201 protein-coding genes (2 of these 201 running past the window's edge) are annotated in these 227,148 nt (G+C 72.8%); 66 read left to right on the top strand and 135 right to left on the bottom strand.

What is annotated here, in order from left to right:
- The 13 genes from FHX71_RS09540 to soxR form a co-directional block, all read right to left on the bottom strand.
- Positions 1 to 789, bottom strand: partial view of a dihydroorotase gene (locus tag FHX71_RS09540; protein ID WP_182615703.1) — the 5' portion only. Its footprint begins 573 nt before the window's first position; 789 of the gene's 1,362 nt are visible here — the first part of the coding sequence; the start codon lies at positions 787 to 789; its stop codon lies off the left edge, out of view.
- Positions 786 to 1,817, bottom strand: coding sequence for an aspartate carbamoyltransferase catalytic subunit (locus tag FHX71_RS09535; protein ID WP_182615701.1), 1,032 nt, complete (start codon positions 1,815 to 1,817; stop codon positions 786 to 788). The genes FHX71_RS09540 and FHX71_RS09535 overlap by 4 nt, the downstream gene beginning before the upstream one ends.
- Complete coding sequence (gene pyrR / locus FHX71_RS09530; RefSeq protein WP_182615699.1) at positions 1,814 to 2,455, bottom strand: bifunctional pyr operon transcriptional regulator/uracil phosphoribosyltransferase PyrR; 642 nt, start codon at positions 2,453 to 2,455, stop codon at positions 1,814 to 1,816. Before pyrR ends, FHX71_RS09535 begins: the two co-directional genes overlap by 4 nt.
- 257 nt (positions 2,456 to 2,712) lie before the next feature.
- On the bottom strand, positions 2,713 to 3,123 hold the full coding sequence (locus FHX71_RS09525) for an ArsR/SmtB family transcription factor (RefSeq protein WP_312876980.1): 411 nt from the start codon (positions 3,121 to 3,123) through the stop codon (positions 2,713 to 2,715).
- Positions 3,117 to 3,590 (bottom strand): SRPBCC domain-containing protein, encoded by a 474-nt coding sequence (locus FHX71_RS09520; protein ID WP_182615697.1) that lies wholly within the window; start codon positions 3,588 to 3,590, stop codon positions 3,117 to 3,119. The genes FHX71_RS09525 and FHX71_RS09520 overlap by 7 nt, the downstream gene beginning before the upstream one ends.
- A gap of 101 nt (positions 3,591 to 3,691) precedes the next feature.
- A complete protein-coding gene (locus FHX71_RS09515; RefSeq protein WP_182615695.1) occupies positions 3,692 to 4,909 on the bottom strand; it encodes an MFS transporter in 1,218 nt (405 codons plus the stop codon).
- A gap of 93 nt (positions 4,910 to 5,002) precedes the next feature.
- Complete coding sequence (gene nusB, locus FHX71_RS09510; RefSeq protein ID WP_182615693.1) at positions 5,003 to 5,419, bottom strand: transcription antitermination factor NusB; 417 nt, start codon at positions 5,417 to 5,419, stop codon at positions 5,003 to 5,005.
- Positions 5,420 to 5,544: 125 nt separating this feature from the next.
- Positions 5,545 to 6,108 (bottom strand): elongation factor P, encoded by a 564-nt coding sequence (efp, locus tag FHX71_RS09505; RefSeq protein WP_182615691.1) that lies wholly within the window; start codon positions 6,106 to 6,108, stop codon positions 5,545 to 5,547.
- Between the two features lie 114 nt (positions 6,109 to 6,222).
- Positions 6,223 to 6,813, bottom strand: a complete 591-nt coding sequence (locus tag FHX71_RS09500; protein ID WP_312876979.1) for a hypothetical protein — start codon at positions 6,811 to 6,813, stop codon at positions 6,223 to 6,225.
- Between the two features lie 79 nt (positions 6,814 to 6,892).
- Positions 6,893 to 7,693, bottom strand: a complete 801-nt coding sequence (locus tag FHX71_RS09495; protein WP_246402440.1) for a hypothetical protein — start codon at positions 7,691 to 7,693, stop codon at positions 6,893 to 6,895.
- A gap of 173 nt (positions 7,694 to 7,866) precedes the next feature.
- A complete protein-coding gene (locus FHX71_RS09490) occupies positions 7,867 to 8,340 on the bottom strand; it encodes a type II 3-dehydroquinate dehydratase (RefSeq protein ID WP_182615689.1) in 474 nt (157 codons plus the stop codon).
- Positions 8,341 to 8,383: 43 nt separating this feature from the next.
- On the bottom strand, positions 8,384 to 9,001 hold the full coding sequence (locus tag FHX71_RS09485) for a hypothetical protein (protein ID WP_182615687.1): 618 nt from the start codon (positions 8,999 to 9,001) through the stop codon (positions 8,384 to 8,386).
- A 182-nt stretch (positions 9,002 to 9,183) separates the two neighbouring features.
- On the bottom strand, positions 9,184 to 9,672 hold the full coding sequence (gene soxR / locus FHX71_RS09480; RefSeq protein WP_182615685.1) for a redox-sensitive transcriptional activator SoxR: 489 nt from the start codon (positions 9,670 to 9,672) through the stop codon (positions 9,184 to 9,186).
- Positions 9,673 to 9,782: 110 nt separating this feature from the next.
- Between soxR and FHX71_RS09475 the strand changes: the two genes are divergently transcribed.
- Together FHX71_RS09475 and FHX71_RS09470 are read left to right on the top strand one after the other, a co-directional pair.
- Positions 9,783 to 10,883, top strand: coding sequence for an alcohol dehydrogenase catalytic domain-containing protein (locus FHX71_RS09475; protein ID WP_182615683.1), 1,101 nt, complete (start codon positions 9,783 to 9,785; stop codon positions 10,881 to 10,883).
- Complete coding sequence (locus tag FHX71_RS09470) at positions 10,880 to 12,460, top strand: MFS transporter (protein ID WP_182615681.1); 1,581 nt, start codon at positions 10,880 to 10,882, stop codon at positions 12,458 to 12,460. The genes FHX71_RS09475 and FHX71_RS09470 overlap by 4 nt, the downstream gene beginning before the upstream one ends.
- A gap of 455 nt (positions 12,461 to 12,915) precedes the next feature.
- Here the strand turns inward: FHX71_RS09470 and FHX71_RS28795 are convergent, their stop codons facing one another.
- A complete protein-coding gene (locus tag FHX71_RS28795; RefSeq protein WP_246402989.1) occupies positions 12,916 to 14,784 on the bottom strand; it encodes an HNH endonuclease signature motif containing protein in 1,869 nt (622 codons plus the stop codon).
- A gap of 165 nt (positions 14,785 to 14,949) precedes the next feature.
- Here FHX71_RS28795 and FHX71_RS09460 point away from each other — a divergent pair, with 165 nt between their 5' ends.
- A complete protein-coding gene (locus FHX71_RS09460; RefSeq protein ID WP_182615679.1) occupies positions 14,950 to 15,306 on the top strand; it encodes an iron chaperone in 357 nt (118 codons plus the stop codon).
- Between the two features lie 43 nt (positions 15,307 to 15,349).
- Here the strand turns inward: FHX71_RS09460 and FHX71_RS09455 are convergent, their stop codons facing one another.
- Entirely contained in the window at positions 15,350 to 15,718 is a 369-nt protein-coding gene (locus FHX71_RS09455) for a YrdB family protein (RefSeq protein WP_182615677.1), read from the bottom strand.
- A 225-nt stretch (positions 15,719 to 15,943) separates the two neighbouring features.
- Between FHX71_RS09455 and FHX71_RS09450 the strand changes: the two genes are divergently transcribed.
- On the top strand, positions 15,944 to 17,191 hold the full coding sequence (locus FHX71_RS09450) for a sigma-70 family RNA polymerase sigma factor (RefSeq protein WP_246402436.1): 1,248 nt from the start codon (positions 15,944 to 15,946) through the stop codon (positions 17,189 to 17,191).
- 26 nt (positions 17,192 to 17,217) lie between these two features.
- On the opposite strand, the gene FHX71_RS09445 is transcribed toward FHX71_RS09450, so the two are convergent.
- The 3 genes from FHX71_RS09445 to FHX71_RS09435 form a co-directional block, all read right to left on the bottom strand.
- A complete protein-coding gene (locus tag FHX71_RS09445) occupies positions 17,218 to 18,678 on the bottom strand; it encodes an MFS transporter (RefSeq protein WP_182615675.1) in 1,461 nt (486 codons plus the stop codon).
- Between the two features lie 159 nt (positions 18,679 to 18,837).
- Positions 18,838 to 20,196: an alpha-hydroxy-acid oxidizing protein gene (locus tag FHX71_RS09440; RefSeq protein ID WP_182615673.1), complete on the bottom strand. Its 1,359-nt coding sequence runs from the start codon at positions 20,194 to 20,196 to the stop codon at positions 18,838 to 18,840.
- Positions 20,197 to 20,247: 51 nt separating this feature from the next.
- Complete coding sequence (locus tag FHX71_RS09435; RefSeq protein ID WP_182615671.1) at positions 20,248 to 21,315, bottom strand: SDR family NAD(P)-dependent oxidoreductase; 1,068 nt, start codon at positions 21,313 to 21,315, stop codon at positions 20,248 to 20,250.
- Positions 21,316 to 21,414: 99 nt separating this feature from the next.
- Here FHX71_RS09435 and FHX71_RS09430 point away from each other — a divergent pair, with 99 nt between their 5' ends.
- The 3 genes from FHX71_RS09430 (at position 21,415) to FHX71_RS09420 (ending at position 23,883) form a co-directional block, all read left to right on the top strand.
- The gene (locus FHX71_RS09430; RefSeq protein ID WP_182615669.1) at positions 21,415 to 21,954 is read left to right on the top strand and encodes a TetR/AcrR family transcriptional regulator; all 540 of its coding nucleotides are present in this window, start codon (positions 21,415 to 21,417) and stop codon (positions 21,952 to 21,954) included.
- A gap of 155 nt (positions 21,955 to 22,109) precedes the next feature.
- Positions 22,110 to 23,084: an alpha/beta hydrolase gene (locus tag FHX71_RS09425; protein WP_182615666.1), complete on the top strand. Its 975-nt coding sequence runs from the start codon at positions 22,110 to 22,112 to the stop codon at positions 23,082 to 23,084.
- Positions 23,085 to 23,109: 25 nt separating this feature from the next.
- Positions 23,110 to 23,883 (top strand): glycerophosphodiester phosphodiesterase family protein, encoded by a 774-nt coding sequence (locus tag FHX71_RS09420; RefSeq protein WP_182615664.1) that lies wholly within the window; start codon positions 23,110 to 23,112, stop codon positions 23,881 to 23,883.
- Positions 23,884 to 24,003: 120 nt separating this feature from the next.
- On the opposite strand, the gene FHX71_RS29200 is transcribed toward FHX71_RS09420, so the two are convergent.
- From FHX71_RS29200 to FHX71_RS09315, 21 genes are all read right to left on the bottom strand, one after another.
- The gene (locus FHX71_RS29200) at positions 24,004 to 24,747 is read right to left on the bottom strand and encodes an excalibur calcium-binding domain-containing protein (protein ID WP_246402434.1); all 744 of its coding nucleotides are present in this window, start codon (positions 24,745 to 24,747) and stop codon (positions 24,004 to 24,006) included.
- Between the two features lie 435 nt (positions 24,748 to 25,182).
- Positions 25,183 to 26,217, bottom strand: coding sequence for a hypothetical protein (locus tag FHX71_RS09410; RefSeq protein WP_182615662.1), 1,035 nt, complete (start codon positions 26,215 to 26,217; stop codon positions 25,183 to 25,185).
- Between the two features lie 224 nt (positions 26,218 to 26,441).
- Complete coding sequence (gene aroB, locus FHX71_RS09405) at positions 26,442 to 27,599, bottom strand: 3-dehydroquinate synthase (RefSeq protein ID WP_182615660.1); 1,158 nt, start codon at positions 27,597 to 27,599, stop codon at positions 26,442 to 26,444.
- The gene (locus tag FHX71_RS09400) at positions 27,596 to 28,180 is read right to left on the bottom strand and encodes a shikimate kinase (RefSeq protein ID WP_246402988.1); all 585 of its coding nucleotides are present in this window, start codon (positions 28,178 to 28,180) and stop codon (positions 27,596 to 27,598) included. Before FHX71_RS09400 ends, aroB begins: the two co-directional genes overlap by 4 nt.
- A gap of 26 nt (positions 28,181 to 28,206) precedes the next feature.
- On the bottom strand, positions 28,207 to 29,436 hold the full coding sequence (aroC, locus tag FHX71_RS09395; protein ID WP_182615656.1) for a chorismate synthase: 1,230 nt from the start codon (positions 29,434 to 29,436) through the stop codon (positions 28,207 to 28,209).
- A gap of 229 nt (positions 29,437 to 29,665) precedes the next feature.
- Positions 29,666 to 30,658: a shikimate dehydrogenase gene (locus tag FHX71_RS09390; RefSeq protein WP_182615653.1), complete on the bottom strand. Its 993-nt coding sequence runs from the start codon at positions 30,656 to 30,658 to the stop codon at positions 29,666 to 29,668.
- Positions 30,659 to 30,709: 51 nt separating this feature from the next.
- Positions 30,710 to 31,753 (bottom strand): endolytic transglycosylase MltG, encoded by a 1,044-nt coding sequence (gene mltG, locus FHX71_RS09385; protein WP_182615650.1) that lies wholly within the window; start codon positions 31,751 to 31,753, stop codon positions 30,710 to 30,712.
- 343 nt (positions 31,754 to 32,096) lie between these two features.
- On the bottom strand, positions 32,097 to 33,236 hold the full coding sequence (mltG, locus tag FHX71_RS09380) for an endolytic transglycosylase MltG (protein ID WP_182615648.1): 1,140 nt from the start codon (positions 33,234 to 33,236) through the stop codon (positions 32,097 to 32,099).
- A 42-nt stretch (positions 33,237 to 33,278) separates the two neighbouring features.
- Positions 33,279 to 33,881: a Holliday junction resolvase RuvX gene (ruvX, locus tag FHX71_RS09375; protein ID WP_182615646.1), complete on the bottom strand. Its 603-nt coding sequence runs from the start codon at positions 33,879 to 33,881 to the stop codon at positions 33,279 to 33,281.
- 4 nt (positions 33,882 to 33,885) lie between these two features.
- On the bottom strand, positions 33,886 to 36,579 hold the full coding sequence (gene alaS, locus FHX71_RS09370) for an alanine--tRNA ligase (protein WP_182615644.1): 2,694 nt from the start codon (positions 36,577 to 36,579) through the stop codon (positions 33,886 to 33,888).
- A 131-nt stretch (positions 36,580 to 36,710) separates the two neighbouring features.
- On the bottom strand, positions 36,711 to 36,965 hold the full coding sequence (locus FHX71_RS09365; RefSeq protein WP_182615642.1) for a hypothetical protein: 255 nt from the start codon (positions 36,963 to 36,965) through the stop codon (positions 36,711 to 36,713).
- Positions 36,962 to 37,366: a DUF948 domain-containing protein gene (locus FHX71_RS09360; RefSeq protein ID WP_182615639.1), complete on the bottom strand. Its 405-nt coding sequence runs from the start codon at positions 37,364 to 37,366 to the stop codon at positions 36,962 to 36,964. The genes FHX71_RS09365 and FHX71_RS09360 overlap by 4 nt, the downstream gene beginning before the upstream one ends.
- A 287-nt stretch (positions 37,367 to 37,653) precedes the next feature.
- Complete coding sequence (rpsD, locus tag FHX71_RS09355; RefSeq protein ID WP_182615637.1) at positions 37,654 to 38,280, bottom strand: 30S ribosomal protein S4; 627 nt, start codon at positions 38,278 to 38,280, stop codon at positions 37,654 to 37,656.
- A gap of 227 nt (positions 38,281 to 38,507) precedes the next feature.
- Positions 38,508 to 39,893 carry a replication-associated recombination protein A gene (locus FHX71_RS09350; RefSeq protein ID WP_312876978.1) on the bottom strand — a complete coding sequence of 462 codons (1,386 nt, stop codon included), beginning with the start codon at positions 39,891 to 39,893 and terminating at the stop codon, positions 38,508 to 38,510.
- 9 nt (positions 39,894 to 39,902) lie between these two features.
- On the bottom strand, positions 39,903 to 40,538 hold the full coding sequence (locus FHX71_RS09345; RefSeq protein WP_182615635.1) for a GNAT family N-acetyltransferase: 636 nt from the start codon (positions 40,536 to 40,538) through the stop codon (positions 39,903 to 39,905).
- Positions 40,539 to 40,625: 87 nt separating this feature from the next.
- Complete coding sequence (locus tag FHX71_RS09340; protein WP_376770126.1) at positions 40,626 to 41,855, bottom strand: AI-2E family transporter; 1,230 nt, start codon at positions 41,853 to 41,855, stop codon at positions 40,626 to 40,628.
- 66 nt (positions 41,856 to 41,921) lie between these two features.
- Positions 41,922 to 43,208, bottom strand: a complete 1,287-nt coding sequence (locus FHX71_RS09335) for an AI-2E family transporter (protein ID WP_246402422.1) — start codon at positions 43,206 to 43,208, stop codon at positions 41,922 to 41,924.
- Between the two features lie 146 nt (positions 43,209 to 43,354).
- Positions 43,355 to 44,152: a hypothetical protein gene (locus FHX71_RS09330; protein WP_182615632.1), complete on the bottom strand. Its 798-nt coding sequence runs from the start codon at positions 44,150 to 44,152 to the stop codon at positions 43,355 to 43,357.
- Positions 44,153 to 44,214: 62 nt separating this feature from the next.
- Positions 44,215 to 46,599 (bottom strand): hypothetical protein, encoded by a 2,385-nt coding sequence (locus tag FHX71_RS09325; protein WP_182615630.1) that lies wholly within the window; start codon positions 46,597 to 46,599, stop codon positions 44,215 to 44,217.
- Positions 46,600 to 46,747: 148 nt separating this feature from the next.
- The gene (locus tag FHX71_RS09320) at positions 46,748 to 47,563 is read right to left on the bottom strand and encodes an ABC transporter permease (protein WP_182615628.1); all 816 of its coding nucleotides are present in this window, start codon (positions 47,561 to 47,563) and stop codon (positions 46,748 to 46,750) included.
- Positions 47,564 to 47,576: 13 nt separating this feature from the next.
- Complete coding sequence (locus tag FHX71_RS09315) at positions 47,577 to 48,557, bottom strand: ATP-binding cassette domain-containing protein (RefSeq protein ID WP_182615626.1); 981 nt, start codon at positions 48,555 to 48,557, stop codon at positions 47,577 to 47,579.
- Positions 48,558 to 48,824: 267 nt separating this feature from the next.
- Between FHX71_RS09315 and FHX71_RS09310 the strand changes: the two genes are divergently transcribed.
- A complete protein-coding gene (locus tag FHX71_RS09310) occupies positions 48,825 to 49,421 on the top strand; it encodes a hypothetical protein (protein WP_182615624.1) in 597 nt (198 codons plus the stop codon).
- 25 nt (positions 49,422 to 49,446) lie between these two features.
- Here FHX71_RS09310 and FHX71_RS09305 read toward each other — a convergent pair whose 3' ends face one another.
- From FHX71_RS09305 to FHX71_RS09295, 3 genes are all read right to left on the bottom strand, one after another.
- Positions 49,447 to 50,169: a hypothetical protein gene (locus FHX71_RS09305; RefSeq protein WP_182615622.1), complete on the bottom strand. Its 723-nt coding sequence runs from the start codon at positions 50,167 to 50,169 to the stop codon at positions 49,447 to 49,449.
- Positions 50,151 to 51,776, bottom strand: a complete 1,626-nt coding sequence (locus FHX71_RS30010; protein WP_182615620.1) for a nucleotidyl transferase AbiEii/AbiGii toxin family protein — start codon at positions 51,774 to 51,776, stop codon at positions 50,151 to 50,153. Before FHX71_RS30010 ends, FHX71_RS09305 begins: the two co-directional genes overlap by 19 nt.
- Before the next feature lie 172 nt (positions 51,777 to 51,948).
- The gene (locus tag FHX71_RS09295) at positions 51,949 to 53,550 is read right to left on the bottom strand and encodes an alpha/beta hydrolase (protein WP_182615618.1); all 1,602 of its coding nucleotides are present in this window, start codon (positions 53,548 to 53,550) and stop codon (positions 51,949 to 51,951) included.
- Between the two features lie 47 nt (positions 53,551 to 53,597).
- Between FHX71_RS09295 and FHX71_RS09290 the strand changes: the two genes are divergently transcribed.
- The gene (locus tag FHX71_RS09290; RefSeq protein WP_182615616.1) at positions 53,598 to 54,200 is read left to right on the top strand and encodes a TetR/AcrR family transcriptional regulator; all 603 of its coding nucleotides are present in this window, start codon (positions 53,598 to 53,600) and stop codon (positions 54,198 to 54,200) included.
- A 13-nt stretch (positions 54,201 to 54,213) separates the two neighbouring features.
- On the opposite strand, the gene FHX71_RS29190 is transcribed toward FHX71_RS09290, so the two are convergent.
- The gene (locus FHX71_RS29190) at positions 54,214 to 55,074 is read right to left on the bottom strand and encodes a Rid family hydrolase (RefSeq protein WP_246402420.1); all 861 of its coding nucleotides are present in this window, start codon (positions 55,072 to 55,074) and stop codon (positions 54,214 to 54,216) included.
- Between the two features lie 134 nt (positions 55,075 to 55,208).
- Between FHX71_RS29190 and FHX71_RS09275 the strand changes: the two genes are divergently transcribed.
- Both FHX71_RS09275 and FHX71_RS09270 read left to right on the top strand, forming a co-directional pair.
- Positions 55,209 to 55,601, top strand: coding sequence for a winged helix-turn-helix transcriptional regulator (locus FHX71_RS09275; RefSeq protein ID WP_182615613.1), 393 nt, complete (start codon positions 55,209 to 55,211; stop codon positions 55,599 to 55,601).
- A 77-nt stretch (positions 55,602 to 55,678) separates the two neighbouring features.
- Positions 55,679 to 56,860, top strand: coding sequence for an SLC13 family permease (locus FHX71_RS09270; RefSeq protein ID WP_312876977.1), 1,182 nt, complete (start codon positions 55,679 to 55,681; stop codon positions 56,858 to 56,860).
- A 9-nt stretch (positions 56,861 to 56,869) separates the two neighbouring features.
- On the opposite strand, the gene FHX71_RS09265 is transcribed toward FHX71_RS09270, so the two are convergent.
- Complete coding sequence (locus FHX71_RS09265; RefSeq protein WP_182615611.1) at positions 56,870 to 57,517, bottom strand: TMEM175 family protein; 648 nt, start codon at positions 57,515 to 57,517, stop codon at positions 56,870 to 56,872.
- 136 nt (positions 57,518 to 57,653) lie between these two features.
- On the opposite strand from FHX71_RS09265, the gene FHX71_RS09260 reads away from it, so the two are divergent.
- Both FHX71_RS09260 and FHX71_RS09255 read left to right on the top strand, forming a co-directional pair.
- Positions 57,654 to 58,382, top strand: a complete 729-nt coding sequence (locus FHX71_RS09260) for a TetR/AcrR family transcriptional regulator (RefSeq protein ID WP_182615609.1) — start codon at positions 57,654 to 57,656, stop codon at positions 58,380 to 58,382.
- Entirely contained in the window at positions 58,379 to 59,926 is a 1,548-nt protein-coding gene (locus FHX71_RS09255; protein ID WP_182615607.1) for an FAD-dependent monooxygenase, read from the top strand. Before FHX71_RS09260 ends, FHX71_RS09255 begins: the two co-directional genes overlap by 4 nt.
- Here the strand turns inward: FHX71_RS09255 and FHX71_RS09250 are convergent.
- The 3 genes from FHX71_RS09250 to FHX71_RS09240 all read right to left on the bottom strand — a co-directional run bounded on the left by FHX71_RS09250 (position 59,833) and on the right by FHX71_RS09240 (position 64,648).
- On the bottom strand, positions 59,833 to 61,647 hold the full coding sequence (locus FHX71_RS09250; protein ID WP_220489590.1) for an ABC transporter ATP-binding protein: 1,815 nt from the start codon (positions 61,645 to 61,647) through the stop codon (positions 59,833 to 59,835). The genes FHX71_RS09255 and FHX71_RS09250 overlap by 94 nt on opposite strands.
- A gap of 26 nt (positions 61,648 to 61,673) precedes the next feature.
- A complete protein-coding gene (locus FHX71_RS09245) occupies positions 61,674 to 63,242 on the bottom strand; it encodes an ABC transporter transmembrane domain-containing protein (RefSeq protein WP_182615603.1) in 1,569 nt (522 codons plus the stop codon).
- 158 nt (positions 63,243 to 63,400) lie between these two features.
- The gene (locus tag FHX71_RS09240) at positions 63,401 to 64,648 is read right to left on the bottom strand and encodes an MFS transporter (protein WP_182615600.1); all 1,248 of its coding nucleotides are present in this window, start codon (positions 64,646 to 64,648) and stop codon (positions 63,401 to 63,403) included.
- A gap of 119 nt (positions 64,649 to 64,767) precedes the next feature.
- Here FHX71_RS09240 and FHX71_RS09235 point away from each other — a divergent pair, with 119 nt between their 5' ends.
- The gene (locus FHX71_RS09235; RefSeq protein WP_246402410.1) at positions 64,768 to 65,733 is read left to right on the top strand and encodes a helix-turn-helix domain-containing protein; all 966 of its coding nucleotides are present in this window, start codon (positions 64,768 to 64,770) and stop codon (positions 65,731 to 65,733) included.
- Between the two features lie 12 nt (positions 65,734 to 65,745).
- On the opposite strand, the gene FHX71_RS09230 is transcribed toward FHX71_RS09235, so the two are convergent.
- The gene (locus FHX71_RS09230) at positions 65,746 to 66,504 is read right to left on the bottom strand and encodes a DeoR/GlpR family DNA-binding transcription regulator (protein ID WP_182615598.1); all 759 of its coding nucleotides are present in this window, start codon (positions 66,502 to 66,504) and stop codon (positions 65,746 to 65,748) included.
- 50 nt (positions 66,505 to 66,554) lie between these two features.
- On the opposite strand from FHX71_RS09230, the gene FHX71_RS09225 reads away from it, so the two are divergent.
- From FHX71_RS09225 to FHX71_RS09215, 3 genes are all read left to right on the top strand, one after another.
- Positions 66,555 to 66,938, top strand: a complete 384-nt coding sequence (locus FHX71_RS09225; RefSeq protein WP_182615596.1) for a DUF4406 domain-containing protein — start codon at positions 66,555 to 66,557, stop codon at positions 66,936 to 66,938.
- Positions 66,935 to 67,609, top strand: a complete 675-nt coding sequence (locus FHX71_RS09220) for an NUDIX domain-containing protein (protein ID WP_182615594.1) — start codon at positions 66,935 to 66,937, stop codon at positions 67,607 to 67,609. Before FHX71_RS09225 ends, FHX71_RS09220 begins: the two co-directional genes overlap by 4 nt.
- A gap of 170 nt (positions 67,610 to 67,779) precedes the next feature.
- Positions 67,780 to 68,802: an SGNH/GDSL hydrolase family protein gene (locus tag FHX71_RS09215; protein ID WP_182615591.1), complete on the top strand. Its 1,023-nt coding sequence runs from the start codon at positions 67,780 to 67,782 to the stop codon at positions 68,800 to 68,802.
- A gap of 105 nt (positions 68,803 to 68,907) precedes the next feature.
- Here the strand turns inward: FHX71_RS09215 and FHX71_RS09210 are convergent, their stop codons facing one another.
- Together FHX71_RS09210 and FHX71_RS09205 are read right to left on the bottom strand one after the other, a co-directional pair.
- Positions 68,908 to 69,600, bottom strand: a complete 693-nt coding sequence (locus FHX71_RS09210) for a response regulator (protein ID WP_182615589.1) — start codon at positions 69,598 to 69,600, stop codon at positions 68,908 to 68,910.
- Positions 69,597 to 71,387 carry a sensor histidine kinase gene (locus FHX71_RS09205; RefSeq protein ID WP_182615587.1) on the bottom strand — a complete coding sequence of 597 codons (1,791 nt, stop codon included), beginning with the start codon at positions 71,385 to 71,387 and terminating at the stop codon, positions 69,597 to 69,599. Before FHX71_RS09205 ends, FHX71_RS09210 begins: the two co-directional genes overlap by 4 nt.
- 177 nt (positions 71,388 to 71,564) lie before the next feature.
- Between FHX71_RS09205 and FHX71_RS09200 the strand changes: the two genes are divergently transcribed.
- Positions 71,565 to 73,022, top strand: a complete 1,458-nt coding sequence (locus FHX71_RS09200) for a CitMHS family transporter (RefSeq protein ID WP_182615585.1) — start codon at positions 71,565 to 71,567, stop codon at positions 73,020 to 73,022.
- Positions 73,023 to 73,045: 23 nt separating this feature from the next.
- Here the strand turns inward: FHX71_RS09200 and FHX71_RS09195 are convergent, their stop codons facing one another.
- Positions 73,046 to 73,849 carry a PAS and ANTAR domain-containing protein gene (locus FHX71_RS09195; RefSeq protein WP_246402408.1) on the bottom strand — a complete coding sequence of 268 codons (804 nt, stop codon included), beginning with the start codon at positions 73,847 to 73,849 and terminating at the stop codon, positions 73,046 to 73,048.
- A 227-nt stretch (positions 73,850 to 74,076) separates the two neighbouring features.
- Here FHX71_RS09195 and FHX71_RS09190 point away from each other — a divergent pair, with 227 nt between their 5' ends.
- Entirely contained in the window at positions 74,077 to 74,847 is a 771-nt protein-coding gene (locus tag FHX71_RS09190) for a YqjF family protein (protein ID WP_182615583.1), read from the top strand.
- Positions 74,848 to 74,872: 25 nt separating this feature from the next.
- Here FHX71_RS09190 and FHX71_RS09185 read toward each other — a convergent pair whose 3' ends face one another.
- The 6 genes from FHX71_RS09185 to FHX71_RS09160 all read right to left on the bottom strand — a co-directional run bounded on the left by FHX71_RS09185 (position 74,873) and on the right by FHX71_RS09160 (position 82,419).
- Positions 74,873 to 75,883, bottom strand: a complete 1,011-nt coding sequence (locus FHX71_RS09185; protein WP_182615581.1) for a CPBP family intramembrane glutamic endopeptidase — start codon at positions 75,881 to 75,883, stop codon at positions 74,873 to 74,875.
- Between the two features lie 134 nt (positions 75,884 to 76,017).
- Positions 76,018 to 76,689 (bottom strand): PAS and ANTAR domain-containing protein, encoded by a 672-nt coding sequence (locus tag FHX71_RS09180; protein WP_246402407.1) that lies wholly within the window; start codon positions 76,687 to 76,689, stop codon positions 76,018 to 76,020.
- Between the two features lie 155 nt (positions 76,690 to 76,844).
- Positions 76,845 to 77,741, bottom strand: a complete 897-nt coding sequence (locus FHX71_RS09175) for an energy-coupling factor transporter transmembrane component T family protein (RefSeq protein WP_182615579.1) — start codon at positions 77,739 to 77,741, stop codon at positions 76,845 to 76,847.
- Entirely contained in the window at positions 77,738 to 79,537 is a 1,800-nt protein-coding gene (locus FHX71_RS09170) for an ABC transporter ATP-binding protein (protein WP_182615577.1), read from the bottom strand. Before FHX71_RS09170 ends, FHX71_RS09175 begins: the two co-directional genes overlap by 4 nt.
- Positions 79,537 to 80,550 carry a DUF8171 family membrane protein gene (locus FHX71_RS09165; RefSeq protein ID WP_182615562.1) on the bottom strand — a complete coding sequence of 338 codons (1,014 nt, stop codon included), beginning with the start codon at positions 80,548 to 80,550 and terminating at the stop codon, positions 79,537 to 79,539. Before FHX71_RS09165 ends, FHX71_RS09170 begins: the two co-directional genes overlap by 1 nt.
- A 48-nt stretch (positions 80,551 to 80,598) precedes the next feature.
- A complete protein-coding gene (locus tag FHX71_RS09160; protein WP_220489588.1) occupies positions 80,599 to 82,419 on the bottom strand; it encodes an HAD family hydrolase in 1,821 nt (606 codons plus the stop codon).
- 214 nt (positions 82,420 to 82,633) lie between these two features.
- On the opposite strand from FHX71_RS09160, the gene FHX71_RS09155 reads away from it, so the two are divergent.
- Positions 82,634 to 83,614, top strand: coding sequence for a LacI family DNA-binding transcriptional regulator (locus tag FHX71_RS09155; protein ID WP_220489586.1), 981 nt, complete (start codon positions 82,634 to 82,636; stop codon positions 83,612 to 83,614).
- Positions 83,615 to 83,634: 20 nt separating this feature from the next.
- On the opposite strand, the gene FHX71_RS09150 is transcribed toward FHX71_RS09155, so the two are convergent.
- The gene (locus FHX71_RS09150) at positions 83,635 to 84,174 is read right to left on the bottom strand and encodes a small multidrug efflux protein (RefSeq protein WP_182615558.1); all 540 of its coding nucleotides are present in this window, start codon (positions 84,172 to 84,174) and stop codon (positions 83,635 to 83,637) included.
- A gap of 201 nt (positions 84,175 to 84,375) precedes the next feature.
- Between FHX71_RS09150 and FHX71_RS09145 the strand changes: the two genes are divergently transcribed.
- Positions 84,376 to 85,143, top strand: a complete 768-nt coding sequence (locus FHX71_RS09145; protein WP_182615556.1) for a MerR family transcriptional regulator — start codon at positions 84,376 to 84,378, stop codon at positions 85,141 to 85,143.
- Here the strand turns inward: FHX71_RS09145 and FHX71_RS09140 are convergent, their stop codons facing one another.
- The 3 genes from FHX71_RS09140 to FHX71_RS09130 form a co-directional block, all read right to left on the bottom strand.
- Positions 85,144 to 85,845 carry a DUF1345 domain-containing protein gene (locus FHX71_RS09140; protein WP_182615554.1) on the bottom strand — a complete coding sequence of 234 codons (702 nt, stop codon included), beginning with the start codon at positions 85,843 to 85,845 and terminating at the stop codon, positions 85,144 to 85,146.
- A 4-nt stretch (positions 85,846 to 85,849) separates the two neighbouring features.
- Positions 85,850 to 86,608 carry a CPBP family intramembrane glutamic endopeptidase gene (locus tag FHX71_RS09135; RefSeq protein ID WP_182615552.1) on the bottom strand — a complete coding sequence of 253 codons (759 nt, stop codon included), beginning with the start codon at positions 86,606 to 86,608 and terminating at the stop codon, positions 85,850 to 85,852.
- A gap of 70 nt (positions 86,609 to 86,678) precedes the next feature.
- Positions 86,679 to 87,650 (bottom strand): aldo/keto reductase, encoded by a 972-nt coding sequence (locus FHX71_RS09130; protein WP_182615550.1) that lies wholly within the window; start codon positions 87,648 to 87,650, stop codon positions 86,679 to 86,681.
- Positions 87,651 to 87,794: 144 nt separating this feature from the next.
- On the opposite strand from FHX71_RS09130, the gene FHX71_RS09125 reads away from it, so the two are divergent.
- Positions 87,795 to 88,352, top strand: coding sequence for a MarR family winged helix-turn-helix transcriptional regulator (locus tag FHX71_RS09125; protein WP_182615548.1), 558 nt, complete (start codon positions 87,795 to 87,797; stop codon positions 88,350 to 88,352).
- Positions 88,353 to 88,373: 21 nt separating this feature from the next.
- On the opposite strand, the gene FHX71_RS09120 is transcribed toward FHX71_RS09125, so the two are convergent.
- A complete protein-coding gene (locus FHX71_RS09120; RefSeq protein WP_182615546.1) occupies positions 88,374 to 89,063 on the bottom strand; it encodes a DUF998 domain-containing protein in 690 nt (229 codons plus the stop codon).
- Complete coding sequence (locus FHX71_RS09115) at positions 89,060 to 90,928, bottom strand: carboxylesterase/lipase family protein (RefSeq protein ID WP_182615545.1); 1,869 nt, start codon at positions 90,926 to 90,928, stop codon at positions 89,060 to 89,062. Before FHX71_RS09115 ends, FHX71_RS09120 begins: the two co-directional genes overlap by 4 nt.
- A 308-nt stretch (positions 90,929 to 91,236) precedes the next feature.
- Here FHX71_RS09115 and FHX71_RS09110 point away from each other — a divergent pair, with 308 nt between their 5' ends.
- The gene (locus FHX71_RS09110) at positions 91,237 to 92,013 is read left to right on the top strand and encodes an SDR family NAD(P)-dependent oxidoreductase (RefSeq protein ID WP_182615543.1); all 777 of its coding nucleotides are present in this window, start codon (positions 91,237 to 91,239) and stop codon (positions 92,011 to 92,013) included.
- Positions 92,014 to 92,039: 26 nt separating this feature from the next.
- A complete protein-coding gene (locus FHX71_RS09105) occupies positions 92,040 to 92,876 on the top strand; it encodes an SDR family oxidoreductase (RefSeq protein WP_182615541.1) in 837 nt (278 codons plus the stop codon).
- Between the two features lie 38 nt (positions 92,877 to 92,914).
- Here the strand turns inward: FHX71_RS09105 and FHX71_RS09100 are convergent, their stop codons facing one another.
- The gene (locus FHX71_RS09100) at positions 92,915 to 93,808 is read right to left on the bottom strand and encodes an aldo/keto reductase (protein WP_182615539.1); all 894 of its coding nucleotides are present in this window, start codon (positions 93,806 to 93,808) and stop codon (positions 92,915 to 92,917) included.
- A 101-nt stretch (positions 93,809 to 93,909) separates the two neighbouring features.
- On the opposite strand from FHX71_RS09100, the gene FHX71_RS09095 reads away from it, so the two are divergent.
- Both FHX71_RS09095 and FHX71_RS09090 read left to right on the top strand, forming a co-directional pair.
- A complete protein-coding gene (locus FHX71_RS09095; RefSeq protein WP_182615536.1) occupies positions 93,910 to 94,794 on the top strand; it encodes a helix-turn-helix domain-containing protein in 885 nt (294 codons plus the stop codon).
- 104 nt (positions 94,795 to 94,898) lie between these two features.
- On the top strand, positions 94,899 to 95,630 hold the full coding sequence (locus tag FHX71_RS09090; RefSeq protein ID WP_182615534.1) for a CPBP family intramembrane glutamic endopeptidase: 732 nt from the start codon (positions 94,899 to 94,901) through the stop codon (positions 95,628 to 95,630).
- Between the two features lie 8 nt (positions 95,631 to 95,638).
- On the opposite strand, the gene FHX71_RS09085 is transcribed toward FHX71_RS09090, so the two are convergent.
- The 3 genes from FHX71_RS09085 to FHX71_RS09075 form a co-directional block, all read right to left on the bottom strand.
- Positions 95,639 to 96,391 (bottom strand): MerR family transcriptional regulator, encoded by a 753-nt coding sequence (locus FHX71_RS09085; RefSeq protein ID WP_182615532.1) that lies wholly within the window; start codon positions 96,389 to 96,391, stop codon positions 95,639 to 95,641.
- Positions 96,392 to 96,498: 107 nt separating this feature from the next.
- Positions 96,499 to 99,789: a S8 family serine peptidase gene (locus FHX71_RS09080; RefSeq protein WP_182615530.1), complete on the bottom strand. Its 3,291-nt coding sequence runs from the start codon at positions 99,787 to 99,789 to the stop codon at positions 96,499 to 96,501.
- A complete protein-coding gene (locus tag FHX71_RS09075; protein WP_182615528.1) occupies positions 99,790 to 101,166 on the bottom strand; it encodes a putative T7SS-secreted protein in 1,377 nt (458 codons plus the stop codon).
- A 334-nt stretch (positions 101,167 to 101,500) separates the two neighbouring features.
- Between FHX71_RS09075 and FHX71_RS09070 the strand changes: the two genes are divergently transcribed.
- Positions 101,501 to 102,850, top strand: coding sequence for an ABC transporter substrate-binding protein (locus tag FHX71_RS09070; RefSeq protein ID WP_182615526.1), 1,350 nt, complete (start codon positions 101,501 to 101,503; stop codon positions 102,848 to 102,850).
- Between the two features lie 150 nt (positions 102,851 to 103,000).
- Here FHX71_RS09070 and FHX71_RS09065 read toward each other — a convergent pair whose 3' ends face one another.
- Genes FHX71_RS09065 through FHX71_RS09050 form a run of 4 tightly spaced genes read right to left on the bottom strand, consistent with a single transcriptional unit; the run spans position 103,001 to position 106,457 of the window.
- Complete coding sequence (locus tag FHX71_RS09065; RefSeq protein ID WP_182615524.1) at positions 103,001 to 104,506, bottom strand: tripartite tricarboxylate transporter permease; 1,506 nt, start codon at positions 104,504 to 104,506, stop codon at positions 103,001 to 103,003.
- A gap of 3 nt (positions 104,507 to 104,509) precedes the next feature.
- Positions 104,510 to 105,100, bottom strand: a complete 591-nt coding sequence (locus FHX71_RS09060; RefSeq protein ID WP_182615522.1) for a tripartite tricarboxylate transporter TctB family protein — start codon at positions 105,098 to 105,100, stop codon at positions 104,510 to 104,512.
- On the bottom strand, positions 105,097 to 106,077 hold the full coding sequence (locus tag FHX71_RS09055; protein ID WP_182615520.1) for a Bug family tripartite tricarboxylate transporter substrate binding protein: 981 nt from the start codon (positions 106,075 to 106,077) through the stop codon (positions 105,097 to 105,099). The genes FHX71_RS09060 and FHX71_RS09055 overlap by 4 nt, the downstream gene beginning before the upstream one ends.
- Positions 106,074 to 106,457, bottom strand: a complete 384-nt coding sequence (locus FHX71_RS09050) for a universal stress protein (protein ID WP_182615518.1) — start codon at positions 106,455 to 106,457, stop codon at positions 106,074 to 106,076. Before FHX71_RS09050 ends, FHX71_RS09055 begins: the two co-directional genes overlap by 4 nt.
- Positions 106,458 to 106,694: 237 nt before the next feature.
- Between FHX71_RS09050 and FHX71_RS09045 the strand changes: the two genes are divergently transcribed.
- The 5 genes from FHX71_RS09045 to FHX71_RS09025 all read left to right on the top strand — a co-directional run bounded on the left by FHX71_RS09045 (position 106,695) and on the right by FHX71_RS09025 (position 112,285).
- Entirely contained in the window at positions 106,695 to 107,462 is a 768-nt protein-coding gene (locus tag FHX71_RS09045) for an IclR family transcriptional regulator (RefSeq protein WP_182615516.1), read from the top strand.
- Positions 107,459 to 108,679, top strand: coding sequence for a CaiB/BaiF CoA transferase family protein (locus tag FHX71_RS09040; protein WP_182615514.1), 1,221 nt, complete (start codon positions 107,459 to 107,461; stop codon positions 108,677 to 108,679). Before FHX71_RS09045 ends, FHX71_RS09040 begins: the two co-directional genes overlap by 4 nt.
- Positions 108,676 to 109,521: a citryl-CoA lyase gene (locus tag FHX71_RS09035; RefSeq protein ID WP_182615512.1), complete on the top strand. Its 846-nt coding sequence runs from the start codon at positions 108,676 to 108,678 to the stop codon at positions 109,519 to 109,521. Before FHX71_RS09040 ends, FHX71_RS09035 begins: the two co-directional genes overlap by 4 nt.
- Positions 109,522 to 109,632: 111 nt before the next feature.
- A complete protein-coding gene (locus tag FHX71_RS09030) occupies positions 109,633 to 111,681 on the top strand; it encodes a pyridoxamine 5'-phosphate oxidase family protein (RefSeq protein WP_182615510.1) in 2,049 nt (682 codons plus the stop codon).
- A gap of 70 nt (positions 111,682 to 111,751) precedes the next feature.
- The gene (locus FHX71_RS09025) at positions 111,752 to 112,285 is read left to right on the top strand and encodes a CGNR zinc finger domain-containing protein (protein WP_182615507.1); all 534 of its coding nucleotides are present in this window, start codon (positions 111,752 to 111,754) and stop codon (positions 112,283 to 112,285) included.
- Positions 112,286 to 112,316: 31 nt separating this feature from the next.
- On the opposite strand, the gene FHX71_RS09020 is transcribed toward FHX71_RS09025, so the two are convergent.
- The 4 genes from FHX71_RS09020 to FHX71_RS09005 are packed head-to-tail and all read right to left on the bottom strand — an operon-like array spanning position 112,317 to position 117,108.
- Positions 112,317 to 113,003 (bottom strand): response regulator, encoded by a 687-nt coding sequence (locus FHX71_RS09020; protein WP_220489582.1) that lies wholly within the window; start codon positions 113,001 to 113,003, stop codon positions 112,317 to 112,319.
- Positions 113,000 to 114,373 carry a sensor histidine kinase gene (locus tag FHX71_RS09015; protein ID WP_246402403.1) on the bottom strand — a complete coding sequence of 458 codons (1,374 nt, stop codon included), beginning with the start codon at positions 114,371 to 114,373 and terminating at the stop codon, positions 113,000 to 113,002. Before FHX71_RS09015 ends, FHX71_RS09020 begins: the two co-directional genes overlap by 4 nt.
- Before the next feature lie 51 nt (positions 114,374 to 114,424).
- A complete protein-coding gene (locus tag FHX71_RS09010; protein WP_182615502.1) occupies positions 114,425 to 115,693 on the bottom strand; it encodes an FAD-dependent monooxygenase in 1,269 nt (422 codons plus the stop codon).
- A complete protein-coding gene (locus FHX71_RS09005) occupies positions 115,690 to 117,108 on the bottom strand; it encodes an MFS transporter (RefSeq protein WP_182615500.1) in 1,419 nt (472 codons plus the stop codon). The genes FHX71_RS09010 and FHX71_RS09005 overlap by 4 nt, the downstream gene beginning before the upstream one ends.
- A gap of 281 nt (positions 117,109 to 117,389) precedes the next feature.
- Here FHX71_RS09005 and FHX71_RS09000 point away from each other — a divergent pair, with 281 nt between their 5' ends.
- Entirely contained in the window at positions 117,390 to 118,766 is a 1,377-nt protein-coding gene (locus FHX71_RS09000) for an FAD-binding oxidoreductase (RefSeq protein ID WP_182615498.1), read from the top strand.
- 96 nt (positions 118,767 to 118,862) lie between these two features.
- On the opposite strand, the gene FHX71_RS08995 is transcribed toward FHX71_RS09000, so the two are convergent.
- From FHX71_RS08995 to FHX71_RS08980, 4 genes are all read right to left on the bottom strand, one after another.
- Positions 118,863 to 120,089, bottom strand: coding sequence for a glycoside hydrolase family 76 protein (locus FHX71_RS08995; RefSeq protein ID WP_182615496.1), 1,227 nt, complete (start codon positions 120,087 to 120,089; stop codon positions 118,863 to 118,865).
- A gap of 219 nt (positions 120,090 to 120,308) precedes the next feature.
- Positions 120,309 to 120,491, bottom strand: coding sequence for a hypothetical protein (locus FHX71_RS08990; RefSeq protein ID WP_182615494.1), 183 nt, complete (start codon positions 120,489 to 120,491; stop codon positions 120,309 to 120,311).
- Complete coding sequence (locus FHX71_RS08985; RefSeq protein WP_312876976.1) at positions 120,488 to 121,270, bottom strand: hypothetical protein; 783 nt, start codon at positions 121,268 to 121,270, stop codon at positions 120,488 to 120,490. The genes FHX71_RS08990 and FHX71_RS08985 overlap by 4 nt, the downstream gene beginning before the upstream one ends.
- Positions 121,271 to 121,293: 23 nt before the next feature.
- Positions 121,294 to 121,866, bottom strand: a complete 573-nt coding sequence (locus FHX71_RS08980) for a TetR/AcrR family transcriptional regulator (protein ID WP_182615492.1) — start codon at positions 121,864 to 121,866, stop codon at positions 121,294 to 121,296.
- Positions 121,867 to 121,953: 87 nt separating this feature from the next.
- On the opposite strand from FHX71_RS08980, the gene FHX71_RS08975 reads away from it, so the two are divergent.
- Entirely contained in the window at positions 121,954 to 122,844 is an 891-nt protein-coding gene (locus FHX71_RS08975; protein WP_182615490.1) for an NmrA family NAD(P)-binding protein, read from the top strand.
- 28 nt (positions 122,845 to 122,872) lie between these two features.
- Here the strand turns inward: FHX71_RS08975 and FHX71_RS08970 are convergent, their stop codons facing one another.
- Both FHX71_RS08970 and FHX71_RS08965 read right to left on the bottom strand, forming a co-directional pair.
- Complete coding sequence (locus FHX71_RS08970) at positions 122,873 to 123,727, bottom strand: oxidoreductase (RefSeq protein ID WP_182615488.1); 855 nt, start codon at positions 123,725 to 123,727, stop codon at positions 122,873 to 122,875.
- 138 nt (positions 123,728 to 123,865) lie between these two features.
- On the bottom strand, positions 123,866 to 124,894 hold the full coding sequence (locus tag FHX71_RS08965) for an NAD-dependent epimerase/dehydratase family protein (RefSeq protein WP_182615486.1): 1,029 nt from the start codon (positions 124,892 to 124,894) through the stop codon (positions 123,866 to 123,868).
- A 136-nt stretch (positions 124,895 to 125,030) separates the two neighbouring features.
- On the opposite strand from FHX71_RS08965, the gene FHX71_RS08960 reads away from it, so the two are divergent.
- Entirely contained in the window at positions 125,031 to 125,891 is an 861-nt protein-coding gene (locus FHX71_RS08960) for a helix-turn-helix domain-containing protein (RefSeq protein ID WP_182615484.1), read from the top strand.
- 39 nt (positions 125,892 to 125,930) lie between these two features.
- Here FHX71_RS08960 and FHX71_RS08955 read toward each other — a convergent pair whose 3' ends face one another.
- The 6 genes from FHX71_RS08955 to FHX71_RS08930 all read right to left on the bottom strand — a co-directional run bounded on the left by FHX71_RS08955 (position 125,931) and on the right by FHX71_RS08930 (position 131,394).
- Positions 125,931 to 127,085, bottom strand: a complete 1,155-nt coding sequence (locus FHX71_RS08955; protein WP_182615482.1) for an MFS transporter — start codon at positions 127,083 to 127,085, stop codon at positions 125,931 to 125,933.
- Positions 127,086 to 127,259: 174 nt separating this feature from the next.
- Entirely contained in the window at positions 127,260 to 128,537 is a 1,278-nt protein-coding gene (locus FHX71_RS08950; RefSeq protein WP_220489580.1) for an NAD(P)/FAD-dependent oxidoreductase, read from the bottom strand.
- Complete coding sequence (locus FHX71_RS08945) at positions 128,534 to 128,773, bottom strand: ferredoxin (RefSeq protein ID WP_182615480.1); 240 nt, start codon at positions 128,771 to 128,773, stop codon at positions 128,534 to 128,536. The genes FHX71_RS08950 and FHX71_RS08945 overlap by 4 nt, the downstream gene beginning before the upstream one ends.
- Before the next feature lie 26 nt (positions 128,774 to 128,799).
- Entirely contained in the window at positions 128,800 to 130,041 is a 1,242-nt protein-coding gene (locus FHX71_RS08940; RefSeq protein ID WP_182615477.1) for a cytochrome P450, read from the bottom strand.
- A gap of 159 nt (positions 130,042 to 130,200) precedes the next feature.
- Positions 130,201 to 130,917: a response regulator transcription factor gene (locus FHX71_RS08935; RefSeq protein ID WP_182615475.1), complete on the bottom strand. Its 717-nt coding sequence runs from the start codon at positions 130,915 to 130,917 to the stop codon at positions 130,201 to 130,203.
- Positions 130,918 to 131,034: 117 nt separating this feature from the next.
- Complete coding sequence (locus FHX71_RS08930) at positions 131,035 to 131,394, bottom strand: DoxX family protein (protein ID WP_182615473.1); 360 nt, start codon at positions 131,392 to 131,394, stop codon at positions 131,035 to 131,037.
- Positions 131,395 to 131,431: 37 nt separating this feature from the next.
- On the opposite strand from FHX71_RS08930, the gene FHX71_RS08925 reads away from it, so the two are divergent.
- From FHX71_RS08925 to FHX71_RS08915, 3 genes are all read left to right on the top strand, one after another.
- Complete coding sequence (locus tag FHX71_RS08925; RefSeq protein WP_182615471.1) at positions 131,432 to 131,968, top strand: TetR/AcrR family transcriptional regulator; 537 nt, start codon at positions 131,432 to 131,434, stop codon at positions 131,966 to 131,968.
- 151 nt (positions 131,969 to 132,119) lie between these two features.
- Positions 132,120 to 132,578, top strand: coding sequence for a methylglyoxal synthase (locus FHX71_RS08920; protein WP_182615469.1), 459 nt, complete (start codon positions 132,120 to 132,122; stop codon positions 132,576 to 132,578).
- 57 nt (positions 132,579 to 132,635) lie between these two features.
- Complete coding sequence (locus FHX71_RS08915) at positions 132,636 to 133,739, top strand: PrsW family glutamic-type intramembrane protease (RefSeq protein ID WP_182615468.1); 1,104 nt, start codon at positions 132,636 to 132,638, stop codon at positions 133,737 to 133,739.
- Between the two features lie 30 nt (positions 133,740 to 133,769).
- Here FHX71_RS08915 and FHX71_RS08910 read toward each other — a convergent pair whose 3' ends face one another.
- The 6 genes from FHX71_RS08910 to FHX71_RS08885 form a co-directional block, all read right to left on the bottom strand.
- A complete protein-coding gene (locus tag FHX71_RS08910; protein ID WP_182615466.1) occupies positions 133,770 to 134,675 on the bottom strand; it encodes a universal stress protein in 906 nt (301 codons plus the stop codon).
- Positions 134,676 to 134,779: 104 nt separating this feature from the next.
- On the bottom strand, positions 134,780 to 136,696 hold the full coding sequence (locus FHX71_RS08905; RefSeq protein WP_312876975.1) for a potassium transporter Kup: 1,917 nt from the start codon (positions 136,694 to 136,696) through the stop codon (positions 134,780 to 134,782).
- A 42-nt stretch (positions 136,697 to 136,738) separates the two neighbouring features.
- Complete coding sequence (locus FHX71_RS08900; RefSeq protein ID WP_182615464.1) at positions 136,739 to 138,103, bottom strand: sensor histidine kinase; 1,365 nt, start codon at positions 138,101 to 138,103, stop codon at positions 136,739 to 136,741.
- Positions 138,100 to 138,786: a response regulator transcription factor gene (locus FHX71_RS08895; protein WP_182615462.1), complete on the bottom strand. Its 687-nt coding sequence runs from the start codon at positions 138,784 to 138,786 to the stop codon at positions 138,100 to 138,102. Before FHX71_RS08895 ends, FHX71_RS08900 begins: the two co-directional genes overlap by 4 nt.
- 28 nt (positions 138,787 to 138,814) lie before the next feature.
- Entirely contained in the window at positions 138,815 to 140,647 is a 1,833-nt protein-coding gene (locus FHX71_RS08890) for an ArnT family glycosyltransferase (RefSeq protein ID WP_182615459.1), read from the bottom strand.
- A complete protein-coding gene (locus FHX71_RS08885; RefSeq protein ID WP_182615457.1) occupies positions 140,644 to 141,870 on the bottom strand; it encodes a bifunctional glycosyltransferase family 2/GtrA family protein in 1,227 nt (408 codons plus the stop codon). The genes FHX71_RS08890 and FHX71_RS08885 overlap by 4 nt, the downstream gene beginning before the upstream one ends.
- A 295-nt stretch (positions 141,871 to 142,165) precedes the next feature.
- Between FHX71_RS08885 and FHX71_RS08880 the strand changes: the two genes are divergently transcribed.
- The 5 genes from FHX71_RS08880 (at position 142,166) to FHX71_RS08860 (ending at position 146,262) form a co-directional block, all read left to right on the top strand.
- Positions 142,166 to 142,696, top strand: a complete 531-nt coding sequence (locus FHX71_RS08880) for a DUF6226 family protein (RefSeq protein ID WP_182615455.1) — start codon at positions 142,166 to 142,168, stop codon at positions 142,694 to 142,696.
- Positions 142,697 to 143,189: 493 nt separating this feature from the next.
- Positions 143,190 to 143,873, top strand: a complete 684-nt coding sequence (locus FHX71_RS08875; protein ID WP_246402392.1) for a phosphatase PAP2 family protein — start codon at positions 143,190 to 143,192, stop codon at positions 143,871 to 143,873.
- A gap of 10 nt (positions 143,874 to 143,883) precedes the next feature.
- Positions 143,884 to 144,561, top strand: a complete 678-nt coding sequence (locus FHX71_RS08870) for a response regulator transcription factor (protein WP_182615453.1) — start codon at positions 143,884 to 143,886, stop codon at positions 144,559 to 144,561.
- Complete coding sequence (locus FHX71_RS08865) at positions 144,558 to 145,550, top strand: sensor histidine kinase (RefSeq protein ID WP_182615451.1); 993 nt, start codon at positions 144,558 to 144,560, stop codon at positions 145,548 to 145,550. Before FHX71_RS08870 ends, FHX71_RS08865 begins: the two co-directional genes overlap by 4 nt.
- 79 nt (positions 145,551 to 145,629) lie before the next feature.
- The gene (locus FHX71_RS08860) at positions 145,630 to 146,262 is read left to right on the top strand and encodes a DedA family protein (RefSeq protein WP_182615449.1); all 633 of its coding nucleotides are present in this window, start codon (positions 145,630 to 145,632) and stop codon (positions 146,260 to 146,262) included.
- A 27-nt stretch (positions 146,263 to 146,289) separates the two neighbouring features.
- Here FHX71_RS08860 and efeB read toward each other — a convergent pair whose 3' ends face one another.
- From efeB to FHX71_RS08830, 6 genes are all read right to left on the bottom strand, one after another.
- On the bottom strand, positions 146,290 to 147,648 hold the full coding sequence (gene efeB / locus FHX71_RS08855) for an iron uptake transporter deferrochelatase/peroxidase subunit (protein WP_182615447.1): 1,359 nt from the start codon (positions 147,646 to 147,648) through the stop codon (positions 146,290 to 146,292).
- An 8-nt stretch (positions 147,649 to 147,656) separates the two neighbouring features.
- Complete coding sequence (gene efeO / locus FHX71_RS08850; RefSeq protein ID WP_182615445.1) at positions 147,657 to 148,883, bottom strand: iron uptake system protein EfeO; 1,227 nt, start codon at positions 148,881 to 148,883, stop codon at positions 147,657 to 147,659.
- Entirely contained in the window at positions 148,883 to 149,740 is an 858-nt protein-coding gene (gene efeU, locus FHX71_RS08845) for an iron uptake transporter permease EfeU (protein WP_182615443.1), read from the bottom strand. Before efeU ends, efeO begins: the two co-directional genes overlap by 1 nt.
- A 144-nt stretch (positions 149,741 to 149,884) precedes the next feature.
- Positions 149,885 to 150,493, bottom strand: coding sequence for a DedA family protein (locus FHX71_RS08840; RefSeq protein ID WP_182615441.1), 609 nt, complete (start codon positions 150,491 to 150,493; stop codon positions 149,885 to 149,887).
- 58 nt (positions 150,494 to 150,551) lie between these two features.
- Complete coding sequence (locus tag FHX71_RS08835; RefSeq protein WP_182615439.1) at positions 150,552 to 151,946, bottom strand: sensor histidine kinase; 1,395 nt, start codon at positions 151,944 to 151,946, stop codon at positions 150,552 to 150,554.
- The gene (locus FHX71_RS08830) at positions 151,943 to 152,620 is read right to left on the bottom strand and encodes a response regulator transcription factor (protein ID WP_312876974.1); all 678 of its coding nucleotides are present in this window, start codon (positions 152,618 to 152,620) and stop codon (positions 151,943 to 151,945) included. The genes FHX71_RS08835 and FHX71_RS08830 overlap by 4 nt, the downstream gene beginning before the upstream one ends.
- A gap of 177 nt (positions 152,621 to 152,797) precedes the next feature.
- On the opposite strand from FHX71_RS08830, the gene FHX71_RS08825 reads away from it, so the two are divergent.
- Together FHX71_RS08825 and FHX71_RS08820 are read left to right on the top strand one after the other, a co-directional pair.
- Complete coding sequence (locus FHX71_RS08825; protein WP_182615437.1) at positions 152,798 to 153,133, top strand: prolipoprotein diacylglyceryl transferase; 336 nt, start codon at positions 152,798 to 152,800, stop codon at positions 153,131 to 153,133.
- A 108-nt stretch (positions 153,134 to 153,241) separates the two neighbouring features.
- Positions 153,242 to 154,504 carry a COG4705 family protein gene (locus FHX71_RS08820; protein ID WP_246402389.1) on the top strand — a complete coding sequence of 421 codons (1,263 nt, stop codon included), beginning with the start codon at positions 153,242 to 153,244 and terminating at the stop codon, positions 154,502 to 154,504.
- Positions 154,505 to 154,567: 63 nt separating this feature from the next.
- Here the strand turns inward: FHX71_RS08820 and FHX71_RS08815 are convergent, their stop codons facing one another.
- Genes FHX71_RS08815 through FHX71_RS08800 form a run of 4 tightly spaced genes read right to left on the bottom strand, consistent with a single transcriptional unit; the run spans position 154,568 to position 158,595 of the window.
- Positions 154,568 to 155,884: a sensor histidine kinase gene (locus FHX71_RS08815; RefSeq protein WP_182615435.1), complete on the bottom strand. Its 1,317-nt coding sequence runs from the start codon at positions 155,882 to 155,884 to the stop codon at positions 154,568 to 154,570.
- Positions 155,885 to 155,893: 9 nt separating this feature from the next.
- Positions 155,894 to 156,559, bottom strand: a complete 666-nt coding sequence (locus FHX71_RS30005) for a response regulator transcription factor (protein ID WP_182615432.1) — start codon at positions 156,557 to 156,559, stop codon at positions 155,894 to 155,896.
- A 48-nt stretch (positions 156,560 to 156,607) separates the two neighbouring features.
- A complete protein-coding gene (locus FHX71_RS08805; protein WP_182615430.1) occupies positions 156,608 to 157,963 on the bottom strand; it encodes a sensor histidine kinase in 1,356 nt (451 codons plus the stop codon).
- Positions 157,960 to 158,595 (bottom strand): response regulator, encoded by a 636-nt coding sequence (locus FHX71_RS08800; protein WP_182615428.1) that lies wholly within the window; start codon positions 158,593 to 158,595, stop codon positions 157,960 to 157,962. Before FHX71_RS08800 ends, FHX71_RS08805 begins: the two co-directional genes overlap by 4 nt.
- Before the next feature lie 151 nt (positions 158,596 to 158,746).
- Here FHX71_RS08800 and FHX71_RS08795 point away from each other — a divergent pair, with 151 nt between their 5' ends.
- Genes FHX71_RS08795 through FHX71_RS08785 form a run of 3 tightly spaced genes read left to right on the top strand, consistent with a single transcriptional unit; the run spans position 158,747 to position 162,540 of the window.
- Positions 158,747 to 159,808 (top strand): extracellular solute-binding protein, encoded by a 1,062-nt coding sequence (locus FHX71_RS08795; protein ID WP_182615426.1) that lies wholly within the window; start codon positions 158,747 to 158,749, stop codon positions 159,806 to 159,808.
- Positions 159,809 to 159,835: 27 nt separating this feature from the next.
- Positions 159,836 to 161,428: an ABC transporter permease gene (locus FHX71_RS08790; RefSeq protein ID WP_220489575.1), complete on the top strand. Its 1,593-nt coding sequence runs from the start codon at positions 159,836 to 159,838 to the stop codon at positions 161,426 to 161,428.
- Positions 161,425 to 162,540, top strand: coding sequence for an ABC transporter ATP-binding protein (locus FHX71_RS08785; RefSeq protein ID WP_182615424.1), 1,116 nt, complete (start codon positions 161,425 to 161,427; stop codon positions 162,538 to 162,540). The genes FHX71_RS08790 and FHX71_RS08785 overlap by 4 nt, the downstream gene beginning before the upstream one ends.
- Positions 162,541 to 162,566: 26 nt before the next feature.
- On the opposite strand, the gene FHX71_RS08780 is transcribed toward FHX71_RS08785, so the two are convergent.
- Positions 162,567 to 163,913: a sensor histidine kinase gene (locus FHX71_RS08780; protein WP_182615422.1), complete on the bottom strand. Its 1,347-nt coding sequence runs from the start codon at positions 163,911 to 163,913 to the stop codon at positions 162,567 to 162,569.
- Entirely contained in the window at positions 163,910 to 164,599 is a 690-nt protein-coding gene (locus FHX71_RS08775; RefSeq protein WP_182615419.1) for a response regulator transcription factor, read from the bottom strand. The genes FHX71_RS08780 and FHX71_RS08775 overlap by 4 nt, the downstream gene beginning before the upstream one ends.
- A 151-nt stretch (positions 164,600 to 164,750) precedes the next feature.
- Between FHX71_RS08775 and FHX71_RS08770 the strand changes: the two genes are divergently transcribed.
- Positions 164,751 to 165,074: a PepSY domain-containing protein gene (locus FHX71_RS08770; RefSeq protein WP_182615417.1), complete on the top strand. Its 324-nt coding sequence runs from the start codon at positions 164,751 to 164,753 to the stop codon at positions 165,072 to 165,074.
- A gap of 177 nt (positions 165,075 to 165,251) precedes the next feature.
- Positions 165,252 to 166,277 carry an iron-siderophore ABC transporter substrate-binding protein gene (locus tag FHX71_RS08765; protein WP_182615415.1) on the top strand — a complete coding sequence of 342 codons (1,026 nt, stop codon included), beginning with the start codon at positions 165,252 to 165,254 and terminating at the stop codon, positions 166,275 to 166,277.
- A 54-nt stretch (positions 166,278 to 166,331) separates the two neighbouring features.
- Here the strand turns inward: FHX71_RS08765 and FHX71_RS08760 are convergent, their stop codons facing one another.
- The 5 genes from FHX71_RS08760 to FHX71_RS08740 form a co-directional block, all read right to left on the bottom strand.
- On the bottom strand, positions 166,332 to 166,988 hold the full coding sequence (locus tag FHX71_RS08760; RefSeq protein WP_182615413.1) for a 4'-phosphopantetheinyl transferase family protein: 657 nt from the start codon (positions 166,986 to 166,988) through the stop codon (positions 166,332 to 166,334).
- Positions 166,989 to 167,891 carry a pyridoxal-phosphate dependent enzyme gene (locus FHX71_RS08755; RefSeq protein ID WP_182615411.1) on the bottom strand — a complete coding sequence of 301 codons (903 nt, stop codon included), beginning with the start codon at positions 167,889 to 167,891 and terminating at the stop codon, positions 166,989 to 166,991.
- A complete protein-coding gene (locus tag FHX71_RS30000; protein WP_182615408.1) occupies positions 167,884 to 175,041 on the bottom strand; it encodes a non-ribosomal peptide synthetase/MFS transporter in 7,158 nt (2,385 codons plus the stop codon). Before FHX71_RS30000 ends, FHX71_RS08755 begins: the two co-directional genes overlap by 8 nt.
- A 58-nt stretch (positions 175,042 to 175,099) precedes the next feature.
- Positions 175,100 to 176,083 carry an aldo/keto reductase gene (locus FHX71_RS08745; RefSeq protein WP_182615406.1) on the bottom strand — a complete coding sequence of 328 codons (984 nt, stop codon included), beginning with the start codon at positions 176,081 to 176,083 and terminating at the stop codon, positions 175,100 to 175,102.
- A 73-nt stretch (positions 176,084 to 176,156) separates the two neighbouring features.
- The gene (locus FHX71_RS08740; protein ID WP_220489573.1) at positions 176,157 to 179,759 is read right to left on the bottom strand and encodes an amino acid adenylation domain-containing protein; all 3,603 of its coding nucleotides are present in this window, start codon (positions 179,757 to 179,759) and stop codon (positions 176,157 to 176,159) included.
- A 171-nt stretch (positions 179,760 to 179,930) separates the two neighbouring features.
- On the opposite strand from FHX71_RS08740, the gene FHX71_RS08735 reads away from it, so the two are divergent.
- From FHX71_RS08735 to FHX71_RS08725, 3 genes are all read left to right on the top strand, one after another.
- Positions 179,931 to 180,854, top strand: coding sequence for a hypothetical protein (locus FHX71_RS08735; protein ID WP_182615402.1), 924 nt, complete (start codon positions 179,931 to 179,933; stop codon positions 180,852 to 180,854).
- Complete coding sequence (gene menC / locus FHX71_RS08730; protein WP_182615399.1) at positions 180,854 to 181,960, top strand: o-succinylbenzoate synthase; 1,107 nt, start codon at positions 180,854 to 180,856, stop codon at positions 181,958 to 181,960. The genes FHX71_RS08735 and menC overlap by 1 nt, the downstream gene beginning before the upstream one ends.
- A 104-nt stretch (positions 181,961 to 182,064) precedes the next feature.
- On the top strand, positions 182,065 to 182,706 hold the full coding sequence (locus FHX71_RS08725; RefSeq protein WP_182615397.1) for a hypothetical protein: 642 nt from the start codon (positions 182,065 to 182,067) through the stop codon (positions 182,704 to 182,706).
- 25 nt (positions 182,707 to 182,731) lie between these two features.
- Here FHX71_RS08725 and FHX71_RS08720 read toward each other — a convergent pair whose 3' ends face one another.
- Together FHX71_RS08720 and FHX71_RS08715 are read right to left on the bottom strand one after the other, a co-directional pair.
- Positions 182,732 to 183,850 (bottom strand): ABC transporter ATP-binding protein, encoded by a 1,119-nt coding sequence (locus FHX71_RS08720; RefSeq protein WP_182615395.1) that lies wholly within the window; start codon positions 183,848 to 183,850, stop codon positions 182,732 to 182,734.
- 137 nt (positions 183,851 to 183,987) lie between these two features.
- Complete coding sequence (locus FHX71_RS08715; RefSeq protein WP_182615393.1) at positions 183,988 to 184,950, bottom strand: helix-turn-helix transcriptional regulator; 963 nt, start codon at positions 184,948 to 184,950, stop codon at positions 183,988 to 183,990.
- 98 nt (positions 184,951 to 185,048) lie between these two features.
- On the opposite strand from FHX71_RS08715, the gene FHX71_RS08710 reads away from it, so the two are divergent.
- Positions 185,049 to 185,585 (top strand): VOC family protein, encoded by a 537-nt coding sequence (locus tag FHX71_RS08710; RefSeq protein WP_182615391.1) that lies wholly within the window; start codon positions 185,049 to 185,051, stop codon positions 185,583 to 185,585.
- Positions 185,586 to 185,722: 137 nt separating this feature from the next.
- Here FHX71_RS08710 and FHX71_RS08705 read toward each other — a convergent pair whose 3' ends face one another.
- From FHX71_RS08705 to FHX71_RS08645, 13 genes are all read right to left on the bottom strand, one after another.
- Positions 185,723 to 186,106, bottom strand: coding sequence for a VOC family protein (locus FHX71_RS08705; protein ID WP_182615389.1), 384 nt, complete (start codon positions 186,104 to 186,106; stop codon positions 185,723 to 185,725).
- A gap of 87 nt (positions 186,107 to 186,193) precedes the next feature.
- Positions 186,194 to 187,636, bottom strand: a complete 1,443-nt coding sequence (locus FHX71_RS08700) for a family 43 glycosylhydrolase (RefSeq protein WP_246402387.1) — start codon at positions 187,634 to 187,636, stop codon at positions 186,194 to 186,196.
- 104 nt (positions 187,637 to 187,740) lie between these two features.
- Positions 187,741 to 189,333, bottom strand: a complete 1,593-nt coding sequence (locus FHX71_RS08695; protein ID WP_182615386.1) for a molybdopterin-dependent oxidoreductase — start codon at positions 189,331 to 189,333, stop codon at positions 187,741 to 187,743.
- Positions 189,334 to 189,483: 150 nt separating this feature from the next.
- Positions 189,484 to 189,960, bottom strand: a complete 477-nt coding sequence (locus FHX71_RS08690) for a ribose-5-phosphate isomerase (RefSeq protein ID WP_182615384.1) — start codon at positions 189,958 to 189,960, stop codon at positions 189,484 to 189,486.
- Complete coding sequence (locus tag FHX71_RS08685) at positions 189,957 to 191,735, bottom strand: dihydroxyacetone kinase family protein (RefSeq protein ID WP_182615382.1); 1,779 nt, start codon at positions 191,733 to 191,735, stop codon at positions 189,957 to 189,959. The genes FHX71_RS08690 and FHX71_RS08685 overlap by 4 nt, the downstream gene beginning before the upstream one ends.
- Before the next feature lie 54 nt (positions 191,736 to 191,789).
- A complete protein-coding gene (locus FHX71_RS08680; protein WP_182615380.1) occupies positions 191,790 to 192,719 on the bottom strand; it encodes a sugar phosphate isomerase/epimerase family protein in 930 nt (309 codons plus the stop codon).
- 41 nt (positions 192,720 to 192,760) lie between these two features.
- Positions 192,761 to 193,558, bottom strand: coding sequence for a triose-phosphate isomerase (locus tag FHX71_RS08675; protein WP_182615378.1), 798 nt, complete (start codon positions 193,556 to 193,558; stop codon positions 192,761 to 192,763).
- A gap of 41 nt (positions 193,559 to 193,599) precedes the next feature.
- Positions 193,600 to 194,367, bottom strand: coding sequence for an SDR family NAD(P)-dependent oxidoreductase (locus tag FHX71_RS08670; RefSeq protein WP_182615375.1), 768 nt, complete (start codon positions 194,365 to 194,367; stop codon positions 193,600 to 193,602).
- Positions 194,368 to 194,428: 61 nt separating this feature from the next.
- Positions 194,429 to 195,856: an ABC transporter substrate-binding protein gene (locus FHX71_RS08665; protein ID WP_182615373.1), complete on the bottom strand. Its 1,428-nt coding sequence runs from the start codon at positions 195,854 to 195,856 to the stop codon at positions 194,429 to 194,431.
- Positions 195,857 to 195,910: 54 nt separating this feature from the next.
- Complete coding sequence (locus FHX71_RS08660; protein ID WP_246402385.1) at positions 195,911 to 196,831, bottom strand: carbohydrate ABC transporter permease; 921 nt, start codon at positions 196,829 to 196,831, stop codon at positions 195,911 to 195,913.
- Entirely contained in the window at positions 196,828 to 197,751 is a 924-nt protein-coding gene (locus tag FHX71_RS08655) for a carbohydrate ABC transporter permease (RefSeq protein ID WP_182615370.1), read from the bottom strand. The genes FHX71_RS08660 and FHX71_RS08655 overlap by 4 nt, the downstream gene beginning before the upstream one ends.
- 49 nt (positions 197,752 to 197,800) lie before the next feature.
- Positions 197,801 to 198,646: an aldo/keto reductase gene (locus tag FHX71_RS08650; RefSeq protein ID WP_182615368.1), complete on the bottom strand. Its 846-nt coding sequence runs from the start codon at positions 198,644 to 198,646 to the stop codon at positions 197,801 to 197,803.
- On the bottom strand, positions 198,643 to 200,367 hold the full coding sequence (locus FHX71_RS08645; protein WP_312876973.1) for a GH39 family glycosyl hydrolase: 1,725 nt from the start codon (positions 200,365 to 200,367) through the stop codon (positions 198,643 to 198,645). Before FHX71_RS08645 ends, FHX71_RS08650 begins: the two co-directional genes overlap by 4 nt.
- 212 nt (positions 200,368 to 200,579) lie before the next feature.
- Here FHX71_RS08645 and FHX71_RS08640 point away from each other — a divergent pair, with 212 nt between their 5' ends.
- The gene (locus FHX71_RS08640; protein ID WP_182615364.1) at positions 200,580 to 201,269 is read left to right on the top strand and encodes a GntR family transcriptional regulator; all 690 of its coding nucleotides are present in this window, start codon (positions 200,580 to 200,582) and stop codon (positions 201,267 to 201,269) included.
- A gap of 33 nt (positions 201,270 to 201,302) precedes the next feature.
- Here the strand turns inward: FHX71_RS08640 and FHX71_RS08635 are convergent, their stop codons facing one another.
- Entirely contained in the window at positions 201,303 to 201,983 is a 681-nt protein-coding gene (locus FHX71_RS08635; protein WP_182615362.1) for a response regulator, read from the bottom strand.
- Positions 201,980 to 203,188: a sensor histidine kinase gene (locus tag FHX71_RS29995; RefSeq protein ID WP_182615360.1), complete on the bottom strand. Its 1,209-nt coding sequence runs from the start codon at positions 203,186 to 203,188 to the stop codon at positions 201,980 to 201,982. The genes FHX71_RS08635 and FHX71_RS29995 overlap by 4 nt, the downstream gene beginning before the upstream one ends.
- A gap of 129 nt (positions 203,189 to 203,317) precedes the next feature.
- On the opposite strand from FHX71_RS29995, the gene FHX71_RS08625 reads away from it, so the two are divergent.
- Together FHX71_RS08625 and FHX71_RS08620 are read left to right on the top strand one after the other, a co-directional pair.
- Positions 203,318 to 204,058 (top strand): ATP-binding cassette domain-containing protein, encoded by a 741-nt coding sequence (locus tag FHX71_RS08625; RefSeq protein WP_182615358.1) that lies wholly within the window; start codon positions 203,318 to 203,320, stop codon positions 204,056 to 204,058.
- On the top strand, positions 204,055 to 204,768 hold the full coding sequence (locus FHX71_RS08620) for a hypothetical protein (protein WP_182615355.1): 714 nt from the start codon (positions 204,055 to 204,057) through the stop codon (positions 204,766 to 204,768). Before FHX71_RS08625 ends, FHX71_RS08620 begins: the two co-directional genes overlap by 4 nt.
- A gap of 50 nt (positions 204,769 to 204,818) precedes the next feature.
- Here the strand turns inward: FHX71_RS08620 and FHX71_RS08615 are convergent, their stop codons facing one another.
- The 4 genes from FHX71_RS08615 to FHX71_RS08600 form a co-directional block, all read right to left on the bottom strand.
- Positions 204,819 to 205,670 (bottom strand): MHYT domain-containing protein, encoded by an 852-nt coding sequence (locus tag FHX71_RS08615; RefSeq protein WP_182615352.1) that lies wholly within the window; start codon positions 205,668 to 205,670, stop codon positions 204,819 to 204,821.
- A gap of 181 nt (positions 205,671 to 205,851) precedes the next feature.
- Entirely contained in the window at positions 205,852 to 207,063 is a 1,212-nt protein-coding gene (locus tag FHX71_RS08610) for an MFS transporter (RefSeq protein WP_182615350.1), read from the bottom strand.
- 89 nt (positions 207,064 to 207,152) lie between these two features.
- Positions 207,153 to 208,994: a heavy metal translocating P-type ATPase gene (locus tag FHX71_RS08605; RefSeq protein ID WP_182615348.1), complete on the bottom strand. Its 1,842-nt coding sequence runs from the start codon at positions 208,992 to 208,994 to the stop codon at positions 207,153 to 207,155.
- Entirely contained in the window at positions 208,991 to 211,414 is a 2,424-nt protein-coding gene (locus FHX71_RS08600; protein WP_312876972.1) for a glycoside hydrolase family 65 protein, read from the bottom strand. The genes FHX71_RS08605 and FHX71_RS08600 overlap by 4 nt, the downstream gene beginning before the upstream one ends.
- A gap of 215 nt (positions 211,415 to 211,629) precedes the next feature.
- Between FHX71_RS08600 and FHX71_RS08595 the strand changes: the two genes are divergently transcribed.
- From FHX71_RS08595 to FHX71_RS08585, 3 genes are all read left to right on the top strand, one after another.
- Positions 211,630 to 212,616 carry a zinc-binding alcohol dehydrogenase family protein gene (locus FHX71_RS08595; protein WP_182615343.1) on the top strand — a complete coding sequence of 329 codons (987 nt, stop codon included), beginning with the start codon at positions 211,630 to 211,632 and terminating at the stop codon, positions 212,614 to 212,616.
- A 346-nt stretch (positions 212,617 to 212,962) separates the two neighbouring features.
- The gene (locus FHX71_RS08590; RefSeq protein ID WP_246402382.1) at positions 212,963 to 213,301 is read left to right on the top strand and encodes an Imm51 family immunity protein; all 339 of its coding nucleotides are present in this window, start codon (positions 212,963 to 212,965) and stop codon (positions 213,299 to 213,301) included.
- Between the two features lie 235 nt (positions 213,302 to 213,536).
- Positions 213,537 to 213,746, top strand: coding sequence for a hypothetical protein (locus FHX71_RS08585; protein WP_182615339.1), 210 nt, complete (start codon positions 213,537 to 213,539; stop codon positions 213,744 to 213,746).
- Positions 213,747 to 213,756: 10 nt separating this feature from the next.
- Here the strand turns inward: FHX71_RS08585 and FHX71_RS08580 are convergent, their stop codons facing one another.
- The 3 genes from FHX71_RS08580 to FHX71_RS08570 form a co-directional block, all read right to left on the bottom strand.
- A complete protein-coding gene (locus FHX71_RS08580) occupies positions 213,757 to 214,068 on the bottom strand; it encodes a hypothetical protein (RefSeq protein WP_182615337.1) in 312 nt (103 codons plus the stop codon).
- Positions 214,069 to 214,193: 125 nt separating this feature from the next.
- Entirely contained in the window at positions 214,194 to 214,481 is a 288-nt protein-coding gene (locus FHX71_RS29990; RefSeq protein ID WP_182615334.1) for a hypothetical protein, read from the bottom strand.
- A 365-nt stretch (positions 214,482 to 214,846) separates the two neighbouring features.
- A complete protein-coding gene (locus tag FHX71_RS08570; RefSeq protein ID WP_182615332.1) occupies positions 214,847 to 215,515 on the bottom strand; it encodes a GAP family protein in 669 nt (222 codons plus the stop codon).
- Positions 215,516 to 215,719: 204 nt separating this feature from the next.
- Between FHX71_RS08570 and FHX71_RS08565 the strand changes: the two genes are divergently transcribed.
- The 5 genes from FHX71_RS08565 (at position 215,720) to FHX71_RS29180 (ending at position 224,053) form a co-directional block, all read left to right on the top strand.
- A complete protein-coding gene (locus FHX71_RS08565; protein WP_182615330.1) occupies positions 215,720 to 218,041 on the top strand; it encodes an arylsulfatase in 2,322 nt (773 codons plus the stop codon).
- Positions 218,042 to 218,399: 358 nt separating this feature from the next.
- Positions 218,400 to 220,112 carry a SulP family inorganic anion transporter gene (locus FHX71_RS08560; protein WP_182615328.1) on the top strand — a complete coding sequence of 571 codons (1,713 nt, stop codon included), beginning with the start codon at positions 218,400 to 218,402 and terminating at the stop codon, positions 220,110 to 220,112.
- Between the two features lie 71 nt (positions 220,113 to 220,183).
- The gene (locus FHX71_RS08555) at positions 220,184 to 220,681 is read left to right on the top strand and encodes a DUF1269 domain-containing protein (protein ID WP_182615326.1); all 498 of its coding nucleotides are present in this window, start codon (positions 220,184 to 220,186) and stop codon (positions 220,679 to 220,681) included.
- A gap of 28 nt (positions 220,682 to 220,709) precedes the next feature.
- Positions 220,710 to 221,156: a DUF7144 family membrane protein gene (locus tag FHX71_RS08550; protein WP_246402380.1), complete on the top strand. Its 447-nt coding sequence runs from the start codon at positions 220,710 to 220,712 to the stop codon at positions 221,154 to 221,156.
- A 269-nt stretch (positions 221,157 to 221,425) separates the two neighbouring features.
- Positions 221,426 to 224,053, top strand: a complete 2,628-nt coding sequence (locus FHX71_RS29180) for a helix-turn-helix transcriptional regulator (protein ID WP_182615324.1) — start codon at positions 221,426 to 221,428, stop codon at positions 224,051 to 224,053.
- Positions 224,054 to 224,068: 15 nt separating this feature from the next.
- Here FHX71_RS29180 and FHX71_RS08540 read toward each other — a convergent pair whose 3' ends face one another.
- Complete coding sequence (locus tag FHX71_RS08540) at positions 224,069 to 226,411, bottom strand: sulfatase family protein (protein ID WP_182615321.1); 2,343 nt, start codon at positions 226,409 to 226,411, stop codon at positions 224,069 to 224,071.
- A 111-nt stretch (positions 226,412 to 226,522) separates the two neighbouring features.
- Between FHX71_RS08540 and FHX71_RS08535 the strand changes: the two genes are divergently transcribed.
- On the top strand, positions 226,523 to 227,148 hold the 5' portion of the coding sequence (locus FHX71_RS08535; RefSeq protein ID WP_312876971.1) for a SulP family inorganic anion transporter. The gene runs 1,096 nt beyond the window's last position; only the first 626 of its 1,722 coding nucleotides appear in the window; it begins with the start codon at positions 226,523 to 226,525; its stop codon lies beyond the right edge, outside the window.

Raw genomic sequence — 227,148 nt, 5'->3', positions numbered from 1 at the left:
GACGTCGATGCCGCGGCCCTTGGCCCAGCGGATGATCTCCACCGAGCCGGCGGTGGACAGGTGGCAGACGTGCAGGCGCGAGCCGACGTGCTCGGCCAGCAGCACGTCGCGGGCGATGATCGACTCCTCGGCCACGGCGGGCCAGCCCGTCAGGCCGATCTGCGCGGAGACGACGCCCTCGTTCATCTGCGCGCCCTCGGTCAGGCGCGGCTCCTGCGCGTGCTGCGCGACGACGCCGTCGAACGCCTTGACGTACTCCAGCGCGCGGCGCATGAGCACCGGGTCGTGCACGCACTTGCCGTCGTCGGAGAAGACCCGAACGCGGGCGGCGGAGTCGGCCATCGCGCCCAGCTCGGCGAGCTTCTCGCCGCCCAGGCCCACCGTGACGGCGCCGACGGGGTGCACGTCCACCCAGCCGGCCTGCTCGCCCAGCCGGTGCACCTGCTCGACGACGCCCGCGGTGTCCTGCGTCGGCGTCGTGTTGGCCATCGCGTGCACGGCCGTGAACCCGCCCGCGGCGGCGGCCCGGGTGCCGGAGAACACCGTCTCGGCGTCCTCGCGGCCCGGCTCGCGCAGGTGGGTGTGCAGGTCGACGAGGCCGGGCAGCAGCACCAGGCCCTCGTCGCTACCGCTGTCGCCACCGACCTCGTGCGCGCCGTCGGGCACCTCGACCGTCCCCGGCGCGCCGATCGCGGCGACCACGCCGTCCGCGAGCACGACGTCGACCGGGTCCGTGCCGTAGGGACGCACCCCACGCAGGACGTAGGTCGTGGTTGAAGGGGTGCTCACAGGGCGGTCCTCTCGTCGGTGCTGGTGCTGGTCTGCTGGGTGTTCGTGCTGTCGTCGCCGGAGAGCAGCAGGTACAGCGCGGCCATCCGGACGGCGACGCCGTTGGCCACCTGCTCCACGATCACGGAGCGGGGGTGGTCGGCGGCGGCCGCCGAGATCTCCAGGCCGCGGTTCATCGGCCCGGGGTGCATCACGATCGCGTGGTCCGGCAGGACCGCGAGGCGGCGGGCGTCGAACCCGAACTTGCGGCTGTACTCCATGGGGCTCGGGAAGAACGACCCCGAACCGCCCGACATCCGCTCACGCTGCACCCGCAGCATCATGACCGCATCGGGCTGCCACTGCTCGAGCGTCTCGTCCAGGTGGTACGAGACCCGGCACGGCCAGGTCTCCACGCCCACGGGGACGAGGGTGGGCGGCGCGACCAGGGTCACCTCGGCGCCGAGGGTGTGCAGCAGGTAGACGTTCGAGCGCGCGACCCGGGAGTGCAGCACGTCGCCGACGATCGCGATGCGCAGGCCGGCCAGGTCCGCGCCGACCGAGGTGTCGACGCCTCGCCCGTCGTCGCCCACCCGGCCGACGAGGTGCCGGCGGATCGTGAACGCGTCCAGCAGCGCCTGCGTGGGGTGCTGGTGCATGCCGTCGCCCGCGTTGAGCACGCCCGCGTCGAGCCAGCCGGCGTGCGCGAGCTGGTGCGCCGCGCCGGAGGCCGAGTGGCGCACGACCACGGCGTCGGCCCCCATGGCGTGCAGCGTGAGGGCCGTGTCCTTGAGCGACTCGCCCTTGGACACGCTGGAGCCCTTGGCCGAGAAGTTGATGACGTCCGCGGACAGGCGCTTGGCCGCCGTCTCGAACGAGATGCGGGTGCGCGTGGAGTCCTCGTAGAACAGGTTCACCACGGTGCGGCCGCGCAGCGTGGGCAGCTTCTTGTTCTCGCGCGACTGCGTGGCCGCCATCTGCGCGGAGGTGTCCAGGAGCAGGATCGCGTCGTCCTTGGACAGGCCCTGGGTGGTCAGGAGGTGCTTCACCGGTCGCCCCTCTCGTGGTTGATGGGCGCTCCGCTGATGACGACGGCGTCGACTCCCCCGTCGACGTCGGCGAGCCGGACCTTGACGCGCTCGCTGCGCGAGGTGGGCAGGTTCTTGCCGACGTAGTCGGCGCGGATCGGGAGCTCGCGGTGCCCGCGGTCCACGAGGGCGGCGAGCTGCACCACCCGGGGGCGGCCCAGGTCGTTCAGGGCGTCGAGCGCGGCGCGGATGGTGCGGCCGGAGAACAGGACGTCGTCCACGAGGACGACCACCTTGTCGTCGATCGTGCCGTCCAGGCTGCCCGGCAGGACCGTCTGCCCGACGGCGCGCGTGGGCTGGCGCCGCAGGTCGTCGCGGTACATGGTCACGTCGAGCGTGCCGTGGTCGCCGCTGAAGGCGGGCTCGATCTGCGCGAGGCGCTCGGCCAGCCGCCGGGCGAGCTGCACGCCGCGCGTCGGGATGCCGAGCAGGAGCAGGTCGGCGGCGCCCTTGTTGCGCTCCACGATCTCGTGGGCGATGCGGGTGAGCGCCCGGGCGATGTCGGCCTCGCCGAGCACCGTCCGCGCGGCGTCGGTGCCGGGGCTCTCGCCGAGGGCCCCGCCGGGGGTGTCGCTCGGGGTGGATCCGGATTCGGGCATGCGGGTGCCAGGGTTCATCTGGCGACCTCCTTCTCCGCCTCACGGGACGGGATTAAAGGGAGTCTGACAGCCACCACCTTAACGCGCCGTACCTGCGCCCGACGCCGAGGCCACCGCCGCCGGAAGGGGCGTTGCTCACATCGGCGTCGGTCGTCCGACGTGTGCGCGTCCGTCCCGGCGGCGGGGGCGGTGGTCCGGCGCGGACCACGCAGGTGAGCCCGTCGTCGGCCCCGTCGCCAGCCCGAGCCGGCCGAGTGTCAGCCGCGCTCCAGGCGCTCCGCGATGCCGGCGATGCGGCCCAGGCGCGCCTCCCACGCGTCCCCGATCCGCTCCAGCCGGCGGCCCAGTGCCGTCAGCTCCGCGCCGAGCGCGCGGTACCGCCGCTCCCGGCCCACGACCCACGACTCGACGAGCCCCGCGGCCTCCAGCAAGGCGAGGTGCTTGGCGATCGCCTGCCGCGTCACGGGCAGGCGCGCGGCGAGGGCGGAGGCGGTGAGGCCGGCTCTGTCGTTGCCGTCCGCGAGGGCTGTGCTGCCGGTGGGGGCTGTGCTGCCGGCGGGGGCTGTGCTGCCGGCGAGGTCCGTGCCCGCCAGCGCCTCGAGCACGGCCCAGCGGGTCTCGTCGCCGAGCGCGGCGAACGCGGCGACCGGGGAGGGCGACGTCACCACGCGCGCGACTCGACGTACTCGACGAGCTCGTCCAGCTCGCCGTCCCAACCCTCGCGGTTGCCCTCCAGGGCGGCGCGAACGGCGTCGTCGGTGTCGCCGGTGAAGCCGGTCTCGTGGACGGTGAGGTAGGTGCCGTCGCCGTCGGGCTCCAGGGTGAAGGTGGCCTCGGTCATGCGCTCCGGCTCCTCCGCGGACTGGCCCCAGCGGTACGCGAGCACGCGGCCAGGCTCCGCCCGGGTGACCTCGAAGGCGAACCAGCCGTAGCCCTCGAAGTGCAGCCGGCCCCGCGTGCCGGCGGCGAGCGGGCCGCCGTCGTCGGTCTCGCAGCCGTCGCCGAACCAGCCGGCGACGTGCTCGGGCTCGGACAGTGCGCGCCAGACGGCGTTCGCTCCGGCGGCGACCCGCACGGTGCGCGTGACCGAGCGCGCGTCGAGGTCGACGCTGGCGCGGGGCTGGGTGGTGGTCATGGTGTCCTCCGGGTTGGGACCGACAAGCGCAACCTTTTGGTTGCACATCCACGATGCACCCGTGACGCTCGATGTGCAACCCTTCGGTTGCGTAAGTTTCGCTAGGCCCGCTGGTCCCGCAGCACCGCTGCCGCCAGGCCCGCCGCGACCACGACCAGGGCGAGCACCATCGCGACCGTCCCCGGCCAGCCCGCCAGGGCGAACGCGACCCCGCCGAGCCAGCCGAACAGGCTCGACCCCGCGTAGTAGGCCAGGTTGTAGACGGCCGCCGCCTGGGTCCGCGCCTGGGGCGCGGCGACCGGCGTCCACCCGCTGGCCACGGCGTGCGCGCCGAAGAACCCGGCGGTCAGCACGACCAGCCCCGCGAGCACGAGCGGGAGCCAGGCCGACAGCGTGGCCACCACGCCCAGCGCCATCACACCCGCCGAGACGATCAGCACCCGGCGGCGCCCGTGGCGCACCACGAGCCGCCCCGTCCGGGCCGACGACCACGTCCCGGCGAGGTAGGCGAGGAACACGAGGCTCACCACGCCGGACGAGAGGCCGACGGGGGCGTCGGTCAGGCGGAAGCCCAGGTAGTTGTAGATCGCGACGAAGCCGCCCATGAGCAGCAGCCCCTGGGCGTCCAGCACGAGCAGGCGCGGGCTGAGCAGCGCGCGGAGCCGTCCGGCACGGCCTGGCGCGGCGCCCGACGTGTCGGGGTGACCCGTCGCGCCGGGACGCGGCCCGCGGTCCCGGGGCGCCAGCCAGACGAACACCGCGGTCGCGATCAAACACGCCGCCGCGACGGCGCCCACGCCGGCGCGCCAGCCGAACAGCTCGGCGACACCGCCCGAGACCAGCCGGCCCAGCAGCCCGCCCATCGACGTCCCGGCCACGTACGTCCCGGCGGCGCGCGGCACCATCGCCGTGGCGCCCGCGTCGATCAGCATCTCCGTCAGGTACGCCATCGCGACGGCGGGCACGCCCGCGACGAACAGCCCCTCGACGGCGCGCCCTGCAACGAGCAGCTCGAACGACGGCGCGAACGGCACCGCGAGCCCGACGGCGGTGGCGCCGAGCATCGCCACGGTCATCGCGCGCACCCGGCCGACGCGGTCGGCCACCCAGGCCCAGGGCACCACGCCGACCGCCAGGCCCAGGGTCGCGGCGGAGACCAGGAGCGACGTGGCGGACGCCGACGTCGCGAGCTCGCGGGCGGCGTCGGGCAGGACGGACTGCGGCGAGTAGAGCTGCGCGAACGCAGCGGTCCCGGCGCCGAACAGGGCGACGAGCAGACGTCGCTCGTCGAACCGTCGGGCGCCGGGACCGGTGCTCACAGTGCGTGCCGGGTTGCGCCGGCTGTCATGCGTTCGCTCGCGCTGACGCGTCCGCGTGCGTCACGCCAGCCGTGTCACGCAAGCCCAGCCGTGTCACGCAAGCAGAGTCGGCTTCAGGTCCTTGACCCGGCCGAGGAGGCCGTTCACGAAGGCCGGGGAGTCGTCCGTCGACAGGTCGCCCGCGAGGTCGACCGCCTCGTCGAGCGCGACGGCGTCGGGCACGTCGTCGTTGAAGAGGACCTCCCAGGAGCCGATCCGCAGCAGCGCGCGGTCGACGGCGGGCATGCGGTCCAGGGTCCAGCCCTGGGAGTACGTCTCCAGCACCTCGTCGATGCGGTCGCGGTGCGCGACCACGCCCTCCACGATGTCGACCGTGTACTGCGGCACGGCGGCCTCGGTGTGCGGCACGGCCACACGGTCGGCGAGGAGCTTCAGCGGGTCGATGCCGCGCTGCTCCGCCTCGAAGAGGATGTCGGCGGCGCGCTTGCGCGCCTTGGTGCGTGCGCCCATGGTCTCTCTCTGCTACGAAACTCGACTGCTGAACCGGCTCGGCTGCCGAACTGGCACGACCACTGAACTGGCTCAGCTGCTGAACTGCGGTGCGGCGGACCCGGGACGGGCCCGCCGCGAGTGGATCAGTCGGAGACGCGACCGAGGTAGTCGCCCGTGCGGGTGTCGACCTTGACCTTGACGCCCTGCTCGAGGAACAGCGGGACCTGGATCTCCGCGCCCGTCTCGAGGGTCGCCGGCTTGGTGCCACCCGTGGAGCGGTCGCCCTGCAGGCCCGGCTCGGTGTAGGTGATCTCCAGGACGACGGACGCCGGCAGCTCGATGTAGAGCGGGGTGCCGTCGTTCGACGCGAGCATGACGCTCATGCCCTCGAGCATGTAGTCCTTCGCGTCGCCCACGGTCGCTGCCGACACGTTGATCTGGTCGTACGTGTCGTTGTCCATGAAGACGAAGTCCTCGCCGTCCATGTACAGGTACTGGAAGTCGCGACGGTCCACGTTGGCCGTCTCGACCTTGATGCCCGCGTTGAACGTCTTGTCGACGACCTTGCCGGAGAGGACGTTCTTCATCTTCGTCCGGACGAACGCTCCACCCTTGCCCGGCTTGACATGCTGGAACTCGATGACCGACCAGAGGTTGCCGTCGATGCGGAGCACAGTGCCGTTCTTGATGTCGTTGGAGGTAGCCACGTTCGTCTTCCTGTGTCGGGTGAAGGGTGTACCCCGGGGCACGCCGACAAGAGGCCGACGGCTGGGGTGATCAAGCGATGTGTCAAGCAGCAGCGGTCAAGTCTAACGGACCGGTCAGAGCACGAGCGCATTGAGCACGATGAGCCCGAGCAGACCGGTCGCGACCGACCAGATCAGCGACGCGAGCGTACCCACGACGAACCGCTCGGACGCGACGGGCTGGTCACGCAGCTCGGCATAGCGGCCCAGGCCCTTGATCGCGATCACGATCGCGATGCCGTACGGGTAGCCGGCCAGCAGCGAGCCCGTGATCGCCAGGCGCTCCAGCACCCCGAGCCACGCGCCGCCCCGCAGGATCGCGACGGCGTCCGGGTGCATCGTTCCGGTCGGCGACTCCTCGCCGTCGGGCACGAGGCCGCCCGAGCCCTTCTCGTTCTTCTCGCCCTTGGCAGGCTCGGCCTCGGTGCCTTCGGCGGCCTTGCCCGAGGCGCCCTCACCCGATGCGGCCTCGCCCGGCTCCACGGCCTGCGGGTAGACGGGCGGCTTGTACCGCGCCCACGGCAGGTCTCCCCGCCCCGCGCGTCGCAGCACCCAGGGCACGACCCACGAGCCCACGATCACGCTGAGCGCCAGCGTGACCAGCCAGGTCGCGGCAGCAGCGACCCACTGCCATCCGTCGAGGTAGTTCAAGGTCTCCCAGGTCACGGCGTGACGTTCCCCTCAGCTTGTCGCGTCAGCTCTTGGCGCGCTTCTTCGTGGTGCTCGGACGGGCTGGTGGTGCAGATCAGGCAGGGCCGTCGGCCGGACGGGCAGCCGGCTGGTCGGCGGACCCGGGCGCGTCGACCAGGTCCGGGCCGACCGAGCCGCTCAGCTCGGCCAGCAGCCGCACCACGACCGGGCGCACCGCTTCCTCCTCCTGCCAGAGGGCCGCACGGACCCGCTGGCTCACCGCCTGCTCGCTGACCTGCAAGGACTGGGCGACGATCCTCTGTCGTCCCGGTTTGTCCGCCAGCGAGGCGAGCGTATCGGCGACCTCCCACCCGTGGGGGGTACGGCGCGCGCGAATCGCGGCGAGCAGCCGCAGCAGCGCCTCCACCTCGGCGGCCAGGTCCGGCGGCTCGGTATCGGACGCGGTGGTGTCGGGTTCTGTGCTGCGGGGCTCGGTGTTGCCGGACTCGGTGTTGCCTGCCGCCCTCAGGTCCGGCGCGCCCGGGGGCGGGCCTTCGACCGCGATCGACGTGCCCCGGCCGCGCGTCTTGGCCCGCTCGACGGCGTCGCGGGCACGGTAGAACGCGTACCCGCGCGCCTCCCGGGAGACGCTCGGCAGCGGGCCCTCGACCGATCCCACGCCGATGCCGATGCTCCAGCCCTGGTCCCGCAGCAGATGGAGGGACAGGTCGACGGCGAGCCCTGCGCCCGCCCGGCCTGCCGCCAGGATGCCCTGCACCTCGTCGCCGACCGTGCGCTCGAACGGCACGACGACGCCGTCGCGGCCGCGCGTCAGCTCCGCGAGCTCAGCGAGGACCTCGGGAACGCGGTCGGCGGCGTAGGTGGAGCCGCGCTGGTCGACGGTCAGGACGATCATCGCTCAAGCCTAAAGGCTTTACAGGATCATCTCAAGGTTCTTGGCTTGAGTGGTACACATCAAGCCTTGGGTCTTGATGGGTCCTGCTCAAGGTCGGCTGAGGCTGCCTGATCACTCCGCAGCATCTCTCCGCAGCAGTTGAGCCGGTCGCTCCGGTCAGCCCTTCGCACCGGCTAGCCCGCCAAGCGCTCCGCGATCGCCGACAGCGCCAGCCGGTAGGAGTCGAACCCGAAACCGGCGACGGTCCCGGTCGCGATGCCGGCGACGACCGAGTAGTGCCGGAACGACTCCCGCGTCGCCGGGTTCGAGAGGTGCACCTCGACCAGCAGCAGGCCCGCGGTCGTCACCTGCGCGGCGGCGTCGCGCAGCGCGTACGAGTAGTGCGTGAACGCCGCCGGGTTGAGCACCACGTGCGCACCCGCGTCGACGGCCTCGTGCAGCCAGCCGACGATCTCCGACTCGTTGTCGGTCTGCCGCACCTCGATCGCGAGGCCCAGGTCCTCGCCCCACTTCGCGGCGGCCACCTCGAGGTCCGCCATCGACGCGTGCCCGTAGATCTCGGGCTCGCGGACACCGAGCCGGCCGAGGTTGGGACCGTTGAGCACCAGGACGCTGGGCAGTGCAGACGAGGGCAGTGCAGAAGCCATGGCCGCGAGCCTAGTGGTCAGCGGGTGGGGACGCCGCCGTATCTCAGACCTTGCCGCTGCCGCGCACGATCCGGTGCCCGCCCGTCGCCTCGGCGATCCAGCCGATCGCCTCGGGGCGCAGCTCGTCCCAGCCCCAGAAGGTGAGGCCCAGGCAGGCCAGCGCGGCGTCGTCGGCCGACCACTCGGCGACCGGCGCCGCGACGCCGCACGCGCGGCACTCCAGGTCGGCCGCGCCCCCGTCGCGCCAGGTCGCCGCCGCGTCGTAGAACCAGCGCAGCCCGTGCTCGTCGGAGCACGTGGGGCCGAACTCCTCGGGCGGCCCGAAGAACGACCTCCGCACCGAGCACCGGGGGCAGGTCACCGCCTCGACGCCGCCCTGCCCGCCGTCGTAGACCTCGCGGCCGACCGTGACCGACATGCCCCACGGCGTCTCGCCCGAGACAGTGCCCAATCCTGAGTCTGAACCTGAACCTGAACCTGCGATCGTGTCCGCCCACGCGGGGCCGGGCAGGTGGCCGACGCCGCCGAGCGCCGCGTCCGGGGACATCTCCCGCAGCAGCACCCCGCGCGCGACGAGCGTGTCCACGACACGTCGGCCCAGCTCCGGCGCGTCGGCCTCGGTCGCGTCCAGGTCGGCGACCCACTCGAAGTACGTACCCACTACTCCCCCTCGGCTCAGGCTCGGCCCACACCCGGTCGGCCGTCCTGACGCTCTCGTGTCGGCGCTTTCATCTCGGTGCTGTCGTCGCCGACGTCGTCGTTGCCGGCGTCGTCGTCCGGCCCCGCGAACGCTACCCGGGGACACCGACACGCAGGCCAGCCCGGACATGCGCCCAACCCGCGCTACGCCCCGTCCGGCTCCAGCCCCTCCACGAGCAGCGTGCGCGGGCCGGGGCCGGCCTCGGCGAGGGCGTCGTGGGGGTTGGTCAGCGCGCACCGGCGCAGCGAGAGGCAGCCGCAGCCGATGCAGTCCGTGAGGTGGTCGCGCAGGCGGGACAGCTGCTCGATCCGCGCGTCGAGGTCGTCGTGCCAGGCCTGCGAGATGCGGCGCCAGTCCTTCGCCGTCGGCGTCCGGTCGCCGGGCAGGGTGTCGAGCGCCGCGCCGATGTCGGCGAGCGGGATGCCGACCCGCTGGGACACCCGGATGAACGCGACCCGGCGGAGCGTCTCGCGCCGGTAGCGCCGCTGGTTGCCCGACGTGCGCCGGCTCGTGATCAGCCCCTTGCGCTCGTAGAAGTGCAGGGCGGACACCGCCACACCGCTCCGCGCGGCGAGGTCGCCGACAGTAAGCTCGTCACGGTCCCAGGGGACGGCGGGGTTGGGCGCTTCCATGCGTGGTGGCCTCCTAGGGCTCACAAGAATCGGTGCTGGTGTGCGTGCTGGCTCGCGGTGCTGATCTCTGGTGTTGACCTCAACTTTGGTTCAGGTTAAAGGATGGCCGCATGGACGCGATCAGACACCACTCCTTCGGACCGCCGGAGGTCCTCGTGCTCGAGCAGGTCCCGGACCCCGTTCCCGGACCTGGCGAGGTGCTCGTCGACGCCGTCGCGCACGGGGTGCACCTGCTGGACACGAGCCTCCGGCGCGGCGAGGCAGGCCCGCCGCTCCCCCTGCCCAGCCTCCCGACCGTGCCGGGCCGCGAGATCGCGGGCACCGTCGCCGCCGTCGGCCCCGGGGTCGACAGCGCGTGGGCCGGGCGGCCCGTGGCGGCCCACCTCGGCGCGGTGCCCGACGGCGGCGGGTACGCCCGGCGCGTCGTCGTCGGCGCCGAGAAGCTGCACGCCCTGCCGGACGGGCCCGACGGCGCTCCCCTGGACCCCGCCGACGCGATCACGATGATCGGCACCGGCCGGATGGCCGTCTACACCCTCGAAATCGCCGCGGTGACGGCGGACGACGTCGTCGTCGTGACGGGCGCCGCGGGCGGGCTCGGCACCCTGTTCGTCCAGGAGGCGCTGCGCTCCGGCGCGCGCGTCGTCGCGCTCGCCGGCGGACCCGCCAAGCTGCGGGTGCTGCAGGACCTCCTGGGCGACCTCGTGCGGGGCGACACGCCCGGCACGGACCGGCTGGCCCTGGTCGACTACTCCGCCGACGGCTGGCTGGACACGGCCCGAGCGGCGCTCCGTGGTTCCCCGGCGACGCTCGTGCTCGACGGCGTGGGCGGGGACCTCGGCACGGCCGCCACGAGCCTGCTGCGCGGGGCCGACGGCGGTGCGGCTGATCGCGGTGGGGCTGACGGCGACGAGACTGGCGACGACGGGACTGGCCGACTCGTCGCGTACGGCTGGGCCTCCGGGACTCCGAACCGCTACACCGCCTGGGCCGAGGACGACCAGATCGAGTCGCCGGTCGAGGTGCGCTACGCCGTCGGGCCGCAGGCGCCTCCGATGTCCGACCAGCGGCCGTGCCAGGAGCGCGCGCTGGCGCTGGCGGCGTCGGGCCGGTGGCGGGTGGCGAAGCACCGCGTGCCGTTCGCGGAGGCGGCCCGCGCGCACCGCGAGCTCGAGGAGCGTCGGACGACCGGCAAGGTGGTGCTGGTGTGACCGCGACCGTCTCTCCCGCCTCTCGCGCGCGGACGAACGCGCAGATCGATGCGGGCCCCGGCTCTCTGAGCCCCGGTGGGCAGCGCCTCGTCCTGATCGGGATGATCGCGCTCTGCTCGCTCGGGGCCTTCGAGGCCCTCGCCGTGGCGACGGCGATGCCCACGATCGCCGTCGACCTGGACGGGCTGCGGCATTACACGTTCGCCTTCGCGGTGGTCTTCGCGACGAGCGTGGTCGGCATGCTCACCGCCGGGCGCTGGTGCGACCGCACGGGGCCGACGCCGGCGATGTGGACCGGCGTGGCCCTCTTCGTGGTCGGGCTCGTGGTCGCCGGGACCGCGACCGGCATGGGCGCCCTGATCGCCGGACGCGCCGTCCAGGGTGTCGGCAGCGGGCTGTTCGGCGTCGCGCTGTACGTGCTGGTGGCGCGCGTGTTCGTCGCGGAACGTCGTCCGGCGGTGTTCTCCGCGTTCGCCGCGGCGTGGGTGGTGCCGGCGATCGTCGGGCCGGGTCTGGCCGGTCTCGTCGTGGACCACCTGGGCTGGCGCTGGGTATTCCTCGGCGCCGCGGTGCTCACCGTCCCGGCGGCGATCCTGATGCGCCCTGGGCTCACGGCGGCGCGGGGTGAGGGGCGGGTGTCGGCCGAGGGTGTCGTGTCGGACGGGGTGGTTTCGGACAGGGTGGGCCTGGACGGCACGGGTTTGGACGGCGCGGTGCTTGACGGCGAGAGCAACGGCGGACGCGACACAGATGCCGGTCCCGAAGCCGAAGCCGGAACCGGTCGAATGGTCGATACGGACGGCGGCACGCGCCCCGTTCCCGTCGGAGGCCTCGTCGGCGACCGGGCGGACGCGCGGGTTGCCGCCGCGAGTCACGGCGTCGCGAGCGACGCACCCAGGACCGGTGCTGACGACCGCGCGGATGCTCAGCCCGAACGGCCCGTGGTACAGGCGCTGCGTCTGGCCCTGTCCGTGCTGCGTGCGGGACGCGGGCTGCCGGCCGTCGTGTCGGTGCGGGCCCTGGTATCGGGGGCCTTCACGGGCGCCGAGGTGCTGCTCCCGCTGCTGCTCGTGCACGAACGGCACCTGAGCCCCGGTGGCGCCGGGCTGATCCTGACGGTGGGCGCTCTCGGCTGGTCCGGAGCGTCGTGGGTGCGGGGACGCAACCTGCTCCACCTGAGCCACGCCGGGTACGTGCGGCTGGGTGGTGGCCTGCTCGCCCTCGGGACGGTCGGCGCGGCGCTGCTGGTGCTCCCGGGCGTGCCAGCCGGCGTCGGGATGGCGTTCTGGGTGCTCTCGGGCAGCGGGATGGGCCTGGTATACCCGACGCTTTCCGTGCTCACCCTCGAGCTGGCACCGCCGCACGAGCAGGGCTCGGCCTCGTCCGCACTCCAGGTCGCCGACGCCGTCGCAGCGGCGATCGCGTCCTCCGCGACCGGCGCGCTGCTCTGGACCCTGTACGACGTCGCCGGGCTGCCCGCCTACGCCGTCGTCCTGGGCCTGACGGGGCTGCTGGCGGCGACGGCGGTCCTGCTCGCGGGGCGGACCCGGGTCGTGGGCTCGGTCCCTGCGTCCTGAGCCCCGTGCGCTGTTCCGACGCAGGGCGGGGACAGCGCACGGCACCGACCTGAGGGCTGGTGAAGGCCCAGGGCAGGTTAAGACTTAGGACAGATTGAGACCCCACGGCATCGAGGGCGCTGACCCGGACGGTGCGGCCTGCTCGGCGTGGTCGTGCGCCTCGCCCCGCGGTTGAGACCCCTGGGCAGGTTGAGACCCCCGGGGGGTTCGGGCATCCAGCGGCGGGTCACGGACGGGCCGTGACAGCGGGCGCGACAGAGACAGGGGATGCTGGCACCGGTCCTGCGGTCGTGGTCGTGTTGCCACAGTCGGGCGGGCGTGGTGTTCGCCCGCCCGACGCCGGAGGTGTTGGTCATGCGGCCGCCGCATGTGGTGTGCCGGTCGGGTCGTCGGGCTCAGCAGGGTTCGGTCCGAACCCGCGCTCGGCTTGCAACACCCCCGTCCGGCCGTGGCGGTCATGCAGCCACAGCCGGCGGCGTGCCGGCCTGATCGTCGGACCCGCCGCTGTCCGGTGCAGGCTCGATCGCTTCGGGCAGGCGGATACGGTGACCACGCGCGTCGGTGAACGCCCACCCCGTCTCCACCAGCACACCCACCGTGGTGCTGGTCGTGGTGGGCTTGCCGGCCCAGGCCATGGCGATACCCCGGGTATCGACGAGCTGGTGATGGAACCAGCACAACAACGCACTGTTGCTCACAGACGTGGCACCACCCTGGGCCCAGTGCGTGACCGCGTGATGCACCTCGCACCGCGACGGCGGCTGATCACACCCCGGGAACACACAATGCCCGTCCCGTGCGATCACCGCACGACGCATCTGCCCCGAGACCGTCCGCTGCGCCCGACCCACATCCACCACCGCACCATCCGGACCGAACACCACCCGGGTGACCGCACTGTCACACGCCAACCGCCGCAACAACCCCCGCGGCACCCGACCACCCGACTCCGAAAACACCCCACCACCCGATGACAACAACCCCGGACCAGCACCAGCACCAGCACCAGCACCAGCACCAGGCGATCCTGCGGTCTCCGCGGGTCCTGCTGGGACCGCCGGGTCTGCTGCACCCGCGACGCCGCCAGTCAGTCCCGTCCCGGGTCGTCGGCCGCTCCCCCGGCGCGATTGGCCGGGGGCGGTCTGGCCGCAGGTCAGGCAGGAACCGTCGCGGGTGCGGGTGACCTGGGTAACCAGCTCCGACCAGGACACCGTCACATTCAGATGCGGCGGGATCGACGCACCCGGAGAGACCTGGTTGGTGTCCAGGACCAGACGCGCGAGATCCGCCAGGCCCTGCGCCCGACGCTGACCCGGTCCCCTGTCGTCGCCCGCTGCCGGGGCGCCCAGGAGCGAGGTGATCGCCGTCGTGACCAGCAGGCCGTGCTCGTCGGTGAGGAACCCGGCCACGTGGTAACCGCCCAGCGTCTTGGACACGTCCAGGAACTCACCCGCGGCGGCCTTGTCGTCGTCGAGGTCGTCGGTGTCGGGGTCGGTGACCGTCGCGAACCGGCGGGCCACGATCCGGAACTGGTCCGCGTTCAACACCCCCGCCTCGTGTAGCACCAGGCCCTCACCCGTGACCAACGTGCCCTCGCTGACCGCGGTCTGCAGCACCTGCGTGATCCGGTCGCGGGTTCGGGTGCCGTCCGGGTCGTCCTGCGGGTCCGGCAGGTCCACCGCGACCGTGTGCACGAACGCCTCCGGGGTCGTCGGCTCACCGGTGCGGGTATCGATCAACCACGCCAGGGCGTCCTCGCGCGTCTCGCTCGTGGGCGCTACCTCCGTCATCACCCGGGCGTGATCCACCCCCACGGTGCCATTCACCAGGCGCTCCCGCGTGGCGGGCAGTGCGGTCGCCAGGCGGCGGGCTGTGGTCACGTCCTTACGGGCCGTGGACGCCGAGACGCCCTCACGCAGCCGGAGCCAGGACGCGAACGTGCGGGCCATGCCGCCCGACCGCCAGGAACCGTCGTCCTCGATCCGCGGCAGCACCGTCAACCGCACCCCGTCCAGCCGGCCCGCGACCCGACGGATCCGGGCGTGCGCGTCCATTAGACGGCCCACCGACGGGGCCTCCCACCCCCGGAGCACCTCCGGGGTGAGCAGGCCTGCCAGCTCACCAACTGCGGTTTCGATCCGGGCCAGCACACCCTCCAACGAACCCACACCCACGGCACCGCCACCAGCACCGCCACCAGCACCGGCACCGGCACCGGCACCGGCACCGCCGGCAGCGCTAGCGGCGTCAGAAGCACCAGCACCGCCGTTGCCCGCACCAGCCGGGGGCACGCCTCCTGGTCCCGTCCCGTTGTTCGACTCCATCGATGCCACCCCCTGTCCTCGCTGTTCGCCTGACACCATTGTCTCGAACATTTATACGCATCGCGAGGCACATTTGAAATCTGTGGATAACCCTTCGCACCGGGCAAGGAGGCGCCAGCGCTACCTGCCCTCGCGGTCCCCGGCCGACCTGGCGAGGCTGTGCTCATGGACGAGTTCACCGAGTACATCGCCGGCCTGGACGGACCGGCCAAGGACGCCGTCGAACACGTGCGGACCCGCGCGCTGAAGCTCGTGCCCGACGCCGAGGAGGGCATGAGCTACGGCATGGCCGCCCTGCGCTACCGCGGCAGCCCGCTCGTCTCGGCGCGGGCCACGGCCAAGCACATCGGGCTGTACCCGTTCAGCCCGTCCGCGATCGACGCGCTCGCACCGGACCTCGCCGGCTACTCCACGTCGAAGGGCACCGTGCGGTTCACGCCCGAGCGGCCGCTGCCCGACGACGTCCTGGACCGCCTCGTCCTGTTTCGTCGCGACGAGATCGACGCCATGCGGTCACGGTGATCCGCCCGAGGACGACGACCCACCGCGAGACTCACCCGAACGCTCACCGAGGCCCGGTATCAGCCTCCGGCTCGAAGACGCTGCGCGTGCCGCGCGTCAACCACAGCACCAGCCGGTCGACCAGCCACACGGCCGCGAGCGCCGCCCCGGCGACGGGGGCTCCGGCGCGCCAGCACAGGTATCCGACGACGCCGAAGAGGGCCGCCTCCAGCACGAGCTTGACCCAGGGCGGGATCACCACGGGGGCCTTCGGCGAAAGGAACGTCGCCCAGAGTGCGATGACGACGATCGGCGCGAGCACGACGGCGGCGATGCGCCATCCGCCGTCGGCGAGATTCCAGGCGGCGTAGCCCGCGGCCGCGGCGAGGCCGAGCTCGAGGAGGAAACGCACGACGAGAGCAGTTGTTCGCACGAGCGCAAGGGTACTCAGCATGCGTCGTCCGACGGCAGGCACGTCCGACGGCGCACCCCGCACGACAACGCGACCTGTCCGACGACACACCACTACCGACCGCGGCCGAGCTCCACTCCCCCGTCCCTCGTGCCGATGTCTCCGTTGCGGCTGTCACGTCTCGGGCTCCTGTCACGTCTCGGACCCCTGTCCCGTCGAGGGGGTATGACGCGAGACGATGTCCGTATGACGGAGCCGACGGAGTCGATGGAGCCCCTGACCTCGCCGTCGGGCACCGCAAGGAACCCAGGAGACACCGGCACGGCGCAGCGCCCTGGCACCTTCCTGGACGATGCCGCGCTCGGGCGGCTGCGGCCACTGTCGTTCACAGTGGCCTACCGGATGCTCGGCAGCGTCGCCGAGGCGGAGGACGTGGTGCAGGAGGCGCTCACGCGCGTCTCGCAGACGCCCGACGTGCGCAACCCGGACGCGTTCGTCACCACGGTCACGACGCGGATCGCCATCGACGTGCTGCGTTCTGCCCGGGTGCGGCGGGAGTCGTACGTGGGTGAGTGGCTCCCGGAGCCGCTCGTCGGCCCCTTCCCGTCGCTCCCGGTGGCGATGGCCACGCCGTCGCCCGACGTCGCGCGGCACGCCGAGCTCGCCGACGACCTCTCCACGGCGTTCCTGGTGCTGCTGGAGACCCTGACCCCCACCGAGCGGGCCGCGTTCCTGCTGCACGACGTGCTCGGCTTCCCGCACAGCCAGGCCGCCGACGTGATCGGCACGAGCGAGGTCGCGGCGCGGCAGCTCGCCTCGCGTGCCCGACGTCGGATCGCGGCGAGCACGACGGCTCAGGCCCCGGCGTCGAACTCCAGCGAGAACTCGACCCCGGCACACCCCCGCGCACAGGCACAGCCCCCAGCACAGGCCCAGCCACCGGCGCAGACGCACGCCGACACCCCCGCCCCGGCACGGAGCACCCGGCCACGCAGCGCGGCCGACCGGGCGCGCGCCGAGCAGCTCGTGTCCCGCTTCCTGGCCGCGTGCGAGGACGGCGCGGTCGACTCGTTCCTGGAGCTGCTGACCGAGGACGTCGTGCTCACGGGCGACGGCGGCGGGAACGTGCCGCAGGGCATGTCGATCGTCCGGCCGGTCGCCGGGCGGGTGACGGTCGCCCGCATGCTGGCCACGTTCATCAGCCGGGGCGCGCCGCTCCACTTCGAGCGGGCGCTCGTGGGCGGCGAGCCGGGACTGCTCATCGTGGCCGACGACGCCGTCGGCGGCGGCCTGATCGGCACCTGGTCGTTCGAGGTGTCGGACGGACTGCTGTCGGGCATCCGCGGTGTGATCAACCCCCGCAAGCTCGGGCACCTGGGGCCGCTCGCGGACCTCGACCGGTTGCAGGCAGCCCTGCGGCGCGAGCTGGAGGAGCGCACGGCGGCCCGGCGCGCCGCAGCGCACCGGGCCGATGACCAGCCGTCAGACAGCTAGCCGACCACGAGCCAGCCGCCCGAGCGTCAGACCGCAGAACGGTCGCCCGTCGGTTCCGCCGTCGGCCCGGCCGTCGTGCCGGCGTCGGCCAGGGGCGCCTCCCGCACGAACCACATCAGCACGAGGCCGAAGAGCACGACGGCGACGATCCCGAGCGTGCCCCAGATGGTCGCGCCCGTCGCGGCGATGGTGACGGTCCACAGGAGGCTCGACATCCAGGACGAGGCGCGCCCGGTGGTGGCGTAGAGGCCGAAGATCTCGGACTCCTTGCCCGCCGGCGTCACGCGGGCGAGGTAGGACCTGGACGCCGCCTGGGCCGGGCCCACGCACGCGGAGAGCGTCAGCCCGCCCACCCAGTAGACGATGGGCCCCAGGTCGCGCAGGAACACGACACCCAGCCCCGCGACGACGATGATGCTGAGCGTGCTGAGGATGACGGAGCGCGGGCCGAAGCGGTCGTCGGCGATGCCCACGAGGACGGTGCTGATGCCGGCCACGAGGTTGGCGGCGATCCCGAAGATGATCACCTCTTCGGAGGAGAACCCGAAGCTGACGCTGCCGATGATCGCGCCGAACGCGAAGACGCCGCTCAGCCCGTCGCGGAACACGGCGCTGGCCAGCAGGAACCAGAAGGTGCGGCGCGAGGTGTGCCACAGGCCCTTGATGTCGCGGTACAGCACCACGTAGCTGGCGAAGAAGCCGACCGTGGCGCGGCCCTTGGTGGGGGGCAGCTCCGGCACGAAGGCCAGGATGGGCCAGGCGAACGCGATCGCCCAGATCGCGCAGCCGACGGCGATCACACGGTAGGCGAGGCCGTTGTCGGTGGGCATGCCCCACCAGTCCGCACCGTTGGCGATGACCACGAACAGCAACGCCAGGATGCCGCCGACGTAACCGAGGCCCCAGCCGAGCCCGGACACCTTGCCGACCGTCTTCGGCGTGGCGACGGACACCATCATGGCGTTGTAGTTCACGCCGGCGATCTCGTTGAGCACGCTGCCGAGGCCGATCAGCGCGGCGCCGAGCACGAAGTACGCCGGGTCGGCCTCGACGAACCAGAGCGCGAGCATGCACAGCACCATGCCGACCGTGCCGCCGGCGAGCCACGCCTTGCGCCGGCCGCTGGCGTCGGCGCGCTGCCCGAGCACGGGGGCGAGCACGAGGATGAGCAGACCCGCGAGGGTGTTCCACAGACCCACCCCGCTGCTCAGCTCGGCAAGGCCGTGCTGGTAGGCGGGGTCGTCCTCGCTCAGGGCCGCGATGGCCGGGTCCAGGAACGCGTCCGTCGTCAGGTACAGCGCGGTGAAGACGAACGTGAGGATCACCGTGTTGAACGGCTGGGTGCCCCAGTCCCACAGCGCCCAGGAGATCACCTGGCGGCGCGGGACCCGCACCCCCTCCTGCAGCTCGAGGCCCATCTTCGGGGGCGTCGGTGTCTCACGGGCAGCGGGCGCCTGCGAGTCGGGTCCGGGAACGGCGTCGGTCATGGCCGCAGTCTGCCCGGGTCGCATGAATCGTGGGTGCTGGAGCGGTCACGATCTCATACCGACACACGTGTCAGACGTACAGGTCACGGGGGTGACCTGTACGTCTGACACGTGAGGGGCGGATGGCCGGTGCCCGACGGGCACAGTCAGAGTGCTCGGTCAGAGGGCTAGGTTGTGGCGGCCGATCTGGTCCGTCGCGAAGACACCCGCGAGCGCCATGGTGAGGTCGAGCTCGGCCAGGACGTGCTCGGCGACGGCGCGCACGCCGTCGGCGCCCGCGAGGGCGAGGCCGTAGACCCAGGGGCGGCCCAGGAGCACGGCGTCGGCGCCGAGGGCGAGCGCGGTGAAGACGTCGGCGCCGCTGCGGATACCGGAGTCGAACAGGACGGGGACCGTGCGCCCCGAGCCCCCACCGGACTGCGCCCGGACGGCGTCGACCACGGGGGCGAGGGCGTCGATCGAGGCGACGGCGTTGTCGATCTGCCGTCCCCCGTGGTTGGACACGATGATGCCGTCGGCGCCGTGGTCGAGGGCGGCGCGGGCGTCGTCGGGGTGCTGGATGCCCTTGACCAGGATCGGGAGGCTGGTGCGTTCGCGCAGCCAGGCGAGGTCGGTCCAGGTCAGCGTCGAGCGGGAGAAGACCCCCAGGAACGTCTCGACGGCGGCGCGGGCGTGGGGCTGGGCCAGGTTGCGCAGGGTGGGGCCGGGATGGTGGCGCGCCATCGAGAGCAGGGAGCGGACGGCGGCGGGCGTGGGCCGGTTCGACGTCGCCGCCTCCCCTTCCGTTCCCGACGACGCAGCCTCCTGGACCCGGGCCTCGACGAGCTCACGGAACCGGGGGTCGCTGAGGTACTGGGCGATGCCCTCGGCGCGGGCGAACGGCAGGTAGCCGAGGTCGAGGTCGGCGGTGCGCCAGCCGAGCACGTGCGTGTCGAGCGTGACGACGATCGCCTCGCAGCCGCTGGCCTCGGCGCGGGAGACGAAGGACTCGACGAGGGCGTCGTCGGACGACCAGTAGAGCTGGAACCAGCGAGGGCTGTCCCCGAGCTGGGCGGCGGTCTGCTCCATGGGCGTGGACGCCTGGGAGGAGATGACGACGGGCAGCCCGAGGTCGCGGGCGGCGCGGGCAAGCGCGGGCTCGGCGTTGCGCGGGGCGGCGGCGCGTCCGCCGCGCTGGTGCTGCACGGCCAGCTCCAGCGCGCCGACCGGGCCGAACAGCACCGGGGCGGGCAGCTCGCGGCCCAACAGCGTGGTCGCCAGGGAGCGTTCGCCGACGTCGACCATCTGGCGCGGCACCGTGCGGTACCGGCTGAACGCCTCCCGGTTGGCGGCCACGGTGCGCTGCGCGCCGGCGCCGCCGGACACGTAGGACCAGCCGGTGCGGGTCATGCGTCGTCGGGCGGCGTCGGCGAGCGCGTCGGGGCTGGTGGGCACCACCGGGCGGTGGCCGTAGACGCCGTCGCGGTAGATCGCGGACTGCACCGTCCGGCCGATGTTGATCCCACCATTTGTCGGCATGTCGGACATCCTGCCACGGCGCCGTCCGGCTGCAACGGCGTCGTCGACGGGCTACTCCTGGACCGGGACCGCCGCCGACACCTTCGCCGTGCCCGACGGCGTCGGGATCGTAGGCGTCGGGATCGTAGCCGCCGGGATCGTGAGCGCAGTCCCCGCGAGCTCCTCGACCTGGGCCCACACGCGCGCCGCGAGGTCGCCGTCGGGGTTCGCGGTCCGGGCGGTCGGCTCGACACGCACCGGTGCGCCGCGCAGGCGCCCGGCCGGGGCGTAGTACTGGCCGTTGCGCGCCTCCGGGTCGGTCAGGGCGCGCACGGCCGACCACGCGGCGCCGTCCTTGCCTTGGGCCCACGGCGTGTACGGGTTGGGCCGGTAGGTGGTGCTTCTGTCGCGGATGCCCGCGCGGTGCGGCGTCCGGGCGTCGACGCCGACGCCGGGCCGGGTGACCAGGGAGGCGACCGGGACGTCGGCGGCCTCCAGGCGGCGCGCGACCTCGAAGGCGAGCACCTCGGTCACCGTCTTGGCCTTGACGTAGGCGGCGATGGCCGTGGCGGGGGTGCGCCGGACGTCGTCGACGGACATCGGGAACTGCTCGACGAAGCCCGTGGAGGTGTGCACCACGCGCGCCGTCCCGTGCCGACGCCCGCTGTCCGCGAGCGCCGGGAGCGTGCCCGCCAGGAGGGCGGCGTTGGCCGCCACGTGGGTGCCGAGCAGCAGGGGCAGCCCGTCGGACGTCGTCGCGCGGCGCTTCATGGACATGGAGGCGCCGTTGAGCAGCAGCCCGTCGAGGCGGGGCAGCGCGGAGATCCGCTCGGCGGCGTCGGCCACGGAAGCGAGGGAGGCGAGGTCGACGACGACGGTGTCGAGGCGCGCGCCCGGCACCTCCCGCTCGATGGAGGCGACGGCCGTGGCGAGCTTGGCCGCCGAGCGTGACGCGAGCACGACGTGCGCCCCGGCGGCGGCGAGCTGCTCGGCGGCGAAGTAGCCGATGCCGGCGGTGGCGCCGGTCACGACGTGGGTGCGACCGGTCTGGTCGGGCAGACGGGCGGGGTCCCAGCCCGGGTGGTCTGTCGGAGTAGCAGCCGGGTGCTGGTTCTGGCCTGCGGTTCGGTGGGTGCTCATGGCGGTCCTCGGTTCTGTCGACACTATCCGGATGATCTATCCGTTTGAGCGTAGCACCCGAAACGGATCTTCCATCCGGTTCTGCGGTAGGCTCACCCCATGCCCGCCCTCCGGTCCGACGCCGCCCGCAGCCGCGCACGCATCCTCGACGTGGCCCGACGCCACGACCCCGGCGCCCTGCGGTTCAACGACCTCGCCCGGGAGGCCGGCGTGGGGGTCGGCACCGTCTACCGCCACTTCCCCACCACCCACGCGCTCGTCGAGGCCCTGACCCTCGACACGCTCGAGCGGCTGCGCGTCCTGGTCCGTGAGGCCGTCGCCGAGCCGGAGCCGGCCACGGCGATCGCGAACCTCCTGCGCGCCGCCCTCGACCTCCAGCTCGAGGAGGGCGGCCTGCAGCCCGTGCTCCTGTCCGCCGAGGACGAGTCCGACGAGGTGCACACGGCCAAGCAGGAGATCCTCACGGGGTTCGACCAGATCCTGGTCGCCGCGCGCGCCGCCGGCGTCATCCGGCCGGACCTGACCACCGCGCAGGTGGAGCACCTGGTGTGCGGGATGGAGCACGCGGTGCGGCTGGGGGCGTCGTCCGACCGCGAGCCGTACCTGGAGATCCTGCTGGCGGGGCTGCGACCCGTCTGACGGCGCCGCACGCCGCGCCCAGTTCTGTGAGCCCAGTCCCGCGAGCCCTGGATCACGCGAGCTCAGGGCCACGCGAACTGCGACCGTTCACCTCCACGGCATACGATCCCCAGGTGCCTGGTTCTTTCGAAGACAGCTCTCTGGACGACGGTTCGATGAAAGACAGCTCCCCGGACGACGCGCTCGGCTGGCGCACCGACCACCTGCTCGGCGAGCCGTTCCAGGAGGCGCGGCTCGGGCCCGCCACACTGGTGCGCTACCCGTACCCGGCCGACCGCGAGCCGCCGCGGGCCGCCGTGATCCACGTGCACGGGTACAACGACTACTTCTTCCAGGAGCACCTGGCCCGTACCTTCACCGCGGCGGGATACGCCTTCTACGCCGTCGACCTCCGGGCCGCCGGGCGGTCGCTCCAGCCCGACCAGATCCCGCACTTCGTGCTCGACCTGCGCGAGCAGGCGACCGACATCGCGGCCGCCGCCCGCGCGGTGCGCCGCCTGGAGCCCGGGCTGCCCCTCGTGGTGCACGCCCACTCCACAGGCGGGCTCACCGCCTCGCTGTGGGCGCACGCGCACCGCAACGCGGCGGGGGCCGACGCCGGGCCCGACGTCCTGGTGCTGAACTCGCCGTTCCTGGACCTGCGGGCGCCGCACTGGCAGCGCACCGTCGGCACGCGCGTGCTGGACACGGTCGGGCGCCTCGCGTCGACGGCGATCATCAGCGACGGCCCGTCGCGCTACGCCGAGCACCTGCTGGCCGCCAACGGCGGGCGGTGGGAGTTCGACACCACGCTCAAGCGTCCCGAGGGCGTGCCCGGCCGGGTCGGGTGGTTCGTCGCCGTCCGCCGCGGGCAGGCGCGCGTCGCCGCAGGTCTGGAGATCGCGTGCCCCGTGCTGCTGGCCCGGTCCGACTCCTCGGGCCCGGACACGCTGGAGAACCCGATGCTCGACGCGCAGGACACGGTGCTCGACGTCCGGCAGATGGCGGCGCTCGCCCCCGGCCTGGGGCAGGACGTCACGGAGCTCGTCGTGCCGGGCGGCGTGCACGACCTGTCGCTGTCGGCGGGGGGGCCGCGCGAGGCGTACCTCGACGGCATGTTGAAATGGACCCAGAGCAGCATCGACACGTGAGGTTCGACTTGATGAGGGACAGCCAGTGACCTATTTCGAGGGGCCCTTCCAGGCCCTCGCCCACCGCGGTTTCGCGCACGCCTCGGCCGGTACGGAGGGGCTGGAGAACTCGCTGGCGGCGTTCGGCGCCGCCGTCGACCTCGGCTACCGCTACGTGGAGACGGACGCGCACGGGACCGTCGACGGCGTCGCCGTCGCGCTGCACGACGAGTCGCTCGACCGCACCACGGACGGGACCGGCCTGGTCGCGGAGCTGCCGTGGTCCGAGGTGAGCGAGGCGCGGATCGGCGGCGTCGAGCCGGTGCCGCTGCTGGAGGACCTGCTGGCCGGGTGGCCCGACCTGCGCGTGAACATCGACGTCAAGCACGGCTCCAGCGTCGGGCCGGTCGCCCGCGCGATCGAGCGGACGTCGTCGTGGGACCGCGTGTGCGTCACCTCCTTCGAGGTGGCCCGACGGCGCGCCACCCTGACCAAGCTGTCCCGCCCGGTGGCGACGTCGGCGGGGCGCAAGGAGATCGCGCGGTTCCTGACCGGGGTGCGCATCCACGTGCCGGCGCTGGCCCGGCGCGCGCTGCGCGACGTCGACGCGCTGCAGGTGCCGGTCCGCGAGAACTCGATCACCGTCGTGGACCCGGCCACCGTCGAGGCGGCCCACGCGCTCGGCAAGAAGGTGCACGTCTGGACGATCGACGACCCGGACGAGATGCGGCAGCTCATCGACGTCGGCGTCGACGGGCTGATCACGGACCGCGCCGACCTGCTCAAGGACGTGCTGATCGAGCGGGGGCTCTGGGAGTAGGGCTGGTCGGCAGCGGAGATGTCAGTTCGGCAGTCGGCATCGAGATCGGTCCAGCGGTGGACCGATCTCGATGCCGACTGCCGATCTCGCTGCGTACTGCCGGCCTGGGCGGGCCTCGTGTTACTCGCAGCCGACGCCGTCGCCGTCGCGGTCCAGGTGCGAGGCGTAGCCCGGATCACCGCGGTACACGGGTGCGGCGCCCGCGGCCCGTGCCGCGTCGCAGTTCTCGTAGTACGCCGCACCGCCGTCCGACCCGGCATCTGAGCCGCCGTCCGACCCGCCGCCCGAGGCACCGCCGCCCACGACCTCCGCTGCCTCCGCCTGCTCGACCGCGGCCTCGCGTTCGGCCACATCCGACTCGCGCGAGTCCACCTTGGCGGCTGCGGTCTCGACCTTGTCCTCGCGCGTCCGGAGCTTCTTCTCCTGCTTCGCGACGGCGTCGGTGCGCTTCTTCAGGCCCTGCTGGTCGTCGGCCAGCGCGGCTTCGTCGCTCTTCAGCGTCGCCTGGGCCTCGGCGAGTGCCTCCTGCTCGCTCGCGAGCTCGGCACGCGCGTCGTCCGCGGCTGCCACCGCCGCAGCGGCGGAGGCCGACGCCGACGCCTCTGCCTCGGCGACCGCGGGGTCGGACTGTCCCCCACCGATGCCCAGGCCGACGAAGAAGGTCAGGACTGCCGCCCCGGCCCAGCCGACCACCCGCCAGCGCCCGCTCCTTCTGGACGAGGCCGCTTCCTCGTCCGGGACGTCGACCCACAGCCGCCAGCCGGGCGGCGGCGACCACTCGGGGTCGGGCTGCCACTCGGGATCGGGTTTCCAGCCCGCGGGCGGGACCGGCCAGCCGGGCGGGAGGTTGTAGACCCTGCGCATGTCGGGGCACCTTTCGGTCGGCACGCGGCCACTCCGCGCGCGCTGCCTGCCCCCGCTCGTCGACCGTAGGCCGACAGACTCCCGCATTGCACAGAAACTAGGACAAGATCACCCAGGTTTCGGCGGCTCGGCCGCTGCCGACCGGTTCGCTCGGCCGCCGGCAGCCAGTTCGCCCGGCCCCTGGGAGCCAGTTCGGCAGTCTGTATCGAGATCGGCCCAGCGCTGTGCCGATCTCGATACAGACTGCCGATCTCGATGCAGAGTGCCGACCCCGCTGCCACGCCTGCCGGTCAGGCCGGTCATGGTGCCGTCGGTCTCACGGTGAGGTCAGTGGCCCCGCGGGGTCAGTGGCCCCGCGGGGTCAGTGGCCCCGCGGGGTCGGTGCCACGGCAGGGTCGGCATCCCCGCGCCGTCGGTGCCACGGCAGGGCCTGTGTCAGGAGCCGCCGCCCGAGTCGCCGCCACCGCCGCCGGAGTCTCCGCCGCCCCAGCCGCCCGAGTCGCCACCGCCGCTGAACCAGCCGCCACCACCGCCGTCGCTCCCGCCGGCGCCGCCCCCTCCGCTGCCGCCGTCCGAACCGGACCAGGTCGGGTCGCCGCCCCAGGAGCTGCCGCCGGTCCAGCCGTCGCCGCCGGCCCACACCGCGCTCGACGCCGCAGCGCCGGACGCCGCCGCAGTGGACGCCCCCGCACTCGACGACCCGGCGCTCGAGGAACCAGAGCTCGACGATCCAGTGTCCGACGACCCGGTGTTCGACGACCCGGTGTTCGACGACCCGCCGTTCTCCGTCGGGGACGGCGACGGGTCCGGGTCGCCGGGCCGGTCGTCACCGCGCCCGTGGTCGTCGTCGAGGCCGGGGACCACGGCCGCCGGGACCATGAGGCCGCCGTCGTCGGCGCCGACCGGCGTCGCGTCGGTGGAGCGCCGCGCGCGGGACCGCGGCTGGGCGACGGCCGCCCCGAGGCTGCTGGAGAACGCCCACAGCGTGCGGCCGTCGGCCAGGGTCAGCCGCGCCGGGCCCTCGGCGTCGTCCCCGGCGAAGAACTCGACCGTCACCCACCCGGGGCCCGGGATCTTCGCCTTCGCGCCCGGCGCGAACAACAGGTGCAGGTACTGGCGCTTGCCGCGGTGCTCGACCACGACCGTCCGCATCGGCCGTCCTGACACCGTCCGCTCCGCAGCCACCGCCTCACCGCGCAGCGTCAGGGACACCGCCCCGCGCGCGGCCCGGGACCAGGCGGCACGGTTGCGCGCCCAGCGCCGGGCACCCCGGACGAAGATCAGCAGCACGATCACGGCCGCGACCCAGGCGACGACGACGTACGCCGTCGGCGCGCCGGAACCGTCGTCGGACGCGAACGAGCCGGCGAAGAAGACCAGGAAGCCGAGGAACAGCAGCGGGAAGACCATCCCGAACGTGCCGCGTGCCCCGGCCTTGCGTGCGGCCCGGAAGCCAGGATCGGAGTTCATGCTCCGAGGCTAATGTCCGTTTCGCTCCCGCGCCCCGAATCTGGCTCTCCTTCGAGACCTAAGTTTCTTCGCTCTGGGGCGCCCCAAAGCGAAAAAGCTTAGGTCTCGAAGGAGATTGCGACCACGGGAGGCGACCGACCGGCTCAGCCGACCGGGCCAGCCCTCCGGGGTCAGCCGGCCGGGTTCAGCAAGCTGGGTTCAGCAAGCTGCAGCAGCAGCCGGGGTCAGCCCAGGGTCAGGGTGACCGGGGTGCCCGGGCCCTTGGTCGGCGGCTCCTTGGACACCTCGGCGTACGCCGCGGCCAGCAGCGTCGGGTCGGGGCCCTCCAGGCGGACGGGCCTGGCGACGTCGTCCAGCACGACGAACCGCAGCAGGTCGCCGCGCGCCTTCTTGTCGCGGCGCATCGCGGCCAGGAGCTGGTCCCAGCGGTCGCCCCGGTAGTGCACGGGCAGGCCCAGGGAGTCGAGGATCGAGCGGTGCCGGTCGGCGACGTCGTCGGGCAGCTTGCCGGCCATGCGCGCGAGCTCCGCCGCGAAGATCATGCCGACGCTGACGGCGGCGCCGTGGCGCCACTGGTAGCGCTCGACCAGCTCGATCGCGTGCCCGAGGGTGTGCCCGTAGTTGAGGATCTCGCGCAGGCCCGCCTCCTTGAGGTCTTCGCCGACGACGTCGGCCTTGACCCGGACCGACCGCTCGACGAGCTCGGCCACCACGGCCCAGGTCTCGTCCGTGGCCTGCGCGCCCGCCCAGTTCCGCAGCTCGTCGACGTGCGCCTCGACCAGGTCGAGGATCACCGGGTCGGCGATGAAGCCCGTCTTGACCACCTCGGCCAGGCCCGCCACGAGATCCCACTTGTCCAGCGAGCCCAGTGCGGCCAGGTCGCACAGCACACCCGCCGGCGGGTGGAACGCGCCCACCAGGTTCTTGCCCTCGGAGGTGTTGATGCCGGTCTTGCCGCCCACGGCGGCGTCGACCATCGCGAGCAGCGTGGTCGGCACGTGCACCACGCGGATGCCGCGCAGCCAGGTCGCGGCGACGAAGCCCGCGAGGTCCGTGGTGGCTCCCCCGCCGACGCCGACGATCGCGTCCGACCGCGTGAAGTCGAGCTGGCCCAGCAGCCCCCAGAGGAAGGCGGCCACCTGCGGCGTCTTGGCCGACTCGGCGTCCGGCACCTCGGCCACGAAGGCCTCGTAGCCCGACGCCTTGAGGTCCTCGGCGATCGTGTCCGCCGTCGCCGACAGCGCGGCCGGGTGGATCACCATGACCTTGGCGGCCTTGCCCACCAGCCCCGGCAGCTCGGCCAGGAGGTGCCGGCCGATGACGACGTCGTAGGGGGCCTCTCCCCGGACCGTGATCCGGGTGGGGGCGCTGTCCGTGCTCACGTGACGTTCTCCTCCGCGTTGTTCTCCGCCGCGCCGTGTTCCTCGGCGCGCTTCGGGTCCACGAGCTCGGGGACCCGCAGCTCCAGCCCGAGGGCCTCGATGATCTCGGCCGCGACCTGCTCGCCGGGCCGCTCGCTCGACACGACCGTCAGGGTCGCCAGGCGCTCGTAGGTGGGGCGGCGCTCGGTCATCAGCTTCTGCCACTGCGCGCGCGGGTTGCCCAGCAGCAGGGGCCGTGCCTGGTTCATGCCGACCCGCTGAGCGGCGATCGCCAGGGGCACGTCGAGGAAGACGACGTGCCCGCCGTCGGCCACGTAGCGCGTCAGGGCCGCCTGGGTCGCGAGGCTCATGACGGCGCCGCCGCCCAGCGACAGCACGCCGTCGTGCTCGGTGAGCGCGGCGAGCACCGCGGCGGACTCCAGCTCGCGGAAGTGCGGCTCGCCGTCGTCCACGAAGATCTCGCTGACGGGCTTGCCGGCCCGTTCCTCGATGTCCGCGTCGGTGTCCCGAACGGTCACACCGAGGCCGGCGGCGAGCGTGCGGCCCACCTTCGACTTGCCGGAGCCGGGCGGCCCGATCATGACGGCGACCGGGCGGGTCGTGGCCGTCACTGCAGCAGCTCCGGGATGGCCGCGACGTAGGACTCCAGGTTGCGCCGCACCTCTGCCACGGAGTCGCCGCCGAACTTCTCGACGGCGGCCTCGGCCAGCGTGAGCGCGACCATCGCCTCGGCGACGACGGCGGCGGGCGGGACCGCGCACACGTCCGAGCGCTGGTGGTGCGCGGTGACGGGCTCACCGGTGGCGGTGTCGACGGTCGGCAGCGCGCGGGGCACGGTCGAGATGGGCTTCATCGCGGCGCGCACGCGCACGGTCTCGCCGTTCGACATGCCGCCCTCGATGCCGCCGGCGCGGTTGGTGGTGCGCTCGATGCCGGGGCGGCCGTCGGGTGCGGTGCCGCGGACGATCTCGTCGTGCGCGGCGCTGCCGCGGCGGCGGGCGGTGCGGAAGCCGTCGCCGACCTCGACGCCCTTGATCGCCTGGATGCCCATGAGGGCCGCGGCCAGGCGCGCGTCGAGACGGCGGTCGCCCTGCACGTAGGTGCCCAGGCCGGACGGCACGCCGTACGCAAGCACCTCGACGACGCCGCCGAGCGTGTCGCCGTCCTTCTTGGCGAGGTCGATCTCCTCGACCATGAGCTTGGAGGACGCCGCGTCGAAGCAGCGCACGGGGTCGGCGTCGAGCGCGGCGACGTCGGCGGGGGTCGGCAGCGCGGCGTCGTCGGGGGCCTCGGCCTCGCCGATGGCGACGACGTGCGACACGAGGCGGATGCCGAGCGCCTGCTCGAGGAACTTCGCGGCGGCCACGCCGAGCGCCACGCGGGCCGCGGTCTCGCGGGCCGACGCGCGCTCCAGCACAGGCCGCGCGTCCTCGAAGCCGTACTTGCGCATGCCGATCAGGTCGGCGTGGCCCGGACGCGGCCGCGTCAGCGGCCGGTTGCGGGCCACCTCGCGCTCGTCGCCGGTGCCGGCGTCGACCAGCAGCGCCTCGGCGTCCACCGGGTCGGCCGACATCACGTCGGTCCACTTGGGCCACTCCGTGTTGGCGATCTCGATCGCGAGCGGCCCGCCCTGCGAGATCCCGTGGCGCAGCCCGCCGAGCACGCGCACCTGGTCCTGCTCGAACTTCATCCGGGCGCCGCGGCCGTAGCCGAGGCGGCGGCGCGCGAGCGCGCCCTGGATGTCCGACGTCGTCAGCTCCACCCCCGCGGGCAGACCCTCCATCACGCCCACGAGAGCAGGACCGTGCGACTCACCCGATGTCAACCAACGCAGCATGCCTGGATTGTTTCACGCGCGTGACGAGGTCGGCGCACCGGTCCGGTGGGCGACACACCGACGGCACGTGCGGCCCGACGTCGGCGTGTCGCCGCGGGGAGAACCTCCGCGCGCGGGGTGTGTTGCGCTGCGTAGACAATGTCGACTCTGCGCAACACACCCCGCTGGCGAAGGTTCTCCCCGGGCGCCTCGGAGTGGGACCCCTCCGGGTGCAGCTATCTCGCCGAGTTCAGCGGGCCGGCGTCAGCAGCGCCGCGCGGAGCGCCTGGTCCATGGCCTCCAGCGGCGCCGCGCGGCCCGTCATCAGGCGAACCTGCTCGGCGGCCTGGTGCAGCAGCATCCGCTCGCCGCCGACGGCCGGCGCCCCGAGCGCGGTCCACGCGGACTGCAGGGCGGTGGGCCGGGGGTCGTAGACGACGTCGAGCAGCACGCCGTGGGGCACGTCCGACGACGTCGCAGTGCCGTCCGGCACGGCAGAACCGTCGGGCGGCACAGAGCCCTCCGGCACCGCGACCCCGTCGGTCAGCAGAGCACCGTCGGCCAGCACAGCCCCGTCGGTCAGCAGCTTGGCCCAGACGTCGGCGGCGTACTTCGGCGTCGTCGAGACGACGGCGTCCGCGCGGACCAGGGCGGCCGTCGTCGCGGCGTCGTCGAACACCTCGAACGACGGGCTGACGCCCATCCGGGCGACGGCCTCGCGGAGCGGGCCGATCCGGTCGAGGGAGCGGACGAAGACGCGCGCCGACGGGCAGCCGAGCTCCGCCAGGGCGGCCAGGGCGGAGGCCGCGGTCGCTCCCCCGCCCAGCACGACGGCCTCGGCGACCGGGCGCTCGCCCGGGCCCGTCCCCAGTCCCTCGCGGAGGGCCGCGACGATGCCGTGCACGTCGGTGTTCGTGCCCGTGGTCGTGACGACGCCGCCCACCGCCGCGAACAGCACCGTGTTCACGGCGCCGACCGCCGCGGCGAGCGGCTCGACGTGGTCGAGCAGCGGGATGACCGCCTGCTTGAGCGGCATGGTCAGGCTCAGGCCCGCCCAGTCCCGGCCCGGCGCGCGCTCGATGTCACCGAGGAAGCCCGCGAGGGTCTCCTCGGTGACGTCGTGCACGGCGTAGTCCCAGCCCTCCAGGCCGAGGGCCCGGTAGGCGGCGGTGTGCAGCACCGGGGACAGGGAGTGCGCGACGGGGTGGCCGAGCACGGCGGCGCGGCGCGGAGCGACGTTCATACCGAGATCATGCAGCACGGACCGCGCTTCACGCCCAGCCGTTCCAGACGCCTACCCGTTCCAGCCCGGGTTGGCGTCCATCCAGGCGTGCAGCTCCGCGATGTTCTGGTCGTGCTCGGCCTGGGTGTCCGCGAACTTCGTCTCACCGGTCTCCAGGTTCACGGTGCACCAGAAGAACACGTCCGGGTCGTCGGCCGGGCTCATCACCGCCTCGATCGAGGCGCGGCTCGGCGCCGCGATCGGCGTGGGCGGCAGGCCCTTGTTGCCGCGCACGCTCAGGTTGTACGGGTTGGAGCCGTCCGCGAGCTCCGCGCTCGTCAGGCCACCGCTGGTGCGGCCCAGGCCGTACAGGAGCGACGCGTCGATGCCGAGCCACTCGTTGGCCGCCAGGCGGTTCTCGATGGCGGCCGCCATGATGGGGCGGTCCGGCGCCAGCCGCGCCTCGCGCTCGATGAGGGACGCCTTGATCAGGACCGTCTCGCGCTGGTCGGCGGGCACGTCGAGCTGGTCCAGCACCGCGATGGCCTGCGCGACCATCTCCTGGACGACGTCGGCGGCCGGGGTCGTGTCCGGCTTGACCTCGTAGGAGCTCGGGAACAGCCAGCCCTCGGCCTTGCCGCCCGCCTCGGGCGGCAGGAGCGACGCGATGTCCTTGAAGGTCGCGTTCACGTCCTCCTTGGGCCAGCCCTTGTCGATCATGCTCGCCCGGATCTGGTCGACCGTGTAGCCCTCGGGCACGGTGAACCCGGCCCGGTTGATGTTGTTCTCCGCGAGCAGCGCCACGGCCGAGTCCGCGCTCATCTGAAGCTTCATCTCGTGGGTGCCCGGCTGGATGCCCCCGGCGTCCGGGTTTGCGTTGAACGCACGCACGAAGGCGTCGGCGCTGGCGACCACGTCGAGCTCCTCGAGCTGCGCGCCGATCGAGTAGCCGTTGGCCTGCTCCGGGACGTCGACGCTGACCGCCTCGCCGCCGGTGCCCTCGTAGTCCTCGGCCGCGAGCGGCGTCGCGATGCCGAAGAGGTAGCCGTCGTTCTTCACGGTCCACGCACCCAGGCCGAGAACGACCACCAGCGCCGCGACGACGATGATGATCACCGTGCGCTTCGATCCGCCCTGACCGCCGCCCCGGCCCCCACGGCGTCCTCCGCTGCTGCGTCCCCCGTTGCTGCGGCGTCCGCCGCGGTGGTGCCCGTCGCGGTCCCCCCGGCGTCCGCGCGAGCCGCTCGCGTGCCTCGGTGGCCCCTGATAGTTCACTCCCGGAAGGGCCTGGGTCACGCTCGCTCCATCCTCTACGGTGCGCGGACCACTGGACGATCCGCGCTGGTCACCAACCGGGAACACCACACCGCAACCGTGTCTCACGATCACATCTCGGGCCGGATGCCGCGAACGCTACCCCGACCTGCACATTCCAGGCCAACTCCGGGGATTCTTCACCTCAGCCGTTGGCCGCCTGCCAGTCGCGGAGCTCCTGCTGGTAGGCGAGGTGCTGCTCGTAGGTCTCCGAGAACTTGGTCTCGCCCGTGTCGAGGTTGACCGTGATCCAGTACTTCCAGTCGCCCGGGGTCGGGTTGAGCACGGCGTCGATGGAGGTCTCGCCCGGGCTCGCGATCGGGCCCGGCGGCAGCCCGGTGTGCTGGTACGTGTTGTACCGGTTCTTCGCGTTGTTGAGGTCCTTCCTGGTCAGCTCGGTGCCCGGCTTGCCGGCCCCGTAGGCGACCGCGGCGTCGATCTGCAGGATCATGCCGTCCTCGAGCCGGTTCTCGATCGCGCGGGCGATCTTGGGCTTGTCCTCGGGGTGCAGGCCCTCGCGCTCCACGAGCGACGCCTTGGTGAGCACGTCCTCCCAGTCGCCGCCGGGGATGTTCTTGTCCCGGAGCGACTTCTCGGTGCGGTCGACCATCTGCGTCAGCAGCCCGACGGCGCTGTCCTTGTCGGGCTTGAGCGTGTAGGTGCCGGGGTTGAGCCAGCCCTCGACGTCGCCACCGGCCTGCTTGGGCAGCCCGATCTCCTTGGGCGCGTCCAGCGCGGCCTCGAAGTCCTCGGCGGGCAGGCCCGTGACCTGCACGGCGCGGTCCACGATCTGGGCGACCGTGTAGCCCTCGGGGATGGTGAGCTGGAGGTCCACCATCTCGTTCTTCACGAGCAGCGCGACGGCGTCGCGCGCGGGCATCTCCTCGAGCATGGCGTGCGTGCCCGGGCGGATCGACACGGAGTCGGGGTTGGCCTCGAACGCCGCGGTGAACGCCGACACGCTCGCGACCACGCCGGCGTCGTAGAGCTCCTGGCCCATGACCGTCCCGGTGGCGCCGTTCGGGATCTCGACGTCGACCTGGTCACCGCCCGGGCCCGGGAAGTCCTTGGACTCCAGCGGGTTGCTCAGGCCGGTCAGGGTGTCGAGGTTGGTCCAGATGGCGTAGCCGGACCCGCCGACCAGCACGAGGGCGACCAGCAGTACGACCAGCGCACGGCCGCGCCGGTTCCGCCGGCGCCGCCGCTGCGCCCTCCGGCCTGATCTCGGCCCGGAACGGGAGGGATCTGCCTGGGAGCGCGCGGGCGCCGTGAAGAGGTCCGTCACCGGAGACTCACTGTCCTTCGTCGGGGGGTGTGGGTGGTGGCGCTACGGTCGGTCGTGCGTGTCGTGCACGGTCTGCACCCCGACGAGCTCGCCGGCGCGCTCCCCCTTCGCCCGCTCCGCGTCGAGTGCAGATTGCAGAATGATAACGGCTGCGGCCTGATCGATCACGGACCTGTGCTTCTTGGATTTCCGGCCGGCCGCGTGGAGGGCCTGGTGGGCGGTGACCGTGGTCATCCGCTCGTCCACGAGGCGCACCTCCGCGGGCTCCCCCGCGGCCGCCAGCGCGACGGTCAGCCGGGCAGCGAACCGGCGGGCGTCGGCGGTGGCCGCGCCCTCCTTGCCGGACAGGTGCCGCGGCAGCCCCACGTAGACGACGGCGGCGAACCGCTCCGCCGCCTCCTCCACGATCCGGCTGACGTCGGCGGTGGTGCCCTCGGCGCTCCGGGGAGACTGCTTCCCCTGCTGCTTCCCGTGCGCCTGCTTGCCCTGGGCCGGGCCGCCCGCGAGCACCCGTGGCACGGTCTCCACGGGGGTGGCGACCAGGCCGTCGGGGTCGCTCGCGGCAAGCCCGATCCGGGCCATGCCGACGTCGACCCCGAGCCGGGCTCCCCGCGGGAGCCCGGGCTCGGTGCCGGTGTCCGTCACGACGTCAGGCGCCGACGGCGGCCAGGCGCACGCCCTCGGCGATGCCCGCGAGGGCCTCGCCGAGCTTGGCCGGGTCGGTGCCGCCGCCCTGGGCCATGTCCGGCTTGCCGCCGCCACCGCCGCCGAGGGTCTGGGCCGCCGTGCGGACCAGGTCGCCGGCCTTGTAGCCGGCGGCACGGGCCGCGGCGTTGGTCACGACCACCACGACCGGGCGGCCGCCCGACACACCGCCGGCGGCGGCCACGACCGGCTCGGCCTCGCCGAGGCGGCCGCGCACGTCGAGCACGAGGGCGCGCAGGTCGTCGGCCTGGGCCTCGCCGGCGTCGTGCGTGACGACGCGGACGTCGCCCACGCGCGGGGCCTCGGCGGCGAGCTTGCCGGCGGCGGCCAGGAGCTGCCCCTGACGCAGCGCGGCGAGCTCCTTCTCGGCCTCCTTGAGGCGCGAGACCAGCGAGCCGACGCGCTCGTGCAGGTCCTCGGCGCGCGTGTTGAGCAGGCCGGTGAGCTGGCCCACGAGGGCGTGCTCCTTGGCCTGGAACCCGTACGCGCCGTCGCCCACCAGGGCGTCGACGCGGCGGACGCCGGAGCCGATCGAGGACTCGCCGAGCAGCGTGACGCGGCCGAGCTGGCCGGTCTGCTTCACGTGGGTGCCGGCGCACAGCTCGCGCGACCAGTCGTCACCGATCGAGACCACGCGCACGACGTCGCCGTACTTCTCGCCGAACAGCGCCATGGCGCCGGCCTCGCGGGCCTGGGCGATCGGCATGAGCTGGTCGGTCACCTCGAGGTTGTCGGCGAGGCGCACGTTGACGCGCTCCTCGATCTCCGTCAGCGCCGAGGTCGAGACGGCCGACGGCGAGCGGAAGTCGAACCGGATGCGGCTCGGGGCGTTCTCCGAACCGGCCTGGGTGCGGTCCTCGCCGACGAGCTCGTGCAGGGCCTTGTGGATCATGTGCGTGGCCGAGTGGGCGCGGCTGATGGCCTTGCGGCGCGAGGTGTCGATCTGGGCCGTGCCCGGGTCGCCCAGCGCCACGGTGCCCTCGATCAGGCGGCCGCGGTGCACGCTCAGGCCCTTGATGGGGCGCTGCACGTCGTCGACCTCGATGGTGGCGCCGCCGTCGAGCACGATCGTGCCGTGGTCGGCGAGCTGGCCGCCGGCCTCGGCGTAGAACGGCGTCCGGTCCAGGACGACCTCGATCTCGGCGGGGGCCGTGACGGCCGGGGCCGGCACGCCGCCGGTGAGCAGGCCGGCGACACGGACCGAGGCGTCGGTCTGCGTGTAGCCGAGGAACTCGACCGGAGCGGTGAGCTCCTTCTCCAGGGACTCGTAGGCGGCGACGTCGGCCCCGCCGGTGCGCTTGGCGAGCGCGTCGGCGCGGGCGCGGGTGCGCTGCTCCTGCATGAGCGAGCGGAAGGCCTGCTCGTCGACCTGGACGCCCTGCTCGGCGGCCATCTCGAGGGTCAGGTCGATCGGGAAGCCGTAGGTGTCGTGGAGCTGGAAGGCGGCGTCGCCCGGCAGGACCAGGTGGTCGCCGCCCTGCTTCTTCAGGTTGGCGACGGCGTTGTCGAGGATGCCGGTGCCGGACACCAGGGTGCGCCGGAAGGCCTCCTCCTCGGCGTAGGCGACGGCCGAGATCTGCTCGAAGTTGGTGGCCAGCTCCGGGTAGGAGGGGGCCATGGCGTCCTTCGAGACGGGCAGCAGCGACGTCAGCGCGACGCCGTCCACGCCCAGCAGGCGCATGGCGCGCACGGAGCGGCGCAGCAGGCGGCGCAGCACGTAGCCGCGGCCCTCGTTCGAGGGGCGCACGCCGTCGCCGATGATCATCAGGGCCGAGCGCACGTGGTCGGCCACGACGCGCATGCGCACGTCGTCGTCGTGGTTCTCGCCGTACGTCTTGCCGCTGAGCTTCGCGGCGGCCTCGATGACGGGGAAGACCTCGTCGATCTCGTACATGTTGTCCTTGCCCTGGAGCAGGAAGGCAACACGCTCGAGGCCCATGCCGGTGTCGATGTTCTTGTTCTCGAGTTCCCCGAGGATCCGGAACTCTTCCTTCGACTTCACGTCGTCGATGGCGTACTGCATGAACACGAGGTTCCAGATCTCGACGAAACGGTCGCCGCCCTCGTCGACCAGCGGACCGCCGTCGGGCCCGTAGGCGGCGCCGCGGTCGTAGAAGATCTCCGAGCAGGGGCCGGCCGGGCCGGGCTGGCCCGTGGACCAGTAGTTGTCCTTCTTGCCGAGGCCCTGGATGCGCTCGTCGGGCAGGCCGACGATGTCCTTCCAGAGCTGGCGGGCCTCGTCGTCCTCGTAGTAGACGGTTACCCAGAGCTTGTCGGGGTCGATGCCCAGCTTGCCGTCCTCCAGCGAGCCCGTGAGGAAGTCCCAGGCCATGCGGATGGCGTCGGCCTTGAAGTAGTCGCCGAACGAGAAGTTGCCGTTCATCTGGAAGAACGTGCCGTGCCGCGTCGTCTTGCCGACGTCGTCGATGTCCAGGGTGCGCACGCACTTCTGCACGCTGGTGGCGCGCTTCCACGGCGGGGTCTGCTGGGCCGTCATGTACGGGATGAACGGCACCATGCCCGCGATGGTGAACAGCGTCGACGGGTCCGGGGAGATCAGCGACGCCGACGGCACCACCGCGTGGCCCTGAGCTTCGAAGTAGTCGAGCCAACGCTTGCGGATCTCGGCGGTGCGCATGAGGTCAGTGGTCCTTCTTCTCGGTCGTACTGGAGGGTGCACGAATTCTGGCGCCGCGGTTGTCCGGGCACGTGCCTATTCTGCCGCTGGTAGCGCGGCAGACGGAAACTGAAAGATCCGGCGGGGTCCCGCTACCGCTGGTGGCGCTGCAGCTCGCCGCGCAGGGACGCCATCAGCTCCGCCTCGCGCTCGGCGCGCGCCGTCGTGAACTCCGAGCGGAACGTGCGCGCCATCTGGTTCAGCCGGACGCCGGCGTCGTCCACGGCTGCCGCCGCGCGCTCGCTCACGGCCTCGGGCGTGTACCGCGCGACGACCTGGCGGCCCTTGTGGATCACGACGACGGTGACGGCCACGCCCACGCCGACCCAGAACAGGCGGCGGATCATGCCTCGGCCCCGGACGCGTCCGGCTCGGTGTGCCGGCCGGAGCGGCCCTTGGCCTGGCCGAACGCCTGCCGCACACCGTAGGAGAACGCCGCGACCTTGACCAGCGGCTTGCCCAGCGTCGCCGCGTACAGGCCCGTCAGCGCGGACACGTTCTCGCTGACCGACGCCGCCGACGTGGTGATCGTGTCGACCTTGACGAGCTGCGTGTTCGCGGAGGCGACGGTGCTCGCGGCCTCGTCCAGGATCGGCACCGAGTGCTCGGTGACGTCACGGACGCTCAGCCGCGCCTCGTCCAGGAGCTTGCCCAGCTTCCACAACGGGACGGCGAGAAAGCCCACGAGGAGCACGAACGCGATCGCCGCGATCAGTCCCGCCACGTCTCCGAGGTCGCCGAGGGTCATGCGCAAGCTCCTGCCTGAAGGTCCGCGGATGTCCGGCACCGACGCCTCACTGACGTCTGCCGGGGTCGACGATCACCCTATCCCCCTGGCGGCCCCCCTCGCCCGTCGCCCCGCCGCACCCCCCGCCGCTGGGTGGGGCGTCGGGCCTGGGATCGAACGTAGGTGTGGTCGCACTCTGAGCTCTCAGAGTGCGACCACACCTACGTTCGACGGCCGGTGCCCCAAAACGCGGACGGCCCCGGCCGCGCCGAGGCGCGGACGGGGCCGTCCGGTACTGCTGGGTGCGATCAGCGAGCGTAGAACTCGACGACCATCTGCACGTCGCAGGTCACGGGGACCTCGGCGCGCTTCGGTGCACGGGTCAGCGTGGCGGTCAGCTTCTCGAGCTGCACGTCCAGGTAGCCCGGGAGCGTCGGCAGCACGTCGCGGTGCGCGCCCGCGGCGGCGACCTGGAACGGCACCGTGGTCTGGCTCTTCGGCTTGACCTGGATGGTCTGGCCGGGCTTCACGCGGAACGACGGGCGGTCCACGATCTTGCCGTCCACCAGGATGTGACGGTGGGTCACGTGCTGGCGGGCCTGCAGGATGGTGCGGCCGAAGCCGGCACGCAGCACCACGGAGTCCAGACGGGTCTCCAGGTCCTCGACCATGACCTCACCGGTCAGGCCGGCCTGCTTGCGGGCGTTCTCGTAGACCTTGAGAAGCTGCTTCTCGCGAAGCATGTACTGCGCACGCAGACGCTGCTTCTCACGGAGACGCACCGCGTAGTCCGACTCGGTGCGGCGGCGCGCACGGCCGTGCTCACCGGGCGGGTACGGGCGCTTCTCGAAGTGCTTGACGGCCTTGGGCGTGAGCGCGAGGCCCAGCTTGCGGCTCAGGCGCACCTGACGGCGCGCACGGGTCACAGAAGTCACTGTGAATGTCCTGTCCTGTAGATATTGAAGGTCACACCCGGACACGACTCCCCCACGAAGGGGGACCGCACCGGGTGCGGGACCAGCCGATGGAGCGGGTGCGTGAGCACCGTGCTCGCGGGGCCGAGGTCCCAGGGCGTTGCCATGGGCAACCTGAAGATCTTACCGCACGTCGGCGTTCCGGCTCGCCGTGGGCCTGGTCACGCAACCCCTGGCCACGCGACCAGTCACCCGTCGCTCCCCAGGATGCCCCGGATGCGTTCGAGACGCTCCGCCACCTGCCGCTCGTACCCGCGGTCGCTCGGGTCGTAGTAGCGCGACCCGGCGAGCACGTCCGGCAGGTACTGCTGCGGCGCGACGCCGTGCGGCCAGTCGTGCGCGTAGCGGTACCCGTCGCCGTGGCCCATCGTCTTGGCGCCGGAGTAGTGCGCGTCGCGCAGGTGCGGCGGCACCGTACCCACCTTGCCCGCGCGCACGTCCGCCAGCGCGGCGTCGACGCCGAGGTAGGCGGCGTTCGACTTGGGGGCGGTGGCCAGGTGGACGACGGCCTCGGCGAGCACGATGCGCCCCTCGGGCATGCCGATGAGCTGCACGGCCTGGGCGGCGGCGACGGCGGTCTGGAGCGCGGAGGGGTCGGCCATGCCGACGTCCTCGGCGGCGGAGATGACCAGGCGGCGGGCGATGAAGCGTGGGTCCTCCCCCGCGGCGACCATGCGGGCGAGGTAGTGCAGCGCTGCGTCGACGTCGGACCCGCGGATGGACTTGATGAACGCGGAGATGACGTCGTAGTGCTGGTCGCCGTCGCGGTCGTAGCGGACAGCGGCGACGTCGACGGCGCGCTCGACGTCGGCCAGGCCGATGAGCGGGGTGGTGCCGTCCTGGCCGGTCACGGGGTCGTCGTCCGACAGGACCGCGCCCGCGGCGGCCTCCAGGATCGTGAGCGCCTTGCGGGCGTCGCCGCCGGCGAGGCGCAGCAGGTGCTCGCTCGCGTCGTCGCCGAGCTCGACCGATCCGCCGAGGCCGCGCTCGTCGGTGATCGCGCGCTGGATCAGGGCCTGGACGTCCGCGGTCTCCAGGGGCTTGAGCGTGAGCAGCAGGGAGCGGGACAGCAGCGGGGAGTTGACGGAGAAGCTGGGGTTCTCGGTGCTCGCCGCCACGAGGGTGACCCAGCGGTTCTCGACGCTGGGCAGCAGGGCGTCCTGCTGCGACTTGGAGAAGCGGTGCACCTCGTCGACGAAGAGCACGGTCTCGTCGCCGCCGGTCGCGAGCCGGCGCCGGGCGTCCTCGACCACCTGGCGCACGTCCTTGACGCCCGCGGTCACGGCGCTCAGCTCCACGAAGCGGCGCCCCGACACGGTGGCGACGAGGTAGGCGAGGGTGGTCTTGCCGGTGCCGGGCGGGCCCCAGAGGATGACCGACGACGGCGCGGCACGGCCGCCCGCGCCGGGCTCGATGAGCCGCCGCAGGGGCGACCCGGGGACCAGGAGGTGCTCCTGCCCCGCTATCTCGTCGATCGTGGCCGGGCGCATGCGCACGGCAAGGGGTGATGACGCGCGCGCGGTCGGGGTACCCGCGGTGTCGGTCGTCACCGTACTGAAGAGGTCGTCGAACACCGCCCCAGCCTACGGATGCTCACTGACACTCTCGTGCCGGGCGGGCGCGTGGTTGGGTGCATGGTCGGGCCACGGCTCGTTGGGCTCGCGCGGGTCCTCGGGCAGGATCGTGCCGACCCAGGCGTCCCGGCGCACGCCGCGCTGCAGCCCGTGGCGGCGCAGCGTGGCCTCGACCTGGAAGCCGAGGCGCCAGGCGACGCGGCGGGAGGCCCAGTTGCCGACGTAGGCGACCCAGCTCACCACGGAGAGCCCCAGCCCCTCGGGGTCCAGGGCCCAGTCGACCACCAGGCGGGACGCCTCGGTGCACAGCCCCTGGCCGCGGGCGTCCGCCGTCATCCAGAAGCCGAGCTCGCCCGCGCGCTCCTCCGCCGGGGTGCCCTCGCACGTGAGGCCGACCATGCCGATCAGCGGTCCGTCGGCGTCGCCCGGGGCGCGGACCGCCCAGGTGTAGACCGCGCCCTTGGCCCAGCCCTCGGCGACGTGGTACCGCACGAAGCTCTCGGCGTGCCGCCGCTCGTAGGGCACGGGCACCACCGTCCACTCGGCCACGGCGGGGTCCTGGCAGGCCGTCGCGATGGCGTCGACGTCCGAGTAGGTCGGGACGGACAGGCGGACGTGCTCCGTGGCCAGGACGAACGGTTCCATCCCTCGATGGTGCCACAGAAATAGGCCTCTACCTGCAGGTTTACCGTTTCGAGCCCGACCCGGCGGGGGCCGGGCGCGTGACGTCGGTCACGCCTTCGCGGCCCCCTCCGCGCCCGGCTCGTCCCTGTCCGGCCCGACGTCGCCCGTGCCGCCCGGGCCGGTGCCGGCGTCGGCGCCGGCGTCCACGGGCTTGCGCAGCGTGCTGTAGACCGCCCAGGCCACCGCGATGAGCGGGACGGCGACGATCGCGCCCAGGATGCCGCCCACCACCGTGCCGCACGTGACGCCCAGGGCGACGACGACGGGGTGCAGCGAGACCTGCTTGCCCATGATGAGCGGCTGCAGCACGTGCCCCTCGAGCTGGCCGATCCCCGCGATGCCGAGGGTGACGATCAGGGCCGTGAGCAGGCCGTCGGCCGCGAGCGCCACGACGGCCGCGATGATCATCGCGAGCGGCGCGCCGATCAGGGGGATGAACGTGCCGATGAAGACGAGCACGGCGAGGGGCGCCGAGAGCGGCACCCCGAGGATCGAGAGGAAGATCCCGGCGAGGATGCCGTTGGTGATCGCGACGAGCACGGTGCCGCGGGTGTAGCCGGAGAAGGTGTACCAGCCGACGTCGGCGGCGTCGCTCCACCGGCCGCGGGTGCGGGCGGGCACCTGCTGCATGAACCAGCGCCACATGGCGCCGCCGGAGGCCAGGAAGAAGACGGTGCAGAAGATCGAGAGGGCGAGGACGGCGATGCCCTCGACGATCGAGCCGGCGCTCTCGGCCGCGCGGCCGACGAGGGTCTGGGCGTTCTCCTGGATCCATCTGGCGGCGTCGTCGATCCACTGGTCGCGCGTGTCGACCTGGACGTTCAGCGGCAGGGAGTTGTTCTCGATCAGGCCGACGATCTGGTCGATGCCGGTGTTGAACTCCCCCGCGAGGCGTTCCCACTGGCCGGCGACCGACACGACCACGTAGGTCACGAGGCCGCCGACCACGAGGATGGCGGAGAGGATGGACGCGGCGGTCGCCAGGGCCCGGGGCATCACCCGGGCGTACAGGTCGGTGAGCGGGTTCAGCACCGCGGTGAAGACCAGCGCCAGGAAGACGGCGACGAACACGATCAGCACCCGGGTGACCGCCCAGAACACCAGGGCGATCCCCGCGACCAGGAGGATCAGGCGCCACGACCAGCCCGCGGAGGTGCGCAGCCAGGGCGGGGGCGCGGAGTCTGGTCGGGCGGAGTCGCGCCGGTCCAGGTCTCGCCGGGCCGGGTCACGCTGCGGTTCGGCCGGGTGTGGTGCGGGTCGTGGTGCGGGGTCAGGCACCGAGCCAGTTTGCCTCAAAGGGCGCGGCCGCGCTCTGTGCCGCGGCCGCGCCCTGTGTCGGCTCCGCTAGGTCGCCGTCGTGCCCTCTACCGCTGGTGTGCTCTGTACTGCCGGTGCGTCCTGGACCGCCGGTGTGTCAGGGGCGACCGGGGTCCCGTCCGCCGCCGTCCGGCGCAGCGTGCAGTACACCGCCCAGGCCACCGCGGTGAGCGGGACGGCGACGACGGCGCCGAGCAGGCCGCCCAGCACCGAGCCCGCGGCCACGACGAGCGCCATCACCACGGGGTGCAGGGAGACCTGCTTGCCGGTGATGAGCGGCTGGAGCACGTTGGCGTCGAGCTGCGCGACGACGACCATGCCGATGAGCACGACGAGCGCCAGCACGGGGCCCTTGGCGGCCAGCGCGACGAGCACGCTGATCACGATGGCGGCGACCGGGCCGATCATCGGGATGAAGGCGCCGAGGAACACCACGACCGACAGCGGCAGCGCCAGGGGCACGCCGACGACGGACAGGAAGATCCCGGCGAGGACGCCGTCGGAGAGCGCGACGAAGAACATGCCGCGGGTGAAGCCGGAGAACGAGTTCCAGCCCGCGGCGGCGGCCGCCTCCCAGCGGTCGTGCCGGTCGGCGGGCACGAAGTCCAGCGCCCAGCGCCACATGCGGCCGCCCTGGGTCAGGAAGAACACGGTGCAGAAGATCGCGAGCACGACGGCGGTCGCGCCCTCGGCGATCGACCCGGCGCTCTGGGCGGCCGTGCCCGCGTAGTCGCCGGCGTGGGACTGGAGCCAGGCGCCGCCGTCCTCCAGCCACTTGTCCGGACCGCCGAGGCCGGCGAGCATCGGGATGCCGGTGAGCAGCCCGGCCAGGTCGGTCAGGCCGGTGGCGAACTCGATGGCGAGGTCCTCCCACCGGCTCACCACGGACGAGACCACGTAGGTCACGAGCGCGCCGACGGCGAGCACCGCCGTCAGCAGCGACGCCGCCATGGCCAGGCCACGCGGCATGACCCGGTCGTAGAAGTCGCCCAGCGGCAGGAGCACCGTGGTGAAGACCAGGGCGAGGAACAGGGCGACGAACACGACCTGGACCAGGCCCACCACGTAGAACACGACGGCCACTGCCGCCACGATGCCGACCAGCTTCCACGCCACCTCGCCCGCGGACCGGATCCACGGTGCGCCGAACGTGGTGGGCGGCGGGGCCTGCGCCGCGGCTTGCTCTGTGATCTGCCCGGGAACCTGCTCTGCGACCTGCCCTGCGACCGGCTCCGTGGCCGTGGCCCCCGGGGTGGTCGGCGGCTCCGCCGCTGTCGTCGGCGCTACCGTCGGCGCGTCAGCCGTCATCGCCATGCTCCCAATTTTGTTATGGGCGAATTGTCCAGGGCGGACCCTAGCGGCGGCCGACACTCCCGACAACTCCCGTCTCACCGGCGCGGCTGGTCGCTCCCCCGGTCGCCCCCTGTCACTCCCTGGCCACTCCGGGAACAGCCGCCCCGTCACCCGAGGAGCGGCCGCCCGGTGAGCGCGGCGACGGCGCGCTCGACGGCCTCCGCAGCGGTCCCCGGGGCGGGGGCACGCGCGACGCTGAGTGCGACGACGGCGTCACGCCGGTCGTCCTGTCCGGTCGCCCCGGGCGGCAGCAGGGCGGCGACGGCACGCAGGGCCGCGGGGTCGGCCACGGCATCGGTGCGGGCACCGCTGAGAACATCGTTGAGAGCATCGCTACGGCCGAGAGCGAGGTTCGCCGCGGCGGCCGTGCCGGCGTCGGACGAGGCGGCCAGCAGCTCCAGCGACGGCGCAGCGGCACCGAGCACACCGGCGCCGAGGATCGACTGCAGCACGTCGCGGTCGCCGAGCCGGGTGGCGAGGGCGGCGTCGTCGGGTGCCGTGCGCACGAGCGAGACCGGGCGCGACGCGATGCTCTCGCCCCGGCGCGCCGCGAAGCGCGCCGTCAGCTCGTACCTGCCCGGCGCGCGAAAGAGGGGCGCGCTCCCGGAAGACAGAAGCGGCACCGAGGCGACCAGGCGGCCGCCCGCGGGGAGGTCGACCGACCTGGGCGCGGAGTCGGCGGGCCACGGCCAGGTGGCCCGCACGGGCGGGCTCCCGGGGCCCGCCACCTCGATCTCGAGGTCGCCCTCGACGAGGTTGAGCCGGGCGCTGACGCTGGCGGCGCCGCCCGTCGCGACGACCTCGACGTCGGCGAACGCGATGCGGTCCAGGGGCACGGAGGCCGCGGCGGGCCGGAGCAAGAGCTCCAGCCCGCCGCCCCCTGCCGTGGTCTCGGCGGCTGTCACGGTGTCGATCCTTCCCCTCTGCCGTCGGCCTGTCCCCCGGTCAGCGCCCGGAGCCTCACCGGTCAGCGTCCCTCCGGCTCGGTGAAGTCGGCCGCGACCAGCTTCGCGGCGGCGACGTCCTTGCCCGCCGCCGAACGGGCGCCGCCCTTGGCACGGGCCGCGAGCGCCGCGATCGTGTCGGCCACGACCGGGGCGTTCTTCTCGGTCGGGCTGGCGACGGTGACCGCGAGCTCGGTCGCCCGCTGCGCCGTCCGCCCCGCGAGCGCGAGCTCGAGGAAGTGCGCGGCGTCGTCCGGGGCCGCCGCTCGTACGTCCTGGGCGCGGACGTCGGAGAACGAGCGGTTGAGGGCGTTCGCCAGGACGAGGGCCCCCGCCGCGCCGGTGTCGGTGTCGCTGTGCTGCTCGGCCAGGTCGGTGAGCACCGCCCGGGCCGTGGTGTCGGTCGCGAAGTCGCCGAGGGCGATGGCGCGTCCGACGCCGGGCGTGAGCGTCTTGGCGCTGATGTCGACCTCGGCGTCGGTGGCCGGGCCCCGGACGTCGACCGTGACGGGCGCGGAGCGCACCGTGGTCAGCGGGTCCACCTCGAGCTGGGCCGCGACCGTGTGGCGGCCCGGCTCCGTGAAGGTGACGCCCTGGTTGGTGAAGAACACCTGGACGTGATTGCGGAGCGACTCCCCCGGCTGCAGCACGGTCGTGGGGCGGGGGCCGCAGCCGATCGCGACGTCGACGAGGTGCTGCAGCGAGTGGTCGGGCGGCGTGTGCACGAACACGAGGTCACCCTCCGAGAGGTTGACCAGCGTGGTGACCGTGCGCGGCTGGTCCGAGACGTTGGTCAGCGCGACCTCCGCGGTGACGTACTCGCCCACGAACGCCTGGGCGGGCATCTCGACCGTGAGCCGGAGCCCGTCGTCGCCGGTGTCGCCGCCGAGGCCGGCGGCGTCCACGGGTGCCGGGAGGCCGGCCGACAGGTCGCCGTGGCCCCAGCCGAAGTTCTTCCAGCCGGGGCGTACCTGCGGGTCGGGCGAGTGGATGAGCGACGTGCGGTCGTGGTCGGAGAAGACGAACGCCGCGTTGTTCGGGTACGGGTTGGCGGTGGTGGCGAAGCCCATGACGTCGCCGGTCTGGTTCATGATCTCGATGCCGATGCCCGGGTTGTGCACGTCGTGCTTCGGGTGCCACAGGTTGAAGGCGTGCCCGGCCTCGTGCACGAGCGTGCGCAGGAACGCCGCGGGCACCTCGTCGAGCGGTCGTCCGCGGGCCGCCGCCGCGATGAAGGAGTCGTTGCCCAGCTCCACGTCGGCGAACCCGGCGGCGCCCTCGCGCGGCACGGTGTCGTCGTCGAACATGATGCCGAACAGGCCGCCCTGCGACGAGCCGACGAACAGCCACAGCCGCCACGCCTCGCCGGCGACCGCCTGGCGGTGCCCCGTCATGAGGGTGGCGAGCTCGGCGTTGGTGAGGTCGGCGTCCTCCGGCACGGCGATCTCGTCGGTGACGACCGTGACGTCCCAGCCCGCGCTCGCGTACACGGAGCGCACCGTGGCGGTCGCGCCGGTGCCGATCGTGGCGGACGCCGGGAAGACGCGGTTGACCATGGCGTCGACCTCGATGCGGCAGCCGCGGTACATCGGCGACGTCTTGCGCGCCGTCACGTTCGTGACCGTGCCACCGATCGAGAGCGTGCCCGTCATCCCCTGGTCCGGGCCGAGGACGGCGGACGTCGTCGTCACGACGAGCGGACGGCGACAGCTCAGGGTGAGCGTGCCGGTGTCGGTCGAGACGAACTCCTGCGTGGTGCGGTTCCACAGGTGCCGCACGATCTGCACGGTCAGGGTGCCGCCCGCGTAGGTCGCGCCGTTCGACCGGAAGTACCAGGAGTACTCCGCGGCGGGGAAGGCGGGGTACCAGCGCGTGCGCAGCGAGGGGATCTCGGCCAGGATCCCGGGGTCGATCCCGGTGTCCTGTGTGTGCGTGTCGTGGGCGTGCGGGTCGCGGCCGTGCGCGTCCTGGGCGGGCAAGCCGGCGCCGGGTTCGCGGACGACGGCGCCCGCCAGAGGATCCGGCTCGGGGACGGGGATCGGGAACGGGACCGGGCGCAGCGGCTCGACGACGGGCGGGAGGACCCGCCGGGAGTACATGTCGCCCGAGACACGCAGCGACGAGGTGCCGACCTCGATCCGCATCGCACCGCGCACCTCGGGGCCGAACACGGTGCGGCGCTCCAGCTCCAGCAGCCACGAGCCGTCCAGGGTGCCGAGGGGGCAGGGGCGCGTGAGCAGCTCCGGCCGCACGACGGGGCCGACGACGAGCCGGCCGTCGGCGTCGAACTCGAGGGGGGCGCCGTGGTACCCGGCGTCGTGCCCGGTGTGATCGTGCGCGCCGTGGTGGTGCCCTGAGTAATGGTGCGCGGCGTGGGCCTCGTCGCCGCAGCCGCAGTCGTGGTCCATGGGTCGTCTCCCTCCCCCGGCCGCGGACGCGGCCGCTGACAGGAAAGAGAGGGTTCCGGAGGTCGTTGATGACGCCGGGGGCGGCAATCACCCGGGTGATCCCGGCGGCATCGGGCACGCGGCTCGGATGCGCGGGCAGGGGCCCGGCTCAGTTGCGCGACGTCCGCCCCGCGAGCGCCCGGAACGCGACCGTGAAGCTGACCAGCGCGACCGCGGCGATCGACGCGACGCCCTGCCAGAGCGCGGTGGCGTCCCAGCCGTCCATGATCAGGGACCGCAGGGCCGCGAGCAGGTACGTGACGGGGTTGTAGACGGCGATGGTGGCGAGCCAGCCGGTCAGCGCGTCCAGCGGGAGGAAGGACGTCGTCAGGAAGGCGAACGGGAAGAAGAGCAGGAAGCTGGAGCTGACGGCGGCGGGGTTCCCGGTGCGCAGCGCGATGGCGTAGGGGAACCCGGTGAAGGCGAGGCCCCAGAACCCGGCCAGCAGCAGGAAGACGAGCACGCCGGGCACACCCGTGGCGAAGTCGACGCCGAGCGCGAACCCGAGGGCGAGCACGGGGACCGACAGGGCGACGACCAGCACGAGGTCGGCCACCATCAGGCCCAGGAGCAGCGAGGTGCGGTGCATCGGCGTGAGCAGCAGCCGGTCGAAGTAGCCGCCGGTGATGTCCGTGACCAGGGCGCTGGCCCGGGAGATGCCGGTGACGGCGAAGACGATCGCGACCGGGATCTGGAAGGCCTTGAAGTCGCCGATCCCGGCCATGGAGGCGACGTCGGACAGGGCGCCGACGTTGACGACGAAGAAGAACAGCGGGATGACGAGCGCGGGGATGATCGCCTCCGGCTCGCGCGGGATCTGGCGCAGGGCCCGGATCGCGACGGACGCGAGGTCCCGCCAGAACCCGGCGGGGCGGCCGTGGACGGTCTCCTGCCGGACGGCGGGCGTGGTGCGCTCGGTGCTCATGGCCGTTCCTTCCTCATGGCCGTTCGTCCCTCGTCGGCCGGCCCTTCTCGTCGTCGTCGCCGATCCGCTCGCCGGTGACCCGGAAGAACACGTCGTCGAGCGTGGGGCGCCGCAGGGCGAGCTCCCGGACCCGGATGCCGGACCGGTCGAGCGCGAGCGCCACCGGGCTGATGGCCTGGGCGCCGTCCTCGACGGAGATCATCAGGCGGTGGGCGTCGACGTCGATGCTGCGGATGCCGCCGACGTCGGCCAGGGCGGTGCGCGCCGACCCGGGCCGGTCGGCGACGTCCACGACCACGACGTCGGTCCCGATGGTGCGCTTGAGCTCCTCGGGCGTGCCCTCGGCGACGATCAGGCCGCGGTTGATGATGCCGACGCGGCCGGCCAGGGCGTCGGCCTCCTCGAGGTACTGGGTGGTGAGGAAGACGGTCATGCCGAGGTCGCGGTTGAGCCGCCGGATCTCCGCCCAGACGGCGGCGCGGCTGAGCGGGTCGAGCCCGGTGGTGGGCTCGTCGAGGAACAGGACCTCCGGGTTGTGCACCAGCGCGAGGGCGACGTCGAGGCGGCGTTTCATGCCGCCGGAGTAGGTGGCGACGCGGTCGTCGAGGGCGTCGCCGATGTCGATCAGCTCGCGCAGCTCCGCGACCCGCTGCGCGGTCTCGCGGGTGGTCAGCCCGTAGAACCGCCCCTGGAGGCGGAGCATCTCCAGGCCGGTCTGCTTGTCGTCGAGCGCCGCCTCCTGCAGAGCGACCCCGATCCGCAGCCGGACGGCGGTGGCGTCGTCGACGACGTCGTGCCCGGCGACCTGTGCCGTGCCCCGGGTGGGCGCCAGGAGCGTGCAGAGCACCCGGGTCAGCGTCGACTTCCCGGCGCCGTTGGGGCCGAGGAACCCGTAGACCTCGCCCGCCTCGACGGTGAGGTCGACACCAGCCACCGCCCGCTTGTCACCGAAGTGTCGTTCGATGCCGCGGGCCACGACTGCCTGCTCCGGCATGCCCGTACCTCCCGCGCCCGAGGGCCACCGCCCGTCGTCGACCGCCCCTGCCCCACCACTGTCGCAGGCCGGGCCGTGCGGAGCGCGCCGAGCAGCGCACCTGCAGATCAGGCCGCCTCGGGGTAGTCGGCAGAAGGTCAGGTGGTCGGTAGATGGTCAGGTGGTCGGTAGTTCGAACTACCGATCACCTGACCATCTACCGACCACGCGCAGCGCGCCGAGCAGTGCTTCGTTGTGCGCGCGGAGGTGGGCTGCCAGGATGCCGGGATGGCTCAGCGGACGGCATGGGCTCCGAGCGCGTTCGACGCCGTGGCCGTCCACGAGTCGCTGCGGGCGTTGGGCGGGCACCAGATCCGGGGCGTCCGATACATCGATCTCGACTACGGGACGGCCCGTCCGTACTGGGACGAGGGTGAGCGGGACCTGGTCGCGTTCGGGGTCGAGCTCGACCTCGACGACGGCTCGACGCGGTCGGTCGTGTGGGAGCAGCGCGACGCCAACCAGGGCCTCGGCGTCCGGGCCGAGGCGCTGATCCCCGCGCACGTGACGTCGGGTTCCACCTGGGACGTCTCGCGGCGCTGGCGTCGCAAGGGGCCCGCTCGCATCTCGTCCGTCCAGAGCTGGTGGTGGAAGAACGACACCACGCGGCACGGTGCCGGAGAACCGGTGACGACGTCGTTCGAGCTGCACGGCCTCGCCCTACGGGACGGCGCCGAGGAAGCGCTGATCATGCTCCACGGCGTCGACGACGTCACGGTCTACCTGAACCCGGGCCGCTCCTTGCGCGCCCGGGTGCTCAGCCCGGAGCTCGTGCCGTTGGGCGGTCCCGACGCCGCGGCCGGCGAGGCGCTGCCGACCGGCTGAGACCTGCGCGGCCTCTCGTCGACACTCACATCCACTGCACGCTCTGCCGGAACCGCAGTGCTGACTCGGCGCCGGTGCCCAGCAGCTCGCACGTCGGGTAGCCGGGGCGCTCGGCGCGCCGGGTCCAGGTCGGGTGGACGATGGCGTACGAACCGTCGTCCAGCCGTACGAGCACGTCGTCCGAGGCGCCGTCGAACGCCTCGACGCCGACGATCCGGCGGAAGAGCGGATGTCCCCGGACGAGCTCGCGCTCCAGCTCGGCGAGCACGCTCCGAGCCCGTCGCCTGCCGGCGGTGTCGTCGGGGACCGGCTGCCAGCTCTGCTCACGCGGGAGGTCGTGCTCCTCGAAGAACGCCAGCGGTTCGTCCTCGGTGCTGTCGGGGCGGCCCGGACGGGCCAGCCACGTCGAGGCAGGCAGGTCGCTCAGCCTGAGGAAGGGCCCCGTGGTCGTGTCGAGCACACCCTCCAGGCCTCGCGTCACCTCCAGCAGGAGGGGCCGGACCTCTTCGCGTGCGCCGTACTCGATCGTGACCGTGTGCGGTTCACTCCGGGGGAACAGCGCCCGGAGGGTGGGGGCCTCGTACTCGACCAGGACCGTGTCGGTCGGGTCCACCTCGAAGTACGAGCCGTCGACCGTGAGCCAGTCGAAGACAGGCTCGGTGACATACTCCCCCGCCAGCTGGAGCCGGGCGAGGATCTGGGCCTTCGTGTCCCCGTCGGTGAGGACGATCAGGATCGGCCGGGCCATGGCTCCTCCGTCTCGCGCGCGGCACGCTCGGACCGGTGCGCGGCAAGCGCCAGCTCCTCGACCCACTCACGGCGGTCTCCCCGGATGTGGGGGTGGTCGACGCCGAAGGCGTCCCAGTCCGGTTCGATCGCCAGGATGTCCGAGGCCGTCAGGGCTACGGCTCCGGAGGGCTGCCGGACCTCGGGAGCCAGAAGGTCGACGAGGATCTGCCAGGGCAGCGCGGCATGCCGGGACAGGAGGACGGCGTCGTAGAGGTCCTTGCCCTGCGGGTACCCGTCGGTGACGAGCCACTGCACCTTCCAGGCGAGCTGCAGCGCGGGCGGCGCCACGAACAGCTCGGCGCCCGACGGCGGCAGCACCGCGCGGTCTGGCTCGACCGGCAGCGGCTCGTCGAAGACGAGGTCGATCTGGACCACTCCCGAGGGGAGCGCGCCCGGCACGACATCCTGGACGACGTCGAACGGGACGACGATGCGGCGGCCTTCGGCGCGCTCGTAGGTCCAGATACCCTCGCGAGTCGCGTCGGCCGCACGCAGGCCGGGGCCGGGGTCGGCCGCGAGCGCCCCGACGATCCCGTCGAGCAGAGCATGGGCCTCCGCGCTGTCGGCCTGGAGGAAGTGCGGCACGACGACGAAGTCGATGTCGCCGGGCCGGCGGGCGTCGTCGCCCAGCCACACCGGGAGGGTCACGCTGCCGCGGGCGACGAGGTGGTCCGCCCACGGAGACCGGGCGATCACACGCAGCACGTGGGCCAGTGCCTGTTCCCGTGCGGCGTGCCAGGCCTGGGCCTGACCGGCGTCGTCGAACGTCGGAGGCGCTGTCCTGAAAGCGTTCGGGAACTGCTTGAGTGCCGGGTCGAAGACCGGATGCTGCGTCACGCCCTCGGCGGGGTCCGGGAGGTGGAACGTCGCCGGGAAGTCGTCCTCTGCGGCAACGGCGGCCAGACCTCGGACGCGTGACTCGCTCGTCGAGAAGTTCATCCGTGCGATCGGTTCGGCGTGGCCCATCCAGCCCGCGTCGAGGCGGATGTTGTCGTCGAGCACGACGTACTCCTCCTCGACCTCGAGCACCTCGAAGTCGTGGCCGTCGAGATCCTTCAGCAGGGCGTCCAGGCGTGCTCGTGACGTGGTCCGCCCGACGTCGAAGCACCGCTGGGTCACGAACCGCTCCGTCGTGCCGTCGTCGCGTCGGCGTCGGGCGTTGCGTGAGGTGCGCGCGTCGTGACGTCGCGCGAGCCGGGACGCCTCGAGGAGCCGGCCGAGATCGTCGGCGGGCAGACGGAGCTTCACGTGGTGCTCGAAGTGCAGCCCCGGCTGCGCCTCGTCGTCCGTGACGGGGACGTCGGGGTTCCAGGGTGCGGCCTCGATCTTGACGCGTACCGGCTGCATCCGTGCGTCCATCAGCTCGGCACGCAGCTGGGCGACGCGGGCGCGCGCGTCGTCCAGCGATCCGCGCAGGGTGAGCGTGAGCATCGGCTGGACGGGTGTCCTGCCGTGGTCCAGCTCGATGCGGGAGACCTTCAGGCCACGACTGTCGGCAAACGCGTCGAGCTGGTCGGCCTGCCAGGAACTCACGGTGACATGGATCTCGAGCTCTCCGTCGTACACGGCGGCGATCCTGCCACAGGAAGCCTGGTGTCCCGGGTGATCGGTGGTCGGTAGAAGGTCAGGCGGTCGGTAGATGGTCAGGTGGTCGGCAGTTCGAACTACCGATCACCTGACCATCTACCGATCACTCAGATCGCCGTCGCCCCCAACACGGGGCACCCGGCGCCGCGGCTCACGGGAGGGAGCACTCCGCGCCCGCCTTCGGCGTCTCCAGGTCAAGGATGTAAGCCTCGACCGCGTCGTCGACGCAGTCGCTGCCGCCCAGCAGGTAGGCGCCGTGCTGCTTGCCGTGCACGGTGAGCAGGCTGCCGCCCAGCTCGCGCGCCATGGCGACGCCGCCCGCGTGGGGCGTGACCGGGTCGCCGGTCACCGAGACGACGAGCGTCGAGGGGATCTCGCCGTCCGGCACATCAGCCGACGGCGCATCAGCCGACGACGCGGCGTCCGGCCCGGCCGGCCACGCCTCGCACTCGTGGTGGTACTCCTGCGTGAAGGCGTCCAGGTCGAACATCGGCGCGGTGTCGGCGATCTCCCGCGCGAAGGCGGTCTGCTCCTGCGGGCTGAGGACCGGCCAGTCCATGCAGCGGGTGGCGACGTTCGAGTCGTAGTCGAGGCCGTAGACGCCGTCGGGGCCGCGCGAGAAGTAGGTGTCGCGCAGCGCCAGCAGGGCGTCCGCCCGGCCGGCCTCCAGCTCGTCGAGCGCCGTGAGGATGTTCGGCCAGTTGGACTCGGCGTACAGCGCACCGATGATGCCGATGTACGCGTCGTAGATGCTCACCTCGCGCCCGGCCTCGGTGGGCGCGGGCGTCTCGGCGAGCGGCTCCAGGAGCGAGTGCAGGGACTCGACCGCCGCGTCCGGGTCGGGTCCGAGCACGCACTCGGGAGACTCGGCGCAGTTCGCGGCCAGGTCGTCGAACGCGGCCTGGATGCCGACGTACTGCGACAGCCGGAACTCCGACGCCGTGATGTCGGGCGAGATGGCGCCGTCGATCACGACGGCCCGCACGTTCTCGGGATAGGTCTTCGCGTACTTCTCGCCGAGCTCGGAGCCGTAGCTGTAGCCCAGGAAGGTGAGCTTGTCCTCACCGAGCGCGGCACGCATGACGTCCATGTCGCGCACGGTGTTCATCGTGCTGATGCTCGTCAGCGCCTCGGCGCCGCCGGTCCCCTCGACGCACCGCTCGGCCACGTACTCGGCCTCGTCCGCGCTGGTGATGTCGTAGACGGCGCCGATGCGGAAGCCGTCGCCCTCGTCGAGCTCCTGGTCCGTGAAGCACTCGGCGCGCGGCGTCGTCGCACCGACCCCGCGCGGGTCGAAGCCGACGATGTCGTAGCGCTCGGCGACCGGGGTCGCCTGCCACATCTCCACGAGGGCCGCGACGAAGTTGTTCCCCGAACCGCCCGGGCCACCCGGGTTGAGCAGGAGCGACCCCTCGCGTTCACCGGAAGCGGGCAGGCGCAGCATCGCGACGCGGCCGGTGTCGCCGTCGGGCTTGGTGTAGTCGATGGGCACCTCGGCCGTCGCGCACTCGAGGTCCGGGTTCGCGAACAGCGCCGCGTCCGCCTCGTTCGTGGCCGCGTCCTCGCACGAGCCCCAGTCAAGTTCCTGGTCGTGGAAGGCGCTCAGGTCAGGGCCGGACGAGGCCTGCCCCTCGGGCGCCGTCGGGCCGCCCGGGCCGCACGCGGCCAGGAGGAGGAGCGATGCCGCAGCGGCGGCCGCGGCGACGGCGCGCAGAGGGCGTGGTCGGGTCGTCGATCTATTTAGCATGCTCATGCCAGCAAAGTTAGCATGGCGATGCCAGAAAGCGCTACGATGAGGGCATGCCCAAGAGAGTTGACCCCGACGCCCGCCGCGAGCAGGTCGCCGACGCCGTGATCGAGGAGATCGTCGAGCACGGCCTCCGTGCGGTGACGCTGGCCCGGATCTCCGCCCGTACGGGCCTGTCGATCGGCAGCATCCGGCACTTCTTCGGCGACAACCTCCGCGAGGTCATGCGCTTCACGCTGGGCATGCTCACGCAGCGCGTGACGAGCCAGAACTTCACGCTGTCCGACGACCCGCTCGAGCGGGTCGCGGACGTGCTGACCTTCGCCGCGCCGACGACGGAGAAGCAGCACCGGGAGCACATCGCGTTCACGGAGTACCGCGTGCTCGCGCGCACGGACCCGGAGTTCGCGGCCGAGATCGCCGGCACGGCCCAGCTCGGTACCGAGGTGATGCGGTCGCTGCTGCGCGACGCCCTCGCCGGACGCCGGATCGACGAGGAGACGTTCGACCAGGACGCGAACCAGCTCTTCACGCTGATCGAGGGCCTGTCGTTCAGCTCCGCGCTGCGCGCGACACCCCTGAGCGAGGCCGAGGTCCGCGCCATCGCGACGGCGACCGTGGCCCGGCTCCGCGCCGCGTACCCGCTCGTCGACTGACCCTCCCCGCGGATCACACGATCGCGGTCACCCGGATCTCCACGCGCATCCCCGGTGCCCCGAGCGCCGGGACGCCGGTCTCGGTCCAGACCGGCGCGCGACCGTCCATCCGCGCCCGCATCTGCTCGACCATGACCCGGTTGTGGGTCTCGCCGATGAAGCCGGGCGTCTCGGGCACGTGGTACGAGTTCACGTGCACGACGTCGGCCCACGTCGCGCCGGCGGTCGCCAGCGTTCGCTCCACGTTGTCGAACGCCCGCACGATCTCGTCCTCCAGGTCGGCCGGGAAGACGAAGTCGTCGTCCCACCCGCCCTGGCCGGAGATCTCGACGCGGTCCCCGATGCGGACGGCCTGGCTGTAGCCCATCCGCTCCAGCTGCCGGTCGCCGTACCCGGGCGTCGCGAAGAACTCCGGGCGGGACTCCGGGCGCGTTTCCGGGAGGGCGGCAGCCGGCGCCGAAGCCGGCTGCCCGACGACGGCGGTCGCCTCGATCTCGACCAGGTGCTCGGGGACGTCCAGGGCCGCGACCCCGATCAGCGTGGCGGGCGGCGTCGCCGTCGACCCGGTACGCCGCGCGGCGCGGGCCAGGCCGTCCAGGAGCGCGGGCATCTTGTCCGGCGTCCAGTCCACGGCGTAGACGGTCAGGCGGACGACGTCGTCCGTGCTCGCGCCGGCGTGCCGGAGCGCCGTGGCGACGTTGGCGTAGCTCTGCTCGACCTGGGCCGCGAGGTCGCCGACGCCGACCGTGGCGCCGTCGGCGTCCCAGGACACCTGGCCGGCGACGAAGACCTGGCGGGAGCCGGTCGCGACCGCGACCTGGTGGTAGACGTCGACCTGGGGCAGGTCCTGCGGGTTGCTGAGCGTGACGGTCATGGTGCGGCTCCCTCGTGTCGGGCGGTCCCGGCCGGCCGGCGGCCGGTCTACTAAGTCACTTCTAGTGACTCAGGAACCATAAGAGAGTTAGCCTGGGCGCGGAAGAACGCACTTCTTCGAAACGGAGGCACCAGATGGTGACCGCACAGGCAGACAGCCCGGCCACCCAGGACGACATCATGCGCGCCGGCACCCTGGCGCGGGAGATCTTCTCCGACGTCGCCAACAAGTGGGCGCTGCTGATCATCGAGACCCTCGGGGACGAGACCCGGCGGTTCAGCGAGCTGCGCGACGCGCTGGAGGGGATCAGCCACAAGATGCTGACGCAGAACCTCCGGATGATGGAGCGCAACGGCCTCGTCGAACGCACCGTGCACCCCGTGGTCCCGCCCCGCGTCGAGTACCGGCTCACCGGGCCCGGCCGCGGGCTCCGGGCGACCGTGGACCTGATGTGCGAGTGGACGCGGCAGAACATGGACCACATCGAGGCCGCGCGCACCGGGTTCGACGGGCCCGGCGCGCGGTAGGACCCCGCGAGCGCTGTGCCCGATGCGGTACGCCCGGTGCGGCGCCAGCGCCCCGGCGCGGTCCGTATGCTCAGCGCGTGAACGGCATCCGCGACAGAGTGCGACCGAGCACGTGGGTCGTCCTGGCGATGGTGGTCCTCGCGGCCGCCTGCGTGCTGAGCGGACTGCTGCCCGCCCCGGACGCCCGCGCCGTCGCGGAGCGCACCGTCCCCGTGCTCGGTTTCGTGGTCGCCATCACGATCGTCGCCGAGCTCGCGCGCGACGCCTCGGTGTTCGAGGTGCTCGCGCAGCTCCTCGGCCGCTGGGGCCGCCGCCGGATGATCGTGCTGTGGGTGTGGGTGGTGCTCCTGGCGGTGGTCAGCACCGTCTTCCTCTCGCTCGACACCACCGCCGTCATCCTGACGCCGCTCGTCGTGCTGCTCGCGCAGAGCATCCGGGTCCCGCCCCTGCCGTTCGCGCTGGCCACCATCTGGCTGGCGAACACGGCCTCGCTGCTGCTGCCGGTCTCCAACCTGACCAACCTGCTCGCCGCACCGGCGATGGGCGACCACCCGTCCGCGTTCCTCGCGCTGAGCTGGGCGCCGGCCGTGGTCGGCGTCGTGGTGCCCGTCGCGATCCTGACGGTCCGGTACCGGCGCGTGCTGTTCTCGACCTACGAGGTCCCGCCGCAGCGCGTGCCCGCGGACCCCGTGCTGTTCTGGGGCGCGGGCCTGGTGCTCCTCGTGCTGCTGCCGCTGCTCGCGCTCACGCCGCACGTGTGGATCCCGGCGACAGCCGCCGCCGTCGTGCTCACCGCCCTGTTCCTCGCCCGACGGCGCGAGGCGCTGCGGCCCGCGCTGGTGCCGTGGCAGGCCCTCGGGATCGCCGGGTCGCTGTTCGTCCTGGTCGAGACGGCGCACGCCCACGGCCTCACCAGCCTGCTCGGCGCGGTGACCGGCAGCGGCCAGGGCGCGGGCGAGCTGCTGCGCGTCGCGGGGCTCGGCGCCCTGACCGCCAACGGCATCAACAACCTGCCCGCCTACCTGGTGCTGGAGCCGATCGCCGCGGGCGACCCCGTCGTGCTGATGGCGCTCCTGATCGGCGTGAACCTGGGCCCGCTGGTCACGCCGTGGGCGTCGCTGGCGACGCTGCTGTGGCACCAGCGGGTGGTCGCGCTCGGCGTCGACGTCCCCTGGGGGCGCTTCGCCGCCTGGGGCCTGGTCGCCGCGGTCCCCACGGTGGGCCTGGCCGCCCTGGCGCTGGCTGTCGTTAGCGGGTAGGACCTGTCGTCAGCGGGCAGCGCCGCCGGAGCCGGCAGCGCTTCGCGACCGCGACCGCGCCCTCCGGCGGACCAGCGCCAGCACCGGACCGTCGACCAGGAGCAGCAGCAACGGCCAGTAGCCCGCCCCGGTGACGGTGACCGCGAGCAGCAGGGCCAGCGCCAGGCACACGGCGTTGCCGAGCAGCTGCTCCAGCGCCGCCCGGTCCGGTGCGGCACCCGGCGGGTTCGTCCGGCGCAGCCTGATCGCCATCGCCGTGAGCGTCAGGCTGCAGGCCAGGAGGACGCCGATGTAGAGCGCGATGACCACCCGGTCCTCGCCGTAGGCGCCGACGAGCTCGGCCGGGAACGGCAGGACGACCACGCACAGCAGCCAGAGCGAGTTGATCCGGAGCACGGCCGCGTCGACCACCTCGACCCGGTCGAACAGCCGGTGGTGCACCGTCCAGATCCGCCAGATCACGAAGAAGCTGAGCAGGAAGCTGCCGAACGGCACCAGGTTGTTGCCGATCACCTCACCCGCGGACTCGCCGCTCTCGACGGCCTCGGGGACCAGGTCGACCAGCGGCAGGATCAGCAGCGTCAGCGCGATCGCCGCGACGGCGTCGCTGAACAGCTTCACGCGGTCGGCGCGAAGCGGCGGGGCGGACTCGCTCATGGACACGTCCTCGGCTCGGTGGAAATACTTCCTATACAGCGTATGGCTAACTGTAGCGTTGCGCGGTAGATTAGTCATACACCGTATGAGAACCCCGTACGAGTACAACCGATCGAAGAACCGAGGAACTGGGACGATGTCCGGTGACCACACCCCCGAGTCCGTGTGGCTACGGCCCGCGCGCACGCCACGGGCCGCACGGGGGCAGGCGTTCTCCAGGGAGGATCTGGCGAGCACCGCGATCGCGGTCGCCGACCAGGACGGGTTGGACGACGTCTCGATGCGCCGGGTCGCGCGCGAGCTGGGCATCACGGCGATGTCGCTCTACTGGTACGTCGACACGAAGGAACAGCTCGTCGAGCTCATGGTCGACCGGGTCTTCGCGGAGCAGGACGCTCCGGTCGGCGACACCTGGCGGGCCCTGCTGCGCTCGATCGGCACCGGCACGCTGGAGTGCTACCGCGCCCACCCCTGGTTCCCCCACGCCCTGGGACGGCCGGGAACGCTGCCCGGGCCGGGCCAGCTCGGCCACTGGGACGAGCACGTGCGCGCCCTGACCGACCCGGGCCTCGCGCCGCCGCTCGCGCCGGAACGCGTGACGCTTGCCGTCGGCACCGTGAAGAACTTCGTGCTCGGCTACGCCCTGAATCCGGCGCACGGCGTGCTGACCCCGTACGCCCGGTACCCCGACGCCGACCGGTACCTGCGCGACATGGTGGTGAGCAACGGGCTCGACGGCATCCGTTCGATGGCCGGCCTGCGGGAGCAGCTCATCGCCGACCGCTTCGACGACGGGCTCGACGTCGTCCTCGACGGGCTCCAGGCCCGCGTGCTCGGCGACGACGCCAAGGGCGGCGCGGCGTGACCGGGCCGGCCGACGTCCTGGTCGTCGGAGCAGGCCCCGCCGGGCTCACCCTGGCCGCGGACCTGCTGCGCCGCGGCGTGAGCGTTCGCGTCATCAGCGCCGCCGACGACGCCTTCGCGGGCTCCCGGGCCAAGGGGGTCCAGCCACGGACCCTGGAGGTCCTCGACGACCTCGGCGTCCTGGACGACGTCGCCCGCCACGGCACCACCTACCCGAGGCTCGGCGTCCACCTCGGGCCGGTCGTGCTGCCCCGCACCATGTTCGCGCTGCACGAACCCGGCGAGGCGGTGCCCTACCCGAACACGCTGCTGGTCGCGCAGCACGACACCGACGCCGCCCTGCGACGACGGGTCGAGGCGCTCGGCGGCCGGGTCGAGCTCAGCACCCGGCTGACCGCTTTGGACCAGGACGACGACGGGGTGACGGCAACGGTCGACACCCCGACGGGCACCGGGCACATCCGTGCCCGCTACCTCGTCGGCGCGGACGGCGGCGGAAGCGCGGTCCGGCGGGCCTGCGGCATCGCGTTCGAGGGCACGACCGACGACAGTGACCGCATGATCGTCGCCGACCTGCTGATCCGAGGGCTCTCCAGGGACCGCTGGCACATCTGGCCGGCCCGGCGCTTCCTCGCGCTGTGCCCCCTGCCCGGCGCCGACGAGCGCCTCTTCCAGCTCATGGTCAAGCTGACCCCGGACGGCGACGCCGACACCGGCCGGGACGCCGTCGAGCGCCGCATCCACGCCTACCCCGGCACGCGCCGCATCAGCGTGGACGCCGTGCGCTGGCACTCGGTCTGGCGCCCCAACACCCGGCTCGCCGAGCGCTACCGGGAGGGACGGGTGCTCCTCGTCGGCGACGCCGCGCACGTCCACCCGCCCACCGGCGCGCAGGGCCTGAACACCGGCGTGCAGGACGCCTACAACCTCGGCTGGAAGCTGGGCCAGGTGCTCGCCGGCGCTCCCGACAGCCTGCTCGACACCTACGAGGCGGAACGCCGCCCCGTCGCCGCACGGGTGCTCGGCCTGGCCGGCAAGCTCTACGCCGATACCAAGGGCCGGCCGCTCGCCGCCACCGCCCGGGGCGACGAGGAGCGACAGCTCACTCTCAGCTACCGCGGCGGGCCGCTCGCCGACGCTGCTCCCGCCGCCGACGCCGCCGCTGCCGGCGCTGTCGGCACCAGCGGGCTCGCCGCCGGGGACCGCGTGCCCGACCTGCGGTGGACCGACCCCCAGGACGGGCCGCAGCGCCTCTTCGACCACCTCCGCGGGCCGCACTTCACGCTGCTGGCCGTCGGCGGGCCAGCAGTCGGCGAGCCAGCAGTCGGCGATCTGCCCGAGATCGCCTGGCCGGACGTCGGCGCCCCGCTGCGGACGGTTGCCGTCCCCGGTCGGGACGCGGCCAGGATCGGGGTCACCGGCCCCGCCCTCGTCCTGGTCCGCCCTGACGGCTACGTGGCGTACGTCGGCGAGGCCGACAGGTTCGAGGGACGGTCGCCGTGGGCTCCCCCGCCGCCGTCGTACGCCGCCCACAGCCGCGCGTAGAGCCCGTCGGCGGTCATCAGCTCCTCGTGGGTGCCCTGCTCGACGACGCGCCCGTCCGCCATCACGAGCACCCGGTCCGCGGACTGCGCCTGCCTCAGGCGATGGGCCACGACCAGTCCGGTCCGTCCGGCGAGCACCGCGGACGCGGCGTCCTCGAGCCGTCGCGCGCTGCGGCTGCCCGACTCCGCCGTGGCCTCGTCCAGGATCACGACCGCGGGGTCGGCCAGCGCCGCCCGGGCCAGGGCGACCTGCGCGACCTGGTCGGGGGCGAGCTTGTGGCCGAGCTCCCCGACGACGGTGTCGATGCCCTCGGGCAGGCCCGTCACCCAGCCCGTGGCGCCGACGAGCGCCAGCGCGGCGCTGACGTCGTCGTCGGTCGCGTCGGCCCGGGCCAGGCGCAGGTCGTCGGCGAGCGAACCGGCGAAGACGTGCGCCTCCTGGGTCACGAGGACGACGGGGCGGGGGTGCCTGCGGGCCAGGTCCGACACCGGGTCGCCGTCGACGCGCACGGTGCCCTCGGTCGGCTCCGTCAGCCCGGCCAGGACCACCGCGAGCGTGGACTTGCCCGCGCCGCTGGCCCCGACCAGCGCGACCTGCTCGCCGGGAGCCAGGTCGACGGACACGTCGTGGAGCACCTCGTGCTCGCCGTACCGGTGGGTGATCCCCTGTCCGGAGACCGCACCGGCCGGGCGGCCGGGCGCCGGGGAGGCCGCGTCGAGGTCCGCGCCGGCCTCGATCACGCCGACGATCCGCTGCAGGCTCGCGACCGCCGACAGGACGCCGTCGAACGTGAAGATGATGAGGCCGACCGGGTTGAAGAGCCGCAGGAAGTACAGCGCGGCCGCGGTCACCGCGCCGATCGTCGCCGCCTCGCGCGACACGAGGACGAACCCCACGGTGATGATCGACGCGACCCCGACGAGCTCGGCGATGTTGAGCCACTTGCCCCAGCCCGTGCTGAACCACAGCACGTCCCGGGAGATCTTCCGCGCCCGGTCCGAGGACCGCGTGATGCCGGCGGCGTGCACCTCCTCCACGTGGTAGGCGTGCACCGTGGGCAGCCCCTCCAGCGAGGAGACGAGCGCCTCCGCCCGGTCGCCGAAAGCGGCGCGCTCCGCGGCGTAGCGCGGCGCCGCCCGCGGCAGGTACCAGCGCAGCGCCAGCACGTAGACCGGGATCGCGGTGAGGCCGGCGACGGCGAGCCACGGGTCCAGCGCGAACAGGCCCACGAGCGTCAGCGCGACCGTGAGCACCGCGCCGACCCAGGGCGCCAGCAGCCCGGCGACCAGCTCGCTGACGACGGCGACGTCGTCCCCGACCCGGCTGAGGAGGTCCCCGCGCCCGGTCCGCTCGACCCGCCCGGACGGGAGCCGCAGCGCGGTGGCGACGACGTCCTCACGCATGCGCGCGAGGACCCGCTGGCCGATCCGGGAGACCAGCGCGCCGCTCGCCGCGGTGAGCCCGGCGGCGAGCACGCCGGCCGCGGCGACCGAGGCCGCGACCACGACGACGTCGCGCACCTCGCCGCCCGCCAGGACGGTGTCGACCAGGACGCCGATGGCCCAGGGGGCGACGAGACCCGACAGCGCGGCGAGGGCCGCCAGGAAGATCGTGGTGGCGGTCAGTGTCCGGTGCGGACGGACGTAGCGGCGCACGGACCCCCAGACGCCGCGCGCGGAGGCCAGGGGAAGGCGCTCGACGCCCGGGGAACTGTCCGTCATCGAGGTTTCCGACATCGAGTTTCCCGTCATCGCAGCACCCGCTCGCGGTAGATGGTGTTGCCGTCGAGCAGCTCCCGGTGGGTGCCGACGGTGTGGGGCGTCCCGTCGTCGACGAGGACCACCCGGTCGGCGCGGGCGAGCAGCACCGGGCTGCTCGTGACCACGACCGTGGTGCGGACGGGGCCGTCGCGGTGGTGGCGCAGCGAGCGGATGCCGTCGGCGACGGCCTCCTCGGTCACCGAGTCGACGGCGGTCGTGGGCTCGACGAGCACCAGGACGTCCGCGTCGGTGTGCAGCGCCCGCGCGAGGACGAGCCGCTGGCGCTGGCCGCCCGACAGGGAGAGCCCGCGGTCGTACACCCTCGCGTCGAGGCCGCCGGGCTGGGCGTCGACGAAGTCGCGGGCGCCGGCGGCGTCGATCGCCGCGTTGATCGCCGTATCGATGGACGCGGTGGGCTGGGCGTTGATCTTCCCGGCCGGGCTGGTATCGGCGGCCAGTCCGGCCCCGTCGCCCGCGCGGCCCAGCGCGAGGTTCTCGCCGATCGAGCCGGCGAACAGGTCGGGGTGGTGCGGCTCGACGTGCACCGTGGCCCCGGCCGGCAGCCGGAGAGCGCTGGTAACTCGCTCGACGTCGTCGGGCCCGGCCACGATGCCGACGAACTCGCCGGCGGAAACATCGAGCGGGTGCACGGTCGCGGCGGGCTTCTCCTCGGCGGGTTGCGGCCCGGCGAGCGCGTCGCCCAGCGCGGACCGCACCCGGCGCGCGCTGGCCTTGGCGGCGGCGCCGACCTGCAGGTAGAAGCCGACGCCGGTCAGCGGCTCGGCGATGAACTGCGCGACGCCCACCGCGGAGACGAAGGCGCCGACGGTGATCGTGCCGTCGAGCGCCAGCAGCCCGGCGAACCCCACGGAGACGGCGAGCACGACGGTCGCGGCCAGCACCGTCGCGCCCTGCTGGAGCGCCTTGGCCGACCCCGCGCGGACGCCCGCCTCCTCGGCGGCACGGCTGGCGGTGCGGTAGCGGGCGGCGGCGGGCTCCTGCGCGCCCAGGCCGTGCAGCACCCGCAGGCCCGCGACGAGGTCGGTCGCCAGGGCGGAGGCACCGGCGAGCGTCTGCTGCTGGTCGGTGATCCGGCGCGAGATCAGCGGGGAGAGCGCGTTGAGCCCGAGGGTGACGACGACGGCGGTGCCGATCAGCACCGCGCCCAGCAGCAGGTCGATGCTCAGCAGCACCGCGCAGCTGACCGCGAGCGCCGCGCCCGCGCCGAACAGCCCGGCGAACCAGATGATGCTGCGCGCGGCCTGGTCGGCGTCGGAGGAGGCGATCGTGAGCAGCTCGCCGTGCTGGCGCCGGCGGGCGGCGCCGGGCGTCAGGACGCGGGTGGCGAGCTCGGCCCGCAGCGCGTGGCTCTCGTCGATCACGGCCCCGTCGCCGAGCCGCGAGAACCAGCGGTAGCAGGTGAAGAGCAGCGTGAACAGCAGGGTGAGGCCGGCCAGGCTCAGGAGCAGGCGTGGCACGCTGCCGCTGACCACGGCGGCGTCGATGGCGATGCCGACGGCCACGGGCACGAGGGCCTCGCACGACTGGTGCCCCATGAGGAAGAGCGCCGACCCGGCGACACGGCCGCGCTGCCGGCGGAGGGTCCGGCGCCGGAGCGGTTCCCTGCGGGCCCTGGTACGAATGATGACCTCCGACGGCGGTAGTGAGTAAGGCGAACCTAACCTACCGTCCCGGCGCCGGAGGCCCGCACCCGTCACACGGTCGTCGCGGCCGCCGGGTCGTCGTGCGTGATGTCGCGGGCGCTGTCGTTCCGAGCCCGGCGTGCGATGAGCAGGGCGACGACGAGGGCGGCGCCGGCGAGCGCGGCTCCCGCGAGGTTGGGGCTCGCGCTGCCGAGGCCCGCGTCGATGACGACGCCACCCAGCCACGCGCCGATCGCGTTGCCGAGGTTGAACATGCCGATGTTCATCGAGGCCGCGAGGTTGGGCGCCCCGGCGCGTTCGGCACGCTCCATCACGAGCCGCTGGATGGGCGAGACGGTGGCGAACCCGGTGGCGGCCATCAGGAAGACGGCGACCAGGGTGACCACCACGCTGCCCGCGGCGAGCCAGAACAGGAGCAGCACCGCCGTGAGCATCGCCAGGCTTCCCGTCAGGAGGCCCATGAGGTTGATGTCCGCGAGCCTGCCGCCGACGATGTTGCCGATGAACAGCCCGAGCCCGAACACCGTCAGGTAGAGCGTGATCCAGCTCTCGGGGGTGCCGGTCACGTCGAGCGTGATCGGGGCGATGTAGGTGATCGACGTGAAGAACCCGGCCGGGCCGAGGATCGTGACGAGCATGGCGAGCAGGAGCTGCGGGTTCCGCAGCGCGCGCAGCTCGGCGCCGAGGCGGAGCGGCTCGCCGGCCGTGCCGCGGGGGATGCAGAGCAGGATGCAGGCGAGGGTGACGACTCCGATCGCGCCGATGCCGAGGAACGAGACGCGCCAGGACCAGGTGGTCGACACCCAGGTGGCGATCGGCGCGCCGACGAGCGTCGCCAGCGTCAGGCCCGTGAACATGAAGGCGATCGCCCGGGTCCTCCGGTGGGCCGGCACCACGCGGGAGGCCAGGATCGAGCCGGTCCCCAGGAACGCCCCGTGCGCCAGCGCGGTCACGACCCGCCCGGCCAGGACCAGGCCGAACGTGGACCCGAGGGCGGTGGCGAGGTTGCCGACGACGAAGAGGGCCATCAGCACGAGGAGGAACCGTCTCTGCTCGAACCGCCTGCCCACGACGATGAGCAGCGGGGCGCCCACGAACACCCCGAGGGCATAGAGGGTCGCCGCCCATCCGGCGGTCGAGAACGACACGTCGAACTCGGCGGCGATGCCCGGCAGCAGGCCGGAGACGGCGAACTCGGTGGTGCCGATGCCGAACGCCCCGGCGGCGAGGGTGAGCAGCACGAGCGCGGGCGGGTAGGAGCGGGCTGGTGGGTCCTGGTGCGGACGCGAGACTGACATGGCCCCACCGTGCGGCGCACCCTGGTGGTGCAGCCAGATGCCTGTCGGTCGTGCGCACCGGGGTCCTACCACCGACAGGGACAGGCTGCGCCGGGGCGTGGTGGCCTACTGTCGACGGCATGACTGTCGGAGACGTGACTGCCGGGGGTATGGCCGCCGGGGGTGTATCCGCCGCAGGCACGAACGATGCGCACGGCTCCGGGAGCCTGGGCGAGTTCCTGCGGTCCCGCCGCGCCGCGCTGGACCCCGAGGCCGCGGGAGTGCGGAGCTGGGGCAAGCGGCGTCGTGTCCCCGGGCTCCGCCGCGAGGAGGTGGCCCAGCTCGCCGGGGTGAGCGCCGCCTACTACGTGCGGCTGGAGCAGGGCGCGGCGCGGAACGCCTCGAACGAGGTGCTCCTGGCGTTGGCCAGGGCGCTGGCGCTGAACGACGTCGAGACCGAGCACCTGATGGACCTGGCGCAGCCCCGGCCCGGCCGGGCCGCCCCGCGCAGCCGCCCGGAGCGGCCGGACCCGCGCTCCCTCGCCATGCTCGACGCGCTGTCGGACCACCCCGCCGTCCTCCTGGGACGCCGCAACGACGTGCTGGCGTGGACGCCCCTGGGACACGCTCTGCTGGCCTCGCACGTACCGTTCGACAGCACCGAGAACCCGGGCACGTACCCGTCACTGCCGCGGCTGCTGTTCCTCGACCCACAGGTCAGGGGCCTCTACCCCGACTGGCGGGCAGAGGCCCGGACCTACATCGCCTACCTGCGTCTCATCAGCGGCAAGTACCCGGGCGACAAGCGGCTCGCGGAGCTCGTGGGCGAGCTGTGCATGCGGGACGCCGACTTCGCCGCGCTCTGGGCCGGCGGGCACGTCGGGGAGTGCACGTCCGGGACGAAGCGCATGCGGCACCCCCTGGTCGGTGAGCTGCGCGTCGACTACCAGATCTGGCTCCAGGCCGACAGCCCCGACCACCGGCTCGAGGTCTACACGCCCGCCGACGAGCCGTCCGCGGACGCGCTCGCCCTCCTGGCGAGCGTCTCGGCGCCGAACGCCCACGATCGGACGACGACGCCCCCACGACGGGCCGCCCGGCTCTGACGACCCACGACATCAGCCCGCGGCAAGGACCTCCACGCCCAACGCCCGGATCTCCTTGACGACGGGGTCGCTCGGGTCGGCGTCGGTGATCACCCCGCTGACCTTCTCCCAGGGCAGCACCCGGAACCGCGACGCCGTCCCGATCTTCTCCGACGACGCGAGGACGTAGGTCTCGGCGGCCCGTGCCGACAGGGCCCGCTTCATCGCGGCCTCCTCCGCGTCGCCGGTGGTCAGGCCGGCCTCGGGGTGCACGCCGGTGACGCCGAGCAGGCAGAGGTCGGCGGAGACGTTCTGCGCCGCCTCGACCGCGGCGGCGCCGTAGGCGACCGCCGAGTGCTTGAAGACCCGGCCGCCCAGCAGGAAGACCTCCGCGGCCGGGTGGTCGAGCAGCGCGACGGCGATGGTCGGGCTGTGCGTGATCACGGTGCACCCCAGGTCCGGCGGGAGTGCCCGGGCGACCGCGAGGGCGGTGGTGCCGCCGTCGAGGATCACCGCCCCGCCGGGACGTACCAGCCCGGCGGCGACCGAGGCGACCGCACGCTTGCCGTCGGGGGCCACGGTCTGCCGCGCCGCGTAGTCGACCACCGCCGGCGAGACCGGGAGTGCGCCGCCGTAGACGCGCTGGACCAGCCCGTCGGCGGCGAGGTCGCGCAGGTCGCGCCGCACGCTGTCCTCGGATATGCCCAGGTCGGCGGCCACGTCCTTGGCGACGATCTTGCCCTCGCGGGCCAGCAGCCCGAGCAGGTGCTCCCGTCGTTCAGCAGCCAGCATGTCCACACTCTTTCTCGTTGTTGCACGTTTCTGCATGTACGGTAGCACCCGTGACCGACAAGCCCCTGCTCATCCTCATCGCCGGCCCCTACCGCTCCGGCACCGGCAACGACCCCCGGGCCATGGCGTCCAACCTCGCCCGGCTGGAGGCCGCCGCGTGGCCGGTGTTCGCCGCCGGCCACCTCCCGATGATCGGCGAGTGGGTGGCCCTGCCCGTGCTGCGCTCCGCCGGCGCCGGCGCCACCGACCCCCTGGCCGACGACGTCCTGTACCCGGCCGCCGAACGCCTGCTCGCCCGCTGCGACGCGGTGCTGCGGCTGCCCGGCGAGTCCGCCGGGGCCGACCAGGACGTCGCGATCGCCCGGCGGCGCGGCCTGCCCGTCTACCACGACGTGGCCGAGATCCCCCGCCTCACCCCGCAGGGGATCGCATGACGGGCCGCCCCGGTATCGACGTGCCGGACCACCGCGGACGCACGGGCCTCGACCAAGCGGGGCGGGGTCTGGACCGCAACCCCGCCGTCGTGGTGCGCGACGTCGAGCTCACCTCGCAGGGCTGGCATGTTCTGCGGCGCACGACGTTCGACCACCGGCGGCGCGACGGGCGGTGGGAGACGCAGCAGCGCGAGACCTACGACCGGGGCGACGGCGCCGTCGTGCTGCCCTACGACGTCGGCCGCGGCCGCGTGCTACTGACCCGCCAGTTCCGCTATCCGGCCTACGTCAACGAGCACCCCGACGGCATGCTCGTCGAGGCCGCCGCCGGGCTGCTCGACGCCGACGACCCGATTACGGCGATCCGCCGCGAGAGCACCGAGGAGCTGGGCGTCACGCTCGGGGAGCTCACCCACGTCCTCGACGCGTACATGAGCCCGGGCTCCGTGACCGAGCGCCTCCATTTCTACGCCGCCCCCTACACGCCGGCCGACCGGACGGGGGCCGGCGGCGGCCTCGAGAAGGACGGCGAGGACATCGAGGTGCTGGAGGTCCCGTTCGCGGAGGCCCTCGCCATGGTTCGCGACGGCCGCATCGTCGACGGCAAGACCATCCTGCTCCTGCAGTGGGCGGTGCTGGACGGACCGTTCGCTCGCCCCCCGAGGCCCTAGCCCCCGGGGGACGGACAGCGGACCGGGCGCCCACCAAGAAATGGCGCACAACTGACGAAGTCTTGAATTATTCATGCGCCAGCCATTGTGTAGCGAGGGTGAAATATCCTATAAATGGAGCGATCGGGACACAACTGCCGTGGCCCGACGGACCATCAGGGAGCTGCCTCATGAAGCAACGCCTGTTCCGCGTCCTCGCCGCCGTCGCGGCGACGAGCCTCGTCACCGTCGGGCTGGTCACGACGCCGGCCCCGCCCTCGTCCGCCGCCCAGTCCGCCGCCGCCGGGTCCTACGTCGCCCTGGGCGACTCCTACTCCTCGGGCACCGGCACCCGGAGCTACATCGCCGACGGCACCGAGTGCCTGCGCTCGACCTACGCCTACGCCAGCCTGACGGCGGCCGCCAAGGGCTACAGCCTCAACTTCCGGGCCTGCTCGGGTGCGGTCGTGTCCGACGTGACGAGCAGCCAGCTCAGCGCCCTGACCTCGACCACGACGTACGTCACGATCTCGGTGGGCGGCAACGACGCCGGGTTCGCCGACGTGCTGACCGAGTGCGCCCTCCCGGCATGGGCCAGCGACTGCGCCGGGGCGGTCGCCGGGGCACGGTCGTTCATCTCCAGCGCCCTTCCCGGCCGGCTCAGCACCCTCTACGCGTCCATCCGGACGAGGGCGCCGAACGCGAAGGTGGTCGTCGTCGGCTACCCGAAGATCTTCATGGGCGAGGACTGCAACGTGGCGACCTTCTTCAGCCCGGAGGACGAGGCGGCGCTCAACGACGCCGTCGTGCTCATCAACTCGGTCACCCGGAGCGCCGCCTCCGCCCGGGGGTTCACGTTCGTCGACCCGGTCAGCCGGTTCACCGGCCACGCCGTGTGCGACTCGACCGAGTGGATCAACGGCTTCTCGAGCCCCGTCCAGGAGTCCTACCACCCCAACCGCCTCGGCCACTCCAACGGCTACCTGCCGCTGGTCAGCGGCGTGCTGACCGGCGCGAGCGTCGCGGCGACCCCCGCTGTGCTCGCCGAGGCCCGGGACGGCGCGGCGGCGCAGGCGAAGCTCCAGCAGAAGTACGCCGCCGCGGACCGCTCGATCGAGCCGAAGCTCTTCCAGCCCCCGACCAAGGCCCGGCTGGAACGGCTCGCGAAGGAGAGGGGCGTCGACTTCGACACCTGGTGGGCCCAGACCCGGTGACCGGCACCGGGCACTGACCGGGGGTCGCGCGCGACGAGGCGCGCGGCCCCCTTGCCGTGCCGCGCGCAGGCGGCTGGGCGCGGGCGGGTGTGCGCGACCCCCGACCTAGGTGCGCCCGGCCGTGCGGTACCGGTGCTCGGGGCGGCCCGTCGAGCCGTACCGGAGCTCGACCACGAGGTGGCCCTGGTGGGCGAGCGCCGAGAGGTAGCGCTGGGCCGTCGCCCGCGAGACCCCGACCCGGTCGGCGACCATCGGGGCCGAGAGCGCGGCCCCGGCCTCGGCGAGCGCGCCCAGCACCGCGGTCTCGGTGGGCGACCGGCGCGAGGCGCCGTCGCGGGCACCCGCGCCGTGCAGCACCCGGCGCGCGCGGTCGACGGCCTCCTGGTCGAGCTCGGCCTGGGAGTCGACCAGGTTGCGGTAGCGGCCGTAGGCGCGCAGCAGCTCGGTGAGGTCGTCGTCGGCGAAGGGTTTGATGAGGTAGCCGAACGCCCCGCGCTGCAGGGCCTTGCGCACGGCGGCGGTGGCGACGGCGGCCGAGAGCACGATGGCGTCGACGTCGCGCCCGGCGATGAGGTCGAGCCCGGAACCGTCGGGCAGGTAGATGTCGGCCAGCACGAGGTCGGGGCGCTCGGCCTCGATCGCCGCGGCGGCCTGCGCCGCCGTACCCGCGGTCGCGACCACCCCGAAGCCCTCGACCGACTCGACGATGCGGGTGTGCAGCCGGGCGACGTGGAAGTCGTCGTCGACCACGACGACGCGGAACCGCACCGCGGGACCGGTGTCCTTCGACGTGCTCATCGGCCGTCCTCCTGTTCGAACTGGTGGTCCAGGCGAGCCACGAAGACCGCGCCGTGCCGCTCGGTGCGGCCCATCGCGAGCCGCAGCTCGCCGCCGTGCCGTCGCGCGACGTCGGCCGAGAGGCGCAGCCCGATGCCGTGGCCGTGCGCCGGGCCGGCGGCGCCGGCCTCCCCCGGGCCTGGCTCCCCCGGCTCTGGCTCCGCAGGTCGGGGCTCCGGCGCGAACGGGTCGGCCGCCGCGCCGTCGCCGGAGTCCATGACCGACAGATGCAGCTCGTCGCCGTGCCGGAGGGCCTCCACCTCGACCCAGCGGGGAGCGCGCTCCGAGGCCACGGCCGCCGCGATGCCGTTGTCCACGAGGTTGCCGAGCACGGTGGTGACGTCCTCGGGGTGCAGCAGCGAACCGCTCACGTCGGCGTCGGGGCCGATGCGGAGCGTCACCCCCTGGCGCTCTGCCTCCAGCGCCTTCGCGCCGAGGAACGCCTGCAGGTAGGGCTCCCGGACGAGGCCCGCGTTGGCGACGGGGAAGCGCACCGGGCCGTGCTCGCCGATGCGGTCCAGGTAGTCGAGGGCCTCGGTCGTGTCCCCGGCGCGCACCAGGCCGGTCACCACGTGGATGCGGTTGGCGAACTCGTGCCGCTGCTCCCGGAGCGCTCCGGCCAGCGTGCCGACGGCGGTCAGGCGGCGGGTCAGGTCCTCGACCGCCGTCACGTCGCGCACGATCACCACGCGCCCGAGCAGCCGGCCCTCGCGCCGCACGTCGTGCACGTCGACGTAGACGAGTCGCCCGTACACGACGAGCGGCGGGGCCGGCGGGGCGTCGTGTCCGACGTCGGGATCGTCCGCCGTCGTCGGCCCTAACGACCGGGCACCCTTGATCCGCTCGACGACGCCCGCGTGCCCGACCGCCTCCTCGACCCGGCGCCCCACCGGGTCGTCCAGGCCCAGGAGGGCCGCGGCGCGGTCGTTGCACACGGTGACGACGTCGTCGGCCGAGAGCCCGACCACGCCGTCGTCGACCCCCTGCAGCACGGCCTGCTGGTCGTGGACCAGCGCGAGCAGCTCCTCGGGCTGGAGGCCGAGGGTCTTCTCGCGCAGCCGGCGCGTGATGAACCGGGCGAGCAGCCCGCCGACCCCGAGCGCGAGCGCCGTCGAGAGCACCACCGGGACGGCGTCGGCCAGCACGGTGGACCACACCTCGGTGGGCGGCAGCCCGACGCTCACCTCTCCCACCACCGTGTCGGGGCTGTCGAGCCCGTAGACGGGGACCTTGGCCCGCGCCGAGACGCCGAGGGTGCCGCGCTCCCAGCTCACCGTCTCCTCGCCGCGCAGCGCGGCGTCGGGGCTGGTGGAGACGGGGTCGCCGATCTCGCCGGGGACGGGATGCGCGAGGCGCCGCCCGGTGTCGTCGGTGATCACCACGAACAGGGCGCCGGTGCGGCCCTCGACCTCTCGGGCGTAGTCGTCGAGGGTGCCGGCGACGAGCTCGGCGTCGGTCGACGGCGGCTGCCGCTCCGACTCGTCCTCGGCGCCGGCCCGAACCTCGGGGGTCTGCGCCACGGTCTGGGCGATGCGCAGCGCGGACTCCTGGGTCTGCTGCACGAGCCGGTTGAACCCGGTGACCGCGAACAGGCCGAGCGTGATGAGGGACACCACGATCATCGCGGCCACGATCGACCGGTTGACCTGGGTGGTGAACGGGATGGTTGGCGGAGTGGCGAGCGAGGTGGTGCGCGGGGTGGCCGGGCGTCCCCCGGGCGGCGTTCCCCGGGGGTGCGTCGTCGGCATGCTCGCATGCTAACCACGCGGACGGCCGCGACCACCCGTGAGCAGAACGCGCACAACGAGTTCTGTGCGGTATTCCGCCAGAACGCGCAGTAGCGCGCGGCGACGGGCGACCCGTTCCTAGGGTGACCGGGTTATCGCACCCGCCGCCCCCCAGCCGGCCAGACGAAGGAGTCTCCCGTGCTTGTTCTGCTCGGATTCGGAATGGTCGCCACCTTCATGGTGCTGATCATGACCAAGCGCATGACCCCGGTCCTCGCGCTCATCATCGTCCCCACGGTCTTCGGCCTGTTCGCCGGCGCCGGCCTCGGGATCGGTGACATGGCGCTGGACGCCATCGGGGGCCTCGCCCCCACCGCCGCCCTGCTGATGTTCGCCATCATCTACTTCGGCCTGATGATCGACGTCGGGCTGTTCGACCCGCTCGTGCGCGTCATCCTGCGCCTGGTGGGCCACGACCCGGTCAAGGTCGTCGTGGGTACCGCCCTCCTGGCGGCGGTGATCTCGCTCGACGGCGACGGCTCCACGACCTTCATCGTGGTCACCAGCGCCATGCTGCCGATCTACCTGCGCCTCGGCCTGAGCCCCGTGGTGCTCACCTGCGTCGCGGGCCTGGCGAACGGCGCCATGAACATCCTGCCCTGGGGCGGTCCGACCGCCCGCGCCGCCGCGGCCCTCGACCTGTCGCCGAGCGACGTGTTCGTGCCGATGGTGCCCTCGTTGCTGGCCGGGCTGGTCGTCATCTTCGCGTTCTCGTGGCACCTCGGCCTGCTGGAGCGGCGCCGTCTCGGCACGATCGACCTGCCCGGGGAGGGCATGCGCGCAGGCGAGGCCGGCGGTTCCGGCCTCGGTTCGGGTTCGGGTTCGGGTTCGGGTTCGGGCGGCGCGCACGACGGCGGGCACGGCGGCGGGACCGTCACCCAGGTGGAGCGCATCTCGACCGTCGCCATCCAGACGCTCGTGAAGCCGGACGACACCGCCATGGCGGACAGCATGCTCGACCCGCAGCGCTCGACCCTGCGCCCGAAGATGTTCTGGTTCAACCTCGCGCTGACGACCGTCGTGATGGTGCTGCTCGTCGCGGACGTGCTGCCGCTGGCGTACGTCTTCATGGCCGGCAGCGCCGTCGCGGTCATCGCGAACTTCCCCCGGGTCTCCGACCAGGCGCAGCGCATCGTGGCCCACGCCCCCTCGATCGTCGGCGTGGTGTCGATGGTGCTCACGGCGGGCGTGCTGATCGGCGTCCTGGAGGGCACGGGCATGGTCGACGCCATGGCCGCGTGGGTGTCGGGCAGCATCCCCGACCAGCTCGGCGCGTTCTCGGCGGTGATCACGGGGCTGCTGAGCATCCCGATGACGTTCTTCCTGTCGAACGACGCCTTCTACTTCGGCATCCTCCCGGTGCTCGCGGAGAGCGCGGCGGCCTTCGGCATCGACCCGGTCGACATGGCGCGCGCGTCGATCACCGGTCAGGTCGTGCACATGCAGAGCCCGCTGGTGCCCGCGATCCTGCTGCTCATCTCGCTCGCTGGCGTGAACCTGGGCGACCACCACAAGAAGGTCCTGTGGCGGGCCGTCGTGGTGTCGCTGGTCATGCTCGTGGTCGGGATCGCGGTCGGCTCGATCGGCATCGGCTGACCTGACCCGGCGCCGGCGGCGACTCAGCTCGCCATCGTGCGCCGGGTCAGGAGCGCGTCGTGCCGGCGGGGCCGCCCGACCGGCACGACGGCGTCGAGCACCCGCGTCAGGGCGGCGCCCGAGACGCCCGGCGTCCCGGTGTCCGTCCGGAGCGCCTCCACCACCTGCTCGGCCGCGGCCTGCAGCGAGATCCCCGTCGCGGTCGCGACGTCGCGCAGGGCGCGCTCGGCGACGTCGTCCGCCACACCGCGGACGGCGACGACGATCCCCTTGGCCTGCTCGATGACGGCCTGGCTGACGAACGCCCGGTCCACGCTCCCCTGGGTCCGGCGGTGCAGGGCCTCCTCTTGGACCGGAGTCACGTCCAGCACGTAGCCGGCCACCTCCAGGGAGCCGTCCTCGACGCACCGCCGCCCCTGACCGATCACCACGACCGAACGGGTGCGGGAGCTCGTGTCGACGATGCGGTGCGCGCACGCGAAGGGCCGCCCGGCGCGCAGGGCGTCGGTCACGGTCCGGACCACGCGGGCCCGGTCGTCGGGGTGCTTGCGGGACCGGAGCGCGTCCAGGCTCGGCTGCACCTCGTGCGGCTTCCAGTCGTGCATGGCGTAGACCTCGTCGGACCACCACCAGCACCCCGAGGCGACGCCCACGCGGAAACGGCCGACCAGCAGGCTGGTGCCGAGACCGAGGGAACCGGCCACCTCGGCCAGCGAGAGCGACGGCAACCGTGAACCGTCCGCGGCCTTCTCGGCGAGGGCGAGGGGGGATTTACTGCCTGGACGCATGCTGACCTCCAGATCCAACCGGACCTGGAGCCACTTCATGACCCCGGCTTACCGAGCGTATACCTCCCCATGAATTTCGCCCGCCCAGGAGCGACCAGGACAGGAGAGGCTGAGCGCGCGTGATCGGCAGTACGTCAGATGGTCGGTAGAAGGTCAGGTGATCGGTTGTTCGAGCTGCCGACCACCTGACCTTCTACCGACCACCCGCACCAGCCGCGGCAGCCCACCAGCCGCGAGGGGCGCGAGTGGTTGGTACGTTCGTGGGCGTGACCACGGCAGATGCGCGCCCGGCGGGGCAGACCGGCCTGTTCCTCTCGGCCGAGTGGCGGCGGCTGGTGATGCTCAGCTACGAGATCGACCCCGACGTGCTGCGGCCGCTCGTGCCGCCAGGGGTCGAGCTCGACACCTGGGACGGCCGGCACCTCGTGAGCATGGTCGGCTTCCAGTTCCTCGACACCCGCCTGCTCGGCGTCCCCGTCCCGTTCCACCGCGACTTCGACGAGATCAACCTGCGGTTCTACGTCCGCCGCCGGGCCGACGACGGCTGGCGGCGCGGCGTCGTCTTCGTCCGGGAGATCGTGCCCCGGTGGGCCCTGGCTACGGTCGCGCGCGTCGTCTACGGCGAGAACTACGTCGCGCGGCCCATGCGGCACCGGATCGACCTGCACGACGGCGAGGTCACGCCGGGCGGCCTGGTCGAGTACTCCTGGCACGACGCCAGGGCCTGGCACCACCTGCGCGCCACGACCGAGGGCCCTGCGCAGCCGCTCGTGCCGGGCTCCCAGGAGGAGTTCGTCACCGAGCACTACTGGGGCTACGCGGCGCAGCGCGGCGGCGGCACCGTCGAGTACCGCGTGGAGCACCCGAGCTGGCAGGTCCGGCAGGCCCGAGACCCTGCCCTGGAGTGCGACGTCGAGCAGGTGTACGGCCGGCCCTTCGTCGAGAGCCTGGCCGGGGAGCCGTTCTCCGCCTTCGTCGCGGACGGCTCGCCCGTCGTCGTCCGGCGGGGCGCCTCCCTCGGCGCGGACGCCGCCTGACCGCTGCCGAGGGAGTGCGTACGGGTCAGGCCGTCTGCGCCTTCTCGTCCACGCTCTCCACCGGGCTCTCGTCCGGGCTCTCGCCGACCGGGGTGAGCGGGGGGCCGGTCCGCCGGGTGCGGTACCAGATCACCGCGGTGATGATCGCCAGCAGCACCACGGGGATCAGGTAGGCCACCGAGCCGACACCCGAGGAACGGTCCGGCGCCGCGGAGAGATCGGCGTGCAGGACCAGCGCCAGCATCAGCCCGAGCACGTTGTTCGCGGCGTGCAGCACGACCGTCGTCTCGATGCCGCCGGTCCGCCACGTGATGAGCGCGAAGGCGATGCCCACCGCCAGGAACTGGATGTTCAGCCACAGGTCGGTGGACACGTGGATCACGGTGAACAGCACGGCGGAGACGCCGACGCCGAGAACCAGCGCGGAGCGCGCACCGCGCGCCCAGCCCGCGGTGACCCGGAAGATCAGCCCGCGGTACCCGTACTCCTCACCCGCGGTCTGCAGCGGGACCACCACGAGCGTCACCACGAACATGAAGAGCATGTCGCCGAGCGACCACTCGACCGCCGCGGAGGGCTCCAGGGCGGTGAGCACCGCCAGGTAGACCGCCCAGACCGGCACCAGCACGAGGGCCGCCCGGCCGAGCACGGCCATGCGGAACACGCCGGCCACGGAGTGCAGCGTGCGTCCCTTGACCCCGTACAGCCAGCGCTGGATCAGCGTGCTCCACGGGATGAGCAGAGCGCTGGAAGCGAAGGTGCTGGCCAGCGTGACCGTGGTGAACTCGGTACCCCCGGTCACGATGCTGTTCCGCCCGAGCAGGAGGTCGATCTGACCGCCGATCTGGGCGAACAGGGCACCGAACCCCACGAGGCCCGCGTTGAGCAGGACGATGGCGAGGATGCCGCGCCAGATCCGGCGCTCCTTCCCCCTGAGCACCAGGTGGTACGGGACGCCGCCCGGGGCGTCGCCCCCCGGGTGCTGACCTGGGCGCTGAACTGCGTCCTGACCTGGACGTTCCCTGATCTGGTTCATGCAGTGAGCATGCGCGCCACGGTAGGTGCGCCAGAAGTGCCGAAGTGTCACCGGCTACCCGTCGATGGCGTCCGTCCGGCCATGACAATTGTCATCCGCGCCCCGGACGGCGCCGGACGCCACCCCGCCGGCGCTCAGTCGCCCGCGGACGGCACCGGCGCGGTGAGGAAGTCGGCCACCTCGTCCGCCGTCGGCATCTCGGTGTTCGACGAGTCGGTGAACCAGCTCATCAGCCAGCCGGCGAGGTCCCGGACCGGGATGTTGAGGTCGTTGGACGCCGTCCGCAGGCGGTCGAACGCCGCGGAGTCCTCGATGCCGAACGCCACCATGAGGACGCCCTTGGCCTGCTCGATCGACGCCCTGCTCTCCGACGACGCCTTGATGAAGGAGGTCGCCTGCTGCGCGGCGTCCTCCCGGCTGGCCTCGGTGACGTCGATGAAGTACCCACGGATCTCGGTGACCTCGCCGGTCTTCGGGTCACGCGTGGCCTGACCGGTGACCGTGAGCGTGCGGGTCGTGCCCTGGGCGTCCTGGATGCGGTGCACGGAGCTGAACGGGCGGCCCGTCGCGTTGGCCTTGCGCATCACGTGGTCCACCCGTTCCCGGTCCTCCGGGTGCTTGTGGGCGAGCACCAGCTCGGTGGTCGGCACCACCTCACCGGGCTGGAAGCCGTGCATCACGAAGACCTCGTCCGACCAGGCCCACCGGCCCGTGCTCAGTTCGAGCCGGTACCGGCCGACAGGGGCTTCCTGGCCCGGGGCCAGGGCGGCCTCGACGGTGTTCGGCGACGGCTGGGAGTCGTTCAAGGCGTTCCTATCGATCAGGCAGCGGTGCGCGCTGCGTGGTTCAGCAGAACTGTGCACCGCCAGCCTGGGAAAACCAAGGCGCGCAGGAAGAACCGGCGGGTGAGATCCCATGATCGAGCATGAGATCGAACACCCTGACGTGGTCGGTGTGACCGTCAGAGAAGGGCGCCCGCCCAGTAGGCCGCCACGATCACCACCGCCGTGACGAGCAGCAGCGCGCCGTCGGCCCAGGTCAGGCGCAGGTGGGCGAGCCGGAGGCTGCGCCCCGCCGTGCTGGCGCTGCCCGTCACGGTGAAGCCGCGCGTCTCCAGCGCCTCCACGGTGGTGCGGGTGCGCTTGGCCGTGTTGAGCATGAGCGGGTAGAAGGACTGGACGGCGATGGTGCCGATCCGCGCGGCGGTGCGGTAGCCGAGGAACCCGTGCCCCTGGTGGGGCGCACCGCGCAGCCGGTGGCCGTCCACGATCGTCTGGAACTCGTCGACCAGGAGCGGAACCATCCGGTACCCGTACGAGACGCCGAACCCGACGACGGCCGGCGCGCGCAGGGCCAGCAGGCCGTCGGAGAGCTTCTCGGGGTCCAGCGACACGAACGCCGCCATGCTCGCCAGGGACAGCGTGCCCAGCTTGAGCGTGATCTGCAGCAGGCCGTCGACCGCGCCGGGATCGCCGCCGAGCACCAGGGCGATGACCAGCAGGTAGAGCCCCTGCCCCACCAGCCCGACCGTGAACAGGACCAGCAGGAGCGGGCCGATGCGGGCCGCGAGCGCGCAGGCCAGGGCGCCGGCGAACAGGATCGCGAGCACGGTCGTGTCGTAGGTGAACCAGGGCGCGAGCGCGCACAGGACGTACCAGAAGATCACCGCGCGCGGGTCGCGGCGGGCCAGGAAGCCGCCGCGCGTCGCGTAGGCCACGCGCATCAGCTCCAGCTTGACCCACTCGACCGAGGCCCGGTCGAGGCCGCTGCGGGCTTTCGCGGTGCTGGGGCTGGCGGTGGCGGAGCCGGCGGCGGCAGGGCTGGCGGGGCCGGGCGCGGTGGTGGCGGGGGTGCTCATGACGGGGCCTTTCCGAGCCGGGCGATCAGGGAGCCGACGTCGAGCGGCACGGGGTCCAGGCCCAGCGCGGTGCCGAGCTGCGCGACCTGCGGCGGCACCAGCCGGGCCTGCCGCAGCACGTCCGGGGAGGCGAACAGGGTGGCGGGATCGACGTCGGCGAGCACCCGGCCCTGGTCGAGGACCAGCACCCGGGTGGCCCACTCGGCCACCAGGTGCATGTCGTGCGTGGCGATCACCGAGCAGCGGATGTGCTCGGCCAGGGAGGCCAGCATGGAGATCACGTCGTCGCGCGAGCGCAGGTCGAGGCTGGAGGTGGGCTCGTCGAGCAGCAGCAGGCGGGGCCGCATGGCCAGGCCGATGGCGATGGTCGCGCGGCGCTGCTGCCCGCCCGACAGGAGCCGGCCGTCGCGGTCGGACAGCGCGGTCAGCGCCGTGCGGTCCAGCACGCGTTCGACCAGCTCGTCGGCGTCGGGCAGGGCGCGGCCCCGCGGGTACATCGCGACGTCGGCCCGGACCGAGTCCTGCAGGAACATCTCCTCGGGGCGCTGCACCAGGTAGCAGACCGTCCCGGCGAGGTCGGCGGCGCTGACGGCGCGGGTGTCGCGCCCGTCGACCACGACCGTGCCCTCCTGCGGTATCGCCAGGCCCGACAGGACGCTGAGCAGCGTGGACTTGCCCGCGCCGTTGGAGCCCACCAGCGCGACCCGCTCCCCCGCACGCAGCTCGACGTCCAGGCCGTCGAGCACGGTGCTGCGGCCGGAGCCGCCGATGCGCTGGTACCCGAAGCGGACGCCGGACATGGTGGCGACGGGCTCGTCGGGCCCGTCCTCGGACGACGCCGGCTCGGTCGGGGTGCGAGGCACCGCCGTGGCCGCGTCCGCGAGCGGCCGGAGCAGGTCCGCGGCGTCCTCGACCGTGAGCGGCACACGGCGCTCCCCCGAGGCCACCTCGGGGACCAGCGCCCGCGCGGCCGCCACGATCTGGGGCGCCGGGATCTGCGCCTCCTCCAGGTCAGCGGTGCGCGACAGCGCCTCGGCCACGGGCAGGTGCCAGCGCACGACGCCGTCGGCCATGAGCACCACCGACCGCGCGTAGCGGGCCACGAGCTCGGCGTGGTGCTCGATCACGACGACGGTGACGCCGAGGTCGCGGTTGAGCCGCGCGAGGTGCTCGTAGACGGCGCCGGCCCGCTCGGGGTCCACCTCGGCGGCGGGCTCGTCGACCACGAGCACGTCCGGGGCGAGGGCCAGGGCGCCCGCGAGCGCCGTCAGGTGCTGCTGGCCGCCGGAGAGCTGCCAGGTGTAGGTGTCGGCGATGGGCTCCAGGCCGAGGGCGGCCAGGGCCCCGTCGGTGCGGGTGGCCCAGTCGGCGTGGCCGAAGTTGAGGGGGGCGAAGGAGACGTCGTCGCGCACGGTGGGGCGGACGAGCTGGTTGCCGAAGTCCTGGAAGACGTACCCGACCTCGTGGGCGATCTCGCCCACGGTGCGGTCGGCGGTGGTGCGGCCGTTGACGCGGACCGCACCGGAGATGTCGCCGTTCCAGAAGTGCGGCACCAGCCCGTTGAACGCCTTGCAGAGCGTGGTCTTGCCGGAGCCGTTGCCCCCGACCACGGCCACGAAGTCGCCGCGCTCGATCCGCAGGTCGACGCCGCGCAGGGAGTCGCGCTCGGCGCCGGGGTAGCGGAACGTGAGCCCGCGGACCTCGATCGCCGGGGTGCCGCCGTCGGCGCTGCCGACTGCCGAGCCCTCGGGCGAACCGTCCGGAAGCGGCCGCGCGGCCGTGGTCGGGGCGGCCATCAGGCGTCCGTGCCGGTGCTGGTGGTGTCCGTGGGCTCCGTTGCGGCCTCGCTCGGCGCGGCCGGGCTCGGTGCGGCCTCGCTCGACGTGTCAACAGCCTTCGCCGTCCGGGCCCGCAGGGCGCGGATCAGGAAGAAGACGCCGAAGCCGAGCACGAGGGCGACCGAGGCGGCGATCCAGAGGTAGGCGTCGCCGAACCGGTCCACGTAGTCAGGGTCGAAGGCCGCGAAGGTCGAGATGCCGTCGCGGCCGGCGGTCTCCTCCCACGCGGCGACGAGCGCCACGGCGGCCGCCGCGACGAAGGCGAGCCCGCCGACGGCCCAGATGGAGGTGCCCCACGGACCGCGCATGCGCGGCGGGTGGGCGGGGTCGCGTGGGCGCAGGCCCATGATCGGCTCGATCTTCCCGTACAGGCGTGGGGCGAGCCACATGGCCGGCAGGGCGCCGAACAGGATGCCGGAGATCACGATGGTGAGGGTGAGGTCGATGCCCTCGGCGACCAGGAACGCAGAGAACAGGCCGTCGTTCTCCTCCAGCGCCTCGGGGTCGATGCCGACGGCGACCTTGGCGATGTCGATGATGCCGCCGGTGACCTTGTCGACGAGCACCATGACGATCGGCGCCCAGAAGAGCTGGCGCACGCTGCGCGGGTTGCGCACGAGGCAGCCGGCGATGTAGATCGCGAGCGCCGTCTCCAGCCAGCCCTCGACCTCGCTGAAGCCGCCGAAGTCACCCAGCAGCATGTCGGAGAAGACCAGCTCGCCGAGCGGCGCGCCCAGGGCGACCCAGAGCGGGTTGAGCAGGGCGGCCAGCACCACGGCGATGAAGGAGAAGTAGGAGACGCCGATCTCGACGGGACCGGCCTGGAGGTCGGGCACGATGTTGGCGACGATGTCGCCCACGCCGTACAGGGTCATGGACAGCACGAGGATCATCAGCTTCTGCGCACCCGACAGGGTGTCGGTGGTGCGCATCCGGTCGCGGAAGTCGTCGACCAGCTCGGGCACGGACATGGTGGGCCTCTCTCTGGGGGGGGTGTCGGGTAGGTCGGAACGGTCGGGTCAGGGGACGGCGGACGGCGCGGCCGGCAGCAGCAGGCCGAGCAGGTCGCCCATCTCGTCGATCACGTGGTCGGGGCGGGCGGGGTGCCCGACGTCGGCGTGCAGGGCGTCGAGGACGTCGTCGGGCGTGGAGCCGCCCCGGACGAGCACCGTGACGCCGACGCCCGCGGCGCGGGCGGCGAGCACGTCGCGCTGCGGCTTGTCCCCGACGAAGACGGCGGTGGCAGGGTCGGCGCCGAGCGCGCGCAGCGCCGTGGCCGGCATGAGCCGGTCGGGCTTGCGGTGGCCGAGCTCGTCGGAGTAGACGTGGGCGCCCACGAGGTGCCCGATGCCGTCGGCGTCCAGCTCCTCGCGGACGGCGCGGCCGTTCACCGTGTTCGAGACGACGGCGACCGGGACGCCGTGCGCGTGCGCCGCCTCCAGCAGGTCGCGCACGCCGGGGCGCAGCGTGGGGACCGACTTGGCGCGGGCGTACCGCGCCATGAGGTCGTGGGCCTCGGCGCGCAGCCAAGCGCGCAGGCCGCTCGGATCCTCGGCGACGGCGCCGCCGACCCGGCGGGCGAGCGGGTCGAGCGCGAGCTGGGTCCAGAAGGTCCGGGCGTCGATCTCGGGCACGTCCGCCCCGGCGGCGTCGGCCTCGGAGCGGTTCTTCCAGTCCTTGTGCGCCGCGCGGACCTCGGGCATGGCGTCGGACACCTGGTCCGCCGTCAGCGGGTAGCCCGCGCGGGTGAGCCGGTCCGCCAGCCCGGCCGCGAACGCGAGCCGGACGGCGTCGTCGGGCACCGACACGTGCAGCACGCCGCCGTGGTCGAGCAGCAGGGCGCTGGGGAGCCTCTCCTTCGAGCCCGAAGTTTCTTCGCTTTGGGCGGGCCCGGAGCCAAGAAACTTCGGGCTCGAAGGAGAGGTGGGAGCCGGCCCGTTTTCGGGCACGGCCAGGGAGGGGGTCGCCGACGGCGCCATGGGCGGGGCCGACGACGGCGCCACCGGTTCCGCCGCGCGGAGCAGCTCGACCAGGCCCTTCGGGGTGTCGAGCACGGCGTCCGCCCGCTCCGCCACGGGGAACGGCGGGTTGTCGGTGTGGTGGTGCCGGGTGAGCACCACGGCGCCGACGCCCGCGCGCCGTCCGGCCACGACGTCCCGGTCGTAGGTGTCCCCCACGTACCAGCAGCGCTCGGGCGCGGTCCCGAGGGCCGCGGCGGCGAGCTCGATCATGCCGGGGTGCGGCTTGCGGATGCCCACCTCGTCCGAGTACACCTGCACGGCGAAGGCGTCGCCGAGCCCGTGCTCGTCGAGCAGAGCGCGGTGCGCCCGGCCCGAGTGGGCGTTGGAGACGATGCCGAGCGGGACGCCCAGGTCGCGGGCGAGGTCCAGCAGCTCGGGGATGCCGGGGCGCACGGTGTGCTCGGCGAGCGTCGCCGTGAGGTGGTGCTGGAGCAGGCCGGCGCTCCCGGCCAGCACCTCGCGCGCCGCCGCGGGCAGCGGTGAGCCGTAGAAGTCCCGCCAGATCTCGCGGTGCGTCAGCTCGGTGGGCTCCAGGCGCCGGGACTGTGCGTTCTTCCAGCTCTTCAGGGCCGTGTTGCCGCCGCGCAGCACCGACTCCAGGTCCTCCGTCGCGATGCGGTGGCCCGCGCGGGCCAGGTGCTCCGCGACGTACGCGGCCACCCCGGGCCACTCCTCGGGCCGCTTGCGCGTCTGGAAGATCACGCCGCCGAAGTCGAGCAGCAGGGCTTCGGGTCGGACGGCGAGGGCGCTCACGGCAAGGGAGCTGGCGGCAAGGGCACTGGGGGCGCTCGGGGCGCCGGCGGCGGAGGTGTCGGTCACGGTCGGTGACGCTAGGTACGGGCGGCGACGCCCCGGCGTCGGGCACCTGGACCGAAGGTGAACGGACGTCCAATTTCTGGAACGTTCCAGTTCACCCCCGCCGCACCCGGCGCGCGACCCTCCCGGCATCGGGTAGAAACGGGCGTGGGAGCACCAGGACGACGCGGCACCCGGGTGACCAGCCCGACCCGGGTGGCCCGCGAGAGGAGAGCGCATGGCCCCGAGGCCGACCATCATCGACGTGGCGACGCACGCCGGCGTCTCGAAGTCCCTCGTCTCGCTCGCCCTGCGCGACGCCCCCGGGGTCGGGGCCGCGACCCGCGAGCGCATCCTGCGGGTCGCCGACGAGCTGGGCTACCGGTCCAACACCCTGGCCCAGGGGCTGCGCCAGCGCCGCAGCACCCTGCTCGGCGTCGTGGTCTCCAGCCTCGACAACCCGTACCACACGCAGGTCGTGGAGTCGGTGGAGCAGGCCGCCCAGGCCGACGGCCTGTCGGTGCTCCTGGCCCACGGGGCCCGGGACCAGGGCCGCCTGGCCGACCGCATGAACTCGCTGCTCGACCTGAACGTCGCGGGACTCATCGTCGTGTCCTCGTGGGCCGACCCCGGCACCCTGCAGTCCGCCGCCCGGCGGGCCCCGGTCATCATGGTGGGCCGCTCGCTCGAACCCGTGGCGGGGATCGACTCGGTGAACAACGACGACGAGCTGGGCGCGGCGCTCGTGGTGCGCCACCTCGTCGCCGCCGGGCACGAGCGCATCGCCCACCTGACGTCGTCGCGGCGGCCCGCCGGGCTGGCCCGCGAGCGCGGCTACCGCACGGCGATGGCCGAGCACGGCCTGGAGGCGTACACCCGCGTGCTGCGGCGCCACCCCGGCGAGGCGGCCACCGGCCTGCTCCGCGAGGCGACGGCGGAAGGCTCCACCGCCGTCTTCGCCCGCAACGACGTCGAGGCGTTCGACGTGCTCGACCACGCGTGGGACCACGGGCTCGACGTCCCGGACGACCTCGCGGTGGTCGGCTACGACGACTCGGCGCTGGCCCTGCGCGCCCGCCCGCGGCTGACCAGCGTGCACCAGCCGCGCGAGCGCATGGGCGAGCTCGCGGCGGAGCTGCTGCGCGAGCGGCTGGGCGGGCGTGCCGAGGACCGGCACGAGGTGCTCAGGCCCCGGCTCGTGCCCCGCGCGAGCGGCTGAGCCGTTCAGCCGGGGATGGCTCAGCCGGGGATGACGAAGTGGAGTGCGAGCGTGGTCGAGACGGTCGCCAGGGTCGTCCACAGGACGATCGCCACCGCCTGCCAGAGCAGCACCCACGCCCGCGGCGTCCCGCCCGCGACGAGGATCGCGGACGTGAACTGGGTCGGGATGGCCAGCGGGCCGAGGATGCTCGCACCGGGAACACCGAACCGGACGAGCCACTTCTTGAAGCGCAGGCGGCCCTTCGACTCGGGCTTGGCCGGCGCGGGCTCCTGCGTCTCGGCACCCGCTTCGGCGGTCCTGGCGCGGTAGCCGGTGACGGCGACGCGCGCCCTCGACGTGAGAACCACGACCACGAACACGCACAGGAAGTTGCCCGCGGCCGCCGCGAGGCCCGCCACCACGGGGTTCAGACCGCCGAGGACGCCGATCATCGAGGCCACCTCGCCCTCGAGGAACGGGACGGCGCCGGCGAGCATCACGACGAGAGGCCGGATGATCTCGGGGACCTGGCCCACGAATTCTTGGAAGTTCGAGACGAGCTGCTCGACGGGGTTCATGATGAGTTCCTTGTGAGTGCTGGCTGTGCTGCCGAGACGTCTCGGCTCGCTCCCAGTGGAGACCATGTTCCTGGAACAGGGTCAAGTGCTGGATACCGCTTGATCCGGCCGGCCACGACTAGCCCGCCCCTGGATCTTCCGGAACACTTCTGCTTCGTCCGGGAACGAGCTCCGGGCACGGACTCGACCGGAGGCAGGACCATGGCGTGGAGCACCCGCGAGCTGGCCGATCTTGCGGGCACGACCGTCAACGCGGTCCGCCACTACCACCAGCGTGGGCTGCTCGACCAGCCCGACCGCCGGTCGAACGGGTACAAGCAGTACGGCGTGCCCCATCTCGTCCGCCTGCTGCAGATCCGGCGCCTGCGCGACATCGGCGTGCCGATCGCGGAGATCGTGCGGCTGGACTCCGGGGTCGGGACCTCCCCGGAGGTGCTGTCCGCCATCGACGCCGACCTCGCCGAGACGATCGAGCGCAGCGAGCGGGCCCGCGCCGAGATCGCCGACATGATGGAGCACGGCTCGGTCACGGACGTGGCGACCGGGTTCGCCGGTGTCGCCCCGCGGCTGTCCGCGTCCGAGCGGTCCCTCACGCTCATCTACGCGCAGCTCTACGAGCCGGGCGTGATGGACGACGTCCGCCAGATGCTCGACACCGACCCGGACCCCGCGACGGCGAAGTTCGAGTCGCTCCCCGCCGACGCCGACGAGCCGGCCCGCGAGCGCCTGGCCGAGGAGTTCTCGGGGACGATCGCGAAGGCCCTGCGGAGCTACCCGTGGATCGACGCGCCGGAGACGCATCTGCGGCAGTCGGTGCGGTCGACGGCCGTCGCCATGGCCGAGACCATGCGCGCGATCTACAACCCCGCGCAGCTCGACGTCCTGGAGCGTGCCACGAGGCTCGCCCGTGCCCGCATGGGCGAGAGCGCCGGGGACGAGGGCACCGAGGACCGACCAGGCGACGCCTGATCAGGTGAGCAGGCCGCCGAACAGCAGGGACACCATCATCGCGACGATCACGGTGTTGAACGTGAACGCGAACAGGATGTTGACCCGGACGAGGGTCCAGGCGCGGCGCGTACGGATGGTCGCCGACACGGTGGCCGCCATCGTGGAGAGCAGGACGGCGAGCGTCAGGTAGTCGGAGAAGATCGGGTCGCCGTCGACGTGAACGTCGATGGGCGCCTCGCCCTCGTCGTGCACCGACGCGAGCCGCAGGTACGCGAGGGCGAAGGAGTAGACCATCAGCGCCCACGAGCTCGCCACGGAGAGCAGCCCGAGGGCGATGAAGGTCCAGTCGTCGCGGAAGGCGGGGTTCTGCGCGACGACGATGGTGAGCACGACGGCGACCACGGCGCCGATCAGGGTCCAGTTGGAGGCCCCGCCGTACCCGAGGATCTTCACCAGCGGGCGCTGCAGGGACCGGGCCTCCCGGACGGCGGCCCTGACGAGGGACTGCGCGTCCCGGTCGGTGTAGACGACATGGGTCCACACCAGGTACATCAGCACGAACGCGGGCCAGGCGGCGAGGTAGAACGCCATCAGCACCTCGCGCTGGCCCGGCTCCTCGCGACTGGTCAGGAAGAACCAGATGGCGGCGAACCCCGCGACGCTGGAAGCCAGCGAGCTCCAGTTCGCCCGCGCAAGGTCGCTCACATATCTGACGGCCACGCGTTCAGGCTTGCACAACTCCCCGCCGGCGCCTCAGGAGCACCACGACGACGATCACGCCGGCGATGCCGAGGAACGGCGCCATGAGTCCGGCCCACGGCACGTTGGCGGAGAACGTCGAGAAGTCCCACAGCCCGTGCAGCAGCATGGCGGGCACGATCGACCCGGTCATCCGGCGGGCCAGGTAGTACACGGAGCCCAGGCCGAACTGGATGAACACCTGGAGGAACGCGAGCGAGCCGATCCCGAAGAAGTAGTTCGGCAGGTGCAGCAGCGCGAACAGCACCGTGGTGAGCAGCCAGACGCCCGTCTCACCGAAGCGGCTGCCGACGGCGACCATGAGCTGACCTCGGGTCACCAGCTCCTCGTTGAACCCGACCAGGAGGCTGCCGGCCACGAGGTAGAGCCACATAGTCGGCGTGACGGTGGTGAAGTCGCCGAAGATCATATTGACGACCGCCACCACGGCCATCACGACGGGGACCGCCCAGACCCAGCGGGGCGCGCTCCGCCGCCCGGTCGTCGAGGGGCGCCACCACCCGAGCACCGTCACCAGGACGGTGATGACGACGAGGCCGCCGGCGAGCGGGGCGACGTACCACTTCAGCAGCGTCTCCGCGCTCTCGCCGACGCGGGCGTAGTCGATGCCGTTGACGATCCAGATCGCGTAGAACACGGCGAGATAGGCCAGGTAGACGGCGACACCGATCCAGATGCGGGGGCGGACGCGCGGCGCCCGCGACGTGACGTCTGACAAGTTCATGCCCCCGATGCTGAACTGTGTTCTCGCGACACGGTCAAGCCCGGCCGGCGGGTGCGACCGAGCCTGGGCGCTACAGGCCGACGACGGCCATGCCGCCCCGGTCGTGGCGGTCGCCCGACGCGGGGGTCAGGCTGTTCAGCCGACCGATCTGGTCCGCGGTCAGCGCGATGCCGACGGCGGCGACGTTCTCCTCCAGCCGCTCGGCGCGCCGGGTCCCGGGGATGGGCGCGATGCCCTCCCCCTGGGCCAGGAGCCAGGCCAGAGCGACCTGCGCGGGGCTGGCGCCGGCCTCGGCCGCCACCTCCCGGACCTCGTCGACGATGCGCAGGTTGCGCTCCAGGTTGCCGCCGGTGAACCGCGGGTTGGTGCGACGCCAGTCGTCGGCGTCGAGCCCGTCGAGCGAGCGGATGTTCCCGGTCAGGAAGCCGTGGCCCAGGGGCGAGTAGGGCACCAGACCGATCCCCAGCTCACGCAGCACCGGGAGCACCTCCGCCTCGGGGTCCCGGGTCCAGAGCGAGTACTCGCTCTGGACCGCGGCCACGGGGTGGACCGCGTGCGCGCGGCGGATCGTCGCGGGACCGGCCTCGGACAGCCCGATGTGCAGGACCTTGCCCTCGGCGACCAGCTCGGACAGGGCGCCGACGGTGTCCTCGATCGGGGTGTCGGGGTCGACGCGGTGCTGGTAGTACAGGTCGATGTGGTCCGTGCCCAGGCGGCGCAGCGACCCCTCGACCGCGAGCCGGACGTTCGCCGGCGTGCTGTCCAGCCCGCCCCTGCCCGTGTGGGACACCAGCCCGAACTTGGTGGCGACCACCACCTCGTCCCGGCGCCCCTTCAGGGCCCGGCCCAGCAGGGTCTCGTTGGCGAAGCCCCCGTACACCTCGGCCGTGTCCAGGTGCGTGACACCGAGGTCCAGGGCGTGCCGGATGGTGGCGACCGAGCTCTCCTCGGACTCCCCCTTGCCGGTGTAGAAGTCGGACATGCCCATGACGCCCAGGCCGATGCGCGAGACCTCGAGGCCGCCGAGCGACGTGTTCTGCATGGAAGTTCCCTCTCCCCGTCCGGACGCCCGCCGCCTCCCGAGCCGCACCCGGGACCGAACTTGACGTCACAAGTTGAACTTGAGGCGTCAATATCTACACGCCAAAACTTGATGCGTCAAGAACCCGGGGCCTAGGGTGGCCGCATGGCGAAGACGGTGGACGCGCGACGACAGGACCGGCCGCTCTGGCTGAACGAGGACGAGATGGCGGCGTGGCTGGCCAACTCCGCGATCATGATCAGCCTGCCGGCCGCCCTGGACGCCCGGATGCAGCGCGAGTCCCAGATGACCTTCTTCGAGTACATGGTGCTCTCCGTGCTCTCCGAGGAGCCGGACCGGACCATGCAGATGAGCCGGCTGGCCGCGCGGACGGCGGCGTCGCTGTCCCGGCTGTCGCACGTGGTCGCCCGGCTGGAGAAGCGCGGGCTGGTCACCCGGTCCCGGATACCCGGGGCCGGACGGCGCACCAACACGACCCTGACCGACGCCGGGAACGACGTCGTCGTGGCGGCCGCGCCCGGGCATGTCGCGGCGGTGCGCGAGTACCTGATCGACAACCTCGAGCCGGCGGACCTGAAGGCCCTGCAGCGCATCGGCACGGCCGTCGCCGACGCCGTCGACGGCGGACGACCGGCCGCGCCGTCGGCCCAGGCCGGGGCTGGGGACGACGGCGACGGCGAGGGCGACGTCCCCGAGGGGTGACACCCCTCGGGGACGGTCACCTCACCTGGTCGGCCGCGCCTCCCCGAGGCTCCGCCGCGACGCGGCGAGGAGCGCGGCGCCGGTGACGCCGCACGCGGCGAAGATCGAGTAGACCGCGACCCGTTCGAAGACGGCGGGCTCGGCCAGCTCCTGCGGCGCGAGGGTCAGCACCAGACCGACCAGCCCGACGACGCCGAGGACGACGGTCGCCGCCGACCAGGCGGGCAGGCCGAAGCGGCGGGCCCCCGCCCCGACCACCACGAACAGCGCGTTGGCGAACAGGATCGCGACCGCGGCCCCGAGCACGTGCAGGGCGATCGTCCCGTCACCGACGGACTCGGCACCTCCGGGGAAGAGTGCGACCAGGAACATGTCGAGCGTGACGGACCAGCCCGCGACGGCGACCAGGACGCCCACGGCACCACGCCTGCGCAGCGCCAGCACCGTGAACAGCCCGCCCATGCTCAGCCCCATCGTCACGAACCCGGCGTTCATCACGGCGTGCAGCGGGGAGCACATCACCCGCCCGCCGTACTCCGCGCCGCAGACGGTGGTGCCGAGGTCGCTGATGAAGTTCACGCCGTAGTCGTAGGCACCCGCCGTCCAGGCCACCGCGGACACCGCCTCGGCCACCAGGAAGGCGACCGGGCCCAGGAAGGCGAGTACGGCGGCCAGCCGCGTCAGGGCGCGGGACGTCTCGGCGGGCCTCATGCGACCGGTCCCTGGTAGCTCATCCAGAAGTCGACGGCCTCGGGCCGGGGCCGGTCCGTCATGCCGCTCGGCGTACCGAGCTCCATGACCTGCTCCGGCGCCTCGGCGAACGTCGGCCAGGCGGGCAGCCCGGTCCCGTTCGGGTCGCCGGTCGCCGCGAAGCTCAGCCAGTAGCCGCTGAGCTGGTCGCGCAGCAGGTGGTCGGCCTCGCCGTAGTCCGCGTCGTCGTCCGCACCGAGGTTGCGGAAGGCGTACATCACCTCCGCGCCGTGGTACGCCCCGTACTCCAGGAGGGCCTCGTCGGGCGGGGTGTGCGTGAAGAAGTAGAGGTAGGCGGGCGCCTCGCCGCTCCGCGACTGCAGGTGCGCCCACCGGTACATCGCGCGGGTGAAGACCCGGTCGGCCGGCGCCGCCAGCATCGAGTCGGCCACCTGCTCCTCGGTCTCCCCGGGGTACAGGTCGAGGAACGCCGCGGTGTCGTCGCCGTGTGCCTCCTGGACCGTCGCGCGGTACTCCGCGGGCGTCATCGGCTCGGACGGGAAGGCCGCGGCGATGGAGAGCTCGTCCGCGTTGCTGCCCACCATGGTCGGCACGTCGAGCTGGTCGCCCGCCGCGTAGATCTCCGCCGGGCTGCGGTCGAGCACGTGGCCGTCGACGGACGGCCGCCAGTGCGGGCCGACGGCCGCCGCGGCCTCGGTGATCCGGTCCACGGGCAGGTCCCGCAGCTCCGCCACCGTCGCCACGCCCAGCTCCTGGGCGAGGCGCTCGCCGGCGTCCTCCGCGACGGCCCGGGAGTCGCTCTGGTCGCCGTCCTCGGTGTCGCCCTCGGTGCCCATGCAGGCCCCGCTGCTGCCGATGATGCCGTCCACGAGACCCTCGGTCAGGGGCGTGGCACCCAGGATGCACACGCTCTCCCCGCCGGCCGACTCCCCCGCCACGGTGACCCGGTCCGGGTCGCCGCCGAAGGCCGCGACGTTCTGCCGCACCCAGTCCAGGGCGGCGACCTGGTCCAGGATCCCGTAGTTGCCGGACGCGTCGTACCCGGACTCCGCCGCCAGCTCCGGGTGCGACAGGAAGCCGAGCACGCCGAGCCGGTAGTTGATCGTGACCACGACCGCCTCGCCGGTGGCGGCGAGCGCCTCGCCGTCGTACAGCGGCAGCGCGCCCGAGCCGGTGGCGAAGCCGCCGCCGGGCACGTAGACGATCACCGGCAGGTCGGCCGACGCCGCCCCGGTGGGCCGCCAGATGTTCAGGTAGAGGCTGTCCTCGCTGACCGGGTACGGGTTGAGGAACGTGTCCTCCAGGGGGATCTCCAGGGACCGTGCCAGCGCCCTGGTCGTGAACGTCGTGGTGCCCTGGACGGGCGCCGCCGAGAAGCGGTCGGCCACCAGCACCTCGGAACGCGGCTCGGGCGGCCGCGGCGCCTGCCAGCGCAGCTCGCCGACCGGGGGCGCGGCGTACGGGACGCCGGCGAAGATCTCGACCGTGCCGCTGTCATTGCGGACGCCCGTCACGGGGCCCTCGCGCGTCTCGACCGGCTCCGTCGCCGCGCGCTCCGCGCCGCCGGCGACCCGGTACTGCGGCCCGGGATGGGCGAGCACCACGGTCCCGGCGACGACGGCGGTCGCGACCAGCCACGCCCCCACCCGGAGCAGCACGCCGCGCCGCAGCCACCATCTGGCGGACAGCACCAGCCCGACCAGCAGCAGCGCGACCAGGCCCCAGCCCCACCAAGGCGTCTGGTTCAACCAGCCGAGCACCGCCACGAGCACGACCAGCAGCGCGAGGGGCACCCAGAACCAGGCGGAGCGCCGGGAGCCGGCGCCCCGAGCCCGGCGCGAGGTCGCCTGCTCAGTGATCTCCACGATCTGTCTTTCCTCTCGACGTCCAGGACAGCCAAAATATCCAGATGGATATTTTGACATCGGTCCTGCCCGCCCGTCAGTGACACCACGTCATCTCTGCGTCGTCCCTGCGGAACACCTCACCATGACGGGACGGCCCGCGCCCGGCGCAGCGGCCCGTCTCAGGCGTCCTGGGCGTGCGGCACACTGAGCACCACGAGCAGCCGCCCGGATCGTCAGGAGAAACTCGTGCACACGACCAGCGCGTCCAGCCACCCCGTCCTGCCGGGGACAGCCCTGCCGCGAACAGTCCTGCCGGGGGCGGTCCGGTGACGGCCGCCGGGTCCCGCGGCGTCCTGGTCACGGGGGCGTCCCGGGGCATCGGCCGCGCCACGGCGCTGGCCTTCGCCGAACGAGGCGACCGCGTCGCCGTGCACTACGCCCACGGCCGGGACGACGCCGCGCAGACCCTCGCCGCGCTGCCCGGCTCCGGCCACGTCCTGGTGCAGGGCGACCTGGGCGACCCGGCGGCGGCGACCGCACTGGTGGACGAGGCGGTCGCGGGGCTGGGCGGGATCTCCGTGCTGGTCAACAACGCCGGGGCGGCGCCCGACCCGGGCAACGTCCACCGGGTCCAGGACACCTCCTTCGAGGACTGGGCCGCCGCGTGGGACACGATGGTGCGCGTCAACCTGCTCGGCACGGCCCACGTGAGCTGGGCGGCGGCCCGGCACCTGGTCGCGTCAGGAACGGGCGGTGCGATCGTCAACGTCGGCTCCCGTGGGGCGCTCCGCGGGGAGCCCGACTACCCGGCGTACGGCGCGACGAAGGCCGGGGTGCACGCGCTCGGCCAGTCGCTGGCCCTGGCGCTGGCTCCGCACGACATCGCCGTGGCCTCGGTGGCGCCCGGCTTCGTGGCGACCGACCGGCAGGCCGCCAAGCTCGCGGGCGAGCAGGGCGACGGTCTGCGCGCGCAGAGCCCGTTCGGGCGGGTGGGCACCGCCGAGGAGGTCGCCGCCGCCGTCGTGTACCTGGCGTCGCCCGAGGCCCGCTGGTCCTCCGGGGCCGTGCTCGACGTCAACGGCGCCTCGTACCTGCACACCTGACCACCTGGACGAACGAGGAGCAGAGCATGAAGAAGGTACTGGTCGTGATCGGGGCCGGCGGCATGGGCGAGGCGGTCGTCCGCCGGATCGGCTCCGGACGCCGGGTGCTCCTGGCGGACATCGACGAGGCGTTGCTCGACCGCCTGCACGGTCAGCTCTCCGGCGACGGCTTCGACGTCAGCACCCGGCGGGTGGACGTGTCCGACCAGGCCTCGATGACCGCGACGGCGGAAGCCGCCGCGGATCTGGGCGAGGTGCTCACCGCGGTGCACACCGCCGGCCTGTCCCCCGCGCAAGCCACCTCCGAGGCGATCCTGCGGGTGGACCTGCTCGGCGTCGCGCACTTCCTCGAGGCGTTCTCGACGGTCGTCGCGCCGGGCGGCTCCGGCGTCGTCATCGCGAGCATGGCCGGGACGATGACGGCGGCGCGGCTTCCGGCCGAGGTCGAGGCCGCCCTGGCGACCACGCCGACGGAGCACCTGCTCGCGCTCCCGTTCCTGACGGACCCCGCCTTCGCGAGCCCCGGGGCGGCCTACGGGCTGGCCAAGCGCGCCAACCAGGTGCGGGTGCAGGCCGCCGCACGGGTCTGGGGCGAGCGGGGTGCGCGGATCAACAGCGTGAGCCCGGGACTGATCTCCACGCCGATGGGCCAGCAGGAGCTCGCGACCGAGGCGGGCGCCCAGATCCGCGCGCTGCTGGCCGGCTCCGCGGCGGGCGCACCGGGCACCGCGAGCGACGTCGCCGCGGCCGTCGAGTTCCTCACCGGGCCGGGTGCGGGGTACGTCACCGGCACGGACCTGCTGGTCGACGGCGGGGTCGTCGCCGGCGTGCAGGCCGGCCACGGCGCGGGTCGCGGCGACTAGCTCGCGCCCCGATCTCAGCCCTGCCTCGCGCCCACCGGCTACGCCTCCGGGATGGGTCGGTCGAAGTTGAAGCGGCGCGGCGTCTCCGGGTCCTCCGGGTCGGGGCCGTTCAGGACGCCCCGGTCCAGCGTCTCGATCAGCGCGAGCTCGTCCGCGGTGAGGTCGAAGTCGAAGACGTCGAAGTTCTCGGCGATGCGCGAGGGCGTCACCGACTTGGGGATGGCCGACCTGCCACGCTGCAGGTGCCACCGGAGCATGACCTGCGCGGCCGACCTGCCGTGGGCTCGCGCGACCGCCTGGAGGCCGGGGTCGTCCAGCACGCTGCTGCGCCCGCCGCCGTAGCCCGGGTAGAAGGTGATCCCGCCGATCGGTGACCACGCCTGGCTGACGATGCCGTGCGCCGCGTTCGCCCGCTGCACCGCCGGCTGCGTGCTGTAGGGATGCAGCTCGATCTGGTTCACCGCGGGGACCACGTCCGTCTCGGCGATCAGCCGGTCCAGGTGGTCCGGCAGGAAGTTGCTCACGCCGATGGCACGCACGCGGCCGTCCGCGAGCAGCTTCTCCAGCGCCCGGTACCCGGCCACCGTCGAGCCGAACCGGTCGGGCGCCGGCTGGTGCAGGAGCAGCAGGTCGATCGTGTCGTACCCGAGCTTGCCCGCCGACTTCTCGAACGCGTGGAAGGTCTCGTCGTAGCCGTAGTCCGAGACCCACACCTTGGTCTCGACGAACACCTCGTCCCGGGCGAGGCCCGAGCGCCGGATGCCCTCCCCCACCTCCCCCTCGTTGAAGTACACGGCGGCGGTGTCGACGAGCCGGTAGCCGGTCGCCAGCGCGACCTCCACGGCGTCGGCGGTCTCGCGCGGTCCGCTCTGGAAGACGCCGAAGCCCAGGGCGGGCATGACGACGCCGTTGTTCAGGGTGATCTCGTTCATGCGGCCAGTGAACGCGTCCGCGGGTCGCCCCGGAAGGAACTGCCGTGAGGTGCACTGGCAGTTCCTCCCTGCGCCGCGGCCCCCGACCTACCATCGAGACCATGACCGACCAGCGCCAGGACGTGCGGGACTTCCTCACCTCACGCCGGGCGCGCGTGCGCCCGGAGGAGAGCGGCCTGCCGAGCTTCGGGTCGACCCGGCGTGTCCCCGGGCTCCGCCGGGAGGAGGTCGCCCTGCTCGCCGGGGTGAGCGTCGAGTACTACGCCCGGATGGAGCGTGGGAACCTGAGCAACGTCTCGGACGCGGTGCTCGAGGCGGTGGCTCGCGCGCTGCAGCTCGACGAGGCGGAGCACGCCCACCTCTTCGACCTCGCCCGTGCGGCGCCCCGGCGCGAGCCCCGGCGTCGGCGGCCCGCCCCGCAGCAGGTCCGCCCGGTCGTCCAGCGGATCCTGGAGGCCATCACCGACGCACCGGCCTGGATCCGCAACGGCCGGCAGGACATCCTCGCCATGAACGAGCTCGGACGGGCCCTGTACCAGCCGGTGCTCGCGACCCCGCAGCGCCCGGCCAACGCGGCGCGCTTCACGTTCCTGGACCCGGCGGCCCGGCAGTTCCTGCTCGACTGGGAGAAGAACGCCGCGGACACCGCGGCGGCGCTACGGCAGGAGGCCGGGCGCAACCCGGACGACCCCGCCCTGATCAACCTGATCGGCGAGCTGTCCACCCGGAGCGAGGACTTCCGGGTGCGCTGGGCCACGCACGACGTCCTCCTGCACCGGACGGGCGTCAAGCGCCTGCACCATCCCGTCGTGGGCGAGCTCGAGCTCAGCTTCGAGAGCTTCGACCTCCCCGCCGACCCCGGCCTGGTGATGGTCGCGTACTCACCGGCCCCTGGTTCGCCGAGCGCCGACTCGCTCGCCCTGCTCGCCACGTGGGCGGCGACCACCCGCGCCGAGGAGCTCCGGCACGAGAGCCGGTCCGGCTAACGCCACGGTCGCGCCGTCGGCCGCTCTTTGACCCTGCCCCATGGGCACGGAATCCAATGCTCGTACTGCACCGCCAGACGAACAGAACCATGGAGCGAACCGCTATGTCGACCAGTGATGCCACCCGCCCGAAGCCTGCCCCGACCGGCACCGTGGCACCGGACCGGCCGGGCTGGCCCGAGATCGTCGTCGGCTCGCTCGCGGCGCTCGTCGCCATGCTCGCGATCCGGCTGTTCGGCGCCATCGGCCTGGACGAGGACCCCGTGGTCTACGGGCTGATCCTGACCGCGTGGTCCGGCGTCATCGGCCTGATCGCCTTCGCCGTCGCCGCGCTGATCCGGATCCGGTCCTGGGGCGCCTTCAGCGTGCGCCGCACGAGCTGGCGCTGGGTGCTCGTCGGCGTGGCCGCCGGCGTCGTCGCGCTCCTGCTCAAGGGGCTGGTCAACCTGGGCGTCATCACCGTGACCGGGTTCGACGCCGACCCCCAGGGCGACTACTACGACGCCGCGGGCGGTGGCGTGCTGCCGCTGATCCTGACCTTCCTCTTCCTGTCGATCCTCACCCCGATCGGCGAGGAGTTCTTCTTCCGCGGCGTCGTGACCAACGCCCTGCTGCGGTACGGCCCGGTGATCGGTGTCGTGTCCAGCTCGGTCTTCTTCGCCCTCGTGCACGGGATCAACATGGCGCTCCCCTCGGCCCTCGTGGTGGGCCTCATCGCGGCCGAGGTCATGCGCCGCAGCGGGTCCATCTGGCCCGCCGTGATCGTGCACGCCGTCAACAACGTGGGCCTGCCGCTGCTCGTGCTGATCACCGGGACGACCGGCCCCACCGCCTGAGCGACGGGTCAGTCCGGGGTGTCAGCCGCGGGCGCCTGGTCCAGCATCGCCAGCGCGGCCAGGCTCGCCCGCCGGATCACGTCGAGCTGGGCCGGGTTGTAGAGCTCGACGATCGCGTCCGAGAACATCTGCCGGGTGACCTCCTCGCTGCGGGCGAGGCGGTCACCCGGGCTGGTGAGCCAGGGGTGGTCCGTCAGGTGCCGCGCGATGTCCGGCGCGAGCTGCTCCGCGACCCGCTGCCGCGTCTCCTCGTCCGCGTCGGCGGGCAGGGCGTCGAACTCGGCGCCGGCGGCCCCAGGGTCCTCCGCCTCCACCATCTTCCGCAGGTCCGTCATCGCCTCCTGCGTGTAGAGCTGGGTGTAGATGTGGATGAGCGAGCTGTCGGCGTCCGACAGCCGGGGCCCGAGGGACTCGAACCCCACCGGCGCGTCCGCGGCGGTGCCGTCGCGCAGGATGGCCGCGATGGCCGACCGGGCCTTGAGCTGGCGCTCGATGCTCGCCGCGAGCTCGGCGTCGAGCTCACGGAGCGCGGCGGGCGAGGCGTCGCCCCCGCCGCGGACCGCGTCGATCGCCGAGAGCGGGAACCCCAGCTCCGTGAGCCGCCGGATGCGCAGCAGGCTGACGAGGTGGCTGACCTCGTACTGCTTGTACCCGTTGGACCGTCGCAGGGGCTCATCGAGCAGCCCCCGCTCGTGGTAGAGCCGGATGGCCTTGACCGTGGTGCCCGCCAGGTCGGCGAGCTCACGGGTGCTCCACGCCATGACGAGTCCTTTCCTGGCCGGGCGGCCGCTCCTGACCGGGCGGTCACAGCCTGCCAGAAGGGCGCCCGCCGCGTCACCGTCCGCGGCGGGCCGCCCGAACCCTGGGACTACTCCACCCGGTAGGCCTCCAGCACCGTCTCGACGACGGTCTCGCCGGCGGCGTCGGACGCCTCGGCACGCAGGGAGACCATCGACGTGCCCGCCGGGGCCTCGACCACGGCGACGCCGCCGGTCAGCTCGGCCTCCGTCCAGGTCTCACCGCCGTCGGCGGACCACGACAGCCCGGTCACCGACGCGCCGTCGCCGCCCACGGCCGAGACCGCGACCTCGGTGCTGCGCGGGGCATGTCCCCGCGGCCCGATCCCGGCCACGTCGTAGCGCACGTCCAGCAGGCCGCGCGTCGCCGGCTCCACCCCGGGCTCGGCCCGGAACGTCCACTCGCCGGAGACCACGGCCCCGGTGTACCAGCGGTCCGAGCCGCGGGCGCCGTCGAACGCCACCTGGTACTCGGCCCCGCCCGCGGGGACGGTGACCGTGGCCCAGCCCGAGGGCTCGTCCGCGACGACCTCGCCGTCCTGCCGCACCACCAGGCGCACGTCGTCCTCGCCGGACTCGAAGAAGAGGTTCCCCGCCGCGTCCGACCAGTCGGTGGTGACGTCGAGCTGGTCCTCGAAGAGCCCGCGGGAGCCCGCCGGCGAGTACGGGGCGCCGCCCACCGTCACGGAGGTCTCGGACCCGGGGGCGAGGGCGAGCTGCCCGGTGCCGAGCTGGCCCACGGTGGCGTCCGGGGACTCGTAGAGCACGCTCCTGCTCCAGGACACGTCCTCGGCGTTCAGGTACTCGGTCCGGGTCCCCGGCGTGACCGGCCGGGAGGGCGAGGAGATCCAGTCGCGCCCCACCGGCACCCCCGACCAGAAGACCGACGTCCGCACGTCGCGCGCCGGCTCGGCGTACGTCGTGGTGACGGTGGCGAGGTCCTCGGCCCCGATCACGAACGCGCCCGTCGTCACCGGCGACTGCCGGAGGGTGAGGTCGTAGGTGTACGACGGCGACGCGTCGTCCGCCACGGGCTCGCTGAGCTGCGCGCCGGTGACGTGGTCGAACGCGCCGACCGTGACCGGGTCGGTCGGCGTGACATAGGCGTCCGCGCCGGCGTCGACGGACAGGCCCGTCGAGAAGCTGCTGCCCTGCTCGTCGACGTGCATCCCGTCCAGCACGAGGGCGGTCCGGTCGGCCGCCCGTGGCACGTCGAACGTGACCTTCTCGGCGTCCCGGGCGTCGAGCGTCAGGGTCGTGTCCTCGGTCACCGCGACCTGCGGGGCGTCCGACTCGACCAGCTCCGTGACGTCGAGGTCGGTCGCCCCCCGCATCATCAGGGAGCTCACGACGTAGGTGCCGGCGGGGACCTCGAAGGTCCGGCCGGCCGCCTCCGTGCCCTCCAGGGCGAAGGACTGCTGGAACCGGGCGTGGTCCGCCGCGTCCACGACGGTGAGCTGCGAGAGCCCGTCGAACGCCTCGCCGTCCCGCCCGGTCTGCCGGACCGTCAGGTCGAACATCTCCGGCTGCTTCTCCCAGCCGACCGGCGTGCGCACCGACGTACCACCGGGACCGGTCGCGACCACGGTGCCGCTGTACCGACCGAGGTCGCCCGCGGCCTTGTCCACGGCGACGGTCACCGCCGCCGTCCCGCGCGCCGGGACCTTGAGCCGGTCCCTGGAGAGCGAGGCGGCCTCGACCGGCTCGCCGTCCGGACCGGTCGCGGAGACCTCCAGGTCGAGGACGACCGCGGACCGGCCGGTGTTCCGGTAGGTGACCTTCTTCGACAGCGGCTTCGTGTACGGCGGCTCGAACTGCCCGAACGACACCGACGCCGGGCTCGCCAGCACCTTCTGGCCCAGCGCGCTCGGGATGAAGACGCGGCCGGCGCCCTCCTCCCACACGGTGGCGCCCGTGGTGTCGGCCGAGCCCATGAGCGCCGAGCGCACCTGCGCCGACGTCAGCTTCGGCCGCGCCTGCAGCAGCGCGGCCGCGGCCCCGGCGACGTGCGGCGCCGCCATGGAGGTACCGGTCAGCGCCACGTGCTCCGCGTCCACGACCTCGCCGGACGACGTCCCCTCCGCGCGGGCCGCGACGATGCCCTCGCCCGGCGCCGCGATGTCCGGCTTGATCGCGCCGTCCAGCCGCGGCCCCCGGTTGGAGAAGCCCGTGACGGTGTCGGAATCGTCGACGGCACCGACCGTCAGGGCCGACGACGCCGCGGCGGGCGAGCCGATCGACGCGTCGCCGCCGTCGTTCCCCGAGGCGACGACGAACAGCGCGCCGTGCCGCTTCGTCAGCTCGTCCACGGCGACCGACGCCGGGTCGGTGCCGTCCGAGGCGTTGGGGAAGCCGAGCGACAGGTTCACGACGTCGGCGCCCTGGTCGACAGCCCACTCCATGCCCTCGATGACCACCGACATCGTCGAGACTCCCTCGTCGTCCAGCACCTTGCCCACCAGCAGGTCGGCGTCGGGCGCCATGCCCCGGTTCTCGCCCCCGGAGGCCTGGCCCGAGCCCGCGGCGATGGAGGCCACGTGGGTGCCGTGGCCGTTCCGGTCGGCGACCGTGCCCGTGCCGGAGAAGTCCTTGGCGCCCACGACGGCCTCGTCGAGGTCGGGGTGCGTCGCGTCGACGCCCGTGTCCAGGACGGCGATCGTGACCCCCTTGCCGGTCGCGCCGGACTCCCACGCCTGCGGGGCCCCGATCTGCGGCGCGGAGTCCGCGTCGAGCGCCTCCGCGGGGGCGTCCAGCCAGACCCGCTCGATCGCGGGCGTGCCCGTCGCGTTCGCGCCGGGGTCGCCGTCCTGCGCGCGCCCGTCCTGTGAGCGCAGCGTGTCGAGCAGCCGGGCGCCCTGCGCGGGGCCGACGTCGTCGGCCACGGCGCCGACCGAATCCAGCCGGCGGTCGGGCGTCAGGCCTGCGGCCCGCCACTCCGACGACGACGCCGTCGAACGGGCCGTCGTCCCCTCAGGCTGCTGCACGATCACCGGGACCGTCTCCCGGTCCACGCCCGTCGCGGCGAGCCCGGCGACGTCGAACAGCGCCTCGTCCAGCCGCTCCCCCACCATCGGCGCGACGTCGGACGGGATCACGAACGTGCGCTCCCCGTCGGTGCGCCGCAGGAAGGCGACGCCCTCCCGGCCCTCGGCGGGGTGGACCGCGGTGGACCGGTGGCCGTCGGCCGTGGTCGTCACGGTGACGCGGTCGCCGGTCAGCAGGGTGACCGTGACCGGCTCGGGGGCCGCCGGGACCGGGGCCGCGGCCGGGTCGTCCGGCGGGGTCGCCGCCGCTCCGCCCGTCGCGACCGACACGGCGAGCGCCCCGGCGATCCCCGCGGCGACAAGAGTTCTGGTGCGCATCTAGATCGGCTCCCCGGCGTCCTTGGTGATGTGGTTGAGCTCCCAGTCGGTCGTGCCGTCGTAGCCCTCACGGCCGTCGTCACCGAACGAGGACGCGGGCACGGCCGTGCTCCACGCGCCGGTGACGAGGCCGGTCAGCCAGGAGGCCGAGCCCAGGACGTAGACCCACGGCTTGACGAACCCGCCGGTGATCCCGGTGATCTTCAGGCCGTCGAGGGCCGCGTTGAGCGCGTTGAGCTGCTTGATCCCGCCGATGCCGATGGCGCCGGTGAACGACGGGATACGCCAGGCGTTCGGGTTGATCCGGAGCAGCGTCTGCAACCTGCTGAGGCTCGTCAGGTTCTCGCTGATCCGGAGCCCGCCGGACAGCACCCGGTTGAGCGCGAAGGCGCTGAACGGGCCGTCGATGTTGTTCCGGAACACGGCCATCCGTTCCGCGAGCCGGCCGAGGTCGTCCAGCCGGACGGTGACTGCCGACTGCGAGGCGGCCCTCGACGCCTTGACGGCGTTGCTGATCTTGCTGGCCACCCTGAGACCGATGCCGGCCGTGAGCACACCGATGACGCCCCAGATCACGCCCATCCAGCTCTCCTCACCGGTGGCGGCCAGCACGATGGAGCCGATCAGGCCGGCCACCGCCACGCCGAACGCGACCCAGGCGAGCGCGTTGAGGCCGGGGATGATCATCGCCAGCACCGCCAGGGCCATGCCGATCCAGCCGAGCACCTCGACGAGCCCCTTGAGGAACTTCATGAACCGGGCCCGGAGCGCGTCCTGCCAGCTGTGGTTCAGCCCGTCGTCGCCCCAGTTCTCCTTGATCTTGGTCGCGGCGGCCTCGGCGGCGACGTCGAGCGCCGTCATGGCGTTGCGCGCCACGGTCTTGGCCGCCTCGATCGTGCCCTTCGCCCCGGAGATCGCGGTCGCGCGGTCCTCGGACGCCTGCTTCTCCGTGTCGGTCAGCGGCTCGGCGTCCTCGCCGCGGTCCTCGTTCACCGGGTCGCTCATGTCCTCGGCGGTCGCCAGGGCGCGCGCCGCCTTCTCGGCGTCGTCCAGCGCCTCACCGGTCTTCGACCGTGCCGTCTCCAGCGCCGGCTGGTACTCGACCAGCGCGGCGTGCACGTCCTCGTAGCGGTCGGCCGCCTTGCCCAGCGCCTCGTGGCTCTCCTGCGCACGCTTGCGCATCGCGCCCGCGGCCTCGCCCTTGAGCAGGGTCTCGTCACCGTCGCCGATCCGCTTGAGGAGCGCCGCCTGCGTGGTCATGGTCTCGGCGATCTTCTTGTAGTGCCGGATCACCGCGTCGAGCCCGGACGGCTCGGCCGGCACGGGGTCGTCGTCGTAGTCCAGCAGCTGCCACTCACCCACGCGCGCGGCGCTCATCCAGTCTCCTTCTCTCGGTTGCCGTGCGGCCGACACCCCAGGTCGTCGCGGCTGCGAGTAGACACCGTGTCCCAGGGACAGACTCAAGCCGCGGGCGGGGCGGGCAGGCCGAGCCACGACGCTATGGCGGCCGCTCCGAGAGTGTCCAAGACTTCTCCGGACGCTCGACGAGAGGACTTGTCTATCGATCGCGACCGCGCTCTCCGCTCCACCTGTCCGGCGCCTCGACAGGGAGCGTCCGACCCTCGCGCGCCGCTCCCCGGATCGCCCCGTGCGGCGCTACGGTACGGGTGCCTGCCCGGCAGGCGTCGACGACGAATGGAACGGAGCAGCTGTGGCACGAGGCACCGGCATCCCCCGCCGCACCGGAGCGGTGCTCGCCGTGACGGGGCTCGCGATGGCAGTACTGGCCGGGTGCGCGGTCTCGCCCGGCGCCGGCGTCGCGGCAGACCTGTCCCCCGAGGACGTCTCTTCCGCGCTCCAGGAGGGCGGCGACCTGCTGGTCTGGGCGTGGGAGCCCACGCTGGAGCACGTCGTCGAGGACTTCGAGGCCGAGTACCCGAACGTGGACGTGGAGCTGGCGAACGTCGGCACGGGCAACGACCACTACGTGGTGCTGCAGAACGCGATCCGCGCGGGCTCGGGCGTGCCCGACGTCGCGCAGGTCGAGTACTACGCCCTGCCGCAGTTCTCGATCGCGGGGTCCCTCGCCGACCTCGCGCCGCTGGGCGCGAGCGAGCTCGACGGCACCTACTCCCCGGGGACCTGGGGGTCGGTGACCGACGGCGACGCGGTGTACGGCCTGCCGATCGACTCCGGCCCCATGGCCCTGTTCTACAACGCGAGGACGTTCAAGGAGGCCGGCGTCGAGGTGCCGGCCACGTGGGACGAGTTCGTCGAGGCCGCACGCAAGATCCACGCGCACGACGACGGGACCCACCTCATCGCGGACGACGGCAACGCCGGGTTCGCGACGTCGATGATCTGGCAGGCCGGCGGGACGCCGTTCGCCGTCGACGGGACCACCGTGACCGTCGACCTCGCCGACAAGGGCTCGGCCCGGTTCGCCCAGATGTGGCAGCAGCTGCTCGACGACGACCTCGTGGCGAAGGTCCCGGAGTGGTCGGACGAGTGGTTCCAGCGGCTCGGCGACGGGACGATCGCCGCGCTGGTGACGGGCGCCTGGATGCCCGCGAACCTGGAGTCGGGCGCTCCGGGGGCCGCGGGCGACTGGCGCGTGGCGCCGATGCCGCAGTGGACGAAGGGCGGCACCGCGACGGCCGAGAACGGCGGCTCCGCGCTGTCGATCACCGAGGCCAGCACCCAGAAGGCCCTGGCCTACGGGTTCCTCCAGTACGCGAACGCCGGCGACGGCGTGCAGGTGCGGCTCGACCACGGCAACTTCCCGGCCACGACCGCGGACCTCACCAGCCCCGAGTTCCTGGCCAGGGAGCCGGAGTACTTCGGCGGGCAGAAGATCAACGAGGTGCTCTCCGCGTCCGCGACCGGTGTGCTCCCCGGCTGGCAGTACCTGCCGTACCAGGTCTACGCGAACAGCAAGTTCCCCGACACCGTCGGCCAGGCCTACACGGGCTCGACGCCGCTGTCCGACGGGCTGGGCGCCTGGCAGGAGTCGATCGTCAAGTACGGCAACGAGCAGGGGTTCACCGTCTCCGGGTCGTGACCTCGCGCTGGGGCGGCGCCGGACACGGTGACCCTGACGCCGGCCGGAGCGCGCGAGATCGTGATCGACCTCGTCCGCACCGGCCGGCCGTCCGACGACGTCACGTGGAGCGACTTCCCGCTCGGGTAGGCACCCGCCGGGACACACGCGTCACACGTCGACGGAGCGCCGTGCCCGCAGGCGGCTGATCAGCACACCACCGATCGTGGCGAACAACGCGAGGTAGATGGTGATCGTGATCGGGCTGGCGGCCAGCGCCGTCAGGCTGCCCTCGCTCACCGCAAGGGTGCGGGTCAGCTCGGTCTCGGCCATCGGGCCGAGGATCGCCGCGATCAGGACGGGCGCCACCGGCACCTCGTAGCGCCGCATGAGCAGGCCGAGCAGGCCGAACGCGAGCAGCAGGCCGAGGTCCACCAGGCTGGTGGAGTTGGCGTACACGCCGAACGCGCAGAACGTCGCGATCCCCGCGTACAGGTACGGGCGCGGGATGAGCAGCAGCCGGGCCCAGATGGACGCGAACGGCATGTTCAGGATGACCAGCACGACCAGCCCGACGAAGAGCGAGGCGATGAGCGCCCACGCCAGGTCGCCGTTGCGGTCGAACATGAGCGGGCCTGGCTGCATGCCGTACTGCTGGAAGGCCGCGAGCATGATGGCCGCCGTCGCGGAGGTGGGCAGGCCGAGCGTGAGCAGGGCGCCCATCGCGGTGCCGGAGGTGGCGTTGCCCGCCGCCTCCGGGGCCGCCACGCCGCGGATGGCGCCGCGCCCGAACTCGGGGTTGCGCCGCTTGCGGTCGAGACGCCGCTCGTTGCCGTAGGCCAGGAACGTGGGGATCTCGGAGCCGCCCACGGGGATCACGCCGAACGGGAGCCCGAAGCCCGTGCCGCGCAGCCAGGCGGGCAGCGCCTTGCGGAACTCGGCGCGGGACAGGAAGGGCCGCCCCTTGGAGTTGATGCTGGTCTCCGGGCCCTTGCGGCGCGCGGTCGACGCGACCCGGAGCACCTCGCCCAGAGCGAGGAGGCCGACGGTCACGGTGATGATGCTGACGCCGTCGAACAGCTCGGGGATGCCCATCGTGAACCGGGAGGCGCCCGACTGCGGCTCGATGCCGATCATCGCGACCGCCAGCCCGATGACGAGGGCCGCCAGGCCCTTGAGCACCGAGTCGGCCACGACCGCCGACGTCGCCACGAAGGCGAACACCGCCAGCGCGAAGAACTCGGCCGACCCGAAGTTGGTGGCGAGCTGCGCCATGTAGGGCGCGCCGAACGCCACCAGGGTGGTGGCGATGAGCCCGCCGATGACCGCGCCGATCGCCGCGGTCGCCAGCGCCTGGGGCGCTCGCCCGTCGAGCGCCATCTTGTGGCCCTCGAACGTGGAGGCGATCGCCGAGGAGTTGCCGGGGGTGTTGAGCAGGATGCCGGAGATCGAGTCGCCGAACAGCCCGCCGTAGTAGACGCCGGCGAACATGATGAACGCGCCCGTGGGGTCGAGGCTGAACGTGATGGGCAGCAGCAGGGCCACGGCCATGGCCGAGCCCAGGCCCGGCAGCACGCCGACGGCGGTGCCGAGCACGGCGCCGATCGTGACCCAGAGCAGGTTGATGGGAGACAGGGCGGTCGAGAAGCCCTCGAGCAGATGAGTGAAGGTATCCATGGGTCAGATCCCTGCCAGGATGCCGGACGGCAGCGGGAGGCCGAGGCCCCCGGCGAAGGCCAGCTGGATGACGGAGGAGAGCGCGAGCCCCGCGCCGATGTTGACGAGGTGCTTGGCCGAGCCGAGCCCGTACGACACGCCCGCGAACAGCAGCGCGCCGCTGACGAGCCAGCCGACCGGCTCGAGGATCAGGATGAAGGCGCCGAACGTGCCGGCCACGATCGCGACCTGGCGCCAGTCGATCCGCTCGCCGGCATCGCCGCTCGCGGGCGCCGGGCCCGTGTCGGCCGCGGCGTCGGGCCCGCTGCCGCCGGAACCGGCACCCTGCCGGGCCGCCGGTCGCAGCCTGCCGCGGATTCCCTGCGCCAGGAGCAGGAGGCCCACCACGGAGGCCACCACCGTGACGATCACGGGGAAGAACTGGGGCCCGGGAGGGGCCGCGCTGTCCGAGACCTCCATGGTCGCGGTGCCGTAGGCCAGGTACGCGGCGACCACCAGGACGACCACGGCGAGCGGGACGGAGCCCTGGTTCTGCTGCGCGGCCGCCGCGGCCGGGGTGTGCGCCGTCGAGACGGGATGGTCGTTGCTGGTCATAGTCCGAGCTCCTTGACGACGTCCTGGATGCGGCCGATCTCGCCGTCGAGGAAGTCGCCGAACTCCTCGCCGGTCTGCAGGTTGGCGACCCACTTGTTGCGCTCCACGGCGTCCGACCACTCGGGCGTGGCGACGGTCTCCTCGACGATCGCCTGGAGCTCCGCCGCGTCCTCGGGCGCGATGCCGGGAGGCGCGACGACGCCGCGGAAGTTGGGCAGGTAGAGGTCGTAGCCCGCCTCGATGAAGGTGGGCGCGTCGATGTCCGCGACGGGCTCGGGGGCCGAGAGCGCCAGGATGCGCAGCTTGCCGGCCTCGATCTGGTCGGCGAACTCGTTGTAGCCGCTCATCCCGGCCGCGACGCTGTGCGAGAGCAGCGCGTTGACGGCCTCGCCGCCGCCCGCGAACGGGATGTAGTTGACGTCCGCCGGGTCCACGCCGACCTCCTCGGCGAGCAGGCCCGCGGTCAGGTGGTCGGTGCCGCCGATCGAGCCGCCGCCGATCGACACCTGGCCCGGGTTCTTCTCGAACGCCTCGACGAAGTCGTCGACGGTGGCGTAGGGCGAGTCCGCCGGCACCACCAGCGCCTCGTAGTCGTCGGCGAGGTGCGCGATCGGCGTCGTCTCCTCGAGGCGGTACGCCGAGTCGTTCACCTCGATGCCGCCGATCATGACGGTGCCGGTGACCATCAGGACGTCGTCCTGGCCGGACATCTCCATGAGCTGTCCCAGGCCGATGGTGCCCGCCGCGCCGCCCGCGTTGACTACGCGCGGGTTGGTGACGATGCCGCGCTCGCGCATGACGGACTGCATCTCGCGCGCCACGGTGTCCCAGCCGCCGCCCGGGGCGGCCGGGACGAGCAGTGTCAGCCCGGTCCGCGCGCCGTGCACGTTGCCCGAGCGGTTGGCCTGGATGCCCGCCGCCACGACGAGCGGGACACAGACCAGCAGGGCGATGGTGGTCCGCACGCCGCGCCTCATGAGCCGCTCCCCCGTCCGCCGCCCGCGCCCGCGGCCGGCTTGACGGTGAGCACCGGTACCGGGGAGTCGAGGATCAGCCGCTGCGCCATCGACCCGAGCACCAACTTGCCGAGCGGGCTGCGCCGCCGGGCGCCGACCACGAGCACCTCGACGTCGCCCGCGGCGACGACGTCCAGGACCGCGTCGATCGGGTCCTGGTGGGGGTCGCGGGTCACCTGGCTCGCCTCGACCCCGGCCAGCAGCTCCGCGGCGCCGTCGACGGGGGTGGATCCGACGTTGCACCACTGCAACGTCGTCGCGCGACGGCGCGCCTCGGCGACCCCTTCGAGCAGGGCGGCACGACCTTCAGTGGTCGCGCTCGCTACGACAAGTACGGACACGGTGCCTCCTCAGGCGTGGGGCTGGAGCGATGCACGGGCCGCGTCGTGACCTCGACGTCGAGTACGGGACCGGCTGGCGTCGTCATCGTTGACTCGTGCATCGCGTACCACCAGGCGGTTCGGTTGGTCTGCCTGGTGGTACGGTGAGGCTACGGCAGCGCACTTCGCTTGGCAAGAACGGCGCTGCTGCCCCGGAACTGGACACCGGGGCGCGGCCACGGCATACGAGGTGACGACGTGACAGAGACGACGACCGGCGGCGACGGGGTGCGCAGCGTGCACCGCGCGCTCGAGCTGCTGGCGCACTTCGACGAGCAGCACAGCTCGCACAGCATCCGGGACCTGGTCGAGGCCAGCGGGCTCGCCAAGTCCACCGTCGTGCGGCTCGTCACCACGCTGGAGCACGCCGGGATGCTCTGGACGCGCGGCGACGGGCGCATCACGGCGGGCGTCGGGCTGATGCGCTGGTCGCGGCTGGCGCAGTCCACCTGGAGCGTGCCGCCCGAGGCCACGGAGGTGCTCACGCAGCTGGGCCGGGACTGCGGCGGGGAGTCCAGCCGCGTCTACGTGCGCCAGGGCACCGCGCGCGTCTGCATCGCCCAGCAGGAAGGGACCCAGCAGCTGCGGCACGTCGTGCAGGTCGGCGAGGCCATGCCGATCTGGCTCGGCGCCACCGGGCACGTGCTGCTGACCGGGCTCCCGCCCGACCAGGTCGAGGGCATCGGCGTCGCCGCGGGCCATGGGGCCGACTCTGCCGCCCGGCTCGCCCGCACCGTCGAGGAGACCCGCGCGCGCGGGTGGTCGGCCAGCCACGGCGAGCGCGAGGCAGGAGTCTCCGCCATCGCCGCGCCCGTGACCACACCGGAGGGCAGGGTGGCGGCCGCCGTCGGCCTCGGCGGCCCGACCAGCAGGTTCACCCCGGAGCACCTCGACGCCTGGCGCCCCGTCGTGCTGGAGGCCGCCGCCCGGCTCGCCCGGATCCCGTTCTTCGGAGGTATCGCGTGACCGAGGCGCCCGCCGCACCCCGGCTCCTCGACGGCGTCCGGGTGCTCGACCTCACGAACGTGCTCGCCGGACCGTTCGCGAGCTATCAGCTCGCGCTGCTGGGGGCCGACGTGATCAAGGTGGAGATCCCGGGCACGGGGGACCTCGCGCGCCGGCTCGGCGCGGACCACGACCTGAACGAGGCGGGGGTCGGCGCCTCGTTCCTCGCGCAGAACAGCGCCAAGCGTTCCCTGACCCTGAACCTGAAGAGCGCGGCGGGCAGGGAGGTCCTGCTCCGGGCCGTCGCGTCGACCGACGTGCTCGTCGAGAACTTCCGGCCCGGCGTCCTGGACCGCCTCGGCCTCGGCTGGGACCGCCTCCGGGAGGCCAACCCCGGGCTCGTCTACTGCGCGATCTCCGGCTTCGGCCAGGACGGCCCGCTGCGGGACCGCCCCGCCTACGACCAGATCGTGCAGGGCGTCTCCGGGATGATGAGCACGACCGGCACCGAGCACACCGGGCCGCTGCGCGCCGGGTACCCGGTGGCGGACACCCTCGGCGGCATGACGGCGGCGTTCGCGATCGCCTCGGCGCTGGTGCACCGGGACCGCACCGGCACGGGCTCGCACCTCGACGTCTCCATGCTGGAGTCGGCCATGACCGCGATGGGCTGGGTGGTCTCCAACCACCTCATCGCGGGCCAGGACCCGGTGCCCATGGGCAACGACAACTTCACGGCCGCGCCGTCCGGCACCTTCGCGACCGGGCACGGGCTGCTCAACATCTCCGCCAACGAGCAGCGGCAGTTCGTCGCGCTGTGCCGGGTGCTGGACCGCCCCGACCTGTGCACGGACCCGCGCTTCGCGGAACGCTCCGCCCGCAAGGCGCACCGGACCAAGCTCACCGAACAGCTGGAGAAGGCCCTCGCCGCCCGCACGGCCGAGCAGTGGGAGCCGGTCCTGGCGGCGGCGGGCGTTCCCGCCGCCCGCGTGCTCGGCGTGCCCGAGGCGCTGGCCCAGGACCAGGTGGCCGAACGACGGTTCGTGCACGACCTGCCCTTTCCCGGCGGACGAGACCGCCCCCTGCGGGTGCTGGGCAGCCCGGTCCACGTCGACGGCGCGGCGCCCGTGCCCGCGCACGAGCCGCCCCTGCTCGGCGAACACACCGACACGATCCTGCGCGAGCTCGGCTACGACGCCGCGACGATCGCCACCCTGCACGAGGAAGGAACCGTATGACCAGCGCGGCATTCCCCACCGTCGAGGAGTACGAGGCCCAGGTCACCGGCTGGTGGCGCACCGGCATCACCCGCATCCGGCCCGGTGAGATCCTGCTGCGCGGCTACCCCGTCGAGGAGCTGATCGGCAACATCACGTTCGTCGACCAGATCTGGCTCATGCTGCGGGGCGAGCTGCCCACGCCGGACCAGAGCCGCCTCCTGGAGGCAGCCCTCGTGGCCGCCGTCGACCACGGGCCGCAGGCCCCCTCCATCGCGGCGGCCCGCATGGCCGCGACCTGCGGCGTCGGCCTCAACAACGCCGTGGCGACGGGCACCAACCTCCTGGGTGACGTCCACGGCGGGGCCGGCCAGCAGTGCATGGAGGTGCTCCGCGAGATCCAGGAGCGCGCCGGGGACGGCGGGGACGTCGACGCGGCGGCGGCCGAGCTCGTGGCCGAGTACCGCGCCCGGGGCGAGCACGTCCCGGGCTTCGGGCACCGGTTCCACCCCCGCGACCCGCGCCGCGACCCGCTCCTCGAGCTCACCGAGCGAGCGGCCGACGCCGGGGCGGTGACCGGGTGGGCGCTGCGGGCGGGGCGGGCCCTGGAGGCCGCGCTCGCGGCGGGGCGGAGCCGTCCCGTACCGATGAACATCGACGGCGCGACGGCGATCATCTACAGCGAGCTGGGATTCGCGCCCGAGCTCGGGCGCGGACTGTTCGTGCTGTCCCGCAGCGTCGGCATCCTGGCCCACGCCTGGGAGGAGACGACCAGCGGCAGCCGGATCAAGGGGCCGCTCCCCCGCCCGCTCCTGGCCGGATACGACGGCCCGGAGCCGCGGGCCGTGCCTCGGCGGGCGTAGGACCGGGGACGGAGTTCCTCGCCCATCCCAGTTCTAACCAGCAATGCTAATATTACCGGTTAGAACTGGGACGCGTCGTCGAGCAGCGGGGGTCACCCCGAGGGGCAGGGCATGCACACACTCCACCGGCACGAGCAGTGGCACCCGGGCGAGGCGGAGATGCACCGCCGGCTCGGGGTGCCCCCGCAGGACAACCCGACGATCCCGGGCCTGCCCAGCGCCTACGCGCTCTGGATGACGCGGAGCCCGCTCCTCGCGCTGGGCACCGTCGACCGCGACGACCGGATCTGGACGACGGTGCTCGGCGGAAGGGCGGGCGTGGTCCGGCCGCTCGCCGAGGGAGTGCTGGGCCTGAGCTCGGCCGCGCACCTCGGCCCTCGGGGTGACGGCGACGGGCCAGGCTGGACCGGGCTCGACCCCGTGCTGGAGGCGCTGTTCTCGGGCCCCTCGGACGGAAGGGTCGTCGACCACCCCGGAGGAAAGCTCGTCGCCGGCCTGGCCATCGACCTGGAGGAGAGGACGCGGGTCAAGCTCGCGGGCCGGGTGTTCCGCGGCGTCGTCCTGCCCGACCGGGCCGAGGGAGAGGGCGCCGCGGGAGACGGCGCAGAGGGAGACGGGGCAGGGCCCTCCGGGACCCGGCCCGCGGACCCGGCGCGGGTGGACGTGCAGCTCGCCCTGGCCGTCGAGGAAACCCTCGGCAACTGCCCGAAGTACCTGAACAGCAAGGCCGTCCGGACCCACGAGGCATTTCCCCGCCTGGTCGGCGACTCGCTCCCCCTGCCCCAGGCGGCCGTGGACCTCGTCGGCCGGTCCGACATCTTCTTCCTCTCCAGCCGCCACCGGGACGGCGGAGATGGCGACGACGGCGGCGACACCGAGAGCATGGACACGAACAACCGCGGCGGCGCGCCGGGGTTCGTCCGGGTCTTCAGCAACGATGCCGACGAGGGCGTGGTCCTGGTGTACCCGGAGTACTCGGGCAACCGGCTCTTCCAGACCCTGGGCAACCTCCGGACCGACCCGGCCGTCGGCATCACCTTCCCCGACTTCGAGACGGGTGACGTCCTGTACCTCTCGGGGCGCGCGGAGATTCTGGTCGGCGCCGACGCAGCGGCTCTGCTGCCGCACAGTAGGGTCGCGGTCAAGGTGACGGTCGAGGCGGCCCGCTTCGTGGCCGACGGACTGCCGTTCCGGGGACGCCCGCTGGCCCCCTCGCCGTACAACCCGCCCGTCCGCCGGCTCGCCAGGGAGGCCCGCGGGGCGGACGGCCGTTCCGGCGCGGCCGACGGCGCGGACGGGCCCGAGGCCATCGCGACCGCGACCCTGGTCCGCTCGTCCCGCATCACGCCCACGGTGTACCGGCACACCTTCCGCCTGTCCCCCGACGCCCTGTCGCCGCGGGCGGCGGAGCGGTTCGCAACGCTCGGACCGTGGCGAGCGGGACAGCACGTCACGCTCGACTTCTCGGCCCACCTCGACCGGGGCTGGTCGCACATGCGCGACCACGACCCGACGTCGCTCAACGACGACTACATCAGGTCGTTCACGATCTCGGGCGCACCGCCCGAGCCGCGACCGGCACGCGGGCGCGAGGACAGTGCGGGCACGGAGCACGCGGGCGCCCTGGATGGCGTCGAGCTCGACGTCACGGTCCGGACGCACGGGCCGGTCACGCGCTTCCTGGCGCGGCGGGACCCCGGATCGGCGCTGACGGTGCCCGTCCTCGAGCTCGGCGGAGACGAGGGCCTCCGGGCGTCGGACCAGGACCTCGTCGTGGTGGCGGGCGGCGTCGGGATCACCCCGCTGATGGCGCAGGTCGGGCAGGGGGCCGGGCCCGGGCGGCGCCTGCCGGTCCTGTGGAGCCTGCGCGCCGACGACCTGCCGCTCGCCGTCGACCTGCTCGAACGAGCCGGCCAGGCAGAGCTGGACGTGACCCTGTTCGTGACCGGCACCCTGGACGCGAGCGGGCAGGACGACCTGGAGACCCTGGCCCGGTTGGGGGCCGTCGTCCGCACGCGAAGGATCAGGAAGGACGACGTCGTGGGCGCCGGGGCGACGGAACACGCGCGGTACGGCGTGTGCGCCGGGCCGGGACTGCGGAGGGCGCTCCTGGAGTGGCTGGACGGCGAACAGGTGAGCCTCGTCAGCTTCGACTACTAGACCGTTGCCGCCCGGGGCGCAGGGACCGCCGTCTAACCGGTCAATCACGCTTTGTTGGTAGGATTTCGGGATGCTCGAACGTCTGCTGGTCGGAGAGACCATCTCGCTCGACCTCGTGAACACCGAATGGATCGACCGCGGCGAGATGGTCGACTTCCTCGCCGCGGACGGTGCGGCCGAGCTCTGGTTCCGCGAGTACGGGTTCGACCCGGCCACGGAGGACGTCGAGGCCCTGCGGGCCGCGCGGGCCGCAATCCGGTCGCTCCTGGAGTCCCCGGGCCCCGAGGCGGACGCCCGCATGAACGACGTCCTGTCCCACGGGTACGAGAGCACGCGGGTGAGCGACGGGCGGCCCGGGACGACGTCGGCCACGGACCCCGGATGGGGTGCGGCCTGGCGTGCGGCCCGCGCCTTCACCGAGCTGCTCGCGACGCACCCCGACCGGATCCGGCAGTGCGCCCATCCGGACTGCGTCCTGTACTTCTACGACACCTCACGCAACGGCAGCCGGCGCTGGCACTCGATGGAAACGTGCGGCGCGCGGACCAAGTCCGCACGCCACTACCGCCGCTCCGTGAGCGAGGAGAAGGCGAAGCAGCACTGAGCCCCGGCCCGGCTCGGACACGGGTCTCGGCTCAGACCCCCAGGTAGCGGAGCACCGCCAGCACCCTCCGGTTGTCCGCGGCGTCGTACGGCAGGTCCAGCTTCTGGAAGATCGCCGCGACGTTCTTCTCCACCGCACCCAGGGAGAGGAACAAGGCCTCCGCGACGGCGCTGTTCGAACGGCCCTGCGCCAGGAGGTCGAGCACCTCGCGTTCCCTGGCGGACAAGCGCGCCCGGCCTTCGTCCTGCTCGGAGGCGCCCATGAGCTGCGAGACGACCTCCGGGTCGAGCACCGTCTCGCCCCCGGCGACCCGCACCAGCGCCTGCGCGAACTCGCCGACGTCGACCACGCGGTCCTTGAGGAGGTACCCGACGCCGCGCGGGTCGCCCTGGAGCAGCGCCGCGGCGTACCGCGTCTCCACGTACTGCGAGAAGAGCAGCACCGGCAGCCCGGGAAACCTCTCGCGCAGCGCCAGGACCGCGCGCAGGCCCTCGTCGGTGAAGGTGGGCGGCATACGGATGTCCGCGACGACGACGTCGGGCAGGGACTCGGCCGCCTGGAGCACGACCTCGCGTTCGAGGCTCTCGCCGTCCGCCACCGCCGTCACCTCGTGACCGCGCCGCTCCAGCAGCGAGACCAGCCCGTCACGCAGGATGCCCGTGTCCTCGGCGAGCACGACACGCAGGCCGCCCGCCCGTGCGGGCTCCGGCCCGGTCATGCCCGGCCGCCCGCGGCCGTGCGGCGCGCGCCCGGCGCCACGGCACGCAGGGCCGGGATGACGAGGCTGATGACGGTGGGCCCGCCGGCCGGGCTGGACAGGTCGAACGTGCCGTCGACCGAGCGGACCCGCTCGGAGACCCCGGCCAGTCCGGAGCGCACCCCGGACCCGTCCGGCGTGACGACGACGGCGCCACCGCGCCCGTCGTCGCGCACCCGGATGCGCACGGTCCCGCCCGCTCCCCCGGTGCCGGAGTCGGCGTCGACCAGCACGTGGACCCGGGACGCGGCGGCGTGCTTGGCCGCGTTGGTCACCAGTTCGACGATCGAGAAGTAGACGATCGACTCGACGGCGGGTGCCAGGCGGCCGCCCTCCTCCAACGCCGGGTCGACGTGTGCAGTGACCGGCAGCGGCGCCCGCGCGGCGAGCGTCTCGACGGCGACCGCGAGGCCGCTGTCGAGGGCCGGCGGGTGGATGCCGCGGGCCAGCTCCCGCAGCTCGGTGAGGGCGTCCTTGGTGGACGCGTGCGCGATGTCGAGGAGCTCGCCGACCGCGCCCGTGTCACCAGAGACGAGCTGCTCGCGCGCCTCCCCGAGCTGCATGCCGACGGCGACCAGGCGCGCCTGGGTACCGTCGTGCAGGTCGCGCTCGATCCGGCGCAGCCGGGCGTCGGCGTCCTCCACGGCGCCCGCGCGCGAACGCTCCAGCTCGGCGACGCGCAGGCCCGCCGCCGTCGGCCCGAGCAGCGCCCGGGTCAGCAGCGTCAGCAGGGCGACGAACGCCGACACGACCAGCGGCCACAGGACGAGCACGGCCACCCCGCCCGCCGCGACCACCGCGAGACCGGCGGGGTTGTGCCACCGGTCGTCCATGGCCAGCTCGGCAGGCAGCGACCAGAACCAGGACCAGTACGTGACCCCGCCGAGCCCGAGCAGGAGGAACACCGAGCTCGCGACGAGCCCCACGAGCGTCACAGGCAGGGCCGCGAGCATGAACAGCAGTGCCCGCCAGCCCGCCGCGTCGCCGAGCGCACCACCGAGCCACGCCCAGAAGCCGTCGCGTGGCCGGCGGGCCGGGGGCGCGGCCACCGGGGCGCCGAGCAGGCGCTCGGCCAGGCCGCGGTAGACGCCGCCCCACGACCGGCCGCCCACCACGAGCGCGCCGGCTGCGAACAGACCCACGACCGTCACCGCGCCCACGGTGCTGAACAACACCGTGGCCAGCACATAGGCGAGAGCGAACGGAGCCAGGAGCAGCATGAGCCACAGGTAGCCGTACGAGCGCCATGTGGCCGCGGCGCGGGGCGCACCGAGCAGCCGCTTCGTCCGGGAGCTCGGTCCGGGCCTGTGTGCCGGCGAGTCGGAGGTCATGAACTTCATCCTGTCAGGGTGCCGTGGCGCGGCCCGCCCGGGACAGGGGGTTTACCTCCGGGTGAGGTGCGGTTTTCCTCCACGACCGGGCCAGGGCGCGGCCGGCTCCGGGAGCACGAGCTCCGAGTGGGCCGGCTCCGGCGTCGTCCCCGGCATGGCGACGAGAGCGCGGAGCATGGTGTTGCGCCGCTCCAGCGCCTCGGCGGTCGTCGGGAAGAGCCGCGCGCCACCGTCGGCCACCAGCGCCTGGTTCTTCGTCACGAACTCGCGAGTGTCGCGCTCGTAGGCCGCGAAGGCCGCGACGTGGCTCCGGTGCTCCGCCAGGGACCTGGCGAGCATGTAGGCCCCGACGAGCGCGAGGCTCGACCCCTGTCCCGTCAGGAACGACGGCGCGAACGCGGCGTCGCCGACGAGCGCCACGCGGCCGCTCGACCATCGGGGCATGCGGATCTGGCCCGCCGTGTCGAAGAACAGGTCGTCGGCCTCGTGCATGGCATCGACGATCCCTGCGACCTGCCGGCCCGCACCGGCGTAGGCGCTCGTGACCAGGTCGCGCTGTGCGTCCGGGTCTCGCAGCGCGTGGGACGGCAGCGCCGGCCGGTGGAAGTTCAGGAACGCGTGCACGGCGTCGTCGGCCCCTCCGGTGGCGTACAGGGCCGCGGCCCTGCCCGGGGCGCTCCACATCATGAGCTCGTGCGTCAGGCCCAGGGTGTTGGGCATGGTGAACACCGCGAACGCGTAGCCGAGGTACCGGTGGAACCGGTCCTCGGGCCCGAAGGCGAGCGCCCGGGTGCCCGAGTGCACGCCGTCCGCGCCGACCACCAGGTCGAAGGTGCGGCGCGCGCCGCTGCGGAAGGTGACGTCGACGCCGTGCTGATGCTCGTCGAGCGCGGTGACGTGGTCGTCGAACCGGAGCTCGACGTCGTCCCGGACCGTGGCGTACAGCGCCGCCGTCAGGTCCCCGCGCGCCACCTCGAGGCCCTGCCCCTCGACGCTGCGCGCGACCGCGGAGGGATGCAGGGAGACGATCTCGCCGCCGTCGGCGTCGAGGAAGGTGAACCGCCCGGTGTCGACGTGCGCGGCCCGCAACCGCGGCAACACACCCATCCGGCGGACCACGTCGAGCGCGGTGCCACGCACGTCGATCGGGTAGCCGCCTCCGCGCGGGGCGTGCGCCTTCTCGACGACGGTCACGGCGAAGCCGGACCGGTGCAGCCAGTACGCGAGCGTCGGGCCGGCGATGCTGGCGCCGACGACGAGGACCGTGCGCGGGGCAGGGTGCGGGGCGGAGTGCGAGGCAGAGCGGGAACGTGAGGTCATGACCGGACTTCCTTCGTCAGGTGGCGGGCGGCGAACAGCGAGAGCGCGATCACGAGGGCGGCGACGAGGAACCCCGTGACGAAGGCCGACTCGGCGGGCGCTCCCGTCGCCGGGTCGTGCCCCGCGTCGAGGATCGAGCCGGCGACCTGGCCGCCCGCGACGGCGCCGACCAGGCGGATCACCACGAGCAGGCTGGTGGCGATCCCGGTGTCCTCGGCGGCCACGGCGGTGGCGGTGTTCGCCAGCAGGGCCGTGGTGATCAGGCCGCCGACGAAGGCGACCAGCGTCCGCGCGACGACGAGCTGCCACACGGTGTCGTGGAGCGCCGCGACGGCGACGAGCACGCCCGCGGTCGCGACGGCGCCCGCCGTCGCCACCGCACGCGCCCCGTACCTCCGCACCGCGAGCCCGCCGACCGAACCCGCCAGCACGCCGGCGACGGACGCGGGCATCAGGAACAGGCCGATCTCGGTGGTGTCCAGGCCCAGACCGTAGCCGTCGCCCGAGACCCCGAACAGCTTGGGCACGAACGTCTGCAGCATCGCGGAGACGGCCGCGACGGCGACGGTGAGCACGCTCGCGCTCCACAGGGCGGGCGCCGCGAGCATGCGCAGCTCGACCATCGGCGAGACCGCGCGGCGTTCGACGGCCACCCACGCCACGGCCAGCGCAGCGACGACCAGGATGATGCCGCCGACCGCCAGCGGCGGGACGCCGCCACCGGTCACCACCAGGAGGCCGAGCATGAGCGCCAGGAGGGTGGCGCTGAGCAGGGCCACGCCCGGCCAGTCGATCGCGGTGTCCTGCCGGCTCGGCGAGTCGTCCGGCATCAGCCGGAGCACCCCGAGCGAGGCCGCGACGATCACGATCGTCGGCACCGCGAAGATCCAGTGCCAGGACAGGCCCTCCGCCAGCGGCCCGGCGACCAGCGTCCCGATGATGCCCCCGGCGGTGAACAGCGCGCTGACCACCCCGACGGCGACCTGCGTCTGCCCCTCCGGGAAGTTCTTGCGCACCAGGATGAACGACAGCGGCAGGGCGCCGACCATGGCGCCCTGGAGCGTCTGGCCGATCAGGAGCACCGGCAGGCCGGGCGCGAGGCTGGAGAGCACACCTCCCGCCGAGACGAGCGCCATCAGCGCGAGCAGGACCCGCTTGCCGCCGTAGCGGTCGCCGAGCTTGCCCGCGATGGGCGCGACGATCGCGCCGGTGATCAGCAGCGTGCTCGCGACCAGGGCCGCGGCGGCCGAGTCGACCCCCAGCTCGCGCTCCAGCAGCGGTCGCGCCGGATCCACCACGGTCTGCAGCGTGCCGAGCGCGAGGGCGAGGACGCCCAGGGCGCCGATCGCGGGCCTGCAGATGCGTGCGGGATGCCCCCTCTCGGGGCGGGCCGGGGAGTCGGCGACGACGGTCATGCCGGCGCCTCCCCGGACCGGTCGCGGGACGCGGAAACGTAGGGGCTTCGTCTGATCTGCATGCCCACGAACGTAGGTTTCGGCCGCTGGGCCCCGGTAGGGAGGGATCCGCCGTCGGCAGGGGGGATATCCCCCGACCTCGACAGCCAGTGATGGTGCGTGAGCGGTGAACGCCCAGGTCAGAGAGTCTTTCGGAAGTGTAATAACTCCACCGCTCACGGGCTCGGCGCCCTAGCGTCGGGGGCGCCCCACCCGACCCGAAGACCCGAACTGGAGCACTTATGTCCACCAACACCCTCGACGCAGCGACGCTGCGGGCGGAGCTCGACGGGAGCCTCGTCCTGCCGGGCGACTCCGGCTGGGACGACGCCCGCCAGGCCTGGCAGCTCGCGGTCGACCAGCGGCCCGACGCCGTCGTCGTCGCGGCCACCACCGCCGACGTGATCGCGACCGTGAACGCCGCCCGCGCCGCCGGCCTGCGGGTCGCGGCGCAGTCGACCGGCCACAACGCGGCGCCCCTCGGCCCGCTCGCCGGGACGGTGCTGCTGCGCACCACGGGCCTGACCGACATCTCCGTGGACCCCACGGCTGCCACCGTCCGCGTCGGCGCCGGTGCGCTCTGGGGCGACGTGACGGCCGCCGTCGCACCGCACGGGCTGGCCGGGCTGGCGGGCACCGCGGCCGACGTCGGCGTCGTCGGCTACACCCTCGGCGGAGGCCTGTCCTGGCTGGGACGCGCCCACGGCCTGGCCGCCAACCACGTCGTCTCGGCCGACGTCGTGACCGCCGACGGCGTGCTGCGGCACGTCGACGCCACCAGCGAGCCCGAGCTGTTCTGGGCCCTGAGGGGCGGCGGCGGCAGCTTCGCCGTCGTCACCGCGCTGGAGCTCGGCCTGGTGCGGGTGCCCGAGCTGCACGGCGGCACCCTGTTCTTCCCCCTCGGCCGCGCGGCCGAGGTGCTGGAGGCCTGGCGGCAGTGGACCGCCCTCGTCCCGCCGGAGGTCACGTCGCTCGGGCGGCTGCTCCGCTTCCCGCCGGTCCTGGAGATCCCCGAGCCGGTCCGCGGCCAGTCGTTCGCCGTGGTCGAGGTGGTCTCCCTCCTCGGACAGACCGCGACGGACCACCTGCTCGCGCCGCTGCGCGATCTCGGTCCGGTGATGGACACCGTGCACCCGACCACCCCGGTCGAGCTGGAGACCATCCACATGGACCCGCCCGGGCCCGCTCCCGCCGTCGGTGACGGGTTCCTCCTGACGGACCTGACGGCCGAGGCGCTCGACACCTTCCTGTCGGTCGCCGGCCCGGACGCCGACTTCCCCTTGCTCTCCACGGAGCTCCGCCACCTCGGCGGAGCCCTCGCCCCGGACGCGTCGACCGGTGGTGCCGTGAACGGCTTCGAGGCCCGCTACGCGCTCTTCAGCGCCGCGCTGACCCCCGACGAGCAGACCGTCAAGGCGACGCACGTCGTCCTGGACCGCCTGCGCGACGCGCTGCGGCCGTGGACGGCGCCCGTCTCGTACCTGAACTTCGCCGAGCGCCGCGGCGGCGCTCCCTTCGCGGACGACGCGGCGCTCGACCGGCTGCGCCGGGTCAAGGACCGGTACGACGCCGCCGACGTGATCCGCGGGAACCACCCCGTCGAGCCGCACTCCCGCTGACCCGGGCACTGCGCGCAGGAGCAGGCCGGGCCGGATCCCTCTCGGGGCCCGGCCCGGCCGTTCGCAACGCCTCCGCCGAGGCGTGAGTACAGGAGCTCAGTACAGGATCGACGCCTGCCCGCGCGGCCACGCCAGGGTCGCGTAGATCTGGACCATCGCCGCCTGCTCCAGCAGCTCGGTGTGCTCGTCCCCGGCGTTGAACAGGCCGGTCGCGGGCTCGCGCTCGGTGCGCCACTGCTGGTCGGCGTAGTCCGCCATGGCGCCCCGGTACTTCGTGCCGCCGGTCACGGACTCCAGCAGCAGGAGGTTCTTGAACCAGATGGAGTTGAAGAACATCGGCTGGCCGTCCAGCCGCCCCTCGGTGACGTAATAGCGGTACGACGCCGCCGCGATCGCCTTCGCCTTCCTCAGGTAGCGCTGGTCGCCCGTCGCCTCGTACAGCAGGGTGTAGGTGCCGAGCGGCACGCCCTGGTTGTACGACCACTGCGTGCGGTCGATCGACCCGTCGAGCTTGATGTTGTCCCAGTAGAGGCCGTTCGGCGCGAGCAGGTGCTCGTCGGTCCACCCCACCATCCGCTGCGCCCAGTCGAGGTAGCTCGGGTCCCCGGTGATCATGTAGAGGCGGGTGGCGAGCTGCGCGCCGGGCATCGTGGAGACGGTGTTGCGGTCGGTGCTCCAGGTGGCCTGGGTCCAGAACACGCCGCCGGGCGCCGGGTGCGACGGGTCGGTGTCCCACCCGGAGACCACGAGCTCGAAGATCTCCTCGGCACGTCCGAGCGCCGCCTCGTCGCCGGTCGCCAGGTACTGCTGCACCTTGGCGAGCGCGACCCACTCGTTGTCGTCGTAGAACATGTCGCCGCCACCGCCGTACGGGGCGCGCGGGTAGGAGTCGTAGCCGGGCAGCCCGGTGGTGCCGCCGTCGGCGTTCCAGAAGTGCTCCTGCCCGCGGGCGACGTCGGCGAGGTCGTCCTCGAACGACCGCCCCACGGCTCCGGGCAGCCCGGTGAGGTCGAGCGTCGCGACGTGCGCCTGGGAGTGCGGCCACTCGAACGAGTAGGTGCGGTCGTCGGCCCCGCTCGGGTACCGCTCGCGGTAGAGGCCGGAGCCGTCGTCCGCGGCCATGTACTCGCGCATCGCGTCGTACGACGCGACCGCCCGCTGCACCTGCGTGCGCTGCGACACCGCGGGGGCGCCGCCCTGCTCCGCGGCACTCTGCTGAGTGCTGCCCTGCCCCGCGCCGCCCTGTTCCGCGTCGGCGGGGGCCGCGACCCCCAGCGCGCAGGCCAGCGCGACGACCGTGGCGGCAGCTCTGGTGAACCTCATCGTTCGCTCCTTCGTCCGGTGGTTTCGTCCGGTGGTGCTCCGAGCGGCCCCGACGCCGTCCGACGGCGGCCTATGTCAGCGCTGTCATCGTCGCGGGCGGTGAGCTCGGCATCATCTGCGGTTCCGTGGGTGGTGGGGTGGCCGGACCCAGCCTCGCGAGGTCTCCTTTGACTCGGACAGGTCCTGAACGCCTGGCGGTCAGGCTAGGGCCTACGGACATCACGGGTCAACGACGTCGGCCCCGGCCTGGCAGGCGAGGCAGAGCAGCGTGGACTCGACGACCCCGCGACGCACGAACCGCTGACCCAGCTCGACGGCGAACTCGTCGCACTCCGGGCACGACCAGGGGCCGCCGGCCCCCTCCCGCACCGACGTCATGATGGCCGGCCATCCGCTGCTCACCGCGAGAACTCCCAACCGCGCACGCGGTGCACGACGGCGGCCTTCGGGTAGGTGCCGCCCGGCGCGCCGATCTCGAAGAGGTCGACCATCAGGAAGAGCGGGTAGCCCGGGCTCTGCGCGATGCGCCGCAGCACCCGGCCCTGGCATCCGATCACGGTCTCGCCCCGACCCCAGACGACCGTCCAGGTGTGCGGCGCCGTCGCGTCGAAGGGCAGCGGGACCTCGCTCATGTCGGTCGTCAGCCCGGGGTCGTGGTGCGCCTTGATCCCCGTGCGCGCCGTGGTGGTGGCGCCGATGGCCGCGGCGTCGATCTCGAAGACGCAGATCTCGCCGGCCGCGGTCTCGTCGTCGTGCTCGGTGCCGACCAGCCAGGCGGCGAGCATGCATCCGAGGTCGCGGGTCGCGCTGACGGTGATCTCGACCCTGCCCGCCGACGGCGCCCAGAGCAGACGCGTCGGCGTCGGGGTGCGGACGACGAGGCCGTCCGCCCGGTGCCGGTGCGTCCCCCGGCGCGAGCCGGCCGGGCCGGAGTACGTGCCGGTCTGCAGGTTGGAGACGCGCAGCGGCGTGTCCTCGGGACGCCAGTCCGGTTGATCGGCCTCGACGAGCAGCTCCAGGCCGCCCGCCGTCTCCCGGTACCGGGCCGCGGACCGGTCGGGCGTGGTCCAGTGCGGCAGGTAGTGCGGTACCCAGAGCCTGGGGTCCGGCCCTCCGGTGAAGTCGTCCTCGACGTCCGGGGCACGGTCCGGTGCGGGAGGCAGCTCAACACTCGGGTTCACCCGGCCGATCCTTCCACCGATCCTTAGCTCCCGGCGGTCGCGGTCCCGGCGAGGTGTGCGGACGCCCGCGGGCGGACCCCCTCCAGGGCGAGCGTGACCAGCCGCTCCGCCTCCGCCGCGCCGGCGTCCTGCGCGGCGAGCGAGATCGCGTTGACCAGGGTCATCAGGTCGGCCATCACGACGTCGGGGCGCACCGAGCCCTCCTCCACCGCACGGCGGCGCAACGGCTCACCCGCCGCGACGAGCGTCGTCCCGCAGGAGTCGCTCTCCTCTGCCGGCGCGTTCAGGATCGACGCCGCCAGACCACGGGTCGTCGTCGAGTACGCGGCCACGTCCCGGAGCCAGGTACTCAGCGCCTCGAGGGCGTCCGGCGCGGTCCGCAGCTCCTCAGCGCGGGCGCACAGGCCGTCGATGCGGTCGCGGAAGACGGCTTCCAGCAGCGACCAGCGCGACGGGAAGTGGCGGTGCAGCGTGGCCGAGCCCACCCCCGCCGACCGTGCGATCGCCTCGAGCGACGCGTCGGCGCCGTCGCGGGCGATCGCCTCGGACGCCGCACTCACGATGCGGCTGTAGTTGCGTTGTGCGTCAGCTCTCATGGTCCGCCGTTGCCAAAGTGGGGTGGTCCCCCATATGTTAGCCGAACCAGCAAACGGGGCGATACCCCACTTAGCTTTGGAGGCAGCATGACGGTTCTGGTCATCGGCGCGACGGGCAACCAGGGCGGGGCCACGGCCCGGGCCCTGCTCGACCGCGGTGTCCCGGTCCGCGCACTGGTCCGTGACACCGGCTCCGACAAGGCGAAGGCCCTGGAGGAACGAGGAGCCGACCTGGTCGTCGGCGACCTGGACGACGCGGCGTCGCTGCTCGCGGCCGCCGAGGGAGCGGACGGCGTGTTCTCCATCCCGTTCCCCGACGTCAGCAACCTGGAGGGCGACACGGAGATGGCCCGGGGCCGGAACGTCGTCGAGGCGGCGCGCAAGGCGGGCGTCTCGCACGTCGTGCACAGCAGCGTCTCCGGCGCCGGGGACTTCGCCCGCACCCAGCCCGGCTGGGCCGAGGGCCGCTGGGACAGGCACTACTGGGAGAGCAAGGACGCCGTCGACGAGGCGGTACGGACCGGCGGCTTCGAGCACTGGACGGTGCTCAAGCCGGCGACCTTCATGGAGAACCTGACCGGCTGGTCCTACATCTTCGGTGACTGGTCCGACGGCACGATCATCACCGGGTTCGCCGCGGACACCCGGATCCCCTGGATCGCCGTCGACGACATCGGGGAGACCGCGGCGACCGCGTTCACCGAGCCCGGCAGGCTCGACCACATGGACGTCGAGCTCGCCGGCGAGATGCTGACGATGACCGAGACCGCCGAGATCCTCAGCGAGGTCCTGGGTCGCCCGGTCAGCGCCCCCGTGCTCACCCCGCACGAGGCCGTCGAGCGCGGCATGCTGCCCGCCATGGTCAACGGCGTCGAGCGGATCAACGCGAACGGCACGCCCGCCCGGCCGGAGCACGTCAGGGCCCTGGGCCTGCCCACCACGGACTTCCGCACGTGGGCGCTGCGGACCCTGGTCTGACACCGCTCTCGGCCGGGGGGCTCTCGCGTCAGCCCGCCACGGCCCCGACGTCGTCGTGGTCCGTGGAGGCTGCGACCTCGCGCCAGGCGTCGAGCTCGGTCCGCACGGCCACCAGCTTCGCCTCGACCGAGGCGACACAGTCCGAGCCGAGCTGGAGCCGGAGCGGGGCCCGCCCGGAGTCGATCACGGACACGATCGCCGGACCGGCCTTGGTGGGATCGCCGGGCTGACGGTGGTTCACCTGCTCCGCCGTCGTCCGCATGGCTCCTGCGGGGCCGCCGGCGTAGTCCTCGATCGCGACGGCGGCCTCGTGCAGGCTCGAAGAGTCGAGGAAGTCGGTGCGGAAGTACCCGGGCTCGACCAGCGTGACGCCGATCCCGAGCGGAGCCAGCTCCAGGGCCATCGACTCGGAGAAGCCCTCGACGGCGAACTTCGTCGAGGTGTAGATGCCCCAGCCGGGCGAGCTGACGAAGCCCCCGACGGAGGACAGGTTGACGACGTGCCCGGAGCGCTGGGCGCGCAGGAGCGGCAGCACCGCGCGGGTCACGGACAGGAGCCCGAAGACGTTGGTCTCATACACGGCGCGGACCTCCGCGTCGCTCGCCTCCTCGACGGCACCCAGCAGCCCGCGACCGGCATTGTTGACCAGCACGTCGATGCGGCCGAAGGCTTCGACACCGGCGTCGACGGCGGCCTGGACCTGGCCGGCGTCGGTCACGTCGAGCGCTACCGGCAAGAGCTGCGCTCCCGCGTCGGGAAAGGCCTCTCGCACGCTGCGCGGGTCGCGGGCCGCTGCGACCACGCTGTGGCCGCTCGCCAGAGCGGCGCGGGTGATCTCCGCACCCAGGCCTCGGGCCGCACCCGTGATGAACCAGACCGCCATGTAGCTCTCCTCAAGAACGTCGTGGGGCCGACGTGGTGTGGCCCGTGACCATCCCATCCCGCGGCCCGGCCCTCCGGTAGCGCCTGGCTGGCTCCGCTGGTCATGGCTCTGCCAGTACCACCCGGCCCTGCGTCCGGGTCAGTCGGCGAGTCCGCGGGCGACCATGCTGCGACCCGCGGCGAGGATCGCCTCACGAGCCGGCCGGGGGCTGATGCCGAGGACGGAACGGGTCTTCTCGTTCGACACCCGCTTGACGTAGCCGAGGTCGGCGGCGACGGACTTGTACTCGTCGTTGAACAGGGCGGTCGCCTTCACCACGACGTCCGGGATCGTCCGGGTCGGCACCTTCGACGCCGCCGCACCGAGGTCACTCCTCAGGACCGCGCCGATCTCCTTCATCGCGACCGCAGGCTCCCCCGTGCCGACCAGGAATCGCTCGCCGGCCGCACCGGGCGCGGTCATCGCGGCGACATGGACCGTGGCGACGTCCCGCACGTCGACGATCGGGACGAACATGTTCGGGTAGCCCGGCATCCGCCCGTTCAGGCTGTTCTGCACGATGTGGTTGGCGCCGGACACGTCATCGCCCATGACCGGACCCATGACGGCGACCGGCAGGATCGTCGTCAGCTCCATCGGGCCGCCGGACGTCGCGACGAAGTCCCAGGCCGCGCGTTCGGCGAGGATCTTGCTACGCCCGTAAGCGTCGACTCCCCGGCCGAAGAGCGGCGACCAGTCCGCCTCGGTGAAGACGTGGTCGATGTGTCCGTGGCCGAACCCGACGGCGTGGAAGGCGGAGGTGAGGACCACCCGGCGGACGCCCGCGTCCCGGGCAGCGCGCAGCACACGGAGCGCGCCGTCGCGCGCGGGGGCGATGACCTCCTCCTCGTCCTTCGCCTTGCCCGTGTGCACGGGCGACGCGACATGCAGGACGAAGTCCGTCCCGGCGACCGCTTCCGCCCATCCGGCGTCCTGCATCAGGTCGGCCTCGACGAAGGTCAGCGCCTCGTGACGCGTGACGCCGGCGGCGCGGAGCACGTCGCGCACGGCGCCCTCCTTGCGCAGGGAACGAAGGGTGCTGCGCACCGTGTGCCCCTGGTCCAGGAGCTGGACGATGACGTGCCCGGCGATGAACCCGGAACCGCCGGTGACAAGAACGTGTGACATGGAAGGCCTCTCCGTAGCGTCCGTCTCAGTGGTACCCCGATCCTGCGCGGCCCGCCGAGCACTACCCAGATCCCTCCTGACACTGGTAGTCGCAGGGCATACGCTGCGTCGGCGACGGCCGCTTACCGTGGACGTCATGACCGACGAGCCGAACACTCTTGGTGAGTACCTCAGGGCGCGGCGCGAGCTCGTCACGCCGGAACAGGTCGGCATCCCGGTCCTCGGCGTCCGGCGGGTGCCGGGGCTGCGCCGCGAAGAGGTCGCGATGCTCTCGGGCATCAGCGCGGAGTACTACCTGCGTCTCGAGCAGGGGCGTGACCGCCGCCCGTCCGCGCAGGTGCTGGAGGCGATCGGGCGAGTTCTCCAGCTCGACGACGACACCTATCTCCTGAGCCTGGCCGCCGAGCGGCCTCGTCGAGGACGTGCCAGGCCTCGCCGCGAGGTGCTCCCCGCCAGCACCGAACAGTTCATCGCCCAGCTCCCCTTCCCCGCGTTCGCCGAAGGACGCTACCTCGACGTCCTCGCCGCGAACCCTCTCGCGGCGGCCGTCTCGCCGCGGCTCGTTCCCGGCGGCAACAGACTCCTGGACGTGTTCCTCGACGGCGCGGAGCAGGACCTCTTCGAGGACTGGGAACGCGCCGCGGCCGCGCTGCTCGCCACGTTCCGCAGGACCGTCGGGACCCGGATCGACGACCCCCGCGTGGTGGAGCTCGTCGGCCAGCTCTCCCTCGCCAGCCCGGAGTTCCGCCGCCTGTGGGCACGCCACGACGTCGCCGAGCGCACGGGCGCCACCGTCACCTTCGACCACCCCGCCGTCGGCGCCCTCCGCCTCGACCGCGAGAAGCTCGCGGTCAGCGGCACCGACGGCATCATGCTCGTCGTCTACCACGCCCAGCCGGGCACCGAGTCGGCGGAACGTCTCGCGCTCCTCGGGTCGATGAGCGCTCCCGCCTCGACCGACCAGCGGAGCGCGAAGGTCCCTCATAGCTCAACCTGACAGGCCCGGCTGCCCGTCGGGTCCTGGGCCGCACGAGGCTCAGCGCTCCGTGCCTCGTCTGCCGATCACGTGGGCTAGGACGGTAGCGGTGAGGCCGAGGACCATGAGGGCGGCGCAGGCGACGAAGATCCCGGGGCTGCCGAGCGGTGTGCTCGCGCCGATCGCGATGACCGGGCCCGACAGGATCGCTCCCACGCGGCGGGTGTTCATGTACATCCCGGTGGCCAGGCCCGGCCCGGCGATGATCCGTTGGAACAGGGACAGCCCGGTGCCGGCGACCGCGGCGAACGACCAGGCGTTGAGGACCTGGATCGCGATCAGCGGCCCCGGGGTCGTGACGCCGGCCAGGAGGAGGTAGTAGGCGATCCCGGCGAGGCACCCGCTGACGATGAGGCCGAGGTCGGAGAACCGGCTGCCGAGGCGGCCGATCAGCAGCAGGGCCGGAACCTCCAGACCGGCGGCGACACCGAGTGCGACACCTGCCCAGAGGACGTCGAGCTCAAGCTGTCGGGTGACGTACACCGTCAGGTACGCGGTCGCGGTGGCGTTCGTCGCCTGGAGCAGGACGAAGGCCACGATGATCAGCACCACCGCCCGACGTGACAGACCAGCATGGTCGCCCTCCGTGCCCGCGTCCTTGACCGGCGTCGCGGTACGGCTGCTGCGGGCCAGCAGCGCGGTGGCGCCCATGCCGAGGGCGGCGACCAGGGCGATCACCCACAGGACGCCGCTCTCCCCGAACGAGCCGATCACGAGGGCCGCCAACGGTGGCCCGCCTACCCAGGCGACGGACACGATGGCGCGGGTGTCGACGATCTGGGTCGGCGTCGCGCCGGCGTGACGCAGGTGGGCGAACAGGAGGGTGCTGCCCAGGCCTGCCGGTCCGCCGAGCACGATCAGCGCGGCGACGGCGACCTGGAGCGAGCTCGTCAGCACGAGCACGAGGGCCAGGGCTATCGACAGCCCGCCGCTGACCAGCATCGGCCGCAGGTAGTCCCCGGTCCGGTCAGCGCGCGCGGGGACCACCAGCGAGGCGATCAGGCCACTCGTGTTGTAGAGCGCCAGGGCCCAGCCGAGCTCGGTGGTGGAGGCGTCGAACAGTGCGGTCAGGATCAGGGCGAGTGCGGGATTGAGGAAGGCGATCTGCAACCCCCACAGCAGAGCCGTGGAGGGCACGAGGATCCGGTGGGTCATGCCGGCTCGGGCGAGAGACGACCGGCCAGCGTGCACGCGGCCGGGTCCGCCGGCGCGGGTGCCGGGTCCTTCATGTGGAGCTCCTTGCTCGTCGATCCGCCCGGTCCGGACGTCCGCGGCAGGGCTCCGCTCACGGCGGGCTGACGGTGGACGGTCCGCACCGGATCGCGGTGGTCACGAGGGCTCACCGTACGTCGACCCGATACGTGGTGGGAGGTTCTGCCGTTCCCCCTCCCGGTGGGTCGCGCTCTCGCCGTCGCCCGGTTCGCCGACGACGGCGCGCCAGGCGGCGCCCGCCGCGATGTGCCGACGCCAGGGGCGCAGGGCCCGGGGCGGCATGCCGATCGCGAGCACGCCGACCAGGCTGTCGCCGGTGCAGTACGCGGCGAGGAATCGCCTCTCCGCGAGGTCGCCCTCGACGACCCGGACCTCGTCGTGCCCGCGAAGGTAGCCGTACGCCTGGATCTTCAGGTCGTACTGGTCGGACCAGAAGTACGGCACCGGGGCGAACGGCCGGGCGGCCTCGGGGTCGAGCAGGTTGCGGGCCACGGCCAGGCCCTGCTCGGCGGCGTGGGTGCGGTGCTCGATCCGCATCGAGACGCCGAACAGCGGGTTGTCCCAGCGGGCGACGTCGCCGACGCCGTACACGCCGGGCGCCGCCGCGCAGAACTCGTCGCAGACCAGGCCGTCCGCGACGGGCAGACCACCGAGCTCCAGCCATTCGGTGCTGGGCACCGAGCCGACGGCGACCAGCACGTCGTCGGCCTCGACGGTCGTGCCGTCGGCCAGCTCCAGCCCGCCGTCGTGCACCTTGGTGACGCCGACGCCGGTGCGAAGGTCCACGCCGTTCTCTCGGTGGGCCTGGGTCAGCACCGCACCCACCGCGGGCCCTACCGCGTGCGCCAGAGGCACCGGCGCGGGCTCGACCATCGTGACCTCGCAGCCCAGGCCCCGGGCCACCGCGGCGGCCTCGGCGCCCAGGAACCCGGCGCCCACCACCGCCAGGCGCCGGCCCGGCCGCAACCGGTCGCGCAGCACCAGGGCGTCCTCCAGGTCCCGCAGTACATGCCCGCCACCGCCCGGCAGGCGGCGGGGGCTCACCCCGGTCGCGGCGACCAGGACGTCGTAGGGGACCTCCTCCCCCGTGTCCAGCGCGACCGTCCGCGCACGCGGGTCCACGCCGGTGGCGGTCACGCCGAGGCGCAGGTCCAGGTCCAGTGCCTCGACGTCCGACTGTGGGCGCAGCGGGAGCCGGTCCGGCTCCCACTCACCTGCCAGGATCTGCTTGGACAGCGGCGGCCGGTCGTACGGCAGGTGCGGCTCGGCGCCGACCAGGGTGATCCGCCCGGTGAACCCGCCCCGGCGCAGCCCCTCGGCGGTGGCCAGGCCACCCGCCGAGGCACCGACCACGACGACGTCACGCACCGGTGCGCTCGAAACCGTGTCGCTCACAGCGCGACCAGGCGCAGCGCGGCGGCCGGGCAGACAGCCACGGCCTCGCGCACGTCGTCCAGCAGGTCGGCCGCGGGTGTCTCGTCGAGGATGACGGCGACGCCGTCCTCGTCGCGCTGGTCGAACACGTCCGGCGCGACCATGACGCACTGGCCCGCGGCCACGCACTTCGGTTCGTCCAGCTCGATCCGGTGGGTCCCGTGCGATGTCTCGTCGAGCAGGGTCTCGTCGCTCATGGTTCCGTTCCTCTCCGGTCCGTGGGTCACCAGGTCACCGGCAGGGAGTGCAGCCCGTAGGCCACGCCCTCGTAGGCGAAGTCGACGTCCCGCGCGGGGATCGCGAGCCGCAGGGTGGGGACCCGGCGCACCAGCGCCCGGAAGGCCTCCTGCAGCTCGACGCGTGCCAGGGTCTGGCCCAGGCACTGGTGGGCGCCATACCCGAAGGCGTGGTGCGAACGGGCCGCACGGGTCAGGTCCAACCGGCCGGGCTCGGGGTACTGGGCGGTGTCCCAGTTCGCGGCGGCCACGTCGAGGATCACGCCCTCGTCCTTGCGGATGACGTCGCCGCCCACCTCGATGTCCTCGTTCGCGATCCGGCGCACCCCGGTGTGCACGATGCTGAGGTAGCGCAGCAGCTCCTCGACGGCGCCGGCCACGGCCTTCGGGTCGTCCACGATCGAGCGGAAGTACTCCAGCTGGTCCGGGTTCTCCAGCAGGGCCAGCGTGCCCAGCGCGATCATGCTCGCCGACGTCTCGTGCCCCGCGATCAGGATCGCGGTGGACATGGACAGCGCCCCGCGCATCGTCATCTCCCCCGCCTGCACGCGTGCGGCGAGCTCGGACATGACGTCGTCCGCGGGCTGCGCCATCTTGGCCTCCATCGCCGCCGCGACGTGGCCACCCAGGACGGCCCCGGCAGCCGCGTGCTCCTCGTCGGTGGCGTCGTGGCTGACCAGGGTGTGGCTGGCGTGCTGGAAGTCCTCCCGGTTGCCGTAGTCCATGCCGAGCATCTCGGTGATCACGATCGTCGGCACCGGCAGCGCGAACGCCTGCACCAGGTCGACCGGCCCGGAACCGGCCAGCATCTCGTCGAGCAGGCCGTCCACGAGCTCCTGGATCCGGGGGCGCATGGCCTCGATCCGCTTCACCGTGAACGGCAGGTTCACCGTGCGGCGCATCCGGGTGTGCTCAGGAGCGTCCGTGTTGGTGATCAGCGGTGGCGTGTGCTGGGCGGACACGCTGCGGCCGCGGGTCATGTGCGGGTAGCCCTCGCGCTTCTCGTCGATCGAGAGCCGCGGGTCGGTCAGCAGCGCGTGCTGGTCGGCGTACTTAGTCACCAGCCACGGCGTCGAACCGTCCCAGATCCGGGCCCGCGCCATCCGGTCGGACCCGGTCGTCGCGAGGACGTCCGCCGGCTGGGCGAACGGGCAGCGGGGATCGCGCGGGGTCGGGTAGTCGACGACGTCAGGTGCTCGGTCCGCGTCGCTGAGCGTGGTGTCGGTCATGGTCGGCCTCCTGGGGGTGTCGGGTACACCGATCCCACCAACCAGGACTGACCTCGACCGGACGCGAACCTGACACCAACCTGACGGCTGCGGTGCCGGCGCAACCCTTCACGTCTCACCCGCACGACGGCCATGTCTGCCGACCGCTCGAGCCCCTGCTCAGTCCCCGACGCCCAGCGAGTAGCCGAACCCGCGCTGGGTACGGATCAGCGCCGGCGACTCGCGGTCGACCTTCCCGCGCAGACGCGAGACCAGCCGCTCGATCGCGTTGTCGTCCCGGACCTCGCCCCACACCCGGTGCGCGATCTGCTCCTTCGACAGGACCGTCCCGGCGCGGGTCAGCAGCGCGCGCAGCAGGCGGTACTCCGCCGGGCCCAGACCCAGCTCGCGCTCACCACGCCACGCCCGGCAGGTGGCCTCGTCGAGCCGGAGCTCGCCCTGTGCGAGAACTTTGTGCCGACCCACACCAGGGGCACCACGCAACAACAGCCGCACGCGGGCCAGCAGGTCCCCGACCCGCAGCGGCTTGCTCAGGTAGTCGTCGCCGCTGAATCCCACCTCGGACGCCACCATGTCGACCTGGCCGCCCGAGGCCAGGAAGAGGACGGGCATCTCACGCTCCTGGGGTGCCCACCGAGGAATGTGCCGCAGGCCGGGCAGGCCGGTGTCGACGACCAGGAGGTCGAACGGCGTCGTTCGTGCCCGGTCGACCGCCTCCGGTCCGGTGCTCGCATGCTCCACGTCGTAACCCGCAAGGCCGAGAGTCGTGCGGAGCAGATCGAGCAGCTCCTCGTCGGAGGCGACCACCAGGACCCGCTCCGTACCGGCTCCGACCCCAGGTGCACCGACCGCGACCCTGTCCTCCACTGCTGCCATCCGCGCCTCCAGATCCGGACAAAGACCTCCGGATCAGCGTACGCGGCCTGAGGTGAAATCCCGCTCGACCACGACGCCGAGGGCGCCACCCCGGCTGCTCGCCGCCGCCGGCCCCCGTCACACGAGGAAGCTGAACACGAGCGTCGCGACGCAGACGACGAGCATCCCCGTGGCGTTGAGGAACAGGTTCCGGCCGAAGTCGCGCGCCCGGACGTGCATGGCGATCGCGACGACGAAGTACAGCACCAGGCAGGCGACGGTCAGCACGCCCAGTCCTGGGACCCAGATACCGGCGACCAGGCCGGCGGCCGCCGCGAACTTGATCGGCGACGCCACCCACCAGTACCTGCGCGGAAAGCCGACGTCCTCGAAGCACTGGGCGATGAAGGGGACCGGCCTGAGGCACAGGACGCCGTCCACGAGCGAGATCACGGCAAGCACGACGACGGGCCAGACGGGGTCGGGAAGCAGCACCATCCGCCGAACATACCATGCGGCATGGTATGTTACATAGATGATTTCGCGTGAGCAGTGGATCGACGAAGGCCTGGTCGTTCTCGCCGAGCAGGGCACCGCGGGCCTACGGATCGACAAGATCGCCGGGCGGCTGGGGCTGACGAAGGGCTCCTTCCATCACCACTTCGCCGGGATCGAGGGTTACCGGCAGGCGATCCTGGACCGCTACGAGCAGGACGCCCTGGACGCGATGGGACGAGCCCTGGCGGCCGTCGCCGGCCTACCTCCCCGGGACGCGCTGACCCGGCTGCCGGACCACGTCTCCTTCGACCCGCGCCTCGAGGCCGCGATCCGCGGGTGGGCGTTCGCCGACCCGGCCGCGCACACCGTCCAGGAGCGGGTCGACACGGCACGGCTCGAGGCCCTCACCCGCCTGTGGCACGACGTCCTGCCCGACCCGGCCGCCGCGCGCACCGCCGCGCTGGTACCGCACCTCCTGATGATCGGCGGCGCGACCGCGCTGCCCACGCCGGGCCAGGCCGACATGCGCGCCGTGTTCGCGCTGCTCGCGACCCTCGTACCGACCGTGAGGTGAACGCGCGCTCCTGCGGCGCCGTGCGCTGACCCGGCCCTGCGCTGACCCGGCCCCGCGCTGACACGCGGAACCCCTGCCGCGATACTGCAGAGACGACACGTGCCACGGAGCGGGCGACCGCCCCGGCCCCGACATGTCCCGGAGGCACCCGATGAACACGGACCGCAAGCAACGCCACATCGCGCTGGTCGCCCACGACAACATGAAGGTCGAGCTGCTGCGCTGGGCGGAGTACAACCGCGGCACCCTCGCCGAGCACCATCTGTACGCCACGGGCACCACCGGGACCATGCTGGAGTACGAGCTCGGCCTGCCCGTGCACCGTTTCCTGTCCGGCCCCGTCGGCGGCGACCAGCAGATCGGCGCACGGATCGCCGAGGGCACCCTCGACATGCTGATCTTCTTCTGGGACCCGCTGGAGGCCCAGCCCCACGACCCCGACGTCAAGGCGCTCCTCCGGATCAGCGCCGTCTGGAACGTCCCGATGGCCTGCAACGTCTCCACCGCGGACATGATCATCTCGTCCCCGCTCCTGTCGAGCGACTACGAGCGGCGTCGGCCCGACCTCACACCTCGCGACTGGGACCGCACCGCGGAGTCCCCCACCTGACCCGTCGGCCGGGAGTGCGCGGATGCGGAGTCGGACGCGGGCTGCTTCTCTCGTGTCATGGCACTCAGCGTGCTCGGCGCCGTTCTTCTGGCGGCCGGCGTGATGGTGGCGCTCGTCGGGTCACGGCCGCGAGCCGGAGTACCCGCCGCGGGCTGGTTCCCGGACCCGCAGGCGGCGCGCCAACGCTACTGGGACAGTCGCGCCTGGACCGGATATGTGAGCGGCGACGCTCCCGCGGTGCGGGTCGGGCACCGGTTCCGAGGCCGTTTCCGCGGCGGCTGGATCTGGTTCCTCCTCGCGGCGACCGCGGTCCTGGCGGCCGGGTCGGAGATCTACGAGTCGTCGGGCGACATCGCGGTGATGGGCGCCACCAGCCTGGTGAGCATGGCCGGCGTCGGCTGGGCGTTCTACCGCTTCGTGGCTCGCCAGCTCGCTCTGGACCACGTCGCGAGGCACGTCGAGGTCGTCGCGGTCGCCGTCAGTACCAGCGGAGCCGTGCTGCTGATCGCGGCGAACGTCAACTCGTTCGTCGAACGGACCGCGGGGATCGCCGCCACGACGGCGCTGGTCGGCATCGTCGAGGAGGGCACCAAGCTCCTCGTGCCGCTCCTGTTCTTCGCCGTCGGCCGGTATCGCGACCCGCGCGCGGGCATCGCCCTGGGCCTGGCGTCAGGGCTCGGCTTCGCGATCACCGAGACCACGCTGTACGCCTTCGAGCTGGCCACCGCATCAGGTCCTGACTTCTGCGGTACCGGCGCGCCTGACACCTCGCCTGCCACCGTCGTCCAGGCCCAGGTCTTCCGCATCTTCCTCGTCGCGCCGCTGCACTGGTTGTGGACCGGCACCGCGACGGCCGTCGCCTGGCGGCTCTGGCACCTCTACGGCAGACGAGGCACCCCCGGCGCCGTCGGTGCGATCGCCCTGGTGATGGTGATCCACTCGCTCAACGACAGCTCGGCCACCGCGTTCTGCACCGATCCCGCGGCGGCGAACGTCGCCGCCTTCCTGCGCCTGTCCCTGCTGGTGGCGATGTACCTCGTGTTCCGCGCCTGGGCACGGAAGTCCACTCCCCCGCAGCTCGTCGGCCGGGTCAGCCGCGCCTGGACGCCCCGGCACCTTCCTCGGACCCCTCCGGAGTGGCGACCGACGACCACGCAGTGAGTCCGGCAGCGCTCGTCGCGGCCGCAGTCATCACGACGACGACGCGGGGTCCCGGCGACCGTTCGGCGGCACCACCACGACCGGGATGTCGGACGCACCGAGCACCACGCGCACGACGTGCCCCAGGCGAGCGGGGTGCGGATGCTTCCGGTGGTGCCGCGCGACGACCAGGAGGTCCGCGTCGGCCATCGCGGCGACCAGCACGTCGGCGGGCCGCCCGGCGACCTCGTCGACCGTCAGCTCCACGTCCACCGACCCACCGGACGCATCGGCGACGGCCTGCCGGAGCCGGCCCGCGCCGGTGGCCCGTGCCACGTCGACGGGACCGCGCGCGGGTCCGGGCTCACCGGGCCCGCCCTGGTGCTCGACGGCGTGCACCACACGGAGCTCCGCGTGACGGGCCACGGCGGAGGCGACGGCGTACCCGAGCAGCTCGCCGGAGCCCGTCACGTCCTTGACCCCGGCGACGATGTGACCGAGCGCGGCGCCCTGCCAGTCGGCGGGCACGATCACGACCGGTACGTCGGCGCGCGCGGCGGTCTCCAGGGACGTCGCCCCGACGAAGAGGTGGCCGATGCCTTCGCGGGTCTCCGACCCGAGCACCAGCACCGATGCGGAGGCTGCCACCTTGACGAGCTCCCCCACCCGCGATCCAGCCCTGTGCACGGGCACCACCTCGAGGTCCGTGGCGACGGAGGCGACCTGGCTCACGGCCGCGTTCGTGATCGCTCTGCCCGTCCCGATCAGGTCCTCCAGGTCGTGCCCCTGCGCCGGCCACAGGTCTCCGTCGGGATAGGGCAGGGAGCTGACGTGAACCACGTGCAGCACGCCCTCCCGCGCACGAGCCTCACCGATCGCGTACCGCACGGCACCCGCGCTGCGACGGGTCCCGTCCACCGCCACGACGACCGCCCCACGGGGCGTGGTGATCTTCATCGGTGACCGCCTTCATCGATCTGCCTGGAGGACCGGTGCTGTCGGGCCAGTTTCTCTCCGCCCGGGTGCGCACACCACAGATGGAGGGGGCCAGCCCGTGCGACCTAGATGTCGATCCGCGCCCCGAGCAGCACGGTGCGGTCCCGGGGCAGACCGAAGTGCTCGGCGGCGTCCGCCGCGAGGTACGACGTCGCGACGAACAGCCGCCTGCGCCAGGCGGGCATGGCGGGCTCGTCGCCGAGCCGGATCTCGACCCGGGAGAGGTAGTAGGTGGCCTGCTCCAGGTCGAGGTGCCTGCCGGTCTGCTCCGGCACGTGCCGGGCGAGGGCGGTGGGGACGTCCGGCCGTTCGGCGTACCCGAACCGCACGGTGACGTGGGTGACCCCCGCGTCGCCCGGGCCCAGGTGCACCACGGTCACACGGTCCTCGTCCGTGCGCCAAGGAGCGACGTCGATCTCCACCGCGACCACCGCGAGCCGCTCGTGCCGCACGTGGTGGCGCTCCACGTGGGTGCGCAGCGCCAGCGGTGCGGTGTCCCTGCCCCGGTTCAGGAAGATCGCCGTGCCTCTCGCGACCGCGACGGCGGCGTCGGGCGGCGAGAGCCCCTCGACGAAGGTGCGCAACGAGCCCTCCATCGCCGCCCGCCGGGCGGCGACCACCTCCAGGCCGCGCTGCCACGTGGTCATCACCGTGTACGCGACGACGGCGATCACCAGCGGGATCCAGGCGCCGTGCGCGAGCTTGGTGAGGTTGGCGGCGACGAACAGCAGGTCGATCGTCAGCAGCACGGCCGCGAGCGCCGCGAGGGCCCATCGGGGCACGTGCCAGGTGTGCCAGGCCACGTAGAAGAACAGGATCGTCGTGATGGTGATGGTGCCGGTCACGGCCATGCCGTACGCGTAGGCCAGGGAGGTCGGGCTGCGGAAGGTGAGCACGAGGGCCAGCACGGCGACCATGAGCAGCCAGTTGATGCGTGGCACGTAGATCTGCCCGTACGTGGAGCGCGAGGTGTGCACGATCCGGAGCCGGGGCAGGTAGCCGAGCTGCGCGGCCTGTGCGGTCACGGAGAACGCGCCCGTGATGACGGCCTGGGACGCGATCACGGTCGCGGCGGTCGCCAGGACCACCATCGGGATCAGCGCCCAGTCGGGTGCCAGCAGGAAGAAGGGCGCCGACAGGTTGGCGCGGTCCTGCAGGATCAGCGCGCCCTGGCCCAGGTAGCTCAGGGTGCAGGCGGGGAGCACCAGGAAGATCCAGCCGACGGAGATCGGCCTGCGGCCGAAGTGGCCCATGTCCGCGTACAGGGCCTCGGCCCCGGTCACCGCCAGCACGACGGCGCCGAGCGTGAAGAACGCCAGCTCGAAGCGCCCGGCCAGGAAGCTGATGGCGTAGGTGGGTGAGAGCGCCGCCAGGATGCCGGGCTCGTTCGCGACGCCCCAGACCCCGCAGGCCGCGATCGCGGTGAACCAGGTGATCATGACGGGGCCGAACAGCCGCCCCACGGCCGCCGTGCCGAACCGTTGCGCGGCGAAGAGGCCCACGATGATCACGACCGTGAGCGGGACGACCCACTCCGCGAACGACGGGTTCACCACCTCGATGCCCTGCACGGCCGAGAGCACGGAGATGGCCGGGGTGATCATGCTGTCGCCCAGGAAGAGCGCCGCCCCGAACAGCCCGAGACCGGCCAGCGTCATCGTGATGCGGGTGCTTCCGCGGGCCGCCCAGCGGCGCAGCAGCGTGATCAGGGCCATGATGCCGCCCTCGCCGTCGTGGTCCACGCGCATCGCCAGCAGCACGTAGGTGACGGTGACGATCAGCATCACCGACCAGAAGACCAGCGACACCACGCCGAGGACGTTCTCGCTGGTGGCGGGGACGGGATGCGGGTCCGTGGGGCTGAAGACCGTCTGGAGGGTGTAGATCGGGCTGGTCCCGATGTCGCCGAACACGACCCCGAGCGCCCCGACGACGACGGCGAGGCGCAGCACGTCGGCCGGACGGGACACAACGTTGCCCACCCTCAGACTCTAGGTGGGGTCGGGTCAGCCCGCCCTCGCCGCCTACCCGACGCCGTCTGTCGCGGCGGGCACGGTGATGTGGATGCCGAGCCCCGTGCCCGGCCGGTTGTCGAGGATGATCCGTCCGCCCGCACGGTCGACGATCGCCGAGACGATCGCGAGGCCGAGCCCGGCGCCGGAACCTGCTGCCCGGGCACCGTCGCCCTGGCTGAACCGGTCGAGGGCACGGTCGACGAACTCGGGTGAGATCCCACCACCGGTATCGGTGACCGTGAGCGTGCCGGCGGTGCCGTCGGCGCTGAGGACCACCTCGATCCGCCCCGGGTCGGTGACCGCTCGCAGCGCGTTGCCGGTGAGGTTGTCGATGATCCGGCCGAGATCTTCCGCGCGCAGGGCGAGCACGAGGTCGGGGTCCGCCAACGTGATCGTCTCGGTGATGTCGACGGCGCGGTCGCGTGCCCGGAACTGGGCCCGGTCGACGGCATCGCGCACCTCGTCGGCCAGCTCCCGGGCCGTGGAGCGGCCGGGCTCGGCCGCGCTGACGGAGGAGAGCTCGAGCAGGGACTCGACGAGCGCGGAGAGCCGGGCCGCGCTGCGCTCCGCCCCGACGACGTCGTCCAGGAGCCGTTCGGCCGAGTGCGGGCCGGTCCGGGCGAGCTCGAGCTGGGTGCGGAGGATCGCCAAGGGCGTGCGCAGCTCGTGGCTGGCGTCGGAGACCATCTGCCGCTCCCTGTCGGCGGCCGCACGAAGCTCGCCGATGAGCTCGTTGAGCGTCCGCGCGAGGCGGGTGATCTCGTCGTCGACGGTCCCGACGGGCAGCAGCTCGGAACCGGGCGAGGCGATCAGGCGTTCGGCCGTGCGCCGGATGTTCCCGACCGGCCTGAGCGACGCGGAGGTGAGCGCGAAGGCCGTGAGCAGGACGCCGACGGCGATCACGCCGAGCGTCGTGATCAGCAGGGTGCGCATCTGGTTCAGCGCGTCGGTCTCCTCCTCGGAGGACCGGGCGGTGACGACCTCCCAGGTGCCCTGTGCCGAGGAAACCGGCTCGGTACGGACGAGGTAGGTCGTGCCGTCGGCGGTGAGCTCGACGGTGCGGTCCCTGGGCAGGCCGTCCTGGACCTGGTCCGAGAGGGCGGACGGGATCGTGTCGAGCGCCGTCGTGCCGTCGGGGCGGGTGACCGCGACGAGCTGGGCGGGTCCGGGAGCGTCGAGCTGTTCGCCGGGATCGTTGCTGATCGCGGCGACGTAGGGGGCGGCGTCGCTCGCCAGGATCGACTCGGTGCTCTCCCGGAGGATCTGCGCGATGCGCTCGTTGAGGACGAGTCCCGCGCCGGCGCAGATCAGGACGGCGACGAGAAAGCTGCCGCCCGCGATCCGGCCACGGATACCCAGCCGCCGGAAGATCATGCGCCCGGTCCCCCCGCGGTGCGGAGCGCGTAGCCCACGCGGCGCGTCGTCTCGATCTGGACGTCCGGCGCCGCCGCGGCGAGCTTGCGGCGCAGGTAGCTGACGTACTGGTCCAGGACGTTGGGGTCGATGTTCTCGCTGGAACCCCAGACCTCCTCCAGCAGGGCGGTGCGACGCACGACCTCGCCGCCGGCCTCGGCGAGCACGCGCAGCACGTCGAACTCGGTGCGGCTCAGCGGGACGGGTCGTCCGCCGGCCTCCGCCCGGTGCCGGTGGAGGTCGACGTCGACGGTGCCGACGGTCAGCCGAGACTGTGCGGTGAGCGCGTCCCGGCGGCGTACGGCCCGGATCCGCGCGGAGAGCTCCGCGAAGGCGAACGGCTTGATCATGTAGTCGTCGGCCCCCGCGTCGAGGCCGCGGACGCGGTCGTCGATCGCGTCCCGCGCCGTCAGGAGGATGATCGCGGTCGTCGCGTCCTGCCGCTTGAGATGGCGGCAGAGCTCGAAGCCAGACATGCCGGGCATCATGACGTCGAGCACGGCGACGTCGAACGGTTGCCGCGCGGCGTCGGTCAGGGCCGCGATCCCGTCGGGTGCGGTGGTCACGTCATGGCCCTCGTCCAGCAGGCCGCGCGCGAGGAGCGCGGCCATCTCGGCCTCGTCGTCGACGACGAGAACTCGCATCTGCCCCTCCTCCGAACGGTCCGTGCTGTCATTGTCGTGCGCCGGGGGTGACCGCGCCCGGGACCTGGCCCGGCGCCGGCTGCCCCGGTGGGGCCGTGAGGTCGTAGAGCGTCGTCCCGCCGACCTGGGTCTGCGGGTAGTTCGCGACGACCCAGCGCCCGATCTCACCGTCCGAGCCGATGAACCAGTGGACGCGTCCGGCGGCGACCCGGGCCTGGAACTGCTGCAGGGTGGGTGTCGGATCGATGCCCTTGAAGCCGCCGATCGGCATCACCGCCCGGCCGCTGGCGAGCTGGTACTCGGCTGCCGGGACCGACCCGTCGACGGCGGCCGCCCAGTCGGTCCCTCCGCTCCGTTCGAGCAGGGCGACGACCGCCGGGCTCGGGGTCACGTCGGGGGCCGACGCGTAGGAGGTCGTCGGCCCCGACCCGCTGTGCGGGACCGCCGCCGTCGTGATCGACGCGGCCAGCGGGACGAGCAGCGCCACGACCAGCGCGGACGCCATGACCGGGCGGCTGCGGCCCGGGGCCCACCCGGGCCCGAGCAGCAGGACGGCCGCCACCGCGCCGGCGACGAGCACGACGACGGCGAGAGGGAAGAGCGCGGCCGGTGTGCTCAGGAGAAGGACCGAGGTCCACACGGCGGTGCCCGCGACGACGGCCGCGAGCAGCACCCGGACCCGGCGATCCGCGCGGCGGCTCCAGACGACCTCGGCGGACACGGCGATCACGGCGGCGAGGGCGGGCACCATCGCGATCGTGTAGTACGAGTGGTAGATGCCCGCCATCACGCTGAACGCGACGGCGGACACCACCAGGGTGCCGAGCGACACGAGCAGGAGGGCGCGCCGCGCGTCGGTGCGCGGCCGGCGGGCCAGCAGCACGAGCGCCGCGGCGCCCAGCACGAAGGCCGCGGGCAGGAGCCAGGCCACCCCGCGGCCGGTGTTGCCGACGAACATCCGCAGGCCGGTGATCCCGGCCAGCAGCCGCAGGAGGCCCGCGCCGGACCCGAGGGTCCCGTTGCCGCTCCCGCCCACCAGCCGCCCCAGCCCGTTGTAGCCGAAGGTCAGGTCGAGGAACGAGTTCGTCGTGGTCCCGCCGATGTACGGCCGGTCCGCGGCGGGGACGAGCTGGACGATCGCCACCCACCAGCCCGCGGAGACGAGGACCGCCGCCGCGGCGATGCCCAGGTGCAGGATCCGCCGGCGCACCGGCACCGGCGCCGCGACGAGGTACCCCAGGACCAGGCCGGGCACGACCAGGAACGCCTGCAGCTGTTTGGTCAGGAAGGCGAACCCGATCGCGGCTCCGACGAGCACGACCCAGCGGACGCGCGCGTGCTCGATCGCGCGGACCGTCGCGTAGGCGGCCAGGGCCAGGAGCGCGGTGAGCAGGGCGTCGGGGTTGTCGTACCGGAAGATGAGCGCGCTCACCGGGGTGGTCGCGGCGATCGCGCCCGCGAGCAGCCCGGCCCCGGGGCCGGCCACCCGCCGGACGGTGACGTAGACGAGGGCCACGGTGACGACGCCCAGCAGCGCCTGCGGGAGCAGCACGGCGAACGGGCTGAGCCCCAGCAGGCGGACCGAGAGCGCCATCAGCCAGATCGACGCCGGCGGCTTGTCCACGGTGATCGACGCCGGCATGTCCGACGCCCCGTAGAGCATGGCGTGGCCGCTGTGGGCGCCGGCCTGGGCGGCGGCCGCGTAGAACACGTTTCCCCAGCCGCTGACCGTGATCCCCGTCAGGTAGAGCGCCGCCGTCGCGCCGAACAGGACGACCAGGGCGACCACGTGCAGCCGCCCCCGGGGTGCCGGGGCGGAGGCCCGCGCGATCGCGGGCGCGAGCGTCACCGGGGTGCTCATACCTTCAGCAGCTCCTGCCGGGTCACGTGCTCCGCGCCGGCGCCCTCGGCCGGGGGCGTCGGCCGGAACAGCAGGTGGAAGGCGACGAACTTCGCCACCGTCGCGATCACGTTGGCCGTGGTGAGGACGACGAGATTCCGCCACGGGCCGGCGTTCGGGTCGAGGGTGCCCGCGACCGCGAGCGCGGTGCTGGTGAACGCCCAGGTGACGCCGAACACGACGAGCCCCTCGGTCAGGTGGAGCGCGACGGTCGACCGGTCCCGCACGCCGAAGGTGACCCGCCGGTTGACCGCCGTGTTGACGACGGCGGAGATCACCAGCGCGACGAAGTTCGACCACTGCGCGGGCATGATCACCTGCAGGGCGAGATAGAGCAGGCTGTACAGGATCGTCGCCCCGACGCCGATCACCCCGAACCGGACGATCTGCAGCATCAGCGGCACGCGGGTGTCCAGCGGACGGCGGCCGAGCTTCGTGTTCAGCTCGGCGAGCGGGACCCGGCCGCGCGCCAGCGACCGCTCGAGCCGGACGATCCCCGCCAGGTCGCCACGCACGGTCGCCCCGACGTCCACCGAGGACGACGGGTCGTCGAGCCAGTCCACGGGCACCTCCGTAATCCGGAGCCCGATGCGCTCAGCCAGGACGAGCAGCTCCGTGTCGAAGAACCACCCGGTGTCCTCGACGTGGGGCAGCAGCTCCCGCGCGGCCCGCGCGGTCATGGCCTTGAAGCCGCACTGCGCGTCGCTGAAGGTCACCCCGAGCGCGGTGCGCAGCAGCGCGTTGTACCCGCGCGAGAGCAGCTCGCGCCGCGGCCCGCGCACCACCCGGGCGCCGCGCGCGAGGCGCGAGCCGATCGCGACGTCCGAGTGCCCGCTCAGCAGCGGGGCGACCAGAGGTGCCAGCGCTCGCAGGTCCGTCGACAGGTCCACGTCCATGTAGGCGACGACCTCGGCGTCCGAGGTCAGCCACGCGGTCTTGAGCGCCCGTCCGCGCCCCTTCTCCGTCAGGTGGATGACCCGGACGCCGGGCACGGTCTTGGCGAGCGTGTCCGCGATCCAGCCGGACTCGTCCGTGCTCGCGTTGTCGGCGATCGTGATCTGCCAGCCGATCGTCTCGAACGACGCTCGCAGCGCCGCCTGCAGGGTGAGGATCGAGGCACGAAGGGTGGCCGCTTCGTTGAAGACGGGGACGACGACGTCGAGCCGGGGGCCGGTGGTGTCCATATCCCTGACCCTCGCCGCCGATCCTGATGGTCCGCGGTGGACGGGCGCCCTCGGGGATGAGACTTCGCACAGGTTCGCCGCTGTGGCGGGCAAGCACCCGATGACATCCCGGCGACCAACGTGTGTCGCAGCAAGCCCATGTTAATGATCGAGGATAGACGTCCCGCTATGATTTCCAGGTGAATCCTTCGACGCTGACCGAGCGTGTGAACGCGGTGTACGCGCGCTCCAATCCGACGTCGTGGCCGGACCCCCATCAGGATCGAGAGGCGACTGCCGAGGAATACTCGCGCGGGTGACCAATCCGGAGAAGTTCTTCATTGCCGTACTCCGCGCGCGAGCTTGGGTACAGGTGCTCGCGTCGCTACCCGATATCGACGCAGAACCTCTCGAAGTTGAGTTGCTCGGCTCGCATTTCAACAGAGGGGTGCGCTTAACTTCCCGGAGAGCGGACACGCTGCCCCTGCTCCTTCTCGAGAGAGATCTAACCGACACTGGGGACGCCCCGATGGCCTGCGTCAGCATGGCAGAACCCGACATAGAAATAGAGCGCGTGCCCGACTGCGGGTGCGATGCATGCGATTTTGGTTCGGCGAACTTGGTGAAGGGCCTCGACGAGACTATCGTCGAAGCGCTCAACGGGATGATCCTGATGCTTGGTGCCAACTGGCACGGCACATGGACTCCTGAGGGCGGAGGTGTTGGGGGAAGGCCTGGACACCCAGAGTTTGACCAGGTCGTGACATGGGGCCGCCAGCTTTCCAGAGGAGAGAATGTTTCGTTTCCCGAGGACGTCAGGGTTCTGGTGAACAGCCCTTGGGTGTGACGCATTAGCTATTGGCCGCATAGGTCGCAGCACGACCAAGACGCTCGACCGGCCCGCCTATGGTGAACTCGGCGCCAGCGCAAGCAACTTCTCCGGGGCCCAAGAGTCGCCAGCCCGATCACATGCAATGATTCGGGACATCTATGCGCGATGCCCCGACCCATCACACGCGACTTCTTCGCGGATCCGAATCCGCAGAGAAAGTGAAAGCCAAACCGTCAGTGGGACGGACGACAGTTATGATTTATCGAGCGGCCGTATGTCAACCCGGATGGGTCGACGAGTCACTCCAAGTCGACGTCAACGACCCCACGCCAGCCGATACGGGTCGTTCCGGAGCATGTGTCCCGAACGTTCACTCGTCTGGACGACCCAGGGTTGCGCGATTGCGTACTGTCGACGACGGCAACCCTGGGCATTGACGGTCGACACGGGCCGACACGGCGAGCCGCAGATGTGCCGTTTCTTGGAGACCGGTGGTGAGACTCGACGGATGGACGTCCAACCGCTCACGTCGGAGCAGCCGCCGCGTACCCGAACCCACCGACTCGTCGGCATGGCGGTGGCGGCGCTCACGGTCGTCGTCGGCCTGGCCGTGGTCATCGTGGCGCGTGAGCACAACGAGCCGTTCGGGTTCGAGCGCGCGTGGATGAACACGCTGGTCGAGCACCGCTCCTCCTTCTGGACGGTCGTCATGCTCTTTCTCGACGGCGTCGGAGGTGGCTGGATCACGGTGCTGCTCGGCGGCGCTGCGGCGGGGGTCCTCGTGGTGTGGCGCCGCCCGTGGGCGGCGGGATATCTCGCGCTCTCCCTGATCGCGTGCACCACGCTGGTGCACCTGGTCAAGCTGGTCGTCGCCCGCCCGCGGCCGACCCACATCCTGGTGGTGACCGACTCCGCCTCCTATCCCTCCGGGCACAGCGCGACGGCAGCCGTGATCGCGGTGGCGCTCGGGCTGCTCTTCCACCGCACGTGGGTGTGGGTGGCGGGCGGGATCTACACGGTGGCCATGATGTTCAGCCGCACGTACCTCGGCGCGCACTGGATCTCGGACACCGTCGCGGGCGCGCTGCTAGGCGCCGCCGTGGCCGCCCTGGTGTTCGGCGTGCTCGCGACGCGTCTCGACGCCGAGCGCGGCCGAGCACGCCCGGCGCTCGGCCCGGCAGCGGTTCAGTGATCATGGACGGATGGGAGACGTGAACGCCGAGCCCCTGCCGCGGCTGCTGCTCGTGGAGGACGACGCCCGCCTGGCGCCGATCATGACCGACTACCTCTCGGACGAATACGCGGTCACCCACCTGGCCGACGGGACCGCCGGCCTGCGGGCGGCGCTCGACGGGTCATTCGACGTGATGATCGTCGACCGGCGGCTCCCGGGCACCGACGGCATCGACCTGGTGGCCTCGGTGCGCCGGGCGAAGATCCCCACCCCGATCCTGCTGCTCACCGCTCTCGGCACCGTGCCGGACAAGGTCGTCGGGCTGGACGCGGGAGCGAACGACTACCTGGTCAAGCCGTTCGAGTTCGACGAGCTCATGGCACGGCTGCGGGCGCTACGACGCACCTTCGAACAGGCCGAGCCGCAGATCTCCATCGGGTCGTGGGACTACTACCCGGGGAGCCGCTGCCTGTACTCGCCCTACGGGAGCCCGGTGGTGCTCACGCCGAAGGAGAACGAGCTGCTGACCCTGCTCGCCGGCCAGCCGCACCGCACGTTCTCCCGGCCGCAGATCATCAGCTCGGTCTTCGCCGACGCCGACCAGCCGGGCGCCGTCGACACGTACGTGCACTACCTGCGACGCAAGACCGACCCCGAGATCATCGTGACCGTGCGCGGGCTCGGCTACCGCCTGGGCACGCTGTGACCGGCCCGGAGCCCGACGACGCCGGCGACACCCGCGCGGTGCGGCGTGCGGTCCGGGTCGTCAACCGTCAGATCACGGTGGCGTCGTGCCTGCTGGTCGTGGCCATCGTCGCGGCGTCCGCACTGGTCGTCGTGCACCAGTCCCGGCCCAGCGAGATGCTCGAGCCCCCGGACCCGGGCTCGCACAACTTCTACGTCGACACGGACCTCGTCCTGCTCGCGCTGGTCGTGATCGGTCTGGGCGCGATCGTCTTCGCCGCCGTCATCAGCCGCCTGATCGCCGCGAGGGCCGTGCGGCCGCTCGGCCAGGCCCTGCGCATGCAGCGGGAGTTCGTCGCCGACGCCAGCCACGAGCTGCGCACTCCCCTGGCGGTCCTGGACGCCCGCATCCAGCTCCTGCAGCACCGCACCGGCCCCGACGACCCGGCACACGACGCGCTGGACGAGCTGCGCACCGACTCCCGAGCCCTGATCGACATCGTCAACGACCTGCTCCTCGCCGCCGACGTCGGCCCCGCCGCCCCGGACGCCGAGCCGACCGACGCCGCGGACGCGGTGACCGCCGCGGTCGACGCGCTGCGCGTGCTGGCCGACGAGCGCGGCATCGCGCTCGCCCTGGCCGTCGACGGCCCGGCACTCGTCCGGATGCCGCCGACCGCCCTGCGCCGCTGCGTGACCGCGCTGGTCGACAACGCCCTCGACCATTCCGCGAGCGGCTCGGAGGTCGACGTCCGCGTCCTGACGGCCGGACGGCACGTACGGATCCAGGTGCGCGACCAGGGCAGCGGGATCCAGGGCATCGAACCGGACCGGGTCTTCGACCGGTTCGCGCACTCCGACCCGTCACCCGGCGCCGGCAGACGCGGTGGCTTCGGCATCGGCCTGGCCCTGGTGCGCGACCTGGTCGTCCGGCACGGCGGACAGGCCGAGGTCGCCTCCACCTCGGGGGCCGGCACGACGTTCGTGCTGAGCCTGCCGACGGTGCCGTAGCGATCCCGCCGTAGCAATCCTTGGGCGTTTCTCAGAGTCGCCCCGCGAGAATGATGAGCGACGAAGGGAACACCGAACGATGCTTGCTGCCGCGGCACTGACCGCCAACCCGCTCGACCCGTCCACCCTGCTGCCCGCCCTGGGACCCTGGGTGCTCGCCGGGATCGCCGTGATCGTGTTCATCGAGTCCGGGGTCCTGTTCCCGTTCCTGCCGGGTGACTCGCTGCTGGTCACCGCCGCGATCCTGGCGCCCCAGCTCGGTGTGTCCCCGTGGGCGGTCGCCGGGGTCGCGACGCTGGCCGCGATCGCCGGGGACCAGGTCGGGTACATGATCGGACGCCGGTTCGGCCGGCGGCTCTTCACGCCGGAGGCGCGGGTCCTGCGGACCTCCCGCCTGGTGGAGGCCGAGCGCTTCTTCGCGCGCTACGGGCCGCCCGCGCTGGTCCTGGGGCGTTTCGTCCCGGTCGTGCGCACCTACGTGCCGCTCGCCGCGGGCACCGCGGCCCTGCACTACCCCCGGTTCCTGACCTGGAACGTGCTCGGTGGTGTCGCCTGGGCCGCCGGCCTGACCCTGGCCGGCGTGCTGCTCGGCGGCATCCCGCTGGTGGCCGACCACATCGACGTGCTGATGATCGTGATCGTGCTGGTCTCGGTGGTGCCCATCGCGATCGGCGCCCTGCGCCGGTGGCGGCGGGCGCGTCTGACCGCCTGACCGCCTGACCGCCTGACCGCCTGAGGATCAGGCCTCGAACAGGCCCTGGCCCACGTACGCGCCGGCGTCCAGGGCCCCGCGGTCGGTGACGCCCGGCGGGACCGCCCACAGGCCCGACCCGGTGTGCCGCAGGTACTCGCTCATCAGGTCGTCGCGGGACAGCCGGGTCTGCATCGGCACGTACTGCGTGGCGGGGTCGCGCACGTAGGCGAGGAAGAACAGCCCGGCGTCCAGGCGGCCGAGGCCGTCGGACCCGTCGGTGTAGTTGTAGCCACGGCGCAGCATCCGGGCGCCGCCGTTCGCGCTCGGGTGGGCCAGCGCCACGTGCGAGGCCGGGTCGATCAGCGGCACGTCGTCGCGGCCGGCCAGCGCGAAGTCGGGCCGGGTGTTCTCGTCCCCGCCGGACAGCGGCGCCCCGCTGCCCTTGGTGCGGCCCACGATCTGCTCCTGCTCGCGCAGCGGCGAGCGGTCCCAGGTCTCGATGGTCATCCGGATGCGCCGGGCCACCAGGTAGGAGCCGCCGGCCAGCCAGGACGCCGCGGCGTCGTCGCCCGGCGCCACCCACACGTGGTCGTCCAGGGCGGAGGTGTCCTCGGCGACCACGTTGGCGGTGCCGTCCTTGAACCCGAACAGGTTGCGGGGCGTGGCCTGGGCCTGGGACGTACGCGCGGTGCGGCCGTACCCGAGCTGGGACCAGCGCACCGCCGCCGTGCCGAAGGCCAGTCGCGCCAGGTTCCGGATCGCGTGCACGGCGACCTGGGGGTCGTCGGCGCACGCCTGCACGGCCAGGTCTCCCCCGGTGCGCATCTCCTCCAGCACGTCCCCGGGGAAGTGGGGCAGGTCCTCCAGCAGGGCCGGACGGCGGTCGGCGAGCCCGAACCGGTCGACGCCGTCGGACGTCGTGAACAGCGAGGGGCCGAAGCCGAACGTGATGGTCAGGTTCGCCGACGTCAGCTCCTGCGCCTCGCCGGTGTCGTCCGGCGGGGCGTCGTACGGGCCGCCGACCGGGCTGAGCTCGCCGGCCGGAAGGCCCCGGGTCATCCGGTCGGCCGCGACGGTCCAGCGCCGCAGCAGGTCGACGACGTCGTCGCGCGAGGTGGTGGTCAGGTCCCACGTCGCGAAGTGCAGGCGGTCCTGCGCCGGGGTGACGATCCCGGCCTGGTGGGCCCCGGCGAACGGCACCGCGTCGGGGGCGGACGGCGCGGGGTGCTGCTCGGCCCGGCCCGCGACGAAGCCGCCGACCGCGCCCGCGGCGGCGCCGACCAGGCCGGCGCCCGCCGCCCCGAGCAGCGCCCGACGGGACACGCCCGCTCCCCCGACCGGACCTTCCCCCTGCGGGGTCGGCTGATCGGGCGGGGTGGCGGGGGCGTCGTCGGGCAGGTTCATCGGATCTCTCAGAGCACCACGGCGGCGGTCAGCTGCGAGAGCGGCTCGGACAGGGCGTCGACGGCGGCGGCGAGCTCCTTGACCTGGTCGGGCGTGAGCTCCGTGTAGGCCACGAAGCCGTCGCCCTCCTGGTACTGGTCCAGCAGCCCCTGCAGGGTCTCGAACCGCTCGTCCAGGTCGCCCGCGAGCGCCTCGTCCTTGGCCAGGACGACGTCGCGCAGGCCGTCGTAGCCGACCTTCGCGCCGTCGACGTTGGCCTGGAAGTCCCACAGGTCGGTGTGCGACCAGATCTCCTCCTCGCCGGTGACCTTGCCGGTGGCGACCTCGTCCAGCAGGCCCTTGGCGCCGTTGCCGATCGCCGCGGCGTCGATCGTGTCGGCGAACTCGGCCGCGTGGGTGCGGTCGTACAGCTCCTGGGTGTCGGACAGCAGCCGCTCGGCGTAGTCGGCGCGCTCGGCGGTGGTCAGCGGGGTGTACTTCTCGCCGCCGTTGTCGGCGGGCTCCGGGGCCCACAGGTCCTTCTCCAGGAGGTGCCAGCCGGTCCACTCCTGGCCGGCCTCCAGGTCGGCCTCGCGCAGGTCCATGCTCGGGTCGAGGTCGCCGAAGGACTCGGCGACGGGCTCGATGCGCTCCCAGTGCAGCCGCACGGGCGCGTACAGGTCGCGGGCCGTGTCGTCGTCGCCGTCGGTGTACGCGGCGACGAAGTCCTCGGTGCCGGTCAGGAGCTGCTCGGTCTGGTCCTTGACGTAGGCCACGTAGTTGACGGCCGCGGCGTCGACCTGGTCGGCGAGCTCACCGGTGGGGGCGGTGTCCGCGCCGGAGTCCGTGACGGTGAAGTCCGCGCGGATGCCGTCGCCGACCATGCCGGGCTTGCAGGCCGTGACGTAGGAGCCCGGCTTGGCCACGACCACCAGGTCACGGGTCAGGCCCGGACCGATGTTCTCGACCTCGCTGACGATCCGCAGGCCGTCCTCGGCCAGCAGGTAGAACTCGGTGACCTCGTCGCCGTCGTTCTTCACCGAGAAGACGACGTTGCCCGACGGCGCCTCGGCGGCCGACACGTCGCAGGCGTCGGCGGTGCTGCTCACGGACAGCGTCACCGGCCCGTCCCCGCCGGCCTCGCTGCTCGCGGGGTCGTTGGGGACGCAGCCGGCCAGGAGCGGTGCCGCGACGACGGCGCCGAGCGCGAGGGCGGCGGTGCGGGTGGCCGTGCGAGAGGCCCGGTTGCGGGTCATCAGTTTCCTTCCAGAGATGCGGGAGTCGCGGGCTGAGGTGCCCGGCCGCGGGACGGGCCGAACCAGGCGGCCCGGACGAAGATGAATCCGACCGGCAGCAGGTAGGCCCACCAGACGACGAGCTCGAGCCAGGTCGTGGCGGGCGAGAAGTTGAAGACGCCCTTCAGGACGGTCCCGTACCAGGAGGTGGGCGGGATCTGCGCTGAGACGTCGAAGGCGAGGCTGTGCAGGCCGGGCAGGATCCCCGCCTCCTGCAGGTCGTGGACGCCGTAGGAGAGCACCCCGGCGGCCACGACGACCAGGAAGGCGCCGGTCCAGGCGAAGAAGCTCCTCAGGTTCAGCCGCAGCGCGCCCCGGTAGACCGCCAGGGCCAGCACGATCGCGACCGCGAGCCCGAGCAGCGCGCCGACCAGCGGCTGGACGGTCTGTCCGGTGGCCTGCGCGCCGGCCCACAGGAACAGGGTGGTCTCCAGGCCCTCACGTCCCACGGCCAGCAGGGCCATCACGGCCACGGCCCACCGGCCGGCGGCGATGGCGTCGTCGAGCTTGTGGTGCAGGTCCGCCTTCATGTTCTTGGCGGTGCGGCCCATCCACAGGATCATCCAGGTGATCAGCCCGACCGCGACGATCGACAGGGAGCCGCCGATGGCCTCCTGCGCCTCGAACGTGAGGCCCTGCGGGCCGAACGTGAGCAGGGCGCCGAAGCCCAGCGACACGACGACGGCGGTGCCGATCCCGAGCCAGATCTGGGGCAGCAGGTCACGCCGTCCGCTCTTGACCAGGTACGCCACCAGGATGGTCACCACCAGCGACGCCTCCAGGCCCTCGCGGAGCCCGATCAGGAAGTTCGCGAACACTCCGTAGCCCTTCTGTGCAGCCGTTCATGGATAAGCCAGGCACACTTCAATTAGGTTAGCCTCGGCTAATCCGGGCTGGAGCCTACACCCGGCAAGGGACCGATCAAGCACGGTTCCCAGGCAGGCACAGGGACGCGCAGGTCCTCAGGGACGGGCACGGCGCGAGCGCACCGGGACTGACCTGCGACGCAGCCGGCCCACCAGACCGATCCCCGCGGCGGTCACCGCCGCGAGGCCGACCCCGACGGCGATACCCAGCCACGGGTTGCCGCCGAACGCCGCTGCGCCCACGTAACCCAGCACGCAGTAGTAGGTGGCCCACAGGAGGGCGGCGGCGAGGTCGAAGAAGAAGAACCGCCGCCAGGGATAGCGGTTCGCCCCGGCCGCGAACGTGATCGCGGTCCGGCCACCGGGCACATACCGCGCCGCGAGCAGCACCACTCCCCCGCGACGGGCGAGCAGGTCGCCGGCCTTGACGAACAGGGCGCTCGATCTCAGGGACGGCGGCAGGAAGCGGCCGAGACGGACGCCGCCGGTCCGGCCGATCTGGTACGAGAGGTGGTCGCCGACCATGGCACCGAGCGCGGCGCTCGCGACCACGACGAGCGGGTGCGCCTGCCCCGCCACGGCGAACGAGCCGGCGGCCAGCACCAGGAGCTCGCTGGGCACCAGGAACACGAACGCGTCGAGCACCGCCAGCGCGAACAGTGCCGGATAGAGCCAGGGCCCGGGCAGGGCGATCAGGTCGAGCACGCCGGCCATCCTCTCGGGCAGAACCTGCACACAACCTGAACGGCTCCGACCGGGTCGATCATCGCTGCCTGGCAGCGGCGTCGGCGGGCAGGCGCAGGACCAGGAGCGCGCCCGTGTCGCGGGGCTCCGCGCGGAGCGTGCCGCGGGACTCCGCGCGGAGCGTGCCGCCGTGCGCCACGGCGATCTCCCGGGCGATCGCCAGCCCCAGTCCGGTCCCGCCGTCCGTGCGCGCACGGCTCTCGTCCAGCCGGACGAAGCGGTCGAAGACCCGTTCGAGGTCGGCCTCCGGGATGCCGGGGCCGTCGTCCTCGATCTCCAGCCGGACGTCCTGCTCGTCGGGCACCAGGCGCACGGTGACCGTCGTGGACGCATGCCGGACGGCGTTCTCCAGCAGGTTGCGCACGGCGCGGCCGAGGTGGTGCGGGTCGCCCTGGACCCGGGCCGGTGGCCCGCTGACCACGACCCGGACGCCCGTGGGCGGGTCGAGGCGGTGCGCTTCGGCGCGGACGAGGTCGTCAAGATCGACGTCGACCACGCGCAGGGGCAGGCCGTGCTCGTCGACCCGGGCGAGCAGCAGCAGGTCGGCGACCAGCCGGTCGATCCGGTCCAGGTCGGCGAGAACGTCGGGTCCGGTCGAGGTCCAGTCGGTGTCGTCCGGGTGCCGCGCCGCGATCTCGTGCGCGGCGCGGATGCTGGCCAGCGGGCTGCGCAGCTCGTGCGAGGCGTCGCCGACGAACCGGCGCTGCGCGTCGCTGGCCTTCTGGAGCCGCCCGAGCATCGCGTTCATGGTGACGGCGAGGCGAGTGATCTCGTCGTCGCCGGGCGGCTCTGGCACACGTGCGGCGAGAGTGGTGTTGCCCTGGATCTCGGAGACCTGGGAGCGGATCGCCTCCACGGGCGCGAGCGCCCTGCCGACGAGCCAGTACGACGTCAGCGCGACGGCGATCAGCACGATCGGGTAGCCGATCAGCACGAGGGGCACGACCACCGCGGTCGACTGCTCGACCAGCTCGAGGCTCTGCGCCACCAGCACGACCATCGGCCCGTCCGCGCCGGCCACGCCCCGGGCGACGACGACGAACTCCTGGCCCTCCCCGATCGGCAGGTCCTGCGACCGGACCACCTGGGTCTCGCCGAGAGCCGGGTCCGCCGTGATGACCGGCCGCTGGCCGTCGATCTGCGGGCTGGCCGCCGCCACCGTGCCGTCGGCCGCGACGACCTGGACCAGGGACTGGTCCCCACCCCCGGAACCCAGGTCCGGCTCGGTGCTGCTGGCCGCGACCTGCGCGGCGACGTCGGCGGCCTGTTCCTGGGCGGACTCGGTCAGGGACCGCTCCAGCTGCTCGCGCTGCACCAGCACGAAGACGACCGCTGCCACGGCCAGGAAGATCGCCACGGCCGCGGTGGCGGCGGTCGTGGTGCGGGCCCGGACCCCGCCTCGACGGGGCGTCATCCGCCGTCGCCCATCAGGCGGTAGCCCACACCCCGCACGGTCCGGATGGCGTGGCGGCCGAACGGACGGTCCACCTTGCGCCGCAGGTAGCCGACGTAGACCTCGACGACGTTCTCGTCGCCGTCGTAGTTCAGGTCCCAGACGCTGCGCAGGATCTCGCTCTTGGACAGCACCATGCCGGGATGGCGCATCAGGAACTGCAGCAGGCCGAACTCACGCGGCGTCAGCTCGATCTCCTTCTCGCCGCGGCGCACGAGCCGGGCCGCGGGGTCGAGGCTCAGGTCACCGGCGGTCAGGACGGCGGGCCGCTCCGGAGCCCCGCGCCGGATCAGGGCCCGCAGCCGGGCGACCAGCAGCATGAACGAGAACGGCTTGGTCAGGTAGTCGTCGGCCCCCAGGTCGAACGCGTCGACCTGGTCGTACTCACCGTCCTTCGCGGTCAGCATCAGCACCGGGGTCCAGTTCTCCGCCGCGCGCAGCCGGCGGCACACGTCGTACCCGTTCATCGAGGGCAGCATGATGTCCAGGACGATCACGTCGTACTGCGACGCCATCGCGGCCAGCAGCCCCTGATGCCCGTCCTGGACGGTGTCCACGACGAACCCCTCCGCGGTGAGCCCGCGGGCCACCGTCCTGGCCAGACGAGCCTCGTCCTCGATCATCAGCACCTTCACCCGCAACCTCCCTCGTCACCCTCATGGTGACCGCGACCGGCTGTGAGCACCCTGAGAACGCGGCCGCCACGGTGCCGGGCTGAGCGGCTCTCAGGTCGTCTCAGCCTCCTCACAGCACGTGTTTCGCAGGATCGGGCTACCGGTCGCACCAGGCGACCGCCGATCGAGGGAGACCTCATGAAGAACATCACGCGCAAGGCAGCCGCCGGCACGGCCGCGGTGCTGCTCGCCGGGCTCGGCGTCAGCGGCGCCGTCGTGGCGCAGGCCCAGTCCAGCCAGCCCACGGCCGTCCACCAGACGAGCACCCAGCAGTCCGGCGCCGAGCAGTCCGACGGCGACGGCGAGGTCGACCCGGCCAAGGAGGCCGCCGACGAGTCCGGCGAGGCCGAGGGCTCGGAGCAGGAGGACGGCACCGAGGCCACCGAGGAGAACGACGGCCCCGACAAGGGCCCGGACGCCGACCCGAACGAGCCCGGCCACCAGGACGCCGACGAGAGCGGCGAGACGGAGTAGCCGGAGGGACCACCACAGCGTGGGGCTCGTCGCCGTGGCGACGGGCCCCACCCGTGTCCGGGGACGCAGTCAGGTTGTGCGCAGGTTCGCGATCGCACTGTGAGCGGCATGATCAGATCAACAGGCGCCGGTGTCTCGACCCGGCAGATGCTCAACAAGGTCCCCGAGGTCACCGTCTGGTTCTGGGTGATCAAGATCCTGTGCACCACGGTCGGCGAGAGCTTCGCCGACTGGATCAACATGCAGCTAGGCGTGGGGCTGGTCAACACCGCGATCCTGTTCACCGCGGTCTTCGTCGTCGTCCTGGCCGTCCAGATGCGGCTGCGACGCTACGTCCCGGCCGCCTACTGGCTGACCGTCGTGGTGGTCAGTGTCACCGGGACCCTCTACACCGACATCCTCACCGACCAGTACGGCGTTCCGTTGTGGGTGAGCACGACGGTGTTCTCCGCGCTGCTGGTCGTGGTGTTCGCCGTCTGGTTCGCCCGCGAGCGCACCCTGTCGATCCACAGCATCGTGACGGTGCCGCGCGAGGCGTTCTACTGGCTGACGGTGCTGGTCACGTTCGCGCTCGGCACGGCGACCGGTGACTGGACGCTGGAGCTGACCGGCTGGGGCCCGGGAAGGTCGGTGCTGTTGCCGCTGGCCCTGATCGCCGTGGTGACCGTGCTGTGGCGGTTCGGCGCCGACCCGGTCCTGTCGTTCTGGGTGGCGTACATCCTCACGCGTCCCCTGGGTGCCAACATCGGTGACTGGCTGGCCACCCCGTCGAGCGAGCAGGGACTGGGGCTCGGTACGTTCGGTACGAGCCTGGTCTTCCTCTGGGCGATCCTGGCGACGGTCGTCTACCTGTCCGTGACGCGCGCGGACGTCGTCGAAGCCGGCGAACCGGCCGACCGGCCGGTGCCGACGACGAACCCGGCGCGCCGCCGGCTCTCGCTCGCCGTCCTGGCCGGGACGGCGGCCGCGACGGTCCTGCTGCTGCAGTGGGCCAACCAGCAGCCGCACACCAGCACCCTGGCCGAGGAAGCCGCACCCACGTGCGCGAGCACGGCACAGCTGACGGCCGACCAGGCGCACCAGCTCGCGGTGCGGCACTTCCCCGCGGAGAGCCTGTCCGGCTACCGGAGCATCGCCCAGGACACGCTGGACCTGGTGCACACCGGTGACCAGGCCGGGGCCAGCAGCCGGGTCACCGACCTGGAGACCGCGTGGGACCAGGACCAGGACGTCCTGTTCGGCCAGGACTGCGCCACCTGGACCTATCTCGACGGCGAGGTCGACGCGGTCCTGACCTCGGTCCGGGCCGACAGCCCCGCCCCGGACGTGCAGGAGCACCACCTCCAGGCGCTCCTGACGACGCTGAGCTGAGCAGCGCACGAGGCGGCGTCCGGTGCCTCGCCGGTCCGGCACGCACCGGACGCCGCCTCGACCTCAGCCTCGCGGCAGCGTCACGACGAACCGTGTACCCGAGCTCGAGCTCCGGGTGTCGATCCTGCCGCCCAGGGACCGCACGATCCTCAGGGCGATGCCCAGGCCCAGGCCGGTGCTCCCGGAGCCGGAGGCACCGGGCTGGAAGAGCCGGTCGCGCACCTCCTCGTCGATCCCTGGTCCGTCGTCGACGACCGCCAGCGTCACCGTTCGCGCCTGGTCGGCCGCCTGCACGGTGACGGTGGTCCGGGCGTGGGCCACGGCGTTGTCGACGAGCGGGGCCAGTGCCCGGAGCACCAGCTCCTGCGGCGCGGCGATCCGGCCGGAGGACGTCCCCGTCTCGTCGACGAACCGGACCCGTCGAGGAACGGTGTGGGCGAGCTCCTGAACCACCTCGGCGGCCAGGCAGGTCTCACCGGCTCCGGCCGCGGGGTCGTGGGCGGCGTCCAGAAGGGTGGTGATCGCCTCGGACATGCGCCGGGCGGACCGGGCGATCTGCTCCAGCTCGGTCCTCGCCTGCGGGTCGCTGACCCCGCGCAGCAGGGCCAGGTCCGCCGATCCCTGGATCGAGGTCAGGGGCGTGCGCAGCTCGTGCGCCAGCTCCGACGTCAGCCGCTGCTCCGACCGGATGGCGGTCGCGACGCGGTCCAGCAGCCGGTCCAGGGTCGCGCCGAGCTGGGCGAGCTCGTTGTCGCCGGGCCCGAGGTCGAACCGGTGGCTGAGGTCGTGCTCGCTCCACTCGGTCGCCCGGCGCGCCATCTGAGCCACCGGCGCCAGCGCCCGCGAGGTGACGCGATGTGCGATACCCGCCGTGGCCGCGACGACCAGCACCCCGATGACCGAGGTGGCGATGAAGGCATAGTTCTCCGACCGCTCGTACGGATCGGTCGCCTGGCTGACCACCACGACACCCCGCAGGCCGCCGGCCGTGACGAACGGCAGGGCCCGCAGGCGGACGTCGTCCTGGACATCGACCGTCCGTGGGCTGGTCACGACACCGAGACGGTCCGCGGCGTCGAGCGCCTCCTGCTCGATCGTGCCGGCGACGGCGGCACCGGCCTGGTCGTAGACACGCACGCCGGGCTCGATGAGCTCGGCCGGCACCTCCAGAGTGTCGCCACCGGTACCGGCCTCCAGGACGGAGGCGACGGCGTCCGCCCGGTCCTGCAGGACCCGGTCGATGTCCCTGCTCGCCGTGTAGGCCAGCAGCACCTGGAGCACCAGGGAGACGCACACCATGACCACGGCCATGAGCCCCGCCGTGGAGGCAACGATCTGACCACGGAACGACGTCGGGACCAGGCGCCTGGCCAGGCCCATCTCAGGCCCTCATCGCAGGCTCAGCCCGACGCCGCGCACGGTGTGCAGACGCAGCGGGGAACCGACGGCGTCGAGCTTGGCCCGGATGCGCCGCACGTAGGAGTCGACGGTGTTCTCGGAGACCATCGCCCCGTCCGGCCACGCCGCGGCGACCACCACCCGACGGCGGACGACCTCGCCGGGCCGGGACGTGATGGCGGCCAGCATGCGGAACTCGGTGGGGGTCAGCGACGCCTCGCGCCCGCCGCACGCGACCGCGTGACGGGCCGGGTCCAGCACGAGGTCTCCGGGCGCCGTCGCCGTGACGAGGCGCCCGCGACGGGCCAGCGCCTCGACCCGTGCGATCAGCTCCTTCAGGTCGAACGGTTTGGGGAGGTAGTCGTCAGCGCCGGCGCTGAAGCCCGCGAGCCGCTCGTGGACCGCGCCCAGCGCGGTCAGGAACAGCACGGGCGCGACCTGCCCCGCGGAGCGCAGCGCGAGGCACACGTCGCGTCCGTCGGCGTCCGGCAGCCCGATGTCCAGGACGATCACCGAGAGCGCGTCATCGGTGGCGAACAGCGCCAGGGCCTCGCGCCCGTCGTGCGCGGAGACCACCTCGTGCCCCGCGAGGCGCAGCCCTTCCAGCACGATCCGCCGGATCGCAGGATCGTCCTCGCAGAGCGCGATCTTCACCACCGCTGAGTTCTCCCGTCCGGCTCGCCGGCCCCGCCGGCCGGGGCAACCTCACCAGTGTGGGTGAGGAAACCTGCCAAGAACCTGACCGCCGCCAATGGGGCGGTTCCGGACTGTGGCGGTTCCATGCGGCACGAGCAGTCGTACCCGCGTCCCGGAGGAGTCGCTGCTCACCTCGAAGGTGCCACCCGCGCCCGACGCCGCAGCGCGGACGAGACGCAGCCCGTGATGGCCGGGGAACGATGCCCCGGCGTCGAACCCCACGCCGTCGTCCCGCACCTCGAGACCGATCTGGCCGTCACGGTCCAGGAGGTCGACGACCACCTCCCCCGCACCGGAGTGGGCCAGGGCGTTGCGCAGCAGCTCCGACCCGCTGTGGAGGACCAGTCTCCGGGTCGCTCCCGTGGCCTGCGCGAGAGAGGCACCGACCACACCGACGCGCACCGACGCGGGCGCATGTCGTTCGGCCACGGCCGCGAAGGCGAGACGCAGGTCCCCCGCGTCGACGGTGACGGGATCCAGGTCGTCGAGGATGCCCCGCAACGAGCCGACCTCCGTGTGTATCCGGTCGACGAGGCCGGCTCGCACGGTGGAGAGCGGACCAGGTTCTCGCTGGGTGTCGAGCTCCAGGGCCATCCCGAGGGCCACGAGGTCCTGGAGCACGCCGTCGTGCAGGCGACGGGCCAGATCGCGGCGCTCGGCCTCCGCGACGGCGAGCGCCCGGTCGGCGAGCTCGCGGCGTTCGCGTTCTGCGCGTGCGTGGGAGCGGGCCAGGCGCAGGGCGAGCGGGAGGGTCGCGGCGACGAGCAGCACGGGCCCTCCGACCGCGAGCGGCAGGACCTTGACCAGCAGCTCGGCGGAGTAGCGGTCGACCTGCGTGACCAGGTAGACCTCAGCGACGGCCAGGACGTCGTCGGCGTCCCGGAAGGGCACGTAGACCTCGAGCAGGGTGTGCGGGCCCGAGTTCTCGGTGGCGTGGGCGGGGTCGTCGGGAACCGCGGTGACGACTGGTTCCTGTGTCCGCAGAGCGCGAGTGAGGTCGGCGCTGACCGGGACCCGGAGGCCGTCGATGGTGGACGCGTCGGAGTAGACGATCTCGGCGCGGTCGCCGTCCAGCCGCCAGATCTTGACCCGGTAGACGTCCTCGTCCTCGAGAAGTCCGGAGATCGAGCGGGCGAGGTGCGCGCGGGCCACGGTGTCGGTCGAGGTGTCGAGGTCCGCGACGCGCAGCGGGGCGGCGACGGTGCGCGCGAACATCTGCGCGACGTCGCGGGCTTCCTGGTGCGCCTCGGTGCGCGCGAACAACCAGGTGCCTGTCGCCGCCGCGGCGACGACGACCAGGAGCACGGCGACACTGGCCGCGACGTACCGGCGCACGGCGGTCTGCTGCACGGCGGTGTCGGTCACCGGCCACCGACCCGGATCAGGTCCTCCCGGCGGGCTGTCGCGACGGCCTCGAGCTGGGTCCGTGCGTCGAGCTTGGCCAGGAGCGCCTTGATGTGGTCGCGCGCGGTGTGGATGCTCAGGCCCAGTCCCGTGGCGATCGCGCGTGCGTCCAGGCCGTCGCCGAGCATGGCGAGCACCTCCAGCTCGCGTGGCGTGAGCCGCCGCCTGTCGGCGGCGGCACCGCTGTGGCGGTGCAGGTCCGGGTCGCGTGCCGGGCGAGTCGGCGAAGCGTGCCGGACGGCGTCCAGGACCTGGGAGAGCCGTCCGTGCTTCGCGAGGAACCCGCTCGCGCCCGCCTGGAGCGCTGCTCGTTCGAGGTCGGGCCGTGGGTGCGCGGTGAGGAGGATGACCCGCGCGGTCGGGTCCAGGAGTCGCAGCTGCCCCAGCACGGCGATGCCGTCCGCGGTCGGTAGCTGTACGTCGAGCAGGACGACGTCCGGGCGGGTGGCTTCGGCCAGGGCGAGGGCTCGTGGCGCGTCGTCGGCGACTCCGACGCACTCGAGGTCGGGGGCCGCGTCGACCGCGGCGGCGATGAGATCTGCGACGACCCGGTGGTCGTCCACGACCAGGACGCGCCTGCGGTCCGCTGACATGGGGCCGCCTTTCCTGCAACCCCCAAAGTTCGGGAGCCGGCTCGTAAGCGGGTAAGGATAGCCTCATCTTACTGGCACGGCGACTGCGGCGAGCACGCCCCGCATCCCCGCCGGCCCTCCCCTTCTTCCACTTCTCGAGTGAGGTTTCAGCATGCGCGCAGCGCGTCGCACCACGACCGTCGTCACCCTCGCCCTCGCGGCGAGCTTCGGCCTCGCCGGGTGCTCTTCCGGTACCGAGCCGGCCGAGGCCGGCTCCGAGGCCCCCGCCGCCGATGACGGTCCGCTGGTCGTGTACTCGGGTCGCAGCGAGGACCTGGTCGCCCCGCTGTTCGAGATGTTCGAGCAGGAGACCGGCATCGAGACCGAGGTGCGGTACGCCAGCAGCGCGGAGCAGGCCCAGCTCCTGCTCACTGAGGGCGAGAACAGCCCGGGGCACGTGTTCCTCTCTCAGGAGGCAGGAGCTCTCGGCCTGGTGAGCGAGGCGGGCCACCTCGTCGCGCTGCCCGAGGAGACCCTGGGGCAGGTCCCGGAGGCCTACACGTCCGACGACGGGACCTGGGTCGGCGTGACCGGGCGCGCCCGGGTCGTGATCTACGACTCCGAGCGGGTGGAGGAGGCCGATGCCCCGGAGACGGCCGAGCAGATCGTGGACCCGCAGTGGGCAGGGAAGGTGGCCGTCGCACCGGGCAATGCCTCGTTCCTGTCGTTCGTGACCGCGATGCGGCTCACCGAGGGCGAGGAGGCGACGGCGCAGTGGCTGGAGGCGCTGGCCGCCAACGACGTGCAGACCTACGACGGCAACGACGACATCCTCGAGGCGGTCAACTCCGGCGAGGTCGAGCTCGGCCTGGTCAACCACTACTACTGGTACGCGGCCGCGGCCGAGCAGGGCGAGGACGCGATGCGGGCCGGTCTGAAGTTCGGCGCCCCGGGCGATGTGGCAGGTCTGGTCAACGCGACCGGCGTGGGCATCCTGACCGCCGGGGAGGGGCGGGCCGATGCCCAGGAGCTGGTCGACTACCTGCTGTCCGACCCGGCGCAGGAGTTCTTCGCCGAGGAGGAGTTCGAGTACCCGCTGGTCGCGGACGTGACCGGCCCGGAGGGCGTCCCCCCGCTCGACTCGCTGAGCGGACCGGCCGTCGACCTGTCCGACCTGGGCACGGTCGACGAGACCGCGGCGATGCTCGACGACGCGGGCATCACCGTTGGCTGACCGCCTGCCGTCCGGGCCGGGCCGGCGATGACACGAGGGGACGGCCGGCGCACCGAGCGGGTGCGCCGGCCGGCCCGCGGTGCGTCGTGGCTCGTCGGCCACGGACGGCGCGGGCCGGCGCCGGTCCTGGTGCTCGCCGCCGGTCTGGTCGTCGCACTGGTCGTGACGCCGGTCGTGTTCATCGTCCTGGACCTGGTGGCCCAGCCACCGGGCACCGTGTGGGACGCGTTCTGGCGCCCCCGCACCCTGAGCCTGGCGCTCAGCACGGCGGGGCTCGTGGTCACCACGACGAGCGCCTGCCTGCTCGTCGGCATACCGACCGCACTGCTGATCGCCCGCACCGACCTGGTCTGGCGGTCCGGGTGGCAGGTCGTCGCGGCCCTTCCGCTGGCGATCCCGTCCTACGTGGCGGGGTTCGCCTGGGTCTCGCTGACGCCCCTGCGTGGTTTCTGGGGTTCGGTCGTGGTGCTGACGCTCGTCTCGACCCCTTACGTGACCCTGCCCGTGGCCGCCGCGCTGCGCCGCGCCGACGTCGGCACCGAGGACGTGGCCCGGACCCTCGGTGCGGGTCCGCTGCGCACCTTCTGGGCCTCGACCCTGCCGCAGATCGCCCCCGCCGCGGGCGCGGGTGCGCTCCTGGTCGCCCTGTACACGCTCGCAGACTTCGGCGTCGTGGCGATCATGCGGTACCCCGCCTTCACGTGGGCGGTCCAGACGGCCTTCGCCGGAACGTTCAACCGGGCACTGGCGCTGGTCCTGTCCGCGGTCCTGGTCGCGATGGCTCTGACGGTCATCCTGGCCGAGCGTGCGGTCCGCCGCCGTGTCGCGCCGCCCGAACGGGTCCGCACCGACTCGACGAGCGGCTCCAGCACGCTGGGCGCCGTCCGGCAGACCCTCGCGACGGCCGTACTGGCGACCGTCGCCTGCGCCGGCGTCGGGCTTCCCGTGGTGACCATGCTCGTGCGCGCGGCCCAGAGCGTGTCCCGGCATGAGACCGAGCTCGACCGGTTGCTGCACGCCGCCGGGACCACCGTCGCGCTGGGGCTTGCCGGCGCGGTGCTCGCGACCGCGCTCGCCCTGCCGATCGGCGTCCTCTCGGCGCGCCACCGCACCCGCCCGGTCGCGGCACTGGAGACGGCCACCTACGTGGGGCACGGCCTGCCGGGCATCGTGCTGGGCCTGTCCATGGTCTACCTGACCCTGGCCTACGTACCGTCGATCTACCAGACCTTCCTCGCCCTGGTGATCGCCTACGGCATCCTGTTCGTCCCCAAGGCGGCGGGGTCGATCCGCACCGCCGTCGCGCAGGTGCCCCTGTCCCTGGAGGACACGGCCCGGACCCTCGGCCGATCCCCCGGCGGCGCCTGGCTCGCCGTCACCGGCCGGCTCGCCTGGCCCGGCGTCGCGACCGGCGGCCTCCTGGTCGCCCTGACGATCATGAAGGAGCTGCCCGCCACCCTCATGCTGCGCCCCACCGGAACCGACACGCTCGCCACCCGGCTGTGGCAGCTGACCGACATCGCCGCCTACGGGCCCGCCGCACCGTACGCGCTCACGCTCGTCGCCGTCGCCACCGTCCCCGCACTTCTGCTCTCCCGTGACTGGAGCCGCCCGGTATGAACATCCCCCATCCCCGGCTCCACCAGCCGCCGGCGTTGTCGGTACACGGGCTCCGGGCCGGGTACCCGACCGACACGGGGCGAGCCGTCGTCCCCGTCCTGCACGGCATCGACCTGACCGTCGAGGCCGGAACCGTCCTGGCCGTGCTGGGCCCGAGCGGGTGCGGCAAGACCACACTCCTTCGTGCCGTGGCCGGCCTGCTGCCCGCGATCGAAGGGAGCATCGAGATCGCCGGCGAGGTCATGACGGACGGGGCGCACAGCCGGCCACCCGAGCGACGCCGGATCGGACTGGTGCCCCAGGACGCGGCCTTGTTCCCGCACCGGACGGTGGCCCAGAACATCGAGTTCGGCCTGCGCTCCAGACGCGCACGCCCCCTGAGCGTCGCCGCCCGGCGCGAACGGGTCGACGCGATGACAGCGCTGGTCGGGCTGTCCGACCTCCGACACCGCCGACCGCACCAGCTCTCCGGAGGGCAACGCCAGCGAGTGGCTCTCGCCCGGGCCCTGGCACCCGAACCCGCGCTGGTGCTGCTCGACGAGCCCTTCGCGGCGCTGGACTCGGCCCTGCGAGCCGACCTGCGGGCCGAGGTGCTCGAGATCCTGGCCTCGGTCGGGGCGACGGCGCTTCTGGTGACCCACGACCAGGACGAGGCGCTGTCGTCGACGGCGCGGGTCGTCGTCCTGCGAGACGGTGTCGTCGCCCAGGACGCGTCACCCACCGACCTGTACCAGCGGCCCGCCGACCCCTGGGTCGCTCGGTTCGTCGGGGAGAGCGTCGTCCTGCCCGGAGTCAGCAATGGGGCGACGGCCGTGTGCGCTCTCGGAGCCGTCCCGACCTCCCTGCCTGCCGGCGCGGTCACGGTCGTGCTCCGGCCGGAACAGATAGGCCTGGAGCCTGTCGCGGTGCGCACCGACAGCACCGATCCGATCGTCGGACCGCACGGGACGGTGACGGGCTCGCAGTATTTCGGCCACGACACGCTGTATCGGGTGCGGATCGCGGGTTCCGCGGTCACGGTCCTCTCCCGCGCTCCGGGCCCGCAGGTACATCAGGTCGGTGACCAGGTCGCGATCCGCCGTGTCGGCCGCGCGGTCACGTTCCCCGCCTGAGCAGGTACCCGGCACCAGCGGCCCGCTCAGAGCACGGGAAGGACGAGGCGGAAGTGCCCGTGCGGAGACCCGGTCACGAGGGACAACTCTCCCTGGGAGCGCTCGGCGAGGGTGCTGGCGATGGCGAGCCCCAGGCCGCTGCCGCCGTCCAGCGTCCGCGCGGCGTCGGCGCGGTAGAACCGGTCGAAGATCCTGTCCTGATGCTCGGGCGGCACGCCCGGCCCGTCGTCGACGACGTCGAGCCGGACCTGGTCGCCGTGGATGGCGAGGTCGAGCACGACGCGTGAGGCGGCGTGCTCGACCGCGTTGTCCAGCAGGTTGCGGACCACCCGTCGCAGGTCGTCGGCGAAGCCGCGTACCGGCGCCGCGGAGACCCCCGACGTGTCGACGGCGACCGGCCCGGTGCGAGCCCGGGCCGCCTCCTCGAGGACGATCTGGTCGAGGTCCACCAGAGCCGTGGGGCTGGGTGCCCGCTCGTCGGCCGCGGCCAGGTCCAGCAGGTCCCGCACCAGGCGTTCCATCTGGGTCGTGGCGCCCAGCACCTCGGCACGCAGGCGGACGTCGTCGACGGACGCGGGGTCGCGCAGCGCGAGCTCGAGCGAGATCCGCTGAGCGGACAACGGACTCTGCAGGTCGTGGGAGACGTCGGCCACGAACTGGCGTTGCCGGACCGCCGCGGCCTGCAGCCTGTCCAGCATCGAGTTCATCGTCGCCGCGAGCCGGCCGACCTCGTCCGGCGCGCCCTCGCCCTGGACGCGCACGTCCAGGCGTTCGTTCGTGACCTGGTCGACCTCGCGGCGGATGCGGTCCAGCCGTTCCAGGACCCGCCCGAGCACCAGCCAGACCACGACACCCAGCAGCGCGACCGCCACGGGCACCCCGACCACGAGTGCCTGGCGCAGCACCGACGACGCCTCCGCCACAGCCTCCAGGCTGCTGCCGACGTACACGGTGACCGGCCCGTCCGGCGTCGGACCGGACCTCGACCACAGGCGGTAGCGCTCGGTCTCGGCGTCGTCCGGTCCTGCGACCTCCCGCACCCGGAACACCTCACCGGGCTGGTACCCGAGCATCGCGGGACGCCCGGCCACGTTCGCCGAGGCTGCCACGACGTCGCCCGTGGCGTCGACGACCTGCGCCACGCCGTCCTCCCCGACGTTGTGCAGCTCGGAGGGAAGCCGGCTCTGCTCCGCGAGCGCCAGGAGGTCCTGGACGCGGGCCTGGGCGAGCTGGTCGGAGGAGGCCGTGAGCTGGTGGGAGAGGGTCGTGACCAGGAGGACGGCGCCGAGGGTCAGCGTCAGGCCGAAGGCGAGGACGGCGGCCACGGTGGCGCGCGCCCGCAGGGTGAGCCAGCGGGGTACGTGCGGGCTCATGGCTCACCGCCGGCGCTGTCGTCGACGACGCGGTAGCCGACGAGGCGCACGGTCTGGAGGCTGTTGCGGCCGAAGGGTTCGTCGATCTGCTTGCGGAGCTGACGGACGTAGACCTCGACGATGTTGGGGGCCCCGTCGTAGGCGAAGTCCCAGACGTGCTCGAGGATGGTGGCCTTGGAGACCGGTTCGCCGGACCGGCGCATCAGGAACTCGAGCAGCGCGAACTGGCGCGGGGTCAGGGCGATCTCCCGCTCGGCGCGGAAGACGCGGTGGGTGGCCGGGTCCAGCCGCAGGTCCCCGACGCCGATGACGACCGGTCGTTCCCTGCCGGTGCGCCGCAGCAGGGCGCGCAGCCGGGCGGTGAGGACCATGAACGAGAACGGCTTCCCGAGGAAGTCGTCGGCCCCGGAGTCCAGGGCCGTGGCCTCGTGCTCCGGGCCGGAGCGCGCGGTGAGCATCAGGATCGGCGTCCAGTCGCCGGCCTCGCGCAGCCGTGCGCACAGCGCGTCCCCGGCCAGGCCCGGCAGCATCACGTCCACGACCAGCGCGTCGTAGGAGTTCTCCGTGGCGAGCCAGTGACCGTCGACGCCGTTCAGCGCGACGTCGACGGCGTGGCCTTCCCCCTGCAGCCCGCGACGCAGGGTGGAGGCGAGCTGTTTGTCGTCCTCGACCAGCAAGATCCGCACGACAGCAACGCTCCCACAGGCCACCTGAAGCCGCGCTGAACCCCCGCTGACGCGACGGCCCGTCCCGGTCGGGCCTGGCCGGCTTCAGGGTGGCTTCAGCACCGGTCGCCAAGACTGAAGCTGCTCAGCCAGCTACGAGAGGAGACACATCATGGTCCGCAAGATGCTTGTCGGTGCGGCCGCGGTAGGCGCGACCGGTCTGATCGCCTTCGGCGGTATCACGGTCGCGGGCGCCAGCACCGGCGGTGAGGACGACGGCGCCGTCAGCCACGCGTACACCACCGACCAGGCCGGCACCGCGACCGAGGCCGCGCTGGCCGCCACCGGCGGTGGCACCGCCAACAGCGTGGAGACCGACGGCGAGAACGGTGCGACCTACGAGGTGGAGGTCACCAAGCCCGACGGCGCCACCGTCGACGTGCGGCTCGACCAGAACTTCGAGGTCGTGGTCATCGAGGGTGACGGCGGAAGCTGATCGCCCGCAGGCCGCCGCCACGACTGGACGCCGTTCTCAGCCCGGGCTGAGAACGGCGTCCAGATCACCGTGGGGGCTGGTCACGCGGCAGACGAGTGTTCGCACGTCCGAACACCAGGCGGGTCAGATGTGGTTAGCCTTACCTAACCATCCACCCCGAACTCCTGGAGCAGCCCTGTGCCCATCTCGTACCGCCGCCTGCCCGCCGTCGCCGCAGCCCTCGGCGCGTCCCTGATCCTCGCCTCGTGCTCCGCCGGCACCACCGACGACGCCGACACCGGCGCGGACGGCTCGTTCGAGCCCGTGACCATCCCCCACGCCCTCGGCGAGGCCGAGATCACCGAGCAGCCGGAGCGGGTCGTGACCCTCGGCATGGGGTCGGCCGAGACCGCGATCGCGCTGGGCACCGTGCCGGTCGGCATGGAGGAGTACCCGTGGGGCAGCGACGAGACCGGCTACCTGCCGTGGGTGCACGAGGAGCTGGAGCGCCAGGGGGCGGAGCTGCCCGAGCAGTTCACCGGGAGCACCGAGCTCGACGTCGAGGCCGTCGTGGCCCTGGAGCCCGACCTCATCCTCGCGCCCTGGTCCGGGGTGACGCAGGAGCAGCACGACCTGCTCACGGAGATCGCGCCCACGGTCGCCTACCCCGAGGTGCCGTGGACCATCACCTGGGACGAGCAGATCGAGACCATCGGCGCGGCCCTCGGCCGGCCGGAGGAGGCCGCGGCCCTCGTCGACGACGTCGAAAACCAGCTCGCCGACGCCGCCAAGCCGGAGTACGCGGACGTGACCTTCTCCTACATCTACAACAACGGCCTCGGCACGCTCGGCGTCTTCATGAAGGACGAGCAGCGCGTGGCCATGGTGCGCGCGCTGGGGCTCACCGTCGACCCGGTCGTCGACGAGCTCGAGCAGTACGAGATCGAGGGCACCGACTCCGCGATGGTCACCCTTGAGGAGGCGGACCTGCTGGACGACTCGGACCTGGTCTTCACCTTCTACACCGACCAGAAGAACCGCGCGGAGATCGAGGCACAGCCGCTGTACGCGCGGATCCCCGCGGTCGAGCGCGGGTCCGTGGTCGCTTCGGAGGACCAGTCGTTCGTGACCGCGTCGTCGATCATCAACCCCCTGACCGTCCCCTGGGCGCTGGAGCGCTACGTGCCGGTCATCGACGAGGCCATCGCGCAGCTCGACGAGTGAGGCCGACCGCAGCGGCCCGGTACCGGCGCCGGGCCGCTGCGGGACACCTGGTCGTCAGCGCGTGGCCGGAGGGACCGCGCGCGCTGCGACCGCAAGGGCCGTGTACACCACGCCGTCGTGGACGGCCCAGGTGCCGGTCAGACGCTTCAGGCCCGTTCGGGCCGCGAGCTGGTGGCGCACGGTCGCCGTGAACGTGCCGTCGGGTGCGACCTCGACGGTCGCCTCCAGGAAGTCGAGCCACGAGCCGGTCAGCGGGTGCCACGCCTTGTACAGGCTCTCCTTGGCACTGAAGTTGATCAGGTCGGCGTGGCGGACGCCGCCGGCGCGGCCGCGGTCCAGCTCCTCCGGGCTCTGGAGCAGGCGCAGCATGTCGGGGGACAGGTCGTGGAGCGGCTCCGCGTCGATCCCGACCGACCGGTACCGGTCCGACGACGCGGCGGCCGCGCCGAACGCCCCCGTGCAGTGGGTGATCGAGCCGACGAACCCGCCGGGCCAGACGGGTGCGCCCGTCGTACCCCGGGACACCGTCGGCTCGGTGGCGCCCAGCATCCGCAGGGCGTCGTGCGCGCACGCCCGTCCGGTCGCGAAGTCGCTCAGCCGCTTGGGGCTCACGGTCCCGAGCGTCGTCGTCTCCGGTACGGAGCGTGGGCTGTCGACGGGCGCGCGGCGCCAGCTCACCGCGACGTCGTCCGGGAGCAGGTCACGGAACACTCAGAGTCCCGTGACCAGCACGATGTGGTTCTCGTCGACACCGCCCGTCCCGGCGCGCCGGACGTGCCGGACCAGTCCGGCCAGGCCCGCCGCGCCGGAGGCCGACGCCCGCACCCCGTGCGCCTCCAGCACCGCCTGCGCGGCCAGGAGCTCGTCGTCGTCGGCCTCGTGGACCGCGCCGCGGCTCTCGGCGAAGGCGGACATCGCCTGCGGGCCGTGCAGCGAGTGCCAGTTCACGAGCGGCTCGTTGTGCACGGTCGTGACGGGCGCATCCGGCGGCAGCGCCCGGTACGGTCCGGGCCAGCTCGTCACCACGGGGTTGTTGCCCGGTGAGCCGACACCGTGCAGGGGCACCGCCCAGGCGACCTCCCGGAGCCGGCGGTGCAGGGCGACGGCGGTGGTGCCGTTGCCGACCGGGAGCCACAAGGACGCCGGCTCGCCCGCGAGCGCCCGGTGGAGCGCGTGGACGACGTCCCCGTGGCCGTCCAGCACGGCGCTCTCGTAGGGGCCGTCGACGTTCCCGTCGGCGGCGCCCGTCTGCCGGGCCAGGGTGCGAGCGGCGTCGACGGCGTCCTCGTAGCCGCCCGGGACGAAGTGCACCTCTGCCCCGACCGCCGCGATGAACGCGCCGCCGTCGTTCCAGTCCTCGGGGAGCACGACCGTGCAGCGCAGGCCGCCGGCGGCCGCCGCCTGCGCCATCGCCTTGCCGTAGTTGCCGCACGACCCCACCACGACCCGGTCGTGGCCGTCGGCCCGGGCCGCGGCGACCACCGCGTGCGCGGCGGGCTCCTTGTGGCTTCCCGAGGCGTACCGCGTCTCGTCCTGGAGCACCACCCGGATCCCCGGCAGCAGGTCCTCGGTGATGATCGTCCCGGCGGTGTCCAGGCGGGCCGTCTCAGACATGGGTGCTCCGTCCCGGTGCGGTCTCGGGCCCGCCGAGCAGCTCGTCCGCCTGGCGCTGCAGCTCGTCGCGGCTGCCGATGTTCCCCGTGGTCACGGCGTCGGGCAGCTCGTCCTCCAGGAGGCGCAGGCGTGCGTCGCACCAGCCGACGACGGCCCAGCCGAGCTGCAGCACACCGCTGAGCACGACGAGCAGGGCGAGCGCGCGGCCCGGCCCGACGCCGATCGCGTCACCGAGGAGGGTGTCGACCAGGGCGCCGCCCGGCTCCAGCAGGGGCTGGACGTAGCGCTCCGCGAGCGGGCCGACCACGAGGTAGCCGACCGGCACGGTGAGCAGCATCAGCGTGATGAACAGGGACAGCACGCGGCCCTGGAGCTCCAGGCCCACCTTGCCCTGGACGATCGCGGTCCAGTGGCCGTCGGCGAGCGACTCCGCCACGCCCATGACGAACATCCCCACGATGATCACGGCGGGCTCGGTGGTGAGGCCGACGACGGCCATCGCGACGCTGCCGACCGCCATCGCGACGAGCATGCCGTGGGTGCGCCGGGCGGTGCCGCCCCAGACACCCATGGCGACGCTGCCGAGCAGCGCCCCGGCACCCGTCGCGGCCAGCGCCGTGCCCATGACCGCGGGCGGCTGCTCCACGAGCAGCATCGGCGTGATGACGGCGAAGCCCAGCACGTAGAAGACGTGGTCGGTGACGAAGTACCGCAGCGCGGACCGCAGCCCGGGACGCCGGACGATGTAGCGCCAGCCGTTCGCGATCTCGGTCGCGAACGTCTCCTGCCGCCGCCGGAACATCAGGTTCGGGATGCGCGTGAGCAGCAGCGTGACGGCGCCGATGGTGAAGGTGACCATGTCGAGCAGCAGCACGCCCTCGATGCCGATGACACCGATGAGGCCGGCGCCGAGCATGGGCGCGAACACCGTGCCGACCCCCGCGCCGAGCTGCCCGACGCCGCTGGCGTGCCCGAGGTAGCGCTTGGGCACGAGCTGGGCGACGGCCGCGAGGTAGGCGGGCCGCTGGAACGCACCGGCCAGCGAGGTGACCGACACCGTGAGGTAGACCTGCCACATGTGCAGGCCGTTGGTCAGCAGGAGCACGAGCAGGGCGAGCATCGCGGCGGCGGCCACGGAGTCGCTCGTGAGCATCACCTTGCGGCGGTCGAACCGGTCCGCGACGGCCCCGGCGAAGGGGCCGGCCAGGATGCCCGGCAGCAGGCCGACGGCGTTGACGAGCGCGAACTGGGTGATCGACCCGGTCTGCTGGAACACCCAGATGCTCAGCACGAAGCTGCTCAGACTGCTGCCGACCATCGACAGGAGCTGGCCGATCGCGACCACGCCGAACTTGCGCAGGTCGGGCTCGGCCTCGGCCACCGGGCGCGCGGCCGGCGGTTGCGGGGCCGACGGCGCGGCGCCGTCGTCGGCCGGTCCCGCCGCGTGGCCCGCCGCGCCCTCGCCCGGGACGCTTCCGTCTCCGGCGGTCGTGCGCACGGCGAAGTCGACCAGGGAGTCCGCCAGCGGCACCGCGTGGTCCCGGACGAAGAAGTGGCCCGCGCGCGGCAGCACGCTCAGCTCCACCCCGCCGTCGGTGAAGTGGCTCCACTCGTGGTGCCGCTCCTCGTAGTGCTCGGTGACCCGGTCGCGGGCGCCGACCACGGACAGCACGGGCGCGCGCAGGGGCTCGAGCTCGGCGCGGTAGGCGGCGGTGAAGTACTCCTCGGCGTCGCGGGCGTCGTGCCGGACGTTGCGCAGCGTGAACGCCTGCTCGGCGTCGTCCAGGTCGGTGAACCCGCCGCGTGCCCGCAGGTACTCCAGGTACTCCCGGTCGGACGACAGCCGGTCCACCGGCAGGTTCCGGTAGATCCAGTCGAAGACCTTCCCGGGCAGCCGCGCGGTCGGGAACCCGGCGCCCAGCGCGACGCCCGTGACGTCCACGCCCGCCGCCTCGGCGCGGCGCGCCACCTCGACCGTCAGGGCCACGCCGAGGCAGTGGCCGTAGAACAGGACCGGGCCCTCGATCGCGGGCAGCTCCGCGACGATCCGGTCGGCCACGGCGTCGAGGGCCTCCAGGGCCTCGCCGGGCCGCGAGCTGTCGTGACCCGGCAGCTCGACGGCGTGCAGGGCCCAGCCCTCCGGGACGGCGTCGGCCAGCGGCTGGTAGGCCACCGCGCTGCCGCCCGAGTACGGGACGGCGACGATGGTCTGGCCGTCCCGCGCCGCGTCGGCCTCACCGGGCGTGAGCCGGTGCAGCATGCGCTGCTCGGCGGGCTCCCCGTCCGCGCGCTGGTCGAGGAACTCCGCGAGCCGGCGGATGGTCGCGTGCCGGTAGAGCTCGACCAGGGCCGGGGAGGGGTCCAGGCGCCGCACGACCTTGAGCGCGGCGAACGAGTCGCCGCCCAGCGCGAAGAAGGTGTCGTCGATGCCGGGCTCGGGCACGCCGAGCACGTCCGACCAGACGGCGGCGATCTGCCGCTCGGTGGCGGTACGCGGCGCGACCCCCGCGCCCGTGCGCTCCGCCGGCGCGGGCAGGGCGCGCCGGTCGAGCTTGCCGTTCGGGGTCAGCGGCAGGGCGGCGAGCGTGACGATCCGGCCGGGCACCATGTGCGGCGGCAGGCCGACGGCGAGCGTCGCGCGCACCGCCGCCTCGTCGGCGTCGGCGCCGTCCCGGGTCACCACGTACCCGACGAGCTCCGCCAGCGAGGCCGTGCGCTGGTGCACGGCCGCGGCGCAGGCCGCGACGCCCGGCAGCGTGCTGAGCGCGGCCTCGACGTCGCCGAGCTCGATGCGGTAGCCGTTGACCTTGACCTGGTCGTCGAGGCGGCCGAGGAAGTCGACGTTCCCGTCCCGCCGGAACCGGGCGGAGTCGCCGGTGCGGTACATCCGCGCGCCCGGGTTGACCGCGTCGGGCACGGACGAGTCGGGCACGGACACGTCAGGCGCGAACGGGTCGGGCACGAACCGCTCGGCGGTGAGGTCGGGCTGCCCGTGGTACCCGGCCGCGACCCCGAGTCCGCCCAGGTACAGCTCCCCCACCACGCCGGCGGGTACCGGCTGGCCGCCGGCGTCGAGCACCGCGACCCGGTTGCCGGGGAACGGGCGGCCGATGGGCAGGGGCTCGTCGTCGGCGAGGTGGTCCACGGAGCCGTCGAAGTAGACGTTGTCCACGGTCGCCTCGGTGACGCCGTAGGAGTTGACGACGCGGCCCGCCGGGCCGACCAGGCGCTGCGCCCGCCGGTACTCCCCCACGTGCCACTTCTCGCCGCCGCCGATCAGCAGGTGCACGAACGTGAGGTCCTCGCCGGCCTCCTCGACGTGGTCCAGGAGCGCCCGCAGCACGGCGGGGACCAGCTCGGTGGTGCGCACCTGCTCGGTGCGCATCAGGGCGTAGAGGTCGGCCGGGTCGAGCAGGGTCTCGCGCGGAGCGACCACGAGGCGGCCGCCCGAGAGGTGCGCGCGCAGCGTCTCGCCGACGAACATGTCGAACGAGAAGCTGGCCGCCTGCAGGAAGGTCCACTCGGGCCGCAGCCCGTAGGCCTGGTGCCACATCCGTGCGGCGTGCACGAGGTTGGCGTGCGTGACCACCACGCCCTTCGGCGTGCCGGTCGAGCCGGAGGTGTAGATCACGTACGCGGGGTCGTCGGGCCCGGCCGTCGTGCCGGGACCGGCCAGGTCGTCTTCTCGGAGGTCGGTGCCGGCCGACGCCGCGAGGTATGCGTCGTCGACCACCACGACCGGGCGGCTGTCGGCGACCATGGCCTCCAGGCGCTCGGCCGGGTAGGCCGGGTCGAGCGGCACGTAGGCGCCGCCCGCCTTGAGCACCGCCCACATGGCCACGAAGAGCTCGGTGCCGCGGTCCAGCCGGATACCGGCGCGCTGCCCCGGGCGGACGCCGTCGGCCCGCAGCCGCCGGGCCAGCCGGTCGGCCCGGTCGTCCAGCTCCCCGTAGGTGACGGTCTCGGCGCCGACGGTCAGCGCGGGCGCGTCCGGGGTCGCGGCGACGTGCCGCTCGAAGAGCTCGTGCACCGTCGAGGCGTCGGGCTCGTGGTCCGCGGGCCGTCCCGCGCCGGAGGTGTCGGTGCCGGAGGTGTCGTTCCACTCGTGCACCACCCGGTGGTACTCGGCGTCGGTGAGCATCGGCAGCCGCGTGACCGGCGTCTCCGCGTCCGCCGTCGCCGCCTCCAGCACGGTGAGCAGGTGGCCCATCAAGGCCTCGACGCGCTCAACGTCGAACAGCTCGGTCGCGTAGTCCACGGTCAGCAGGGCGCCCGTGGCCGGGAAGTCGACGCCGATCGCCAGGTCCACCATGGTGGCGGCGGGGGGCAGCTCACCGGCGTAGGTGAGGATCGGGTCGTCGGGCGCCGGCGTGTTGTGCACGGTCAGCATGACCGGGCTGAGGCGCTTCGCGGCGCCGGACCGGGCCAGGGCCGCGACGAGGTCGGGCAGCGCCAGGTCCTGGTGGTCCAGGTCGGTCAGCACCGCGTCCCGCACCCGCGCCAGCAGCTCGGGGAACGCCGGTTCGCCGCTGACGTCCCCGCGCAGGGGCAGGGTGTTCAGGACCGGCCCGATCACCCCGGCGAGCTCGCCGGTGGACCGCCCGGCGGTCGGCGAGAGCACGGTGACGTCCGTGCGCCCGGTGTAGCGCCGGAGCACCACCTGGAGCGCCGCCAGCGTCACGAGGAACAGGCTCGCTCGCTGGTCTCCCGCGAACGCGCGCAGCCGCTCCACCAGGCCCGGGTGCAGGGGCCGGGTCACCCGCGAGGCGGCGTAGGAGCGGACGGCGGGGGCCGGGCGGTCGGCGGGCAGCTCCAGGCCCAGGTCGGCGTCGGACAGCCGCTCCTGCCAGTAGCGCCGCAGGACGGGGTCGGCCGCAGCCCGCGCGCTGCGCGCGGCCAGGTCGGGCGCCGGGGCGCTGGGCGACAGCCCCGCCAGGGCGACGAGGTCGTCGTCCGCCCCGGTGGTACCGATCGCCGCCCGGTAGAGCGCCGCCAGCTCCTGGCCGAACACCCCCGCCGACCAGCCGTCGAAGGCGAGGTGGTGCACCACCAGGACCAGCTCGTCCCCGTCCAGGAACGCGTGGGCGACCGGGCCGTCCACCAGGTCGACGGCGGCGCGGTCGGGGGCGCCGAGCGTGAGCGGCACCGTGGCTCCGGGCTCGATGCGGAGGGTCGGCTCGACGTCGTCCCGGGCGGCGGCGCGGCCGTCGCCGCCGTCCGCGGCCCGGCCGAACCGTGCCCGCAGCAGCGGGTGCCGCTCGGCCAGCGCCGCGAGCGCGCGGCGCAGCGCGGCGACGTCCGGCCCCTCGGCCCAGCGGTAGCGCAGGCCGAGCGTGTACACGGGCAGGTCCGCGCACACCTGCTCGGCGATCCAGTAGTCGCGCTGCATCGGGCTCAGCGGATGGTCCCGGTCCTCGTCGAGCCCCGCCGGTGCGGCGTCGGCCGGACCGGTCGCGGTCTCGATCGCGCGGGCGAGCGCCCCGACGGTCGGGTCGGCGTACCAGGTGGTCAGCGTGAGGGTGGCGCCGTGCCGCGAGCGCAGGTCCGCGATGAGGCGCACGGCGTCGAGGGAGTCGCCGCCGAGGGCGAGGAAGTCGTCGGCGGGATCGGTCACGACGACGCCGAGCGCCTTCTCGATGAGAGCGGCCGCGGCGCGCTCCGCGTCCGTCAGCAGTTCGTTCGCCGCCGGCCCGTCCGGGGTAGGCATGTCCGGCACGTCCGCACCCGGCGCAGCGAGGGCCGCCTTGTCGATCTTGCCCTGCGGGGTGAGCGGGAGCCGCTCGTGCCGCACCAGGGCGCTCGGCACGAAAGCGGCGGGCAGCACGTCAGCGAGCGACCCGCGCAGCGCTTCGAGGTCGGTCGTCGTCGGCGTGACGACGTGGCCGACGAGGCGGGCGCGTCCGGTGCGCTCGTCGACGAGCACGACGGCGTCCTGGACGCCGGGGAGCTCGCGCAGCGCGGCCTCGACCTCACCCGGTTCGACGCGGTGGCCGCGGATCTTGACCTGGTCGTCGAGGCGGCCGAGGAACTCGAGCTGGCCGTCGGCCCAGCGCACGCGGTCGCCGGTGCGGTACTCGCGGGCGCCGTCGGGCCCGGTGACGAACCGCTCGGCGGTGAGCTCGGGTCGGTTGAGGTAGCCGTGGGCCACGCCGATGCCGCCGACGAGGAGCTCGCCGTCGTCGGCGACCCGGCAGGTCACGCCGGGGTGCGGCACGCCGATGGGCACGATCTGCCCGGACCAGTCGGTCACGTCGGCGACGGTGGCGCCGACGGTGGTCTCGGTGGGGCCGTACGTGTTGTAGAGGCGGGTGGTGGCGCCGTCGACGGCGCGCTGCCACTGGCGGACGGCGTCGGGCCGGGCGGTCTCGCCGCCCACGATCACGCAGCGGATGCTGTCGGGCAGCGTGGCCTCGCCGCGGTCGAGGACGGCGACCAGCTCGTGCCAGTAGGCGGTGGGCAGGTCGAGCGCGGTGATGCCGAGCTCGCCGCAGCGGTCGAGGAAGAGGTCGGGGCGGCTGATCATGTCGTCGTCGCGCAGCACGAGGGTGGCGCCGGTGGTCAGGGTCGGGAAGATCTCCTCGACGCTGACGTCGAAGCTCAGCGACGCGAACTGGAGCACGCGGTCGCCCTCGGCGAAGGAGAAGCACGCGCCGAACACCCGGCTGAAGTCGAGCAGCGAGCGCCGGCCGACGAGCACGCCCTTGGGCCGGCCGGTGGAGCCGGACGTGAAGATGACGTAGGCGGGGTCGGGCTGCGGCACGCTGTCGGCGAGCGGCTGCACGCCGTCGGCGGTGACCAAGGCCCGGGGGCGGGTCTCGTCCAGCATCATCCGCAGGCGGGCGGCGGGGTAGGCCGGGTCGAGCGGCACGTACCCGGCGCCGCGGCTCAGGGTCGCCAGGACGGCGACGACGGCGGCGCGGCCGCGGGGCAGGCGCACGCCCACGAGGTCGCCGGGCACGACGCCGGCGGCGGCGAGCCGGGCGGACTCCTCGGCGACCAGGCCGGTCAGGTCCGCGTAGGTCAGCTCGCCGTCCGCGTCGACCAGCGCCGTGGCGTGCGGCGTCCGGGCGGCCTGCGCGGCGATGGCGGACCAGGGGTCCTGCGCCGTCGTGTCGTGCGGCGACGCGGGGGCCTGCGCTGTCGTGGTCACCGGTTTTCCTTTCGAGGGTGGCGCCGCTCGGCGGCGCGGAAGGGTGGCGCGAAGGAGGTCACATCGACCAGGCGGTCGGGGTGCGGTCCCAGCGGTGGGCGCGCAGCGCGTCCAGCAGGTCGGCGGGCAGCTCGGGCGCCTGGGCGACCGCGAGGTTGGCGCGCACGTGCTCGGGGCGGCGCATCCCGGGGATGACGGCGGAGACCGCGGGGTGGTGCAGCGCGAAGCGCAGGGCCAGCTCGGGCAGCGTGGTGCCCTCCGGGACCAGCTCGCGCAGCGCCTCGACGCGCTCGACGGTGGGCCCGAGGTTCTCCGGCCCGAAGTAGACGGCACGCCAGTCCTCGGGCGGGAACGTGGTGTCCGCGCGCAGGGTCCCGGTGAGCGAGCCCTCGTCGAACGGGACGCGGGCGATGATCGCGATGTTCTCCTCCAGGGCCCGCGGGAACAGCTCGTCCTCAGGGGCCTGGTCGAACACGTTGTAGATCACCTGGACGGCGTCCACCAGGCCCGTGTCCAGGGCGGCGAAGCAGTTGGTGGGCTCCCAGCGGTTGACGCTGATGCCGAACCCGTCGATCAGGCCCTCCTCCTTGAGGCGGGCGACGGCGCGCTGCCAGCCGGGCTCGGCCGCCCAGCGGTCCTCCCAGACGTGCAGCTGCAGCAGGTCGATCTTCTCGACGCCGAGGTTGTCCAGGCTGCGCCTGGTGTACTCCAGGACGTGCTCGGTGGGGAAGACGTCCTCCAGCGTGTCCTGCGGCCGGGGCGGCCACTCGCGGTTGAGCGGCGGCACCTTGGTGGCAAGGCGCAGCCCGGCGTCGGGCCGACGACGGCGCAGCTCGCCGAGCATCGTCTCGGACACGCCGCGGCCGTAGACCCAGGCAGTGTCGAAGAACGTGCACCCGGAGTCGACCGCGAGGTCGAGGGCCACGGGCGCGGCGTCGTAGTCCCACCCGGTGAACCCGCCGGGGCCGCCGCCGATCCCCCACATGCCGTAGCCGATCTCCCCGACGCCCCAGCCGAGCCGGCCCATGCGACGCTCGCGCATCCCTGTCTCTCTTCCGTCGTTCTGTTCGTGGTGTTCGTGGTGCGCCGGCGCCGCACGCTCAGGCACGGCGCGTTCAGCCACGGCCGTACGTCTCGCCGTGCGCGCCCGCGGCGACCGGGACCCGGACCGGCGCCCGGCCGGTCGCGGCACGACGTTCGAGCAGCTCGCCCCGCGACCGGTCGAAGAGCGCCGGGTTGTCCTGGAGCAGCCCCTCCAGCACGTCCCGGAGCGCGTCCTCCTGCTCGATCCGCGCGCCCGCGCGGTGCTCCAGCACGGCCAGCAGCCGGCCCAGCTCCTGGTCGCCGAGCGCCGCGGCCGCGCGCAGGTCGGCCACGAACCGCAGGCAGGGCACGCGGTCGTACCGGCGGCCGTCCGGGCCGGGCAGCTCGTCGAAGCGCACCGTGCCGGGCCGGAAGAGGTGCACCGACCGCACCCGCCCGACGGCGTCCACGGCCTCCGGGTCGGACACCGCGGCCACGACCGCGCGGGCCACGGCGTCGACGGGGCTGTGGTCCGAGCGGAGCGCGGCGTCCGGCACCTCGCCCAGCCGCCGGAAGGCGGTGAGCAGGAGCTGGGTGAGCGCGGTCGGGTTGGCCGACGCGCCGCCGGACGTGCCACCGGGGACGGGCATCACCTCGCCCAGGCGCAGCACCGTCACCGGCAGGTGCCCGGCCCGGCCCGCGGCCCGGACGAGGCGCTCGGCCACCCACTTGGAGGCGCTGTACCCGCCCGACGGCGGCACGACGTCGGCCACGTCGACGTCCTCCGTGACCGGCGCGCTGCTGAGCAGGGCGTGGTCGTGCAGCGCGCCGAGCGTCGAGACGTGGTGCAGCGGGACGCCGCCGGCGTCGCGCGCCAGGCGGATGATCTCGGCCGTGCCCAGCACGTTGGGCTCCCGCAGCACGCGGTAGTCGTAGACGAGGTTGACCAGGGCGCCGCAGTGCACCACCAGGTCGACCCGCCGGGCCAGCTCGTGCCAGCGCTCGCCGGTCAGCCCGAAGGCCGGCAGCGCCAGGTCGCCCGCGACGACGCTCGTGCGCGCGGCGTGCCCGGGCTCGTCCAGCCCCTGCGCCCGCAGCGCGGACGCCAGGCGCCGGCCGGCGTGCTCGTCGTCGTCGCCCCGGACCAGGCAGAGCACGTCGAGGTCGGTGCCCTCCAGCAGCTCGTGCAGCAGCCGCGTGCCGACGAAGCCCGTCGCGCCCGTGAGCAGCACGGTGCGCGGCTCCCGCGCGTCCGGCCGCCTCGGCGGCTCGGCGAGGGGGTCCGGGCCGTCGTGCTCCGGTGCCGCCGGCGCGAGCAGGTCCAGGTCGGCCGCCATGAGGCCGGCCGTGGACGGCACGTCGTCGCCGCCCGCGCCGCGGCGCCGCAGCAGGTCACCCAGGCCGACGGCGGTCGGGTGGTCCAGCAGGTCCCGGACGCCCACCTCGACGTCCAGCCGGGCGGCCAGCGCGCCGACGACCGCGACTGCCTGCAACGAGCTGGCCCCGGCCGCGAACACATCCTCGTCGGCCGCCAGGTGCGGCCGCCGCAGCACGGTGCGCAGCACGGCGAGCACGGGGTCGCCGGCGCCGTCGTCGGCCGGAACCGCGAGCTCCGCCTCGACCTGCGCCGTCAGCCGCCGCCGGTCGGTCTTTCCCGCCTCGGTCAGGGGCAGCTCGTCGACCACGACGACGCGCTGCGGCACGCTGCCGCGCGGGAGCCGAGACCGCAGGACGGCGAGCACCGCGTCGGCGCTCACGGAGGTGGCATTCGCAGGGCCAGGACGCCCGTCGCCGACACTGCCGCCGACGGACGCCTGGTGGCCGGTCAGGACCAGCACCAGCTCGCGGTGCGCGGACGGGCCGGCCACCAGTGCCACGGCCTGCCGCACCCCCGGGCAGTCCAGGGCGAGGGTCTCGACCTCCCCGGGCTCGATCCGCACCCCGGCGATCTTGATCTGGTGGTCGATCCGGCCCACGAACCGGAACCGGCCGTCCGCGTCGAGGTAGCCGAGGTCACCGGTCCGGTACATCCGCCCGGACAGGACGCCGCCCGGCCCAGCCACGCCGCCCCACGGGCTCGGGAAGAACCGCTGAGCCGTCCGGTCCGGTGCGCCGTGGTAGCCCACGCCCACACAGGCTCCGCCGATGACAATCTCGCCGGTCGCGCCCTGGGGCAGCGGCCGGCCGTCGACGTCCACGATCACGGCCGCACAGTTGTCGACGGGGCGGCCCAGCGGCACGTCGTCGCCGTCGTCGGCCGCGATCTCGTGGAAGATCATGCCGATGGACGCCTCGGTCGGACCGTAGGCGTTGCTCGCCCGCAGGCCGTGCAGCAGCTCGCGCAGCTCGTGCGCGTCGCGCGGGTTGATCTGCTCGCCGCCGATCACCACGTGCCGCAGGGAGCGCAGCCGGTCGAGCGTGCCGGGACGCTGCCGCACCATGGCGAGCAGGGCGTGCAGCACGGCCGGCACGAAGTCCGCGACGGTCACCGCGTGGTCCTCGATCAGCTCGACCGTGTGCTCCAGGTCGAAGCGCGCGCCCACCGTGGGCACCACGACGGCGCCGCCGCGGGTGAGCGGCCAGAAGATCTGCCAGAACGCGGAGTCGAAGATGTGCCGGGTGCTCTGCAGCACCACCTCGCGCCCGGCCGGGGCGCCGAACCAGCGGTCCATGAACGCCAGCCGGTTGGCCAGGCCGCCGTGCACGTTCACCGCGCACAGCGGGGTGCCCGTGGTGCCGGAGGTGTAGACGCCGTAGACGACGTCGCCGGGGGCGGGCCGGGCGACGACAGCGCTGTCGTCGGGGGCAGCACCGTCCGGGCCGGCACCGCCGGGGACCGCGCCGCCCACCTCGACGACCACCGCGCGGTCCCGGTGCCCGGCCGGGACGGCGGCGGGGTCGACACACAGCACCACCGCGCTGCCGAGCTGGTCCAGGACGTTCGTGACCCGCTCGGCGGGCCACGCCGGGTCGACCGGGACGTACCCGGCGCCGGACAGCAGAACGGCGCTCCAGGCGACCGGCAGTGCCAGACCGTCCGCGACGAGCACCGGGACGAGCACCGGCTCGCCGGACTCCCGGTCGGCTTCCCGGCCCTTGGTGGTCCCCGCCACCCGGCCGCGGACCAGCGCGCCCAGCGCCGTCGCCCGCCCGACCAGCTCGCGGTAGGTCAGCGACCCGTCGCCGGCGTGCACGGCCACGGCGTCCGGGGTGCGCTCGGCGGCGGCGAGCACGCGCTCCACCACGCTGCGGTACGGGCCGTGGTCCACCGTGGCGCCGGCCAGCGGGCCGAGCACGGCGGCCCGGCTCGACTCCGACAGCGCGTCGACCTCGGCGAGATCGGCGGACGGATCGCCCAGGAGGGCACCGAGCAGCTCGCCGTGCATCTCGGCGACGGCGGCCACCGCGTGCTGCCACGGGTCACCGGGCGGGCAGCACACGGTGACGGTCAGCTCCCCCGCGTCGTCCACGCAAGCGGACAGGTCGGGCCCGGGGACGCCGTCCTCGGGATCGCGGGTGACGACGGCGACACGGACCGCGCCTGCCGGCCCCGAGGCCTCGCCCGGCGTGGCAGGTGCGACGTCCAGCTCCCGGTTCAGCCTGCGTGCGGCCTCGGCCAGCGCGGCGACCGTCGCGCCCGCGAGGTCTGTCACGTCCTGGCGTCCGGTACGGATCTGCCGCCTGTACGTGCCCACTCCCCGACTCCCCGCTCCCCGACTCATGGCGGACACGGAACGTGCCGAACGCATCTGCGGGGCTGACTGCGGATGTCCCTTCCATGAACACGGAACAAACGGTCATATCGATCGGCCGCCGAACGCGGCGAGCGGTCGTCGAGCGGTCCGGCGATCGCCCATGATGCGGGTATGGACCTGGACCACTCGACGATCACCGCCGCGCGCGCGAGCGCCACCCGCGCGGCCCGCCGGTCCCGCGTGCGCATCCGCACCCTGGACTCGACGACGGACAGCTTCACGACCGAGAAGTTCCTGTCCGACGTGTGGCAGACCGCGCCGGAGCAGCCCCCGATCGCGGCCGACGTGATCAAGGCGATCGCCGATGCCGGGAGCTACGTGGCCGGGGCGATCGACGCATCCGGGGACGACGGCGGCAGCGAGGCCGGCAGCGAGGGCGAGCTGATCGGGGCCTGCATCGGTTTCTGGGGGCCGCCCGGCGGGAACGGGATGCACAGCCATATCGCCGGCGTGCACGCCGGGACCCGCGGTCGCAGCGTGGGCCTCGCGCTCAAGCTCGACCAGCGGGCGCGCGTCCTGGAGCACGGGGTCGGCGAGATCACCTGGACGTTCGACCCGCTCGTGGCCCGCAACGCCCACTTCAACCTCCGCAAGCTCGGCGGCACGGTGGACCGCTACCTGGTCGACCACTACGGCCGCCTGGCCGACGGCATCAACGGGGACGACCCGTCCGACCGGCTCCTGCTCCGCTGGGACCTGGCCGGGCCCCGGGCGCGGGCGGCCTGCGACACGACGGCGTCGGCGGCCCTGCCGGAAGCCTCCACCGCCCCGGAGCCCGCCGGCCCGACCCCGCGGGCGGTGCTGGAGAACGTCGACGACCGGCCGGTCCCCCGGGCCGTCCCGCTCGGCGACGGGCCGGTCCTGGTGACCGTCCCGCCGGACATCGAGCAGCTCCGCACCCGCGACCCGCGGATCGCCGCGGACTGGCGGACCGCCGTCCGCGACACGCTCGGCGCACTGCTGGCCGACGGCGGCCGGGTGGTCGACTTCGACCGGACGCTGTGCGGCTACATCGTCGAGGACGGAGCGGTCTGATGCGGATCGAACGGATCACGGTCCACCGGATCTCCCTGCCCCTGGTCGCCCCATTCCGCACCTCGCTCGGGATCGAGCACGAGCGGCCCGCGCTCCTGGTCCAGGTCACGACGCCCGACGCCGTGGGGTGGGGCGAGTGCGTGGCCGGGGCGGACGCCAGCTACTCCTCGGAGTACCTGGAGAGCGCGCAGGACGTGCTGCTGCGGCACCTCGTCCCGACCCTGCTCGCCGCCGAGTCGGTGACGGCGCACCGCGTCGCGCCGCTCCTGGCCCGGGTCAAGGGGCACCGCATCGCCAAGGCGGCACTGGAGGCCGCGGTGCTCGACGCCGAGCTGCGCGCGCACGGCATGTCGTTCGCGACCAGTCTCGGCGCGGTGGCCGACCGCGTCCCGAGCGGCGTCTCCGTGGGGATCATGGACTCCGTGCCGGAGCTGCTGGACGCCGTCGGCCGGTACCTCGACCAGGGCTACCAGCGGATCAAGCTGAAGATCGAGCCGGGCTGGGACGTGACGCCGGTGGCCGCCGTCCGCGAACGGTTCGGGGACGACCTGCTGCTACAGGTCGACGCCAACGCCGCCTACACGCTCGGCGACGCGCGGCACCTCGCCCGCCTCGACGCCTTCGACCTGCTGCTCGTGGAGCAGCCCCTGGACGAGGAGGACCTGCGCGGGCACGCGGCGCTCGCCCGGCGCCTGCGCACGCCCATCTGCCTGGACGAGTCCGTGGTGTCGGCCCGGTCCGCCGCCGACGCCATCGCGCTGGGTGCCTGCGAGATCGTGAACATCAAGCCCGGCCGGGTCGGCGGGTACCTGGAGGCACGCCGCATCCACGACGTCTGCGCGGCGTCCGGGGTGCCGGTCTGGTGCGGCGGGATGCTGGAGACCGGGATCGGCCGGGCAGGGAACGTCGCCCTGGCCGCGCTGCCCGGGTTCACGCTGCCCGGCGACGTCTCGGCCTCCGACCGGTACTACGCCACCGACATCACGGAGCCCTTCGTCCTGGAGGACGGGTCGCTGGGCGTCCCGACCGGTCCGGGCCTGGGTGTCGAGCCGCTCCCGGACGTGCTGGCCGAGGTCACCACGGAGAGGCACGAAGCCCGTCGGTGACGATGCGGCCGGACTTGGCACCTCGTTCACCCTCCGGACAACGACCGGCAACCCATGGAGGAGTGGGACGCCTACGGTCACCGGACCGACCTCAGGAGGCCGACATGGGCACCGAACCACGCAGCGCACGAGCAGCATCCGAGAACCTCTCGCGCGGGATCGGCCCCGATGCCCTCGACGTCGATTCGCTGAGGACCGACATCGCACGGGCCGCCGAGGTGCAAGGCCCACAGCCGCTCGAGGCGAGCTGTGTGCGCGCCGCGTACGAAGCGATCGCCGCCGCAGGAGAGCGGGCCGAGGCAGCGGACGACGCGACGCTCGTGTCGCTTCGAGCGGGTGCAGGGGCCGCGGCCGACGCGGCCCGGGTCGCCGACGAGATCGGCGCGGGAGCGGTGGCGGCCCTGCGGGCCGCCGCCCGGGCCTGGTACCCGTACGCCGTAGCGAGCGAGAGCGCCGCGTGGGAGGCCGGACTGAGAGCGTTCAGCGAAACCTGTGACAGCGCCACCGAGTCCGGCCAGGCACTGGTCGTTCGCTCCGTCGAGGCGGCAGGTCGGGCAGTGAGCGGCGACGACACCGCGACGGCACGCGCGGTCGATGCCTTCGCCGCCGAGCTGAGGCGCCGGACGGCCCTCGGCGAGGGCCTGCCGGCCGCGTGGGGCGGGGCGTCTCGGCACACGGCCGAGACGGCGCCCGACCCCGTCTTCCAGACCGTCGTCGACGCGGTGCGGGGCGTCCTGAGCCGCTGACCGCACCTCCCCCGCCCCCGACGGCTCAGCCGAGGCGTTCGCCCGAGGTCGCGGAGAACACGTGCGAGTGTCCGGCCTGGATGGCGACGGAGATGACGTCGCCCTTGTCCGGCACGCCGCGCGGGTCGATGCGCACGATGACCTGGTTGGTGTCACCCGCGGAGAGGTCGACGTCGGCGGCGTCGCCCTTGAGCGAGCCGTAGACGAAGGCGTCGGAGCCGAGCTCCTCGACCAGGTTGACCTCGACGTCGAACGAGCCGGCGGTGCCGGACGGGACGACGTCCAGGGCCTCGGGACGGAAGCCCAGGGTGACCTTGCCGCCGTCGGCCTCGCTGAGGCTGCTCGCGATCGAGCGCTCCAGGGGGACGCTGGCCGAGCCGACCTTGACGCCAAGGTCCTTGACGTCGAACGTGCCGATGTTCATCGCCGGGGAGCCGATGAACCCGGCGACGAACACGTTGTTCGGCCGGTCGTACATCTCCCGCGGGGTGCCGACCTGCTGCAGGATGCCGCCGTTGAGGACCGCGATGCGGTCACCCATCGTCAGGGCCTCGGTCTGGTCGTGGGTCACGTAGACCGTGGTCACGCCCAGGCGACGCTGCAGCGACGCGATCTGGGTGCGGGTCTGGACACGCAGCTTGGCGTCCAGGTTGGACAGCGGCTCGTCCATGAGGAACACCTGGGGCTGGCGCACGATGGCGCGGCCCATCGCGACGCGCTGACGCTGACCACCGGAGAGGGCCTTCGGCTTGCGGTCCAGGTACTCGGTCAGGTCGAGGATCTTGGCGGCTTCCTCGACGCGCTGGCGGATCTCCGCCTTCGGGGTGCCCGCGATCTTCAGGGCGAAGCCCATGTTGTCCGCCACCGACATGTGCGGGTAGAGCGCGTAGTTCTGGAAGACCATCGCGATGTCGCGGTCCTTGGGCTGCACATCGGTGACGTCACGGTCACCGATGAAGATGTGCCCACCGTTGACGTCCTCCAGACCCGCGAGCATGCGCAGAGCCGTCGACTTGCCGCTGCCCGAGGGCCCGACCAGCACGAGGAACTCCCCGTCCTCGACCTCCAGGGTGAACTCGTTCACCGCCGGGGCCTCCGTGCCCGGGTAGACACGCGTCGCGTGATCAAAAGTGACAGTAGCCATGAGAAACATCCCTCCACCGGCAGGAACGTGCCGGACGATCCGTTGTGGCCCCCACCGAGCACGGTGGGAAGTCGGGTGCGAGCTCGAACGTGGCCTTGCAGAGTGCGTCAACACCACCCGGTGGATATTTCATCCGGTTAGCTGGGTGGTGCTGTCGCCGCGATCAGCGCCTGCCCCCAGGCCCGCAGGTGGTCGACGGCCTCAGCCGGTCCGTGCACGACAAAGGGTGCGCCGATCGCCACGAGGCAGAACGCCGCCCAGTCCAGCGACTCGGCGGCGATGCAGACCTCGCACGAGCCGTCGTCGATCGGCCTGACGGTGCCGTAGTGCACGATCTCGGCCTCGATCCGCTCGGCGGGCGCGTGCACCGTGGCGCGCACGCGGAAGCGCGACGGCCGGTCGCCGATCCGCGCGTTCACGAAGGCCACGGGGTCGTCGCCCGGCAGCCGACGTGGTGCGAACCGGTTCCCGGTGCGGTGCGGTCCGGTGACGCGGTCGGCCCGGAACGTGCGCCAGTCGGCACGGGCCAGGTCCCAGGCGAGCAGGTAGAGCCGGTTGTCCACGTTCACGATCCGGTGCGGCTGCACTGTCCGCCAGGACTCGTCACCACCGTGGGACCGGTAGGAGAACTCCACCGTGTCGGCGTCACGGCACGCGAGCGCGAGCGTCGTGAGCGCGGTGACATCACCGATGGCCGCCCGCTGCTGAGCGCTCGCGGGGACGGCGACGGCCCGCAGGCTGTCGATCCTGCCGCGGATGCGGGGTGGGAGCACCTGCACGATCTTCGCCATCGCGCTCACGGCGTCGTCCGCGGAGGCGGGGTGGGCGCCCGTGGCGATCTCCTTGAGCCCAAGCACCGTGGCCGCGGCCTCGTCCTCGCTGAGCACGAGCGGCGGGAGCGACGCACCGGCGCCGAGCTGATAGCCGCCGCCCGTTCCACGGGTCGTCACGATCGGGTAGCCGAGCTCCTGCAGCCCGCTGACGGCGCGGCGCAGGGTGCGCGGACTGACTGCGAGGCGGCGCGCGAGCTCGTCGCCCGGCCAGTGGCGCCGGCTCTGCAGGAGCCCGAGCAGCTCGAGGGCTCGGGAGCTGGTCGACATCTCCTCAGGCTAGGTCGACAAGTGGCCGAATACTGTCCGGAAGGCCGACGAGACTGGCGGTTCCATCGAGCACGTCCCATCAAGACCAAGGAGAGCTCATGTCCGCCCCCGCCCCACGTACCGTCCCCGCCGCCCCTGCCGGGTCGGCGACGGTCGATCCCTTCATCTGGTCGGACGACGCCGCCGGCCTCATCCGCTTCGTGCTCGACGTCTTCGACGCGACCGAGGTTCCGGAGGCCCGCACCGCCGACACCGACGGCCTGGTCCTGCACTCCGAGGTCCGGATCGGCGACTCCACGATCACGATCGCGGACCGCAAGCCGCAGTGGCCCTACACGCCGGCATTCGTCCGGGTCTACGTGGAGGACCCGGCCGCGACCCTGGGGCGTGCCGCCGGAGCCGGCGCGCGCATCGTCACCGAGCCGACGGAGTTCTGGGGCGACGTGCTGGCACGCTTCGCGGATCCGTTCGGTCATCTCTGGTGGGTCTACCAGCACAACCCGTCGGACGACGCCGACTGGACGGAGCCGGTCGGTGACGAGGACTGGGAGTCGTTCGCCACGCCCGAGCTGACCTACGTCCACTCGACGCTCATGGAGGCCATGGCGGCTCTCCGGGACCCCCGGGAGCGCTGACTCCCGCACGGGCTGGATGCCTGGGCGGTCCCTGATCGACTTCCTCCCGGCTGTTCACGGAGGACACGGGCGCCTGACGTCGCCCTGACGCGGTGCGGTCGGCGGGTCCACCCCGCCGGCCGCACCGTCAGTCAAGGTCACCCGTGCTCCGGGCGCTCCGTCCACAAGCCGAACGACACCCCGGCCGGGTCTCGGAACACCCCGAACCATCGGTCGTCGCCGCCGAGTGCGATACGAGAGCGCTGGATCACACCACCGAGCTCGACCACGCGGTCCAGGGTCGACTCAAGATCATCCACGGCGAGGTAGACGCGCGCCCCGGCAGACGGCCGCGCAGCAGACGACGGAGCGCGCTGGAGCCCGCCGATACTGTGGCCGTCCTCCTGGATGATCCAGTAGGACGCGCCGATCTCCGTGTCCTCGAACGCCGGCTCGAACGACCAACCCGAGAGCGCCTGATGGAACCGCTGGAACGTCTCCGGCTCCGCCGTCTCGATCTCCCACCACACGATCCCAGCCATGCGGCCATCGTAGAGATCGACTGCGGGCGGCTACTTCCTGACCGTGTTGCCGCTGGCGAGCTCGACGCCCTGCGCGAGCGCGCGGGCTCAGCCGACGCCGTAGACCTCGATCCGGTCCATGCTGACGACCGAGCCCGTCGACGCGGGGTTGCGCTCCCCGGTCACCCGGACGCGCAGCGTGTGCTCCCCGGGCGGTAGAACCGGGCTGAGGTAGTTGAGCTGCTCGCCGACGCGGATGTCGCTGTAGAGGTCGACACGCTGTTCGGGACCGCCGTCGATCGAGACGGCGGCGATGCCGTTGCCGCGGTCCCGCACGCTCAGCAGTGCGATCTGGGTGCCGTTGAACCTGATGGTGGCGGTGGCGTTCGTGGCGCCGCTCCAGTGGTCGTTGCCCCAGAAGCACTGCACGCCACAGCCCGAGCCGGACTGCCAGGAGCCTGCGTACTGGACCTGCCACAGGCCGGTGCCGGTGTCGAAGTCGTTGATCGCCCGGGTGGCCGCACCGGGGTCACCGGACGGCAGGGTCTGGGTCGCGCCGGCAGCCAGGGGACGGCCGAAGTTCGGCGTACCGTCCGCGTTCCAGGTGAAGCGCTGGACCCGCGTCGTGCGGTACGAGTAGGTGTTGGTGCTGGTGTTCTTGCCGTGATAGGCGATCCAGTCCTCGGAACCGTCCGGCGACCGGAAGAACGAGTGGTGCCCGGGCCCCCAGACACCGGTCGCGTCGTTACGGGAGAAGACCGGCCCGGCGTGCTGCACCCAGTTGCCCGCCACCATCGGGTCGGCGCCGTTCGCGATGCTCTTCATCCACAGTTGGTAGTCCGGCTTGCCGGTGTCGCAAGTGGAGTAGGTCAGGAACGTGCGGCCGTTGCGGTAGAGGGGTGTGGGGCCCTCCCGCACCTCGGTGCAGCCACCGTCCGCCGGGATCGCGACCCTGCCGCCCGTCGTCGTCCAGGGGTTGGTCATCCGCGCGATGTAGAGCTGCGCGGGTCCGCCCTGGCCTCGGCCCGGACCTGTCCAGACGAAGTAGTCCTGGCCGTTGTGAGTGATGGGCTCGCCGTCGATCGCGTACTCGCCGAAGTCGGCGATCTTCGCCTTGAACGAGTACGGGCCCATGGGGCTGTTCCCGGCCGACTCCAGCACGTACATCCGGTGGTTGCTGTCCACGCCGTCCGAGGCCGTGTAGTAGATGTACCAGCGGTCACCGACGTGGCGGAACGCCGGCGCCCACATCTGGGTGTTGCGGGTCGCGTCGGAGTCGCGCCAGACGACCTCCTCGGGAGCCGCCAGAAGAGTGGCGATGCTCGGCGAGCGCCAGATACTGATGCGATCGCCCCGGGTCGTCGCGGCGTAGTACGTACCCTCGTGGAAGATCACCGACGGGTCGGCGCTCGGGTTCACGGGATTGCGGAAGGTGTTCACCACTGCTGCGGCTCGTACGGGGTCTTCCGGTGGCACGGCGGCGCTGCTCGTGAACGGGGTGGCGGCGATCAGCACCGCGACCGCGACAGCCATCCGACGGAAACGGGACATGACAGGTCCTCTCGCCGTTGAGGTGCCTGAGTATTGCATCGGGGCAAAACCCTGTCCATCACCAGTTCCGCCCGATCCATCTGCTGTTCCGCCTGCGCCCCCGGTCAGGTCACGTTGACCGAGACGGTCTGCCAGCCCGACGCACCGTTGGGAGCCGGCGGCGCCTTGTCCTCGGTCTGGACCTCTCCGTCCGAGTCCGTGGCCCGCACCGTGAGGCTGTGGTAGCCGGCATCCAGGTCGATCGACGTGTGCCACTGGAGCCAGGTGTCCGGCCCCACCGTCTCGGCGAGCTCGGCGGTGACCCAGTCCCCGCCGTCGACCCGGACCTCGACCTTGCTGATGCCGGTGTGCTGTGCCCAGGCGACGCCCGCGACGGTGACGGCGCCGGCGGACGGGGGCACGGACAAGCGCGGTACGTCGATGCGCGACGCGATCTTGATGGGCCCCAGTGCGTCCCAGCCGCGGGGCGTCCAGTAGCCCTCGTCGGCGTCGAAGGTGGTGACCTTCAGCGAGGTGACCCACTTGGTCGCCGAGACGTACCCGTACAGGCCGGGCACCACCAGCCGCGCGGGGAAGCCGTGCTCCTCGGGCAGCGGCTCGCCGTTCATGCCGATCGCCAGCAGGCATTCGCGGTCCGGGTCCTGGAGCACGTCCAGCGGGGTACCCGCGGTGAAGCCGTCGTCGCTCGTGGAGAGCACCATGTCGGCGCCGGCCTGCGGCTTTGCCCGCTCCAGAAGCGCGCGGATGGGATAGCCGAGCCACAGCGCGTTGCCGACCAGGTCGCCGCCCACGGCGTTGCTCACGCACGAGAGCGTGACGTAGTGCTCCTCCATCGGCAGCTCCATGAGCTCGTCCCAGGTGATCGTGAACGGCTCGTCCACCAGACCACTGACCTCCAGCGCCCAGTCCTGCGGGTTCACCTGCGGCACGATCAGCGCGGTGTCGATGCGGTAGAAGTCCTCGTTCGGGGTGACGTACGGCGCCAGGTCGTCGAGCTTCAGGTCTGCCCCGGCGGGCACCGGCGGCGCCGGCGTGCGCGCGGTGGGCAGGCGGAGCTTCTCCCGCACGGCGCTGATCGCGGTCGAGCCCATCGACAGCACGCGCGAACCGGCCAGCGCGAGCACCGCGACACCCACGGTGATGCCCGACACGGCCAGGAAGCCACGCCTGTTCACGGCGCCGCCCGGAGTCTCGCCCGCCGAGACCTCGCCCCCGCCCGGCACGGGCCGCAGCCGCGCCACGGCGGCACGCAGCAGGAGCACCGCGGCGCCCAGCCCGATGGCGCTGGGCAGTGCCCACAGCGGCGTCGCGCTCGGGCGCAGCACCGCGACCACGACGCCGACGACGCCGACGACTCCCATCAGGACCGCACCCACCGGCGGGCGGCGCAGCTCCAGCCAGCCCGCGAGCGCCGCCCCCAGTGCCAGCACCACACCCATCGTGGCGAGCAGCACGGCCTTGTCGTTGGTGCCGAACCATTCGACGGCAAGATCCTTGAGCCCTGGGGGCACGGCGTCGATCACGGCGGCGCCGCCTGCGAACAGCGTGCTGGCACCGGGTGCGACGACCGTGGCAACGAGCTCCGCGACGGCCAGCCCGGCGCCACCGGCGAGCACGCCCGCGAGCGCGGCCCAGCCCGCGCCGCCCGGAGAGCGCTCGACCGACGGTGCCGTGGGGCTCTCGGTGGCCGGTGTCATGCGCTGACCAACGACAGACCCACCAGGGCCGCTGTCGCGGCACAGAGAGCGATTCTCGACGTACGCATGACCGATCCTCCGTTGTGATGGCGGCAAGCTGCCGCCCGAGCAGTACCTAGGAGGTTCGGAGCGGTCGCCGATCGGGATCGGTCACGGGGCCCGATCGGCCGATCGCTCGATCTGGCTGATCGCGGCCACCTTGGGCGCGGACGCCGAGGTCGGGTCGAACGTGTAGCCGAGCCACTCCCGCGCCAGCCGGCGGGCCAGCTCGATGCCCACCACGCGCTGGCCGAAGCACAGCACCTGCGCGTCGTTGGAGAGCACGGAGCGCTCGACCGAGAACGAGTCGTGCGCGGTCACGGCGCGGACGCCCGGCACCTTGCTCGCCGAGATCGCCACCCCGAGGCCCGTGCCGCACACCAGCAGGGCGCGGTCGGCCTCCCCCGCCGCGACGAGGCGGCCCGCCGCCGCACCGATGTGGGGGTAGGCGGTGTGCTCGTCGTCCCCCACGCCGACGTCGACCACCGAGGCCACCCGGTCGTCCGCCTCCAGGTCCCGCTTCAGGATCTCCTTGTAGTCGAAGCCGGCGTCGTCCGAGCCGATCACCAGCCGCAGTCCCGTCGTCATCGCGCCTCCTTGGTCGAGTTCTCGGGCACGGGGACGCCGACGGCGGCACCCGCCTCGCCCAGCAGCAGGGCGAGCGACGTCGCCCCGGGGTCCGCGACGCCGAGGCTCTTGTCGCCGAGCACCCGCGAGCGGCCGAGCCGGGCCGTGAACTGCGTGGTCGCGGTGGCGCCCTGACGGGCGGCGCGGACCGCGGCCTGCCATGTCTCGCCGGACGAGCGCGGCGCGGCACCGGCACCGGTGGCCGCCACCAGCACCTCGACCGCCGGTTCCAGCGCGTCCACGAGCGTCTTGTCGCCCACGCTCGCGCCGCCGACCGACCGGATCTGCGCCCTGGCCGCGCTCATCCCGGCCACGAGGTCGTCGAGGGAGACCGCTGCGTCCGTGGGGAGAGAGTCGGCCAGCGCGAACAGCCCCACCCCCCAGAGCGCTCCTGACGTGCCGCCGGCCTTGTCGGCCCAGGCGTCGGCCGCGCGGCGCAGCACGGAGGGGGCGTCCCCGCCGGCGGCCACCGCGGCGTCTGCCGCCTCGACGGCCGCGTCCACCCCGCGTGACATGCCGCGGCCGTGATCGCCGTCGCCGGCCCGTGCGTCCAGGTCGCCGAGCATCTCCTCGGCGTCGTGCAGCGCGGTCCGGGCACGGTGCAGGATCTGGGCCACGGACCGGGCGGCCGCGGCCCCCTGCTCGGTGGTCGCGGGCACGAGCGCCGTGGCCGGTTCAGCGGCCGGCTCGGTGCCCGGCCCGACGACGCCCCCGGCAGCGCCCCCGGCCGGAGCCGCCCGCCATCCCCCGTGCCGGAAGGCCGGCGTGTCGGCCGGGTCCAGCCACAGCGGCTCCAGCTCGTCGTCGAGCCAGCACACCGTCAGCGAGCACCCGGCCATGTCGAGGCTCGTCACGTACTCCCCCACCAGCGGGGCCACCAGCCGCACGCCGCGTTCCGCGAGCAGGTCGTGCACCCGGTCCCAGAGGACGAACAGCTCCTCGTACTTCACGTTCCCGAGCCCGTTGAGCAGCACGGCGACACGGCCGTCGGCGTCGGCCGGGCGCTCGGCCAGGACCCGCTCGACGAGCTCGGCGGCCAGCCCGGCCGCCGTCGGCACGGCCTCCTCGCCCACTCCCGGCTCGCCGTGGATGCCCAGGCCCCACCCGACCTGCCCCGGCTCCAGGCCGAACAGCGGGTGGTCCTGGCCCGGGAGCGTGCACCCGCCGAACGCGACGCCGAACGACCGGGTGCGCGCGTTGGCACGGGTAGCGAGCCGGTCCACCTCGGCCAGGTCGGCGCCCCGCTCCGCCGCGGCGCCGGCCACCTTGAACACGACCAGGTCACCGGCCACGCCCCGGCGTTCCGCCGCCCGGTCGGCCGGGGCGGAGGCGACGTCGTCGGTGACCAGGAGGATCGAGACGTCCGTGCCCTGGGCCCGCAGGCGGCTGGCCGCCGCGCCGAAGTTCAGGACGTCGCCCGCGTAGTTGCCGAAGGTGAGGAACACCCCGGCACCGGCGTCGGCGGCGCGGCACACGTCGAGCACCTGGCGCGTGGACGGCGACGTGAAGACCTCGCCGCACACCGCGGCGTCGGCCACGCCCGCACCCACCAGGCCGGCGAACGCCGGGTAGTGCCCCGAACCACCGCCCACCACGACGGCCACCTTGCCGGGGCGGGTGCCCTCCGCGCGGGCTATCCCCCCGGGCACCGACCGCAGGCGGCCAGGATGGGCCTTGACGAGGCCACGCAGCGCCTCGGCCGCGAAGTCTTCGGGACGGTTGTACACGTAGGTCATATCGGCTGCACCTCTGCTCGTGGGCCTGGGGACGACAGACGGGGAAGGGTGGGCTCAGCGCCCGGCGCCGCGTAGCACCTCGCGGATGTACTCCCGGTTGATGGCGGCGACGCCGAGGCTGTCGGAGCCGTAGTGCTCGCACACGAACACCCCCTCGAACCCCAGCTCCAGGGCCCGGCGGATCACCGCGCGATAGTTCACGACGCCCTGCACCAGCGGCGTCGGATGCGTCGCGTACGAGCCCGTCGCCGGGTCCTCGTCGCGCGTGTAGTTCTTGATGTGCCAGAAGTTCGTCAGCGGCAGGACCTTCTCGAACATCGTGGGGATGTCCTCGACCGGCCGGTGCAGGCGCACCAGGTTGCCCAGATCGGGGTTGAGGCCCACGTTGTCCCGGCCGACGTCGTGGGCGAACCGCACCGCCAGATCGGGCGTGCCGAGGTAGGTGTCCTCGTACATCTCGAGGCTGACCTGCACCCTGAGGTCGCGGGCGTGGTCGGCGAGCTCCTGGATCCGGCTGACCGCGAGCGCGTAGGTCGCGGTGTCGTCGACGTCGTCGTGGTGTCCGTCAGCCAGCCAGAACCACAGGGCCCCCTGCTGCGCTGGGGTGAGCGCCTGCATGAAGCCGAAGCTCACGACCTCGGCCCCGAGCTGCGGGGCGCGGTCGATGATGGTGTGGCCGAGGCGCAGGTAGTCCTCCCCGTGTCGGGCGTCGACGACGCTGCGGCGGGTGGTCGACACGGACGGGACCGTCAGGCCGGTCTCCTTCAGCACGCCGAGCAGGTCGCCGAAGCGTGAGTCGGTCAGCTCCCCGATCGACAGCCAGGCATCGGTCGGGTCGACGTGCGTGAAGCCCAGGTCGGCGACCTGCTGGAGCTGGGCCCGCCAGGACTCCGCGGGTGCGTCGAGGTTGGGGGTGCCGTCCGCGGCGGTCGCCCCGAAGGACAGCATGTTGGCCGCGATGGGCCAGTTCTCGGCTGTGCGCATGTGATCTCCGTCGATCTGCGATGCCTGCGGCACCGGGGTGGTCAGCTGGTCGGTCTCGCAGCCGCGGCGCCGTCCAGGATCGCGACGAACGCGTCCACGTCCCACGCGGCCCGGCCGATGAACAGGCCGCTCACGTGCTCCACGGCCAGCAGCTCGTGCATGTTCGCCCGGTCCACCGAGCCGCCGTACAGGACCCCGTGGACGCGGGGGCCCAGCTCGGCCGCGAGCGCCGCGACGACGTCGGCGACGTCGTCCGGCCGTGCAGGTGTGCCGTGCTCCCCGATCGCCCAGACGGGTTCGTAGGCGACAAGCACCCGGCTCGGTCCGGCCACGCCTGCCCCAGCCGCCCCCGCCAGGTCCGCCCCCGCGAGCGCCGCACGCGCCTGGTCGAGCACGTGCTCGACCGAGCCGCCCGCCGCCCGCACTGCCGCGGGCTCGCCCACGCAGAGCAGCGGCACCAGGCCGTGCCGCAGCACGGACTCGACCTTGCGGCGCACCACGTCGTCGGTGTCGCCGAAGTGCTCGCGCCGCTCCGAGTGCCCGATCTCGACGAGGCGCGCCCCGGCGTCGGCGACCTGTGGCACCGAGACCTCGCCGGTCCAGGCCCCGCTGTCCGCCCAGTGCGCGTTCTGTGCCCCGAGCAGCACCCCGGCCGACGGCGGCAGGGCGTCGCGGACCGTGGTGAGCGCCGTCGCGGACGGGATCACGAACGGCTGGAGGCCGGGCCACCGCCCGGGGCGCGCGGCCGCGGCGAGCGCCGTGGCGTACCGGCGCGCCTCGGACAGCGACTTGGTCATCTTCCAGCTCGTGCCGATCCAGCGGGTGCCGGCCGGGGTCATGGCGTCTCTCCTTTCTGCTGGTTGGGGAGCCGTGGGCGCCGTCAGTGCATGTGGAGCCCGCCGTCGACGTTGAGCGTCTGACCGGTGATGAAGCCGGACTCCGGGCCGACCAGGAAGCTGATGGCCGCGGCGATGTCGTCCGTGGTGCCGACCCGGTCCACGACGAGGTCGCCGACGAGCTCGGCCTTGCGCTCGTCGCTGAGGGTGCCGCCCATGATGTCGGTGTCGATCGGTCCCGGGGCGATCGCGTTGGCGGTGATCCCGTGCTCGCCGAGCTCCCGCGCCAGGGAGCGGGCGAGGCCGATCACGCCGGCCTTCGCCACCGAGTACGGCGTGCGGCTGTAGGTGCCGCCGCCGCGCTGGGCCGACACGGACGAGAGGCACACCACCCGCCCGACGCCCGCCTGGACCATCGCGGGCACGACCGCCCGGGTGACGTGGTGCACGCCGTGCAGGTTGATGCGCAGCACCCGCTCCCACTCGGCGTCGTCGAGCTCGAGGTACGGCGTCGGGGAGCTGACGCCGGCGATGTTCGCGAGCGCGACGACCGGCGGCAGCGCGGCGGTCAGCTCGGCGATCGCGGCACGGACGGCGTCGGCGTCCCCGACGTCGGCCCCTGCTCCCGCGGCCCGGACGCCGTAGGTCCTGGTCAGCTCCACGGCGAGGTCCTTGACCGCGGCGCCGTCGATGTCGAGCACCCCGACGGACCAGCCGTCCCGGGCCAGGCGGTGGGCCGCGGCCCGGCCGATGCCCCGTCGTGAGGCCGCGCCCGTGACGATCGCCGTTCGCTCGGCGGGAAATGCGTGCATCGTGTGCTCTCCTGTCAGTCGGTACAGCGAACTCGGTCCGTGCGCGGCGTCGGCAGGCCGCTCAGTAGGCGTAGTCGACGCCGCGCTGCCAGTCGGTGAACGCCCAGTCGTCCCGGGAGACCTTCGCCCCCGCGGCGCCGGCCTTGTCGATCGCCTGGTCGAGGTTCTGGTTGGCGGTGTCGCTGAGCTTGACGAGCTCTGCCCGCAGGTCGGTGAGGTCGCCGCCCAGGTAGCCCTGGATGATGTCCCCGAGGTGGGGCGCGGCCGGCATGACGAAGGCGAGGGCCTCGTTCGCGGCGGGGTTGCGCACCTGGGGCTGCGGGGCCCGGAAGACCCGCTTCTTGTAGTCCTCGACCAGCCAGGCGTACGGCTCGATGACGTCGGCGTCGGCCACGACGTCCAGGTTGAGCGGGGGCTGGTCCATCGCCTCGGCGAGGAGCGCCTGGTAGTCGTCCTGGGTGAACGACTCGAGCAGCAGGTTCACCTCGTCGGCGTGCTTCGTGTTCCCGGCGACGAACCACACGGGCGCCGGCGCGCCGCGCGTGATCACGAGGTCCTCGCCCTCGGGCGTGAGCTGGCCCGACGTCGCCATCTTGGGCAGGTGCGCCTCGTTGAGCGCCCGGACACCACCCGGCGCCCAGGGGCCGTCGATGGCGAAGCCGACGCTGCCCGCCGCCCAGCGGCCGCGCGCGTCGGGCACCTGGAAGGAGTTGGTGCCGGGCAGCAGCCAGCCGTTGTCCGAGATCTCCTTGAGCAGCTCGATGACGTTCACGTAGGCGTCGTCGTCGTAGGCGTACTCGCCGGTGTCGTAGCGCAGCCCCTGCCAGCCGGGGAACCCGCCGGACTGCGCGAGGTCGTCGGCCTGGTCGCGCATCCGCTCGCTCGCCCCGAGGGCCAGGGTCATCGGCGCGAACCGGCCGTCGTCGGCGATGGCGCGCAGAGCAGTGCGGAGCTCGTCGTAGCTGCGCGGCGGCTCGAAGCCGACCGACCCGGCGATCTCGGAGTTGTACCAGGTGCAGGCCCAGTACTGGCGGTCGGACATGACCGGCAGGCCGTACACCACGCCGTCGAGCATGCTGATGCCCTCGACGAGGGTGCCCTCGGGCAGCCGCGCCAGCGCCTCGTCCGACAGCTCGATCGGGCTGACCCAGCCGGAGTCGACCAGGGCGGGCAGCGGCAGGCCGACGATGTTGGAGTAGACGTCCGGGAGCTGCTCGGACTGGTTCGCGAGCTGGAGCGCCTCGGTCGCGCGGCCGGGTTCGTTGTAGGTGTACTCGACGGGCAGGCCGAGCTTCTTGGCCTGCTCGGCCGCCCAGACCTTGTGCTGGTCCTGGAGGCCGCCGAAGTGGTCCCACCAGCGGATGCCCGTACCCACCCCGGGGGCGGTACCCGTGCCGCCGCACGCGGCGAGCAGCCCCGCGAGCGCGCCGACCCCTACTCCACCGACAAAGGTGCGGCGTGATATCTCGAGTCGCGATAGTTCGAGCATGTCAGTCTCCTCCTTGAGAAAGACGCTGTGAGAACGACGGTCCGGACGGGTGGCCTACGCCTTGACGGCGCCGGCGATGCCTTCGACGAAGTACTTCTGCATGAACACGAACAGGACGACGACGGGCAGGATCGAGATCACGCCGGCGGCCGCCATGGCCGCCCAGTCGGTCGAGTTCTCCCCCACGAACGCCTGCATGCCGACACTGACCGTGCGCAGGTCGGGGTTGGTCGACGAGAAGACCAGGGGCAGGAAGAACGCGTTCCAGGTGGCCAGGAACGTCAGGATCCCGACGGTGGCGGTGACCGGCATCGACAGCGGGAGCATGATCCGCAGGAACACCCGCAGGAACCCCGCGCCGTCCACGATCGCGGCCTCCTCCAGGTCGGCGGGCATCCTGCGGAAGTAGCCGGCGTAGATGAGGATCGCCGCCACGTTGGACGCCCCGCCTAGGGCGAGGATCATGCCGGCAAGGGAGTTGAGCAGCCCGAGCTCGAGGGACACCTTGACGATCGGGATGATCGTGTACCCGGTGGGCACGAACAGGGTCGCGACGAAGATGCCGATGACCAGGCGCGACCCGGGGAACCGGTAGCGCCCGATGACGTACCCGGCCAGCGCGCACCGCACGACGACGATCGCCGTGGTCGTCACCGTGACGATCACCGTGTTGAGCAGGTACTGCCCGAACCGGCCCTCGGTCCACGCCCGGCCGTAGTTCTCCCACGCGAGCGTCTCGGGTATCAGGTTCAGGCCGCCGGCGAAGATCTCGCCGGGGCTCTTCAGCGACGCGGACACCATCCAGAGGAACGGGAAGACCCAGACGAACGCGACCACGGCGAGCACGAGGGCGACGATCCACCAGCCGCGGCGCCGCGGAGCGTGGGCGGTGGGTGCCGGACGCCCGTCGTCGGGCTCCCGGGTCCCGTCACCGGCCCGCGGGTCGTGACGGCGCTGTGCGGCGAGGGTGCTCATGCTCGTCCCTTCTCGGTGCTCTGCGACCGGAGCCGCTGCGAGGTGAGGGTCGCCCAGCCCTGCAGGGCGACGAGGACGAGGACGAGCACGCCGAACAGCACCGCGGCCGCCGAGGCGAAGCCGAGCTGCGGGATCGAGGCCGCGAACGCCCACCGGTAGATGTAGATCTCGATGATCTCGGTGCTGTAGAACGGGCCGCCGGCCGTCATCGTCTGCATGAGGTCGAAGGCGTGGAAGCAGTCCTCGATGGTCAGCACCGTGATGATCAGCAGGAACGGCAGCAGCATCGGCAGGGTGATGTGGCGGAAGATCCGCACGCCGCCGGCGCCGTCGACCCGCGCCGCGTCGTAGACGTCCTGCGGGATCGTCTGCAGCGCGGCCAGCCAGTAGATCATCGTGATGCCGAAGAACTTCCACACGTACACGAGCGCGGTGGTGACCAGCGCCGTGGCGGAGTCGCCGAGCAGGTCGACGGGCGGCAGGCCGAACCACCCGACGACCGCGGCCACGGGTCCCGCGCCCGGGTCGAGGATGAACCGCATGACCACGCCGATGATCGCCGTCGTCGTCACGACCGGCAGGAAGTAGACGGTGCGGAAGAACTTGGCGAACGGCAGCCGCGGGGAGTTCAGCAGGATCGCCAGGAAGAACGCCCCGAAGACCCGCAAGGGAGCCACGACCAGCATGAACAGCAGGGTGATGCGGACCGACGACCAGAACAGCGGGTCGGCCAGGACCGCCTCGTAGTTGCTGATGCCCACGAACCGCTGCTCGGCGCTGAAGCCGTTCCACTCGACGAACGAGTACCAGTAGCTCGCGACGATCGGGTAGATCGTGTAGACGCCGTACAGGATGAACGTCGGCATCAGGAACGCGTAGATCCAGAGGTTGCGGCGTCGTTGCCGCGTCTGACTCGCCATCGAGCACTCCGTCGTGTCGGGGTCGTGCCGGGTGGTGGAACGGGTTCGGTCAGCGGATCTGGCTGATCGAGAAGGTCCGCGGGTCGCCGCCGATGCGCTCGGCGGAGTCCAGGGCGTCGATGGCGGCCAGGTGGTCCGCGGTGAGCGCGACGCCCTCGAGCGACGCGTTGGCCCGCATCCGGACGGGCGACACCGACTTCGGGATCACCACGCGCCCCCGGTCGACGTGCCAGCGCAGGATCACCTGCGCGGGCGTCACACCGAGCTCGTCGGCGATCGCCGTGACGCTGGGGTGGCCGAGGTCGGCGCCCTGGCCCAGCGGCGAGTACGCCTCGACGGCGATCCCGTGGGCCCGGCAGGCGGCGGCGACGTCGGCCTGCTGGAAGGTGGGGTGCAACTCGATCTGGTTGATCGCGGGCATCTCGTCCGCGAACCGCGCCAGCTCGTCGAGGTGCTCCACCAGGAAGTTGGACACGCCCACGGCCGAGACCCGGCCCTCGGCCCGGAGCCGCTGCAGCGCGCGCCAGCTGTCCTGCCACAGCCCGGCCGACGGGTTGGGCCAGTGGATGAGGTACAGGTCGAGGGCGTCCAGGCCGAGCCGCTCGCACGAGTCGTCGTACGCGCGCAGCGTCCGGTCGTACCCCTGGTCCCCGTTGCGGAGCTTCGAGGTGACGAACAGCTCGTCACGCGGCAGGCCCGAGGCCCGCACGGCCGCGCCGACACCGCGCTCGTTCACGTAGGCCGCCGCCGTGTCGATGTGCCGGTAGCCCCCCTCGAGCGCCTGTTCCACCACGGCCTGCGCCTCGTCGGCGGGCACCTGGAACACGCCGAGGCCCACCTGCGGGACGGCGACGCCGTCCCGCAGGGTGACCGTACGGCCGAAGGACTCGCTCATCGGACCGGTTCCAGCACGAGCAGCGACACCGACGGCAGCGGCAGACTGACGGTCAGCTCCAGGGCCGACGACGACGGCTCGACACGCCGCGCGGGCTCCAGCTCCTCGACGCCCTGGCGGGCCTTGATCGCCGCGAGCTGCTCCTCGGTGGGCAGCTGCGGGGAACCCTGCGCCACCCAGGCCGTGTGGGAGTTGCTGTGCTCGACATCGATCCGGTGGTGCGTGAGCGTGTACGCGTCGGCATCGAGGCCGGTCACGTCGAGCGTGACGGCCGCGTCGGCGTCGTCGCGCTGGTACTGGTCGTCCGTGTGCCGCCACACGAGCACCGCGACGGTGCCCGACGCCGACCGCGAGGCCAGGGCGTCGATCTCCTCCGGCATGCTGCGGCCCTCGGCCTGGTCCAGGAGCGTGACCGGGTGCGCGGCGTCCGAGACGGCGTCGATCCGTCGCTCGCCGAGCCGGGCGAGCAGCCGGTAGGCGTTCAGGAACGGCTTCTCGACGCCGCCCGCCGTGAGGAAGGCACGCGTGCCCTCGAAGTACCGCTCCCCCTCGAAGTAGAAGCTCCAGGAGGTGGCCTGCTCGACCTGCACGTCCTCGGTCTCGTTGAGGTCGAGGATCTTCTTCATCAGCTTGACCTGGAACACCGGGTAGTACTCGGTGTTCTGGAACTGGAAGTTGGCGTTGTCGTAGACGCTGTAGTGGGCGGGGACGCCCGCGTCGCACTCGTCCACGATGGCCGGCAGCCCGCGGTACTCCTCGAACTCCGCGATCACCCGGAGCATCCGGCGGATCTCGAAGAGCATCTTGTGCGCCGAGGGGCTCTGCTGCTCGGGCGCGGGACCCCCGGTGGGGCCGTAAACGCGCCACGGCGTGAACGCCGAGCCCTTGGTGTGGAACGACACGAAGTCGATCGGGTCCTGCTGGTCGCGCGTGTGCTGGAGGAAGCCGCGCAGGAAATCGTCCCCGGAGCCCGTCACCGCCGGCCCGCCGACCTTGGCGTCGGGCAGCACGCTGCGGACCGCCCGGGCCGTCACCGAGTAGAGCTCGTAGAACTCCTCGGGGGTGCCGCGCCAGTAGAAGATGTCGGGCTCGTTCCACAGCTCCCAGAGCCAGCTGTTCACCTCCTCCTCGCCGTACCGCTCCAGGCAGTGCTGCGCGTGGGCGGCGATCAGCTCGCCCCAGCGGCCGTAGTCCTTGGGCGGGTAGGACCAGGCGCCGGCCTCGTAGTTGCTGTAGACGGTGGGGCTGGGCACCACCTCGAGCTCAGCGGCGGCGTCGGGCAGCATGTCGCGCGGCGTGAACGCCAGCTCGACCAGCACGTGGTGCCCCGCCTCGACGATCGCGTCGTACGTCTGGTCGACGATGGTGAAGTCGTAGCTCGGGACGCCGTCCGCGTCCTCGTGGTAGACGTTTCCGTTGCCCCAGTGCGGGATGCCGAAGCCGGTCCCGGAGCAGAACACGTAGTGCGGACGCACGTGGTAGCCGCGGTCCGTCAGCTCGCCGAAGCTCCGCAGCAGCCGGCGGCCGGTCGGGGTATAGGTCCAGTTGATCTCGTCGTAGCCGATGCTCTCCCAGATCCGGGCCAGGGCCCCGCGGTCCTTCCCGCCGTCGACCCGGACGCGGGCCTGCCGCACGTGCGGCGCGCTCGGGTCGCTGGGTGCCGAGCGCGGAAATTCCACGTCGACGCCGATACCAGGGTTGATGTTCACGCTCGAGGTCACGTTCACCCACGCCTCTCAGGTTCCCGGTGGCCGCTAGGCCAGGTCGTCCTCGTCGACGACCGGTGACCGACGCTAGGGCCCGGTGCGGTAGATTGTCAACAACTAACAATTAACCGATTGCCCAGGCATGCCTGCTCCGTACGCCCGTGTCGTCCGACGACCGGGCCGCGCAGCGGTGGAACGATAGAGACGTGACGACAGGAGAGCCCCAGATGAATCCGCTCGGGACGGCACCGCGGCCCACCCTCGCCGACTACGTGGTGGGCGTGATCCGGGAACAGATCGCCACCGGCACGCTCCGCCCGGGCGAGCACCTGCGCGAGTCCGAGCTCGCCGCCGCACTCGACGTGAGCCGCGGGCCGATCCGCGAGGCACTCGCCACCCTCGAGGCCGAGGGACAGGTGGAGATCCGCCGGCACCGCGGCGCCTTCGTCAGCGTCCTGACCCAGGAGGACGTCGACGAGGTGCACAGCCTGCGCGCCGCCATCGAGGCGCTAGCCGCGGAGCGGGCGGCGACGCGGCTGACGAGCGACCACCTCGCCGAGATGGACCGCATCCTGGAGGCGATGCGGGCGAGCTCCGGCACCATCCAGCCGCAGGAGGCCGTGCGCCTGGACCTCGCCTTCCACGACGTCATCTACGACGCCGCCGACCACGCGCGGCTGCGCCGGGTGTGGACCTCGCTCCGCAGCCAGGTGGCGTTCTTCCTCCACACGCGCAACGCCAACTTCCCGGACTTCCCCACCGTCGGGTACGCGGAGCACCAGGAGCTGCGGACGGTGCTCGGCGAGGGCGACCCCGCGCGGGCCCGGAAGGCCGTCGAGGAGCACATGGCCGGTTCCTACGTGCGGCTGCGCCGGCTGGAGCTGCCGTCGGACCCGGACGGGGGCCCGGGGGCCTGACGTGGGAGCCGACGGCGCACGACCGAGCCTCGGCTAGACCTCGTCGAGGAGCCCTGCGTCCCGGACGGCCATCGCCGCCGACACCCGGTTGTCGACGGCGAGCTTGGCGAACACCCTGGTGAGGTTGGCCTTCACCGTCGCGAGACTGAGGTGCATGCGAGTCCCGATCTCGGCGTTCGACAGCCCGCGGGCCATCAGCACGGCGGCCTCGCGCTCCCGGCCGGTCAGCGCCGCGGCGGCCCGGGCCACCTCGGGGTCCACTCGGCGGCGTCCGGCGGCCGCGGCGATCACCGTCGTCGCGACGGCGGGCGACAGCGCGGGGTCACCGCGGTGCACCGCCTTGACCGCGGCGATCATCTCGAGCGGATCGGCGTCCTTGAGCAGGAATCCGGCCGCGCCGTCGGCGAGGGCGGCCAGGACGTCGTCATCGGTGTGGAAGGTCGTGAGCACGACCACACGGGGGCCAGGGCGCCCGCGATCCCGTAGGCGGGCGAGCACCGCCAGCCCGTCGAGCACCGGCATCCGGATGTCGAGCAGCACCACGTCCGGGTCCAGCCGCTGGATCTGCGCCATCCCCTCGGCGCCGTCGCCGGCCTCGCCGACGATCGTCAGGCCGGGGTCGCCACCCAGGACGAGGCGCAGGCCCCTGCGCACCATGGGGTCGTCGTCGACCAGGAGCACCGAGACGGGGCCGGTCGTGTCGGGTGCGGTCACGGGGCTTCCCGGGTAGGCAGGGTCGCGTCCAGGACGAACGTGCCGTCGACGACCTCGTGGCGGACCATACCGTCGACGCCCGCCGCCCGCTCGGCCACGCCGACCAGGCCGTAGCCCGGCCGCACGCCGTCGGTGCCGGTGCCGGTGCCGGTGCCGGTGCCGGTGCCTACGCCGAGAACCGGGTTGCTGACCCGGATCCGCACCTCGTGGCCTGCGTGCGCGACCCGCACGGTGACCGGCTCACCGGGTGCGTGCTTGCGGGCGTTGGTCAGCGCTTCCTGCACGATCCGGTACGCCTGCCGGCTCACGTACTGCGGTACCGACCCGGTATCCGTGACCAGGTGGTCGATCGACTGGCCCGAGTCCTCGGCCTCTGCGATCAGGACAGGCAGCTCGAGCAGGGTGGGCTGCGGCGGCCCGGGCGGCTCGCCCGGCGCCTGGCGCAACGTGCCGAGCACCGTCCGGAGGTCGGCCAGGGACTGCCGCGCACCCGACTGGATCAGCGCGGCCGTCTCCCGGGCCGTGTCGGAGTCGAGGTCCGTACGGTAGGCCAGCGCACCCGCGTTGAGCGCGACGAGCGACAGGCGATGAGCCAGGACGTCGTGCATCTCCCGCGCGATGCGCTCCCGCTCGGCCATACGAGCCTGCTCGAGCCGGGCCTCGTCGGCCTCGCGCCGGGCAAGGGCCGCCGCCGACCACTGCCGCCTCTCCGCCGTGCGACTCGTGACCAGCCAGCCGGTCACCGTCGCCAGGGCGGTCCCGGCCACGGCCAGGGTGAGCTCGAACGTCGAGGCGGCACCCCAGCGCTCGTCGCCTGCCAGGACGAGCAGCCCGACGAGCTTCGCGGCGACGATGCCTGCGCCGGTGACGATCGCCAGGCCCCGGCGTTCCCGGCGCGCGAGCGACGCCTGGCACCAGACCACGGCGCCCAGGGCCGCCGGAGAAACCAGCAGCGTCGCCCCGGACACGACCACCGCGACGAGAGGGTGCCGACGGTGGAGCAGGACGGCGACCACCCCCACCGTCCCGCTGCCGACGACGAGCGCCACCAACGGCCAGGAGACCTGCGGCAGACGGACCAGCACCGGGGTCAGGTAGTAGAGCCACAGCCCCACCACCGCGAGCCAGCCGACGACGGCGCGGGACGACGCGGCGTGGTCCGGAGCCGAGGAGCGCACGGCCACGGCGCGCTGGGGAGAGGTCACCGGGCAAGTCTAGGAATCGCCGCGCGCGGGCCCCAGCGACCTTCGGCTCGATCTCGCCGGCCCATCGGCCGGCCAGGCCCGGCCCGCCGGTCGATGTGGGCGGCCGGCAGGCGGTGATGCAGTAACGCCATGATCAGATTCGACGGTGTGACCAAGACCTACCACGGGAACGTGGTGCTCGACGCGGTGGACCTCCAGGCTCCGGCGGGGGCGGTCACCGGCTTCCTCGGCCCGAACGGCGCCGGCAAGTCCACGGCCCTGTGGATCCTCGTGGGCCTGGCGCAGGCGGACAGCGGACAGGCCACGATCGGCGGACGCCTCTACCGGTCCCTGGCACGGCCGGCGGCGACCGTCGGCGCCCTGCTCGACGCGGAGGCCTTCCACCCGGGCCGCACCGGACGCGAGACCCTGACGCTCACCTGCCTCACGCTCGGTCTCCCCCGCCGCCGGGCCGACGAGGTGCTGGACCTGGTGGGCCTGAGCCGGCGCGAGGGACGACAGCGGCTACGCGGTTACTCCCTCGGGATGCGCCAACGGCTCGGCCTGGCCCACGCGCTGCTCGGTGAGCCGGACGTGCTCGTCCTCGACGAGCCCGCCAACGGGCTCGACCCGCAGGGTCAGCGCTGGCTCGCCGAGCTGCTCCGGGACCAGGCCGGGCGAGGCGTCACCGTGCTGTTGTCGAGCCATCAGCTCACCGAGGTCGAGCAGGTGGCCGACCACCTCGTGATCATCGGCGCCGGACGGATCCTGAGCACCGGTGCGACGGCGGACCTGCGCGCCGCGCACGGCACGGTCGCCGACCACTACTTCGCGCTGACCGGCGGCGCGGACCGGGCCGCGTCCGCTCGCGCCCGACGGACCGCAGCATGACCGCCCGGCTCTGCCTCGTGGAGCTGCGCAAGCTCGTCGACACCGTGACGGGTGTCGTGCTGATCGGTGTCGGAGCGCTCCTCGCCGGGGTGTTCGGCGGCGGTGCGCTGATCGTCCGCGAGGGCGTCTCGTTCTCCGAGGTGGCCCAGCTGGCGGGGGTGCCGGGCGGGACCCTCGTCACCGTGATGGCGATCCTCCTGGTCACCGCGGAACGCAGCCACCGTACTACGCTGGTCACGTACGTCGTGACACCGCGCCGCGAGCGGGTGGCGATCGCCAAGGCGGTCGCCGCAGCCGCGCTCGCCCTCCTGCTCGTCGTGTTCGCCGTCGTGGCCGCGGCCGTGATCGTGCCGGTCGGAGCCCTGGTGACGGGCGTCGAGGCGAGCTGGACGGTCGAAGGGGCCGAACTGACCAGCTGGGCGGCCGGCACGGTCGTCGGCGCGCTGTCCGGGTGGGCGCTGGGCCTGGCGATCGGCAACGCGCCGACGGCGATCGTGCTCGTGCTGGTGTGGCCGATGGCGGCCGGCCTGCTGGCGAACGTCCCGGCGCTGGTGCCGGTCCTGCCGTGGCTCGACAGCGCGGCGGTGTCGGGCTTCGCCGACGGGATCGACCCCGGCGACCTGGGTCGGTTCCTCACCGGGCTGGCGGCCTGGGTGGCCGTCCCCGCTGCCGTCGGCCTGCTCCGAAACATGCGTGCGGATGTGCGCTGAGAAGGCATGAGCTGCGAAGACGCGTCCCGGCCCCGCCCTGACGGGAGGGCTCAGTAGGGCCGGGGCGCACCGCTCAGCTGGGAGGTACGCAGTGGCTTGCTGTCCTGGACACCACTGGCCTCGCCAGCCACCTGCTGCTGGTCCTTGAGCCGGGTCTCGAGGGCCATCTGGTCACGGAGCTCGTCCTCGGTGGGCCACAGGCCGATGCCGAGGATGAGGAGGAACGTGACGACGCTGACCGCCATCACGAGCGGGACGAGCAGCTGCATGGTCGACGCGCCGGCCGGCACACTGTCGACCGGGTTGACGACGGAGACGCCGGCCATGCCGGTGTAGTGCATACCGGTCACCGCGATCCCCATGACCAGTGTCGCGACGGTCGTCGCGAGCGTGCCGCGGATGTGGACCGTGCACCACAGCGCCGCGGTGGCAGCGACGACGGCGACGGCGACCGACGCCGCGACGTAGGTGAAGTCGTAGGCGATCTCCGCCGACATCTCCATCGCCGCCATGCCCATGTAGTGCATGGCAGCGACTCCGACACCCGCCAGGACCCCGCCGGAGATCAACGCGGGCAGCTTGCGCTTCCCCAGCTCGGTGATGAACAGGCCCGCACCGACCATCACGATGGCAACCGCGGCGCTGAGCAGCGTCTGCGGGATGTCGTAGCGGATCTCGACGCCGGAGGCGGAGAAGCCGAGCATGGCGACGAAGTGCATCACCCAGATCCCGGTACCGCCCAGGGCGACGGCTCCCAGGACGAGCCATACCGCTCGCGCACCAGCGGTGGCGGCACGTGCCCGCGAGGTGCACGCCAGCCCCGTCGCCGCGCCGGTGCACGAGATGGCGTACGCCAGGACGGGGGTCAGGAACCCGAAGGTGAAGTGGTCGATTGCGGGCATGACGAAAGAAGGCCTCTCGTTGATGGGGGTCGCGCGCTTCTTGCACGAATGCCGGAAACCTCCCGGCCGGGTGAAACCTAGCAGGCCCAGGTTGCGCACCCGCGAACGGAGGTGCGGTAGATCTGCACGGGTCCGTCTCGATCCTTCGGCGTCGACACGTTGTTCGATCGAGCGAGGGGCGTCAGCCCTGGTCCCGGCCCAGGCGACGGAGGCGGGGTGTGAGCAGAGCGCCGATGGCTGCGAGGATCCACAGCGCCGAGAGAACCGTGGTCGCCAGGGTCAGGCCGCCGACTTCGATGAGCAGGGCGGCGATGCCGATTCCTCCTGCGGGGACCAAGGTCATGATGGCGTTCTGCGTGCCCAGCACCGTGCCGCGCTGGGAGTCGGGGACGTTCTCGACGAACGCCAGTCCGATCACGGCGTTCATGCAGCCGCCGCCGAGGCCGACGATCGCGGCGCCGACGAAGATCGACCACACCGGGCCGAGGGCGCCGATGCTCAGGAAGCCCACCGCGACGAGGACGAGTCCCGCGATGAACCAGACGTGGTGCGGGACCCGGTGGCCCAGAGCAGCGAAGCCGCCGCCACCGACGAGCAGACCTGCGGCGAGCGCGCTGAGCACGAACCCGACGAACTGGGGCTCGCCCTGCAGAGCGAAGTGAACCGGGATCACCATGCCTTGCGTCGCCGCCAGTACGGTCCCCAGAGCCAGTCCCAGCAGGACCAGTCCACGCAGTATCGGCGAGCGGAAGATGGTGACCAGGCCGTCGAACATCGACCTCGTGGGCCGAGCCGCAGGAATCGTTCCAGGCCCGGCCGCAAGCACTGTCGCTCGCGCGGGGATGACGAGGGTGAGCAGTGCCGCCAGCGCCGCCAGGCCGGAGGTGATCCACAGCACCATGACCGGTTCGAGGGCTGCGACCAGGATGCCCGCGACCGCCGGGCCCAGCAGCAGTGCCGCCCCGGACAGGGACTCGCGTAGGCCGATGAGTCGCGAGGCGGGCAGCCCCGCCGCCCTGGCGATCGCCGGCAGCATCGCCTCGCGTGCGGTGATGCCCGGCACGTCGCCGAAAGAGCTCAGGACGGCCACCGCGACGAACCAGCCCAGGTTCAGCCCGATCGTGAGGTGAACGACCGGCAGGACCAGCAGCGCCACGGCCGAGATGACGTCGGAGAGGATGGCCGCTGTGCGACGGTTGATCCGGTCGACGAGCGAGCCCATGAGCAGCCCCGCGACCGCCGCCGGTAGTGCGGCAGCGATCGCGACGGCGCCCGCGCCGAGAGGGCTGCCGGTGGTGAACAGCACCAGCAGCGGCAGGGCGATGGCGGTGATCGAGTTGCCCAAGATCGAGGTGCCGAACGAGGCCAGATAGAAAGAGCTGATCCGTTTCATGCGCCCACCCCAGACTATGACGCCGCGTCGGGGTCAAGGCCTTCCCAGCCTCCGGAGAGATGATCGCGACCACCACCGGCCACCCCCGCTCAGCGGAGCCTCGGGGCGCCCTCCGTGGCGGGGAGCCCGCTGGGCGGCCCGCCGAGCGCGCGCAGGGCGTACAGGATGGTGGCCAGGTCGACCAGCTCCTGGACGAGCGCACCGGTCACGGCGGGGATGGCGCCGGTCATCGCGACGATCATGGGGGCGATGCTCAGCCCGATGCCGAGCCAGATGGCGCTCAGGGCCGTGCGCAGGGTGTGCCGGCCCACGGACACGGCGTCGACGAGCCGGCCGAGGGAGTCGACGAGCAGCACCACGTCGGCGGCGTCCCCGGCGGCGGTCGCGCCGCGCGCGCCCATGGCGACGCCGACGTCGGACGCCGCCAGCACGGGAGCGTCGTTGACGCCGTCGCCGACCATCATCAGCGGGCGCGGGGCCAGTCCGGCCGCGATCCGTACCTTCTCGCCGGGCAGCAGCTCGGCCCGTACGTCGTCGATGCCCACCTGCCCCGCGACGGACTCCGCGGTGGCCCGGGCGTCCCCGGTCAGCATCGTGACGTGCTCGACGCCGTTCGCGCGGAGCCACGACACGACGGCGGCGGACTCGGGCCGCGGGTCGTCGGCGAGGACGACGACGCCGGCGAACCGCCCGTCGACCGCGACGTAGGCGGCGGCCTGGCCGGGGCCCAGCACCGCGTCGGACGTGTCCGGGGCGACCGATCGCACGTAGGCGGGCTTGCCGACGACGACGCTGCGCCCGGCGACCCTGGCCGCGACGCCACGGGTTGCCACCTCCTCGGCGTCGTCGGCGGCGAGGAGGTCGAGGCCGCGCGCGGCGGCGGCCCGGCGGACGCTGTCGGCGAAGACGTGCGACGAGTACTGCTCGGCCGAGGCCGCGAGCCGCAGCACGTCGTCGGCCGCGAACCCCGTCGCGGGGCGCACCGCGACCAGGTCGGGCCGGCCCTGGGTGAGCGTGCCGGTCTTGTCGAACGCCGCGGACCGCAGGCGCGCGAGCTGCTCGACGACCGTGCCGCCCTTCATGATCACCCCGAGCCCCGCGGCGCGGGACAGGCCGCTGAGGAACGCGACCGGCGCGGCGATGAGCAGCGGGCACGGGGTGGCGAGCACCAGCACCTCGGCGAACCGCACGGGGTCCCCCGAGATCGTCCACGCCGCACCCGCCAGCACCAGCGACACCGCGGTGAAGGGCACCGCGAACCGGTCCGCGAGCCGCACCACGGGGGCCCGGGACTCCTGGGCCGCCGCGACCAGCGCCACGATCTGCTGGTACTGGCTGTCCGAGCTGCGGCGCGCCGCCCGCAGCCGGACCGCGCGGGTGCCGTTCACGGCGCCGGACAGCACCTCGTCCCCGGTCTCGCGGCTCACCGGCAGGCTCTCACCGGTGAGCGACGACTCGTCGAACGTGCCAGCCGTCAGCAGCGCGCCGTCGACCGGCACGATCTCGCCGGGGCGCACCAGGAGCACGTCCCCGACGGCGACGTCGTCGACGGGCACGTCGCCGCCGGCGAGCAGGTGCGCGGTACGGGGCGACCGGTCGAGCAGCGCCGTCAGGTCCCGCCGGGCCCGCCGCGCGGCGAAGTCCTCCAGCGCCTCGCCGCCCGCGAGCATCAGCACGATGACCAGCGACGCCACGTATTCCTGGACCGCCAGGGTCGCGACCATCGCCACGACCGCGAGGACGTCGAGCCCCACGTGGCCACGCAGCACGTCACGCACCATGCCCATGAGCGTCCACACGATGAACCCGGCCACCCAGGCCGTCGCGACCCACCGCGCGGTGGCGGGCTCGCCGCGGGCCTGCAGGACGAGCACCGTCGCGAGCACGACGGCGGTCGCCGTGATCGCCGGGTACCGCGTCAGCCCCCTCATGCTCGCCGTCCTGCTCGCAGCGGCTGACGCGCCGGCTCCCAGGTCTCGCCGGGCGCCAGGGTGCGTTCGACGCCGTCGACCGCCACGGTGATCGGCGGCTGCCGGGACGCGGCCAGGCCGATGCGGACGCGGTCGTGGGCGCACCGGACGTCGATGCCCCAGTGGTCGCGGTAGCGCAGCCGGAACCGCAGCTCACCGATCTCGGCGGGCAGCCGGGGTGCCAGCCGGAGCACGTCGCCGGTGAGGTCCAGGCCCGGGTAGCAGCGCTGGACCAGGTCGACGGCACCGGCCATCGCGCCCAGGTGCACGCCCTCGGCGGTGGTGCCGCCCTGGACGTCGGCGATGTCACTGTCCAGTACCTCGCGGAAGAACTGCCACGACGCCTCCGGGTCGCGGCTGGCCAGGACCCAGGCGTGGACCACGGCGCTCAGGGTGGACCCGTGGCTGGTGCGCGCCAGGTAGTAGCGCACGGTGCGGTCCAGCGCGGCGGCGTCGAACGGGTACCCGAGCGCCGCGAGCGCGTCGAGCAGCCCCCGCTCCCCCAGCAGGAAGACCAGCATCAGCACGTCCGCCTGTTTGGACGCCCGGTACCGGTTCACGGAGTCGCCCTCTGCCTCCAGGACGCGGTCCAGCCGCCGGATGCTTCCGTACCGGGCGCGGTACGCCGGCCAGTCCAGCTCCGCAAGCCGGTCGTACCCCTCGAACTGGCTGATCACCCCGTCGCCATGGAACACCACCCGCATCCGCCGGGCGACCCGTTCGAAGAGGTCCGTCTCGTCGTCCCCCAGCGCGAGCCGGCGGCGCAGGGCGGCACGCTCGTCGTCGGGCAGCAGGGCCAGGGCGTCCAGGGCGTACCGCAGGACCCGGGTGACCATGACGTTGGTGTACGCGTTGTTGTCGATGCCGGGCCGCCCGGCGCCCGGGTAGGCGTCGTGGTACTCGTCCGGGCCCATCACGCCACGCAGGTCGTACCGGTCGTCGGCTTTGTCGTAGGTCGCCAGGCTGCACCAGAACCGCGCGATCTCGACGAGCATCTCGGCGCCGTAGCCGTGCAGGAACGCGACGTCGCCCGTGGCCTGGTAGTACTGCCACACGTCGTGCGCCACCGCGATACCCACGTGCCGCTGGAGGTGCGAGTGGTCGTCGACCCACCGGCCGGACACCGGGTTGAGGTGCACCCGCTGCGTCTCGTCCCGGCCGTCGCTGCCGCTCTGCCACGGGTACATGGCCCCGCGGTATCCCGCGTCCGCTGCCGCCCGCCGGGCGCGCGGGAGGCGCCGCCACCGGTACATCAGCAGCGACCGGGCCACGCGCGGGAAGCCGAGCAGCAGGAACGGGAAGACGAACAGCTCGTCCCAGAACACGTGCCCGCGATAGGCCTCGCCGTGCAGGCCGCGGGCCGGCATGCCCACGTCGAGCTGCGCGGTGTGCTCGGACAGGGTCTGCAGCAGGTGGAAGACGTACAGGTCCAGCGCCTGCTGCGGCTGCCCCGGCACGACGACGGCGCTCGCGCGCCACAGCCGCTCCCACGCGGCGGCGTGGTCGGCGAGGAGCCGGCCGAAGGACGGGAGGCGGGCGGCATGCTCGCGCGCGGCGACCAGGGACTCGGAGATCGCCCGGTCCTGCGAGGTGTACAGCGCCACGCGCTTCTCGACGGTCACGGGCACACCCCGGACCAGGTCCAGCCGGGTCAGGACCGCCGACTCCCCCGCGGTCTGCTCGGCGGTGCCGGGAACCGGGCCTTCCGTGCCCGTGCGCGTGCCCGTGAGGACGAGCACGGCCGCCTGCGCGATCCGGACCTGCGACGTCGCGGTGCGGACCTGGAGCCAGGCGACGCCGTCGGCCGGGTCGTAGCCCTGCGCGACGGGCACCAGGTGGCGCCCGTCCAGGTCCCGGTAGCGGGCCACCCCCGAGGTGGTGACCCGGCCGTCGAGGCTCGCGCGGACGTCGAGCGGCCCGGACCAGTTCTCCGCGACGAACGTGGTCTCCAGGGCGGCCGCGTGCGGGTCGTGCATCGAGACGAGGCGCCGCTGTGTGACGGCCAGCACCCGGCCCACCGGGTCGCGGAACCGGGTGCGGCGGGTCAGGACGCCGCGCCGGGTGTCGAGGTCCTGCCGGTGCTCCAGCACCTCCGACCGGTCGAGGCTCAGCCAGTCCTGCCCGGGCGTCCTGAACCGCAGCGGCAGCCAGCTCGGGGCGTTGACCAGGTCCTCGTTCTCCACCTCGCGCCCCGCCACGGTGGACGTGAGCCGGTCGTAGCAGCCGGCGAAGTAGGTGCCGGGGTAGTGCACGCCGTCCGCCGTCGACTCCGGGGCGGCGCCCCGCGTGGCCACGTACCCGTTCCCCACGGTGCACAGGGCCTCGCGCAGGCCCTCGGCGGCGGGGTCGAAGCCCTCGTACGACAGGATGCTGGGTTCCACGGCGCCTCCCGACCACGATGTGCGCGCCCGCCCCTCCTCCAGGATGGCCCGGCGGAGCGACCCGTGACGGTCGGGACCGCCATTCCGGCCGGCGTCGGCTCGGGCACGTGCCTCGTGCCCCATGAGTCCACCGTGCGTCTCACGGTGGCCGGCGCGCGACGGAGGGACGATGGAGAACCGGAGGACGCACACCCGACGACCAGGAGGGCCGAGCGATGTGGGCCTGGCAGACACGAGTCGACGGGACACTGACGCACACCGAGCTACCGCTACCGGTACCCGCCGACGAGGAGGTGCTGGTCAGGGTGCTCGCCTGCGGTGTGTGCCGCACCGACCTGCACGTGGTCGACGGCGACCTCCCACCCCACCGGTCGCCCGTCGTCCCCGGCCACGAGGTGGTGGGCGTGGTCGAGCAGGTCGGCACACGCGTGCACGGCCGCACGGTAGGTGAACGCGTGGGTATCGCCTGGCTCCGGTCGACCTGCGGCGAGTGCACCTGGTGCCGCCGCGGTGCCGAGAACCTGTGCCCGGCCTCCACCTACACGGGCTGGGACGCCGACGGCGGCTACGCCGACCACGTGACGGCGCCGGCCGCGTACGTCTACCCGCTGCCCGACCTGCCCGACGTCCAGGTCGCCCCGCTGCTGTGCGCGGGCATCATCGGCTACCGAGCACTGCGGCGGGCCGCCGTTCCGCCCGGCGGACGGCTCGGCATCTACGGGTTCGGAGCCAGCGCGCACATCACCGCTCAGATCGCCTTGGCACAGGGCGCCGAGCTGCACGTGCTCACCCGCGACGAGGACGCGCGCGCCCTGGCACTCGAGCTGGGTGCCGCCTCCGCCGGGGCCGCGGCCGACGCACCCCCGGTACCACTGGACTCGGCCATCGTGTTCGCGCCCGCGGGCGAGCTGGTACCGGTGGCGCTCTCCGCGCTCGACCGGGGCGGCACCCTCGCGCTCGCGGGGATCCACCTGACCGACGTCCCTTCACTGAACTACCAGAGGCATCTCTTCCGTGAACGCACGCTCACGAGCGTCACCGCCAACACCCGGTCCGACGGCGCGGAGCTGCTACGGCTCGCCACCCGGCTGGGCATCAGGGCGACGGTCACGACCTACCGGATGGACCAGGCCGACGTCGCACTGCGCGACCTCGCCGCGGACCGCGTGCACGGGGCTGCGGTGCTGGTAGCGGGGTCCTGACCGGGCCTGGCGACGGAGCCGGGACGTACATGTTGCGGCGGCCCCAGGACGCACGGATTACGGAGGGCCTCATTAGGTCGCCAGAACGACAAAAGCAGGCTCACGACGAGTGAGCCTGCCTTTTCGCTGGTGTCCGGCGGGGGACTTGGCAGGTACCGTCACGCCCTTACCTGATCGCGAGGGCGGCGTGACCTGCGGAACTGCGATTCGCCGCTCGCGCTCCTGGCCCACCCTTCAGAACGCTCGGCGCACGCGGACTCTCGACAGGAACGTCTCCAAGAGCGGACCCTTCACGTGCGGATGACGACCGGCGGCGATGTCGGTCACCGGTGCTAGGTTCCGGCACATGACGGTACCGAAGTTGCTCGAGACCACTCCCGGGAGGTTCTCGTTGCTGCTGCACGCCGGGACGACACCGGTCGACGCACTCGTCGAGGAACTCGGGCACGAACCGAACGGATACTTCTGGGAGGGCGTCGCACGCAGGCTGGTCGCTACCGAGGACCCGTCACTCGAGAACCGGTTCAACTACGACCCGGAAGGCGACATGTTCTGCGCCTACGGCGAGGACCAAGCCGCACTCGAAGCGTTGGGCGAGCTGATGGCTGGCGTCGCCATGGACAGCAGCAGGATGCGGAGCCTGGTCGCTGCAGCCGACGCGGACGGGTTTATCTTCGACGACTGAGCGGCAAGAGGATCAACGCCGTATCGCCCCCGCGCAAGGAGCAGTGACCCTCCCCGGAATCCGGCTACTCAGAAGCCAGCCGCGATCTGAGGCTCCGCTAGCGCCCGAACGTACGGGTGTCACGGATGAGGCACGACCCCGGCGCCTGCAGAGCTGATGGTGGCTTCGAGCGGCGCGCGCCACGCGTCGACCCCGCGGCCGGTTTCCGGCCATCGCCAATACATTCATCAGCGACATGCAGATCGATGGCATCGTCACCTTCCGCCGGAGCTTCATCGGTGTCGAGCGTATGACCCGTGACCTCCTCATAGACATCACCGGCAACTCCAGTGACGCCGAGGAACGGTTCCACCTCCCACGTCACCGCGAAGCCCTCCCACGCGCCGAGTCCACCCTCCGCGCAGAGGCGGACGTGCTCGATGCGTCCACACCCGTCGACGAGTGACGGTCGCGGTTCACCGCGAGGGTGCTCGCGGCTCCTCGTCGATGCGCTGCCAGATCTGCCCGCACAGCAGGCCGATGGATCCGGCGACAGCCGAGATGACGACCGAGACGGTGAGCGAGCTGGCCGAGATGACACCCGCGACGATGAACAATGACACGAGGAATGCCACCGCATTCAGGACCAGCGAGAACTTGCTGGACCACCGCTGAAGCCGTCGGGAGCGCTCGGTCGTTGCGTCGTTGGTGATGCGCCTGTCGAGGAAGAGCGCAATGAGGAGCAGCGGCACGACCTGCAATGCGCCTTCGTACAGAAGAGAGTTCATGGGGTCCGTTCCTGCGAGCGTCGGGCTGGATGTGGCGAGCGTCAGGGGGCAAGCACGGTATCGGTCGCGAGCCGCAGCGTAGCGCGGCGCGGACCAACCCGACTTCACCCGGGACGAGGTAGCCGTCACACGGTCCGTGACCACGTGAAGACCATGTCCGCGTGCGCATGGGTGCTGCCGATTCCCGCTTCCTCCGCGACCCGGAACTGCTCGAGCAGGCGAGCCGCGGGCTCCGTGACGGTCGAGCAATGGTCGAGCGCCTCATCCGGCAGGCGATCACGCAGGGCCACATCGCCCCGGACCGAGACCCGGACATCGAGACAGACCTCGTGATCGCGCTGACCGGATTCACCCCCCTGCTCGAGCTTGAGGTGATCGACCCCCGGGCCGCACTGGCTGCCATCAACCAGCATCTGGACCGCCTCTTCACCGCAGCGCCTTCATCGCGCCCGGAGACAGGGAGTCACGGCGGAGTCCGGGCGGCTGGGGTCTAGGCCATCGCCCGGCCGAGCAACCCGCGCCACAAACAAAGAACGCCGAGACCTCTACGAGGTACTCGGCGTTCGTCTGCTCGACAAACCCGCTGGTCACAGCGGGGAAAGAGTGTCCGGAGGGGGACTTGGCAGGTATCGTCACGCCCTTACCTGATCGCGAGGGCGGCGTGACCTGCGAAGGCAAGAGCCCTACCTCGAGCCCCCACCGCCGGCGAGCCGACCGTGGATCGAACTCGCTGTGCCGACGCCGCGATCGGTCACCGACGGACCCGCGGCGAACCCCCTTACAGCGTGGCGATGCCGTCCCCCAGGATCTTCGTCCCGAGGATCAGTAGCAGGACGGCCATGATCACGGCGTTGTTGTGGACCATCCATGCCTCCAGCCCGCGCAGGATCCGTGCGGCCCGAGCACCCATCGCGACATAGATGGCGACCGGCACCGCGACACCGATGGTGGCCACCAGCGCGAACACCAGCGAGGCGATCACCGTAGGTCCCGTGGACTCCGTGGCGGACGCGATGGCCACCCCTCCCGACACCACCAGGAGCAGGTTCTTCGGGTTGACCACGACCAGCAGGACCGCCAGGCCGGCTGACCTCGCCGGAGTGAAGTGGTCGATCGCCGCCATCCACCTCGGCGCCGGCGGCTCCACGCCGGCCCCCGGCCGGCCCAAGAACTGCCGGACGCCGACAACGAGCAGCAGGATCCCGAGGACGATCTTGAGCCAGCCCGTCCACGCGGCCGGGTCGCCGTCGTCGGAGGCCGTACCCGCCGCCAGGAAGGCGACGGCGGCGACCGCGGCGAGCACCGCGACGAACCACGAGACGACGAAGGCCGACGCGTTGGCGCGCGCCCGCTCGCTCGTGAGCATCAGCACCACGGCCACGATCGGCAGCGGGCTGAGGAGCACGCCCACCGCCACCGGCAAGGACTGGCCTGTTGCCGCACCCATCTGTGCCCCTTCCGGACGAACCTGACCTGCCAGGTCGCGAACCTACGAACCGGAGGGGGCCCCAGCGTCACCCGATCTAGGTGACCCGCTGCGGCAGCCGGGCTGCGAAGGATGACCCTGGCCGGCCGGCGTGCCGGCTCATGTGGTCGCACCAACCTCGGATCGTCTCCGGCAGTCGTCGTCACCAACAATGAGGTGGAGAACATGGTGGAGCAGTTCAACGGTCGTATCGAGCTGGACGTGCGGGACTCCGTCCCGGACTGGGCCCCCTACGAGCTGAAGAAGGCGCCGGAGGGATCGCCGAACGTCCTGGTGATCCTCTACGACGACACCGGCATGGCCGCGTGGTCCACCTACGGGGGACGCATCGCGATGCCGACCCTCGACCGGCTGGCGGCAGGCGGTCTGACCTACTCGCAGTGGCACACGACGGCGCTGTGCTCCCCCACCCGTTCGGTCTTCCTCACCGGCCGCAACCACCACGTCAACCGCTGCGCGGCCATCATGGAGGCCACCAACGGGTTCCCCGGAGCGGCCGGTCGCCTGCCCGCGGAGTGCGCCACCATCGGCCAGGTGCTCCAGGACAACGGCTGGTCCACCTTTTGGCTGGGCAAGGACCACAACGTGCCCGAGGAGGACATCGCGAGCGGAGGCAGCCGCTCCGAGTGGCCCCTGCAGAAGGGTTTCGACCGCTTCTACGGGTACCTCGGCGGCGAGACCAACCAGTGGTACCCCGACCTGGTGGAGGACAACCGGTTCATCGAGCCGCCCTACACCCCCGAGGAGGGCTACCACCTCTCCAAGGACCTGGCCGACCAGGCGATCCGGATGCTCCGCGACCAGAACTCGTCCAACCCGTCGAAGCCGTGGTTCATGTGGTACTGCCCGGGGGCCAACCACGCACCACACCAGGCACCCCAGGAGTACATCGAGAAGTACCGCGGGATGTTCGACGACGGCTACGAGGCCTACCGCGAGTGGGTGCTGGCCCGGATGATCGAGCGCGGCATCGTGCCCGAGGGCACCGACCTCACGCCGCTGGACCCGCTGCCGGCGGACGCCGCCAACCCGGCCGACCACGTGCGGCCCTGGGCGGAGCTGAGCGACGACGAGAAGCGCCTGTTCAGCAGGATGGCCGAGGTGTTCGCGGGCTTCTCCGAGTACACGGACGTGCAGATCGGCCGCGTGGTCGACTACCTCGAGCAGACCGGGCAGCTGGAGAACACGCTGATCCTCTACTGCGCCGACAACGGCGCCTCCGGCGAGGGCAGCCCCAACGGGTCGGTCAACGAGAACAAGTTCTTCAACGGCTACCCCGACGACCTCGCGGAGAACCTGGGGTACCTGGACTCCCTGGGCAGCCCGGAGACCTACAACCACTACCCCACGGGCTGGGCGGCCGCGTTCTCCACGCCGTTCCAGATGTTCAAGAGGTACGCCCAGTACTCGGGCGGCACCTGCGACCCGATGGTCGTCCACTGGCCGGCCGGGATCAGGGCGCGCGGGGCGGTGCGCCACCAGTACCACCACGCGACCGACGTCGTGGCGACCATCCTGGACGTGACCGGGGTCGAGATGCCCGACACCTACCGCGGCGTCCCGCAGCACCCGCTGAACGGGGTGTCGATGCGCTACAGCTTCGACGACGGCGACGCGCCCACCACGAAGGACCGCCAGTACTACGCCATGCTCGGCACCCGGGCCATCTGGAAGGACGGATGGAAGGCCGCGGCGGTCCACGCCCCGATCAGCGGGCACGGCCGGTTCGACCAGGACGCCTGGGAGCTCTACCACGTCGACGAGGACCGCGCCGAGGCGCACGACCTGGCCGCCGAGCATCCCGAGAAGCTGCGCGAGCTGATCGCCGCCTGGTTCGAGGAGGCGGAGCGCAACAACGTGCTGCCCCTGGACGACCGGTCCGCCGTCGAGCAGCTCACCGTCGACCGCCCGCAGGCCGAGCCGCCCCGCAGCAGGTACGTCTACTACCCGGACGCGGCGCCCGTCCCGGAGGGCGTCGCAGTCAACATCCGCGGCCGCTCCTACAAGATCGTGGCCGACGTCGACCTCACCCCCGATGCCGAGGGCGTCCTCTTCGCGCACGGGTCACGCTTCGGCGGGCACACGCTCTTCGTCAAGGACCACCGGCTGCACTACGTCTACAACTTCCTCGGCATCCAGCCCGAGCAGGTCCTGACCTCGGACGTGCTCGAACCGGGCAAGGCCGTGCTGGGCGTGGAGTTCCTGCGGGAGTCGGCGGGCGACCACGGCGAGTCCGTGGGCCGGGCCCGGCTCTTCGTCGGGGAGGAGGTCGTGGCCGAGGCGCCGATGCGCGCGCAGGTGGGCAAGTTCACCCTGTGTGGCGACGGCCTCTGCGTCGGGTACGACAGCGCCGACCCCGTCAGCCGCCTGTACCAGGCACCGTTCCGGTTCACCGGCGGCACGATCCTGGGCGTCGGGGTCGACGTGAGCGCGGAGCAGTACCTCGACCTCGAGCGGGAGGCGGCCGCGGCGCTGGCCCGCGAATGACCAGGCCGGGAGGAGACCGCGGAGGTACTGCCGCGCCGTAGACACCTGCGCGACGACATCCTCGCCGGCCTGACCAGCTCGACCCGGCTGATGGTCGTCACCACGACGAGCGCGGACGCCCTGGCCGCGGGCTCCGCGCTCGCCCCCCTACGACGACGGCGACCGGTCCGCCGCGATGATCCTGCTCACCGCCAGGCCGACGACCTCGGGCACCAGTGCCAGCAGCATCTCCCCCATCCCGCGACCTTCGGCTCCCTGGGCACCCCTGGCTGTCACCCCTTACGGGTGACGTTCACCCTCCGGGTACTGCCTACGGTCACGCAGTCAGCAGCTGCCCCCGACCGAGAGGCAGGCTCCCGTGGCCAGATTCGTCGGGCCGTCGTTCTCCGGTTTCCAGCGCTCGTGGCTCCGTCCCGATGTCGTCGCCGGGCTCGCCGTGTGGGCGGTGCTCGTCCCGGAGGCGCTCGCGTACGCGACGATCGCGGGAGTCCCGCCCGTCGTCGGCCTCTACGCGGCCGTGCCCGCGCTGGCCCTCTACGCGCTCGCGGGCAGCTCGCGGCAGCTCGTGGTCGCGCCGATGTCGGCCACCGCCGCCCTGTCCGCAGGCATCGTGGCGAGCGTCGCGGGCAGCGACGGCGACCCGGTGGCCCTGACCACGGCGCTCGCCCTGGCCACGGGCATCGTCGCGATCCTGGCGGGCCTGCTCCGCCTCGGCTTCCTCGCCGCCTTCATCTCGGAACCGGTCCTCAAGGGCTTCATCATCGGCCTCGCACTGACCATCATCGTCGGCCAGGTGCCCGACCTCATCGGGGTCGAAGGCGGCTCCGGCAGCTTCTTCGAGAAGACCTGGGCGCTGCTGGGCCAGCTCGGCGACATCGACGGGCTCACGATCACGGTCGGGCTCGCGAGCCTGGCCGCACTGGTGCTGGTGCGCCGCACCATGCCGTTCCTGCCGAGCTCGCTCGTCGTCGTGCTGCTGGCGATAGGCGCGACCATCCTGTTCGGCCTGAGCGACCAGGGGCTGGCCGTCGTCGGCCACATCGATGCGGGCCTGCCCCAGGTCGGCGTCCCGGACGTGACAGCCGCCCAGTTCGCGGAGCTGCTCGGCGGCGCGGTCGGCCTGATGCTCATCGGCTTCGCCGAGGGCCTCGGGGCAGCCAAGACCTACGCCGCGAGGTGGGGTTACGACGTCGACCCCAACCGTGAGCTGGTCGGCCTCGGGCTGTCGAACCTCGGCTCCGGCTTCGTCTCCGGCATGGTCGTCAACGGGAGCCTGTCCAAGACGGCGGTCAACGCCGGCGCCGGGGCGCGCTCCCAGATCTCGGCGTTGACAGCAGCCGCGCTGACCGTGGTGACCCTGCTCTTCCTGACCGGCATCTTCGAGCAGCTGCCCCTGGCGACGCTGTCCGCCGTCGTCGTGGCCGCCGTCGTCGAGCTGGTCGACATCCGTTCGCTGCGCCGCCTGTGGCGGGTGCGGACCAGCCGCCTGGCACGTGTCTACCAGGTCACCGCCCGCGCCGACTTCATGGCCGCCGGTGCGGCCCTGCTGGGTGTCCTCGTCTTCGACACGCTGCCCGGCCTGGTCATCGGCATCGCGGTGTCCCTCGTCCTGCTGCTGGCCAGGACCTCGCGCCCCCGCGTGGCGGTCCTGGCCCCCGTGGGTGACGAGATGGACCGGCCATGGGTGGACTCGGGCCGCAACCCGGACTACCCCACCGTGCCCGGGGTGCTCGTCGCCCGGGTCGAAGGTCCCCTGATCTTCGCGAACGCCGAGTACGTCCGCTCACGGGTGCGTCAGCTCGCGGCCTCGACGCCCGAGCTGCGCCTCGTCGTGCTGGACGGACGCTCGACGCCCTCGATCGACGTGACCGCCGCTGCGATGCTCGTCCAGCTGCGCGCCGACCTCCGGCGGGACGGCGGCGACCTGGCCCTCGCCGAGGGGATCGGCCAGGTCCGCGACGTGCTTGCCCGCATCGAGGCAGAAGGAGAGCCCGAGCTGTTCTCGTCGCTCGACGACGCCGTCCGCAACGGCCGGCACGACGAAGAGGACGGGTTCACCAAGAACGGGTGAGGGCGACCGCCCACCGACACAGGAGTGTGCGGGGTGAAATCCACCACGCGTGATCACAGAAGGAGAAGCACATGGCTCAGGCAACGCTGACAGTCTGGAAGTTCAAGACCGCGGAAGGCGCGGAGACCGCGTCCACGACGATCCAGCAGCTCGCTCGGGAGAACCTCATCACGGTCCGCGACGCCGCCACCGTGCGCTGGGAGGAAGGTGCGAAGAAGCCCAAGACCAAGCAGCTCAACTCCACGACCGGAGCGGGAGCCCTCGGCGGGTCCTTCTGGGGGATGCTCTTCGGCCTCCTCTTCTTCGTCCCCCTGCTCGGTGCCGCCATCGGCGCCGCGACCGGCGCGCTGAGCGGCGCGCTCACCGACGTGGGGATCGACGACGGCTTCATCAACCGCGTCCGCGACGAGATCACCCCCGGGACCTCGGCGCTCTTCCTCATGTCCTCCGACGCGGTCATCGACAAGGTCCGCGACGCGCTCGCCGGCCAGGAGACGCCCGAGCTCATCTTCACCAACCTCAGCGCCGAGCAGGAGACCGCACTCCGCGAGGTCTTCGGCGAGGACTGAGATACGTCCGGAAAGGCGAGGAGCGACCATGACCAGCGCTCCGCCCCCCGGGTCCGATCCCTACCCCGGGATGACCCCTGTCGCGAGCTACGGCCCGCCGCCGACGGCGCCCAGCCCGGCTGGCTTCGCCGGGTCCATGCTGATCCTGGCATCCCTGTTCCAGGTGATGCAGGGGATCTCGGCCGTGGCCGAGGACACCCTGTACGTGGCCGGCGTCGAGTACGTGTACGCGCTCGACGTCGCCACCTGGGGCTGGATACACATCGCCCTGGGCGTCGTGGCGCTCGCGGCGGGTATCGGCGTCCTGACCGGACGAACCTGGGCCTTTGTCGTAGGAATCATTCTCGCAAGCCTGGCGAGCCTGGCGAATTTTGCATTCCTGCCTTATTACCCGATATGGAGCTCAATCATTATCGCCTTCGACGTGCTGGTGATCTGGGCTCTGAGCACCCGATTCACGGGGCGAGACCGATAGCCCCTCCGCCGCCTCCGGGTGAATTCGATGTCAGCACGGGCAAAGTCACCGCAAGGCACGCATGATGAACAAGGATGAACATTTCCTGAATGGGAAATCGGAGACATGCGTGCTCAAGGCCTGTGGCGTCGATACGCCGTGGCCGGGCGGTGCTGCCACGGCCGCCACTTCACCGTTCGAGTGGAGGACCCCGCGGTATGTACATCGACTACGGCTCGCCCACACCCCGGAGCGCGGGTCTGGCATCACGACGGCGCGGACTCGCTCCCATGCACGCCGAGCTCGCGGTCACGCGCCGCCATGTCGAGGACACGTCGATTCCTCGGTTACCACGGATTTACGTGCCCCGGCCGAGGCTCTGGCAGCGGCTGGACGAGAACACAGAAGGCACGGTCACCCTGATCGTGGCACCCGCCGGGGCCGGCAAGACCCTGGGCGTCGCCGGTTGGCTGCGTGCTGCCTCGTCGCGGGCCGGCACGGCGACCTGGGTCGATGCCGACAGCACCTGCACGCCCGAACAGCTGGCAGCCAGGCTGGACGGGGCAGGCTCGCGCCCGGACCTGGTCGTGATCGACGACGCCCATCTGCTCCCGGCCGCCGCGTTGCGCGTCATCGACGAGCGCCTCAACACCGCACCGGAGTCGATGCGTGTCCTCCTCCTCAGTCGCCGGGCACTGCCCCTGACCCAGCTCGTCCCCGAGCTCCTGGGCCACTTCGCCGTGCTGCCGGGGAGCCTGCTGCGGCTGAGCGAGACCGAGAGCGTCCCGCTCGTCGCCGGGCATGCCCGGACCACGGACGCTCAGGTGATCGCCGCGGTCACCCGACACGCCGACGGCTGGTGCGCGGCCGCGGTCCTCGCCGCACGCGAGCTCGGCGCAGCCCCGGATCCGGCGGCCGCGGCTCGTCTGCTCTACCGCGACGCCGCGGCGAGATCGACGGGCGTGGTGGGTGAGGTGTTCAGCATGCTCACCCCCCGACAACGGCACCTTCTCCTCTGTGTCTCCGGTGAGGGCGTGGTCAGCGCTTCCCTGGCCGCGCACCTGACGCACGACCAGCGCGCCAAGGAAACCCTGACGGAGCTGGAGAACACCGGGCTGCTCGTGACACGCCTGCCGGACGACGGCGGCCGCGAGGGAGGGTTCCGTGTCCACCCGCTCCTGGTGCAGGTGGTCCGGCAGCACCTTGCTGCGGGCGGTGTCGACGCCGTACGTGCGCGTTCGACCGTCGTGCGTGCGGTCCGGCTCGACCTGGCGCGCGGCCATCTGCCAGGCGCGTTCAGGCGGCTCGTCAGCATCGGAGCACCTCTGGCGGCGGCAGACGTTCTCGCCCGCGACGGCGTGCGCATGGTGCTCGACCACGACGGGGCGAACGAGGTCAGCGAGTTCGTCCGGACGCAGGCACAGATCATCGACGACCGCCCGGACACCTGGTTCGCCATCGCACTGGGATGCTGGCTCGAGGACGACGTCGAGGGAGCGCGACACTGGGGAGATCGGATCCTCCGCGCGCACCGCAGATCGTCGCTCGCAGGGCCGGCTGGGGGCGACGAACGGCTTGACGCACGTATCGCCTGCGTCAGGTTGTGGCGCCTCGCCCTGGGGCTCGAACCCGCCTACGCCGCGATCGGCCATGCGAAGCGCGTGCTGGCTGTCTCGCAGACACGCGGCGGTGTCCGAGAGGCCAACGCCGAGATCCTGCCCGTGCTGGCCAACGAGCTGGGGATCGCCCAGAACTGGCTCGGCGAGCTCACCGACGCCGAGGCGAACCTGACGTTCGCCGCCGACCTCGCGCACAGCAGGGGTCTGGGTCAGCTCAAGAGCAGCGCCCTGAGCCACCTCGCCCTCACCCAGTACATGCGCGGGCGCGAGCGCGCGTGCGCAGAGCTGGCCGGGGACGTCGCGGCCGCGCCGAACGTGAGTGACCTGAGGTTCGTCTCGGCACGGGCCAACCTTGCTCAGCTGCTCGCGCGACTGCTGGACGTGCCCGCCACCACCGCCGCCCCGGTCCCTGACTTCCCGCGAGACCGCTACCACAAGGGCGACCTCTGCACACGGTTCTGGTTCCGAATCTGGGACGCCCGCCAACAGGTGCTGGCCGGCAACGTGGCCGAGGCACAGCGGATCCTCGCAGGCCCCGGAGAATGCCTGCGCCTGACCGACGACCAGCTGCCCGAGCACCTGCGGATCGTCCTGCTCGTCGAGCGGGCGCTCGTCGCAGTGCTGGCGAGCGACCGGGACACGCTCAGGTCGCTGCACGGCACGCTCGAGCTGATGGGCGCCGTCGGCGAGTCGGCACTCGTCCAGGGGCTGCGGGCCGACCGGGACGGGGAACCGCGGGTCGCTGCCGCGGCTTTCGAGGTGGCGTCGGCGGATGCCGCCTACGCGCAACCGCCGACACGTGCGCTCGCCCTGGCGTGCGAGGCCCAGCTGCTCGACGCGCTGGGCGAGCCGCACAGCGCGCACGAACGGCTGGCGGAGGCGGTCACGGCGACCGAGGCCCGCAGGAACGCCTCCCCCTTCCTCGGCTGGGTCCGCCAGGGAACGCCCGTCGAGACGTTGCTGCGCCGGTTCGTCGGGCAGCCGGCGCACGGATGGCTGAACGACATCGTGACGATGGGTTCCGGCCGGCCGGACATCACGGCCCTCTATGCCTCCGTGACCGCGACGCCCCATGAGCTGGACGACGTCAGCCAGGCCCTCAGTCCGCCGGCGCTGAGCCCTCGTGAACGCGAGGTCCTCCACGAGCTGGCCCGAGGTGCCACGTACGCGGACATATCGACCTCCCTGTTCGTCTCGGAGAACACCATCAAGACGCACGTGCAGCGCCTCTACGTGAAGCTGTCGGCGTCGTGCCGCAGCGATGCGCTCAAGGTCGCCCGCAGCTTCCACCTGATCTGAGCGCCCCGCCGCACGTCAGTCGCGGGCCATCGCAGCCCGCAGGTGTCCCTCCAGGTCCACGTACGCGTCGTCCGCGACGTCGAACACGACCTTGTGGATGGTGCCGCCGGTGAACTCGAACCGGGAGCCGGCGTACTCGCGGGAGACCGCGTCCCCGCTGTCGTAGCCGATGCACAGCCCCTCGCCGCACAGCGAGAAGTGGCCCAGGACCGTTCTGATCTCCTGCTCCGCGACCACCTCGTCGTCGATCCAGAGCCGCAGCGGGCCGATCCCCTCCCGGTGCTCCCCCATCCGCTCCTTGGCGAAGTCCACCCCGACGACATGCCTGCCGCTGGTGGGTGCCGGCGCGGAGATCCGGTCCTCAGGCGGGATCCCGAGGAAGTTGTAGGCGTACGTGAGGGTGCCGTCCTTGAGGAAGAGCGCGTGACCGCCGAACCGCGAGCCGTGGGCGAAGACCACGCCCGCCGAGCCCGGGGTCAGGTCCAGGTCCGCCAGCACCTTGTAGGAGACGCCGTGCACGTTCGCCGCCGACCGCTCCGGGATCTCCGAGGTGCCGGGGTAGTACGTGTACTGGCCGGTCGGCGGCACCGGGACGCTGAACTCCATCTTGATGAACGTCTCGAAGTCCTTCGGGTTGCCGATGATCTGGAGATCGTTCAGGGGCAGCACGTTGTTCGCGGCAGCCTCGGCGAGCCAGAGCGCCTTGAGCTCCTCGACCTTCTCGGGGTGCGACCCCGCCATGTCGTGTGCCTCCGACCGGTCGGTCTCGGTGCGGAAGAGCTGCCACCGGTCCTCCTCGAACCGGCCGGTGCCACTGACCGGGCCGTGCTCGGTGACCGCCTTCCAGCCCCGGTGCCAGATGCCGCGGTTGCCGAACATCTCGTAGTACTGCGTCTCCTTGCGGGTCGGGGCCTCCGCCTCGTCGAAGGAGTAGACCATCGACACCCCGGACAGCGGGGTCTGCTCGACGCCGTCGAACACCTTCGGGAACTCCACCCCGCACGCCTCCAGGATGGTGGGGACCACGTCGGTGCAGTGGTGGTACTGGTTGCGGACCTCGCCCCGCGCCGCGATGCCGGCGGGCCAGTGGATCACCATCGGGTCGCTGATGCCGCCCTGGTAGACGTACCGCTTGAACATCCGGTACGGGGTGGAGAACGCGGCGGCCCAGCCCGTCGGGTAGTGGTTGTACGCGTCGGGGGTGCCGAGCTGGTCCACCATCGCGAGGTTCTGCTCGAGGTCGTCCGGGTACCCGCCGAAGATCTTGCCCTCGTTGACCGAGCCGTTCGGGCTGCCCTCTCCCGAGGCCCCGTTGTCCGCGCAGTAGAGGATGAGCGTGTTCTCGAGCTGGCCGGACTCCTCCAGGTAGTCGACGATGCGACCCACCTGGGCGTCGGTGTACTCGGAGAGACCCGCGTAGACCTCCGCCATGCGGCAGAACATCGCCTGCTCCTTCTCGTTCAGCTCGCCCCAGGGCCGGACCCGGTCGGTCTCCGAGAAGGTGCCGTCGGGCATCGGGTTCAGGTCGGTGAGCTCTGTGCCCTCCGGCAGGATGCCGCGCTCGATCATCCGGGGCAGCACCCACTCCCGGTAGGCCTCGTACCCGTCGTCGAACACGCCCTTGTACTTGTCGATGTACTCCTGGGGCGCGTGGTGCGGCGCGTGGTTGGCGCCCGGGCAGAACCACAGGTACCAGGGCTTGTCCGGCTCGGTCTGCTTGGAGTCCCGGATCATCCGCAGCGCCTGGTCCGCGAGGTCCTTGGACAGGTGGTAGCCGTCCTCGGGCGGATACGGCTGATCGATGTACCGGTTGCCCTCCGCCAGCGACGGGAACCACTGGTTGGTCTCCCCGCCGATGAACCCGTAGAACTGGTCGAAGCCCTGCCCGAGCGGCCAGCGCTTCTTCGAGGCGCCCATGGTCCACTCGTCGATCGGCACGTTGTGGTTCTTGCCCACCCAGAAGGTGCTCCAGCCGGCCTCGCGCAGCACGCTCGCCATGCTCGCGCTGGACGGCGGGATGTGCGAGCTGTAGCCGGGAAAGCCCGTCGAGCTCTCCGAGATGGTCGCGAACCCGTTGAGGTGATGGTTGCGGCCGGTGAGGAACGTCGACCGCGTGGGCGAGCACAGTGCGGTGGTGTGCCACTGCGAGTAGGTCAGGCCGCCCGCCGCGAGGCGCTCCATCGTGGGCATCTGGATGCGCCCGCCGTACGGCGACCAGGCGGCCTGCCCGGTGTCGTCGTACAGCACGACCAGGACGTTGGGTGCGCCCTGGGGCGCCTTCTGCGGGAGGAACGCCTCCCAGTCCCCCTGCGAGTCGCGGACATCGAGCTCGATCTTGCCCCGGAACTCCCGTGCCATGTCGGTCCTCCTCGTAGCGGTGGTGCCCGGATGATCCGCAGGACCCGCCACGGGCTACGTCACCCGATCCAGGTGAACGCCCCAGGTCACCCACCGACTTGGCTGACCCGCGTGAACCTGACCTCGGCAACACCCCGCTGGCTCGGCCCCTCGCTCCGCGGATACCGCCGCACGTGGCTGCGGGCCGACGTCGTGGCGGGGCTGGCCGCGGGCGTCGTCGTGGTGCCGCAGGCCATGGCCTACGCGACCATCGCCGGGCTGCCGGTCTCCGTCGGGCTCTACACCTGCATCGTCCCCGTGCTGCTCTACGCGCTCCTCGGCGGCTCGCACACCCTGAGCGTCTCGACGACGTCGACCATCGCGGTGCTGACCGCCTCGGCGCTCGCGGGGGCCGGCACGGCGTCGGACGACCTGCTCGGGGCCGCATTCACGCTCACCGCTCTCGTGGGGGTGTGCCTCCTGGTCATGCGGCTCCTGCGGCTCGGCTCGCTGGTGGAACAGATCAGCCCTGCGACCCTGACCGGCGTGAAGGCCGGCGTCGGGCTCACCGTCGCGGTCACGCAGCTGCCGGCCCTCCTGGGCCTGACGGTGCCGGACCGGGACGCCGGGTTCTTCGGCAAGCTCGCCGACGTCGTCGGGGCGCTCCCGACGACGCAGGCCCTCACGGCGATCTTCTCGGTCCTCGCGGTCGCCACGCTGCTGGTGCTGCGCCGCGTCGCGCCGCGGGTCCCCGCCGC

The sequence above is a fragment of the Promicromonospora sukumoe genome (genome assembly GCF_014137995.1).
Classification (GTDB): domain Bacteria; phylum Actinomycetota; class Actinomycetes; order Actinomycetales; family Cellulomonadaceae; genus Promicromonospora; species Promicromonospora sukumoe.
This window is presented reverse-complemented; position numbering and strand designations above follow the sequence as displayed.

Bases quoted from the DNA above. Each gene is read 5' to 3' on its own strand.
- FHX71_RS09325 (WP_182615630.1), bottom strand. From the start codon at position 46,599: ATGGACCACGACTGCGGCTGCGGCGACGAGGCCCACGCCGCGCACCAT.
- FHX71_RS09100 (WP_182615539.1), bottom strand. From the start codon at position 93,808: ATGAACGAGATCACCCTGAACAACGGCGTCGTCATGCCCGCCCTGGGC.
- FHX71_RS09475 (WP_182615683.1), top strand. From the start codon at position 9,783: ATGGACGCGATCAGACACCACTCCTTCGGACCGCCGGAGGTCCTCGTG.
- FHX71_RS09305 (WP_182615622.1), bottom strand. From the start codon at position 50,169: ATGGCCCGGCCGATCCTGATCGTCCTCACCGACGGGGACACGAAGGCC.
- FHX71_RS09250 (WP_220489590.1), bottom strand. From the start codon at position 61,647: ATGACGGACAGTTCCCCGGGCGTCGAGCGCCTTCCCCTGGCCTCCGCG.
- FHX71_RS09020 (WP_220489582.1), bottom strand. From the start codon at position 113,003: ATGACCGGGCCGGAGCCCGCACGGGCGGGCGGCCTGCGTGTCGTGCTC.
- soxR (WP_182615685.1), bottom strand. From the start codon at position 9,672: ATGGAAGCGCCCAACCCCGCCGTCCCCTGGGACCGTGACGAGCTTACT.
- FHX71_RS09150 (WP_182615558.1), bottom strand. From the start codon at position 84,174: ATGAACCCCGTCGAGCAGCTCGTCTCGAACTTCCAAGAATTCGTGGGC.
- FHX71_RS08615 (WP_182615352.1), bottom strand. From the start codon at position 205,670: ATGCCCGCAATCGACCACTTCACCTTCGGGTTCCTGACCCCCGTCCTG.
- FHX71_RS08890 (WP_182615459.1), bottom strand. From the start codon at position 140,647: ATGAGCACCCCGGTGACGCTCGCGCCCGCGATCGCGCGGGCCTCCGCC.
- FHX71_RS09425 (WP_182615666.1), top strand. From the start codon at position 22,110: ATGAAAGACAGCTCCCCGGACGACGCGCTCGGCTGGCGCACCGACCAC.
- FHX71_RS08900 (WP_182615464.1), bottom strand. From the start codon at position 138,103: ATGATCTTCCGGCGGCTGGGTATCCGTGGCCGGATCGCGGGCGGCAGC.
- FHX71_RS09165 (WP_182615562.1), bottom strand. From the start codon at position 80,550: ATGTCCGTGCCCGAGCTGGTCGACGACTTCCGCGACCGGATGCGCACC.
- FHX71_RS09315 (WP_182615626.1), bottom strand. From the start codon at position 48,557: ATGCCGGAGCAGGCAGTCGTGGCCCGCGGCATCGAACGACACTTCGGT.
- FHX71_RS08620 (WP_182615355.1), top strand. From the start codon at position 204,055: ATGACCGCCCGGCTCTGCCTCGTGGAGCTGCGCAAGCTCGTCGACACC.
- FHX71_RS09490 (WP_182615689.1), bottom strand. From the start codon at position 8,340: ATGGCTTCTGCACTGCCCTCGTCTGCACTGCCCAGCGTCCTGGTGCTC.
- FHX71_RS29200 (WP_246402434.1), bottom strand. From the start codon at position 24,747: ATGCGCAGGGTCTACAACCTCCCGCCCGGCTGGCCGGTCCCGCCCGCG.
- FHX71_RS08870 (WP_182615453.1), top strand. From the start codon at position 143,884: ATGGGAGACGTGAACGCCGAGCCCCTGCCGCGGCTGCTGCTCGTGGAG.
- FHX71_RS08965 (WP_182615486.1), bottom strand. From the start codon at position 124,894: ATGTCACACGTTCTTGTCACCGGCGGTTCCGGGTTCATCGCCGGGCAC.
- FHX71_RS09055 (WP_182615520.1), bottom strand. From the start codon at position 106,077: ATGAGGCGCGGCGTGCGGACCACCATCGCCCTGCTGGTCTGTGTCCCG.
- FHX71_RS08685 (WP_182615382.1), bottom strand. From the start codon at position 191,735: ATGACCTACGTGTACAACCGTCCCGAAGACTTCGCGGCCGAGGCGCTG.
- FHX71_RS08700 (WP_246402387.1), bottom strand. From the start codon at position 187,636: ATGTCCCGTTTCCGTCGGATGGCTGTCGCGGTCGCGGTGCTGATCGCC.
- FHX71_RS08570 (WP_182615332.1), bottom strand. From the start codon at position 215,515: ATGGGTGCGGCAACAGGCCAGTCCTTGCCGGTGGCGGTGGGCGTGCTC.
- FHX71_RS08800 (WP_182615428.1), bottom strand. From the start codon at position 158,595: ATGTCAGCGGACCGCAGGCGCGTCCTGGTCGTGGACGACCACCGGGTC.
- FHX71_RS09170 (WP_182615577.1), bottom strand. From the start codon at position 79,537: ATGGCCGCCCCGACCACGGCCGCGCGGCCGCTTCCGGACGGTTCGCCC.
- FHX71_RS08770 (WP_182615417.1), top strand. From the start codon at position 164,751: ATGGTCCGCAAGATGCTTGTCGGTGCGGCCGCGGTAGGCGCGACCGGT.
- FHX71_RS09015 (WP_246402403.1), bottom strand. From the start codon at position 114,373: ATGACCTCCGACTCGCCGGCACACAGGCCCGGACCGAGCTCCCGGACG.
- FHX71_RS29190 (WP_246402420.1), bottom strand. From the start codon at position 55,074: ATGACCGTCACGCTCAGCAACCCGCAGGACCTGCCCCAGGTCGACGTC.
- FHX71_RS08675 (WP_182615378.1), bottom strand. From the start codon at position 193,558: ATGACCCCGGCCGGCACCCGCTGGATCGGCACGAGCTGGAAGATGACC.
- FHX71_RS09195 (WP_246402408.1), bottom strand. From the start codon at position 73,849: ATGAAGTGGCTCCAGGTCCGGTTGGATCTGGAGGTCAGCATGCGTCCA.
- FHX71_RS08715 (WP_182615393.1), bottom strand. From the start codon at position 184,950: ATGTCGACCAGCTCCCGAGCCCTCGAGCTGCTCGGGCTCCTGCAGAGC.
- FHX71_RS08935 (WP_182615475.1), bottom strand. From the start codon at position 130,917: ATGGCAGCAGTGGAGGACAGGGTCGCGGTCGGTGCACCTGGGGTCGGA.
- FHX71_RS09125 (WP_182615548.1), top strand. From the start codon at position 87,795: ATGGCGAAGACGGTGGACGCGCGACGACAGGACCGGCCGCTCTGGCTG.
- FHX71_RS08595 (WP_182615343.1), top strand. From the start codon at position 211,630: ATGTGGGCCTGGCAGACACGAGTCGACGGGACACTGACGCACACCGAG.
- FHX71_RS09335 (WP_246402422.1), bottom strand. From the start codon at position 43,208: ATGGCGATGACGGCTGACGCGCCGACGGTAGCGCCGACGACAGCGGCG.
- FHX71_RS09210 (WP_182615589.1), bottom strand. From the start codon at position 69,600: ATGAGCACGTCGAAGGACACCGGTCCCGCGGTGCGGTTCCGCGTCGTC.
- FHX71_RS09365 (WP_182615642.1), bottom strand. From the start codon at position 36,965: ATGATCCGCCGCCTGTTCTGGGTCGGCGTGGGCGTGGCCGTCACCGTC.
- FHX71_RS09010 (WP_182615502.1), bottom strand. From the start codon at position 115,693: ATGACCTCACGTTCCCGCTCTGCCTCGCACTCCGCCCCGCACCCTGCC.
- efeB (WP_182615447.1), bottom strand. From the start codon at position 147,648: ATGAACCTGCCCGACGACGCCCCCGCCACCCCGCCCGATCAGCCGACC.
- FHX71_RS09000 (WP_182615498.1), top strand. From the start codon at position 117,390: ATGTCCACCAACACCCTCGACGCAGCGACGCTGCGGGCGGAGCTCGAC.
- FHX71_RS09220 (WP_182615594.1), top strand. From the start codon at position 66,935: ATGACGGGCCGCCCCGGTATCGACGTGCCGGACCACCGCGGACGCACG.
- FHX71_RS09290 (WP_182615616.1), top strand. From the start codon at position 53,598: ATGCCCAAGAGAGTTGACCCCGACGCCCGCCGCGAGCAGGTCGCCGAC.
- FHX71_RS08930 (WP_182615473.1), bottom strand. From the start codon at position 131,394: ATGGTGCTGCTTCCCGACCCCGTCTGGCCCGTCGTCGTGCTTGCCGTG.
- FHX71_RS09260 (WP_182615609.1), top strand. From the start codon at position 57,654: ATGTCCGGTGACCACACCCCCGAGTCCGTGTGGCTACGGCCCGCGCGC.
- FHX71_RS08680 (WP_182615380.1), bottom strand. From the start codon at position 192,719: ATGCGCACAGCCGAGAACTGGCCCATCGCGGCCAACATGCTGTCCTTC.
- FHX71_RS08785 (WP_182615424.1), top strand. From the start codon at position 161,425: ATGAACATCCCCCATCCCCGGCTCCACCAGCCGCCGGCGTTGTCGGTA.
- FHX71_RS08860 (WP_182615449.1), top strand. From the start codon at position 145,630: ATGCTTGCTGCCGCGGCACTGACCGCCAACCCGCTCGACCCGTCCACC.
- FHX71_RS09430 (WP_182615669.1), top strand. From the start codon at position 21,415: ATGCCCGCCCTCCGGTCCGACGCCGCCCGCAGCCGCGCACGCATCCTC.
- menC (WP_182615399.1), top strand. From the start codon at position 180,854: ATGCGGATCGAACGGATCACGGTCCACCGGATCTCCCTGCCCCTGGTC.
- FHX71_RS09215 (WP_182615591.1), top strand. From the start codon at position 67,780: ATGAAGCAACGCCTGTTCCGCGTCCTCGCCGCCGTCGCGGCGACGAGC.
- FHX71_RS09410 (WP_182615662.1), bottom strand. From the start codon at position 26,217: ATGAACTCCGATCCTGGCTTCCGGGCCGCACGCAAGGCCGGGGCACGC.
- pyrR (WP_182615699.1), bottom strand. From the start codon at position 2,455: ATGCCCGAATCCGGATCCACCCCGAGCGACACCCCCGGCGGGGCCCTC.
- FHX71_RS08650 (WP_182615368.1), bottom strand. From the start codon at position 198,646: ATGAGCGAGTCCTTCGGCCGTACGGTCACCCTGCGGGACGGCGTCGCC.
- FHX71_RS09520 (WP_182615697.1), bottom strand. From the start codon at position 3,590: ATGACCACCACCCAGCCCCGCGCCAGCGTCGACCTCGACGCGCGCTCG.
- FHX71_RS09205 (WP_182615587.1), bottom strand. From the start codon at position 71,387: ATGCCGACGACGCACCCCCGGGGAACGCCGCCCGGGGGACGCCCGGCC.
- FHX71_RS08970 (WP_182615488.1), bottom strand. From the start codon at position 123,727: ATGGCGGTCTGGTTCATCACGGGTGCGGCCCGAGGCCTGGGTGCGGAG.
- FHX71_RS08955 (WP_182615482.1), bottom strand. From the start codon at position 127,085: ATGACCCACCGGATCCTCGTGCCCTCCACGGCTCTGCTGTGGGGGTTG.
- FHX71_RS08755 (WP_182615411.1), bottom strand. From the start codon at position 167,891: ATGTCTGAGACGGCCCGCCTGGACACCGCCGGGACGATCATCACCGAG.
- FHX71_RS09075 (WP_182615528.1), bottom strand. From the start codon at position 101,166: ATGAGCGCCGCGCGCGTGGGTGAGTGGCAGCTGCTGGACTACGACGAC.
- FHX71_RS09390 (WP_182615653.1), bottom strand. From the start codon at position 30,658: ATGAACGTCGCTCCGCGCCGCGCCGCCGTGCTCGGCCACCCCGTCGCG.
- FHX71_RS08885 (WP_182615457.1), bottom strand. From the start codon at position 141,870: ATGGACACCACCGGCCCCCGGCTCGACGTCGTCGTCCCCGTCTTCAAC.
- FHX71_RS08705 (WP_182615389.1), bottom strand. From the start codon at position 186,106: ATGGCTGGGATCGTGTGGTGGGAGATCGAGACGGCGGAGCCGGAGACG.
- FHX71_RS08795 (WP_182615426.1), top strand. From the start codon at position 158,747: ATGCGCGCAGCGCGTCGCACCACGACCGTCGTCACCCTCGCCCTCGCG.
- FHX71_RS08980 (WP_182615492.1), bottom strand. From the start codon at position 121,866: ATGAGAGCTGACGCACAACGCAACTACAGCCGCATCGTGAGTGCGGCG.
- FHX71_RS08720 (WP_182615395.1), bottom strand. From the start codon at position 183,850: ATGGCTACTGTCACTTTTGATCACGCGACGCGTGTCTACCCGGGCACG.
- FHX71_RS09460 (WP_182615679.1), top strand. From the start codon at position 14,950: ATGGACGAGTTCACCGAGTACATCGCCGGCCTGGACGGACCGGCCAAG.
- FHX71_RS09175 (WP_182615579.1), bottom strand. From the start codon at position 77,741: ATGAGCACCCCCGCCACCACCGCGCCCGGCCCCGCCAGCCCTGCCGCC.
- FHX71_RS08585 (WP_182615339.1), top strand. From the start codon at position 213,537: ATGCAGATCGATGGCATCGTCACCTTCCGCCGGAGCTTCATCGGTGTC.
- FHX71_RS08745 (WP_182615406.1), bottom strand. From the start codon at position 176,083: ATGCGCGAGCGTCGCATGGGCCGGCTCGGCTGGGGCGTCGGGGAGATC.
- FHX71_RS08945 (WP_182615480.1), bottom strand. From the start codon at position 128,773: ATGAGCGACGAGACCCTGCTCGACGAGACATCGCACGGGACCCACCGG.
- FHX71_RS09105 (WP_182615541.1), top strand. From the start codon at position 92,040: ATGAAGAAGGTACTGGTCGTGATCGGGGCCGGCGGCATGGGCGAGGCG.
- FHX71_RS09295 (WP_182615618.1), bottom strand. From the start codon at position 53,550: ATGAGCATGCTAAATAGATCGACGACCCGACCACGCCCTCTGCGCGCC.
- FHX71_RS09240 (WP_182615600.1), bottom strand. From the start codon at position 64,648: ATGTCAGTCTCGCGTCCGCACCAGGACCCACCAGCCCGCTCCTACCCG.
- FHX71_RS08655 (WP_182615370.1), bottom strand. From the start codon at position 197,751: ATGGCGAGTCAGACGCGGCAACGACGCCGCAACCTCTGGATCTACGCG.
- FHX71_RS08895 (WP_182615462.1), bottom strand. From the start codon at position 138,786: ATGCGAGTTCTCGTCGTCGACGACGAGGCCGAGATGGCCGCGCTCCTC.
- FHX71_RS09495 (WP_246402440.1), bottom strand. From the start codon at position 7,693: ATGATCGTCCTGACCGTCGACCAGCGCGGCTCCACCTACGCCGCCGAC.
- FHX71_RS08940 (WP_182615477.1), bottom strand. From the start codon at position 130,041: ATGACCGACACCACGCTCAGCGACGCGGACCGAGCACCTGACGTCGTC.
- FHX71_RS08780 (WP_182615422.1), bottom strand. From the start codon at position 163,913: ATGAGCCCGCACGTACCCCGCTGGCTCACCCTGCGGGCGCGCGCCACC.
- FHX71_RS08995 (WP_182615496.1), bottom strand. From the start codon at position 120,089: ATGAGGTTCACCAGAGCTGCCGCCACGGTCGTCGCGCTGGCCTGCGCG.
- FHX71_RS08875 (WP_246402392.1), top strand. From the start codon at position 143,190: ATGGACGTCCAACCGCTCACGTCGGAGCAGCCGCCGCGTACCCGAACC.
- FHX71_RS08550 (WP_246402380.1), top strand. From the start codon at position 220,710: ATGACCAGCGCTCCGCCCCCCGGGTCCGATCCCTACCCCGGGATGACC.
- FHX71_RS08725 (WP_182615397.1), top strand. From the start codon at position 182,065: ATGGGCACCGAACCACGCAGCGCACGAGCAGCATCCGAGAACCTCTCG.
- FHX71_RS08960 (WP_182615484.1), top strand. From the start codon at position 125,031: ATGACCGACGAGCCGAACACTCTTGGTGAGTACCTCAGGGCGCGGCGC.
- FHX71_RS29180 (WP_182615324.1), top strand. From the start codon at position 221,426: ATGCACGCCGAGCTCGCGGTCACGCGCCGCCATGTCGAGGACACGTCG.
- FHX71_RS08820 (WP_246402389.1), top strand. From the start codon at position 153,242: ATGATCAGATCAACAGGCGCCGGTGTCTCGACCCGGCAGATGCTCAAC.
- efeO (WP_182615445.1), bottom strand. From the start codon at position 148,883: ATGACCCGCAACCGGGCCTCTCGCACGGCCACCCGCACCGCCGCCCTC.
- FHX71_RS09265 (WP_182615611.1), bottom strand. From the start codon at position 57,517: ATGAGCGAGTCCGCCCCGCCGCTTCGCGCCGACCGCGTGAAGCTGTTC.
- FHX71_RS08920 (WP_182615469.1), top strand. From the start codon at position 132,120: ATGAACACGGACCGCAAGCAACGCCACATCGCGCTGGTCGCCCACGAC.
- FHX71_RS09185 (WP_182615581.1), bottom strand. From the start codon at position 75,883: ATGAACCAGATCAGGGAACGTCCAGGTCAGGACGCAGTTCAGCGCCCA.
- FHX71_RS09230 (WP_182615598.1), bottom strand. From the start codon at position 66,504: ATGCTGGCTGCTGAACGACGGGAGCACCTGCTCGGGCTGCTGGCCCGC.
- FHX71_RS09320 (WP_182615628.1), bottom strand. From the start codon at position 47,563: ATGAGCACCGAGCGCACCACGCCCGCCGTCCGGCAGGAGACCGTCCAC.
- FHX71_RS08790 (WP_220489575.1), top strand. From the start codon at position 159,836: ATGACACGAGGGGACGGCCGGCGCACCGAGCGGGTGCGCCGGCCGGCC.
- FHX71_RS09235 (WP_246402410.1), top strand. From the start codon at position 64,768: ATGACTGTCGGAGACGTGACTGCCGGGGGTATGGCCGCCGGGGGTGTA.
- FHX71_RS09090 (WP_182615534.1), top strand. From the start codon at position 94,899: ATGTCGACCAGTGATGCCACCCGCCCGAAGCCTGCCCCGACCGGCACC.
- FHX71_RS09360 (WP_182615639.1), bottom strand. From the start codon at position 37,366: ATGACCCTCGGCGACCTCGGAGACGTGGCGGGACTGATCGCGGCGATC.
- FHX71_RS08540 (WP_182615321.1), bottom strand. From the start codon at position 226,411: ATGGCACGGGAGTTCCGGGGCAAGATCGAGCTCGATGTCCGCGACTCG.
- FHX71_RS09400 (WP_246402988.1), bottom strand. From the start codon at position 28,180: ATGATCGGGCCGCCCGGCTCCGGCAAGTCGAAGGTGGGCCGCACGCTC.
- FHX71_RS09450 (WP_246402436.1), top strand. From the start codon at position 15,944: ATGACGGAGCCGACGGAGTCGATGGAGCCCCTGACCTCGCCGTCGGGC.
- FHX71_RS08925 (WP_182615471.1), top strand. From the start codon at position 131,432: ATGATTTCGCGTGAGCAGTGGATCGACGAAGGCCTGGTCGTTCTCGCC.
- aroC (WP_182615656.1), bottom strand. From the start codon at position 29,436: ATGCTGCGTTGGTTGACATCGGGTGAGTCGCACGGTCCTGCTCTCGTG.
- FHX71_RS09095 (WP_182615536.1), top strand. From the start codon at position 93,910: ATGACCGACCAGCGCCAGGACGTGCGGGACTTCCTCACCTCACGCCGG.
- FHX71_RS08625 (WP_182615358.1), top strand. From the start codon at position 203,318: ATGATCAGATTCGACGGTGTGACCAAGACCTACCACGGGAACGTGGTG.
- FHX71_RS08915 (WP_182615468.1), top strand. From the start codon at position 132,636: ATGGCACTCAGCGTGCTCGGCGCCGTTCTTCTGGCGGCCGGCGTGATG.
- FHX71_RS29990 (WP_182615334.1), bottom strand. From the start codon at position 214,481: ATGCTGGTTGATGGCAGCCAGTGCGGCCCGGGGGTCGATCACCTCAAG.
- FHX71_RS09005 (WP_182615500.1), bottom strand. From the start codon at position 117,108: ATGACCGTCGTCGCCGACTCCCCGGCCCGCCCCGAGAGGGGGCATCCC.
- FHX71_RS08565 (WP_182615330.1), top strand. From the start codon at position 215,720: ATGGTGGAGCAGTTCAACGGTCGTATCGAGCTGGACGTGCGGGACTCC.
- FHX71_RS09025 (WP_182615507.1), top strand. From the start codon at position 111,752: ATGCTCGAACGTCTGCTGGTCGGAGAGACCATCTCGCTCGACCTCGTG.
- FHX71_RS08710 (WP_182615391.1), top strand. From the start codon at position 185,049: ATGTCCGCCCCCGCCCCACGTACCGTCCCCGCCGCCCCTGCCGGGTCG.
- FHX71_RS08815 (WP_182615435.1), bottom strand. From the start codon at position 155,884: ATGGGCCTGGCCAGGCGCCTGGTCCCGACGTCGTTCCGTGGTCAGATC.
- FHX71_RS09345 (WP_182615635.1), bottom strand. From the start codon at position 40,538: ATGGAACCGTTCGTCCTGGCCACGGAGCACGTCCGCCTGTCCGTCCCG.
- alaS (WP_182615644.1), bottom strand. From the start codon at position 36,579: ATGCGCACCGCCGAGATCCGCAAGCGTTGGCTCGACTACTTCGAAGCT.
- FHX71_RS09445 (WP_182615675.1), bottom strand. From the start codon at position 18,678: ATGACCGACGCCGTTCCCGGACCCGACTCGCAGGCGCCCGCTGCCCGT.
- FHX71_RS08610 (WP_182615350.1), bottom strand. From the start codon at position 207,063: ATGAAACGGATCAGCTCTTTCTATCTGGCCTCGTTCGGCACCTCGATC.
- FHX71_RS09030 (WP_182615510.1), top strand. From the start codon at position 109,633: ATGCACACACTCCACCGGCACGAGCAGTGGCACCCGGGCGAGGCGGAG.
- FHX71_RS08910 (WP_182615466.1), bottom strand. From the start codon at position 134,675: ATGAAGATCACCACGCCCCGTGGGGCGGTCGTCGTGGCGGTGGACGGG.
- FHX71_RS08695 (WP_182615386.1), bottom strand. From the start codon at position 189,333: ATGACACCGGCCACCGAGAGCCCCACGGCACCGTCGGTCGAGCGCTCT.
- nusB (WP_182615693.1), bottom strand. From the start codon at position 5,419: ATGGGCGCACGCACCAAGGCGCGCAAGCGCGCCGCCGACATCCTCTTC.
- FHX71_RS08555 (WP_182615326.1), top strand. From the start codon at position 220,184: ATGGCTCAGGCAACGCTGACAGTCTGGAAGTTCAAGACCGCGGAAGGC.
- FHX71_RS09085 (WP_182615532.1), bottom strand. From the start codon at position 96,391: ATGGCGTGGAGCACCCGTGAGCTCGCCGACCTGGCGGGCACCACGGTC.
- FHX71_RS09035 (WP_182615512.1), top strand. From the start codon at position 108,676: ATGACCAGCGCGGCATTCCCCACCGTCGAGGAGTACGAGGCCCAGGTC.
- FHX71_RS09080 (WP_182615530.1), bottom strand. From the start codon at position 99,789: ATGCGCACCAGAACTCTTGTCGCCGCGGGGATCGCCGGGGCGCTCGCC.
- FHX71_RS09155 (WP_220489586.1), top strand. From the start codon at position 82,634: ATGGCCCCGAGGCCGACCATCATCGACGTGGCGACGCACGCCGGCGTC.
- FHX71_RS09065 (WP_182615524.1), bottom strand. From the start codon at position 104,506: ATGGATACCTTCACTCATCTGCTCGAGGGCTTCTCGACCGCCCTGTCT.
- FHX71_RS09135 (WP_182615552.1), bottom strand. From the start codon at position 86,608: ATGAACTTGTCAGACGTCACGTCGCGGGCGCCGCGCGTCCGCCCCCGC.
- FHX71_RS28795 (WP_246402989.1), bottom strand. From the start codon at position 14,784: ATGGAGTCGAACAACGGGACGGGACCAGGAGGCGTGCCCCCGGCTGGT.
- FHX71_RS09245 (WP_182615603.1), bottom strand. From the start codon at position 63,242: ATGGGGCACCAGTCGTGCGAGGCCCTCGTGCCCGTGGCCGTCGGCATC.
- FHX71_RS08665 (WP_182615373.1), bottom strand. From the start codon at position 195,856: ATGCTCGAACTATCGCGACTCGAGATATCACGCCGCACCTTTGTCGGT.
- FHX71_RS09145 (WP_182615556.1), top strand. From the start codon at position 84,376: ATGGCGTGGAGCACCCGCGAGCTGGCCGATCTTGCGGGCACGACCGTC.
- FHX71_RS08660 (WP_246402385.1), bottom strand. From the start codon at position 196,831: ATGAGCACCCTCGCCGCACAGCGCCGTCACGACCCGCGGGCCGGTGAC.
- FHX71_RS08690 (WP_182615384.1), bottom strand. From the start codon at position 189,960: ATGACGACGGGACTGCGGCTGGTGATCGGCTCGGACGACGCCGGCTTC.
- FHX71_RS08640 (WP_182615364.1), top strand. From the start codon at position 200,580: ATGAATCCGCTCGGGACGGCACCGCGGCCCACCCTCGCCGACTACGTG.
- FHX71_RS09130 (WP_182615550.1), bottom strand. From the start codon at position 87,650: ATGCAGAACACGTCGCTCGGCGGCCTCGAGGTCTCGCGCATCGGCCTG.
- FHX71_RS08580 (WP_182615337.1), bottom strand. From the start codon at position 214,068: ATGAACTCTCTTCTGTACGAAGGCGCATTGCAGGTCGTGCCGCTGCTC.
- FHX71_RS08735 (WP_182615402.1), top strand. From the start codon at position 179,931: ATGGACCTGGACCACTCGACGATCACCGCCGCGCGCGCGAGCGCCACC.
- FHX71_RS09060 (WP_182615522.1), bottom strand. From the start codon at position 105,100: ATGACCAGCAACGACCATCCCGTCTCGACGGCGCACACCCCGGCCGCG.
- FHX71_RS08590 (WP_246402382.1), top strand. From the start codon at position 212,963: ATGACGGTACCGAAGTTGCTCGAGACCACTCCCGGGAGGTTCTCGTTG.
- FHX71_RS09120 (WP_182615546.1), bottom strand. From the start codon at position 89,063: ATGAGGCCCGCCGAGACGTCCCGCGCCCTGACGCGGCTGGCCGCCGTA.
- FHX71_RS08975 (WP_182615490.1), top strand. From the start codon at position 121,954: ATGACGGTTCTGGTCATCGGCGCGACGGGCAACCAGGGCGGGGCCACG.
- FHX71_RS08825 (WP_182615437.1), top strand. From the start codon at position 152,798: ATGAAGAACATCACGCGCAAGGCAGCCGCCGGCACGGCCGCGGTGCTG.
- FHX71_RS09275 (WP_182615613.1), top strand. From the start codon at position 55,209: ATGGTGACCGCACAGGCAGACAGCCCGGCCACCCAGGACGACATCATG.
- FHX71_RS08835 (WP_182615439.1), bottom strand. From the start codon at position 151,946: ATGACGCCCCGTCGAGGCGGGGTCCGGGCCCGCACCACGACCGCCGCC.
- FHX71_RS08605 (WP_182615348.1), bottom strand. From the start codon at position 208,994: ATGAGGGGGCTGACGCGGTACCCGGCGATCACGGCGACCGCCGTCGTG.
- FHX71_RS09440 (WP_182615673.1), bottom strand. From the start codon at position 20,196: ATGCCGACAAATGGTGGGATCAACATCGGCCGGACGGTGCAGTCCGCG.
- FHX71_RS08670 (WP_182615375.1), bottom strand. From the start codon at position 194,367: ATGCACGCATTTCCCGCCGAGCGAACGGCGATCGTCACGGGCGCGGCC.
- FHX71_RS09310 (WP_182615624.1), top strand. From the start codon at position 48,825: ATGGCTCAGCGGACGGCATGGGCTCCGAGCGCGTTCGACGCCGTGGCC.
- FHX71_RS09435 (WP_182615671.1), bottom strand. From the start codon at position 21,315: ATGAGCACCCACCGAACCGCAGGCCAGAACCAGCACCCGGCTGCTACT.